The 221100-nt window shown below is 63.2% G+C and carries 222 protein-coding genes, 1 tRNA gene and 1 pseudogene (1 of these 224 only partly in view); 90 read left to right on the top strand and 134 right to left on the bottom strand.

The genetic code is table 11. The features are described from left to right. Window positions 1–61: 61 nt before the first annotated feature. Complete coding sequence (locus F3H98_RS04405; RefSeq protein WP_149758717.1) at window positions 62–790, bottom strand: 3-deoxy-manno-octulosonate cytidylyltransferase; 729 nt, start codon at window positions 788–790, stop codon at window positions 62–64. Window positions 791–990: 200 nt separating this feature from the next. Between F3H98_RS04405 and F3H98_RS04410 the strand changes: the two genes are divergently transcribed. From F3H98_RS04410 to F3H98_RS04445, 8 genes are all read left to right on the top strand, one after another. Continuing rightward, window positions 991–1647, top strand: a complete 657-nt coding sequence (locus F3H98_RS04410) for a c-type cytochrome (RefSeq protein WP_149758719.1) — start codon at window positions 991–993, stop codon at window positions 1645–1647. A 169-nt stretch (window positions 1648–1816) separates the two neighbouring features. Then, the gene (locus tag F3H98_RS04415; protein WP_149758721.1) at window positions 1817–3694 is read left to right on the top strand and encodes an extracellular solute-binding protein; all 1878 of its coding nucleotides are present in this window, start codon (window positions 1817–1819) and stop codon (window positions 3692–3694) included. Next, the gene (locus F3H98_RS04420) at window positions 3691–5556 is read left to right on the top strand and encodes an extracellular solute-binding protein (RefSeq protein ID WP_149758723.1); all 1866 of its coding nucleotides are present in this window, start codon (window positions 3691–3693) and stop codon (window positions 5554–5556) included. Before F3H98_RS04415 ends, F3H98_RS04420 begins: the two co-directional genes overlap by 4 nt. Window positions 5557–5727: 171 nt before the next feature. Beyond that, the gene (locus tag F3H98_RS04425; RefSeq protein WP_149758725.1) at window positions 5728–6825 is read left to right on the top strand and encodes a microcin C ABC transporter permease YejB; all 1098 of its coding nucleotides are present in this window, start codon (window positions 5728–5730) and stop codon (window positions 6823–6825) included. Next, window positions 6825–7982 carry an ABC transporter permease gene (locus F3H98_RS04430; protein ID WP_149758728.1) on the top strand — a complete coding sequence of 386 codons (1158 nt, stop codon included), beginning with the start codon at window positions 6825–6827 and terminating at the stop codon, window positions 7980–7982. The genes F3H98_RS04425 and F3H98_RS04430 overlap by 1 nt, the downstream gene beginning before the upstream one ends. Continuing rightward, window positions 7979–9610: an ABC transporter ATP-binding protein gene (locus F3H98_RS04435; RefSeq protein WP_149758730.1), complete on the top strand. Its 1632-nt coding sequence runs from the start codon at window positions 7979–7981 to the stop codon at window positions 9608–9610. Before F3H98_RS04430 ends, F3H98_RS04435 begins: the two co-directional genes overlap by 4 nt. A 113-nt stretch (window positions 9611–9723) precedes the next feature. After that, window positions 9724–10665, top strand: a complete 942-nt coding sequence (locus F3H98_RS04440; RefSeq protein WP_149758732.1) for a 2-hydroxyacid dehydrogenase — start codon at window positions 9724–9726, stop codon at window positions 10663–10665. A 127-nt stretch (window positions 10666–10792) separates the two neighbouring features. Further along, window positions 10793–11215, top strand: a complete 423-nt coding sequence (locus F3H98_RS04445) for a GNAT family N-acetyltransferase (RefSeq protein ID WP_342211600.1) — start codon at window positions 10793–10795, stop codon at window positions 11213–11215. Window positions 11216–11278: 63 nt separating this feature from the next. On the opposite strand, the gene F3H98_RS04450 is transcribed toward F3H98_RS04445, so the two are convergent. The 4 genes from F3H98_RS04450 to F3H98_RS04465 form a co-directional block, all read right to left on the bottom strand. Beyond that, window positions 11279–11764: a nuclear transport factor 2 family protein gene (locus F3H98_RS04450; protein ID WP_188130326.1), complete on the bottom strand. Its 486-nt coding sequence runs from the start codon at window positions 11762–11764 to the stop codon at window positions 11279–11281. Between the two features lie 927 nt (window positions 11765–12691). Then, complete coding sequence (locus tag F3H98_RS04455; protein ID WP_149758736.1) at window positions 12692–13552, bottom strand: C40 family peptidase; 861 nt, start codon at window positions 13550–13552, stop codon at window positions 12692–12694. Beyond that, the gene (locus F3H98_RS04460) at window positions 13549–13899 is read right to left on the bottom strand and encodes a MarR family transcriptional regulator (RefSeq protein ID WP_149759290.1); all 351 of its coding nucleotides are present in this window, start codon (window positions 13897–13899) and stop codon (window positions 13549–13551) included. The genes F3H98_RS04455 and F3H98_RS04460 overlap by 4 nt, the downstream gene beginning before the upstream one ends. A 153-nt stretch (window positions 13900–14052) precedes the next feature. Next, window positions 14053–15426, bottom strand: a complete 1374-nt coding sequence (locus F3H98_RS04465; protein WP_149758738.1) for a leucyl aminopeptidase family protein — start codon at window positions 15424–15426, stop codon at window positions 14053–14055. 134 nt (window positions 15427–15560) lie between these two features. Between F3H98_RS04465 and F3H98_RS04470 the strand changes: the two genes are divergently transcribed. Next, window positions 15561–16385 carry a tetratricopeptide repeat protein gene (locus F3H98_RS04470; RefSeq protein WP_149758740.1) on the top strand — a complete coding sequence of 275 codons (825 nt, stop codon included), beginning with the start codon at window positions 15561–15563 and terminating at the stop codon, window positions 16383–16385. Between the two features lie 31 nt (window positions 16386–16416). Here F3H98_RS04470 and F3H98_RS04475 read toward each other — a convergent pair whose 3' ends face one another. From F3H98_RS04475 to F3H98_RS04515, 9 genes are all read right to left on the bottom strand, one after another. Beyond that, window positions 16417–17406, bottom strand: coding sequence for a type II secretion system F family protein (locus F3H98_RS04475; RefSeq protein ID WP_149758742.1), 990 nt, complete (start codon window positions 17404–17406; stop codon window positions 16417–16419). 3 nt (window positions 17407–17409) lie between these two features. Beyond that, the gene (locus F3H98_RS04480) at window positions 17410–18423 is read right to left on the bottom strand and encodes a type II secretion system F family protein (protein WP_149758744.1); all 1014 of its coding nucleotides are present in this window, start codon (window positions 18421–18423) and stop codon (window positions 17410–17412) included. A gap of 27 nt (window positions 18424–18450) precedes the next feature. Beyond that, window positions 18451–19935, bottom strand: a complete 1485-nt coding sequence (locus F3H98_RS04485) for a TadA family conjugal transfer-associated ATPase (protein ID WP_149758746.1) — start codon at window positions 19933–19935, stop codon at window positions 18451–18453. Between the two features lie 23 nt (window positions 19936–19958). After that, a complete protein-coding gene (locus F3H98_RS04490; RefSeq protein ID WP_149758748.1) occupies window positions 19959–21245 on the bottom strand; it encodes a CpaE/TadZ family protein in 1287 nt (428 codons plus the stop codon). A 25-nt stretch (window positions 21246–21270) separates the two neighbouring features. Further along, window positions 21271–21990: a CpaD family pilus assembly protein gene (locus F3H98_RS04495; RefSeq protein ID WP_149758750.1), complete on the bottom strand. Its 720-nt coding sequence runs from the start codon at window positions 21988–21990 to the stop codon at window positions 21271–21273. Window positions 21991–22004: 14 nt separating this feature from the next. Then, the gene (locus F3H98_RS04500) at window positions 22005–23606 is read right to left on the bottom strand and encodes a type II and III secretion system protein family protein (RefSeq protein WP_149758752.1); all 1602 of its coding nucleotides are present in this window, start codon (window positions 23604–23606) and stop codon (window positions 22005–22007) included. Next, window positions 23603–24406, bottom strand: a complete 804-nt coding sequence (gene cpaB / locus F3H98_RS04505) for a Flp pilus assembly protein CpaB (RefSeq protein ID WP_149758754.1) — start codon at window positions 24404–24406, stop codon at window positions 23603–23605. The genes F3H98_RS04500 and cpaB overlap by 4 nt, the downstream gene beginning before the upstream one ends. A gap of 181 nt (window positions 24407–24587) precedes the next feature. Next, window positions 24588–25109 (bottom strand): A24 family peptidase, encoded by a 522-nt coding sequence (locus F3H98_RS04510; protein ID WP_149758756.1) that lies wholly within the window; start codon window positions 25107–25109, stop codon window positions 24588–24590. A gap of 121 nt (window positions 25110–25230) precedes the next feature. Continuing rightward, a complete protein-coding gene (locus F3H98_RS04515; protein WP_149758759.1) occupies window positions 25231–25410 on the bottom strand; it encodes a Flp family type IVb pilin in 180 nt (59 codons plus the stop codon). A gap of 289 nt (window positions 25411–25699) precedes the next feature. Between F3H98_RS04515 and F3H98_RS04520 the strand changes: the two genes are divergently transcribed. The 14 genes from F3H98_RS04520 to F3H98_RS04585 all read left to right on the top strand — a co-directional run bounded on the left by F3H98_RS04520 (window position 25700) and on the right by F3H98_RS04585 (window position 39024). Further along, complete coding sequence (locus F3H98_RS04520) at window positions 25700–26131, top strand: pilus assembly protein N-terminal domain-containing protein (RefSeq protein WP_425294810.1); 432 nt, start codon at window positions 25700–25702, stop codon at window positions 26129–26131. Between the two features lie 144 nt (window positions 26132–26275). Continuing rightward, window positions 26276–26866 (top strand): TadE/TadG family type IV pilus assembly protein, encoded by a 591-nt coding sequence (locus F3H98_RS04525; RefSeq protein WP_149758761.1) that lies wholly within the window; start codon window positions 26276–26278, stop codon window positions 26864–26866. A gap of 12 nt (window positions 26867–26878) precedes the next feature. Further along, a complete protein-coding gene (locus F3H98_RS04530) occupies window positions 26879–27496 on the top strand; it encodes a TadE/TadG family type IV pilus assembly protein (RefSeq protein ID WP_149758763.1) in 618 nt (205 codons plus the stop codon). Between the two features lie 115 nt (window positions 27497–27611). Then, entirely contained in the window at window positions 27612–28856 is a 1245-nt protein-coding gene (locus tag F3H98_RS04535) for a phosphopentomutase (protein ID WP_149758766.1), read from the top strand. After that, entirely contained in the window at window positions 28849–29742 is an 894-nt protein-coding gene (gene mutM / locus F3H98_RS04540) for a bifunctional DNA-formamidopyrimidine glycosylase/DNA-(apurinic or apyrimidinic site) lyase (RefSeq protein ID WP_149758768.1), read from the top strand. The genes F3H98_RS04535 and mutM overlap by 8 nt, the downstream gene beginning before the upstream one ends. Before the next feature lie 40 nt (window positions 29743–29782). Continuing rightward, complete coding sequence (locus F3H98_RS04545; protein ID WP_149758770.1) at window positions 29783–30556, top strand: enoyl-CoA hydratase; 774 nt, start codon at window positions 29783–29785, stop codon at window positions 30554–30556. 155 nt (window positions 30557–30711) lie between these two features. Continuing rightward, a complete protein-coding gene (gene rpsT / locus F3H98_RS04550; protein WP_149758772.1) occupies window positions 30712–30978 on the top strand; it encodes a 30S ribosomal protein S20 in 267 nt (88 codons plus the stop codon). An 825-nt stretch (window positions 30979–31803) separates the two neighbouring features. After that, entirely contained in the window at window positions 31804–33351 is a 1548-nt protein-coding gene (gene dnaA, locus F3H98_RS04555; RefSeq protein ID WP_188130347.1) for a chromosomal replication initiator protein DnaA, read from the top strand. Between the two features lie 213 nt (window positions 33352–33564). Continuing rightward, window positions 33565–34683 (top strand): DNA polymerase III subunit beta, encoded by a 1119-nt coding sequence (gene dnaN / locus F3H98_RS04560; RefSeq protein WP_149758776.1) that lies wholly within the window; start codon window positions 33565–33567, stop codon window positions 34681–34683. A 114-nt stretch (window positions 34684–34797) separates the two neighbouring features. Further along, window positions 34798–35970 (top strand): DNA replication/repair protein RecF, encoded by a 1173-nt coding sequence (gene recF, locus F3H98_RS04565; RefSeq protein WP_149758778.1) that lies wholly within the window; start codon window positions 34798–34800, stop codon window positions 35968–35970. Between the two features lie 126 nt (window positions 35971–36096). After that, window positions 36097–36864 carry a molybdopterin-synthase adenylyltransferase MoeB gene (locus tag F3H98_RS04570; RefSeq protein ID WP_149759292.1) on the top strand — a complete coding sequence of 256 codons (768 nt, stop codon included), beginning with the start codon at window positions 36097–36099 and terminating at the stop codon, window positions 36862–36864. Continuing rightward, window positions 36861–37355, top strand: a complete 495-nt coding sequence (locus F3H98_RS04575; protein WP_149758780.1) for a GNAT family N-acetyltransferase — start codon at window positions 36861–36863, stop codon at window positions 37353–37355. Before F3H98_RS04570 ends, F3H98_RS04575 begins: the two co-directional genes overlap by 4 nt. Next, window positions 37352–38611 carry an aconitase X gene (locus F3H98_RS04580; protein WP_149758782.1) on the top strand — a complete coding sequence of 420 codons (1260 nt, stop codon included), beginning with the start codon at window positions 37352–37354 and terminating at the stop codon, window positions 38609–38611. Before F3H98_RS04575 ends, F3H98_RS04580 begins: the two co-directional genes overlap by 4 nt. Next, window positions 38608–39024 carry an aconitase X swivel domain-containing protein gene (locus F3H98_RS04585; protein ID WP_149758784.1) on the top strand — a complete coding sequence of 139 codons (417 nt, stop codon included), beginning with the start codon at window positions 38608–38610 and terminating at the stop codon, window positions 39022–39024. Before F3H98_RS04580 ends, F3H98_RS04585 begins: the two co-directional genes overlap by 4 nt. A 199-nt stretch (window positions 39025–39223) precedes the next feature. On the opposite strand, the gene F3H98_RS04590 is transcribed toward F3H98_RS04585, so the two are convergent. Then, entirely contained in the window at window positions 39224–40225 is a 1002-nt protein-coding gene (locus F3H98_RS04590; protein ID WP_149758786.1) for a 2-hydroxyacid dehydrogenase, read from the bottom strand. A gap of 172 nt (window positions 40226–40397) precedes the next feature. On the opposite strand from F3H98_RS04590, the gene F3H98_RS04595 reads away from it, so the two are divergent. Next, window positions 40398–40961: an SH3 domain-containing protein gene (locus tag F3H98_RS04595; RefSeq protein WP_149758788.1), complete on the top strand. Its 564-nt coding sequence runs from the start codon at window positions 40398–40400 to the stop codon at window positions 40959–40961. 11 nt (window positions 40962–40972) lie between these two features. On the opposite strand, the gene F3H98_RS04600 is transcribed toward F3H98_RS04595, so the two are convergent. Next, on the bottom strand, window positions 40973–41329 hold the full coding sequence (locus F3H98_RS04600) for a DUF4260 domain-containing protein (protein ID WP_149758790.1): 357 nt from the start codon (window positions 41327–41329) through the stop codon (window positions 40973–40975). Window positions 41330–41353: 24 nt separating this feature from the next. Then, on the bottom strand, window positions 41354–41779 hold the full coding sequence (irrA, locus tag F3H98_RS04605; RefSeq protein WP_149758792.1) for an iron response transcriptional regulator IrrA: 426 nt from the start codon (window positions 41777–41779) through the stop codon (window positions 41354–41356). 237 nt (window positions 41780–42016) lie between these two features. Here irrA and fabA point away from each other — a divergent pair, with 237 nt between their 5' ends. Genes fabA through fabI form a run of 3 tightly spaced genes read left to right on the top strand, consistent with a single transcriptional unit; the run spans window position 42017 to window position 44607 of the window. Beyond that, window positions 42017–42532 (top strand): 3-hydroxyacyl-[acyl-carrier-protein] dehydratase FabA, encoded by a 516-nt coding sequence (gene fabA / locus F3H98_RS04610; protein ID WP_149758794.1) that lies wholly within the window; start codon window positions 42017–42019, stop codon window positions 42530–42532. Between the two features lie 30 nt (window positions 42533–42562). Then, entirely contained in the window at window positions 42563–43783 is a 1221-nt protein-coding gene (gene fabB / locus F3H98_RS04615; protein ID WP_149758796.1) for a beta-ketoacyl-ACP synthase I, read from the top strand. Window positions 43784–43794: 11 nt separating this feature from the next. Next, on the top strand, window positions 43795–44607 hold the full coding sequence (gene fabI, locus F3H98_RS04620; protein WP_149758798.1) for an enoyl-ACP reductase FabI: 813 nt from the start codon (window positions 43795–43797) through the stop codon (window positions 44605–44607). A 15-nt stretch (window positions 44608–44622) separates the two neighbouring features. Here fabI and F3H98_RS04625 read toward each other — a convergent pair whose 3' ends face one another. From F3H98_RS04625 to rimP, 10 genes are all read right to left on the bottom strand, one after another. Beyond that, window positions 44623–45639, bottom strand: coding sequence for a class I SAM-dependent methyltransferase (locus F3H98_RS04625; RefSeq protein WP_149758800.1), 1017 nt, complete (start codon window positions 45637–45639; stop codon window positions 44623–44625). Window positions 45640–45842: 203 nt separating this feature from the next. Beyond that, a complete protein-coding gene (pnp, locus tag F3H98_RS04630) occupies window positions 45843–47990 on the bottom strand; it encodes a polyribonucleotide nucleotidyltransferase (protein WP_149758802.1) in 2148 nt (715 codons plus the stop codon). Window positions 47991–48323: 333 nt separating this feature from the next. Then, a complete protein-coding gene (gene rpsO, locus F3H98_RS04635; protein WP_149758804.1) occupies window positions 48324–48593 on the bottom strand; it encodes a 30S ribosomal protein S15 in 270 nt (89 codons plus the stop codon). Between the two features lie 263 nt (window positions 48594–48856). Next, complete coding sequence (corA, locus tag F3H98_RS04640) at window positions 48857–49951, bottom strand: magnesium/cobalt transporter CorA (RefSeq protein ID WP_149758806.1); 1095 nt, start codon at window positions 49949–49951, stop codon at window positions 48857–48859. Window positions 49952–50013: 62 nt separating this feature from the next. After that, window positions 50014–50991, bottom strand: coding sequence for a tRNA pseudouridine(55) synthase TruB (gene truB, locus F3H98_RS04645; protein ID WP_149758809.1), 978 nt, complete (start codon window positions 50989–50991; stop codon window positions 50014–50016). Further along, window positions 50991–51401, bottom strand: a complete 411-nt coding sequence (gene rbfA / locus F3H98_RS04650; RefSeq protein ID WP_149758811.1) for a 30S ribosome-binding factor RbfA — start codon at window positions 51399–51401, stop codon at window positions 50991–50993. Before rbfA ends, truB begins: the two co-directional genes overlap by 1 nt. A gap of 111 nt (window positions 51402–51512) precedes the next feature. Then, window positions 51513–54068: a translation initiation factor IF-2 gene (infB, locus tag F3H98_RS04655; protein ID WP_149758813.1), complete on the bottom strand. Its 2556-nt coding sequence runs from the start codon at window positions 54066–54068 to the stop codon at window positions 51513–51515. Continuing rightward, window positions 54065–54700 (bottom strand): RNA-binding protein, encoded by a 636-nt coding sequence (locus F3H98_RS04660; protein WP_149759293.1) that lies wholly within the window; start codon window positions 54698–54700, stop codon window positions 54065–54067. Before F3H98_RS04660 ends, infB begins: the two co-directional genes overlap by 4 nt. Window positions 54701–54738: 38 nt before the next feature. Further along, the gene (gene nusA, locus F3H98_RS04665) at window positions 54739–56331 is read right to left on the bottom strand and encodes a transcription termination factor NusA (protein WP_149758815.1); all 1593 of its coding nucleotides are present in this window, start codon (window positions 56329–56331) and stop codon (window positions 54739–54741) included. A gap of 46 nt (window positions 56332–56377) precedes the next feature. Next, window positions 56378–57007 carry a ribosome maturation factor RimP gene (gene rimP, locus F3H98_RS04670; RefSeq protein WP_149758818.1) on the bottom strand — a complete coding sequence of 210 codons (630 nt, stop codon included), beginning with the start codon at window positions 57005–57007 and terminating at the stop codon, window positions 56378–56380. Window positions 57008–57285: 278 nt separating this feature from the next. On the opposite strand from rimP, the gene F3H98_RS30970 reads away from it, so the two are divergent. Further along, the gene (locus tag F3H98_RS30970; RefSeq protein WP_188130327.1) at window positions 57286–57444 is read left to right on the top strand and encodes a hypothetical protein; all 159 of its coding nucleotides are present in this window, start codon (window positions 57286–57288) and stop codon (window positions 57442–57444) included. 36 nt (window positions 57445–57480) lie between these two features. On the opposite strand, the gene trmB is transcribed toward F3H98_RS30970, so the two are convergent. From trmB to lepA, 16 genes are all read right to left on the bottom strand, one after another. Further along, a complete protein-coding gene (gene trmB / locus F3H98_RS04675; RefSeq protein ID WP_149758820.1) occupies window positions 57481–58179 on the bottom strand; it encodes a tRNA (guanine(46)-N(7))-methyltransferase TrmB in 699 nt (232 codons plus the stop codon). A gap of 18 nt (window positions 58180–58197) precedes the next feature. Continuing rightward, window positions 58198–59481 carry a methionine adenosyltransferase gene (gene metK / locus F3H98_RS04680; protein ID WP_149758822.1) on the bottom strand — a complete coding sequence of 428 codons (1284 nt, stop codon included), beginning with the start codon at window positions 59479–59481 and terminating at the stop codon, window positions 58198–58200. A 169-nt stretch (window positions 59482–59650) separates the two neighbouring features. Beyond that, window positions 59651–60067 carry a helix-turn-helix domain-containing protein gene (locus F3H98_RS04685; protein ID WP_149758824.1) on the bottom strand — a complete coding sequence of 139 codons (417 nt, stop codon included), beginning with the start codon at window positions 60065–60067 and terminating at the stop codon, window positions 59651–59653. A 140-nt stretch (window positions 60068–60207) separates the two neighbouring features. Next, window positions 60208–61800, bottom strand: coding sequence for an apolipoprotein N-acyltransferase (gene lnt / locus F3H98_RS04690; RefSeq protein ID WP_149758826.1), 1593 nt, complete (start codon window positions 61798–61800; stop codon window positions 60208–60210). Between the two features lie 79 nt (window positions 61801–61879). Further along, the gene (locus F3H98_RS04695) at window positions 61880–62932 is read right to left on the bottom strand and encodes a hemolysin family protein (RefSeq protein WP_149758828.1); all 1053 of its coding nucleotides are present in this window, start codon (window positions 62930–62932) and stop codon (window positions 61880–61882) included. Window positions 62933–62959: 27 nt separating this feature from the next. Beyond that, the gene (gene ybeY, locus F3H98_RS04700) at window positions 62960–63484 is read right to left on the bottom strand and encodes an rRNA maturation RNase YbeY (RefSeq protein ID WP_149758830.1); all 525 of its coding nucleotides are present in this window, start codon (window positions 63482–63484) and stop codon (window positions 62960–62962) included. A gap of 25 nt (window positions 63485–63509) precedes the next feature. Further along, window positions 63510–64493, bottom strand: a complete 984-nt coding sequence (locus F3H98_RS04705; protein ID WP_149759294.1) for a PhoH family protein — start codon at window positions 64491–64493, stop codon at window positions 63510–63512. Window positions 64494–64573: 80 nt separating this feature from the next. Then, window positions 64574–65983 (bottom strand): tRNA (N6-isopentenyl adenosine(37)-C2)-methylthiotransferase MiaB, encoded by a 1410-nt coding sequence (miaB, locus tag F3H98_RS04710; protein WP_149758832.1) that lies wholly within the window; start codon window positions 65981–65983, stop codon window positions 64574–64576. Window positions 65984–66041: 58 nt separating this feature from the next. Beyond that, window positions 66042–66845, bottom strand: a complete 804-nt coding sequence (gene olsA / locus F3H98_RS04715; protein ID WP_149758834.1) for a lyso-ornithine lipid O-acyltransferase — start codon at window positions 66843–66845, stop codon at window positions 66042–66044. Between the two features lie 33 nt (window positions 66846–66878). Next, window positions 66879–67373, bottom strand: coding sequence for a ribosomal protein S18-alanine N-acetyltransferase (gene rimI, locus F3H98_RS04720; RefSeq protein WP_149758836.1), 495 nt, complete (start codon window positions 67371–67373; stop codon window positions 66879–66881). Further along, window positions 67373–68056 carry a tRNA (adenosine(37)-N6)-threonylcarbamoyltransferase complex dimerization subunit type 1 TsaB gene (tsaB, locus tag F3H98_RS04725; RefSeq protein WP_149758839.1) on the bottom strand — a complete coding sequence of 228 codons (684 nt, stop codon included), beginning with the start codon at window positions 68054–68056 and terminating at the stop codon, window positions 67373–67375. Before tsaB ends, rimI begins: the two co-directional genes overlap by 1 nt. A 249-nt stretch (window positions 68057–68305) precedes the next feature. After that, a complete protein-coding gene (locus F3H98_RS04730) occupies window positions 68306–70480 on the bottom strand; it encodes a malate synthase G (RefSeq protein ID WP_149758841.1) in 2175 nt (724 codons plus the stop codon). Between the two features lie 320 nt (window positions 70481–70800). Continuing rightward, window positions 70801–72822: a hydantoinase/oxoprolinase N-terminal domain-containing protein gene (locus F3H98_RS04735; RefSeq protein ID WP_149758843.1), complete on the bottom strand. Its 2022-nt coding sequence runs from the start codon at window positions 72820–72822 to the stop codon at window positions 70801–70803. Between the two features lie 336 nt (window positions 72823–73158). Then, the gene (locus F3H98_RS30975; protein ID WP_188130328.1) at window positions 73159–73323 is read right to left on the bottom strand and encodes a hypothetical protein; all 165 of its coding nucleotides are present in this window, start codon (window positions 73321–73323) and stop codon (window positions 73159–73161) included. 43 nt (window positions 73324–73366) lie between these two features. Further along, window positions 73367–73708, bottom strand: coding sequence for a hypothetical protein (locus F3H98_RS04740; RefSeq protein WP_149758845.1), 342 nt, complete (start codon window positions 73706–73708; stop codon window positions 73367–73369). Window positions 73709–74666: 958 nt separating this feature from the next. Next, entirely contained in the window at window positions 74667–76481 is a 1815-nt protein-coding gene (gene lepA / locus F3H98_RS04745; protein ID WP_149758847.1) for a translation elongation factor 4, read from the bottom strand. 120 nt (window positions 76482–76601) lie between these two features. Between lepA and msrA the strand changes: the two genes are divergently transcribed. The 7 genes from msrA (at window position 76602) to F3H98_RS04780 (ending at window position 80500) form a co-directional block, all read left to right on the top strand. Next, complete coding sequence (msrA, locus tag F3H98_RS04750) at window positions 76602–77339, top strand: peptide-methionine (S)-S-oxide reductase MsrA (RefSeq protein ID WP_149758849.1); 738 nt, start codon at window positions 76602–76604, stop codon at window positions 77337–77339. A gap of 84 nt (window positions 77340–77423) precedes the next feature. After that, window positions 77424–77879: a hypothetical protein gene (locus tag F3H98_RS04755; protein ID WP_149758851.1), complete on the top strand. Its 456-nt coding sequence runs from the start codon at window positions 77424–77426 to the stop codon at window positions 77877–77879. Then, entirely contained in the window at window positions 77876–78745 is an 870-nt protein-coding gene (locus tag F3H98_RS04760; RefSeq protein WP_149758853.1) for a restriction endonuclease, read from the top strand. Before F3H98_RS04755 ends, F3H98_RS04760 begins: the two co-directional genes overlap by 4 nt. 342 nt (window positions 78746–79087) lie before the next feature. Beyond that, a complete protein-coding gene (locus F3H98_RS04765; protein WP_149758855.1) occupies window positions 79088–79297 on the top strand; it encodes a cold-shock protein in 210 nt (69 codons plus the stop codon). A 264-nt stretch (window positions 79298–79561) separates the two neighbouring features. Next, window positions 79562–79783: a hypothetical protein gene (locus F3H98_RS04770; RefSeq protein ID WP_149759295.1), complete on the top strand. Its 222-nt coding sequence runs from the start codon at window positions 79562–79564 to the stop codon at window positions 79781–79783. Continuing rightward, a complete protein-coding gene (locus F3H98_RS04775; RefSeq protein WP_149758857.1) occupies window positions 79783–80184 on the top strand; it encodes a hypothetical protein in 402 nt (133 codons plus the stop codon). The genes F3H98_RS04770 and F3H98_RS04775 overlap by 1 nt, the downstream gene beginning before the upstream one ends. A 13-nt stretch (window positions 80185–80197) precedes the next feature. Beyond that, window positions 80198–80500 (top strand): YkgJ family cysteine cluster protein, encoded by a 303-nt coding sequence (locus F3H98_RS04780; protein WP_149758859.1) that lies wholly within the window; start codon window positions 80198–80200, stop codon window positions 80498–80500. A gap of 36 nt (window positions 80501–80536) precedes the next feature. Here the strand turns inward: F3H98_RS04780 and F3H98_RS04785 are convergent, their stop codons facing one another. From F3H98_RS04785 to F3H98_RS04820, 8 genes are all read right to left on the bottom strand, one after another. Next, window positions 80537–80968, bottom strand: a complete 432-nt coding sequence (locus F3H98_RS04785) for a hypothetical protein (protein WP_149758861.1) — start codon at window positions 80966–80968, stop codon at window positions 80537–80539. 551 nt (window positions 80969–81519) lie between these two features. Continuing rightward, window positions 81520–83175, bottom strand: coding sequence for an OFA family MFS transporter (locus F3H98_RS04790; RefSeq protein ID WP_149758863.1), 1656 nt, complete (start codon window positions 83173–83175; stop codon window positions 81520–81522). 303 nt (window positions 83176–83478) lie between these two features. Beyond that, window positions 83479–85500: a sensor histidine kinase gene (locus F3H98_RS04795; protein ID WP_149758865.1), complete on the bottom strand. Its 2022-nt coding sequence runs from the start codon at window positions 85498–85500 to the stop codon at window positions 83479–83481. Next, window positions 85493–86884: a sigma-54-dependent transcriptional regulator gene (locus tag F3H98_RS04800; protein WP_244621609.1), complete on the bottom strand. Its 1392-nt coding sequence runs from the start codon at window positions 86882–86884 to the stop codon at window positions 85493–85495. The genes F3H98_RS04795 and F3H98_RS04800 overlap by 8 nt, the downstream gene beginning before the upstream one ends. A gap of 717 nt (window positions 86885–87601) precedes the next feature. Next, complete coding sequence (locus tag F3H98_RS04805) at window positions 87602–88936, bottom strand: Nramp family divalent metal transporter (protein ID WP_425294811.1); 1335 nt, start codon at window positions 88934–88936, stop codon at window positions 87602–87604. A gap of 224 nt (window positions 88937–89160) precedes the next feature. Then, on the bottom strand, window positions 89161–89646 hold the full coding sequence (locus tag F3H98_RS04810; protein ID WP_149758870.1) for a GNAT family N-acetyltransferase: 486 nt from the start codon (window positions 89644–89646) through the stop codon (window positions 89161–89163). Window positions 89647–89811: 165 nt separating this feature from the next. After that, window positions 89812–90816, bottom strand: coding sequence for a cytochrome d ubiquinol oxidase subunit II (locus F3H98_RS04815; RefSeq protein WP_149758872.1), 1005 nt, complete (start codon window positions 90814–90816; stop codon window positions 89812–89814). Window positions 90817–91022: 206 nt separating this feature from the next. Next, complete coding sequence (locus F3H98_RS04820) at window positions 91023–92387, bottom strand: cytochrome ubiquinol oxidase subunit I (protein ID WP_149758874.1); 1365 nt, start codon at window positions 92385–92387, stop codon at window positions 91023–91025. Between the two features lie 215 nt (window positions 92388–92602). Between F3H98_RS04820 and F3H98_RS04825 the strand changes: the two genes are divergently transcribed. The 5 genes from F3H98_RS04825 (at window position 92603) to sigJ (ending at window position 96871) form a co-directional block, all read left to right on the top strand. Beyond that, window positions 92603–93550 (top strand): ring-cleaving dioxygenase, encoded by a 948-nt coding sequence (locus F3H98_RS04825; RefSeq protein ID WP_149758876.1) that lies wholly within the window; start codon window positions 92603–92605, stop codon window positions 93548–93550. Between the two features lie 172 nt (window positions 93551–93722). Continuing rightward, complete coding sequence (locus F3H98_RS04830) at window positions 93723–94244, top strand: arsenate reductase ArsC (protein ID WP_149758878.1); 522 nt, start codon at window positions 93723–93725, stop codon at window positions 94242–94244. A gap of 198 nt (window positions 94245–94442) precedes the next feature. Continuing rightward, window positions 94443–94781, top strand: coding sequence for a hypothetical protein (locus F3H98_RS04835; protein ID WP_149758880.1), 339 nt, complete (start codon window positions 94443–94445; stop codon window positions 94779–94781). Between the two features lie 295 nt (window positions 94782–95076). Beyond that, window positions 95077–95775, top strand: coding sequence for a phosphatase PAP2 family protein (locus F3H98_RS04840; protein ID WP_149758882.1), 699 nt, complete (start codon window positions 95077–95079; stop codon window positions 95773–95775). 172 nt (window positions 95776–95947) lie between these two features. Continuing rightward, complete coding sequence (sigJ, locus tag F3H98_RS04845) at window positions 95948–96871, top strand: RNA polymerase sigma factor SigJ (RefSeq protein WP_149758884.1); 924 nt, start codon at window positions 95948–95950, stop codon at window positions 96869–96871. Here the strand turns inward: sigJ and F3H98_RS04850 are convergent. From F3H98_RS04850 to F3H98_RS04870, 5 genes are all read right to left on the bottom strand, one after another. Then, on the bottom strand, window positions 96837–98042 hold the full coding sequence (locus tag F3H98_RS04850) for a ZIP family metal transporter (protein WP_210249663.1): 1206 nt from the start codon (window positions 98040–98042) through the stop codon (window positions 96837–96839). The two genes, sigJ and F3H98_RS04850, sit on opposite strands and share 35 nt — an antisense overlap. Before the next feature lie 5 nt (window positions 98043–98047). After that, a complete protein-coding gene (locus F3H98_RS04855; protein ID WP_149759297.1) occupies window positions 98048–99169 on the bottom strand; it encodes a multicopper oxidase domain-containing protein in 1122 nt (373 codons plus the stop codon). Window positions 99170–99522: 353 nt separating this feature from the next. Further along, window positions 99523–100386, bottom strand: a complete 864-nt coding sequence (locus F3H98_RS04860; RefSeq protein WP_149758886.1) for a C40 family peptidase — start codon at window positions 100384–100386, stop codon at window positions 99523–99525. After that, window positions 100373–101320 carry a CHAD domain-containing protein gene (locus F3H98_RS04865; RefSeq protein ID WP_149758888.1) on the bottom strand — a complete coding sequence of 316 codons (948 nt, stop codon included), beginning with the start codon at window positions 101318–101320 and terminating at the stop codon, window positions 100373–100375. The genes F3H98_RS04860 and F3H98_RS04865 overlap by 14 nt, the downstream gene beginning before the upstream one ends. Further along, window positions 101317–101790 carry a CYTH domain-containing protein gene (locus tag F3H98_RS04870; RefSeq protein WP_149758890.1) on the bottom strand — a complete coding sequence of 158 codons (474 nt, stop codon included), beginning with the start codon at window positions 101788–101790 and terminating at the stop codon, window positions 101317–101319. The genes F3H98_RS04865 and F3H98_RS04870 overlap by 4 nt, the downstream gene beginning before the upstream one ends. An 80-nt stretch (window positions 101791–101870) precedes the next feature. Between F3H98_RS04870 and F3H98_RS04875 the strand changes: the two genes are divergently transcribed. The 6 genes from F3H98_RS04875 to F3H98_RS04900 all read left to right on the top strand — a co-directional run bounded on the left by F3H98_RS04875 (window position 101871) and on the right by F3H98_RS04900 (window position 107093). Beyond that, window positions 101871–102569, top strand: coding sequence for a CerR family C-terminal domain-containing protein (locus F3H98_RS04875; protein ID WP_149758892.1), 699 nt, complete (start codon window positions 101871–101873; stop codon window positions 102567–102569). Beyond that, on the top strand, window positions 102566–103525 hold the full coding sequence (locus F3H98_RS04880) for an HlyD family secretion protein (protein WP_149758895.1): 960 nt from the start codon (window positions 102566–102568) through the stop codon (window positions 103523–103525). Before F3H98_RS04875 ends, F3H98_RS04880 begins: the two co-directional genes overlap by 4 nt. 100 nt (window positions 103526–103625) lie before the next feature. Beyond that, window positions 103626–104543, top strand: coding sequence for an ABC transporter ATP-binding protein (locus tag F3H98_RS04885; RefSeq protein ID WP_149758897.1), 918 nt, complete (start codon window positions 103626–103628; stop codon window positions 104541–104543). Beyond that, window positions 104540–105676 carry an ABC transporter permease gene (locus F3H98_RS04890; RefSeq protein ID WP_149758899.1) on the top strand — a complete coding sequence of 379 codons (1137 nt, stop codon included), beginning with the start codon at window positions 104540–104542 and terminating at the stop codon, window positions 105674–105676. Before F3H98_RS04885 ends, F3H98_RS04890 begins: the two co-directional genes overlap by 4 nt. Before the next feature lie 2 nt (window positions 105677–105678). After that, window positions 105679–106545: a DUF2066 domain-containing protein gene (locus F3H98_RS04895; protein ID WP_149758901.1), complete on the top strand. Its 867-nt coding sequence runs from the start codon at window positions 105679–105681 to the stop codon at window positions 106543–106545. A 155-nt stretch (window positions 106546–106700) separates the two neighbouring features. Then, on the top strand, window positions 106701–107093 hold the full coding sequence (locus F3H98_RS04900) for a hypothetical protein (protein WP_149758903.1): 393 nt from the start codon (window positions 106701–106703) through the stop codon (window positions 107091–107093). An 87-nt stretch (window positions 107094–107180) separates the two neighbouring features. On the opposite strand, the gene F3H98_RS04905 is transcribed toward F3H98_RS04900, so the two are convergent. Next, on the bottom strand, window positions 107181–108170 hold the full coding sequence (locus tag F3H98_RS04905; protein ID WP_149758905.1) for a threonine ammonia-lyase: 990 nt from the start codon (window positions 108168–108170) through the stop codon (window positions 107181–107183). 265 nt (window positions 108171–108435) lie between these two features. Here F3H98_RS04905 and mbfA point away from each other — a divergent pair, with 265 nt between their 5' ends. From mbfA to F3H98_RS30980, 3 genes are all read left to right on the top strand, one after another. Then, window positions 108436–109416, top strand: a complete 981-nt coding sequence (gene mbfA / locus F3H98_RS04910; RefSeq protein ID WP_149758907.1) for an iron exporter MbfA — start codon at window positions 108436–108438, stop codon at window positions 109414–109416. A 204-nt stretch (window positions 109417–109620) separates the two neighbouring features. Beyond that, complete coding sequence (locus F3H98_RS04915) at window positions 109621–110307, top strand: ArsR/SmtB family transcription factor (protein ID WP_149758909.1); 687 nt, start codon at window positions 109621–109623, stop codon at window positions 110305–110307. Window positions 110308–110724: 417 nt separating this feature from the next. Further along, the gene (locus tag F3H98_RS30980) at window positions 110725–110880 is read left to right on the top strand and encodes a hypothetical protein (protein ID WP_188130331.1); all 156 of its coding nucleotides are present in this window, start codon (window positions 110725–110727) and stop codon (window positions 110878–110880) included. A 137-nt stretch (window positions 110881–111017) separates the two neighbouring features. Here the strand turns inward: F3H98_RS30980 and F3H98_RS04920 are convergent, their stop codons facing one another. The 3 genes from F3H98_RS04920 to F3H98_RS04930 form a co-directional block, all read right to left on the bottom strand. Then, window positions 111018–111380: a DUF1850 domain-containing protein gene (locus F3H98_RS04920; RefSeq protein WP_149759298.1), complete on the bottom strand. Its 363-nt coding sequence runs from the start codon at window positions 111378–111380 to the stop codon at window positions 111018–111020. A 70-nt stretch (window positions 111381–111450) separates the two neighbouring features. After that, on the bottom strand, window positions 111451–113571 hold the full coding sequence (locus tag F3H98_RS04925) for a TRAP transporter permease (RefSeq protein ID WP_149758911.1): 2121 nt from the start codon (window positions 113569–113571) through the stop codon (window positions 111451–111453). Window positions 113572–113713: 142 nt separating this feature from the next. After that, entirely contained in the window at window positions 113714–114673 is a 960-nt protein-coding gene (locus tag F3H98_RS04930) for a TAXI family TRAP transporter solute-binding subunit (RefSeq protein ID WP_149758913.1), read from the bottom strand. Between the two features lie 262 nt (window positions 114674–114935). Between F3H98_RS04930 and F3H98_RS04935 the strand changes: the two genes are divergently transcribed. Beyond that, a complete protein-coding gene (locus tag F3H98_RS04935) occupies window positions 114936–115289 on the top strand; it encodes a YciI family protein (RefSeq protein WP_149758915.1) in 354 nt (117 codons plus the stop codon). A gap of 6 nt (window positions 115290–115295) precedes the next feature. After that, window positions 115296–116546 carry an RNA polymerase sigma factor gene (locus F3H98_RS04940; protein WP_149758917.1) on the top strand — a complete coding sequence of 417 codons (1251 nt, stop codon included), beginning with the start codon at window positions 115296–115298 and terminating at the stop codon, window positions 116544–116546. A 117-nt stretch (window positions 116547–116663) separates the two neighbouring features. Here the strand turns inward: F3H98_RS04940 and F3H98_RS04945 are convergent, their stop codons facing one another. From F3H98_RS04945 to F3H98_RS04985, 9 genes are all read right to left on the bottom strand, one after another. Then, window positions 116664–117281: a glutathione S-transferase family protein gene (locus tag F3H98_RS04945; RefSeq protein ID WP_149758919.1), complete on the bottom strand. Its 618-nt coding sequence runs from the start codon at window positions 117279–117281 to the stop codon at window positions 116664–116666. Between the two features lie 355 nt (window positions 117282–117636). Continuing rightward, complete coding sequence (cysK, locus tag F3H98_RS04950) at window positions 117637–118602, bottom strand: cysteine synthase A (protein WP_149758921.1); 966 nt, start codon at window positions 118600–118602, stop codon at window positions 117637–117639. Window positions 118603–118807: 205 nt separating this feature from the next. After that, entirely contained in the window at window positions 118808–119248 is a 441-nt protein-coding gene (locus F3H98_RS04955) for a VapC50 family PIN domain-containing toxin (RefSeq protein ID WP_425294812.1), read from the bottom strand. A 133-nt stretch (window positions 119249–119381) separates the two neighbouring features. Further along, complete coding sequence (locus tag F3H98_RS04960; RefSeq protein ID WP_149758925.1) at window positions 119382–119825, bottom strand: helix-turn-helix domain-containing protein; 444 nt, start codon at window positions 119823–119825, stop codon at window positions 119382–119384. Between the two features lie 248 nt (window positions 119826–120073). Continuing rightward, window positions 120074–120691 (bottom strand): LysE family translocator, encoded by a 618-nt coding sequence (locus tag F3H98_RS04965; protein WP_149758927.1) that lies wholly within the window; start codon window positions 120689–120691, stop codon window positions 120074–120076. Between the two features lie 109 nt (window positions 120692–120800). Then, a complete protein-coding gene (locus F3H98_RS04970) occupies window positions 120801–121598 on the bottom strand; it encodes an isocitrate lyase/PEP mutase family protein (RefSeq protein WP_149758929.1) in 798 nt (265 codons plus the stop codon). A 46-nt stretch (window positions 121599–121644) separates the two neighbouring features. Then, complete coding sequence (locus tag F3H98_RS04975; RefSeq protein WP_149758931.1) at window positions 121645–122337, bottom strand: HAD family hydrolase; 693 nt, start codon at window positions 122335–122337, stop codon at window positions 121645–121647. Between the two features lie 4 nt (window positions 122338–122341). Continuing rightward, entirely contained in the window at window positions 122342–122830 is a 489-nt protein-coding gene (dut, locus tag F3H98_RS04980) for a dUTP diphosphatase (RefSeq protein ID WP_149758933.1), read from the bottom strand. A gap of 67 nt (window positions 122831–122897) precedes the next feature. Continuing rightward, complete coding sequence (locus F3H98_RS04985; RefSeq protein ID WP_149758935.1) at window positions 122898–123368, bottom strand: Lrp/AsnC family transcriptional regulator; 471 nt, start codon at window positions 123366–123368, stop codon at window positions 122898–122900. Between the two features lie 125 nt (window positions 123369–123493). On the opposite strand from F3H98_RS04985, the gene F3H98_RS04990 reads away from it, so the two are divergent. From F3H98_RS04990 to F3H98_RS05000, 3 genes are all read left to right on the top strand, one after another. Next, window positions 123494–123709: a DUF6356 family protein gene (locus F3H98_RS04990; RefSeq protein WP_149758937.1), complete on the top strand. Its 216-nt coding sequence runs from the start codon at window positions 123494–123496 to the stop codon at window positions 123707–123709. 5 nt (window positions 123710–123714) lie between these two features. Then, the gene (locus F3H98_RS04995; RefSeq protein WP_149758939.1) at window positions 123715–124515 is read left to right on the top strand and encodes a class II glutamine amidotransferase; all 801 of its coding nucleotides are present in this window, start codon (window positions 123715–123717) and stop codon (window positions 124513–124515) included. A 170-nt stretch (window positions 124516–124685) separates the two neighbouring features. Next, window positions 124686–125393, top strand: coding sequence for a pentapeptide repeat-containing protein (locus tag F3H98_RS05000; protein WP_149758942.1), 708 nt, complete (start codon window positions 124686–124688; stop codon window positions 125391–125393). 83 nt (window positions 125394–125476) lie between these two features. On the opposite strand, the gene F3H98_RS05005 is transcribed toward F3H98_RS05000, so the two are convergent. Next, window positions 125477–127306 carry an LTA synthase family protein gene (locus tag F3H98_RS05005; RefSeq protein WP_149759299.1) on the bottom strand — a complete coding sequence of 610 codons (1830 nt, stop codon included), beginning with the start codon at window positions 127304–127306 and terminating at the stop codon, window positions 125477–125479. 663 nt (window positions 127307–127969) lie between these two features. Between F3H98_RS05005 and F3H98_RS05010 the strand changes: the two genes are divergently transcribed. Genes F3H98_RS05010 through F3H98_RS05020 form a run of 3 tightly spaced genes read left to right on the top strand, consistent with a single transcriptional unit; the run spans window position 127970 to window position 130600 of the window. Next, on the top strand, window positions 127970–129562 hold the full coding sequence (locus tag F3H98_RS05010; protein WP_149758944.1) for an NAD(P)/FAD-dependent oxidoreductase: 1593 nt from the start codon (window positions 127970–127972) through the stop codon (window positions 129560–129562). 52 nt (window positions 129563–129614) lie between these two features. Next, window positions 129615–130019 (top strand): c-type cytochrome, encoded by a 405-nt coding sequence (locus tag F3H98_RS05015; RefSeq protein ID WP_149758946.1) that lies wholly within the window; start codon window positions 129615–129617, stop codon window positions 130017–130019. A 59-nt stretch (window positions 130020–130078) separates the two neighbouring features. Next, window positions 130079–130600, top strand: a complete 522-nt coding sequence (locus F3H98_RS05020) for a RidA family protein (RefSeq protein WP_149758948.1) — start codon at window positions 130079–130081, stop codon at window positions 130598–130600. 19 nt (window positions 130601–130619) lie between these two features. On the opposite strand, the gene F3H98_RS05025 is transcribed toward F3H98_RS05020, so the two are convergent. From F3H98_RS05025 to F3H98_RS05040, 4 genes are all read right to left on the bottom strand, one after another. Next, window positions 130620–131810, bottom strand: coding sequence for a GNAT family N-acetyltransferase (locus F3H98_RS05025; RefSeq protein ID WP_149758950.1), 1191 nt, complete (start codon window positions 131808–131810; stop codon window positions 130620–130622). Between the two features lie 3 nt (window positions 131811–131813). After that, window positions 131814–132470, bottom strand: a complete 657-nt coding sequence (locus tag F3H98_RS05030; protein ID WP_149758952.1) for a DUF6875 domain-containing protein — start codon at window positions 132468–132470, stop codon at window positions 131814–131816. A gap of 162 nt (window positions 132471–132632) precedes the next feature. Then, entirely contained in the window at window positions 132633–135224 is a 2592-nt protein-coding gene (locus tag F3H98_RS05035; RefSeq protein ID WP_149758954.1) for a TIGR02302 family protein, read from the bottom strand. Between the two features lie 225 nt (window positions 135225–135449). Next, entirely contained in the window at window positions 135450–136463 is a 1014-nt protein-coding gene (locus tag F3H98_RS05040; RefSeq protein WP_149759300.1) for an AraC family transcriptional regulator, read from the bottom strand. A gap of 74 nt (window positions 136464–136537) precedes the next feature. Here F3H98_RS05040 and F3H98_RS05045 point away from each other — a divergent pair, with 74 nt between their 5' ends. Both F3H98_RS05045 and F3H98_RS05050 read left to right on the top strand, forming a co-directional pair. After that, the gene (locus F3H98_RS05045; RefSeq protein ID WP_149758956.1) at window positions 136538–136906 is read left to right on the top strand and encodes a DsrE family protein; all 369 of its coding nucleotides are present in this window, start codon (window positions 136538–136540) and stop codon (window positions 136904–136906) included. Between the two features lie 143 nt (window positions 136907–137049). Beyond that, the gene (locus tag F3H98_RS05050) at window positions 137050–138075 is read left to right on the top strand and encodes a fatty acid desaturase (RefSeq protein WP_149758958.1); all 1026 of its coding nucleotides are present in this window, start codon (window positions 137050–137052) and stop codon (window positions 138073–138075) included. Window positions 138076–138106: 31 nt separating this feature from the next. Here F3H98_RS05050 and F3H98_RS05055 read toward each other — a convergent pair whose 3' ends face one another. Beyond that, on the bottom strand, window positions 138107–139051 hold the full coding sequence (locus F3H98_RS05055) for a threonine/serine dehydratase (RefSeq protein ID WP_149758960.1): 945 nt from the start codon (window positions 139049–139051) through the stop codon (window positions 138107–138109). Between the two features lie 51 nt (window positions 139052–139102). Between F3H98_RS05055 and F3H98_RS05060 the strand changes: the two genes are divergently transcribed. Then, window positions 139103–139405, top strand: a complete 303-nt coding sequence (locus F3H98_RS05060) for an ArsR/SmtB family transcription factor (RefSeq protein ID WP_149758962.1) — start codon at window positions 139103–139105, stop codon at window positions 139403–139405. A 106-nt stretch (window positions 139406–139511) separates the two neighbouring features. On the opposite strand, the gene lysA is transcribed toward F3H98_RS05060, so the two are convergent. The 3 genes from lysA to argH all read right to left on the bottom strand — a co-directional run bounded on the left by lysA (window position 139512) and on the right by argH (window position 142516). Next, complete coding sequence (lysA, locus tag F3H98_RS05065) at window positions 139512–140780, bottom strand: diaminopimelate decarboxylase (RefSeq protein ID WP_149758964.1); 1269 nt, start codon at window positions 140778–140780, stop codon at window positions 139512–139514. 25 nt (window positions 140781–140805) lie between these two features. Beyond that, window positions 140806–141012, bottom strand: a complete 207-nt coding sequence (locus F3H98_RS05070; protein ID WP_149758967.1) for a lipoprotein — start codon at window positions 141010–141012, stop codon at window positions 140806–140808. A gap of 103 nt (window positions 141013–141115) precedes the next feature. Next, on the bottom strand, window positions 141116–142516 hold the full coding sequence (gene argH, locus F3H98_RS05075) for an argininosuccinate lyase (RefSeq protein ID WP_149758969.1): 1401 nt from the start codon (window positions 142514–142516) through the stop codon (window positions 141116–141118). A gap of 27 nt (window positions 142517–142543) precedes the next feature. Between argH and tlpA the strand changes: the two genes are divergently transcribed. Then, on the top strand, window positions 142544–143236 hold the full coding sequence (gene tlpA / locus F3H98_RS05080; protein ID WP_149758971.1) for a thiol:disulfide interchange protein TlpA: 693 nt from the start codon (window positions 142544–142546) through the stop codon (window positions 143234–143236). Between the two features lie 142 nt (window positions 143237–143378). Here tlpA and F3H98_RS05085 read toward each other — a convergent pair whose 3' ends face one another. The 10 genes and pseudogenes from F3H98_RS05085 to F3H98_RS05130 form a co-directional block, all read right to left on the bottom strand. Continuing rightward, the gene (locus F3H98_RS05085) at window positions 143379–144896 is read right to left on the bottom strand and encodes a SulP family inorganic anion transporter (RefSeq protein ID WP_149758973.1); all 1518 of its coding nucleotides are present in this window, start codon (window positions 144894–144896) and stop codon (window positions 143379–143381) included. Continuing rightward, window positions 144893–145600, bottom strand: coding sequence for a carbonic anhydrase (locus tag F3H98_RS05090; RefSeq protein ID WP_149759301.1), 708 nt, complete (start codon window positions 145598–145600; stop codon window positions 144893–144895). Before F3H98_RS05090 ends, F3H98_RS05085 begins: the two co-directional genes overlap by 4 nt. Before the next feature lie 373 nt (window positions 145601–145973). Then, window positions 145974–146906 carry a cytochrome c3 family protein gene (locus F3H98_RS05095; RefSeq protein ID WP_149758975.1) on the bottom strand — a complete coding sequence of 311 codons (933 nt, stop codon included), beginning with the start codon at window positions 146904–146906 and terminating at the stop codon, window positions 145974–145976. A gap of 198 nt (window positions 146907–147104) precedes the next feature. Next, window positions 147105–147986 (bottom strand): 3-hydroxybutyryl-CoA dehydrogenase, encoded by an 882-nt coding sequence (locus F3H98_RS05100; RefSeq protein ID WP_149758977.1) that lies wholly within the window; start codon window positions 147984–147986, stop codon window positions 147105–147107. A 371-nt stretch (window positions 147987–148357) separates the two neighbouring features. Continuing rightward, window positions 148358–149287, bottom strand: coding sequence for an electron transfer flavoprotein subunit alpha/FixB family protein (locus tag F3H98_RS05105; RefSeq protein ID WP_149758979.1), 930 nt, complete (start codon window positions 149285–149287; stop codon window positions 148358–148360). A 20-nt stretch (window positions 149288–149307) separates the two neighbouring features. Beyond that, window positions 149308–150057: an electron transfer flavoprotein subunit beta/FixA family protein gene (locus F3H98_RS05110; protein WP_149758981.1), complete on the bottom strand. Its 750-nt coding sequence runs from the start codon at window positions 150055–150057 to the stop codon at window positions 149308–149310. Between the two features lie 203 nt (window positions 150058–150260). Beyond that, window positions 150261–151032: pseudogene (locus tag F3H98_RS05115) on the bottom strand (rhomboid family intramembrane serine protease). A 147-nt stretch (window positions 151033–151179) separates the two neighbouring features. Beyond that, window positions 151180–151761, bottom strand: coding sequence for a cob(I)yrinic acid a,c-diamide adenosyltransferase (locus tag F3H98_RS05120; protein WP_149758983.1), 582 nt, complete (start codon window positions 151759–151761; stop codon window positions 151180–151182). 15 nt (window positions 151762–151776) lie between these two features. Further along, window positions 151777–151968 carry a twin transmembrane helix small protein gene (locus F3H98_RS05125; protein ID WP_149758985.1) on the bottom strand — a complete coding sequence of 64 codons (192 nt, stop codon included), beginning with the start codon at window positions 151966–151968 and terminating at the stop codon, window positions 151777–151779. Between the two features lie 33 nt (window positions 151969–152001). Beyond that, complete coding sequence (locus tag F3H98_RS05130) at window positions 152002–152868, bottom strand: SDR family oxidoreductase (protein WP_149758987.1); 867 nt, start codon at window positions 152866–152868, stop codon at window positions 152002–152004. 54 nt (window positions 152869–152922) lie between these two features. On the opposite strand from F3H98_RS05130, the gene F3H98_RS05135 reads away from it, so the two are divergent. After that, window positions 152923–153774: a YihY/virulence factor BrkB family protein gene (locus F3H98_RS05135; RefSeq protein ID WP_244621610.1), complete on the top strand. Its 852-nt coding sequence runs from the start codon at window positions 152923–152925 to the stop codon at window positions 153772–153774. A 17-nt stretch (window positions 153775–153791) separates the two neighbouring features. On the opposite strand, the gene F3H98_RS05140 is transcribed toward F3H98_RS05135, so the two are convergent. Further along, window positions 153792–154688 (bottom strand): DMT family transporter, encoded by an 897-nt coding sequence (locus F3H98_RS05140; RefSeq protein WP_149758991.1) that lies wholly within the window; start codon window positions 154686–154688, stop codon window positions 153792–153794. Between the two features lie 156 nt (window positions 154689–154844). Between F3H98_RS05140 and F3H98_RS05145 the strand changes: the two genes are divergently transcribed. Next, window positions 154845–155132 carry a hypothetical protein gene (locus tag F3H98_RS05145; protein WP_149758993.1) on the top strand — a complete coding sequence of 96 codons (288 nt, stop codon included), beginning with the start codon at window positions 154845–154847 and terminating at the stop codon, window positions 155130–155132. A gap of 3 nt (window positions 155133–155135) precedes the next feature. Here the strand turns inward: F3H98_RS05145 and gluQRS are convergent, their stop codons facing one another. Continuing rightward, complete coding sequence (gene gluQRS, locus F3H98_RS05150) at window positions 155136–156017, bottom strand: tRNA glutamyl-Q(34) synthetase GluQRS (RefSeq protein ID WP_149759302.1); 882 nt, start codon at window positions 156015–156017, stop codon at window positions 155136–155138. A 76-nt stretch (window positions 156018–156093) separates the two neighbouring features. Between gluQRS and F3H98_RS05155 the strand changes: the two genes are divergently transcribed. Further along, window positions 156094–156735, top strand: a complete 642-nt coding sequence (locus F3H98_RS05155) for a DNA-3-methyladenine glycosylase family protein (RefSeq protein ID WP_149758995.1) — start codon at window positions 156094–156096, stop codon at window positions 156733–156735. Between the two features lie 129 nt (window positions 156736–156864). Then, a complete protein-coding gene (locus F3H98_RS05160) occupies window positions 156865–157422 on the top strand; it encodes an HNH endonuclease (protein WP_149758997.1) in 558 nt (185 codons plus the stop codon). Window positions 157423–157434: 12 nt separating this feature from the next. On the opposite strand, the gene F3H98_RS05165 is transcribed toward F3H98_RS05160, so the two are convergent. The 8 genes from F3H98_RS05165 to F3H98_RS05200 form a co-directional block, all read right to left on the bottom strand. After that, window positions 157435–157947 (bottom strand): disulfide bond formation protein B, encoded by a 513-nt coding sequence (locus F3H98_RS05165; protein WP_149758999.1) that lies wholly within the window; start codon window positions 157945–157947, stop codon window positions 157435–157437. 26 nt (window positions 157948–157973) lie between these two features. Further along, window positions 157974–158561, bottom strand: coding sequence for a YqaA family protein (locus F3H98_RS05170; RefSeq protein WP_149759001.1), 588 nt, complete (start codon window positions 158559–158561; stop codon window positions 157974–157976). A 234-nt stretch (window positions 158562–158795) separates the two neighbouring features. Further along, window positions 158796–159284, bottom strand: coding sequence for a YdeI/OmpD-associated family protein (locus F3H98_RS05175; RefSeq protein WP_149759003.1), 489 nt, complete (start codon window positions 159282–159284; stop codon window positions 158796–158798). 216 nt (window positions 159285–159500) lie between these two features. Beyond that, window positions 159501–159761, bottom strand: a complete 261-nt coding sequence (locus F3H98_RS05180; RefSeq protein WP_149759005.1) for a hypothetical protein — start codon at window positions 159759–159761, stop codon at window positions 159501–159503. Window positions 159762–159953: 192 nt separating this feature from the next. Next, window positions 159954–161081, bottom strand: coding sequence for an NAD(P)/FAD-dependent oxidoreductase (locus tag F3H98_RS05185; RefSeq protein ID WP_149759008.1), 1128 nt, complete (start codon window positions 161079–161081; stop codon window positions 159954–159956). Window positions 161082–161160: 79 nt separating this feature from the next. Next, entirely contained in the window at window positions 161161–162570 is a 1410-nt protein-coding gene (locus F3H98_RS05190; protein ID WP_149759010.1) for an MATE family efflux transporter, read from the bottom strand. Window positions 162571–162741: 171 nt separating this feature from the next. Continuing rightward, a complete protein-coding gene (locus F3H98_RS05195; protein ID WP_149759012.1) occupies window positions 162742–164214 on the bottom strand; it encodes a M81 family metallopeptidase in 1473 nt (490 codons plus the stop codon). A gap of 18 nt (window positions 164215–164232) precedes the next feature. Then, window positions 164233–164604, bottom strand: a complete 372-nt coding sequence (locus tag F3H98_RS05200; RefSeq protein ID WP_149759014.1) for a RidA family protein — start codon at window positions 164602–164604, stop codon at window positions 164233–164235. A gap of 327 nt (window positions 164605–164931) precedes the next feature. On the opposite strand from F3H98_RS05200, the gene F3H98_RS05205 reads away from it, so the two are divergent. The 4 genes from F3H98_RS05205 to F3H98_RS05220 are packed head-to-tail and all read left to right on the top strand — an operon-like array spanning window position 164932 to window position 168158. After that, on the top strand, window positions 164932–165702 hold the full coding sequence (locus F3H98_RS05205; RefSeq protein ID WP_149759016.1) for an SDR family oxidoreductase: 771 nt from the start codon (window positions 164932–164934) through the stop codon (window positions 165700–165702). Between the two features lie 9 nt (window positions 165703–165711). After that, window positions 165712–166593 (top strand): MurR/RpiR family transcriptional regulator, encoded by an 882-nt coding sequence (locus F3H98_RS05210; RefSeq protein WP_149759018.1) that lies wholly within the window; start codon window positions 165712–165714, stop codon window positions 166591–166593. A gap of 1 nt (window position 166594) precedes the next feature. Beyond that, complete coding sequence (locus tag F3H98_RS05215) at window positions 166595–167662, top strand: D-TA family PLP-dependent enzyme (RefSeq protein ID WP_149759020.1); 1068 nt, start codon at window positions 166595–166597, stop codon at window positions 167660–167662. 22 nt (window positions 167663–167684) lie between these two features. Next, a complete protein-coding gene (locus F3H98_RS05220) occupies window positions 167685–168158 on the top strand; it encodes a hypothetical protein (RefSeq protein ID WP_149759022.1) in 474 nt (157 codons plus the stop codon). A 7-nt stretch (window positions 168159–168165) separates the two neighbouring features. Here F3H98_RS05220 and F3H98_RS05225 read toward each other — a convergent pair whose 3' ends face one another. From F3H98_RS05225 to F3H98_RS05245, 5 genes are read right to left on the bottom strand one after another with little or no spacing between them, the layout of a single operon-like run. Further along, window positions 168166–168573, bottom strand: a complete 408-nt coding sequence (locus tag F3H98_RS05225; RefSeq protein ID WP_149759025.1) for a RidA family protein — start codon at window positions 168571–168573, stop codon at window positions 168166–168168. 36 nt (window positions 168574–168609) lie between these two features. Then, entirely contained in the window at window positions 168610–169293 is a 684-nt protein-coding gene (locus F3H98_RS05230; protein WP_149759027.1) for an ABC transporter ATP-binding protein, read from the bottom strand. Continuing rightward, a complete protein-coding gene (locus tag F3H98_RS05235; RefSeq protein ID WP_149759029.1) occupies window positions 169293–170042 on the bottom strand; it encodes an ABC transporter ATP-binding protein in 750 nt (249 codons plus the stop codon). Before F3H98_RS05235 ends, F3H98_RS05230 begins: the two co-directional genes overlap by 1 nt. Then, a complete protein-coding gene (locus F3H98_RS05240; protein WP_149759303.1) occupies window positions 170035–171015 on the bottom strand; it encodes a branched-chain amino acid ABC transporter permease in 981 nt (326 codons plus the stop codon). The genes F3H98_RS05235 and F3H98_RS05240 overlap by 8 nt, the downstream gene beginning before the upstream one ends. A gap of 2 nt (window positions 171016–171017) precedes the next feature. After that, window positions 171018–171938 carry a branched-chain amino acid ABC transporter permease gene (locus tag F3H98_RS05245; protein WP_149759031.1) on the bottom strand — a complete coding sequence of 307 codons (921 nt, stop codon included), beginning with the start codon at window positions 171936–171938 and terminating at the stop codon, window positions 171018–171020. A 121-nt stretch (window positions 171939–172059) separates the two neighbouring features. Between F3H98_RS05245 and F3H98_RS05250 the strand changes: the two genes are divergently transcribed. Then, window positions 172060–172533, top strand: a complete 474-nt coding sequence (locus F3H98_RS05250; protein ID WP_149759033.1) for a YciE/YciF ferroxidase family protein — start codon at window positions 172060–172062, stop codon at window positions 172531–172533. A gap of 56 nt (window positions 172534–172589) precedes the next feature. Here the strand turns inward: F3H98_RS05250 and F3H98_RS05255 are convergent, their stop codons facing one another. From F3H98_RS05255 to F3H98_RS05300, 9 genes are all read right to left on the bottom strand, one after another. Further along, on the bottom strand, window positions 172590–173732 hold the full coding sequence (locus tag F3H98_RS05255; protein ID WP_149759035.1) for an ABC transporter substrate-binding protein: 1143 nt from the start codon (window positions 173730–173732) through the stop codon (window positions 172590–172592). 96 nt (window positions 173733–173828) lie between these two features. After that, entirely contained in the window at window positions 173829–174668 is an 840-nt protein-coding gene (gene kynA, locus F3H98_RS05260; RefSeq protein WP_149759037.1) for a tryptophan 2,3-dioxygenase, read from the bottom strand. After that, window positions 174665–175858 (bottom strand): kynureninase, encoded by a 1194-nt coding sequence (kynU, locus tag F3H98_RS05265; protein ID WP_149759304.1) that lies wholly within the window; start codon window positions 175856–175858, stop codon window positions 174665–174667. The genes kynA and kynU overlap by 4 nt, the downstream gene beginning before the upstream one ends. After that, window positions 175858–177480 carry an AMP-binding protein gene (locus F3H98_RS05270; protein WP_149759039.1) on the bottom strand — a complete coding sequence of 541 codons (1623 nt, stop codon included), beginning with the start codon at window positions 177478–177480 and terminating at the stop codon, window positions 175858–175860. The genes kynU and F3H98_RS05270 overlap by 1 nt, the downstream gene beginning before the upstream one ends. A gap of 2 nt (window positions 177481–177482) precedes the next feature. Beyond that, on the bottom strand, window positions 177483–178631 hold the full coding sequence (locus F3H98_RS05275; protein WP_149759041.1) for an acyl-CoA dehydrogenase family protein: 1149 nt from the start codon (window positions 178629–178631) through the stop codon (window positions 177483–177485). A gap of 207 nt (window positions 178632–178838) precedes the next feature. Next, entirely contained in the window at window positions 178839–179648 is an 810-nt protein-coding gene (locus F3H98_RS05285) for an enoyl-CoA hydratase family protein (RefSeq protein WP_149759305.1), read from the bottom strand. Window positions 179649–179653: 5 nt separating this feature from the next. Next, window positions 179654–180130 carry a MarR family winged helix-turn-helix transcriptional regulator gene (locus F3H98_RS05290; protein ID WP_149759046.1) on the bottom strand — a complete coding sequence of 159 codons (477 nt, stop codon included), beginning with the start codon at window positions 180128–180130 and terminating at the stop codon, window positions 179654–179656. Then, the gene (locus F3H98_RS05295) at window positions 180124–180882 is read right to left on the bottom strand and encodes an SDR family NAD(P)-dependent oxidoreductase (RefSeq protein ID WP_149759048.1); all 759 of its coding nucleotides are present in this window, start codon (window positions 180880–180882) and stop codon (window positions 180124–180126) included. Before F3H98_RS05295 ends, F3H98_RS05290 begins: the two co-directional genes overlap by 7 nt. Window positions 180883–180884: 2 nt before the next feature. Further along, the gene (locus tag F3H98_RS05300) at window positions 180885–183176 is read right to left on the bottom strand and encodes a bifunctional salicylyl-CoA 5-hydroxylase/oxidoreductase (protein ID WP_149759049.1); all 2292 of its coding nucleotides are present in this window, start codon (window positions 183174–183176) and stop codon (window positions 180885–180887) included. Between the two features lie 164 nt (window positions 183177–183340). Here F3H98_RS05300 and F3H98_RS05305 point away from each other — a divergent pair, with 164 nt between their 5' ends. Further along, window positions 183341–184171, top strand: a complete 831-nt coding sequence (locus F3H98_RS05305) for an alpha/beta hydrolase (RefSeq protein ID WP_149759051.1) — start codon at window positions 183341–183343, stop codon at window positions 184169–184171. A 79-nt stretch (window positions 184172–184250) separates the two neighbouring features. After that, complete coding sequence (locus F3H98_RS05310) at window positions 184251–184487, top strand: Lrp/AsnC ligand binding domain-containing protein (protein ID WP_149759053.1); 237 nt, start codon at window positions 184251–184253, stop codon at window positions 184485–184487. A gap of 106 nt (window positions 184488–184593) precedes the next feature. Here F3H98_RS05310 and F3H98_RS05315 read toward each other — a convergent pair whose 3' ends face one another. From F3H98_RS05315 to F3H98_RS05325, 3 genes are all read right to left on the bottom strand, one after another. Continuing rightward, window positions 184594–184809 (bottom strand): hypothetical protein, encoded by a 216-nt coding sequence (locus F3H98_RS05315; RefSeq protein ID WP_149759055.1) that lies wholly within the window; start codon window positions 184807–184809, stop codon window positions 184594–184596. 109 nt (window positions 184810–184918) lie between these two features. After that, a complete protein-coding gene (locus F3H98_RS05320) occupies window positions 184919–185347 on the bottom strand; it encodes a hypothetical protein (protein ID WP_149759057.1) in 429 nt (142 codons plus the stop codon). Between the two features lie 81 nt (window positions 185348–185428). Continuing rightward, window positions 185429–185674: a hypothetical protein gene (locus tag F3H98_RS05325; protein WP_149759059.1), complete on the bottom strand. Its 246-nt coding sequence runs from the start codon at window positions 185672–185674 to the stop codon at window positions 185429–185431. Window positions 185675–186024: 350 nt separating this feature from the next. Between F3H98_RS05325 and F3H98_RS05330 the strand changes: the two genes are divergently transcribed. Continuing rightward, window positions 186025–186273, top strand: a complete 249-nt coding sequence (locus tag F3H98_RS05330; protein ID WP_149759061.1) for a hypothetical protein — start codon at window positions 186025–186027, stop codon at window positions 186271–186273. A gap of 111 nt (window positions 186274–186384) precedes the next feature. Beyond that, on the top strand, window positions 186385–186978 hold the full coding sequence (locus F3H98_RS05335) for a hypothetical protein (protein ID WP_188130333.1): 594 nt from the start codon (window positions 186385–186387) through the stop codon (window positions 186976–186978). A 321-nt stretch (window positions 186979–187299) separates the two neighbouring features. Here the strand turns inward: F3H98_RS05335 and F3H98_RS05340 are convergent, their stop codons facing one another. The 10 genes from F3H98_RS05340 to F3H98_RS05385 form a co-directional block, all read right to left on the bottom strand. Further along, window positions 187300–188472, bottom strand: coding sequence for a Gfo/Idh/MocA family protein (locus tag F3H98_RS05340; RefSeq protein ID WP_149759063.1), 1173 nt, complete (start codon window positions 188470–188472; stop codon window positions 187300–187302). Window positions 188473–188566: 94 nt separating this feature from the next. Beyond that, window positions 188567–189622, bottom strand: a complete 1056-nt coding sequence (locus F3H98_RS05345; RefSeq protein WP_149759065.1) for a sugar phosphate isomerase/epimerase family protein — start codon at window positions 189620–189622, stop codon at window positions 188567–188569. A gap of 31 nt (window positions 189623–189653) precedes the next feature. Next, window positions 189654–191273: a glycoside hydrolase family 43 protein gene (locus F3H98_RS05350; RefSeq protein ID WP_149759067.1), complete on the bottom strand. Its 1620-nt coding sequence runs from the start codon at window positions 191271–191273 to the stop codon at window positions 189654–189656. 14 nt (window positions 191274–191287) lie between these two features. Continuing rightward, entirely contained in the window at window positions 191288–192337 is a 1050-nt protein-coding gene (mgrA, locus tag F3H98_RS05355) for an L-glyceraldehyde 3-phosphate reductase (RefSeq protein ID WP_149759069.1), read from the bottom strand. Between the two features lie 193 nt (window positions 192338–192530). Continuing rightward, window positions 192531–193676: a Gfo/Idh/MocA family protein gene (locus F3H98_RS05360; RefSeq protein WP_149759071.1), complete on the bottom strand. Its 1146-nt coding sequence runs from the start codon at window positions 193674–193676 to the stop codon at window positions 192531–192533. Window positions 193677–193688: 12 nt separating this feature from the next. Beyond that, window positions 193689–194435 carry a sugar phosphate isomerase/epimerase family protein gene (locus tag F3H98_RS05365; RefSeq protein ID WP_149759073.1) on the bottom strand — a complete coding sequence of 249 codons (747 nt, stop codon included), beginning with the start codon at window positions 194433–194435 and terminating at the stop codon, window positions 193689–193691. Between the two features lie 33 nt (window positions 194436–194468). Then, the gene (locus F3H98_RS05370) at window positions 194469–195548 is read right to left on the bottom strand and encodes an ABC transporter ATP-binding protein (RefSeq protein ID WP_149759075.1); all 1080 of its coding nucleotides are present in this window, start codon (window positions 195546–195548) and stop codon (window positions 194469–194471) included. A gap of 4 nt (window positions 195549–195552) precedes the next feature. Next, window positions 195553–196494 (bottom strand): carbohydrate ABC transporter permease, encoded by a 942-nt coding sequence (locus F3H98_RS05375; protein WP_149759077.1) that lies wholly within the window; start codon window positions 196492–196494, stop codon window positions 195553–195555. A 1-nt stretch (window position 196495) separates the two neighbouring features. Then, on the bottom strand, window positions 196496–197383 hold the full coding sequence (locus tag F3H98_RS05380; RefSeq protein WP_149759079.1) for a carbohydrate ABC transporter permease: 888 nt from the start codon (window positions 197381–197383) through the stop codon (window positions 196496–196498). Between the two features lie 73 nt (window positions 197384–197456). After that, window positions 197457–198695 (bottom strand): ABC transporter substrate-binding protein, encoded by a 1239-nt coding sequence (locus F3H98_RS05385; RefSeq protein WP_149759081.1) that lies wholly within the window; start codon window positions 198693–198695, stop codon window positions 197457–197459. A gap of 367 nt (window positions 198696–199062) precedes the next feature. On the opposite strand from F3H98_RS05385, the gene F3H98_RS05390 reads away from it, so the two are divergent. Both F3H98_RS05390 and F3H98_RS05395 read left to right on the top strand, forming a co-directional pair. After that, window positions 199063–200106 (top strand): LacI family transcriptional regulator, encoded by a 1044-nt coding sequence (locus F3H98_RS05390; protein ID WP_149759083.1) that lies wholly within the window; start codon window positions 199063–199065, stop codon window positions 200104–200106. Between the two features lie 176 nt (window positions 200107–200282). Continuing rightward, entirely contained in the window at window positions 200283–201314 is a 1032-nt protein-coding gene (locus F3H98_RS05395) for a LacI family DNA-binding transcriptional regulator (RefSeq protein WP_149759084.1), read from the top strand. A 1-nt stretch (window position 201315) separates the two neighbouring features. Here F3H98_RS05395 and gndA read toward each other — a convergent pair whose 3' ends face one another. The 3 genes from gndA to F3H98_RS05410 all read right to left on the bottom strand — a co-directional run bounded on the left by gndA (window position 201316) and on the right by F3H98_RS05410 (window position 204601). Further along, window positions 201316–202737, bottom strand: a complete 1422-nt coding sequence (gene gndA, locus F3H98_RS05400; protein WP_149759085.1) for an NADP-dependent phosphogluconate dehydrogenase — start codon at window positions 202735–202737, stop codon at window positions 201316–201318. 122 nt (window positions 202738–202859) lie between these two features. After that, entirely contained in the window at window positions 202860–203483 is a 624-nt protein-coding gene (locus tag F3H98_RS05405; RefSeq protein WP_149759086.1) for a nucleoside triphosphate hydrolase, read from the bottom strand. 92 nt (window positions 203484–203575) lie between these two features. Then, window positions 203576–204601, bottom strand: coding sequence for a diguanylate cyclase domain-containing protein (locus F3H98_RS05410; protein WP_188130334.1), 1026 nt, complete (start codon window positions 204599–204601; stop codon window positions 203576–203578). A 211-nt stretch (window positions 204602–204812) separates the two neighbouring features. On the opposite strand from F3H98_RS05410, the gene F3H98_RS05415 reads away from it, so the two are divergent. Continuing rightward, window positions 204813–205706, top strand: a complete 894-nt coding sequence (locus tag F3H98_RS05415; protein WP_149759088.1) for a D-alanyl-D-alanine carboxypeptidase family protein — start codon at window positions 204813–204815, stop codon at window positions 205704–205706. 258 nt (window positions 205707–205964) lie between these two features. Then, window positions 205965–206041, top strand: a tRNA-Arg gene (locus tag F3H98_RS05420). Between the two features lie 107 nt (window positions 206042–206148). On the opposite strand, the gene F3H98_RS05425 is transcribed toward F3H98_RS05420, so the two are convergent. Both F3H98_RS05425 and F3H98_RS05430 read right to left on the bottom strand, forming a co-directional pair. Beyond that, window positions 206149–206373 carry a SlyX family protein gene (locus F3H98_RS05425; RefSeq protein WP_149759089.1) on the bottom strand — a complete coding sequence of 75 codons (225 nt, stop codon included), beginning with the start codon at window positions 206371–206373 and terminating at the stop codon, window positions 206149–206151. Next, window positions 206370–206816 (bottom strand): acyl-CoA thioesterase, encoded by a 447-nt coding sequence (locus F3H98_RS05430; RefSeq protein WP_244621611.1) that lies wholly within the window; start codon window positions 206814–206816, stop codon window positions 206370–206372. The genes F3H98_RS05425 and F3H98_RS05430 overlap by 4 nt, the downstream gene beginning before the upstream one ends. A 133-nt stretch (window positions 206817–206949) precedes the next feature. Here F3H98_RS05430 and F3H98_RS05435 point away from each other — a divergent pair, with 133 nt between their 5' ends. Genes F3H98_RS05435 through deoA form a run of 6 tightly spaced genes read left to right on the top strand, consistent with a single transcriptional unit; the run spans window position 206950 to window position 213154 of the window. Further along, entirely contained in the window at window positions 206950–208482 is a 1533-nt protein-coding gene (locus tag F3H98_RS05435) for an ABC transporter ATP-binding protein (RefSeq protein ID WP_149759090.1), read from the top strand. Beyond that, the gene (locus F3H98_RS05440) at window positions 208479–209618 is read left to right on the top strand and encodes an ABC transporter permease (protein WP_149759091.1); all 1140 of its coding nucleotides are present in this window, start codon (window positions 208479–208481) and stop codon (window positions 209616–209618) included. The genes F3H98_RS05435 and F3H98_RS05440 overlap by 4 nt, the downstream gene beginning before the upstream one ends. A gap of 1 nt (window position 209619) precedes the next feature. Next, a complete protein-coding gene (locus F3H98_RS05445; RefSeq protein WP_149759092.1) occupies window positions 209620–210582 on the top strand; it encodes an ABC transporter permease in 963 nt (320 codons plus the stop codon). A 10-nt stretch (window positions 210583–210592) separates the two neighbouring features. After that, a complete protein-coding gene (gene cdd / locus F3H98_RS05450) occupies window positions 210593–210985 on the top strand; it encodes a cytidine deaminase (protein WP_149759093.1) in 393 nt (130 codons plus the stop codon). Further along, window positions 210982–211788 carry a purine-nucleoside phosphorylase gene (locus F3H98_RS05455; RefSeq protein ID WP_149759094.1) on the top strand — a complete coding sequence of 269 codons (807 nt, stop codon included), beginning with the start codon at window positions 210982–210984 and terminating at the stop codon, window positions 211786–211788. Before cdd ends, F3H98_RS05455 begins: the two co-directional genes overlap by 4 nt. Window positions 211789–211834: 46 nt before the next feature. Continuing rightward, the gene (gene deoA, locus F3H98_RS05460) at window positions 211835–213154 is read left to right on the top strand and encodes a thymidine phosphorylase (protein WP_149759095.1); all 1320 of its coding nucleotides are present in this window, start codon (window positions 211835–211837) and stop codon (window positions 213152–213154) included. A gap of 27 nt (window positions 213155–213181) precedes the next feature. On the opposite strand, the gene F3H98_RS05465 is transcribed toward deoA, so the two are convergent. The 4 genes from F3H98_RS05465 to F3H98_RS05480 all read right to left on the bottom strand — a co-directional run bounded on the left by F3H98_RS05465 (window position 213182) and on the right by F3H98_RS05480 (window position 216064). Further along, window positions 213182–213745: a TIGR02281 family clan AA aspartic protease gene (locus tag F3H98_RS05465; protein ID WP_149759096.1), complete on the bottom strand. Its 564-nt coding sequence runs from the start codon at window positions 213743–213745 to the stop codon at window positions 213182–213184. A gap of 115 nt (window positions 213746–213860) precedes the next feature. After that, a complete protein-coding gene (locus tag F3H98_RS05470; RefSeq protein WP_149759097.1) occupies window positions 213861–214256 on the bottom strand; it encodes a lysozyme inhibitor LprI family protein in 396 nt (131 codons plus the stop codon). A gap of 76 nt (window positions 214257–214332) precedes the next feature. Next, window positions 214333–214962, bottom strand: coding sequence for a uracil phosphoribosyltransferase (upp, locus tag F3H98_RS05475; protein WP_149759098.1), 630 nt, complete (start codon window positions 214960–214962; stop codon window positions 214333–214335). 130 nt (window positions 214963–215092) lie between these two features. Continuing rightward, window positions 215093–216064, bottom strand: coding sequence for an adenosine deaminase (locus F3H98_RS05480; protein ID WP_149759099.1), 972 nt, complete (start codon window positions 216062–216064; stop codon window positions 215093–215095). Between the two features lie 112 nt (window positions 216065–216176). Here F3H98_RS05480 and ubiE point away from each other — a divergent pair, with 112 nt between their 5' ends. The 6 genes from ubiE to F3H98_RS05510 form a co-directional block, all read left to right on the top strand. Then, window positions 216177–216953 (top strand): bifunctional demethylmenaquinone methyltransferase/2-methoxy-6-polyprenyl-1,4-benzoquinol methylase UbiE, encoded by a 777-nt coding sequence (gene ubiE, locus F3H98_RS05485; RefSeq protein ID WP_149759100.1) that lies wholly within the window; start codon window positions 216177–216179, stop codon window positions 216951–216953. Between the two features lie 13 nt (window positions 216954–216966). Continuing rightward, the gene (ubiB, locus tag F3H98_RS05490) at window positions 216967–218541 is read left to right on the top strand and encodes a 2-polyprenylphenol 6-hydroxylase (protein WP_149759101.1); all 1575 of its coding nucleotides are present in this window, start codon (window positions 216967–216969) and stop codon (window positions 218539–218541) included. Window positions 218542–218667: 126 nt separating this feature from the next. After that, complete coding sequence (locus tag F3H98_RS05495) at window positions 218668–218907, top strand: FitA-like ribbon-helix-helix domain-containing protein (RefSeq protein ID WP_149759102.1); 240 nt, start codon at window positions 218668–218670, stop codon at window positions 218905–218907. Further along, complete coding sequence (locus tag F3H98_RS05500) at window positions 218904–219314, top strand: type II toxin-antitoxin system VapC family toxin (RefSeq protein WP_149759103.1); 411 nt, start codon at window positions 218904–218906, stop codon at window positions 219312–219314. The genes F3H98_RS05495 and F3H98_RS05500 overlap by 4 nt, the downstream gene beginning before the upstream one ends. Before the next feature lie 10 nt (window positions 219315–219324). Continuing rightward, complete coding sequence (gene coaBC / locus F3H98_RS05505) at window positions 219325–220542, top strand: bifunctional phosphopantothenoylcysteine decarboxylase/phosphopantothenate--cysteine ligase CoaBC (RefSeq protein ID WP_149759104.1); 1218 nt, start codon at window positions 219325–219327, stop codon at window positions 220540–220542. Between the two features lie 93 nt (window positions 220543–220635). Further along, a protein-coding gene (locus F3H98_RS05510) for a GNAT family N-acetyltransferase (RefSeq protein ID WP_149759105.1) crosses the window boundary here: on the top strand, window positions 220636–221100 show its 5' portion. It continues 90 nt past the right edge of the window; 465 of the gene's 555 nt are visible here — the first part of the coding sequence; it begins with the start codon at window positions 220636–220638; its stop codon lies beyond the right edge, outside the window.

Here is a 221100-nt window from a genome sequence, read left to right on the forward strand (position 1 = left end):
AGCACCAGAAGCGCAGAAATTGCCATTTGCAGCCCGCCATCACCTGTTTCAAAACGGGCTCTCACTTCGAAAGTAATTCGCGGGCACGGTCGAGGTCTTCCGGCGTGTCGACACCGAGCGGCACCGTGGCCACGATTTCGGCATCGATGCGCATGCCGGCCTCCAGCGCCCGCAGCTGTTCCAGTCGCTCGCGTTTTTCGAGCGGCGAGGGCTTCAGCGACACAAAGCGGTCGAGTGCGGCCCGCCGATAGGCGTAGAGCCCGATATGATGATAGAGCGGACCATCCCCCCAGGGCGCCGTGGCGCGGGTGAAATAGAGCGCCCGCAGCCGCTTCTCCGTCAGCGCCGAGCCGACGATCTTCACCACGTTGGGGTTGGTTTTTTCGTCCTCGCGGACAATTTCAACGCCAAGCGTCGCGATATCCACTTCCGGCTTGTCCAGCGGCCGCAGCGCGGCCTGGATGGTTGCCGGGTCGATCGTCGGCAGGTCGCCCTGCACATTGACCACGATCTCCACCTTGCCGGCCGGGTCGAGCGCCGTCAGCGCCTCGAAAATGCGGTCCGAGCCCGATTCGTGGTCGGCGCGCGTCATCACCGCCTCGAACCCGTTGGCGCGTACCGCCTGCGCCACCGCGTCGGTGTCGGTCGCCACCACGACGCGGCCGAGCCCGCTCTCGGTGGCGCGCGCCGCGACATGCACGATCATCGGCCGGCCGGCGATATCGGCCAGCGGCTTGCCCGGCAGCCTTGTCGAGGCCATGCGGGCGGGGATCAGAATAAGGGTCGACATCGGTGCTGGAACAGGCTGAAAATGGCGGTGTGGAAAGTGTCAAAAGGTCTCACTGGAACCGCCCTTATAGGTGTTGCAACTAAATAGCAAAAGACCTAGTTTCCGCGCGATTTGACCGGCACTGTCCGGGGATGGGACAGTGGCTGCGGTTTGGGGAAGCAAGACTTTCCCGGGCCTGCCGATAAGGGAGCCTTGGGCGTATGGACTCTTTTGAATTCAACAAGTTGATCGGTGCGCTGCTCGGCGTGGTGTTCGTCGTATTTTCGGTCAACCTGATCGGCGATGCGATATTCGCGGCTCCCGTCCCGGAGAAGCCGGGCTTCGCCATCGAGGCCGTCGAACCCGAGGCAGGCGGCGAAGCGGGTGCTGCGGCACCCGCGGCCGTGCCGATCGCCACCCTTCTGGCCAGCGCCGACGCGGCCGCCGGCCAAGCCGTGTTCAAGAAGTGCCAGGCCTGCCACACCGGCGAAAAGGGCGGCCCCAACAAGGTCGGCCCGGACCTCTGGGACATCGTCAACCGCAAGATCGGCACTCACGAGGGCTTCGCCTATTCCGGCCCGATGAAGGAATTCTCGCAGGGCGGCACCGTGGTCTGGGATTACGAGCACCTGAACCACTTCCTGGCCGCCCCGAAGGCCTACATCAAGGGTACCGCGATGGGCTTCGCCGGCGTCAAGAAGGATGATGAGCGCGCCAACCTGATCGCCTACCTGCGCACGCTTTCCGACAATCCGGCCCCGCTGCCGGCTGCGGATGCCGCACCGGCGCCGGCGTCGGCTCCCGCCGATGGAGCCGCTCCCGCGGCCCCGGCAGGCGAGGCCAAGCCAGCCGAACCGGCTCCGGCGACCGCCCACTGAGGTGAGCGTTTCGCCTAACGAAATTGTAATCGAAATGATCACGAAAAAGCCGGGTTCTGCCCGGCTTTTTTGTTAGAATCGTGCATACGAGGCGGGAAATCGGCCTGATCCGGTTTCCATGCCCGGCGAATGAATTACAGTAACGGTTCGAAACAGCAGCGAGGTTTGGATGACGGTGCGCAGGTTCTTGGGAATGACAGGTCTCGCCGCGGCCTTGATCGGGGCGGCAACCCTCACCACCCACGCCGAAGACAAATGGCGCACAACGTCCTCGCTGATCGGCGAATCCAAATACGGGGAAGACTTCAAGCACTACGATTACGTCAACCCCGACGCGCCGAAGGGGGGCACGCTGAATTCGACCGTCAGCGGCACCTTCGACAGCTTCAACCCCTACATCGTGCGCGGCAGCCCGGCTGCCGGGCTTATCGGTTTCGGCGGCGGCTATCTCTACGACACGCTGATGGAGCAGGCGACCGACGAGGGAAGCGTCAGCCATCCGCTCGTGGCCGACGCCTACAAATACCCGGACGACTATTCCTCGGCGACCTATCGGCTCGACCCGCGCGCCAAATGGCATGACGGCCAGCCGATCACGGTCGACGACATCGTCTGGTCCTTCGGCGTGCTCAAGTCCAACAGTCCGCTCTACGCGCAATATTATGCCAACGTCACGGAAGCCGTGGCGCTGAACGACCGCGAGGTCGAGTTCCGCTTCAACCAGAAGGGCAACCGCGAGCTGCCCAAGATCATCGGCGACATGGTCGTGCTGCCCAGGCACTGGTGGGAGGGCACCGACGCCTCGGGCAAGAAGCGCGACATCACCCAGCCGACGCTGGAGCCGCCGCTCGGCTCGGCCGCCTACAAGATCGAGAGTTTCAAGCCCGGGGCCGAGATCGTCTGGAGCCGGGTTCCCGACTATTGGGGCGCAAAACTCCCGGTCAAGATCGGCCGCGAGAACGTCGACCGTCGGCGTATCGTCTATTTCCAGGACGACAACGCGGCCTGGCAGGCCTTCACCAAGGGCGGGCTGGAAGACATCCAGGCCGAAAACAGCTCGCGCCGGTGGGCGACCTACTACAATTTCCCGGCCTTCACCGCCGGAGACGTCATCAAGAAGGAGTTCAAGGCTACGTCCCGGGCCGCCATGCAGGGTTTCGTCATGAACCAGCGGCGGCCGCTGTTCCAGGACCGCAAGGTGCGCGAGGCGCTGACCTATGCGTTCGACTTCGAAACCATGAACCGCACCATCTTCTTTGGCTTCAACACGCGCACCGACAGTTTCTTCGAGGGCGGGGAACTAGCTTCCCGCGGACTGCCGGAAGGCAAGGAACTGGAGATTCTCAGCGCCTACAAGGACCAGTTGCCGCCGGAGGTCTTTACCAAGGAATACAAACTGCCGGTCTACGGCACCCCGCAGGCCGAGCGCCAGTACCTGCGGCAGATCGTGCAGCTGTTCGGCGAAGCCGGCTGGAAAATCCAGGGCGGCAAGATGGTCAACGCCAAGGGTGAGCAATTCAAGCTGGAGATTCTCGGCAACAACGAAACCGACGAGGTGATCGCCAACCCCTATATCAACATGCTGAAGAAGGTCGGCATCGACGCCTCGCTGCGCATCGTCGATCCAAACCAGTATGTCCAGCGCGTCAATAACTTCGATTTCGACATGCTGACCAACGTCATGGCGCAGAGCGATTCGCCCGGCAACGAACAGCGCGATTTCTGGTCGACCAAGGCCGCCGACACGCCCGGCTCCCGCAACCTCGCCGGCATCAAGAATCCCGTCGTCGACGCGCTGATCGACAAGGTCATCTTCGCCACCGACCGGGAAGACCTGATCGCGTCGACCCGCGCCCTTGACCGCGTGCTCCTGTGGAACTTCTACGTCGTCCCGCAATATCACCGGTCGGTCGTCTGGCTCGCCTACTGGAACAAGTTCGGCATGCCCGACAAGCAGCCGGACTATATCGGCGCCGACGTCGATTCCTGGTGGATCGATGCCGAAAAGGAAAAGGCGCTCGCCGCCAAGTACAAGAGCGTCAATTGAGCCCGCGTCTGCCGCGCCGCGACTTTCTGGCGCTCGCCGGTGCGGCGGCGGCCGCACCGCTGCTGCCGGCCTTCGCAGCCAGCCCGACAGGCAAGCCACTGCACGGCCTGTCGGCCTTCGGCGACCTCAAATATGCGGCGGACTTCAAGCATTTCGACTACGTGAACCCGGACGCGCCAAAGGGCGGCACGATCAGTTTTTCCGTGCCGAGCTGGCTGTACAACCAGAGCCCGCTCACCTTCAACACGCTGAACAGCTTCACGCCGAAGGATGACGGCCCGCCGCGCATGGAGATGTGCTTCGACACGCTGTTGACAGCGGCGCTGGACGAGCCCGACGCGCTTTATGGCCGGCTGGCGGAAAGCGTCACCATCTCGGACGACCGCAACAGCTTCGAATTCAGGCTGCGCCCCGAGGCTCGCTTCCACGACGGCACCCCGGTGACGTCGGCCGACGTCGCCTTCACCTTCATGACCTACAAGGAAAAGGGTCATTACGATCTGCAATTGCCGCTGCTGGAGCTTACGTCGGCGGAAGCCGTCGACCCGCAAACGGTGCGGCTGACATTTACGGGCAAGCAGTCCGAGCGCACCATCCTGACGGTGGCGGAATTTCCGATCGTCTCGAAGGCTTTCTACACCGCCAACGATTTCAGCCAGCCAACGATGATCCCGCCGCTCGGGTCGGGGCCCTACAAGGTCGGCCGCGTGGTGGCCGGGCAGACGATCGAATACGAGCGCAATCCCGATTACTGGGCACGCGACCTCGGCTTCAGCCGCGGCCTCTACAATTTCGACCGCATCAGGATCGAATTCTACCGCGACCGGCAGGCCGGCTTCGAGGCGTTCAAGAAGGGCGACCTCACCTACCGCCAGGAGCACGTTTCCCGGACCTGGGCGACGGCTTACGATTTCCCGGCGCTGAACGACAAAAAAGTCGTCAAACGCACTTTCTCAGGCGAGAAGCGCCCCTCCTTGCAGGCGATGGCGCTCAACCAACGCCGCGAGCGCTTTCGCGACCCGCGTGTCCGGCGGGCCATTGCGCTCTGCTTCGACTTCGAATGGACCAACCGCAACCTGTTCTACGGCGTGTACACGCGCTCGCACTCGACGTTCGAACGCTCCGACTACCGCGCCGAAGGCCTGCCCTCTCCCGAAGAGCTTGCAATCCTCGATCCCTTGCGCGGCAAGATACCCGACGAAGCGTTCGGCGAGGCCGTCCTGCAGCCCTCGTCGGATGGCTCCGGGCGTGACCGAAAATTGCTGGGCACCGCGTCGAGGCTGCTTGCCGAAGCGGGATGGAAACGCAACGGCAACATGCTGCAGAACGACAAGGGCGAGAAACTATCGCTGGAAATCCTGGCCGATGACGACAGCCTGGTGCGGATCTTCAGCCCGTTTGTCGAAAACATGCGCGTCATCGGCATCGACGCCACCATCCGCCAGGTCGATTCCGCCCAGTACAATCTGCGGCAGAACGAGTTCGACTACGACCTGATCTCGGCTGCGTTCTCCTTCGAGGCGACGCCGACCCGTGACACGATGGAGCTCTTCTTCCATTCACGCGCAGCGGCGAGCCCCAGCGCCCGCAACTATCCCGGCGTCCGCGACGCGGGCGTCGACGCGCTGGTCGAGGCGGTGGGGCTGGCAAAGGACCGCCCGGCACTGGTCGCGGCCATGCGGGCGCTCGATCGGGTCTTGCGCGCACGCATGGACTGGATTCCAAATTGGCATTCCGCGAATCATTTGGTGGCCTTCTGGGACATGTTCGGATTCAAGGAACCCAAGCCCGATTACGGTTTCCCCGTCGAGGCGCTGTGGTGGTTCGACAAAGACAAGGCGAAGGCGATTGGCAAGGGTTGACAGTTGGCGCAGGGTTTTACCCTCCCCCTTGTGGGGAGGGTCGACGAACGGGACAAGCGAAGCGCATCCCGTGAGACGGGGTGGGGGTTGCGGCCCTCTGCCCGCCTCGCCACCCCCACCCCGCTCCGCTGCGCGGATCGACCCTCCCCACAAGGGGGAGGGTAAAACCTGATGGGCGCCTATATCCTCCGCCGCATCCTTCTGATGATCCCGACGCTGTTCGGCATCATGGCGGTGTCCTTCGCGGTCATCCAGTTCGCGCCGGGCGGCCCGGTCGAGCAGGTCATCGCCAAGCTGCAGAACCCTGGAGGCGGCGGCGACGCGCTTTCCGGCGGCGGTGGCGACGCCGGCGGTGGCGGTAATTTCGACGCCGGCGGCGAATCCTCGCGCTACCGCGGCGCGCAGGGCCTCGATCCCGAGTTCATCGCCAAGCTGGAAAAGCAGTTCGGCTTCGACAAGCCGCCGCTCGAGCGCTTTTTCGGCATGCTCTGGAATTATGTCCGCTTCGATTTCGGCGAGAGTTTTTTCCGCAAGATCTCCGTCCTCGACCTGATCCTCGAAAAGATGCCGGTGTCGATCTCGATCGGCCTGTGGATCACGCTGCTCTCCTACCTGATCTCGATCCCGCTCGGCATCCGCAAGGCCGTCAGCGACGGCTCCACATTCGACGTGTGGACCAGCGGCGTCGTGATCGTCGGCTATGCCATCCCCGGCTTCCTGTTCGCCATCATGCTGATGGTGCTGTTCGCGGGCGGCTCCTTCTACGACTGGTTCCCGCTGCGCGGCCTTGTCTCGGAAAACTTCTCGGACCTTCCCTGGTACGAGAAGATCGTCGACTATTTCTGGCACCTGACGCTGCCGCTGGCCGCGATGGTGCTGTCGGCCTTCGCCACCACTACCCTCCTCACCAAGAACTCCTTTCTCGACGAGATCCGCAAGCAGTATGTGGTTACCGCGCGCGCCAAGGGCCTTTCGGAGCGGCGCGTGCTTTATGGCCACGTCTTCCGCAACGCCATGCTCATCGTGATTGCTGGCTTCCCCGGCGCTTTCATTTCCGCCTTCTTCACCGGCTCGCTGCTGATCGAAAACATCTTCTCGCTCGATGGCCTTGGCCTGCTCGGCTACAAATCCATCCTCGATCGCGACTATCCCGTGGTCTTCGCGACGCTCTACATCTTCTCGCTGATGGGACTGTTCGTCACCCTCATCTCCGACCTCATCTATACCTGGATCGATCCGCGCATCGATTTCGAGCGGAGAGACGTCTGATGCCCATCCAGAGAGCGTCAGCGGTCGACACCGCAGGCAACGAAGCGCGGCGGCCATGGCTGTCGCCGATCAACCAGCGTCGCTGGCAGAACTTCAAGGCAAACCGGCGCGGCTACTGGTCGTTATGGATTTTCCTCGTCCTGTTCGTGCTGTCGCTCGGCTCCGAACTGATCGCCAACGACAGGCCGCTGCTGATCCGCTTCAAGGGCCAGTTCTATTCCCCCATCGTTACCGATTACGACGAGGCGACGTTCCTCGGCGACGAAGGTTTCCTGCCGGTAGCAGACTACCGCATGCCCATCGTCCAGGACGCCATCGCCGCCAACGGCTGGCTGGTCTGGCCGCCGATCCGCTATTCCTACCGCACCACCAACAATGAGATACCCGACGCCGCGCCCGCCAAGCCGTCCTGGCTCTACGACAAGGCGAAGCGCTGCGAGCGCTATCCCCTGGGCATCGACGATCCCAACTGCACCGTCGGCAACTGGAACTGGCTCGGCACCGACGACCAGGCACGCGACGTGCTCGCCCGCGTCATCTACGGCTTCCGCATCTCGGTCCTGTTCGGGCTGATCCTGACGCTCGCCTCCACGGTGATCGGCGTCGCCGCAGGCGCCGTGCAAGGCTATTTCGGCGGCTGGACCGACCTCCTGTTCCAGCGCTTCATCGAGATCTGGTCCGCAATCCCGGTGCTCTACCTGATCCTGATCATTTCCGCCGTGCTGCCGCCGGGCTTCTTCATCCTGCTCGGCATCATGCTGGCTTTTTCCTGGGTCGCGCTGGTCGGCGTGGTGCGGGCGGAGTTCCTGCGCGCCCGCAACTTCGAATATGTGAACGCGGCGCGCGCGCTGGGTGTGCCCAACCGCACCATCATGCTGCGCCACCTCTTGCCCAACGCCATGGTGGCGACGCTCACCTTCCTGCCGTTCATCCTCAACGGCTCGATCTCGACGCTGACTGCGCTGGATTTCCTTGGCTTCGGCCTGCCGCCCGGTTCCGCCTCGCTCGGCGAACTCCTGAAGCAGGGCCAGCGCAACCTCAACGCCCCGTGGCTGGCCATGACCGGCTTCTTCACCCTGTCGATCATGCTTTCGCTGCTGATCTTCATCGGCGAAGCCACCCGCGACGCCTTCGACCCGCGCAAGACGTTCAAATGAGCGATACTCCCCTCCTCTCGGTCCGTGATCTTTCCGTTGCCTTCGAACAGGGCGGCAAGACGTCGATGGCCGTCGACCATATCTCCTTCGACATCGCCAAGGGCGAGACGGTGGCGCTGGTCGGCGAGTCCGGTTCAGGCAAATCGGTGTCGGCGCTGTCGGTGCTGAAGCTTTTGCCCTACCCGCCGGCCAGCCATCCGTCCGGCCAGATCCTGTTCGGGGGCAGCGACCTCATCGCCAAAAGCGAGAAGCAGCTGCGCCAGGTGCGCGGCAACAAGATCACCATGATCTTCCAGGAGCCGATGACCTCGCTCAACCCGCTGCACACGATCAAGCGGCAGGTCGGCGAGATCCTCAAGCTGCACCAGGGCTTGCGCGACGCCGCCGCCCGCAAGCGCACGCTGGAACTCCTGCACGAAGTCGGCATCCGCGAGCCGGAAAAGCGCCTGCAGGCCTATCCGCACCAGCTTTCCGGCGGCCAGCGCCAGCGCGTCATGATCGCCATGGCGCTCGCCAACGAGCCGGAGCTTCTGATCGCCGACGAGCCGACCACCGCGCTCGATGTCACCGTGCAGGCGCAGATCCTCGAATTGCTGGCGCGTCTCAAGGAAAAGAACGGCATGTCGATGCTGTTCATCACCCACGACCTCGGCATCGTCCGCAAGATCGCCGACCGCGTCTGCGTGATGACCAGGGGCAAGATCGTCGAGACCGGTCCGACCAGGGAAATCTTCGCCAATCCGCAGCACGAATACACCCGCCACCTGCTTGCCGCCGAGCCGAAGGGCAAGCCGCCCAAGGCCGACCTGTCGGCCGAGACCGTCATGCAGGGCGAGGACATAAAAGTCTGGTTCCCGATCAAGCAGGGATTCTTCCGCACCACCGTCGACCATGTGAAGGCGGTCGACGGGATCGACGTCACCGTGCGCGCCGGCCAGACGCTCGGCGTCGTCGGCGAATCCGGCTCCGGCAAGACGACGCTCGGCCTCGCCCTGTCGCGCATGATCTCGTCTGAAGGGAAAATCCATTTCAACGGCCGCGACATCGACCGCCTGTCCTTCAACGACATGCGACCGCTGCGGCGCGAATTGCAGATCGTCTTCCAGGACCCGTTCGGATCGCTCAGCCCGCGCATGTCGGTGGCCGAAATCATTGCCGAAGGCCTCGGCATCCACGAACCCAAGCTAACTGCGCGCGAGCGCGACAAGCGCGTCATCGATGTGCTGCACGAGGTCGGCCTCGACGCCGAAACCCGCCACCGTTATCCGCATGAATTCTCCGGCGGCCAGCGCCAGCGCATCGCGATTGCCCGCGCCATGGTGCTCAACCCGCGCTTCGTGATGCTGGACGAGCCGACCTCCGCACTCGACATGAGCGTCCAGGCGCAGGTCGTCGACCTCTTGCGCAACCTGCAGGCCAAGCACAACCTCGCCTACCTGTTCATCAGCCATGACCTGAAGGTCGTGCGGGCGCTCGCCAACGATGTCATCGTCATGCGCAACGGCAGGATCGTCGAATACGGCCCGTCGGAGCAGATTTTCGAACGGCCGCAGAGCGACTATACCAAGGCCCTGCTGTCGGCCGCCTTCCGCATCGAAACGGCGCCGGCCGACGTCGTCAGCCAGTAGAGCGGAGTGCATGGTGAGCCGGGCGTTCCGCTCTATCTGTTTGTTTCAACCGCATTTGTGTCACACCAGGTGATGCCACCTGGCTGCAAAATGCTCTGATCCGGAGAAACGGAATGGACAAAGGCCGTATCCTTCTGGCGGTGACCGGTTTCCATCCGCAGCGCTGGCACGAATTGCTGTCGGCCGAGCGCGAGGTTGTGCTTGAGCCCGACGGACCAAATGACCCGTCAATCACCTATGCGGTCGTATGGAAGCAGCGCCCCAACCTCCTGAGCAGCCTGCCCAATCTGCGCGCCATCTTTTCCATCGGCGCCGGCGTCGACCACCTGTTCCAGGATCCGAGCGTGCCGCAAGTGCCGATCGTGCGGGTGGTCGCCGACAATCTCTCCCGCCACATGACCGAATATGTCGTCTGGCGGGTGCTCGACCACCACCGGCAAGGCGCTCTCTACCGCGCGCAGCAGGCAAAAAAGGTCTGGCACGAGCCGCAGCAGCGTGTGGCCGGCGATATTTCCATCGGCATCATGGGTTTCGGCCAGCTTGGCCGGGCTGCGGCGCGCGCGCTGCTGGGGCTCGGCTTTTGCGTCAATGGCTGGAGCCGCCGCCCGGCCAGCGCCGACGACGTGACCACCTTTCACGGCGAAAGCGGCCTGATCCCGTTCCTTAACGCCACCGACATCCTGGTCGTGCTGTTGCCGCTGACGCCGGAGACGCAAGGCATCGTCAACTACGACCTCTTGCGCGAATTGCGCCGCCGCAACGGACTCGGCGGCTCGGTGCTCATCAATGCCGGCCGCGGCAGGCTGCAGCGCGATGCCGACATAAAACGCGCGTTGGACGACGGCACCTTGAAGGAAGCGAGCCTCGACGTCTTCGAAACCGAGCCGTTACCCAAGGCAAGCCCGCTCTGGAGCCATCCGAAGGTGTTCGTCACGCCGCACGCCGCCGCGACCTCCGATCCGGCTCATCTGGTGCAGCCGATGCTCGACCAGATGAACGCCTTCGAACGCGGCGAGCCGCTGCAGAACCTGGTCGACAGGGCCGCGGGTTATTGAAGCATTCCGGATCGGCTCATCCGCCTCCCGGGAATTGAGGGAGAAGGGAAATGGTCGCAACGCCGTATACCCCTCTTCCCGTCCCCTCACGGAGGGAGGGGCGGCCCGACCCAAGGCAGCGAGCAAAATGATGCCTCTTCAAATCCGCCGTGTCGGTCCAGGTGACGAAGCTCTCTTCGAAGATGTCGCCGCCGAAGTCTTCGACGAACCCGTCGATCCGCAGCGGCTGGCGGCCTATCTCGCGGAGCCCGGCCATCTGATGCTCGTCGCGCTCGATGACGGCCAGATCGTCGGGCAGTGTGCCGCGGTCGTCCATCGCCATCCCGACAAGGTTTCCGAACTCTATATAGACGAGGTCGGCGTTTCGCCCCGCTGGCAGCGGCAGGGCATCGCCAGGAAGATGCTCGAGGAGATGTTCGCACTCGGCAAGGCGCTGGGTTGCGGCGAAGCCTGGGTCGGCACCGAACCCGACAATGTTCCTGCACGCCGCCTCTACGAAGGCTTCGGCAGCGAGGCGGAAACCTTCGTGCTCTACGCCTACGAGTTTTAGCGCTCAGCCCTCATCCGAGCCGATACCCTCGTGGAGAAGGCATCGGAGTTGCCGGCACTCGCCTCAGGACGCCCTGAATGTCTTGTCGGCGGCGTCAATATATTTCTGAAACTGATCCCCAGGCCAATTGGGATCGATGTTCGAGGTGCGCTCCAGACATTTCCAGACGCCGTTTCGGCGTTGGAAGCGGTCGGAATAGGTCCCGGTTGAAACTGTTCCGATATGATCTGCCTTCCAGGATACGACCCACCGCCAATTGGCAGTCGCGTCGTCACCCTCACCAGCAATTTCGAACACGCCCATCGAATGGTACCACTTGTCCAGGGGAAACACGCTGTGCGCGTAGTCGAACATATCTTTCATGCCCTTGCGTCCCTCGAAGGTGCTGTCTCGGAGGTCGTGGACGTTGAACTTGCCCTCTGGCCAATACAAATCGGCATACCTCTCGGCGGATTCGCGACCCCACGGTGTATCGATGAGACGCTGGTGCAGGTTAAGCTGCTCGAATATCTCGAAGCGGTCGGTTGTCGTAAGTTCGCTGCCAGTCATGAGGAACTCCTTGTTTGATGCCGCGCCTAAGCGTCGCCTGTTGGCGTTGCTCCGCCAACAGGCGAGGAATGGCACGGTTGCCAGAGCCGCCTTGGTGCGCGCTGCTGACAAAATCCGCGCTGCGCTGAACGCAGATTTGTATAGCGGTTTGCGGTCATGAAACCGCTCCCATGTCATTCCAACGGGAGAGACTTAACGCGTTGCCATTTGCTCATTAGCCGACAAAGCCAGAAATGAGATTTCCAAATATGGAAGGATTGCTGGCCGCCTTCATGTGGGTTGGCTGGTGCGCACGGAAGCACATTGTCAACATCTATCAGCAATCTTTGTTTCTCTTTTATCCACACCCCTCCATCCCTCCCGCATAATGGCTGCATCGCCCTCACGGGAACCTGGTGCGCACCGGGTATCAGGGAGGACGACGGTGCCGGATCGGCAGCGCTGACGGTGGCGCTGCTGGGGCGAGGATGCCCGTAGGTCCGCGCCCTGACCGAGGCTAGGCTAGTTCGCGGTGTGAAAGCCGCGCTCCCTGCGGTAGGGCAAGAACACCGGCGGCGCCTGGGAGACCGGGCCTCGTATAAATTTGAAACGGCACGGTCCCAGGCGCCGCTTCCCACTCCTGAGCCTGTCGAAGGGCTCCACTCAATGGTCAGACGCGAAAGCGGGCGTGGCGACGGAGACGCTTGTGCTGATGAAAGGACCCCCTCTCCGTCTCGGCTTCGCCTCGACACCTCTCCCCCGCTTTGCGGGCGCGAGGAACCGCTGCCGCGATGCCGACGCCGTTCCAGCTGGGTTTCCTCGCCCCCATGAAATGGGGGAGAGGTGGTTTGCGCAGCAAACCGGAGAGGGGGTCTTGTGAGCAACGCCAGCCAACGTCCAGCAAGCCATAAATCCGCTAGCGAAGCCTTGATTGCGTATCCGCCGGAGCTAGGGCCGTCGAAATCCCGTCGGACCGCCATAGAGATAGGAAATCCGCTCGATCGCGGCAGCGAGCGGCTCGCGGGAAACCAGCATGGTGTGGCCGTTGGCGTGGATCATGTTTTCGGCGTCGGTCATGACAGCGACATGGCCGTTCCAGAACACCAGGTCGCCACGGCGCAGGTTTTCATGGGCCGGCCCCGCATCGACCACCGTGCCGATCGTGCCTGCCTGCATGTCGGTGTCGCGCAGCACCATGTTTCCCGACATCCGTTGCGAAAGTTGCACCAGTCCCGAGCAGTCGAGGCCAAAGCCGCTGCAGCCGCCCCACAGATAGGGGGTGTTCAGCAAGGTTTCGGCAACCGTCACGTAATCCTCGGCGACAGCGTCCCGCGCCACCACATGACCGGCCACAATCGCCTCGCCCGACGCCAGCATTGCGTATTTCGTGCCGCGCGTTTCCGCGTAGCCGGTGACGACGATGCGCGAGCCCATCGACAACTTTCCGCTGTGTGGCAGCTTCATGTCCGGACCGGGATAGAGGAACGTGCGCGGCGCGCAGACAATGTGCGTGGCCTCAGCGGCGATCGGCGCGACAGCGGCGCCGGCGACAAAGCCGACATAGCCGTCACGCTCGGACTGCACCCAGGCCCAGCCCTCGCTCTCCTCGAACACGCGGACGTCGTCGCCGAAAAGCAGTTGCGAATCCAGGCCGGCATCGGGACGCGGCGCTTTCTTCAGGTCTGCGACCGGAACGGCGGTTCGTGCAAGGCGGCCGGCCACGAAACGCTCGGCCTCGACACTGCCACGCAGCCGTTCGTCGGCAAGGTCGGCACGAAAGGCGTGCAGGCGGCGGTCAGGGCCGTTCATAGCGGCAGCTCTCCGCCCCTGGCGATGATGACGTCACCGAAACGTTCGACGAACAAGGCGCCTTCGACCGTGCGCTTGACCAGCACATTGCGCTTGTCGCGCTCGTCGCGGTGCCGGGAAACCAGTTTCAGCGCGCCCATCGTGTCGAGCGCACGGGTGATCACCGGCTTGGTCACCCCCAGCCTGGCGGCGAGGCCGCGCACCGTATGAGGCGGCGGATCGAGATAGATGGTGAGCAGGATCGCCATCTGGCGCATGGTCAGGTCGGGCACATCGCTGCGCACCTCAGCCAACGCTACCAGTTGCCAGAGCCGCAACGCCTGGCTGGGACGCAGATGAACTGCCATGGGTCCCAGCATCTCCGAAAATTGTTTCGGTTCCGTTTCTTCCTTGATGGAATAATAAAACATTGTGGCCTCCTGCTGCATCGGCCCGAAAGCGCAATGCATCGATTCAAAGTCCTGGAGCGTCCTTTGCGCGTCCAGGGGACGCGGGGCGCACTAGGCGTAGCGCCTCGAAAGCACCCGCTCGATGGCACGTATCGCCTGAGCTTCGCCGCCGACCGGGCAATGCGGCCGTTCGGTCGGGCTCCATGCGAAAATGTCGAAATGCACCCAACTCGGCGACTTCTCGACAAACCGCTTCAGGAACAGAGCTGCGGTCATCGATCCTGCAAAGCCGTCGGTTGTGACATTGTTCATGTCGGCGATCTTGGAAGAAAGCTTGGCATCGTAGGGCTTCCACAGCGGCATGCGCCACAGCGGATCGGCGGTCGCCACCGCCGACTTGGCGAGTTCCGTCGCAAGCGCATCGTCATCGGTGTAGAACGGCGGCAGGTCCGGCCCGAGCGCCACGCGGGCCGCACCCGTCAGCGTCGCCATGTCGATCAGCAGTTCGGGCTGCTCGTCGTCGGCCAGCGCCAGCGCGTCCGCCAGCACCAGGCGCCCCTCGGCGTCAGTGTTGCCGATCTCGACGGTGATGCCCTTGCGGCTTCGCAGCACGTCGCCCGGCCGGAAGGCGTTCCCGGCTATCGCATTCTCCACGGCGGGAATGAGAACCCGCAGCCGCACCGGCAGTTTTGCAGCCATGATCATCGAGGCAAGGCCGAGCACATTGGCGCCGCCGCCCATGTCCTTCTTCATCAGGAGCATGCTCGCGGCCGGCTTGATGTCCAGCCCGCCGGTGTCGAAGCAGACGCCCTTGCCCACCAGGGTGACCTTGGCCGCATCTGGGCTGCCCCAGGTGATGTCGATCAATCGCGGCGCGTCCGTCGATGCCCGGCCGACCGCGTGGATCATCGGAAGATTTTCGGCAAGCAGAGCGTCGCCCACGGTTACCCGGATTTCTGCCCCATGCTTTGCGGCGAGCGCCCGCGCAGCCGCCTCCAGCGCCTCCGGCCCCATGTCGTTGGTCGGGGTGTTGACCAGGTCGCGGGTGAGGAAAACGCCATCGGCGATGCGGCTGACATGGCCGCCGTCAGCGCCTTCAGGCAACGCGAAACGCAGCGTCTTGCCCGGCTTCTTGCCGTAGCGGGTGAACGCATAACCGCCGAGCGCCAGCCCGACCGCCGCCTGATTGGCGTCGCCCGGGCCTGCCGCGAAAAACCAGTCGCCTTCGGGCAGCTTGCGGGAAAGCGAGCCGGTCGCCAGCGAACCGAACGGGTCGTCGCCGGTCCCGGTTCCGAGCAACGCCGCAGCCACCGCGCCGCCTTGCCCCGGCACCGTCAGCACGCGGTCAGCCTCACCGTTGAAGTCGTTGGCCTTGGCCCAGGCAAGTGCCCCGGCGTCGAGCCCGGCATCGTCGAGCCCGTCCTTGGCGACCAGATAAACCGGCTTGGCGCTCGCGGACTTTTTCTCGGTGAACTCGACAGGCATTGGACGTCATTTCCTTCGGCAACGGGCAGCAGCGAAGAATCGCTTCTTAACCATCCGTTAGGGTTAACAGAATATTGCTCAGGGTGGGTAGACGGCTGCGGCGGACGCACGGGGAAATTGGGGGGCACTTTCCGATGTTGATCAACCACGGCGCGAGAGCAACCGGGAAAAGCCTCCTGAAGATATCGGCCGCCGTGCTCGTTGCAGCAAGCGTGGCTGGCTGCGCAAAAGACCACACCACCACGGGATCCCTCACCCGCTCGCAGGGAAAACGAATCGACCAGATGTCGACCGGTGAGTTGCAGGGCGCCGCAAATTCGCTCGGCGAGGCCTATGCGCGCAGCCCTACCGACAAGCTGACCGCGCTTCGTTATGCCAATGTGCTCCAGATGAACGGCAATTCGGACCAGTCGCTGGCGGTGATGCGCAAGCTCGCCATCGCTCTGCCGAAAGACCGTTCGGTGCTTGCCGCCTACGGCAAGGCGCTCGCCGCCAACGGCCAGTTCGAACCGGCGCTCGATGCGGTCCGCCGCGCCCAAACGCCGGAATATCCGGACTGGAAACTGCTGTCTGCGGAGGCAGCCATCCTCGACCAGCTCGGCCAGGCCCAGCCGGCGCGCGAACTCTACCGCAAGGCGTTGGATCTCAAGCCGAACGAACCTTCCGTACTCTCCAACCTCGGCATGTCCTACGTGCTTGCTGGAGATTTGAAAATGGCCGAGGAATATATGCGTTCTGCCGCGCAGCAGCCCGGCGCCGACAGCCGCGTGCGCCAGAATCTGGCGCTCGTCGTCGGCCTGCAGGGCCGTTTCCCCGAAGCGGAACAGATTGCCAGCCAGGAACTGTCGCCGGACCAGGCGCAGGCCAACGTCGCTTACCTGCGTTCCATGCTTTCCCAGCAGAATGCCTGGAACCAGCTCAAGGACGACGATAAGAAGAAGCAAAATCAGACGAATTGAACCGCGTTCCGCGTGTTACCGGAAACGCCGCTCAGCCGTTCTTGAGCGCCAGGGCGGTCATGATCGCCGGGCCCAGAATGACAGCAAACAGCACCGGCAGGAAGAACAGGATCATCGGCACGGTGAGCTTCGGCGGCAGCGCCGCGGCCTTCTTCTCGGCCTCGTTCATGCGCATTTCGCGGCTTTCGTTGGCGAGCACCCGCAATGCCATCGCGACCGGCGTACCGTAGCGTTCGGCCTGGATCAGCGCCTGGGTGATCGACTTCACGGTTTCCAGGCCGGTGCGGCTGGCGAGGTTCTCGTAGGCCGCCTTGCGTTCCTGGAGGAAGGAGAGTTCGGCATTGGTCAGCACGAACTCTTCGGCGAGTTCCACCGACTGCGCGCCGATTTCCTCCGACACCTTCCGGAAGGCGGCTTCGACCGACATGCCGGATTCCACGCAGATCAGCAGAAGATCGAGCGCGTCGGGCCAGGCTTTCTGGATCGACTGCTTGCGCTTGGTCGCACGGTTGGAGACGTAAAGGACGGGCAGATAGAAGCCCCCATAGGCAGCGAAGATGCAGACCACCATCTTCACGAAAAGCGGCTGGTCCGGCATCGCGCCCATGACGAAGAGGTAGATGGCGGCCAGCACAAACCCGATAAATGGCAGCACAAGGCGGAAGAAGAGGAATTTGGTCAGCGGGTTCTGGCCGCGGAAACCGGCGGTCCTCAGCTTGGTGAGCGTGCCTTCGTCGACAAGCGCGCGGCGCAGGTCGAGCCGGTCCACGATGTTGCGCATGCCGATTGACTCTTCCTCGCGCAATCCCTTGCGGCGGCGATCGGATTCGGCGGCCAGCCGTGCGCGCTGCTTGGCGCGCAATTCGTCGCGCTCCAGCGCGACTGCCTTCATGCGCGCTTTCATCGGATTTCCGCTCAATGCGGGCAACACGGTGAACACGGTGGCGAAAACGGCAACGGCGACCAGCAGGGCGATCATGAAGGCCGGATCGAGCAGTGCTTTTACGACTTGGTCGGACATGCGCTAGACCTCGAAGTTCATCATCTTGCGCATCACCAGGATGCCCATGGACATCCAGACGAGAGAGCAGCCGATGATGATGTTTCCGGTGCTCGTCGTGAACAGCGGCATGATGTAGGTCGGACTGGACAGATAGACGAGGAACCCGACGACAAACGGCAACGCACCGATGATGACGGCCGATGCCTTTGCTTCCATGGACAAAGCCTGCACTCTCGCCTTCATTTTCTTGCGGTCGCGAAGCACCCTCGAAAGATTGCCCAGCGCCTCGGAGAGATTGCCGCCCGCCTGTTGTTGGATCTGGATAACGATGCCGAAAAAGCTCGCTTCGGGGCACGGCATCGTCTCGCCCATGCGCAGCGCGGCCTCGGGGATGGACATGCCGACCTGTTGGGATTCGACGATACGGCGAAACTCGGAACGCACCGGCTCGCCGGATTCGGTGGCGATCAGCCGGATGCCGTCGTTCAATGGAAGGCCGGATTTTACGGCGCGCACGATGACGTCGAGTGCGTTGGGGAATTCTTCGAGGAAAGCCTTCACCCGGCGGGCGCGCTTGAAGCTGATGATCCAGCGCGGCAGCCCTATAGTGCCAGCGATGAACGCGCCGGGAAGCACGATCAGCGGCGCGCCGCCGAGATATGCCAGCGCAGTCACCACGACGCCGCAGATCGCAGAATAGATGTAGAACCGTTCGACCGATATCTGCAGGCCAGCCTGCCGGATCTGCATCCGCAGAGGCGGTTTCCTCGTGTTGCGGTCCTTGGCCTTCTGCTTCTCGTCGAGTTCCTTCAGCGTGTCCTGCACCGATTTCCGACGCTTGGCGACTTCGGCCACCCGATCGCGCGACGCCTTGACGAGGGCACGGTCGGCGTCCGACCTGGTAATAACTTCCAGCCGCTTGCCGACGTTCTTCTCGTCGGCGATCCTGTTGAAGAGAAAGGCATAGGCAATGGCTCCAGCGCTGCAGCCGGCAAGGGCGATGAACGCCAGGATCGATGTATCAATGCCGAACATGCCCGAAGCCCCTGAACCCGTACGCTGTTAGTGGACGCGCTTCTCCATGGCTTCGAGGGCGGCGGCCAGCCGCTGCTCTTCGCCATAGTAGCGGGCGCGATCCCAGAATTTCGGGCGCCCGATACCGGTGGATATGTGTTCGCCGACGAGCCGTCCCGAAGCGTCTTCGCCCTTGATGTTGTAGAGAACAATATCCTGGGTGATGACGACGTCGCCTTCCATGCCGATCACTTCGGTGATGTGGGTGATGCGGCGCGAACCATCGCGCAGACGTGCCGCCTGAATGATGACATCGACGGAGCCGACGACGATTTCGCGCACGGTTTTCTGAGGGAGCGAATAGCCGCCCATGGCGATCATCGACTCGATACGGTTCAGGCATTCGCGCGGCGAGTTCGAGTGGATGGTGCCCATCGAGCCGTCGTGGCCGGTGTTCATCGCCTGCAGAAGATCGAAAACTTCGGGGCCGCGAACTTCGCCGACGATGATGCGCTCGGGACGCATGCGCAGGCAGTTCTTGACCAGGTCGCGCATGGTTACCTCGCCCTCGCCTTCGAGGTTCGGCGGTCGGGTTTCGAGACGGACCACATGCGGCTGCTGCAGCTGTAGTTCTGCCGAGTCTTCGCAAGTGATGACGCGTTCGTCACGGTCGATGTAGTTGGTCAGGCAGTTCAGCAATGTCGTCTTGCCGGAACCGGTGCCGCCTGAAATGACGATATTGCAGCGGACACGGCCGATGATCTTCAAGATCTCAGCCCCTTCCGGGGAGATCGCGCCGAATTTCACGAGTTGGTCGAGGGTCAGCTTGTCCTTCTTGAATTTGCGGATGGTGAGGGCCGTTCCGTCGATCGCAAGCGGCGGCGCAATCACGTTGACGCGAGAGCCGTCGGGCAAGCGCGCGTCGCAGATCGGCGAGCTTTCATCGACGCGGCGGCCGACCTGGCTGACGATGCGCTGGCAGATGTTGAGGAGTTGCTGGTTGTCGCGGAAGCGGACGCCGGTCTGCTCGACCTTGCCGTTGACTTCGATGAAAACCTGCCTCGACCCATTGACCATGATGTCGGCGATATCGTCGCGCGCCAGCAGCGGCTCCAACGGGCCGTAACCCAGAACGTCGTTGCAGATATCCTCGAGCAGGTCTTCCTGCTCGGCGATCGACATCGCGAAGTTCTTGATCGCGATGATGTCGTTGACGATGTCGCGGATTTCCTCGCGGGCCGCATCCGGCTCCAGCTTTGCCAGCTGGGAAAGGTCGATCGTGTCGATCAGCGCCGAGAAAACCTGCGACTTGGTGTCGTAGTAGCTCTCGCTGCGCTCGCGCTGCGCGGTGCGCGGCTGCGACGCAAGCGGCGGTGGTGTGACCGTTTTGCGCGGTTGCGCCGGCGGCTGGGGTGGTTGCGGAGCTGCGGCTCGCGGTGGCGCCACGGTCGCCGCAGGAGCAACCGCCGCCGGTGCCGGCGGCGTCCGGAACTCCGGCTTGCTCCCGCTGTCGTTGCCTCGTTTGCCAAACATGCCCGATTACCGCCCGAGGCCCGTCATTTCTTTTTCAGCTTCAGCCTGCCCAGAATATCTCCGAGGCCGGCCTTCTTCTTCGTCTTGATCTCGCTGCGCCCTGTCAAAACATGGGCCATCTCGTAGATTGTCTGGACGATGGCATGCTTGGCATCCATCTCGCCCAGCATGCGCCCGTTGTTCGAAGAGTTGCCAAAGAGCTGCGGATCGAAGGGTATTACCGCCAGCGGACTGACGCCCAGTGGCTCGGCAAAGTCGGCAGCACTTATCTCTGGACGCTTCGGAATGCCCGCCTGATTGATGATCAGTTTTGGCGGAGCGTCGTTGGGCCTCAGCTTCTTCAGCATGTCGACCAGGTTCTTGGTGTTGCGCAGATTGGCAAGCTCGGGTGTCGCCGTAATCACGATCTCGTCCGCCGCCGCCAGTGTGTTTTTGGTCCAGCCGTTCCACGCATGGGGAACGTCAAGGACAAGCAGTGGCGCACTACGCTGCGCGGTGTCTATGAGATGGGTGAACGCATCGGCGTCGAAATCATACACGCGGTCGAGGGTCGACGGCGCCGCCAGCAGCGAGAGATGCTGGGCGCACTGCGCCAGCAGGCGGTCGAGATAGACCTCGTCGATACGCTCGGGTGCGAAGACCGCTTCGGCGATGCCTTGCGCCGGGTCCTGGTCGAAATTGATATTTGCGGTGCCGAACGGCAGGTCGAGATCGGCGACCACCACTTCGGAGCCGAACAGGGTCGACATGCTCCATGCCAGGTTGTGAGCCATCGTCGAGGACCCAACACCGCCTTTCGCACCGATGAAGGCGATGGAGCGGCCAATCGGCTCGGCGTCCGGATCGACGAAAATGGAAGAAATGACGCCGACGATGTCCGCCATCGATATCGGCGCCACGACATATTCGGAAATGCCCGACCTGATCAGTTCGCGGTAGAGCCAGACATCGTTGTAGTGGCCGATGACAACGACCTTGGTGGTCGGATCGCAATATTCCGCCAGCTGGCGAAGCGCTTCGATCAGTTCGCGCGGCTCGCGGCGCGACTCCAGGATGATCAGATTGGGCGTCGGAGCGGTCTGGTAGATTTCGATGGCCGTCGCCACGCCGCCCATATGGACCTTGAGATGCGCCTTTGCCATGCGCCGGTCCTCGCCGGCGCGTTCGATCGGACTGGCGACGCTCTCCGTTTCGCAGAACGCCTGTATCGAGATGCGCGGGATCGGCCGCAAGGCATTCATCGCGGCGACGTCCTGCTCCCGGGCGGCATCGCCGCTGTCCGGTTGGGTATCGTAGGCCAGATTCGTCATGCTCTTACCCTCGAAATGGCCGCGATCAGTAGTCTACTTCCTGTGCCGGCACCGCCACCCAGACCGGAGCGTTCCGATAGCCATCTATGACTTTGCCGCGGCGTGCGGCATCGATCGGCGTCTCCTTGCGCGGTCCGAGCAGATCGGCCGGATTGGCGATCTGTGCGGCGAGATTGTTCTGGTAGGAGCAACCGAAATCCGCGTAGTGCTTGTTCTCTTCGGTTTTGAGAATGTCCTCAGGCCAGCGGCCGCATTTGCCGGTCTGTGCCTTCATGGCGGTGTAAGCCACCCTGACCGGCGCCGAAACATCCGCCGCCGACTGGTAGGAAAGCATCATCAGCCTGGATGCCGGAACGCCGTTTGCCCTGGCCACCCTGGCGAAATCGCTGGCAGCGCGGGACGCGGCAACGTCGTTGGCGGCGCCCGACGGCGTCATTATTCTGAGCACAGGCGCCGCGCTCCTGTCGTACCCCGACAGAAAGCCCTCAAGAGATGCACGCTGCTGATTAGTCATTCCGCGGTCGCTGGCTCCGACCGGAAGATCGAGCACCTCTTCCTTCTCGCCGATGACGATCGGATGGTTGGTGCGATAGTCGTCGGGAACGGAGCCTACCGTGATGCTGTCACGTTTTGCGCATCCAGCCAGCAGCGCGGCCCCAACGACCGCCAGGACGGAGATTGCGCGAAACGTGGGAAAACCACGAGAGCCGCCGGCTATTGCGCTGTTCTTTAAAGCCTTAGACATGCCCACACCCCCGGTCACTTGTAGATGTAGCCGACCACACCGTGGTAGCGGCCGTTCGGTTTGTCGGTCTGCATGGTTCCGTAGACGCGGTTGACGCGGCCGAGGAACATGCCGGCGCCGTCGCTCGCGGCGTTGAAATTGTCGTCGGGCTTGGCGAGCGCGTTGCGTGCAACCGGCCGCGAGAGATAAGGCGTCACGATGATGACGAGTTCAGTCTCGTTGCGGACGAAATCGCGGCTGCGGAAAAGCGTGCCGAGCACGGGAACCTTCGACAAACCCGGCAGACCGTTGATCGCCTGCCGGACATCGTCCCTGACAAGGCCCGCGATCATCATGGAGCCGCCGGATGGCAGTTCCACGGTGGTGTCTGCGAGGCGCTTGCGGATCGAAAGCATGTTCGATCCCGGAAAGGTTAGCGGGCTGGCACTGAGACCGACCGATCCTTCAGTGGTGGGTTCGGAAACGGATGTGCGGACTTTCAGACTGATACGACCTGGCGAGAGAACGACAGGCTGAAATTCCAGTCCTATGCCATATTCAATTTTCTGGACCTCATAGGTCACACCGCCGAAAGAAGCGGGCTCGTCGATAACGCCATCACCGTTGTTGTCGCGCCCGGGGCTCGGCGGTGTGACCGACTGGCTGCCAACTACATTGAATTCACCGCCAACCCTGAATGTCGCCTTCTCGCCAGACACTGCCGTCAGCGTCGGTTCGGCCAACGTCTTCATGACGCCGGATTGCTCCATCGCGTTGATGTAGGCCTCGAGCATCGAGGTGCCAAGCTGCAGTCCGCTAGGGGAAAGCGGCTTGCCGAGGCCCATTATATTGTCGCTTATGCCGGCCCAACTAATGCCATTGCTGCTGCCCTCTGCGAACATGTTGACGCCAAGCTGCTTCATGACATTGCGGCTGATTTCCGCGACTGTCACCTTCAGGGTAACCTGATCCTCTCCTATGATCTTGATCAGGTTGATGATCGCGCTTTTCTGCCGGGTCGAGTCGGGATTGTCGATGTCGACGCCACCATTGACCGAGCCGCCGGCCGCCGTCTGCGAATACTGGCCCGTTGTCGCTTCACCGCCGGTCACAAAGGCGGTAGCCAGTTCGGCCGCACGGGATGCATCAAGAGGGGTCTCGACCGTACCGGTCAGCACGACGTTGTCGTTCAGCAACTCGACCGTGATGTCGGAATTGGGAATAAAGCGCTTGAGATAGTCTTCCAGTCCGGCGACATCGCGCTCGATGGCAAGGTCAAGACTGGCGATCTGCTCGCCGTTGGGCCCAAAAACGAAGATGTTGGTCTCGCCGACCTGCTTGCCGAACAGGTAGATGCGGCGTGCCGAACGGGTCACCGCGTCAGCCACTCCCGGGTTCGCCACCAGTACATCGTAAGCGTCGCTCGGAAGGTCGATCACGATGGATTTGTTGAGGCCCAGCTTGATCCGCTGCGCACCCTTCGTCGTTTCGACCTGCGTGATGCCGGCGCCAGCAGCAGTGCCGAACGTCGGGGAGGCCAAGGCGACACAGGCCGAAGCGGCGAGTACGGCGCCCCAGCGGGCGGCAATCTGGCTGCTCCTGGCAAAGTCGACGGGCTGGTGGGTCTTCAAAGTCATCTCCTTGCCCCCACTTCGGAAACTTCGCCTGACTTGATCAGCCGAACAGTGCCGCGGCGCCCATTGCCCGAAACCAGATAGTCGGCCTCACCGTCAGGTTTTTCCTGCGCATCGGCAGTGGAGCGGAGCGCGAGAGTCAAGCGATCAGCCATCTGTTGCGCAACCGTGATGATTTCTGACTGCTGCGACGTCAGTTCGAGTGTCGCGGTCTGGCCAACCTTCACCTTCTTGCCCTCTTCATCTTCCTGGATCGCCTGATCGATCGCCAGGACACGAATGTTCTTGAGGATCGTTTCGGTGATGAAACCTTCGCCGCCGCTGGCTTGCGAGCGCCGGGTCATGATCACGTCGACAAAATCATTAGGAAGAATGAAGCCGCCGGCCGATGTATCGGCGGCGATCTGGGTGGCTATCGCCCGTTTACCCGCCGGCAGGATCGACGACATGAAGCTCTGGCCTTCGCCAATCAGTTTCGAGCGGCGCAGCGGTTCGCCCCTATACATCGCGATCCGCGCGAGCGAGCCCTTCAGCTTGTCGATCGCATCGGCTTCACCGTCGCGGGTTATGAAATTGGCGTCGACAGCGTTGGTTGGCCATGCCTGCCAGGTGAGCTGGCCGTCTACAGCAGCCCCCATCGGAACATCGGCGGACAGGACGAGCACTTCGCTCAACGCCAGCGCCGGCTGCTCCGGTTCGGGCATCGCCACTTCCTGCGAAGTGCTGGCCATGTTTTTGGCGATGTAGCCAGCACCGCCCGCCGCGGCCACCGCAACGCTCAGAATAATCAACCGTGACGCCATCGGATACCCAGCCCCGAAACCACCTTGCCCGGGGCGGAGATTGCGCCGCCAATCGTCAAATTAGGGTTAATGCAATCCTTACGATCGTGATTAATTTAGAGTTTATGCAAATACTTTCGGGAGAGGCTGAGCAAGGAAGGAGAGAAACGCTGGATACGCGCTCAGGCGCGTTGGCGACAACTCAGCCGGCCAGCAAGCGACTGGTGGCCCAGAGCATCAGCGGCGAGGCCGGATAGGACATCAAACCGCCGATGCCGAGCGCCACGCCATAAGGAATTCCGGCCTTCTGATCGGCGAAGTGCCGAAGAAACGCGATCCTGCCGGTGAAAAGGGACAGCGGCGAGTTGCGGTATATCACCAGCGCCAAAGTAAGCATCCCGCCCAGGATCGTGGAAACAAGCAAATATGTCATCAGCTGGTGATCGAAACCCATCCAGACCGCGGTGGCGGCAAGCAATTTGGCGTCTCCGCCACCCATGGCGCCGATTGCGAACAGGCCGAAGGAGCACGCGAGCACGATGCCGCCGGCGGCGAAATGCCAGGCGTAAGCCGACCATTCCATTCCGGTGAACGGCGCCAGGACCGCAAATGCCAGCAGGAGGATCACCGACACGCGGTTGGCAATCGTCATCGAAACCATGTCCGACAGCGCGGCGTAGACCATACAGAATGGAAAGATCACAAAAATCGCTGCTTCAACCATTTGGCTTATGCCTATTTCATTCACCGCAACGCAACCGAGCGAGACCGCGTGCAGAAAGCAAAGGGCCGCGCCATCTTGCGACGCAGCCCTTCAACTTCAGCTAAGCGGAACCGCTTAAATGTTACGGAGCATTAGCATCCGTCAGCTTCGAACCGATCGTGGTGAACGTCTTGCCTACCTGTGTACCGATCGTGCCAGCGCCGACCATGATGGCAAGCGCGATGAGAGCGGCGATCAGCCCGTATTCAATGGCGGTCGCGCCGGATTCGTCCTTCAAGAAACGTGCAAAAAGCTTAGTCATTCGAGAGCTCCTTACTCCACATGTTAACAGCACCCCGTCGACTGTTCTTTATGCGTCGATCGGATGCTGCCAATTTATGGAGGAGCTCTTTCATTCGGCTTAAGAAACAGCCTTACCGAATTCTTTCCGCACAGCGCTCCATTTGTTGGTTAATCGCCGACTAAGATGGAAACCCGCCATAGCCATGCCGCCATGTCCATGGCAGCGCCGGCGCACGAGTTCCGCACTTAACCGTTGGTTCACCAATGTCGTTCATTTTCGAAGAACACTTTCTGCGGGGAGAGATGAGATGCATCGGGCCCAGATTTTCAAGATTCTCTTCCGGCAGTCGCTGCTCGCAGCCGCCGCGGCGGCAATGATGATGACTACAGCTCATGCGGAACCTGGGATCGAAGTGATCATGAACCAGGCGAGGATCGTGAAACTCGCGCGCGGGGCAGATACAATCGTCGTCGGCAATCCGGCGATCGCCGACGCCTCGGTCCAGGATGCCAACACGATCATCCTTACTGGCAGGGGTTTCGGCGTCACCAACCTGGTCGTGCTTGACCGCGACGGCGCTCCTATCATCGACGAACAGGTTACGGTTGTGCGGCAGACCACCAGTTCGGTACGTATCTACCGACGCGCGAGTATCCAAACCCTGTCTTGCACGCCCTATTGCGAAGGCTCGTACAAGAGCGAGGCCGAACTGGCGTCCGACGCTCAGATAGGCCGGTGATCCGCATGGCATAGCCGACGGCCAGCCTGGTGGTTAGTCACCGGTAAATTGGTTGCGCGATCTTTTAAGGATCATCCAAACCGTAACGAAACCGGTTTGCGATATCGTCCTGGCCAATACCGCATGAGATTGGCTGGGCTCGATATGGGTGTTGAACAAGCGTCTGGACCGGACTGCGCGCGCGCTAAAAGATGGCGCCCGCGGATTGTGCTGCGTTTCTGCGGCGACCAAAGCGGCAGCACGGTCGTCGAGTTCGGCATGCTGCTGTTGCCGTTCCTTCTCCTGCTCTTCGCCATCCTGGAAACCTGCATATCGTTTGCAGCCGGGCAGGTGATGGCGAATGCCGTCGACGATGTTTCACGACAGATCCGCACCGGACAAATCAAGGCCGACGGCCTGAACGCAACGAACCTTCGCAACCTCATCTGCGGCAAATTGGAGATGATGGTGGCAAGCGGTTGCCCTGGTCTGGCAATCGACCTGCGTACCGAGGATACGTTCAGCAAGCTCGCCGCTATCCCGATGCCGATCACCGGCACAGGCGACCAGAGAACGATCAACCCGGGGATGACGCAGGTGCAGAAGCCTAAATCTCTGGAGAAGAGCATGCTCCGCGTGCTCTATCCCTGGCCGATCATGACCAACATGATGCAAAAAAGCCTGTCGACATTGGCCGACGGCAAAATTCTGCTTCTCGCCACGGCAACCTGGCAAAACGAACCATTTGACGATTGATCGGGGGCGGACATGGCCAGTAAATTTTCGAGCGTCCTCGGACGATTGATTTCCGACCGACGAGGCGTCGCGGCGATCGAATTCGCGCTGATTGCGCCCTTGATGCTGGCTATGTGTCTTGTGACCTGGGAGCTGGCGCTCGCAATCGAAACCAGCCGCAAGGTCGGCCGCGCCGGCAGCATGATCGGCGATCTGGTTACACAATCGCCGCAAATGTCCAAAGCCGAGCTAAAAGGAATTCTTGCGATCAGCAGTTCGGCTATTCAGCCTTACAACCGGTCGGATCCGAACATCACCGTTACAGCCATCGAGATAACCAACGAAACGACCCCCAGGACCAGGATCCTCTGGGAATACAAACTGGTCGGCAAGTCGGGCGGGCAGAATGTCTATGAGGCAGGCAGGGCAGCCGGAACCTTGACAGATGTTCCCGACAGGCTTGAGACGGCCGGCAGTTTCCTCATCGAAGTCAACAGCCACCTGGATTATGTGCCCGTCATCGTCTGGAGCACGGATGCAAAACAGGCGCTCGGCCTGACATCGTCGCGCGCCACCTACAACATGAACGAGACCTACTACATGCGCCCGCGCGTCACGAGCACCATCGCCTGCGGCGATTGTTATAGCTGACCTGCCGGCCGGAGGATCGGACCGCTGGTTTCCAATCCTCCCGGCTTTCGAATTGCCAACCGAGGCGATCGATCCTATGTCTGCAACTCCCCTAAGCAGACACTAGCCTGGGTTCATGGCACGCGCTTTCGTCTTCGTCCTCGACTCCTTCGGCATCGGCGCCGCCGCTGACGCCGCGCGTTTCGGCGACGAGGGCTCCAACACCTTCGGCCATATCGCGGCCGCCTGTGCGGCTGGCCAAGCCGACAGAGAGGGTGTCCGGGCCGGCCCCCTGAATGTTCCCAATATGGCCGCACTGGGCCTTGCGAAGGCGGCCGCTCTGGCCGTGGGAGACATAAGCGCAAATGCGGCTCCGGCTGCCGTTGCTCAAAATGCCTTCTATGGAGCGGCGGACGAAATCTCGAGCGGCAAGGATACGCCATCCGGTCACTGGGAGATCGCGGCGTTTCCGGTCCGTTTCGACTGGGGGTATTTTCCTGAAACGACGCCGACATTTCCGGCATCCCTCACATCCGCCATCGTCGCTGAGGCCGGCTTGCCGGGGATTCTCGGCGATCGCCATGCCTCCGGAACGGAAATCATCGCTGAGTTCGGCGAAGAGCACATCCGCACCGGCAAGCCGATTTGCTACACGTCGGCGGATTCGGTCTTCCAGATCGCCGCGCATGAAACGCATTTCGGGCTCGAACGGCTTTACGAGCTTTGCGGTATCGTCCGAAGGCTGGTCGACCCGTTGAATATCGGCCGGGTCATCGCGCGTCCGTTCATCGGCGAAACACAACAGACTTTCGAGCGCACCGCCAACCGGCGAGACTTCGCCGTGCCGCCACCGGAACCCACATTGCTCGACCGGCTGACCGCGCGCGGCAACCGGGTCATCGGCATCGGCAAGATCGGCGACATTTTCGCCCACCGAGGCGTGTCGGAGACGCGCAAGGCCGCCGGAAACATGGCGCTGTTCGACGCCGCTCTTAGTGGCATGGACGATGCCCGCGATGGCGACATGGTTTTTGCGAACTTCATCGATTTCGACACGCTTTTCGGCCATCGCCGGGATGTTGCTGGTTATGCCGAGGCGCTCGAGGCCTTCGACCGGCGGCTGCCGGAGGCTTTTTCCAGATTGCGCCGTGGCGATATCCTGCTTTTGACCGCCGATCACGGCTGCGACCCCTCGTGGAAGGGCACCGATCACACCCGCGAGAGAATTCCCATCATCGGCACCGGACCGGGGCTGCGTGGCGGAGAAATCGGCGTGCGGTCGACCTTCGCCGACATCGGCGAGACGATAGCCGAACATCTCGGCCTCGCACCGGGTCGGCATGGCACGTCCTTCTACAAGGCGATCGCCGCCGATGCCTGAACTTCCCGAGGTAGAGACCGTCCGGCGCGGCCTGCAACCGGTTTTCGAAGGTTCACGCCTCCTGCATGTCGAGGCGAGACGGCCGGATCTACGGTTTCCGTTTCCCGACCGCTTTGTCGAGCGGCTGACCGGTCGGACTGTCACCGCGCTTGGCCGGCGAGCGAAGTACCTGACCGCGCATGTCGATGGCGGCCCGGTGCTCATCTGCCATCTCGGCATGTCCGGATCGTTCCGCATCGAGGACGACGACCAGGCCGGCACACCCGGTACGTTCCATCACGAGCGCTCGAAAGATGCCGCGCACGACCACGTTGTGTTTCATCTCAGCGCGCCGACCGGAACAAAGGCGCGCGTCGTCTTCAACGACCCCCGGCGGTTCGGCTTCATGCTTTTCGCCGAGGCGGACGAACTGGACCGCCACCCGATGCTCGCCAATCTCGGCATAGAGCCGACCGGGAATGCGCTCGATGGAACGCTGCTTGCCGATCTGCTGCGCGGCCGCAAGGCGCCGCTGAAGGCTGCCCTCCTCGACCAGACCGTGATTGCCGGGCTCGGCAACATCTACGTCGCCGAAGCCCTGTGGCGTGCCGGCCTTTCGCCGCGCCGGGCGGCAGGAACCATCGCGGCGTCCCCCGGCAAGGCGACGGAGCGCAGCACACGTCTCGCCACGGCCATCCGAAACGTCATCGCAGATGCGATCCAGGCAGGGGGATCGTCACTCAAGGATCATATCCAGACGGACGGGTCGCTGGGCTATTTTCAGCATTCCTTCTCGGTTTACGACCGCGAAGGCCAAGCTTGTCCGAGATCCGGCTGCGGCGGCACGATCCACCGCATCGTGCAGAGCGGACGCTCCACTTTCTATTGCCCGACCTGCCAGCGTTGAGCTAAGCGACGGAAGCCGGTCAAGCCCTGGGAGAATTGCCATGACCTATGAAACGATCATCGTCGAAACGCGCAGCAAGGTCGGGCTGGTCACACTCAACCGGCCGAAGGCGCTGAACGCGCTCAACTCCCAGGTCCTTGGCGAAATCGTCGCCGCGCTGCAGGCGTTCGACGCCAATATGGAACTCGGCGCGATCGTCATAACCGGCTCCGAAAAGGCTTTCGCGGCGGGCGCCGATATCAAGGAGATGCAGTCCAAGTCCTATGTCGAAGCTTATCTCGAAGATTTCTTCGTCGGCTGGGAAGGGCTGACGCGCATCCGCAAGCCCATCATCGCCGCGGTTTCCGGCTATGCGCTCGGCGGCGGCTGTGAACTGGCAATGATGTGCGATTTCATCATCGCAAGCGACAACGCAAAATTCGGCCAGCCGGAGATCACGCTCGGGGTCATGCCCGGCATGGGCGGCTCGCAGCGCCTGACGCGTTTCGTCGGCAAGTCGAAGGCAATGGACATGTGCCTGACCGGTCGCATGATGGATGCAGCGGAGGCTGAACGTTCCGGCCTCGTCTCGCGTGTCGTTCCAGCGGCTGATCTCGTCGAAGAGGCGATCAAGGCGGCCGCCAAGATCGCGGATTTCTCGATACCGGCCGTCATGATGACCAAGGAGGCGGTCAACCGTTCCTATGAAACGACGCTGGCCGAGGGCCTGCGCTTTGAACGCCGGGTTTTCCACGCGATGTTTGCGCTCGACGATCAGAAGGAAGGCATGGCGGCCTTCGCCGAAAAACGCCCGGCAAGCTTCCGCAACCGTTGATGGCGGGTGCGTCCAAAAAGACCGCGAAACGGCGTTGACGCCTCGCCAAAGCTACACTATAAGCCGCGACAACTGAGGCGGCCCATGGCTGCCCATTTGTTTTTGCGCCAGCAGGAGGCCCTGCGGCGCCCCTACGGATACAGAAGAGAGGCATCATGGCCAATACATCGTCGGCCAAAAAGGCAACGCGCAAAATCGCTCGCCGTGCAGCGGTCAACAAGACCCGCCGCTCGCGCGTCCGCACCTATGTCCGCAAGGTCGAAGAGGCTCTCGCAGCCGGCGACAAGACGGCAGCTGAAGCCGCCTTCCAGGCCGCCCAGCCGGAATTGATGCGCGCCGCAAGCAAGGGCGTCATCCACAAGAACACCGCGTCGCGCAAAGTTTCGCGCCTTGCGCAGCGTGTGAAGACGCTGACCGCCTGACACCCAATTTCAGTACCAGATCGAAAAAACCCGGCGTACCTCGCCGGGTTTTTTTCGTTTGCCGGAAAACACTTGCCGGGATGACGTTACGGAAAGCTGCCCGCAGGCCAAAGTTCTTTGCCGGCATAGGCCTCGTTTCGGCTATTCTGTCGCCGTCGCAGCCGCTCACCCAGCGGAAAAGGCCTGACACTATTTATGCAATAATTTCAGCCATTTACAGACGGTTGTCCACACGTTGTTCAGGTCATCCACCGGCTGCCGGGGGCTGGAGCATGTCAAGCGCTTTTTTTAGTTTTTTTTCGCCCGTGGGGGCTCAAAAAATCAGGTTTGGAAAAGGTTTTGAATCCAAACGACTTATTCGGTTAACAGCCGCTTCGATGCCCTCCTGAAGCGGCTCCAGCAGATCAGATTCATTAAAAATCCGTTAGCCGTGGCCTTGCCCTTTCCACAGCGATTTTTGTAGTGTCTCTTCATCGAGAGGGACGGGCCTGCGGCCCCAAGACCCAGCTAAATTAGCAGAAATTGCAACGCGGATCCAATTCGCGAATAGCGAAGTTTTGCCTTTTCGATACGTCCGAATGGTGCAGCCATCGGGACCGAAGTTGGACATCGCTCGGCGTTCTCGCCAGCGATTGACTGGTTTTGTGTCCATTCCAGGCCGCCCGCGAGGAAAAGGCAAACCCGGATAAACGCCAAAGATGGCGTTCGGGATGTTACAGACAGGACGGTGCCGGGAACGGCATCGCCTGTGATGAGGCTTGCTGCCATTCGCTGACCCTGGGGTTGTCAGGGAATGGCGCGAACATGAAAGACAGGGACCACATCATGCAAGGCGCAATCGGAAGGGAAGCAGGGGTTGACTTCCCTTTTCACAACATTGTCGAGGGACAGGGCATGGCGGCTACCATATCGGGGGGCGAAGACAAGACTTTCGAACGTGTAAAGGCTCAGTTGAAGGCGCGGCTGGGCAGCGACGTTTATTCCAGCTGGTTCGGGCGGATGAAGCTGGCAGAGACTTCCAAGGGCATTGCGCGCCTCTCGGTTCCGACCGCATTCCTGCGGTCGTGGATCAACGGACATTATCTCGATCTCATCAACGAACTCTGGAAGCGGGAAGAGCCCGATCTCCTGAAAATTGAAATCATCGTTCGCAGCGCGACCCGGCATGGCCGCAGCGGACCTGAACTGGAGCAGCAGCCGGTCCGCAGGACACCGCAACCCGCACAGACGGCGCTGGGTTCGGGCACCTTGGCTACCCAGCGCTCCGACCGGAACATCATGCAGCGCAGCAGCCCGGCTATGGAAACCGACACCCGTCAGCCGGTGCTCGGTTCGCCGCTGGACGCGCGTTATACATTCCAGTCCTTTATCGACGGTCCGTCGAACCGGGTTGCATTCGCCGCCGCCAAAGCGGTTGCGGAATCCCAGTCCAGCGCCGTTCGTTTCAATCCGCTTTTCCTGCATGCCACGGTGGGCCTCGGCAAAACCCATCTGTTGCAGGCAATCGCGGCTGAATCGCTCAAGCACAACCCGCAGTCGCGGGTGGTCTATCTCACCGCCGAATATTTCATGTGGCGTTTCGCAACCGCCATCCGCGACAACAACGCGCTGACCCTCAAGGAGCAGCTGCGCGACATCGACCTTCTGATCATCGACGACATGCAGTTCCTGCAAGGCAAGTCGATCCAGCACGAGTTCTGCCACCTGATCAACATGCTCCTCGACAGCGCCAAGCAGGTTGTGGTTGCCGCCGACCGGCCGCCATCCGAGTTGGAATCGCTGGAGCCGCGCGTGCGCTCCCGCCTGAATGGCGGCGTCGCCCTCGAAATGTCGGCGCCGGATTTCGGCATGCGCCTCGGCATGCTGAAGCTTCGGCTGGCCAGCGCCAAGGCCGAAGATCAGTCGTTGAACATTCCCGACGATATCCTGACCCATGTGGCCAAGACCGTGACCGGCAGCGGTCGCGAACTGGAAGGCGCGTTCAACCAGCTGCTGTTCCGGCACTCGTTCGAACCGCAAATCACCATCGACCGCATCGATGAGCTTCTCGGCCACATCTACCGCTCGGGCGAGCCGAAGCGGGTGCGCATCGAGGACATCCAGCGCATCGTCGCCCGCCACTACAACGTCTCGAAGACGGAACTTCTGTCCAACCGGAGAACCCGAACGATCGTCAAGCCGCGGCAGGTCGCGATGTATCTGTCGAAGGTAATGACGCCGCGCTCGCTTCCCGAAATCGGCCGGCGGTTTGGCGGACGCGACCATACGACGGTACTTCATGCGGTGCGCAAGATCGAAGACCTCTCGGGATCGGACAACACACTCGCGCAAGAGCTGGAACTGCTGAGGAGACTGATCTCCGATCAGGCCTGAAAACCGCTTTGCAATGGGGATGCGGCGAACCTCCCACCTGCGATGCAGGCGTTATCCCCAGAAAGCCCGCGGAAGCGCTGTCCAAGCCTTCCGCGGGCTTGCCTTTGCGGGCGTTTTCCTGTCAGTTTGCTTCGATTCTGACCCTTTGGCGGCCATTCGCGACGTACAATTTCGCAGAATGCCGCTCCTCCATTGAAGCGAGACCAGCTCGTCATGCGTGTAGTCATCGAACGCTCGAACCTCCTCAAGTCGCTGAACCATGTGCATCGTGTCGTGGAGCGCCGGAATACCATCCCGATCCTCTCCAACGTGCTGCTTTCGGCAACCGGCGCGAGCCTGGAGATGAAAGCGACCGATCTGGACCTCGAAGTGACTGAAGCCACCGCCGCCAAGGTTGAGCAGGCCGGTGCAACCACCGTTCCGGCGCATCTTCTCTACGACATCGTGCGCAAGCTGCCGGATGGCGCCGAGGTGATGCTGAAGACAGACGAGGAAGGCCATGCGATGTCGGTGATTTCCGGCCGCTCGAGCTTCCGCTTGCAGTGCCTGCCGCAATCGGACTTCCCGGAACTGACGGCCGGCTCGTTCTCACATATTTTCCGTGTCGAATCCGTCAGCCTCAAGGGCCTGATCGAGAAGACCCAGTTTGCCATTTCGACCGAAGAGACCCGTTATTATCTGAACGGCATTTTCCTGCACGCGCACGAAGCGAACGGAAAGCTGAAGTTGCGTTCGGTGGCGACGGACGGCCATCGGCTCGCCCGCGCCGAGGTCGATGCGCCCGCCGGTTCGGAAGGCATGCCGGGCATCATCATCCCGCGCAAGACGGTCAGTGAGCTGCAGAAGCTCGTCGACGATCCGGACGTCGCCGTCACCATCGAATTGTCCGACACCAAGATCCGTTTCACCATCGGCAGCGTAGTTCTGACATCGAAGCTGATCGACGGGACGTTCCCGGACTATCAACGGGTCATCCCGACCGGCAACGACAAGAAGCTCATTATAGACAGACAGAGCTTCGCCGCCGCCGTCGATCGCGTTTCGACGATTTCCTCCGAACGTGGCCGCGCCGTAAAACTGTCGATCGCTGACGGCCAGGTGACGCTTGCCGTCAACAATCCGGATTCCGGCAGCGCGACCGAAGAACTTGCGGCGGACTACAGCTCCGACCCGATCGAGATCGGTTTCAACGCAAAATATCTGCTGGACGTCGCCGCGCAGCTTTCGGGCAGCGAGGCCGAATTCATGTTGGCGGATGCCGGATCTCCCACGCTGATCCACGACACGGCGGACGAACACGCGCTCTACGTGCTCATGCCGATGCGCGTCTAACGCATGTCGCCCGAAAGTGTCCTCGGTTTCGGGAGAAACGACATGCGCAAACAACAAGCTACTGCGTGCGCGCCGAATCCCATTCGGCGCAACGCGTTGTAGCGATCGATCGCAATGCCGGATACAGCGCAGGCGGGCCGGCAGGGCGGCGATATATCGCCGCGCGTGAACAGGCTGACGCTTACGGACTTCCGCAACTACTCCAGCCTTTCGCTCGACCTTGAACCCGGTGCCGTCGTCTTCACCGGCGAGAACGGCGCGGGAAAGACAAACCTGCTGGAAGCCTTGTCCTTTCTGACGCCCGGGCGGGGCCTGCGTCGTGCAACCTATGGCGAGGTGGCGCGCGACGGCGGCGATGGCGGGTTTGCGATCCATGCAGAGATCGAAGGGCCATTCGGCGAATGCAGCATCGGCACCGGAACGACGGGGGCCGGCGACAGCGACGCCGGACGCCGTGTCCGCATAAACGGCGCACCGGCAAAATCCGCCGAAGCCCTGCTGGAATGGCTGCGGGTGACCTGGATCACGCCGTCCATGGACGGTCTCTTCACCGGCTCCTCTGGTGACCGCCGCCGTTTTGTCGACCGCCTCGTGCTCGCCATCGACCCGAGCCACGGCCAACGGGCGCTCGACTATGAAAAGGCAATGCGCGGCCGCAACCGGCTGCTGACCGAAAACTCGCGCGACGCCAGATGGTTCGAGGCGATCGAGACGCAGATGGCCGAAACAGGAACGGCGATCGCCGCGGCCCGTGCCGAGCTGGTCCGATTGCTCACCGCGATGGTGGCGCGACTGCCGAACGACACTCCCTTCCCCCAGGCCGATGTGGTGCTGGCAGGATCGCTCGAGGAGGCGATCGGCCACCGGCCCGCCGTCGACATCGAGGAGGAGTTCCGCCGCCGCCTGGCTGAAGGACGCGAGCGCGACCGCGCCGCCGGTCGCACGCTGGACGGCCCGCATCGTTCCGATCTTCTTGTGCGTCATCGCCCAAAGAACATGCCGGCCGAACTGTGTTCGACCGGCGAGCAGAAGGCATTGCTGGTCGGCATCATCCTCTCGCATGCGAGGCTCTGCGGGGAAGTCTCCGGCCTGGTTCCCATATTGCTGCTCGACGAGATCGCCGCACATCTCGACGCCGGCCGCCGTGCGGCGCTTTTTTCCATCCTCGAGGAACTCGGCTGCCAGGTTTTCATGACAGGGACGGAACCGGCGTTGTTTTCAGCACTGCGCGGACACGCCCAATTCCTTGCCGTCGACCATGGCCGGGTTTCCGCCGATACCGCCTGACAACGGCCTTCAGGGACCCTAAAGCGCTGGAATTTCCGCTGGCTGCGCTTTAAGCCTTTGATTTTACGCATGTCGTTATCGCAAAACCGCTGCACACTTTTGCGCGACATGCGTTATGTTCAGGTAATGAACCGACACGAGCCTGCAGCCCTTTCGACCGAAGAACTCGAGCGATACGCGCGACACATCATCCTGCCGGAGATCGGCGGCAGCGGTCAGCAGAAACTGAAGCGCGCCCGCGTGCTGGTGATCGGGGCGGGCGGACTCGGTGCACCGGTACTGCAATATCTGGCGGCAGCAGGCGTCGGCGCGCTCGGCATAGTCGACGACGACACCGTCTCACTTTCCAACCTGCAACGGCAGATCATTCATGGCACGCCGGCTGTCGGCACGGCCAAGACGGAAAGTGCGGCTGACAGCATCCAGCGTTTGAACCCGCATGTGCGGGTCGAGATCCACAACATGCGGCTCGACGCCGGAAATGCACGACCGCTGGTCGCACAATACGACGTCGTGGTCGATGGCTCCGACAATTTCGAAACCCGCTATGCCATCGCCGATGCCTGCGAGGCCGAACAGCGGCCTCTGGTGCATGCAGCGGTCGGACGCTTCGACGGCTCGCTCACCGTGCTGAAGCCGTTCGAAAGCGGCCCTGACGGGCAATCCTACCCGTCCTATCGCGATCTTTTCCCCGAAGCGCCGCCGAAAGGGCTGGTGCCCTCCTGCGCGGAGGCGGGGATCGTCGGCGCGCTGACCGGGGTTCTGGGAACCTTGCAGGCAATGGAGACCATCAAGCTGATCACTGGGATCGGCGAGCCACTGGTCGGGCGACTGCTGCTTTATGACGGGCTTGCCGCGCGTTTCGATACGGTCCGCTACAAGAGACGGAAATGAGCCGTATTGATCACGAAGATATCCGCCTCGAGCGCATCGACGGCAGCTTCGGCCGGTGGGATGAACTGCTTTCCCTCATCCTGCGATCGTTTGCCTATATGGACGGAGTGATCGACCCGCCCTCCTCCGCGCATCGCCTCAGCCTATCCGGACTGAAGGAAAAAGCGTCGCAAGAAACCGGCTTTGCCGCTTTCAAAGGAAGCCGGCTGGTCGGCTGCGTTTTCATCTCGGAACAAGCCGACCATTTCTATCTCGGCAAGCTGGCCGTTGAACCCGGAGTACAAGGTTCGGGAATCGGCCGAAAACTTCTCGAAATGGCTGAGTCGGAAGCCCGAAAATCACGAAAACCGGCCATAGAACTGCAAACGCGGATCGAACTTTCGGCAAATCGGGACACGTTTCGCCATCTTGGCTTCCGCGAAGTCGCACAGACGGCACATGACGGTTATGACCGGCCGACGTCCGTGACCATGCGAAAGGTTCTGTCTTGAGCCTGGAGCTTTCGGCGGACGAACGGGCGATCGCTGCCGGGCGCAACGGCGACGGGGCCGCAATGGCGATGCGCATCGTTGCGGAAGCCGGCAGGCTGCTCGGCGCTGACCGCCTCATTCCTATCCAGTCGGCCCATATCGACGGTGCGCTTTATCACGGCGATTCCGGGACGCTTTTTGCCGAGAGGCTTGTGAATGGCGGCGCCAGGGTTTCGGTCCGCTCGACACTGAACGTCGGGGCGCTCGATCTGATGGGCTGTTCGCGTGTGCGCCTGGAAGAACCGCAGCGAACGATGGCGCGCCGCATGATGGACGCCTATCGCGAACTCGGCTGCGAAACAACATGGACCTGCGCGCCCTACCAGGCCGGCCACCGTCCGCGACAGGGCAGCGATGTCGCCTGGGGCGAATCCAACGCGGTGGTGTTCTGCAACTCGGTGCTCGGTGCTCGCACAAACCGATACGGCGACTTTCTCGACATTGCCTGCGCGATCACCGGCAAAGCACCCGATGTCGGGCTGCATCGGCCGGAAAACCGCCGAGCCCGTCTGGTTTTCGATGTCACAGGGCTGTCGCCGGCTTTCCTAAACTCGGAGATCGCCTGGCCTATCCTCGGAACACTCTACGGTCGCGAAACCGGCAGTACCGTCGGTGTGGTCAAGGGGATTGAAGGACATCCCGGCGAGGATCGCCTGAAGGCATTCGGCGCCGCGGCTGCATCCTCGGGTGCTGTCGGGCTGTTCCACATCGTCGGCATCACGCCGGAAGCGCCAGATCTCGAATCGGCACTGGGCGGCGAGCCGGCGGAGATTACCGTCCACGTCACGGCCGGCATGGTCGAGGACACCAGGGCGCGGCTTTCGACCGCTGCCAAACCCGCAGCAATCGACGCGGTCGCAATCGGCAGCCCGCATCTTTCGGCCGATGAGTTTGTTGAACTCGAACGCCTGATCGACGGCCGCGGACTGCGCGTGCCCATCCATGCCTGCACGGGTCGCCATGTGCTCGCCACACTGGAAAAGAGAGGAGCGCGAAAGCGGCTGGAGGCAAGCGGCGTTGTCATCGTCGCCGACACCTGCATCGTCGTGACCCCGATCCTGCCGGCGATGAACGGTGCCGTGCTGATGACCAACTCGGGCAAGTTCGCTCAGTATGCGCCGGGCAATACCGGCTATGGCGTGCTGTACGGCTCCCTGGCCGACTGCGTGGAAAGCGCGGTGTCGGGCCGGCCCATGCTTACGGACATGGTCGCATGATCCCGCTCAGGGCCGACGTGCTGGTTCCGGGCGGCACGGCTGTCGGCAAAGCATTGGTGCTTGAAGCGCCGATCAGTTTCTGGGGCGGCGTCGACCCGAAATCCGGAAGCATTGCCGATGTCCGTCATCCGCAACATGAAGAGCCGATCGGCGGCACCGTTCTGTTCGTCCCCGCAACGATCGGCTCGTCCTCGGCGTCCGCCGTTCTGATGGAACTTGTTCACAACGGCCATGCCCCGGCGGCGATTGTGCTGCACGAGCCCGATGCGATCCTGCTGCTCGGCCTTATCGTCGCCCGCGAAATGCACTGGCCGACGCCCCCGGCCCTGCGGCTGGACCGGTCCCGACATTCCGATTTTTCCGGTCTGCGGGTCCGGATTTCCGGCAACGGGACGATTTCTCCGCTGGCTTGAGCATCGGCCCGAAATCGGAATCGACGGGAAAGCACGATGCATAGATTCAAGTCTTAATGCATGTCGCCCGAAAGTGTCGTCGGTTTCGGGAGAAACGACATGCACAACCAACAAGCTACAGGGTGGCCGCCGAATCCCATTCGGCGCGACGCGCTGTAGAGCGTCCCTTGCGCGCCCTGAGGAACGCGCGGCGCTCTGACTAGACCCGTTCGGGCAAAACCCGGTCCGGGGGACGATGGCCGTCGAAGAAGGTGCGGATATTGATGATGACCTTTTCGCCCATGTCGATCCGGCCCTCGATGGTCGCCGAGCCCATATGCGGCAGAAGCACCACCTTGCCTTTGCCAACCAGCTTGAGCAGTTTCGGATTGACTGCCGGTTCGTGCTCGAAAACGTCGAGCCCGGCGCCGGCAAGCTTGCCTTCCTGAAGCATCTGGATCATCGCATCTTCGTCGATGATGTCGCCACGGGCGGTGTTGACGATGTAGGCCGACGGCTGCATCAGCGCGAGCCGGCGCGCCGACAAGAGGTGGAAGGTCGCCGGCGTCGACGGGCAGTTGACCGAGATGATGTCCATGCGGGCAAGCATCTGGTCGAGGCTTTCCCAATAGGTCGCCTCCAATTCGTCCTCGATGACCGGCGTGACGCGGTGGCGGTTGTGGTAGTGAATCGACAATCCGAATGCCTTGGCGCGGCGCGCCACCGCTGTGCCGATGCGGCCCATGCCGACGATACCCAGGCGTTTGCCCCAGATCCGCCGGCCGAGCATCCAGGTCGGGGACCAGCCGACCCATTTGCCGTCGCCCATCAGCACATTCGCACCTTCCGTGAGGCGGCGCGGCACTGTCAGCAGCAATCCCATGGTCATGTCGGCCGTGTCTTCGGTAAGCACGTTCGGCGTATTGGTGACGGTGATGCTCTGCTTGGCCGCGGCAGCCACGTCTATGTGGTCGACGCCGTTGCCGAAATTGGCGATCAGCTTGAGGTTCGGCCCGGCCTGGGCAAGCAGCGCCGCGTCGATACGGTCGGTGATGGTCGGCACCAGCACATCGGCTTCCTTGACCGCGGCCACCAGTTCGGGCTGCGTCATCGGACGATCCTCGACGACAATGCGGGCATCGAAGAGCTCGCGCATCCGCGTTTCCACCTGGTCAGGCAGCTTGCGCGTAATGACGACGAGGGGCTTTTTCCTGCCGGCCATTGTTTCCTCGAATCCGGGTCTTGTTGAGACCTCTTTAACCAAGACAGGCGAAACTTGAAACCATCTCCGGCTTCGCAATCCCATGTAACAAGCGATGCAGCCGAAAACAAAGAAAAAGGGCTTCGGGGGCCGGCCCACATGCGCGGCCCCGGCGTTGAGTAGAGGAACCAAAGTGTCTGGTTTTGTGTCGCTTTGCCGGACCGTGAGCGCAGCATTGCTGGCCCTGGCGGTCGTTTCTACGGGCACGCTCACAAGCTCGGTCGCCGCGGCGCCGGCTTCGCCGGACGTCACACGCGGACCGAGTGGACTGCCATTGCCGCGATTCGTCAGCCTGAAATCCGCGAAGGTCAATTCGCGCATCGGACCTGGCGTGAATTATGCGGTCGACTGGATGTACATGAAGCCTGGCCTGCCGATGGAAATCATCCAGGAGTATGACAACTGGCGCCGCGTCCGCGATTCGGATGGGGCGGAAGGCTGGATCAACCAGTCGCTTCTCTCCGGGCGGCGGACCGGCATCGTCGCTCCCTGGCAAAAGGGCAAGAAGGCGCAGATCGGGCTTATGGCCGAGCCAGGAAACAGCGGGGGTACTGTCGCTACGATCGAGCCGGGCGTCGTCGGAACGATCAAGGTCTGCAACGGCGATTGGTGCGAAATGACCTTCAGCGGTCACACCGGCTGGATCAACCAGTCGCTGGTCTGGGGCGTCTATCCCGGCGAAACCATCAAGGACTGACGCAGCGGGGGTCAATCCCTTCCGATGCGGCCGAGATGCGTGTCGCGAAAAGCCGAGGCATATTTGAGGCCATAGCCCAGCGCCCGGTCGATGCCGATATGCGCCAGCCAGATCAGCCCGATGCCGATCAGGATCGGTATCGCTGAAAAATACCCGATAATGATGATTGCCAGCGGCCAGACCGTGAGATGGGCGGCGTTGTAGCAATAGGCGCCGATCCGAGGCCCGGCGAGATAGCCGAGCATCGAAATATCCGGCACGAGAATGAGGGCGGCAAACAACAGCCACCCCTGCCCGACTGTCGCATAAGCCGCGATCGCGGCCGCGAAAAGTGCGGCGCCTTCGATTTTCAGCAGGATGACCGGCATAAGGCGGACACCGGAGAGGAGGCGCTAGCGCTTCGGCCGCAGCCGCACGATGATGTCGACATTGGCGATCTCCATTCCCTCCGGCGGTTCGGGAAGATTCATCACCTTGACCGGCCCGGCAGCGATGTCGAACACCTTGTTCTCGCCCTCGATGAAGAAATGGTGGTGATCGCTGGTGTTGGTGTCGAAATAGGTTTTCGACCCCTCGACCGCGAGAATGCGCAGCAGTCCGGCGTCGGTGAACTGATGCAGCGCGTTGTACACGGTCGCCAGCGATACCGGGACGCCCGCGGCCAGGGCCTCTTCGTGCAATTCCTCAGCCGACAGATGGCGATCGCCCTTGGCAAACAACAGATCCGCGAGCGCTACACGCTGGCGCGTCGGGCGCAAACCCGCGTCGCGGACCCGCTTGTCCACGGCGATTTTGTCTTTTGAGTTGACCGACACCATATAGCTGGAGCTGTTCTTTCCCGAAGCCTGCGCTGCGCCCCGCAGTATGCCAAACCGCTTGTTCCCTTCGACATATATTCGGTCGCCGTCCGGCGATCAATAGCGGCACATTGACCGCAGCAAGCGGGCGCTATAAGCGCAGACGGCGGTTTCCGGTGGGAAACAGACTGTGGTAGTGAACTAACGAACGATAACAGGGTGCGGTCGACCGGCACCGACGGGACGGGAAAGATTCTTATGGCGGAACAGAAGTCCAGCTACGGCTATGAAGACCTGCTTGCGTGCGGCCGTGGCGAGCTTTTCGGGCCTGGCAACGCACAACTGCCTGCCCCGCCCATGCTGATGTTCGACCGGATCACCGAAATCTCGGAGACCGGCGGCGAATTCGACAAGGGCTTCATTCGCGCCGAACTGGATATCAAGCCGGACCTGTGGTTCTTTCCCTGCCATTTCATCGGCAATCCGGTGATGCCAGGCTGCCTCGGCCTCGACGCGATGTGGCAGATGACCGGTTTCTTCCTCGGCTGGCTGGGCGAGCCCGGCAAGGGCATGGCGCTGTCGACCGGCGAGGTGAAGTTCAAGGGCATGGTGACGCCGAAGACCAAGAAAGTGGAATACGGCGTCGATTTCAAACGCGTGATGCGTGGCCGGCTGGTGCTGGGCATCGCGGATGGCTGGCTTAAGGCCGACGGCGAAACCATATACAAAGCCACCGACCTCCGGGTCGGCCTCGCCAAGCAGGAAGCAGCCTGAGCGCAGGCACGCAGCCACCAAGGAGCACTTATGAGACGCGTCGTTGTCACGGGCCTGGGTATCGTATCGTCCATCGGAAACAATGCGGAGGAGGTGACCGCCTCGCTGCATGACGCCAAATCGGGCATCACGTTCTCCGACCAATTCGCCGAACACGGATTCCGTTGCCAGGTCTGGGGCGCGCCGACACTTGACCCGACCGAACTGATCGATCGCCGCGCCGCCCGCTTCCTTTCAAAGGGTGCTGCGTGGAACCACGTGGCCATGGACCAGGCAATTGCCGATGCCGGGCTGACGGAAAGCGACATAACCAACGAGCGCACCGGCATTGTCATGGGCTCGGGCGGTCCCTCGACCAAGACCATCGTCGATGCCGGCGACATCACCCGCAAGAACAACAGCCCCAAACGCATCGGACCGTTCGCTGTGCCGAAGGCGATGTCCTCGACCGCCTCGGCAACGCTCGCGACCTGGTTCAAGATCCACGGCGTAAACTACTCCATCTCATCCGCCTGCTCGACCTCCGCGCATTGCATCGGCAATGCCTACGAACTGATCCAGTGGGGCAAGCAGGACATGATGTTCGCCGGCGGCCACGAGGACCTCGACTGGAGCATGTCGAACCTGTTCGACGCGATGGGCGCCATGTCCTCCAAATACAACGACACGCCCTCGACGGCCTCGCGCGCCTACGACGTGACCCGCGACGGCTTTGTGATCGCCGGCGGCGCTGGCGTCCTGGTTCTCGAAGAACTGGAACACGCGAAGGCCCGTGGCGCCAAGATTTATGCCGAGATCGTCGGCTATGGCGCGACCTCGGACGGCTATGACATGGTTGCGCCATCGGGCGAAGGCGCTGAGCGCTGCATGCGGCAGGCACTGGCTACCGTGAAGAGTGATGTCGACTACATCAACACGCATGGAACGTCGACGCCGGTCGGTGATTCGAAGGAAATCGGCGCGATCCGGGAAGTCTTCGGCGACCGCATCCCGTACATCCAGTCGACCAAATCGCTGACCGGCCACTCGCTTGGCGGGGCCGGCGTGCAGGAATCGATCTATTCGATCCTGATGATGCAGGCCGGCTTCATCGGCGAGAGCGCCCACATCACCGAACTCGACCCCGAATTCGAAGGCATGCCGATCGTACGCAAACGCATCGACAACGCCAAGATCGATACGGTCCTGTCGAACTCGTTCGGCTTCGGCGGCACCAACGCCACGCTCGTCTTCCAGCGTTACAACAGTTAAGGCTTTCCAGCATGGACGGATTGATGAAGGGCAAGCGCGGCCTCATCATGGGGGTCGCCAATGATCATTCGATCGCCTGGGGTATTGCCCGCAAGCTTGCCGAGCACGGCGCCGAACTCGCCTTCACATATCAGGGCGATGCCTTCGGACGGCGCGTAAAGCCGCTGGCCGAGAAGGTCGGCGCCTCACTGGTGCTGCCTTGCGATGTCGAGGACAGCGCATCGATCGATTCGGTTTTCGACACGCTCGCTGCCGAATGGGGCAAGCTCGACTTCATCGTCCACGCCATCGGCTTTTCCGACAAGAACGAGTTGAAGGGCCTCTACGCCGACACAACCCGTGAAAACTTCATCCGCACGATGGTGATCTCCTGCTATTCGTTCACCGAGATCGCCCGCAAGGCGGCCGGGATGATGAATGACGGCGGCTCGATGATTACTCTGACCTATGCCGGGTCGGTGCGGGTCATGCCGAATTACAATGTCATGGGTATCGCCAAGGCCGGCCTGGAAGCCAGCGTGCGCTATCTTGCCAACGACTACGGTCCGCGCGGCATCCGGGTGAACGGCATTTCGGCAGGCCCGGTGCGGACGCTGGCGGGCGCCGGCATTTCGGACGCGCGCTACATGTACTCCTACCAGCAGCGCAATGCCCCGCTGAGGAAAACCGTCTCGCTCGACGAGGTCGGCGGATCTGCCCTCTACCTGCTTTCGGAGCTTTCCGGCGGCGTTACCGGCGAGATCCACTATGTGGATGCCGGATATCACATCGTCTCGATGCCGACGCTCGAAGAGCTGAAGCGCACCGACGAGGGCAAGGAATAAGCCCTACTTAAGCGGTCAGCGTGTTGCCGACAGGATCTTGAAACCGCTGTCGCGGGCGATTTCCTTGTGCCCGCCGAACTCAGCGTCGAGCGACGCTTCGTATGGCAGCTGCTTGTTTGCCACCATCAACAGCCTGCCGCCGCGGCGCAAGGCTGCCGCGGCTGCCTTGATCATGCCCTGCCCCATCAATGGCTCGGCGGCGCGCGTCTTGTGGAACGGCGGGTTCATGACAATCGCGTCATAGCGCTCGGCGACCGGCTCGCCCAAGAGGTCATGCCAAAAGAAGTTCTTGGCGGTGGGCTGGTCGGCGAGATTGGCCCTCGCCGCCTCGATCGAAGCGAAATCCGCTTCGTAAAGATCAAGCTGCCTTACACCGGGCGCCCGGCGCAGAACTTCCGCGGCCACGTAGCCCCAACCCGCGCAAAAATCGGCAACCTTGCCGGAAAGATCGACGGGCAGGTTTTCCGTGAGCAGCCTTGACCCGGCATCGATGCGGTCGTGCGAGAACATGCCGGGCGCAGTGCGAAAACGGCCATCGACGAGCGTCTCGCCATTGCCTTCGCGCCGTGCGGCAAGGATTTCGGCAACATTCTCCGGGCGTCGGAACCAGAAGACGATGCCGTGATATTTCGGCATGTGGCCGTCGAGTTCGACCAGGGCCGCGACACGCTTGCGCAGCGATGCGATGCCGTCCTCCTTGCCGCCGGCAACGACGATCAGGCCACCTGCCTTCACGCGTTCGAGCGCGTCGGCCAGGCGGTTTTCGTTCTGCCCGCGATGACGCCCGGAGACGATCAGAGCACCGGCAAACCCCTCGCCTTCCGGCGTGGGCACAACGCGATGGCCGGATGCGAGCAGCGCTCGATAATCCGGGCGAAAACCCTGAACGAGAAAAAGATCGGCAGTGAAGCCGGCAGGCAAGCGAAAGCCCGGCTCCGCACCCAGAAACAGCATCGCTTCGCCGCGCTCCGGCGGCGTTACATCGCCGGTTTCATAGGGATGAAACAGCGTCTTCAGGGCTTCTTGGGTCATTGCGGAAAACCATATCGGGCGGGAAAATCGAAAAGTATAAATGCATGTCGCCCGAAAGTGTTCTCGGTTTCGGGCGAAACGACACGCACAAACAACAAGCTACAGCGTGGTCGCCGAATCCCGTTCGGCGCGACGCGCTGTGGGTCGAACGAAAACGGGCGCCACCTCGCGGCAGCGCCCGTCTCTATCTTATGCAGCGGAAATCAGGCGGCGTCTTCTTCGCTTTCGGCCTTCTTCTCGCGGACGATCTCCTTACCGGTCTCCTGGTCGACAACTTTCATCGACAGGCGAACCTTACCGCGCTCGTCAAAGCCCATCAGCTTGACGAAAACCTTCTGGCCTTCCTTGACGACGTCGGTGGTCTTGCCGACGCGTTCGTTGGAAAGCTGCGAGATGTGGACGAGGCCGTCCTTGGGGCCGAAGAAATTGACGAATGCGCCGAAGTCGGCGGTCTTGACGACCGTGCCTTCGTAGATTTCGCCGACTTCCGGCTCGGCCACGATGGTGTGGATCCACTTCTTCGCCGCCTCGATTTCCTTGGCGTTGGAGGAAGCGATCTTCACGGTGCCGTCGTCTTCGATGTTGATCTTGGCGCCAGTCTTTTCGACGATCTCGCGGATCACCTTGCCGCCCGAACCGATGACATCGCGGATCTTGTCGGTCGGAATGTGCATGACTTCGATGCGCGGCGCGAACTCGCCGAGCTCCGAACGGGCGCCGGAAAGCGCCTTGCCCATTTCACCGAGGATGTGCAGGCGGCCGTCCTTGGCCTGGCCAAGCGCGACTTGCATGATCTCTTCGGTGATGCCGTCGATCTTGATGTCCATCTGCAGGGCAGTGATGCCGTTGACGGTGCCAGCCACCTTGAAATCCATGTCGCCGAGGTGATCCTCGTCGCCCAGGATGTCGGAGAGCACCGCGAAGCGCTCACCTTCCTTGATCAGGCCCATGGCGATGCCGGCAACCGGCTTCTGCAGCGGAACGCCCGCGTCCATCAGCGCCAGCGAGGTGCCGCAGACGGTCGCCATCGAGGACGAACCGTTGGACTCGGTGATCTCCGAAACGACGCGCAGCGTGTAAGGGAATTGCTCGGCAGCCGGCAGCATCGGGCGGATGGCGCGCCAGGCGAGCTTTCCGTGGCCAATTTCGCGGCGGCCCGGCGAACCCATGCGGCCGGTTTCACCGACCGAGTAGGGCGGGAAGTTGTAGTGAAGGAGGAACGTCTCCTTGTACATGCCGGTCAGCGCGTCGACATACTGCTCGTCCTCGCCGGTGCCCAGCGTGGCGACAACGATCGCCTGGGTTTCGCCGCGGGTGAACAGGGCCGAACCGTGGGTGCGCGGCAAAAGGCCGACTTCCGATTCGATGCGGCGGACGGTCGAAAGATCGCGGCCATCGATGCGCGAAGAGGTGTCGAGGATGTTCCAGCGCACGATCTTGGCCTGGAGTTCCTTGAACACGGTCGCGACCTGCTCGCTGGTCCACAGCGGGGTCTCGTCGCCCTTCGGCGAGAAGGTTTCCTTGACCTTGGCCTTGACCGCGTCGACAGCGGCGTAACGCTTCTGCTTGTCGGTGATCTTGTAGGCTTCGCGGAGTTCGCCCTCGACCAGCTTTAGCATGTCGGCTTCCAGCTCGGCATAGCTCGGCGGGGTAAAGTCGCGTGGGTCCTTTGCAGCGACTTCGGCGAGCTTGATGATGGCGTCCAGCACCGGCTGGAAGCCCTTGTGGCCGAACATGACGGCGCCGAGCATGACGTCTTCCGGCAGTTCCTTGGCTTCCGACTCGACCATCAGCACTGCATCGCCCGTACCGGCAACGACCAGATCGAGCTTCGATTCCTGCATCTCGTCGATGTGCGGGTTGAGCACGTATTCGCCGTTGATGTAGCCGACGCGAGCGCCGCCGATCGGGCCCATGAACGGCACGCCCGAAAGGGTCAGCGCGGCCGAGGTTGCAACGATCGACAGGATGTCCGGATCGTTCTCGAGGTCGTGCTGCACGACGGTGACGACAACCTGTGTGTCGTTCTTGTAGCCTTCGGCGAAGAGCGGGCGGATCGGGCGGTCGATGAGGCGGGAAACCAGCGTTTCCTTCTCGCTCGGACGGCCTTCACGCTTGAAGTAGCCGCCCGGGATCTTGCCGGCGGCGTAGGTCTTTTCCTGGTAGTTGACGGTCAGCGGAAAGAAGTCGAAGCCCGGCTTCGGCTCCTTGGCGGAAACGACGGTGGCCAGAACGACGGTTTCGCCGTAGGTGGCGAGCACTGCGCCGTCGGCCTGGCGGGCGATCTTGCCGGTTTCCAGGATGAGGGGGCGACCGCCCCATTCGATTTCCACTTTGTGGTGGTTGAACATGTCTTGTCCTTCATTGCGGGAAGACCGCGCCGTGATGCACCGCGCGGACATGCTTCCCTTGCTTCGTTCTCGGACGAGCCACGGGCAAGACAACAGGAGACTTGGCAGCAGTCAGCACCGTTTCGGTGCCCAAGTATCCTGCAATCCTGCCCCATGACCTGCCCATGGGCGGTTCCGTCAGCTCCCTTTGAGCAATCCGGAACCTCGTCTCGGCACGATCCTTGCGAAAGGGTTCCCTCAGCTCGGGATCATGCCATGTGGACCGCTCGAGCGAGCTGGTCCGGAAGTGCAATCGGCGGGCCTCCCGAGGGAAACCCGCCGATCAGGTTTGTTTTAGCGGCGCAGGCCGAGCTTTTCGATCAGCGTCGAGTAGCGGCCTTCATCCTTGCCCTTCAGGTAATCAAGGAGACGGCGGCGCTGCGAAACGAGTGCCAGAAGACCACGGCGGGAATGGTTGTCCTTCTTGTGGTCCTTGAAGTGCTCGGTCAGGTTCTTGATGCGTTCGGAAAGAATGGCCACCTGGACTTCCGGAGATCCGGTATCGCCCTTGGCGGTTGCAAATTCGGTCATCAATGCCTGTTTACGCTCTGCGGTAATCGACATCGTGCTTTTCCTTTCTGCTTTTTGTAGGAAACGGGACGCCCACGGCCAGGATGTCGTCCAGCGGGGGCCGGTGTACATGGCGCTACAGCGCAATGCTGCGGCGCATATAGTGGAAAACCGCCGGGAACGCTAGTCCTAATCGGAACCGGCAAACTACTGTGCGAATCCTTGGCAAGTTTCGGCGCCAGCCCTGCCGTCGGAAGCAAGTACAACAGGCGCCATGCTGAAGGGGAACTCCTCGCCGGGGCGCAGATGCGCAGTCTTTACAACCATTTCTTCCAGCGGAAGAACAGAACCATCATCAGCGCGACCAGTGCCATGAAGCCCAGCGCGATGGGATAGCCATAGTAAGAAAGCAATTCGGGCATGTTCCAGGGAGAGGCCGAGGGATCGAAATTCATGCCCCAGATGCCGGCGAGGAACGTCAGCGGGATGAATATCGCCGATATGATCGTCAGCACCCCGATGATCTCGTTCGTGCGCGATTGCGCCAGCGACAGATGCATCTCGATCAGGCCGATCATCATCTCGCGCTGCGACTCCACGGTCTCGATCAGGCGGACTGCATGGTCGAGCGTGTCATTGAAATAGACTTTGGTTTCGGCGGATATGAAAGCTGCATCCGAGCGGACCAGCGCCGTCAACGCATCGCGCAGCGGCCATAGCGTGCGCTTCAGCAGATTGGTGGCGCGCCTCAGTCCGTGGAGCTGCCCGATCTGGTGTTTCTTCGGCGAAGCCAGCAGTTCGTCCTCGATGCGGTCGACGGTGTCGCCGGTCGCATCGACGATGGGGAAATAGCTGTCCACCACCGCGTCGATCAGTGCATAGGCGAGATAGTCTGCCTTGCGATGGCGCAGGCGGCTCGGATTGGATACCCGGATGCGCCGCCGCACCGGCTCAAACGGGTCGCCCTCGCGTTCCTGGAAGGTGACGACGAAATTGTCGCCGAAGAAAAAGGAAATCTGTTCGTAGCGGGCGGTTTTTGCGTCGTCGATCATGCTGAGCACAAAGTAGGCATGATCGTCGAAGAAATCGGCCTTGGAGCGCTGGCCGGTGTTTACCGCATCCTCGAGCGCCAGCGGGTGCAGCCCGAAGATCTTCCCGATCTCTTCAATCAGGCTGATGTTGGCGAGACCAACGCAGTCGAGCCAGATCAGCGGCCATTTTCGGCAGGCTGCCGCCACATCGTCGAGGCTGGCATCGTCGACGAACTTGCAGTCGTCGGGCGAAATCAGCGTCAGGTTGAGCGCGGACTGGCGCGCCGAAGGATCGGCGATCAGGGTGCCGGGCGATGCGCCCACCGGCGAGCGCTTGCGGTGCGGCCTGGCAGAACTGCCCGTGGTTTCAGCCTCTGCCATCGCTTCTCGCCTGCTGCGTCATCGGCGCCGATCCAACCGGAAACGGTGCGTGCCGGCAAGCCTCAAGCCGCAAAGACGCGTTTCGGCTTGAACATTCCGGCTTCGATGGCGCCGATCGCCACCAGCTTGCCGCGTACCGTGGCGCAGGCTTCGTCCGCTTCCACCGGCGCGTCGCGGCCGCGAATAATGACCGGATTGCCAAGCCTGATCCTGGAAGCCGCATCGTCGGTGAGCGCCACCTGCGGCAGGCATTCCAGTGCAGCTCCGGTGTCGACCAGCAAGGCATCGAGACCGGCATAACGCGCCTTCATGTCCACAAGAACGGGCGCTTCGGAATCGCCGTCTTCGCCCTTGGCGATCGGAGCTGGAGCGGCGGCTTCCAGTTCGCCAAGCGTCACGAAATCTTCGGCGGTGAAGGGTTCGACCTCGACGCGGCGCAGTTCCGCGATGTGGCCGTAGCAGCCGAGATCGCGGCCCATGTCGCGCGCCAGCGAGCGGACATAGGTGCCCTTGCCGCACTCGATCTCAAAAACAGTGCGGTCGGTTGAATTTTCAACCATGTCGAGCCGGCCGATTTCGATCTCGCGGGCCGGGATGTCGACCGTTTCGCCCTCGCGGGCGAGGTCATAGGCGCGTTCACCGGCGATCTTGATCGCCGAAAACTGCGGCGGCGTCTGCATGATCACGCCCGTGTATTTCGGCATGATGGCGCGGATTTCTTCTTCCGACGGGCGCTTCTCGGAGCTCTTTGTCACAGGCCCTTCGAGGTCGTCGGTGGAACGCTCCTCGCCCCAGGCAACGGTAAAGCGATATACCTTGGCGCCGTCCATGACGTAAGGCACGGTCTTGGTCGCCTCGCCCAGCGCGATCGGCAGCATGCCGGACGCCAGCGGGTCGAGCGTGCCGGCGTGGCCGGCCTTCTCGGCGTTGAACAGCCACTTGACCTTGGAAACCGCTTCCGTCGAACCCATGCCCACCGGCTTGTCGAACACCAGCCAGCCGGAGACCGGCCTGCCCTTTTTCTTGCCGCGGCGCGCCATTATTCGCCATCCTTGTCATTGTCGGCGTCGAGATCGCGCGCCACGCCGGGCGAGCGCAGCAATTCGTCGATTTTCGCCATGTTGTCGAAGCTGGTGTCGAGCCTGAACCTGAATTCGGGCATGTATTTCATCTGGCGCAGGGCGCCAGAAACGCGGCCGCGAATGAACTTCGCGTGCTGCGCCAAAGCCTTGATGACGGCCTGGCCATCACCCGCGCCGAGCGGCGAGATGAAGGCGGTGGCAATCTTCAGATCGGGCGACATGCGGACCTCCGAGACCGAGATGACGGCCGTCTCGAGCAGCGGATCGAGAATCTCGCCGCGCTGGAGGATGTCGGAAAGCGCATGGCGGACCTGTTCGCCAACGCGCAACTGGCGTTGGGAGGGTCCTGAGGACGGGGATCGGGACATGAGTCGAAAATTCCTGAAATCGTGGAGCGCGGGATAGGACCGCACTCCATGTCTCGTGGGTTATGGACGGCGACCCATCGCCGTCCCTTACTTATGCGAGGCTTCGGTCGACTACAGCGTCCGCGTCACCATCTCGACGCGGAAGCACTCGATGATATCGCCCTGGCGGATGTCCTCGTAGTTCTGGAACGCCATGCCGCATTCCTGGCCCACCGGAACCTCCGAGACTTCGTCCTTGAAGCGCTTCAGCGTCTTCAGCGTGCCTTCGTGGATGACAACGTTGTCGCGGATCAGGCGCACGCCGGCGCCGCGTTCGACCTTGCCTTCCGTCACGCGGCAGCCAGCGACCTTGCCGACCTTGGTGATGTTGAAGACTTCGAGGATCTCTGCATTGCCGATGAAGGTCTCGCGGCGTTCCGGCGACAGCAGGCCCGACATCGCTGCCTTAACATCATCCACCAGGTTGTAGATGATGTTGTAGTAGCGGATCTCGATGCCAGCCTGTTCGGCGGCATCGCGTGCCTGCTTGTTGGCACGGACGTTGAAGCCGATGATCGCGGCATTCGAGGTCTCGGCCAGCGAGACATCGCTCTCCGTGATGGCGCCGGCGCCCGCGTGAACGATGCGTGCCCTCACCTCGTCGGTGCCGAGCTTGTCGAGTGCCGCGGCGATCGCCTCGATCGAACCCTGCACGTCGCCCTTGATGACCAGCGGGAATTCCTTCAACCCGCTCGTCTGGAGTTGCGACATCATCTGCTCGAGCGAACCACGCTGGCCCACATGCCTGGCGACGGCCTTATCCCGCGCCAGTCTCTGACGATATTCGGTGATCTCGCGGGCGCGGGCCTCGTTGTTGACGACCGCAAAACGGTCGCCCGCCTGCGGCGTACCTTGCAGGCCGAGAACCTCGATCGGCATGGCCGGAGGCGCTTCCTTGATCTGCTCACCGCGACCGGTGACCAGCGCGCGGACGCGGCCCCACTCGTTGCCTGCGACGAGAATGTCGCCGGGCATCAGCGTGCCGGTCTGCACCAGGACGGTCGCCACGGGACCACGACCCTTGTCGAGCTTTGCTTCGATAACTACGCCTTCGGCCGTGCGGTCCGGATTGGCCTTCAGATCAAGCAATTCCGCCTGAAGCAGGATGGCTTCGAGCAGTTTGTCGAGATTGGTGCCCTTGGTCGCCGAAACCTCGACGTCCAGCACTTCACCGCCCATGGATTCGACGAAGACCTCGTGCTGCAGGAGTTGCGTGCGCACCTTCTGCGGATCGGCCTGCGGCTTGTCGATCTTGTTGATGGCGACGATGATCGGCACCCCGGCAGCCTTGGCGTGGCTGATGGATTCGATCGTCTGCGGCATGACGCTGTCGTCCGCCGCCACCACCAGGATGGCGATGTCAGTCGCCTGCGCGCCACGGGCACGCATGGCGGTGAACGCAGCGTGGCCGGGGGTGTCGATGAAGGTGATCTTCTGACCGTTCTTCTCGACCTGGTAGGCGCCGATGTGCTGGGTGATGCCGCCGGCTTCGCCGGACACCACGTTGGCGTTGCGGATCGCATCGAGCAGCGAGGTCTTGCCGTGGTCGACGTGGCCCATGATCGTGACCACGGGCGGGCGCGAAACCAGGTCCTCATCGCGGTCGGCGATGTTGAACAGGCCTTCCTCGATGTCGGATTCAGCAACGCGGCGAACCGTATGGCCGAATTCGGAAGCGACCAGTTCGGCCGTATCGGCGTCGATCACGTCGCCGGGCTTCATGATCTGGCCCTGCTTCATGAAATACTTGACGACATCGACAGCGCGCTCGGACATGCGCTGTGCGAGTTCCTGGATGGTGATCGTTTCCGGCAGGATCACTTCGCGCACCACCTTTTCGCGCGGCTCATTGTGCATCGCGCGCTTGAATTTTTCCTGGCGGCGACGCATGGCCGAAAGCGAACGCGCACGGGCGTCGCCATCTTCCGATGACAGGGCGCTGTTCAGCGTCAGCTTGCCGCGGCGACGGTCCTCCTCGCCCTTGCTCGGCTTTGCCGGACGCGCGACTTCGGGCGCCACGAGACGGCGTGGCGGCAGGCCGGCGGCGGGCCGCTTCGGCTTGACTTCCTCTTCGTCGGCGACTGCCGCGAGATCGGCGGCTTGCGGGGCGCGACGGCGTGCCTCTTCCTCGGCGCGGCGGCGTGCCTCGGCTTCGGTCTGCAGGCGCGCTTCTTCCTCGGCCTGGCGGCGTGCGGATTCCTCACGTTCGCGGCGGCGGCGCTCGTCTTCCTCGGCACGACGCTTGGCTTCCTCGGCCGCGCGCTTGCGTTCCTCGACCTCGCGCACCTTCGAACCCTCGAGGGCACGGCGGCGGGCTTCCATCTCTTCGTTGGAAAGCTCGTTGAGAACCAGCCGTTCCACGACGGGCTGCGGCTTCGGCGTCTCCTGCACCACGGGGGCGGCAACCGGAGGCTTCGGCTTGAAAACGGTCGCAACCGGAGCGGGCTCCGGCTTTTCCCCGGGGATCGAGAATTTCCGCTTCTTGGTTTCGACGACGACCTGCTTGGTACGCCCATGCGAGAAGTTCTGCCGCACCGTGCCCTGCGTCACGCCGGCCGGCTTCAGGCTCAAGGTCTTCTTCACATTGACGCTCAGCGTCTTGTCGTCGTCGGATTTCGTATCGCTCATTCCGTATCCTCTGCGGCGGTCGCCGCAACCGTCAACCGGTTTTCCGGGGAACCGCCCCGGTATCGGTCAAGCGCAACCATGCGCTTCAGCGCCGCCTTTCCCGGGTCGCCCGCGAGAACGGCAGCATGTATCACATTTGTACCCCCCAATGCCAAACCCAATTCGGTTTCCGAAAAAAGTTTGTAGGCGGGTATTTCCGGACCTTCCGCGTGCACCACGGCGCGGCGCGCCTGGGTGATCTTGCGGATGCCGTCTTCCGATGCCTCGTCGGCGTGCAGCACCGCGGCGGCCTTGCCGCTGCGAACAGTGCTTTCCACCTTGGCGGCGCCAAGGGCGATGGCGCCGGCCTTTCGCGCCAACCCCAGCGCCCCGAGCGCCGATTTGGCAAGAAGCCTGTCGACCAGCGCGCCCAGATCCGCCGGCACACCGACTTTCGTCTTGAATGCACGTTCGAAGTGGTTCTTCGAAGCAGCCCGGTCGACATGCGCCCGGTCGGCCAGAACCCAGCAACCGCGGCCAGGAAGATTTCTCTTGAGGTCGGGAACGATGGCCGAATCAGGCCCGACGACGAACCGGATCAGATCTTCCGGCGCGGCCGCCTTGCGCGTAACAATACATGTGCGCTCGTTCATGTCTTTCAAGAGCGTCTCCGGTCGGATGCGCGCTCACGTCACGCACCGACCTCTTCCTCAACAGCTTCTTCGGTCGCGAGATCTTCCTCGGTAATCCAGCCCGCCTTCAGACGCGCAGCCATGACCATCTGCTCGGCGTCGGCCCGCGACACGGAATGCGGGGCGAGGACACCCGGGAAAACCTTGGTCTCGCCATCCTTGCGTTCCTTCCAGCCGACCAGGTCGTCGACGGCGTAACCGGCGAAGTCCTCGATCGTCTTCACGCCGTCCTCGCCAAGCGTCACCATCATCGCGGTGGTGACGCCGGGGATTTCGCGCAGTTCGTCCTGCACGCCAAGCGCCTTGCGCTTCTCGTCGTGTTCGGCCTCGATCTTCTCGAGGTATTCGCGGGCGCGGGTCTGGATCTCGGAAGCAGTGTCCTCGTCGAAGCCGTCGATCGAAGCGATCTCGTCCGCGTCGACATAGGCCACTTCCTCGACGCTGGTGAAACCTTCGGAGGCCAGCACCTGGCCGACCATCTCGTCGACGTTCAGGGCTTCCATGAACAGGTTCGAGCGTTCGACGAATTCCTTCTGGCGGCGCTCCGATTCCTCCTGCTCGGTCAGGATGTCGATATCCCAGCCGGTCAGTTGCGAGGCGAGGCGGACGTTCTGGCCGCGGCGGCCGATTGCCAGCGAAAGCTGGTCGTCGGGGACCACCACCTCGATGCGCTCGGCATCCTCGTCGAGCACCACCTTGGCGACTTCAGCCGGCTGCAGCGCATTGACGATGAAGGAAGCAGCGTCGTGCGACCACGGGATGATGTCGATCTTTTCACCCTGCAACTCGCCGACAACGGCCTGAACGCGGCTGCCGCGCATGCCGACGCAGGCGCCGACCGGGTCGATCGAACTGTCGCGCGAGATAACGGCAATCTTGGCGCGGGAGCCCGGATCGCGGGCCACCGACTTGATCTCGATGATGCCGTCGTAGATCTCCGGCACTTCCATGGTGAACAGCTTGGCCATGAACTGCGGGTGGGTACGCGACAGGAATATCTGCGGGCCGCGCTGCTCGCGCCGCACATCGTAGACATAGGCTCGCACCCGGTCGCCATACTTGTAGTTTTCGCGGGGGATCAGCTCGTCGCGGCGGATGATGGCCTCGCCGCGGCCGAGGTCGACGATAACGTTGCCGTATTCGACACGCTTGACGGTGCCGTTGACGATCTCGCCGATGCGGTCCTTGTATTCGTCATACTGGCGGTCGCGCTCGGCCTCGCGCACCTTCTGGACGATGACCTGCTTGGCCGACTGGGCGGCGATGCGGCCGAAATCCATTGGCGGCAGCTGCTCGGCGATGAAGTCGCCAAGCTGCGCATCCGGATTGCGCTCGCGCGCCGTCGAAAGCGCGATCTGGCGCGCATAATCCTCGACGCTGTCGACCACTTCCATCAGCCGCTGCAACTTCATCTCACCCGTATTCGGGTTGATGTCGGCGCGGATGTTGGTTTCCTGGCCATAACGCGATCGCGCCGCCTTCTGGATTGCATCGGCCATGGCCGCGATCACGATAGACTTGTCGATCGCCTTTTCGCGAGCGACCGCGTCCGCGATCTGCAAGAGCTCCAGCCTGTTTGCACTGACTGCCATTGTCGTCTCCCTTGGGATTCCCGCCGCCTTCCGGCGCGGTCGCCTTTCAAATTTCGTTTTCTTCTTCGCCTTCGCCGGCTTCCGGCTCGCCGCGACGTTTCCTGGCTTCCTTGCGCGCCCTGTTGTCCTTGCTCAGCGCGTCACGAATGAGATCGTCGGTCAGGATCAGCCGCGCTTCGGCAATCGCCTCGAAAGGCACACGCACGGTCGGCTCCTCGCCGTAAGCGGGCACATCGCGCTCGATCAGCACATCGTCCTCGCCGACCTCGGCGATCTTGCCCTTGAACCGCTTGCGCTCGGCGACCATGACCGACGTCTCCATCTTCACCAGATGGCCGGTCCAGTTGCCGAAATCCGACTTGCGGACGAGCGGACGGTCGATGCCGGGCGACGACACTTCGAGATGATACGCCTTTTCGATCGGATCTTCGACATCAAGCGCCGGAGAAACCGCGCGGCTGACTTCTTCGCAATCCTCGACAGTCATGGTGCCGTCTTCGCGTTCAGCCATGATCTGCAGCGTCAATCCGTTCTGGCCCGAGAGCCGGACGCGGACAAGCCTGAAACCGATCGCACGCAGCACCGGCTCGACGATCATTGCGACGCGCGCATCGACACCGCTTTCGCGGATGATCCTGTCGTCACCGGTTTCGCCAGCTGCCGTCGTCGCGGTCATTGCATCTCCAAGCGTGCGGCAAGTAACAAAAAAGAGCGGGACCGGGTGGACCCACTCTTCGTCATACCGACCAAGAATTTGAATCATAAGTAAACGATAAGAGCCACGCTTTCAAGCCCTGCCAGCCAATCCCGTAGCGGCGCGAACGGAGCCGCGAATGAACGTCGGATCGCAACCAATGCGCGCCGCACATGGCTCACATGCGCAAACATCCCTGACAAACGCCTCGGCAATCCCTATTAATGTTGCATCGCACAATGCGAAAAAAGGAACCGACCATGACCACCCGCAGAACAGCAACGCCTGGATTCTTCGAAATCGTCGGCAGCGCCATTGCGGCGGCGGCGGCAGCCAACAATGGCCGCAGCCCACGCAACCGCGACTTGCGCGTCCTCGGCATCGACCCGGCGCAGTATCACAGCATCCGGCGCTTCTAAGGCCGCCCGGCCGCGGAATTCTCCGCGGCTCGCAAGCTATGTCCTGACGAAAGTCAGATAGGCCGGCGTACGCCCTTCCCGCAGCGCCTTCGCTTCATAGCGGGTTCCCGGCCAATCCGGATAAGGCAGGTGCCAGTTGTCCGCTGCGCCCGCCTGCCATTCGAAAGCCGGATGGGCGCGGCAATGCAGCAGCGTCCAATTGACATACGTATCGATATCCGAAGCGAAGCGAAAAACTCCGCCTGGCTTCAGCACGCGCGCGAAGCGGTCGAGATTGATTGCGCTGACAAACCGCCGCTTCCAGTGCTTTTTCTTGGGCCACGGGTCGGGATAAAGCAGCGCAATGCCCTCCAGTGAAGCGCTCGGCAACCAGTCGAGCAATTGCGTTGCATCGTCGTTGAAGACCCTGACGTTGGGGCCAGGCCGCTCGGCCAGTATGGTCATGAGCTTGGCCATGCCGTTGATGAACGGTTCGACGCCGATCAGCCCGCTACCGGGATTGATCGCCGCGTCGTTCAACAAATGCTCGCCGCCGCCGAAACCGATTTCGAGACGCACTTCCGACAAGGGAACAGAAAACAGCTCGCGTAGATCAGCAGGCGCCGGCGCCGTGAGATCGATGCCGTAGCGCGGCAAGCCTTTCTGGAGCGCTTCGGCCTGTTGCGGCCGAAGCGTCTTGCCATGCCGGCGACCGTAAAACGCCTCCGTGGATCGGCGGCGCCTTTCGCCATTCATCGTGTCGACATCCAAGGCTTAGGCCGCGGCTTTTTCCCTGCTCGCGACAGCATCTTTCAGCGCCTTGATGAGATCCGTCTTCTCCCACGAGAACGACCCGTCGCGCCCGGCCTTGCGGCCAAAGTGACCGTAGGCCGTCGTCTTGGCGTAGATCGGCTTGTTGAGATCGAGATGACGGCGGATGCCCGAAGGCGACAGGTCCATCACCTCGCGCAGCGAGTCCTCCAGCACCGCCTCGTCAACCTTCCCGGTACCATGCAGGTCAACATAGACCGACAGCGGCTGCGCCACGCCGATCGCGTAGGAAAGCTGGATGGTGCAACGGTCGGCGAGCTTGGCCGCGACGACATTCTTGGCGAGGTATCGAGCGGCATAGGCCGCCGAACGATCGACCTTGGTGGTGTCCTTGCCGGAGAACGCACCGCCACCGTGCGGGGCAGCACCACCGTAGGTGTCGACGATGATCTTGCGGCCAGTCAGGCCTGCATCGCCATCCGGGCCGCCGATGACGAACTTGCCGGTCGGGTTGATGTACCAGTTGCAGTCGTTGGCGATCTTGAGATCACCCAGCGCTTCGCGAATGTAAGGCTCGACGACTTTGCGGACCTTTTTCGAATCCCAGCTCTCATCCATATGCTGGGTCGAGAGCACGATCTGCGTCACTTCGGCGGCCTTGCCGTTCTCGTAGCGCACAGTCACCTGGCTCTTGGCGTCCGGCCCCAGCTTGCCTGCCTCGCCCTTGCCTTCGTGGCGGGCGGCGGCCAGCAGTTCAAGCACCTTGTGGGAGTAGTAGATCGGCGCCGGCATCAGATCCGGCGTCTCGTTGCAGGCATATCCGAACATGATGCCCTGGTCGCCGGCACCTTCTTCGCCCTGCTTGTCGGCAGCGTTGTCGACACCTTGCGCGATGTCCGCGGACTGGCCGTGGAGCAGCACATCGATCTTGGCCGTCTTCCAGTGGAAGCCGCTCTGTTCGTAACCGATGGCGCGGATTGCCTTGCGTGCGACCGATTTGAACTTGGCAGGATTGATGATCGGGAAATCTCCCGCGTCGGTCAGGATGGAACCGTCCTTCGCCTTCTTGAGCAGCGTATCGGGCACCCGGACTTCGCCGGCAATCACAACACGGTTCGTCGTCGCCAGCGTCTCGCAGGCAACACGCACGTCCCAGGGGTTCATGCCGGATTTCTTGGCTTCCCTGTAGACGAGATCGACGATTTCATCGGAAATTCGGTCACAAACCTTGTCCGGGTGACCTTCGGAAACGGATTCGCTGGTGAAAAGATAGTTCTGGCGCGCCACGGGTGTCCCCTCTTGAAAGAACCGGCAGCAGCGCCGGATCGGCGCAGACCGTGTAGCGAACCCGGATCGAATTCGTCAAGCTGTCTTTCGAGAACACATACCGTGCCGCCGGCACCGACCGGCGGAAATCCACTCAGCGATCGAGCCGCAGGCGCTCGTTAAGTTTCGATCATTCGTCGTCGTCGGTAGCCAGCGCTTTTACCAGATCGACAACCTTACGTCGCACTTTGGGGTCGTTGATCCGCACAAAAGCCCGGTTGAGCTGAAGGCCTTCGGGGCTGTTGAGGAAATCGACGACGTAGTTTGTCGAGCTGTCTTCGGCCAGTCCACCGGCTTGACCCGCCTCGTGTCCCGGCGCGTCCTCGAAGAAGAAGGCAACCGGCACGCTGAGGATCGAGGCGATCGCTTGCAATCGGCTCGCCCCTACCCGGTTGGTTCCCTTCTCGTACTTCTGGATCTGCTGGAATGTAATACCGAGGCTCTCGCCAAGTTTTTCCTGGCTCATGCCCAGCATGTTGCGGCGAAGCCGTATTCTGCTGCCTACATGAATATCAATCGGATTGGGTTTTTTCTTGTTTTCTAACATTTTTTTCCTCGCCGTTCGAACGGCTTGTTTTGCACTCGTTCCCCTGTTCCGATCGCTTGATCCTGAGCCCCATATATAAAAAGGATACCAAATCGGAAGATGAGTGAACGATACAATATGAATTTCTAATATACACTCTGTCAATTCACCCGTAAGCGTTGTCCTACACGCATTCCGAAAGCCAAAACGGCCAGCCCCAGCACAATGAAGAAGCCGACAAGCCGTGGTTGAAAGAAGCCTACTTCCCGCTGTTCGTAAAACGGCACGGTAACATCCAGCACGCCCGAGGAGTTGATCGCCAGCGCATCGACGACGCGCCCGCGATTATCGATGTAGCCGGAGATACCGGTGTTGGCGGCCCTGACCACCGGTTGACCCCTTTCGACAGCTCGGATCTGCGCTTGTCGGAAGTGCTGATAGGGGCCGGGCGTATCGCCGAACCATGCGTCATTGGTCACGTTGACGATGAGGTCGGACGTTGCGGTGTCGCGTGCAACCATATCCGGGAAGATGATCTCGTAACAGATGAACGGCACGGCGCGGATGCCTTCTCCAAGGTTCACCGCATGACGCTGGCTGCCTGCCGAAAAATCCATCGGGAACTGCACGATCTTCTCGATGCCGAAGCTGGCGAGTATGTCCTGGAATGGAAGATACTCGCCAAACGGCACGAGATGCACCTTGTCGACAGCGTCGACGATCTCGCCTCTATCGTTGATTGCCACGACGGAATTGTAGTAGCGCACATTGCCGCCGGAGACGGCCGCGCCCTCCGCCCGCACTGCACCTGCCATCAGCATCTGGCCGTCGCCAAGCAGATCTCCGATCGCCACCAAGGCGTCCGGACGCTCCGTGAAAAGGAACGGCACCGACGTTTCCGGCCAAAGTATCAGTTGCGGCTTCCTGCCGTCGGCGGCGACCGGAAACGCTGAAAGATCAAGCATTTTCCTGAAGATAACGTCGCGAATGCTGCCGTCCCATTTTTCGGTCTGCAGGATCGACGGCTGCACAACTCTCACGACAAGCGAGCGCGTGGGCGAACCATCCGCCACCGACAATCGCCAATAGCCGTACCCCACATGGGCAGTCACAAGGAAAGCAGCCAGGGCAAGGCCTCCCTTCAGATGCCTGTTCGACGCAAGCAGTGCCGGCATGGCGAAGACCAGCACCGCCAGCGCGTTCATGCCGGTCACCCCAACCACCGATACCGATTGCATGAGCAGCGGGATGGGCATTGCCATGTAGCCGACAGGGTTCCAGGGAAAGCCCGTCAGCACCACCGAGCGCAGCCATTCGGCAAGACCGAAGCCAAATGCCAGCGACGCGATCCGACCAATACCGCCGGTCCAGAACAGTCGCGCGAAAGCGGTCGCCAACCCGTAGAAGATGGCCAGGATCGCTGGCAGCGCCAGAACGGCGAGCGGCAACGCCCAGGCGAAAGCCTCGGCCTCGACCAGCAATGCGCTGCCGATCCACCAGAGGCCAGCGACGAAATAACCGAAGCCGAACCACCAGCCGACCGCGAAGGCAGGAACGAGCCGCTTTAGGAAGCGGGCTGAGGGCTCGACCGTGGCTCCATCAAGCAACCACACCAGCACCGGAAACGAAATGAAACCAACAGCGAAGAAATCGTAAGGCGCCTGGGCAAGCACAGCCAGGGCCCCAGCCAGGAAAGCCACCAGGACACGGCGCCAGCCCCACAGCAATATTATTCGGCCGGCAAGGCGGTCCATGCCCAAATTCCCGAGAATCAACCCCCGAAAGATGTATCAGGATGATGCCAACGCTCCAAACGGATGATGACAGGCCGGATCAGGCCTGCTGTTCACGGACCCGGCGGCGACGTTCGCCCTTGGGATCATGAACGATCCGGACGCGCTTCACCCGGCGCGGATCGGCGTCGAGCACATGGAATTCGAAGCCGGGAATGGCCTGCACGACTTCGCCGCGCGCCGGAACCCGCCCCAGCGTGTTGAAAATCATGCCCCCGATCGTGTCGACATACTCGCCGTGCTCACCCGCCTTGAAGTCTTCACCGATCTTGGCGGCGACGTCGTCGATCTCGGCCTTGGCGTCGACGATGAACACGCCTTCGCCGGCCTGAGTGATCAGCGGTTCGTCGTCATCATGTTCGTCCTCGATGTCGCCGACCACCATCTCGACGATGTCCTCGAGCGAAACCAGGCCGTCGGTGCCGCCATACTCGTCGATCACCAGGGCCATCTGGGTGCGTGCCGCCTGCATGCGCGCCATCAGGTCGGAAGCCAGCATCGAGGGCGGCACAAAGAGCACGTCGCGTATCAGGCTCAACTCGCCAATCGACTTCGTGAGATCCACATTGGCAAGATCGAGTGTTGCGGAACGTTGGGCCGCGGCCTTTGAGGTGCGCCCCTTCTTGGCGCGCGAAAGGCGCGTAATGTGGCCCATGATGTCGCGGATATGGATCATGCCGCGCGGGTCATCCAGGGTTTCGGCATAAACAGGCATGCGCGAGTGCCCCGACTGCTCGAACACGTTCAACAGTTCGCCGAGCGTTGTTGAAATCTCCACTGCCTCGACATCGGCGCGCGGTATCATGACATCTTCGACGCGAACTTCCCGCAATCGCAGGATGTTGTTGAGCATGGCGCGCTCGCCGGGGGAGAACGCGGCTTCGTCCGTGGCGCTTTCGGCAAGGGCGTCGGCCAGATCCTCGCGCAGGTTCGAACCGTTGCGCTGCCTGAAGAGGCCAGCCAACCGCTCGAATAAGGAAGGTCGTTCGGGAGAAGACTGGTCGGCCGTACTCGGACCGTCGTCAGATTGGCCTGAGGCCTTGGATTCGCTCCCCGTTTCGGTAACGGGGGCAGTTTTGATGGTGTCGTTCATCGTGGTCCGGTGAATTGCCGTTTCCTGTTACGCGTAGGGATCGGGAATGGCAAGCCGCGCAAGAGCCCGCCGCTCGACCGCTTCCATCTCCTCCGCCTCAGCTTCGGTCTCATGATCATAGCCCATAAGGTGCAGAAGGCCATGAACAATAAGGTGTGTCAGATGGTGCTGGAACGGCTTTTCTTCCAGAGTCGCCTCACGGGCGATGGTTTCGGCGGCCAGGATGATATCGCCCAGCATGGGCGGCAGCGGTCCGCCGCGCTGCGACGGAAACGCCGGGAACGAAAGCACGTTGGTGGGCTTGTCCTTGTCCCGCCAGCCGGCGTTCAGCTTACGGATGTGGGCGTCGTCAGTGAAGACGAGGCTCAATTCGCTCGGTACTGCCTCGATGCCCGTTTCGGCGAAGGCGGCGGCGATCGCCCGGCGCGCCAGCACGCCGAGAGTGGCTTCGGCAGGCCAGTCACCCGCTTCGACCCAAATATCGATTTCGAGCGGCTCTGTTTCCGCCAACCCGATTTCGAGCGCGGGCACGCCGCCAACAGCATCCTTCATGGCGTTTTGCCGGCCAATTCCCAGATCATCCCGCTCCGCGCGCCTTCTTGCCATCGCGGTCGTAAGCCTGGACGATTTCAGCGACGAGCGGATGACGCACCACGTCCGTCTCGTTGAAGCGCACCGTTACAATGCCCGGCACGCCATCGAGGATACGCAGCGCCTCGACCAGCCCGGACTTGGTGTTGGGCGGCAGGTCGATCTGGGTGGGATCGCCGGTGACGATCATCCGGGCGTTTTCGCCGAGCCGGGTCAGGAACATCTTCATCTGCATCGGCGTGGTGTTCTGCGCCTCGTCCAGGATGACCGCGGCGTGCGCCAGCGTGCGGCCGCGCATGAACGCCAGCGGCGCGATCTCGATCACCTCGGCGGCGATGGCGCGCTCGACCTTGTCGGCCGGCATCATGTCGTAGAGCGCGTCGTAAAGCGGCCGAAGGTAAGGATCGACCTTCTCCTTCATGTCGCCCGGCAGGAAACCCAGCCGCTCACCGGCCTCGACCGCAGGGCGCGAAAGCACGATGCGTTCGACCAGCCCGCGTTCCAAAAGCATCGCGGCGTAGGCGACCGCCAGGTAGGTCTTGCCTGTGCCTGCCGGGCCGATGCCGAACACCAGCTCCGAGCGCTCCAGCGCCCGCATATAGGCGTCCTGGTTGAGCGAGCGGGCATAGATGGTGCGCTTGCGCGTGGCGATCTGCGCGGCGGCCATCTTGCCCTTGCGCTCCAGCGTCGGCAGCGTCAACTGGTCGTCGGCGGCAATCGCCATGCGCACGGCGCCGTCTACATCCGACTGCCCGATCTCGGCGCCTTTCTGCAGGATGCCGTAGAGGTGGTCGAGCGCGCGCCGCGCCTGTTCGGCGGATGACGCATTGCCCTTGATGGTGAGCTGGTTGCCCCGCGAGCGGATATCGACGCCGAGCTTCTGTTCCAGACGCGCCAGATTCTCATCGAACTGGCCATAGAGCGAACTCGCCAGCTTGTTGTTGTCGAAGGTGAGAACGATGTGCGCCATGTCCGATGCCCCGGAGGGCACGTTCTTCAATTCCGTGGTGGCGCTCAACCGTCTCTCCTCGATTTGCCGCCGGCGCTCAATCAGCCCGGCTCGGCGAACAGGCTTGCGGGGCCTGCTTTGATGATTCGCACCTTGATAATGTCACCGATTTCACCGGCCTTTTCATCAACAATAACCGGCTGCAGCCAGGGCGACCGTCCTACCCGCTGGCCAGGCTGCCGGCCGGGCTTCTCGATCAGCAGATCCATGGTCTTGCCGACCGAACCAACGGTAAAGTCGCGCTGATGTTCCGCAAGCAGCGCCTGCAGGCGTTGCAGACGCTCGTCCTTCACATCCTCGGCCACATGACCGGCCATGTCCGCGCCCGGCGTGCCGGGGCGCGGCGAATATTTGAACGAGAAGGCCTGCGCGTAGCGAACCTGCCGGACCATGGCCAGCGTCGCCTCGAAATCCGCTTCCGTTTCGCCGGGGAAGCCGACGATGAAATCGCCCGACATGGCGATGTCCGGTCGCGCCTCGCGGATGCGGTCGATCAGCCGGAGGTAGTCGTCGCCGGTGTGACGCCGGTTCATCGCCTTCAGGATGCGATCCGAACCGGACTGGACCGGCAGATGCAGGTAGGGCATCACAGCCGGCAGGTCGCGATGCGCGGCAATCAGTTCGTCGTCCATGTCGCGCGGGTGGCTGGTGGTGTAGCGCAGCCGGGCCAGGCCCGGGATTTCGGCAAGGCGGAACAGCAGACGGCCGAGGCCCCATTCGCTGCCGTCCGGCCCCTCGCCATGCCAGGCGTTGACGTTCTGTCCGAGCAGCGTCAGTTCGCGCACCCCCGCCGCAGCCAGCTTTTCGGCCTCGGCGACGATCTGCGCCACCGGACGGGAAACTTCGGAGCCGCGCGTATAGGGCACCACGCAGAAGGTGCAGAACTTGTCGCAGCCTTCCTGAACGGTGAGGAACGCGGTCATGCCACGGCCGATGATCTCGCTGCGCTTCGGCTGCGGCAGATGTTCGAACTTGTCCTCGATCGCGTAGTCGGTTTCGACGACCTTTTCGCCGCCGCGCACTTTTTTCAGCGCGTCCGGCAGGCGGTGATAGGTCTGCGGTCCGATGACAAGATCGACCACCGGCGCGCGCCGCAGGATCTCGCGGCCTTCGGCTTGAGCCACGCAACCGGCAATGCCGATCATCATCTCGCGACCGTGTTCAGCACGTTCGGCCTTGATCTTCCGCAACCTTCCGAGCTGCGAATAGACCTTTTCGGCAGCTTTTTCGCGGATATGGCAGGTGTTGATCAGCACCAGATCGGCATCGTCGACTGTTTCAGTCGCCACATAGCCGTCGGCCGACAGCGCATCGCTCATGCGCTGCGAGTCGTAGATGTTCATCTGGCAGCCATAGGTCTTCAGGAAGACCTTCTTCGGCGCGGAGGGCTTTTCAGCGGAGCCCAGCGGCGCGGCCGGCGCCATTTCTTCGGCGAGTTCGTTCAATTCCATGCGGCGGCTTTTAGCGCTTCCCGATGACAAAAAACAGACGGTTTCGCTGTTTCCTGTTTCATCGGGCGCGCTGGCGGGTCTGCAGCGCCTCGGTCATCATGGCGCGCACCTGCCGCTCGACCCGCCGGGTGACCTGCTTGCGGTCGCTTGCGGCTGTGAATTCCATCGGTTCGCCGAACTGCACCTCGACGTCCATCGCACCCTCTCGCAACAGCATCATCAGGTGCGGGACAAGATCGGCATCGCCGATCCAGGAGGCCACGACGCGATGCTGGCGCCCCATCGGCATGCCGTGCAGCTTGGTGTAGGCGATCGCCACCGGCTGGATAAAGACGGTTTCGGCATTGCCATGGCCAAGCGCGAGCCGCGCTGCCCCAAACAGCGTGCTCTTGAACGGCAGGAGATGATTGCCGTCGCCGGTGCTGCCTTCGGCGAACAGAACCACGACATCGTTGCCGGCCAGGCGGCCGGCGATTTCGCCGGCCTGGTCGCCGGACTTGCCCTTGCGGTCACGCTCCACGAAGACGGTGCGCTGGAGTTTGGCCAGCGCTCCGAAAACCGGCCAGCCGGCAACATCCGACTTGGCGATGAAGGCAACGTCGGCCAGCGAACCGACGACCATGACGTCGGTCCATGAAATATGGTTGGACGCGATCAACAGAGGGCGCTGCGTGGCGATCTGCCCGCGCACATGGACGCGCAGGCCAAGCACCTTGACCACCACCCCATGCCACCAGCGCGGCAGCGTGCCCGGCTTGAGAAACAGCCCGGTCTTCAGCACGAGCATCTGCAAGGGCGCCATGACCAGCGTCGCTACGACAAACAGCAGCAAGGTGATCCATATCCGGATGGAACCGATCATGCCGACACCGGGCTCCTCCGCCTGCGAATTTCGCTAAAGAAGATCACGCCGCATGACAAGCGCATTGGCCTTCCGGTTGTCGGCGGACTGGTAATAGGCCGGCCGCTTGCCGACCTCATGAAAACCGAGCCGGCGATAGAGCGCGATTGCCGGCGCATTGGTCTCGTCGACTTCGAGAAACAGCGCCTCGGCGCGCTGCGCATGCAGCCGGCGCAGGACGGCGTCCATCAGCTGCCGCCCAAGGCCCTGGCGGCGATGCGGCCTCGAAACGGCGACGGTCAGGATTTCCGCTTCGCCAGCCGCCAGCCGCGCCAGCACGAAGCCGACCGGCCCTGCCCTGCCCTTGCCCGTTTCGAAGGCAGCGAAGCCGAACACCGTGTTCTGGGCAAGCAGGTCGGCAAACTCTGCGCCGGTCCATGGGCGGATGAAGTCCTCGCGGTGCAGAACCGCGAGTGAGGCGCTGTGGCTGCGCGCCAGCGGCAGGATCGCATAGTCCCTGGGGCGCGCCGACATGAAAGGAAGCCGCATCAGCCGCCACTCCTCGGCAGGATCAGACCCGCCTGGGGCTTGGCATCCGGTTCGCGCAGATAGACCGGCTTTGGCTTTTCGCCATGCGGGTCCATGGCCAGGGCCAATCCGGCATAGATACCGATATCGGCGGTGGCCGCGTGAGACCCAAGGTCAAAAATGTCCGGTGCGGCGGCTTGCGCGACCATGGCTGCCGCGGAGCCGGCAAGCAGCGGGCGGTATTTCCGGGCCAGAACGGTCGCATCCTGCAGATTGATCACCGCGGGAGCGTACAGGATTTTCCCGAATTCGTCGTAGACAGCCGCGTAGAGTTCCTCGCGGCGCGCATCGATCGCCACCATGATCGCGCGCCCTGGAAATCCCTCGCGGGCCTCTGTGGCAATCGCCTCCAGTGTGGTGACGCCGGTTGCGGGGATTTTCAGCGCCAGCGCCAAGCCTCGCGCGGTCGCGACACCGACGCGCACGCCGGTGAAGGAGCCCGGACCGGTGCATACCGCGATACGGCCAAGACCATTGTAATCGACGTTCGAGGCTTTCAAGGTTTCCTCGATAATGCCGATCAGCAGCTCGGCATGGCCCTTGCCGATGTCGCGCACGACACGGCCGAGTTCGCGGCCAGTCTCGGTGTCGACCACGCAGGCGGCGCAGAGGTTGGCCGACGTGTCGATGGCGAGCAGGTTCATGGTCGGCGCTCGAAGGCAAGGCGGAAGGCAAATGCCCTACGTTGCCCCCCTCTGTCCTGCCGGACATCTCCCCCAGAAGGGGGGAGATTGGCCTTCATTTTCGATTTTACCGATCTCAAACGTTGCAAAGACTGAAGCGACCAAGCGGACGGCTGATCTCCCCCCTTGTGGGGGAGATGTCCGGCAGGACAGAGGGGGGCAACGTAGGGCGCCATCTATCGAACAATCCGCGCGGCTCTCGCCGCGATCCTATTTCGCTATCTGCGCCTTCAGTTCCAGCCGCCGCTGGTGCAGCACTGGCTCGGTATAGCCGTTGGGCTGCGCGCGGCCCTGCAGGACGAGATCGCAAGCGGCGTGGAAGGCGATCGAGTTCTCGAAATCTGGCGCCATCGGCCGATAGAGCGGGTCGCCCTCGTTCTGGCGGTCGACGATCGCCGCCATGCGCTTCATCGTTTCCATCACCTGGTCTCTGCTGCAGACGCCGTGATGCAGCCAGTTCGCCATATGCTGGGCGGAAATGCGAAGCGTGGCGCGGTCTTCCATCAGGCCGACATCGTTGATGTCCGGTACTTTGGAGCAGCCGACGCCCTGGTCGATCCAGCGCACGACATAACCCAGGATGCCCTGCGCGTTGTTGTCGAGCTCCTTCTGGATCTCTTCCGGCGTCCAGTTGGGACGCACCGCGACCGGGATGGAGAGGATATCGTCGAGCTTCGCCTTCGGACGGTTCTTGAAGCCTTCCTGCACGGCGTGGACGTCGACCTTGTGGTAATGCGTGGCGTGCAGGGTGGCGGCGGTCGGCGATGGCACCCAGGCGGTGTTGGCGCCAGCCCTGGGGTGGGCGATCTTCTGTTCCAGCATCGCCGCCATCAGGTCCGGCATCGCCCACATGCCCTTGCCGATCTGGGCGTGGCCGGCGAGCCCGCATTCCAGCCCGGTGTCGACATTCCACGCCTCGTAAGCAGAAATCCAGGCGGCCTGCTTCATGTCGCCCTTGCGGATCATCGGGCCGGCTTCCATCGAAGTATGCATCTCGTCGCCGGTGCGGTCGAGGAAACCCGTATTGATGAAGACCACCCGCTCCTTTGCAGCGCGAATGCATTCCTTGAGGTTGACCGTGGTGCGGCGCTCCTCGTCCATGATGCCCATCTTGAGGGTGTTGGGCGCCATGCCGAGCGCGGCCTCGACGCGGCCGAAGAGCTCGGCTGCGAATGCCACCTCGTCCGGCCCATGCATCTTCGGCTTGACGATATAGACCGAACCGGCGCGGGAGTTGGCGCCGCGGCCATTGGGGCCGACATCGTGCAGCGCGATCAGGCTGGTGATCGCGGCATCCATGATGCCTTCCGGCACCTCGTTGCCGTCGCGGTCGAGGATCGCCGGATTGGTCATCAGGTGGCCGACATTCCTGACCAGCATCAGCGAGCGGCATTTCACCACGAAGTTCGTGCCATCCGGCGCGTTGTAGTCGAGATCCGGGTTGAGCTTGCGGACAAAGGTCTTGCCGCCCTTTGCAACCTCTTCCTCCAGATCGCCCTTCATCAGGCCAAGCCAGTTGCGGTAGACGGCAACCTTGTCTGCGGCGTCGACAGCGGCGACGGAATCCTCGCAGTCCTGGATGGTGGTCAGTGCTGCTTCCAGCCAGACATCGGAAATGTGGGCGGAATCGTTCTTGCCAATGGTCGAACTGGCATCGACCAGCACTTCGATATGCAGACCGTTGTTCACCAAAAGTATCTGGACCGGCGCCGCCGCATCCCCGAGATAACCGGCGAACTGTTCGGGGCGCGCGAGCCCCGTCTTGCGGCCGGCATCGAGCGCCACCACCAGCTTGGCGTTTTCAACCGAAAAACCCCTGGCATCCTGCCATTTTGCGCCGTCGAGCGGCGTTGCTTCGTCGAGAAAATTCTTCGCCCAGGCGATGACTTTTTCACCGCGCTTCGGATTGTACCCGTTGCCCTTCTCCGCGCCATCCGTCTCGGGAATAGCGTCGGTGCCGTAGAGCGCGTCATAGAGCGAGCCCCAGCGCGCATTGGCGGCGTTCAAGGCATAGCGCGCGTTCATGACCGGAACGACGAGCTGCGGGCCGGCGATGGTAGCGATTTCCGGATCGACGTTCTTAGTGGTGACCGTGAAGGCCGGGCCTTCATCCTGGAGATAGCCGATGTCTTTCAGGAACGCCTTGTAGACGCCCATGTCGGACGGCGCGCCATTGGCGCGGTGCCAGGCGTCGATCTTTTCCTGCAATTCATCGCGCTTGCCCAGCAATGCGCGGTTTTTTGGTGCAAGATCGTGGACGATCGCCGAAAACGCCTGCCAGAACGCCTGTTCGTCGACACCGGTGCCGGGCAAAACATCCTTCGATACGAAGTCGCCGAGCTGCCGCGCCACTTTCAAACCGGCAAGGTCGATGCGATCAGTCATGCGTCAAGTCTCCAGGAAATCCAGACCAGTGGAGCGAATTTGACATTTGAACCCCGCTTGAGGGAGAACTCGATATCAAATGTCAAATTCAAAGCTCCACTAAAATCAAACATTTAGCTAGTGGTCCTTTGATTCCGACATTTGCTCGAACGCTAACCCCACGGAATGCAAATGTCGGAATCGGATCACTAGGGAAGTAAATTGTCCGGGCGTTTGGCATGTCGCGCAGCGGGGGTCAATTCATCGTAAGTTTCATGGGGAAGGCCAATTCCCGCCAATACAGGTCCCCGGTGGCGACAGGGATGGATTTCCCGAGAACGTCAGACAGCAATCCGTGGCCGCCCGGTCGCAACCGCCACCACGTGCGCGGCCACGAAGGTGCGTTGTCCCTCGACGGTCGCAGTGTTCAAGTCGCGCGCTACTTCGATCTCGGCCGCATCGGTGCCTGCCGCCAGCGCCCGGTTGGAGGCGATATCGCGGACGTGCTTTTCGGCATAGTCCATGGCAGCCGTTTCGCTGGTGAAATCGCGCACGGTATCGCCTACCGAGACGCGGAACAGGCCTTCCTTGGGCTGCGCGACCTCAGCTTCCGCGGTGACGCGCACCTGACCGACCACGGCGCCCAGCGCATTGGCGACATCTGTATCCTCAGGTACGACGCAGCCGTTGCCGACGAGCGGCGGCAGGCCGGCATAGTGAAGCGGCGCCGACGCGCCGAGGCCGATCACAGGCCGGTCGAGCGCCACGGTGAGGCGGGCGATGCCGGCATGGGCATCGACGGCGCGCTGGACCAGCGCGTGGGCAACGGTCGCCGCGCCGTCGAGGCCATCCTCGGCGAAGGCGGTTTCCAGAATGACTTCCGCCGACCAGCGGGTGAGCGCGGAGAGCACCCGTTCGGACAGCGCCTCCGGCGTCGAAGCGATGGGCTGTCCGCGGCCGTCGCGCTTGCGGGCGAAGAGCTCGGCGCCGAGGCGCGCCGTCTCGGCATTCCAGTTGGCCTGCCTGCCCAGCGTGTGGGCGGCATCCGACGGCGTGAAACCGCAGACATGCACCAGCCCGCGCGACACCAGCCGGTTGAGCGTGGCGTTCTGCGCGGTGGAGGTGAGCAGCGTGTCGAGCGGCAGCGGCACCGGGCCGATCAGGTCGTAGAGCTTCGCCTCGGGGCCGGTGAGGCCGGCTGCGAGGCGCTCCGGCACGCCAGTGCGGACGGCGAAACGGCCATCCATGCGGCCGGGATTGGGCGCGCGGAGCTGACGCTCCAGCTCACCGACGACCGCGTCGCGGTGGGCAACGCCGGCCAGCGCCAGCGGCACCAGGCGGCGCGGACCGAGCAGGATCCTGGGGCTGAGGCCGCCATCCTCGAGCGCGACCTCGGAATCGCCGCCGAGGCCGAAGGTGCGCATGGCGACGGCCTCGACCATAGTGCGGAAACCGCCGACGGTGGCGCCCTCCGGATCGAGACGCGGACGGCCATGATCGAGCACCGCGACGTCGGTGGTGGTGCCGCCGATGTCGGAGACAACGGCATTGTCGAGGCCGGTCATATGGCGGGCGCCGACCAGGCTGGCGGCGGGACCCGACAGGATGGTCTCGATGGGTCTGGCGCGGGCGAATGCCGCAGAAACAAGGGCGCCGTCTCCGCGCACCACCATGAGCGGCGCTTTTATCTCCCGCGCGGCCAAAAACCCTTCCGTCGCCGCCACCAGGCGGTCGATCATCGAAATCAGGCGGGCGTTGAGCAGCGTGGTGAGGGCGCGGCGCGGACCGCCGAGCTTGGCCGAAAGCTCGTGGCTGGCGGTGACCGGCAGGCCGGTCCTTTCGCGGATCAGGTCGCGGGCGGCAATCTCGTGGCCCGGATTGCGGGTGGCGAAATAGGCGCAGACCGCGAAACCGGAGACCGAAGCGGCGAGTTCCGGCAAGGCCGCTTCCAGCGCTTCGAGGTGAAGCGGGTGGGCGTTGCCGTGGACATCGTGGCCGCCCGGCAGGAAGATAACCGGATCGGTGCCGAGGGCGGCGCGCAAGCCGTCGCGGGCGAGATCTCCTTCGGAAAAGCCGATCATCACCAGCGCCACGCGGCCGCCCTGGCCCTCGACAAGGGCGTTGGTGGCGAGCGTGGTCGACATGGAGGCAAGCTTGATCGCCGCCGGGTCGACGCCCGCCTTTTGGAGCACCGCGTCGACGGCGCCGGAAATACCGACCGCCAGATCGTGGCGGGTGGTCAAGGCCTTGGCCTTGGCGAGCACCTGTCCGCGCGGCCCGCCGGCCTGCGACCAGAGCACGGCATCCGTGTAGGTGCCGCCGGTGTCTATGCCCAGGAAGAGCGGCGAAGTCTTGGTGTTCATTCTACTGGCGTTCCGGCGGGCCTGGATTGGTTTGGGTGCCTGCCCTTAGCCCATCGACGCAAGCGGCGAAAGGCGCTGAGGCGACGTCGGCTTGCGCCAGGCTGCTTCGCGGGGATGACCCAGGGTTTTTGCCGGGTGGATAAAAAATCGTCGGGCGCGCGCGACGAACGGAAAACATCCCATCGAAACAGAGGCTTGGCGGACATTGGCCCGGCCGGCCGGCTGAAACCTGTTCACTCCCAATCAAAACGGTCGCAAATAGCCATATTCAGCCACGCTCCCGTTGACAATCCAGCGTATTTCACGCCGACCCGTGCGAGCTGCGCTGTGCGTCTGCTACACCTGCTCTTCCAGTTCCCGGGTGAGCGGCTTGATCGAAGGGTCGAGCGGCTCGGCCGACTGCTCGACCACGGGCACCTCGGCGCGCGGCAGCGTATGCGGCGTGGAGGCGCAGCCAACGAGGACAGCGAGGACAAGCAGAGGAATGGCGCGGACGATCATGCGATGCGGTTAGGGGCGGCGTGTGGCGGGATCAGGGCGGGCATCAGCGAACGAGATCTATGGTGGCGGTGGACTTGGCGACGCAGACCGCGCAGCAATCGGTGCAGTCGAGGTCGTTCTTCGGCCCGACGCCGAACGAGATGCGGTCGTCGGCGAACACCCAGGCGCCGTAGCAGATCGTCTCGCCCTCGGTACAGGCGATCGGCACCGACTTCTGCGATCTTCCCTCGAGCAGATAGACCTGATCGCCGCCCGGCCAGACATTTTTCTCGCCGTGCAGCTCGACCGCCACGTCGCGCGCATGCGGGTTCTTCATGAAGAACGCCATGTCGGCGGCATTAGCCGGTGTGGCAAGCAGCAGAAAGACCAAAAGAGCGCGAATCATCAGGGGGTGTCCCGGTGGGTGGGACGATGCTTATGGCACGGATGGGGATCAAAGGTTTCGGTGAAATAGCGAAAGGAGCCAGGCAATGCCCTCTGCAAACCTGCCTGTGGCGGCTCTCCGCCTGCCCCGGGGAGAGGATGGACACCGCAGCAAAATTCCGCACTGCAACACCCAAATGGGTGACGACACGCCGCCGGCTTTTCCGCTCTGATGCAAACGGGTCGGGGGACCCGTTTGGAATGCAGGCATGCAGCGAGCGCATACCCAGGTGGCCGCCGGTATCGGCGTCGCACCGCTCCTGGCCTGGCATTCGGACAGCGCGGGGACGGGCTCGGTCCGCTCTAACCGGCGAACCTCACCGGCTCCGCGCGCGTCCGCCTCCGTTTCCGTCGGGGGCGGACGTTTTTCCGGGGCACGCATGCGAGGAGGAAGCTTCTCGCATGCGGCAGCGGTTTCTCCCGCCCTTCGGCAAGCCCGCAAGGTGGAAGAAGAGGCGGAGATGTTTGCCCCCTCTCCGCCTCGCTGGGCGAGGCGTCTCTCCACAGGCAATCGCATGTGACCGGTCGACCCTACCCCCGCAAAGAGCCAAGGCAATCGTATATAGGTTCTGTCTTCCCCCACTCCGGCCCTTCGGGCCACCTCTCCCCCCTCCGGAGGGAGAGGAAGGGAGCCCCGGCATGGCGGCCGGCGCTTCCTCTCCCCCGTCGATCGGGGGAGAGGTGGTTTGCAAAGCAAACCGGAGTGGGGGTCGACCACTCATATGCGATTGCCCCTGCCCCTTCCGGAGGGGATGGCGCGGATGGTCATCGATTTGTGTTTGGGAGCTCTACGCCGCCCCTCATCCGCCCCTAACGGGGCACCTTCTCCCCGTGAACGGGGAGAAGGAGGAGGCGGGACAGCGCCCCCTCTGTCCTGCCGGACATCTCCCCCTCAAGGGGGGAGGTCGGCAGCTTCAACGTCAGCTGTCGCCCATCTTGAGGGCCTGGATGAAGGCTTCCTGCGGGATGTCGACCTTGCCGAACTGCCGCATGCGCTTCTTGCCCTCTTTCTGCTTGTCGAGCAGCTTGCGCTTGCGGGTGACGTCGCCGCCGTAGCACTTGGCGGTGACGTCCTTGCGCAGCGCCGAAATCGTCTCGCGGGCAATGACCTTGCCGCCGATCGCCGCCTGGATCGGGATCTTGAACATGTGGTGGGGGATCAGCTCCTTGAGCTTCTCGCACATGGCGCGGCCGCGCTTTTCCGCCGCCGTGCGATGGACCAGCATGGAGAGGGCGTCGACCGGCTCCTCGTTGACCAGGATCGACATCTTCACCAGGTCGCCTTCCCGGTAGTCGGTGAGGTGGTAGTCGAACGAGGCGTAGCCCCGGCTGATCGACTTCAGCCGGTCGTAAAAATCGAACACCACTTCGTTGAGCGGCAGGTCGTAGACCAGCATGGCGCGCTTGCCGACATAGGAAAGGTCGGCCTGGACGCCGCGCCGGTCCTGGCAGAGCTTCAGGATCGAGCCGACATATTCGTCGGGCGTCAGGATGGTGGCGCGGATCCACGGCTCCTCGATCGAGGTGATCTTCATCACGTCGGGCATGTCGGCCGGGTTGTGCAGTTCCTTGGCTGTGCCGTCGATGAGGTTCAGCCGGTAGACGACCGAGGGCGCGGTGGCGATCAGGTCGAGGTCGAACTCGCGCTCCAGCCGCTCCTGGATGATTTCGAGGTGCAACAGGCCGAGGAAGCCGCAGCGGAAGCCGAAGCCGAGGGCGGCCGAGCTCTCCATTTCGTAGGAGAAGCTCGCATCGTTGAGGCGCAGCTTGCCGACCGCGGCGCGCAGGTCCTCGAAGTCGGCGGCGTCGACCGGGAACAGGCCGCAGAACACGACTGGTTGAGCAGGTTTGAAGCCCGGCAGCGCCTTCTCGGTGGGGCGGCGATCCTCGGTGATGGTGTCGCCGACGCGGGTGTCGGCGACTTCCTTGATGGAGCCGGTGAAGAAGCCGAACTCGCCGGGGCCGATCTCGTCGGCCTGAATCATCTTGGGCGTGAAGAAGCCGGTGCGCTCGACCAGATATTTGGCGCCGGCCTCCATCATGCGGATGGTCTGGCCCTTCTTCAGGACGCCGTCGATGACGCGCACCAAAACGATGACGCCGAGATAAGCGTCGTACCAGCTGTCGACCAGCATGGCCTTCAGCGGCTTGGCGGCGTCGCCCTCGCGCGGCGGCGGCAACTGGTGGACGATCGCCTCCAGCACGTCCTCGATGCCGATGCCGGACTTGGCCGAGATGAGCACGGCCTGGCTGGCGTCAATGCCGATCACTTCCTCGACCTGCTCGCGGATGCGCTCGGGCTCGGCGGCGGGCAGGTCGATCTTGTTCAGGACCACGACGATCTCGTGGTTGTTGTCGATCGCCTGGTAGACGTTGGCCAGGGTCTGCGCCTCGACGCCTTGGCTGGCGTCGACGACAAGCAGCGAGCCTTCGCAGGCCGACAGCGAGCGCGACACTTCATAGGCGAAGTCGACATGGCCCGGCGTGTCGATCAGGTTGAGGATGTAATCCTGGCCGTTGTTGGCGCGGTAGTTGAGGCGCACGGTCTGCGCCTTGATGGTGATGCCGCGCTCGCGCTCGATATCCATATTGTCGAGCACCTGCTCCTTGCCGGCCATCTCGCGCGCATCGAGCCCGCCGGTCAGCTGGATGAGGCGGTCGGCGAGCGTCGACTTGCCATGGTCGATATGGGCAACGATGGAGAAGTTGCGGATGTGGTCGAGCGGAAAGGTCATGGGCGCGGCCTTTAGCAGGGGGACCGGGCCGCGGCAAGCTCACGGTGCCCGCACACCAAAGTTACCCGCCAGATGCGCTACTTCTGGCATAATTCCGGTCCAAAACCAGGAGAACCGAAGATGGACGGACGCGGCAACGGCATCAGGCGGCTTGCAGGCAGGATCGGTGCGGCGGCAGCCGGCGGGTTGCTGCTGGCGGCGGCAGCGCTGGCATTATGGCAGGCGCCGGCGGTGGCCGAGGAGGAAGCGGTGAAGATCCCGCCGCCCACGCTCGACGAAAAGGCGACCGGAGCGATGCAAAAGGCGGTGTTCGCCGGCGGCTGCTTCTGGGGCGTGCAAGGCGTGTTCCAGCATGTGAAGGGCGTGAAAAACGCCGTCTCGGGTTATGCCGGCGGACCCAAGGAGACGGCGCTCTACGAAGCGGTCGGAACCGGCGTCACCGGACATGCCGAGACGGTGGAGATCACCTACGATCCGCGCGAGGTGAGCTATGGCAAGCTGCTGCAGGTGTTCTTCTCCGTCGCCCACAACCCGACGCAGCTGAATTTCCAGGGGCCGGACCACGGCACCCAATACCGTTCGGCGATATTCGCGACGAATGCCGAGCAGAACAGGATTGCGCAGAGCTACATCGGGCAGCTCGACGCGGCCAGGCTCTATCCCGGCAAGATCGTCACCACGCTGGAGGGCGAAAAGCCGTTCTACCCCGCGGAGGACTACCACCAGGACTTCCTGACGCTGAACCCGACCTATCCCTATATCGTCTATAACGACCTGCCGAAAATCGCCAACCTGAAGCGGCTGTTTCCGGAGCTTTACCGCGACAAGCCGGTGCTGGTGATGGCGGGCAGAACGTGATTTTCCCAGAGACGTGCCTCAACCAATAACACGTTGATACTCCCTTCGTTTTTTGGTCTTGTGGCAAGACGAGGGGGAAGGTGCGTGTCTCAACTGCTTGTGCGGCAATATCTCGATCAATCCGGCAAATCAGGAAGGTTCCCAGGCTCGGCCACCGAGGGTGTGACAAGCGAAATTCTCAAGAGCTTTCGCGAGGCGTGGCCGTGGCAAGTGCTTGCTGCGCAACATAAATTTCCATCGGCCGGAAAAATGCGCCTGCGCGGGGAAGGCATGATCCTCCATTCGTCCTTGGCGCCTTCTGGTGCTCGGCGCACCAAAGACAGGGCCGACGATCCGGTTTTTGGAATCGTGGTAAAGCCGGCTAATGATCATTCGCAAGGCATTCACATCTTAGAGGCCGCTAAAACGCGCCTCGGCGGTGTTCCAAATGAATACAGCGCGAGGCGGCGCATTAACCAGCGCTTAAGCAAGAAATTCGACTCTGGTAAATTAGCCGACTATAATAAGCACGTTGGCCGCGTGAAGGCGGCAGCGCGATGACGGCCCCCGTTCCCAAGGTTCCGGAGCTTTTCGTGCCCGTCATGAAGGCGATGGAGACGCTCGGCGGCTCGGCTTCGATCGAGGAAATCAACGACCGGGTCGCGCAGATGATGGGCCTGCCGGAAGCCACGCGTGCGGGACTGCATGGCAACGGACCGACAACCAAATTCGATTACCGCTGCGCATGGACCAGAAGCTGGCTGAAGAATGCCGGCCTCACCGACAACAGCGAGCGTGGCGTGTGGTCGCTGACGGCCAGCGGCCGGCTGATGCTCGACGCCCCGGCCGACCAGCTGATCAAGATGGTGCGCAAGGCCAATTCGAACCGGCGCAAGGCGGCCGCGCAGAACGGAAACGCGCAGGCCGTGAATGACGAAGTCGACATCGATACGACCGAAACCGCCCCGAAGGACTGGCGCGAACGGCTGCTCGACATTCTGCTCGGGCTGGAGCCGGAGGCCTTCGAGCGGCTCTGCCAGCGGATCCTGCGCGAGGCGGGTTTCATCAAGGTGGAGGTGACCGGGCGCAGTGGCGACGGCGGCATCGACGGCACCGGCGTGCTGCGCGTGAACCTTCTGTCGTTCCACGTGCTGTTCCAGAGCAAACGCTGGAAGGGTTCGGTCGGCGCCAGCGTGGTGCGCGACTTTCGCGGCGCCATGGTGGGCCGCGCCGACAAGGGCCTGATCCTGACCACCGGCACATTCACCGCAGATGCACGGCGCGAGGCGGTGCGCGACGGCGCGCCGACAATCGACCTGATCGACGGCGAAGCGCTGTGCGACCTCCTGAAGGAGCAGAAGATCGGCGTGAAGGTGCGCATGGTGGAGGAGGTGACCGCCGACGAAGCGGCGTTCGCCGGGTTCTGAGGGCCGCTTGGACTCTAATGCGGCCACATTCCGCTATCTGTTAGTTTGGGTCGCACTGCGGGATGATCCACCACGCGGACCACGCAGCCTATGCGGCTTCGACGTTCCCGGAGAATATAGATCGTTTTCGCTGCGGGTTTACGCCTTCATTCATCCCGATATGAAGCAATATTTGACGCTGGCCCGGAAAAAGCCTACTGATGATGCGTCGATATTTGCTTGAACGACTTTTGTTATACGCGCTTCGAGCGCGCCCCTGGCGAACTTCCCCATCCAAAAATCGAGACAAACCATCGTGCATTCGCGCGGCGGTAGAAGACTATTGCCAAGAAAGGGTTCGTTATGAGCACTGGCACAGTGAAATGGTTCAACGCCACCAAGGGTTTCGGCTTCATTCAGCCTGACGACGGCGGACAGGACGTTTTCGTCCATATCTCCGCAGTCGAGCGCGCCGGAATGCGCGATATCGTGGAAGGACAGAAGCTCGGCTACGAAATGGTTCGCGACAACAAGTCGGGCAAAATGGCCGCCGACCAGTTGACCGCAGCCTGACGGAAAATTCACTCTCGCCGGTGACCACGGATGTACTGGCACCGGCGACGTGGTGAACGAGAACAAAGATCAGGCAGCCGCCGGACTTTTTCCTAGAGCGGTGAACGCTAAATCAGAACCGCCTTCGCTGCTCCATACCTTTGTTCAGCATCGGATTTTTCCGAAAAGCCGCTTCGCACTTTTTTTCGGTCCGACGCTGCAAGCCCGGCAACCGCGCGTTGCAGGTTCGAGACTTGCCCAGAACGTGCTATGCAGGAGGAAGACTTGACTGCGAATTCGAAGAAATCCCGCGAGCAGGCCGAAGCCCTGTTCAGCAAGGCGCAGACCCAGTCCATGTCGCTCAACCGGATCATCTCCGAACAGGACGCGGCGAGCCGGGCCCGCGAGGCAAAGACAGCGCGGCTGCGGGAGTTGCGTATGGAAAAAGAGGCGTACGACCTGGCCGCGGCTGCGGCAGCACCGCCAAAACAGAAGGGCAAACGCTGATGGCAAGACGCGCGGTTGAAAACGCGATCCCCGCCGATGCGACGATCGCGGACGTCGTCGACATGCTCGACAAGCCGGTCGAATATGTCCGCCGCGTGCTTGAGAAGCTCGAGCAATGCCGGCGCGCGCATGGCGACGCGCAGGTGCGGGTTGGTGTGCTGAGCCGCAGCGAATGCCCGAACTATCTCATCGAAGCGGTCGGCGAAGACAAGAAGTCACGCCAGAAAATCGTGCGCCCCGACGCCGCCTACAGCGGCAGCACGCACCGCGAACTCGCGCCCCGTCACGTTGAGGACACCAGGAACTGGTCGCCCGAGGAAATGAACATCACCGCCATCGCGGCGCTGATCGGCCGGCTGCGCGAACCGCGCAGTACATCGCGTTCCGGCAGCGAGGAGTAGAGCGGCGGCACCCGTGATTTCCACCGGCTTCGATTGCAAGAGCTGCGGGGCATGCTGCTCCTACTCGCCGGACTGGCCGCGGTTCTCGACCGAGGACGATGCCCAGCTCGACGCAATTCCGGCCGTATACGTTTCCGCTGACGAAAGCGGCATGCGCTGCGAAGGCACGCGCTGTTCAGCGCTTGCCGGCGAGATTGGCAAGGCGACGTCGTGCGCGATCTACGACATTCGCCCCGATGTCTGCCGCACCTGCATGCCGGGCGACGGCGAGTGCCTGACGGCGCGCCGGGCGGCGGGACTGAGCCTGGCCGGTTAGAGCCCGGACCCATAAAGGGGATTCCGTTGACGGCGGTTACTTGGCGGCGCCAAGTAGGTAGCCCCCGTCCCAGTGATAGATCTGCTTGTCGTCGACCGTGACCTTGACGACCGCCTGGAATCCAGCGAGCGTTCCGCTCCCGGCATGGAACGCACAGGTTCCCTGCATCGGGCTGGCGGTGTCGTAGGTGACGCAGTACCCGACCGCCGAGTCTCCGTTTCCGACGGCAATAACCGCCGTGCTGCTGCCGAAATGGGGACTGCCGGTCACGGGCCCATAGTATAAGATCTTGGTGCCCGCCGGGATCGCCGCGAGGTTCGATTCCGTAATGGTGCAGAAGCTCGGGGTCTCGCCGGTATACTGGCTGCATTCCTTGGCGATCTTGAGCGGTTGCATGGTCGGTGCAGTGGACGACACGGACGTTAGCGCCAGGATGGCACCAGCCGACAGGATCAACAGTCTGCTCATTGCCCTACTCCTCTCCGGTCGAATTAATGTCTGAAATTCTGCTCGCTATCGCCCAAAAACCGCTTGACTGGGACAGTCCCGTTACCGAAATCCGGCCCTAGAGCGGCGTACACTCAAAATAGAATCGTTACGCCGTCCTATCTGTTTGTTTACGCATCGGATTTCTCCGAAAACCGCTGCGCACTTTTCGGTCCGATGCTCTAGCACAATGAAGCGGCTGGGGATGACCTCTCGATTTTACCGTCATCAACCCAGCCGCATCCCCCTAGGCCACCCGCACCCCAAGGGGAAACAAGAAATATACTCCTGCTTTGGACGACCGCGAAGTAGCCTCTTCAGAGTACCGCGAAGTAGTCTGTTCAGAGTATCGACCGCGCCCCACGCGGTTACTGTTGTTCCACGCCGCCGGCTTGCTATGAGTCCGGACCCTAGAGCGCCTCTCTTCCAAGCGGCGCAAAGAGGATGGCTGCGACGCCTCAGTCCTCCCTCTCCCCGTCCTTACGGGGAGAGGGCCGGGGTGAGGGGCTGTTTTTGTGCAAGTCGAAAATTCTCTAGAACAGCGCCGCGGTGGTCTGCAGCGTCATCCAGACACCCCACAGGATCGGGATGCCGACAACCGCCCAGGCGGCAAGCGCCACGCCGTCGAAACCGCCCTTGCCGATGCCGAACGAGCCGGAGGGACCGGCCTGCGCGGCGGCCGACTTCGCCTGCAGCTTGGCAACCTCCTCTTCCGACATGAACCATTTGTCGGCCAGCGGCTTGACCCTCGTGTTGGCGATCAGGCCGAGCACGAGCATGCCGGCGAGGATGTACATGGTGAAGTCGTAGACCTGGTCGCGCGGCACGCCGGCATCGATCTGGAATTCGCGGATGTAATTGACCACCACCGGCCCGAGGATGCCGGCGGTCGCCCAGGCCGTCAGCAGCCGGCCGTGGATGGCGCCGACGAACTGGGTGCCGAAAATGTCGGCAAGATAGGCGGGGATGGTGGCGAAGCCACCGCCATACATGGACAGGATGATGCCGAACATCAGCACGAACAGCACCTGGTTGCCCATGTGCGCGGCGGTCGGCGCCAGCGCATAGAGCACAATGCCGAGTATGAAGAAGGTGTAGTAGGTGTTCTTGCGGCCGATCTTGTCGGAGAGCGAGGCCCAGAAGAACCGCCCGCCGATGTTGAACAGCGAGAGCAGCCCGGCAAAGCCGGCGGCGATGGCGGCGATCGCGGTTTTCTGGTCGGCCGAAAGGCTGGTGAAGCCGAGTTCCGGCTGGCCGAGCAGGCGGCCGCCGAAAATCTCCTGCAGCATCGGCGAGGCCATTCCGATGACGCCGATGCCGGCCGAGACGTTGAGGCACAGAACCAGCCAGATCATCCAGAACTGCCTGGTCTTGTGGGCGTCGCGCAGGTGCACGTGGCGGGTGGTGATCATCGCCTTGCCCGCGGCCGCCGGCGGGGTCCAGCCATCGGGACGCCAACCGGCGGGCGGAATGCGGTAGCCGAAGGCGCCGCCAAGCATGAAGACGAAATAGATCGCCGCCATGACCAGGAAGGTCTGCCAGACGCCGACTGAGTCAGGCGTCTTGAAAATGTTCATGAGGATGTTGGCCAGCGGCGCGCCGATCATGGCGCCGCCGCCGAACCCCATGATGGCCATGCCGGTGGCCATTCCGCGACGGTCGGGGAACCATTTGATCAGCGTCGAGACGGGCGAGATGTAGCCGAGGCCGAGCCCGATGCCGCCGATGACGCCGGCGCCGAGCCACATCAGCCAGAGCTGGTGGGTGATGACGCCGACCGCGGCGACCGCGATGCCGCCGCACCAGCAGAGCGCGGACACCACGCCCGCCTTGCGCGGGCCGGCGCGTTCCAGCCAGCCGCCCCAGATGGCCGCCGAGCAGCCGAGCAACACGAAGAAGAGGGTATAGATCCAGCCGAGGTCGGCGACGCGCCAGTCGCAACTGGTGGTGAACAGGGCGGTGACGAGATTGAGGTCGGCGCATGCGACCGGCTGGTCGATGCCGACGGCGCGCGACAGCGGCAGCCAGAAGACGCTGAAGCCGTATGCCATGCCGATGCAGAGATGGATGGCGAGTGCGGCGGGCGGCACCAGCCACCGGTTGAAGCCTGGCCGGGCGACGATCCTCTCGCGGTCGAGAAGGCCGACACCGCCGATGCCTCCGGAAATCGTGTCACTTGCTGCGGACATTATTATTCTCCTCCGTTCCGCCAAGAATTCCCCCGGGCGGCTTGTCCAGCTGGTTACATTGGTCGTTTGATCGATGCGGCGGCCGCGCCCTCCTCCGTGGTCCGCGGTCGAACTCCTCCTGTTGGTTGCAGCATTGCCGTTCGTTAGCCGCATTTGTGCGACGCCAGGTGATTCCACCCGGCTGCAAAATGCTTAAGCAACCGCCGTGCCAAACGGAGGGTTCAACGATTTCAGATACTTATCGACTGAGAGGGAACGCCTATGGACAGATTGTCCGAACGGCGACGGACATTTTGTCCTGCGTCAGGCTGCCTCCGGCAGCCAGATGCGGAAGGTGGTTCCGCGGCCGGGTTCGCTTTCGACGGAGATCTTGCCGCCCTGCCGGGTGACCAGCGTCTGGCTGATCGACAGGCCGAGCCCGGTGCCCTCGCGCCGCTTGGTGGTGAAGAAGGGATCGAAAACCTTCTGCACGATCTCCGGCGCCATACCGACGCCGGTGTCCTCGACCTCGACCAGCACGCCAGGCCGGCCATCGAGTTCGGCATCGCGGCTGGAGAGCGTCAGCCGACCGCCATCGGGCATGGCATGGATGGCGTTGACGATGAGGTTGATGACGACCTGCTGCAGTTCGGTGCGGTTCATCAGCACCAAGCGGCGGGCCGCATCGTGGCGTTTCACCTCGATGGAAGCCTTGTTGAGCAGGTGCTGGACAAGCGGCAGGCTGTCGGAGACGACCTCGCGCGGTGCATGGCGCTCGACATAGCCGGCATACTCCTCCGGCTTGGCGAATTGCAGGAGCTTGGTGACGATCTGGCTGATGCGCTGGATCTGTTCGTCAAGCAGACGGAACTCGGTTCTTGCCGCATCAGCCCGGTCGCCCATGACGCCGCGCACGACCTCCAGATTGCCCTGCATCACGGCGATCGGGTTGTTGATCTCATGCGCGACGCCGGCGGTGATCTCGCCGATGGCGGCGAGCTTTTCCGACATGATGAGCTGCTTGGTGGTGGCTTCGAGCTGGCGGTTGGCAAGCTGCAGTTCGCGGGTGCGCTCCTCTACGCGCATGTTGAGCTCCTCGTTCCATTCGCGCAATTCGCGGTCGCGGTCCTGCAGCTGGTCGAGCAGATGGTCGAGATGGAAAGCGACACGGCCGATCTCGTCGCTGGTCTGTACCGAACCGGTGCGGGCGCCGAGATCGCCGGCTTCCACTTTCGCGATGGTGCCGGTCATGCGTTCCAGCGGCATGAAGATGGCCCGCGCCCAGCGCAGGAAGATCGGCACGCTGACGGCGGCTATGGCGAGGAAGGCAAGGGCGATGGCGATGAGGGTCTGGTACTTCGCCGCGGTGAACGGCGCCTCGAGGAAGCCGACATAGAGCATGCCGACACGCTCGCCATGGCTGTCGACGATGGGCTCATAGGCGGATATGTACCAGTCGTTGACGACAAAGGCGCTGTCCAGCCATGTGCGCCCCTCGCCGAGCACTGCCTGGCGGACAGCCGCGGAAACGCGGGTGCCGATGGCGCGGCGGTCCTCGAACAGGCGCACGTTGGTGCTGATGCGGACGTCATCGAGAAACAGCGTCGCCGTGCCCTTGCTGCCCTCGGGCAGGCTCGCCTCGCGATAGACCAGATCGTTGATCGTATCGATGAAGACGAGGTTCTGGTTAAGCACGATGCCACCGACCAGAGCTCCCCTGCGGCCGTCGCCCAGCGTGACCGGGCTGGCGGAATGAACCACCATGCCGCGGGTCTCAGCCTTGCGGTCGGTCGGCACGGCATTGGGGGTCGCAACCAGTTCGACGCTTGCCCTCCCGGCCAGGGCGGGATCGATGGCGGCAAGCTCCTCGTTGGTGAAAATATCGATCGCGGTGGCAGCCTTGCCGGCGAGTGCGCCTGCCACGATGGGCCAGCCGGAACTGAACTTTCCCGTTCCCTCATGCGTCCCGGCCGCGACCGTTCCGTCGGATGCGACCAGGAGCAGGAAATCGAAGGCGAGCCTGCGGCGGCTGTCTTCAAGGAACGCGCTCATGTTGGAGGAAGTGCCGCCGGCGACCGCATCGCGGAAGCGCGCCGAGGCGCCGAGCGCGCCCATCTCGTCGCCGGTGTGTTCGAGGATGCGCGCGAGATACTGGTGGGCGATGGTCAGGTCGCCGTTGACCTTGGAAATCAGGGTCGCGTCGAACTTGGAGTTCCAGCGGGCGACGGTGACGCCGAGCAGCAGCGGCAGGATGACCAGCGTCGGCAAAAGCGCGATGGCCAGAAGCCGAAAGCGCACGGAACGCCCTGGCGCGCCGGAGGGGGGCAGTGGGTGCGTGTCAGACATTCCAGGCGGCAAATTTGCGGTCAATCGTCTTGCGCGAAATGCCGAGCCGCTTCGCCGCCTTGTCGCGATCGCCAGCGGTTTCACGCAGCACCGCCAGAATATGCTGCCGTTCGATTTCGGCGAGGCTGCCTTCGGACCCTACCGTTTCCTCGCCGGGTTCTTCGGTGAACTCTTCCGGAAAACGGCCGAGGATCAGCGTTCTTTCAACCAGGTTGCGCAGTTCCCGAACGTTGCCAGGCCAGCCGTAGCGGGCAAGTGCGGCGCGGACCTCCGGGTCGATCGGCACCGGCGGCATGCCGAGCTGCGACGACAGCTTGCGCATGAACAGCGCCGTGAGTTCCTGGACATCGTCGCCCCGCTCCTTCAGCGGCGGCAGGTTGATCTGCATGACATTGATGCGGAAAAAGAGATCGGCGCGGAAGCGCCCTTTTTCGACCTCGGCCTTGAGGTCGGCGTTGGTGGCGAAGACAAAGCGCAGGTCGACCGGGATCTCGCGCTCCGAGCCGAGCGGCCGCACCCGGCGATCCTCAAGAACGCGCAGCAGCTTGCTCTGGGTCAGCGGCGGAAGCTCGCCAATCTCGTCGAGAAAGAGCGTGCCGCCCTGCGCGTGCATGAACAGGCCCTCCCGCGCCCCTTCGGCGGAGGTGAAGGCGCCCTTGAGATGCCCGAACAGTTCGCTCTCGATCATGTCGGGCGGGATCGCCGCGCAATTGACCGGCACGAACGGCTTGTCGGCGCGGTCGGACAGGGAATGAAGCGAGCGCGCCGCAACCTCCTTGCCCGTACCAGACTGGCCGGTGAGCAGGACGGAAGTCGGCAACGGCGCGACGCGGGCGATGGTCTGGCGCACGCGCGCGATTGCCGCCGACTCGCCGATCAGCTTGTCGCGCAGCAGGATATGATCGGAGGTCGACTTCAGCTCGTAGCGCAGCACGTAGTTCTCGCGCTGCAGGCGCACACGGTCCAGGCATCGCGCCACCGCATTCAAGAGCTGGTTGGAGCGGAATGGCTTGAGGATGAAGTCGGCAGCACCTGCGCGCAGCGCACGGATGGCGGTTTCGAGATCCGCATAAGCCGTCATCAGGATGGCGTCGGCGAAAAAGCCGATGCCGCGCTGCTCGGCAAGCCAGTCGACGCCATTCTTGCCGGGCATGATGTTGTCAAGGATGACGACATCGAAATGATGTTCGTCGAGCTTGCGGGAGGCCTCCTCGGCATCGGCCGCTTCCTCCAGCCGCTTGCAGCGGGGGCCGAGGGTCCGCATCAGGAAGTTGCGCATCCCCGGTTCGTCGTCGATCACCAGAATGGAGGCTTGCGCGAGCCAGGGCCCGAATTCGGGATCGGCGACTGTCTCGCGTGGTTTGCGCACGGCATCTGCAGGCACTGAATTCCTCCCGGGCGCTACTTGGTTGTTTAGCCGCATTTGTACGACGCCAGGTAACTACCTGGCTGCAAAAATGCAGTTTCCTCAGCCGCATTTGTGCGACACCAGGTGATTCCACCTGGCTGCAAAATGCTCTGCTGCGCCCGGGTCTATCATGCGGTGCGCGTTTCGCCGAAACAAGCCTCGCGCAGGTGACTCGGCGTCACGTATCGCCGCCGCCCCTCCTCCCCCTCGATGGGGGAGGTGCCGAGCGCAGCGAGGCGGAGGGGGTGATATCCGCACATCAGCCATCACCCCACCCGGCCCTGCGGGCCACCCTCCCCATCGACGGGAGGGAGAAAAGCCAGTTCTGTCTTCCAATCCAAGACAGTCGCTCTCCCCGTGAAGAAGGGGGAGAGAGGGGCGTCGACGTTGCGGCCGGCCTCCTTCTCCCCGTCCTTACGGCAGGGCTATCGCATATGAATGGTCGACCCCCACTCCGGTTTGCTTTGCAAACCACCTCTCCCCCGTTCGACGGGGGAGAGGAAGTGCCGGCCGCGATGTCGGGCTCCCTTTCCTCTCCCCCCGGAGGGGGGAGAGGTGGCCCCGAAGGGCCGGAGTGGGGAAAGCAGAACCCATATGCGATAGCTCTCGTCCTTACGGGGAGAAGGGTCCGGCCCTTCGACAAACTCAGGAGGGATGAGGGGCGATTCTGTCTAAAACGAAATGCCCTGGCGATTATCCCGTCACGAAGTCGAACAGCAGCTTGACGTTGAGGCCGGCGATCACCACCGCGATAACCGAGGCGAAGACGACGAGCCAGCGCGGAGCGACGAGCGCGCCCATCTTGGCCTTGTCGGCGGTGAACATGACCAGCGGGAACACCGCGAAGGACAGCTGCAGCGACAGCACCACCTGGGTGAGGATGAGTAGCTGCGCCGTGCCGCTCTCGCCGTACCAGATGGTGACGATGGCCGCCGGCACGATGGCGATGGCGCGGGTGATGAGGCGGCGCATCCAGGGCGGCAGGCGTATCTCCAGGAAGCCTTCCATGACGATCTGGCCGGCCAGCGTGGCCGTAACGGTGGAGTTGATGCCGCAGCAGAGCAGCGCGATGCCGAACAGGGTGGGCGCGATCGCCAGGCCGAGCAGCGGCGCCAGCAGCGAATGCGCCTCGCCGAGTTCGGCCACTTCGGTCTGGCCGGTGACGTTGAAGGTGGCGGCGGCGAGGATGAGGATCGACGCGTTGATGAGCAGCGCAAACATCAGCGCCACGGTGGAATCGATGGTGGCGAATTTCAGCGCCTCGCGCTTCTCCGGCAGCGTGTGGCCGTAGGCGCGGGTCTGCACGATACCGGAGTGCAGGTAGAGATTGTGCGGCATCACGGTGGCGCCGAGAATGCCGAGCGCCAGATAGAGCATTTCGGGATTGGTGACGATTTCCGTGGTGGGCGCGAAGCCGAGGATGACGGCGCCCCAATCGGGATCGGCAAGCGCGATCTGTACGGCAAAACACACCGCGATGACGCCAAGCAGCGTGATGATCAGCGCCTCGATCCAGCGGAAGCCCAGCTTCTGCAGGTAGAGGATGAGGAAGACGTCGAGCGCGGTGATGATGACGCCGAGTTCGAGCGGGATGCCGAAAATCAGGTTGAGGCCGATCGCCGTGCCGATGACCTCGGCGATGTCGGTGGCGATGATGGCGATCTCGGCCAGCATCCACAACGCAAAGGCGACCGGCTTGGGAAATGCATCGCGGCAGGCCTGGGCGAGATCGCGGCCCGACGCGATGGCGAGACGGGCGCAGAGCGACTGCAACACGATCGCCATGATGTTGGAGACGAGCGCGACGACGAGCAGCGTGTAGCCGAACTTGGAACCGCCGGCCAGCGACGTCGCCCAGTTGCCCGGATCCATGTAGCCGACGGCGACGAGATAACCGGGCCCGACGAAGGCTGCGGCACGACGCCAGGTCGAACCGGATCGCCGGACTGCGATCGAGCGATGCACGTCGGAAAGCGACGCCTCGCCGCGCGCCCGGTTCCAACCAAATTTGTCGGCAAGCTGTTCCACTTTGTCGTTCTTTCCGCTTGAATCGCAGTTGCAAAGCATTTGCAAATACGCGAAGCGATGCCGAAAGACAAGGGGCGGAGAACACTGTGGGACGGAGGCGGCAAAAGGCCGCGGGCGGCGGGCGGCCGCCGGCCGGCGGGTGAAGTGTTGTGCGGGTCCGGACGTTATATGCGGGGGTGACGGTTCACCCCCGTATATACCTCATCGGGTTGGCCAAGCCGCAATCATCGCAAGCGAGCCATGCAATGGGCATCCACGAACGCGCCGTCCCTAAACGAGGCAGCTTTATGGGTTCCCTCGATTTCAAATCCGAATTTCTTATACAGAGCTATCGCGCCGACATTGTCGGTAAACACGGTCATCTCAATTCGCTTGATATTCAGCCAATTGTCAGCGGTGTCGATCATCGCGGCAAGAAGCCGGGAACCAATGCCCCTTCCGGCAAAGTCTTCGTGGACACTGATCCAGAACTCAGCCGCATGGGCGCGCCGCCCATAGAAGGGACGCAACGCAGCCGCGCCGACAATACGCTTGTCCAATTCCGCAGCGATATGCAAATCCCGCGGGGCCCGTGGCTCGAGCCACTTCTTAACAGCTTCGAATGTCTCATAGGGAAGAGCGAGAGTGCCTGCGCGAAAAGCGGGCTGATTATAAATTTCAAAAATACCAGCCGCATCCTCGGCACGCATAGCGCGAATCGTTACATCCATTTTGCACTCCATAGTTGCGACAGGGTTTCATTGCCGAATAGCTTCCTGACGTAACCTGGCGAGTGGAATGGCTGGGTTCGCCCTGTGGGCGGCTTCATTCAATATCAGACCGTTCAGCCCGTTCATAGGGATGATGAGACTGGTCCGCGATGTTTGCCCGGACCTTCAATCATAGCGCAGATCGGCCGCCTTGCCGCCGAAGACGTGGTAGGAATAGATGGTGGCGCCGATGATGACCGGCAGCACGAAGACGGTGCCGGCAAGGATGATGGCGAGGCTTTCGGGCGCCGCCGCAGCCTGCCAGATGGTCAGCTTTTCCGGCACGACAAAGGGATAGAACGACCAGGCGAGGCCGGCGAAGCCGAGTGTGAAGACGGCGGCGAGCGCCAGGAACGGCTTCAGGCTGTGCGCGTCGCCGGTTTCCGACAGCCGGAACGTCAACCGCCACAGCCACAGGAAAAGCAGCCCCGACAGAATGGGCAGCGGGGCGAGGTAGAGCATTTCGGGGAAGACGAACCAGCGGTCGAAGATGCGCGGCGAGGCGAGCGGCGTGGCGAGCGACACCGCACCCATGCCGAGCACGGTGAAGACGAGAGCGGTGCGCAGCCAGCCGACCGCCTTCTGCTGCAAGGCGCCCTCGGTCTTGTAGATCAGCCATGCCGCACCCATCGCGGCATAGGACGCGGCGAGGCAGAACGCCACCAGCACGCCGAACGCCACCGCGCCGAAGCCGGTTTCCAGGCCGAGCACGTAGACACCCAGCATGTAGCCCTGGGCCAGCGCGGCGATCAGGGAGCCGAAAAGGAAGGCGCGGTTCCAGCGCGCCTTGCGACCGGCTGGAACCTTGGCGCGAAAATCGAAGGCGACGCCGCGCAGGATCAGGCCGACGAGCAGAACGAAGACCGGCAAGTAGAGCGCCGTGAGGATGACGCCGTGGGCGGCGGGAAAAGCCACCAGCAGGAGGCCGACGGCAAGCACCAGCCAGGTCTCGTTGGCATCCCAGAACGGTCCGATGGCGGCGATCATGACATCCTTCTCATGGTCGTCGGCGGCCGCGAACAGAATGCCGATGCCGAGGTCGAAACCATCGAGCACGACGTAGACGAGGATCGCCACGCCCATCAGGGAGGCGAAGATGAGCGGGAGAAGTGTCGGCCAATCCAGGGTCATGATTTGTCTCCACCGCCATTAGAGGTCGATTCGGCAGCACCCCTTCCGTCGCCTGTGGGAAGGGCATATGCCCCCTCCACCATGCTGCACATGATCCCCCTCCCCCGCTCCGCAGGGGAGGATCCAAGGTCGCGGACTTCCGGCAAGCTCAGGTCACCCCGCAGTGCGCGGGCCCGGGTGAAGGAGAGTTCGGGCGCGCGCATCATTCACTCCCCTGCCTGCGCCGGTTGCGACAGCGGCGTGTCGAGCACGGCCGGCAGCGGCGAGGTGTCGCCATCCTTCGCCGCCTTCAGCGCCAGGTAGACCAGCACGCTGAGATAGGCAGCCAGAAGCACGGCGTAGATGACGAGGTAGATGGCAAGCGTCAGCGCGACATGGCTGCCGGGGATTGGGCCGACAGCGTCGGCGGTCTTCAGGATGCCGGTGACCAGCCAGGGCTGGCGGCCGATCTCGGTGGTGTACCAACCGGCCAGCACCGCGACCCAGCCGGACAGCGCCATCGGCACCATGAGATAGGCGAGCGGCCTGGGCAGGGTGCCGCGACGCCACAGGAAGAAGGTGGCCGTCCACGACACCGCGAGCATCAACAGGCCGGTGCCGACCATGACGCGGAAACTCCAGAACACCGCGAAGACCGGCGGATGGTTGCCGATGTAATCGTTGAGGCCCGGCACGACGCCGGCGGCGCTGTGGCGCAAGATGAGGCTGGCGCCATTGGGAATGGTCAGCTCGAAGCGGTTTTCACGCGCCGTCTCGTCGGGGATGGCGAACAGCACCAGCGGCACGTTGGACCTGGTCTCCCAGTTGGCCTCCATCGCGGCGACCTTCTGCGGCTGGTACTCGAGCGTGTTGAGCCCATGCTGGTCGCCGACGAATATCTGCACCGGAATGAGAGCGGCGCCAAGGAAGACGCCGGTGCGCAACACCTTCCACATGGAATCCGAACGGTCGCCGGCGAGGAAGCGAAGCGCGGAGAAGCCGGCGATGAGGAAGGCGACGGTGAGGCTGGAAGCCAGAAGCATGTGGATGAGGCGCAACGGGAAGGACGGGTTGAAGACGATCGCCCACCAGTCAACGGCATGGGCCACGCCGTCGCGCATCTCGAAACCGGTCGGCGTCTGCATCCAGGAATTCAGCGCCAGTATCCAGAACGCCGACAGCGTGGTGCCGAAGGCGACGAGGAAGGTGGCCAGCGTGTGCACCCTGTTGGAAACGCGGCTGAAACCGAACAGCATGATGCCGAGGAACACCGCCTCTAGGAAGAAAGCCGTCAGCACCTCGTAGGCGAGCAGCGGGCCGGCGATGTTGCCAACGGTTCCCATGTATCCCGGCCAGTTGGTGCCGAACTGAAAGCTCATCGTGATGCCGGTGACGACGCCGAGCGCGAACGAGAGGGCAAAGACCTTCACCCAGGTGAAGTAGGCGCGCATCCAGGCGGCGTCGCCGGTGCGGTTGTAGCGCCATTTGAAGAAGAGCAGGACCCAGCCGAGCGAAATGGTGATTGTAGGAAACAGGATGTGGAACGAGATGTTTGCCGCGAATTGTATGCGCGACAGCATAAGCGGATCCATGATCGGCAGCTCCAGCTTCTTCGACCGGGAAGATACGCCCGGCTTTTGGGCAGGTCAAAGCGACGGAGCGCCACGGGGACGCAGTGTCGCAGGAGAGCCGGAATTTTGCCTCGCCGTCGCCGCTCGTTGAACATACAGTCGCCATTCCAGCCCTTCGTCCGCCGCCGGCCCATAACGATATACGGCCCAACAGCACTCACAGGCAGGAGCCGACCATGACGCTACAACTCACGGGTATTCACCATCTCACCGCGATAACCGCCGAAGCGCCGGCGAACGTGGCGTTCTATACGGGGACGCTGGGACTGCGGCTGGTCAAGAAAACCGTCAACCAAGACGACACCAGCGCCTATCACCTGTTCTACGCCGACGGCGAGGCGACGCCGGGCAGCGACCTCACCTTCTTTGACTGGCCGACGGCGCGGGAACGGCGGGGAACCCACAGCATCGCCCGCACCGGCCTGAGGGTTTCGGGCGAAAAGACGCTGGCCTGGTGGCAAGACCACCTCAAGGCGGCGAAGGCGACCACCGGCGAGATCGCCGAGGTGGCCGGCTATCGCTCGCTCGACTTCGAGGATGGCGAAGGCCAGCGCTTCCGGCTGGTCGACGACGGCGGCAAGGGCGTCGCGCACAATTGGGCGAAGAGCCCGGTGCCGACCGAGCACCAGATCCGTGGCCTCGGCCCGATCACCCTCAGCGTGCCTGAGCTGGCGCCCACGGAAACGGTGCTGACGCAGGTGATGAACATGCGCAAGGTGCGCGACCACGCAGCACCCGACGGCCACCTGCATGTGTTCGAGATGGGCGACGGCGGCCCGGCCGCGGAACTGCATGTCACCGTCCAGCCCGGCCTGCCGGTGACGCGGCAAGGTGCGGGCGGCGTGCACCATGTGGCGTTCCGCACGCCCGACATCGAGCAGATGCACGAATGGACGCAACGGCTGGCGAAGTTCCGGGTGCCGTCGAGCGGCGAGGTCGAACGTTACTATTTCCGTTCGCTCTACTTCCGCGAGCCCAACGGCATCCTATTCGAGATCGCCACGGACGGCCCCGGCTTCACCGCCGACGAGCCGCTGGAAAGCCTCGGCGAAAGACTGGCGCTGCCGCCTTTCCTGGAACCTCGCCGGGCACAGATCGAGGCCGGCCTGAAGCCGCTCGCCTGACCGGCGCAAACCCGCGCCATCATCTGATGGCGCGGGAAAGGCCAGCGTAGGGCACGCGGGTCGGTCGAGTTGCCCGCCGCTGTCATTCGGCTGTCACAAAGATCACTAGTGTTGGAGTTGTCGGCGCCGGTCGCCGGTTCCATCCGCGTCACATGCCAGAGGAGAGGCTGTCATGAGCGATCCCGTCTTCAATGTGCTGTTCCTGTGCACCGGCAATTCGGCGCGCTCGATCATGGCGGAAGCAATCCTGAGACACGATGGCGTCGGGCGATTCAACGCCTTTTCGGCCGGCAGCCAGCCGAGCGGCGATGTCAGCCCGATCGCGCTGAAGGTGCTGGAGAGCTACGGTTACCCGACCGGCGACTTCCATTCGAAGACATGGGATGCGTTCGCCGAACCCGGCGCACCGCAGATGGATTTCGTCTTCACGGTCTGCGACACGGCGGCGGGAGAAGCCTGCCCGGTATGGCCGGGGCATCCCGCGACGGCGCATTGGGGCATCGAGGATCCGAAAGCGGTGAAAGGAACGGAGATCGAGAAGGAGGCCGCCTTCGTCGAGGCCTTCCGTTTCCTGAAGAACCGGATTTCGGCATTCACGGCGCTGCCGCTCGAAAGCATCGACCGCCTGGCGATGAACCAGCATCTCACCGAGATCGGACGCCAGGAAGGTGCCTCGGCCCGTGCCAAAGGCTGATGCGCTGGCCCAGCTGACAGCATCTTGACGCCCGAGCGGCTTTCCCCGAGAACTCGCCGGCAGCGGCCCGCGTAGAGCGGTTCCGGTTCTTTCAGAACCGGAAACCCGCTCTTACTGTTGTTTTGCCGCATTTTATGCGGACGCCAAATGATTCCATTTGGCTGCAAATGCTCTGGTGGCGGTGCGGGGAGTAAAGACGTGAACGCAGCAGGCGCGGTGTATCTCGGCATTTCGACCGTGGTGTTTCTGGCCGCGGCAAGTGCGGCGAAATCCTGGACACTCAATCCGACCTTCTGGCGGCTGGCGCTGGTGCTGGCGCTTTATTCGCTCGGCAACCTGATCATGCTGCGGCTGATCCGCGACTTCGGCATGGGCGTGGCGCTCAGCCTTTCCGGCGTCATCCAATTGCTGGCGGTGAATGTGATCGCGTTCTCGGTCTTCGGCGAACGGGTGACGATGATGCAGGGCGCAGGGCTGACGCTCGCCGTGGTTGCAGTTGCGCTGATCACGATGGGACCCTATTTCACAGCGCGATAGCGCGCGTCAGCTTGAACCGGTTATCGCGCTCTATCGGTTTGTTAGCCGCATTTGTGCCATGCGGGTGATTCACATGGCTGCAAAATGCAGTTTGTTTAGCCGCATTTGTGCAACGCCAGGTGTTACCACCTGGCTGCAAAATGCAGTTTGTTTAGCCGCATTTGTGCAACGCCAGGTGTTACCACCTGGCTGCAAAATGCAGTTTGTTTAGCCGCATTTGTGCAACGCCAGGTGTTACCACCTGGCTGCAAAATGCTCCTGGTCGAGGCATCTCGACATGGCCTGGGATGACCGCATGACAACCAACAACCTGCCGATCTGGCGGCGCATCGAATTCAACGTGCTTTTTGCCTGGCTGGTGATCGCCGGCGGATTGTGGGGGTTCGTCGAACTGCTGGAAGTGGCACGCGACGCCACCCCGCGTTCCTTCGACACCGAGATATTGCTGGCCTTCCGCACTCTGGGCAACACCAGCGACCCGATCGGGCCGGTGTGGGTGGAGGAAGCGATGCGCGACCTGACCGCGCTCGGCTCGACCAGCGTGCTGGTGCTTATCCTGCTTTCGGTGATCGTCTATCTGCTGCTTGCCGACAAGGCGAAGATGGCGCTGTTCATCTTCGCTTCCGTGGCCGGCGGACAGCTGCTGTCCAGCCTTCTGAAACTCGGCGTCGACCGGCCACGGCCCGAGTTGGTGTCGCGTCTGGCTGAAGTTTACACGTTGAGCTTTCCAAGCGGCCACGCGATGCTTGCGGCGGTGACATACCTAACGCTGGGCTCACTTTTGGCGCGGGCACTGCCCAAGAGAGTGTTGAAGGCCTACGTGATCGTCGTCGCCGCAATCGCCACGCTGCTGGTCGGCATCAGCCGAATCTACCTGGGCGTGCATTGGCCATCCGACGTTCTGGCCGGCTGGTGCGCCGGTGCGGCCTGGGCGATGCTGTGCTGGCTGATCTCGCGGCGGGTGCTGCCGCGGGCATCGGAACAGGCCGATTGACGCCTCTGCCCGCGAAAGGGCGAAAAATGTCGAAAAGGCATGTCACACTTCGCCCGGCTATATCGTCCGCCGGGCAAAGGAGACGTCTCCATGCGCATCGTGATCCCCGGCCTGTTCCCGCTTCACGCGCTGTGGCATGCGGGCGCCCGCAACCACGCAAGGAGCGCGACAAATGGCTGAACGGCTCGACCACGGGAAAGACGAGCAGCTTGCCGCCTATCTCGGCGAACGCAAGAGACTGATCCGGCTCGCCTACCGCTACCTCGGCTCTGCCAGCGAAGCGGAGGACGCGGTGCAGGACGCATGGCTGCGCTTCGCCGAGGCCGAGGCGCCGGAGGATGCCGGCCGCTACCTGTCGCGCATCGTCACCAACCTTTGCCTCGACCGGCTGAAATCGGCCTCGCGGCGGCGCGAGACCTATGTCGGGCCGTGGCTGCCCGAGCCGATCGTGGCCCAGGCCGGCACCGTCGACCCGGAAGCCGGCGATGCCGCGCTCGACATCTCCTTCGGCGTCATGCGGGCGCTGGAACTCTTATCGCCGCTGGAACGCGCCGCGCTCTTCCTGCATGACCTCTACGACGTGCCGTTCGAGGAGATCGCCGAAACCTTGCAGCGCTCGCCGGCGGCCTGCCGGCAAATGGCGTCGCGGGCGCGAAAAATGCTGCAGCAGGGAAACCCGCGCTTCCACCCCAGGGAAAGCGATGTCGGCCGCTATGTCGCAAGCTTTGCCGAGGCGGCGCGCACCGGCAGCATCGAGCCCCTGAAGCGGATACTGGCCAGGGATGTCGAGCTGGTTTCGGACGGTGGCGGCAAGGTGTCGGCGGCGATGAACGTGCTCGAAGGTTTCGAACGGGTGGCGCGTTTCCTGGTCGGCATCGCGCAAAAGAACAAGGCCCCCGAGAGCACGACCTTCGAACCGGTCAGGGTCAATGGCGACCCTGGGCTGATGGTCGTGATCGCCGGGCGGGTGGAGCAGATCATGGGCTTCTCGGTCGACGAGAACGACGCCATCAACGGCATCTACATCGTGCGCAACCCCGACAAGTTGGGCGGCGTAGACCTCAGATTTTCACCAGCATCGCCGTCAGGAACATGAAACCGACGCCAGCCGCCAGCCCGGCCATGGCGCCGGGTGCGACGAGCGCCCGCAATCCGGTTCCCGAAGACCGCATCAGGAAGAAACTCACTTCGACGATGACCTGAAGGATCGCGCCGGCGCCGATCGCCAGCGCCAGGGCGGACCATTGCGGAGCAAACGCAAGGCTGCCGATCCACAGGCCGATGACGGCCGGGCCGCCTGCCAGAAGAGCGAGGCCTACGAACGCTGCGAGCGGCGGCCGCTTTTTCAGGATCGGAGCCGCAATGCCGATGCCTTCGGTGATGTTGTGCAAGGTGAAGCCGATCACGAGGAAAGTGCCCAACCCGGCAGCACCCGAGGCAAATGCAGCCCCGATGGCCAGCCCCTCGCCCAGATTGTGCAGCCCGATGCCGAGCGCGATGAACGTTGCCAGCGCCAGGCCGGCGGGGGCGCCATGACGGCGGCCCACCGCCATCAGAAGAAGGAAGCTGGCCGTGGCCGCCAGCACGACCATGACATGGCCCTGGAAGAGTGCGGCCGCTTCGCCGGCGAGTTCAAGCGCATCCTCCAGCGCGTCGACGAACAGGAAGGCAAGCAAGCCGACCGTCAGCGCCAGGAGGAAATTCATTCCGCCCTGGCCGACGCCGCGGAGCGCCGGATAGAACATCAACCCGATTGCGACTGGAACAAGCCCGACGAAAGCGCCGAGCACGCCCTGGTGGAAGAGGCTGAGCGAATCCCGGGCCGGCGTCGGCACCGCGACCGCGATTTCATGCCCGAATGTCGCCCCGGTGTTGGTGACGATGTTGATCGCATGCGCTTCGCCAAGCACCCAGGGAAACGGCAACCTTATCCACGCGGTTGCGCCGCGGGCGATCGGTCCCGGCGGGTCCTGTGTGAACTGCCAGTATGCATCATCGACCTGCACCTGGGCGACGGTCATCGGTTCGGAACCGCCGGCGCGAACCAGAACGCTTATACCGGCGGACGAGAGGATCGTCCGTTCGAAGGTCAGGTTCTCGACCGGCGGGGCTCCGTTTCTGAAGCTGCGCAAGGGGTCGGTCGTCAGCAGCCAGAGGATCGCCAACGCCAGAGCCACCAGCGGAAGAACCAGCCACAAAAGGCTTCGTCGCGATTTTTCTGTCGCGTCCGCCACAGGATCGCTGGCGGCTGCGGTCGAGCCCAACATGTCGTTCATGCCACCGCCTCCACGACATCGAACATTCCCACCCAGCCAAGCTCGGTGAATTCCGACTGATGCGGATGAAACATGTAGAGGCCTGTCTCGTGGTCCCTGTAGGTGAATTCGAGAATGCCGCGTTGCGCCTGCACCTGGGTGATCAGGTCGACCGTCCTCAGGGTCGGGGTCAGCGTCGTCCCCTGCTCGTAATAGTCGAAGAAATTTGCATGCAGGTGGAAGGAGTTGATCGGATCGAACTCGACGACGTTGACCAGATAGATGCGGACAGGCTTGTCGCGGACGATCCGGATCGGGCGTTTCATGTAGGCATGCGCGACCGTGTTGACGGCGTAGATCTCGTTCTCATTGTCGAAATTGGTGTCGAAGGCGTTCATCACCATCACGAATTCCTGCCAGCCGGCATTCTCTGGCGTGCCAAGAAGGCGGGAGCGGGCGACATCGGCCTGGTCGGGATGCCTGGCTGGATCGGGGTCGATCACGAATGCGCCGTACATGCCCTTGTGGATGTGCCGCTTCAGTGGCAGCGCATGGCAGTGGTAGAGATGGCAGCCGAAGGGCCGGGCTTCGAATTCGTAGACGAACTCCTCGCCGGGATCGATCAGGCCGGCGCCGGGAACGCCGTCCATCCGCGCGGCGTGGATGCCGTGGAAGTGCATGGAGTGGGGATGCGAGCCCAGGTTCTTGAAAACGATCCTGAGACGGTCGCCTTCCGTCGCCCTCAACGCCGGCCCGGGCACGCGTCCGTTGTAGGTCCATGCCGGGAACATGATGCCCGGGGCGATCTCGATCTCCTTGTCCTCGGCCGTCACCTCGAAGGTGCGCAGCGTGCGCCCGTCCGGCAACAGCGAGACCGTTCCGGTTTCCCATTCGGTCACCAGCGCGGACGGATCGAAGCCGTTCCGGGCAGCATCCACGTCGCCGACGGTCATCATGGCTCCGTGGGCGCCGCTATGATCTGGAGCGGGCGCGGAACCGGCAACCGGAGCATTGCCGTGCCCGTCATGGGTCGGTTGCCCGAGCGCGACAGTCGTGGCGCAAATGGTGGTTCCACCTGCAGCAGCGAGCCCACCCGAGAGCAATCCTCGCCTGCTGATCCCTTCCCGTAACCAAGTCATGCCGTCAGCCATAGCGGATACTCTTGATGCAAATGCGAATGATTTGCATTATCGATCAACAGACAGCGCTTTGCAAATTGATTTTTGGCGCAATCGCGCTCTCGATCATCGACGCCGCGGGGCCGCCAGGAACGCAACGCCACAGCGGAATGCATTCAAGTTGAACCGGGCATTCCGCTCTATCGGTTTGGGATTCGACTGCCACGCTGTAGCTTCTTGTTTATGCATGTCGTTTCTCCCGAAACCGAAGACACTTTCGGGCGACATGCATTAGACGCCGCCGGCGTGTCGGCTGCGAGCGGTCGCCAAGTGCTTGAATGAAATCCTGCCGTGCGGCGGAAGGCTTCGGGGCTTCAGCGGGACGCCGAGGACCCTGCACCTATGGCGGGTTGCGCTTCGGCGTCGGCTTCGGCGTCGGCAGCCGGCAATTGCGCCTGCTCCTCGCTGCTGCTCCAAACCAGCGTCTTGTAGTCGAAGCCGTATTGCAGCGTCGGCTTGACGATCTCGAAATAGGGCGAGAGGTCGAAGTCGCGCGGCGTGTAGAGCGAGTGATGGCGGATATGCAGTATTTCCTCCCGCGAATAGGCGGATTGCGCCGAAGCGCGTCCGGGCGCACGGGTGATTTCCGGGAGGATCGGGTAGCGGATGCCTTCATAGGCTTCGGCAATCAGCGTCGAGCAGATCGAGCGCGTCGGATCGCCGGAGCCGAAGGCAATCAGGCGCCGGCGCCAGCGGACGGGGATCGGCGGCGCCGGGAGGAAGTAGCGCAGCATGTCGAAGATGTTCTTCATGTCGTATTTCAGCCCGAGCCGGTCGACCATGAAGTTGACGACCTCGGCGCGGTCTTCCGGCGTCAAGCCGCGCGGCCTGCAAATGCGGGTGTTGTAGGTGCGGTACTTGGAGAGCGGCACGGCAATGCAGCCCTCGCCGAGATTGACTTCGATGAGGCGGCGGGGCTCGCCGCCATCCTCGGGACCGGGCAAGGCATCGCCGACATAAAGGGCAGCGTGCGACCATGTCGACTGGGTGAGATATTTGATGACGGCCGAAACCCGCTGGTTGCCCTCGATCAACAGGATGTCGCCCGGTTCGAGCGAACGGCGAAGCGTGACGGGATCGGAGGGCGTGTAGGGTTCGTAGCCCGACGACTCGCTTTTAAGCTGCCCTGCGAGCCAGCGGCCGAACCGGTCGAGCGGGGTGTCGTCAGGCTGGGACATCGGCCGTATCAGCCTGCGGCGGCGCGTTGCCGGCGCTGGATTGATAGCGGTCGGCGATCTTCCTGAGCGTGGGCTTGCGCTTTTCGCCGAACAGGCGCCGCGCGTCCTTGAGGCAGGTCTTGCGGAGGCGTTTTTCACTGCGCTTCAACAAGCGGCGCAGAAGGGCGAGCTGTTTCCTGGCGCCGAGTTCCCTGCCCTCGGCGTCGATCAGCCAGCGCATGACAAAAATGTCATTCAGATCACCCAACTGGTCGCCAAGCGCCTCCACAGCCTTGCGGCGCGATTTCTGCGGGCGCGGCCATACCCCGCGCAGCAGCGACAGATGCATCCGGTGCGCCTTCACCGCCTTGCGCAGATTGTGGAAATCCTCGGGCTTGCCGCGCTTCGCCGCGGCTGCGAGGCTGCGGGCGGCATGGCGCAACGTCCTGCCCGAGCCCTCGGCGAGCACATCGGCGGCAAGCTGCGGATCGTCGGGCAGAACGACGCCGTGAAGCGCCATGCGGCCTTCGCCGCAGCTGGCGATCGCCGCATCGATGACGGGACCGAGATCGGCGCGATCGTGCGCGATGCGCTCGCGGCGGGCAACGAGCGCGTCACGCACGTTGTCGAGCTCGCCGCCGGCGCAGGATTCGGGAAACTCCTTGGCCAGCCGGTCGAGCGTCTCGATCAGGGCTGTGGCCTCGCGGGGACCGGCAATGGTGCGGGCGATGTCGCGGTAGCGCCTGTTCTCCTTGCGGCAGAAGCCACGGTCGCCGGAGCGGATCAGGGCGAACAGAGCGCGCAATTCCTTGAACCGCTTGCGCGCGTTGTGCAGCCCCTTTTCCGGCTCGGTGCGCGACGCTTCGAGGCTTTCCACCGCCTTACCGATGCGGACGCCGGCGATGCGCCGGATTTCCCCGGTAAGCGACAGCTTGGGGTCGATGCGGTAGGTCATGCGGCGACAGCCGGCATGCCGTGGCGGGCAAGAGAAGCGTTGTAGTAGGCGCCCTCACCCGTCACCTCACGGCCGAGCCAGCCCGGCAAAGACCCGTCCGGCACGTCGTCGGGCGTTTCCAGTTCGGCGATGACGAGGCCGGCCAGCGCACCCGAAAACACGTCGACCTCGTAGAGATAGCCGCGATGCCTGACATGGTGACGGACCTTCTCGACGACATAGCCGACGGCGAATCCCGCCAGTTCCTCCGCCTCGTCGAGCGGGATCGGATATTCGAACTCGTCGCGCTCGCGGCCCCGGCTGCCGAATTTCAGCGTCAGCATGGCGGATGAACCATCCGAGACGCGCACCCTGACAGAGCGGTCGACGGCCGCGGCCAGATAGAACTGCCGGATCGAAATCGCTGCCCCGGAGAGGCTGCGCCAGCCATCTCCGTTCACCAGAAACTTGCGTTCCACTTCCTTGGCCATCGAGCGTGAATAAAGCGCAGGCGAAGCGGCAGGGCAAGACACTCTTGACTTTAATCATTCGATTGATTAAATTTCTTCTTATGACCAAGACATCGAAATCGACGCCCGCTCCGCAAACGCCGCCTTCTTCCGCGGATCAGACGCGCACCGCATTGGTTCGCGCCGCGCTGAAACTGTTCGGCTCCAACGGGTTCGACGGCACCTCGACGCGCGACATCGCCGCGCTCGCCAATGCCAATATCGGCAGCATCGCCTATCATTTCGGCGGCAAGGACGGGCTGAGGCTCGCCGCTGCCGACCATATCGTAGAGACCATCCAGGCCATCGCCGGCCAGGCGATCGGCAATCTCGACGCGACAATGGCAACCCGCCCCGGCCCGGACGCGGCGCGCGCGCAGCTCACCGCCGGAGTGGAGCGCATGATCACCTTCATCGTGGCATCGCCGGAAGCCGGCGAGGTGGTGCAGTTCGTACTGCGGGAGCTCTCCCAACCGACCGCGGCGCTCGACCGCATCTACAACGGCGTCTTCGAGCCCATCCACAAGCGCCTCTGCCTGCTGTGGGAACAGGCGACCGGCGAGCCGGCCGAAAGTGACCGCACCAAGCTGACCGTGTTCACGCTGATCGGGCAGGTCGTTTACTTCCGCATCGGCCGCGAGGCGGTGCGGCGCCGCATGGGCTGGACCGAGATCGGCCCGCGGCAGGCAGACGCAATCATCGATGTCGCCAGATCCAACCTCCTTGCCATCCTCGAGGGTCGAAAGGGCCAGCCGTCATGAGTATCTTCTGCTCAATTCCGTTCGCCGCCTCGCTGCTGTCCGCCTGCGGGCCTGGCGCGCCGCTCGCCGTCGGCTATGTCGAAGGTGAATTCGTGCTTCTGGCGCCGATCGAGGTCGCGCAGGTCGAGACCGTTTCGGTGCGGCGCGGCGACCGGGTCGAACCCGGCAAGCCGGTGGTGTCGTTGGAAGCCAACGATGCAAGGATCGCTGTTGCACAGGCAGTGTCGGCGGTGGCGCAAGCCGAGGCGCAACTGGCCGACCTGAAGATCGGCAAGCGGCCCGAAGAAATCGCGGTGCTGGAGGCGGCGCAGAAATCGGCGATGGCTCAAAAGGCGGAAGCCGAACGGGTGCAAAGCCGGCTGAGCGACCTGTTGATCAGAGGAACCTCGACGCAGGCTGAATACGACAAGGCGGCGACCGCCTCCGAGCAGGCTGACGCCGCGGTCGGCCAGGCCGAGGCCAACCTGGCGGTGGCAAAGCTGCCGGCGCGGCCTGAAACCATCAAGGCGGCGGAGAAGCAGGTGGAGCAGGCGAAAGCCGTGCTCCAGAAAGCCGAATGGCTGCTTTCCAAGCGGGTGCTGTCAGCGCCTTCGGCGGGCCGCATCGACGACGTAATCCGCGACCCCGGCGATATCGCCGGACCGTCGGCGCCGGTGATCTCGATGCTGCCCGACGGCGCCGTGAAGCTGAAGGTCTATGTGCCGGAAGCGCGTTTCTCGTCGGTGAAGGTCGGCGCGTTGCTCGACGTGCGCTGCGACGGCTGCAAGCCGGGGCTGACGGCGCGGGTGAGCTACGTCTCGCCCGATCCCGAGTTCACGCCGCCGGTGATCTACTCGCTGGAGACCCGGCAGAAGCTCGTCTACCTCGTCGAAGCGCGGCCGGAAGGCGACGCGACACCGCTGCAACCGGGGCAGATCGTGGATGTGGATCTGAAGGATCCGGGCAGTAGGCAGTAGGCAGTAGGATCAACAAACGAGTGGATGGCATGTCGAGCGTTCTGGTTCCCACCGGCTATTGCCTACTGCCTACTGCCCCGCAAGCCGAAGGCGAAGCGTCATGAACGCCATCGAAGTCAAGAACCTGGTCAAGCGCTTCGACGACAAGACCGTCGTCGATCATGTGACGATGACGGTCGCCGAGGGCGAGATCGTCGGCTTCCTCGGCCCGAACGGCTCGGGCAAGACGACGACGATCCGCATCATGTGCGGGCTGCTGACGCCGGAAGAGGGCGAAGGGGAGGTGCTCGGCTACGACCTCCGGACCGAAGGCCTGAAGATAAAGCGCGAAGTCGGCTACATGACGCAGAAGTTCTCGTTCTACGAGGACCTGACGATTGCCGAGAACCTCGAATTCGTGGCGCGGCTCTACGGGCTGAAGCCGGTCGGCGAGCATGTGGCGAGGACGCTTGAAGATCTCGGCCTGACGACACGCAAGGACCAGCTTGCGGGAACGCTGTCGGGCGGCTGGAAGCAGCGCCTGGCGCTCGCAGCCTGCATCATGCACAAGCCGAAGCTCCTGCTTCTCGACGAACCGACGGCCGGCGTCGACCCCAAGGCGCGGCGCGAATTCTGGGACGAGATCCACCGGCTGGCGCGTGGCGGGCTGACCGTGCTGGTTTCCACCCACTACATGGACGAGGCCGAGCGCTGCCATCGCATCAGCTACATTTCCTACGGCAAGATGCTGGCGACCGGCACCGTCGACGAGGTGATCAGCAATGCCGGGCTGACGACCTTCGTGGTGAGCGGCCCGAACCTCAACGAGGTGGCGGACGAGCTGGAAGGCAGGCCCGGCGTGACCCAGGTGGCGCCGTTCGGCGCGACGCTGCATGTCGTCGGTTCGGACAGGCAAGCGCTGACCGCCTCGCTGGCGGACCTGAAGAAGCGCAAGGACGTCACCGTCCGGCCGGGTGAAACCAGCCTGGAGGACGTCTTCATCCAGTTCATGGCGGGCTCGAAGGACAATATGGGATGAACACGGTCTTTTCGTTCGCCCGGCTCGGCGCGCTCTTGATGAAGGAATTCATCCAGATGCGGCGCGACCGCATCACTTTCGCCATGATGCTTGGCGTGCCGCTGATGCAGCTGCTTTTGTTCGGCTACGCCATCAACAACGACCCGAAGAGCCTGCCCGCCGCGCTCGTCGCCACCAGCAACGACCACTATACGCGCGCCATCGTCTCGGCGTTGCAGATGACCGACTACTACCGCTTCGACCATGTGCCGGCGAGCGCCGAAGAGGCCGAGCAGCTGATGGCCAACGGCACTGTGGCCTTCGTGGTGACCATTCCATCCGACTTCGCACGGCGGGTCGAGCGTGGCGACAACCCGCAGATCCTGATCGAGGCCGACGCCACCGACCCCTCCGCCTCGAGCGGCGCGGTATCGACGCTCGGCACAGTGGCCAGCCAGGCGCTGCTGCGCGAACGGGGCATGCAGCAGGCGGCGGAGCAGGACGCAGGCAGCCAGCTGCAGATGGTGGTGCACCGCCGCTACAACCCGGAAGGCATTTCGCAATACAACATCGTGCCCGGACTGCTCGGCGTCATCCTGCAGATGACCATGGTGATGATGACATCGATCGCGCTGACCCGCGAAACCGAGCGCGGCACGATGGAAAACCTTCTGGCGATGCCGGCCAGCCCGCTGGAGATCATGATGGGCAAGGTGCTGCCCTACCTGGTGGTGGGCGCGGTGCAGGTGGCGGTGGTGCTGATCGCGGCGAAAGCGCTCTTCGCCATTCCCTTCACCGGGTCGCTGTCGCTGCTTTTGTCGACGATCCTGATCTTCGTGCTGGCGCTGGTGCTGCTCGGCTACACGATCTCGACCGTCGCGCGCACGCAGATGCAGGCGCTGCAGCTCACCTTCTTCTTCTTCCTGCCGTCGATCCTCTTGTCGGGTTTCATGTTTCCCTATCGCGGCATGCCGCAATGGGCGCAAATCTTCGGCGAAATCCTGCCGCTGACACATTTCCTGCGCATTGTCCGCGCGGTGATGCTGAAGGGAGCCGAATTGCCGGCGATCGCCAGCGAGGTCGCCTGGCTGGTGTTGTTCGTGGTGTTGTTTGCCGGCGTCGCGCTGGTGCGGTTCAGACGGACGCTGGATTGAGCGTGGCACGCACCGCGGCTTCGCCCGCGGCGCCGATGCGAAAGGTTATGTGCGTGCTGCGAACAAAATCCTTCTGCTTCGTCGTCTGGATCATGGCGCTGATGGCGCTCGGCGCAGGCGCGGCCAGGGCCGCCCGCATCGACGATCTCTACCGCGCGCAAGTGGTGGTGAGCGGACGTGGCGAAGCAAACCGCGCGACAGGCTTCGCGCAATGCCTCGAGGATGTTCTGGTGAAGGTGTCGGGCGACCCCCGCCTGATCGGCGACCCGAGGGTAACCGCGATCGCCGGCAAAGCCGGCTCGATGGTCGCAGCCTTCACCTATCGCGACCGGCTGAGCGGCGTTCCCATCCACGACGAGCAAGGCTCCTACGACCGTCCGCACGACCTGACCGTCGACTTCGATCCGATCAAGATCGATGCCGCACTGGAGCATCTCGGCCGCGAGCCGTGGCTTTCGCAGCGACCGCGCGTCGTCGTGGTGCTCAAGGTGACGCCGCGAAAGGGAGCGCCGTTCATGCTGTCCAGCGACAGCGGTGGTGCGAGCGACGCCGACATGCGGTTTTCGCTCGCTGCCGCGGCGGCGCGGGTCGGCATGCCCATGGAATTGCCGCTGCAGGCGAATGCCGGCAAGTCCGACCCCAAAGCAGCCACAGGATCGGTCGCCGCCGGCAATGACGGCGAGGTGGCCGAACTTTCGGGAACGCTTGCCTGGAGCGACGAGGCGAAAGGCTGGATCGCCGACTGGCGAATCAAAACCGAAGGCCGGGATTATCTGTGGCAGGTGCGCGGCGTCGGCTTCGACGAGGCCTTTCGGAACGGCATGCGAGGCGCCGCACAAGTGCTCTCAGGCAACGGCCAGCCAGCCTGAAACGGCTCAAGACAGCCATTTCGCGGCTTCCACCGCCATCGCGAAGACTGCCACAAACTTTTCGAGCCGTGCCTATTTTGGCCCCAATCGGCAAGCATGTGCAACCGGGAAGCGCGCCGTTCGTTGGTGTGCAGGCTGACACGGAGGACGCTCAAATGCGCAATTTCCTTATCAACTCGGCGCTGGCCCTGGCGGTCGGCGCAACCAGCATGCCGCTGCTCACCGCTCCCGTGATTGCACAGGAACTCGAGCTCCGCATCGGGCCGGACGGCCCGCGCGTCAGGACCCGGGAGTATTGCGACGACTATGACGACGATTGCCGTGGCGAATACCGGGGCGAGGAATACCGCAGCATGGGCCGCTACGAACGCCGCCAGCGCGGCTGCACCGAGGACAGGGCGCTCGACAAGGCCGAACGCATGGGGATCCGCCGGGCGCGCATCCTTTCGGCCGGACGCCGCACGATCGAGGTCGGCGGCAGGGCCCGCGGCGGCGACAGGGTCGCGGTCGTCTTCGGTCGCGAGCGCGGCTGCCCGGTCTACGGCTGACACTGATCGCCCGTCGCTGACGACCTAGGTCGTCAGCGATCTAGCCGATTTGTGCGACGCCAGGTGAAAAATCACCTGGCCGAAAGCTCAGTGCGAAGCGATGATCTCGGCATAGGTGCCGAGATCGGTATTGCCGCCGGAGAGCACGACGGCGACGCATTTGCCGGCAAGGTCGATCTCGCCGGAGCTCAGTGCCGCGAACGCAACGGCGCCGCCCGGTTCAACCACAAGCTTCAGATAGGTCGCGGCGTCGCGCATCGCGGCGGCCGTCGCCTTGTCCGATACGGCGATGCCGCCGGCCAAAGTCTTGCGGTTGATCTCGAAGGTGAGCGCGCCCGGTTCCGGCGTCAGAATGGCATCGCAGATGGAGCGGTGGCCAGCCTCGTTCGAGACCCGCGCACCGCTGGCCAGCGAGCGACGCGTGTCGTCGAAATGTTCCGGCTCCGCCACCCAGACTTCGGTGTCGGGCGAGCCTGCTTTCACCGCCAGCGAAATGCCGCTGGAAAGACCGCCGCCGCCGCATGGGATGATGACCGCATCGAGATGCACGCCAAGGCTCCTTGCCTCGGCGACGAGTTCCAGGCCAATGGTGCCCTGGCCGGCGATGATGGCCGGATCGTCGAAGGGGGGAACCAGAACCATGCCGCGATCGCGGTAGGGCTTCACCACCGTCATGCGATCCTCGCCGAAGCGGTCGTAGAGCACGACCTCGGCGCCCATGCGCCGGACGTTGTCGACCTTGATCGCCGGCGCGTCGGTCGGCATCGCGATGACGGACGCGACGCCGAAAATCCTTGCCGAAGCGGCAACCCCCTGCGCGTGGTTGCCCGAGGAGAAGGCGACGACGCCGCGGCTGCGCTCCTCGGCGGAAAGGGACGAGATCTTGTTGTAGGCGCCGCGGAACTTGAAGGAACCGGTGCGCTGCAGGATTTCCGGCTTGAACAGGATGCGGCCGCCAAACTTCTCATTGAGGGCGGCGGACTCGACCAGTTTCGTGTCGACGATCAGGCCGGAAAGTCGTGCGGCGGCGGCGCGCACATCCTCAATTCCGGGAAGCGACTGGCTGATGTCTGGCATGGCGGGCCTCGTGTTTTTCCCTAGAGCGCGGGGAATCCCAGGATTCGCTTGCCGCGCTTCACGTGATCGATTGTACGCATGTGGCTGTCGCAAAACCGCTGGGCGACTTTTGCGCGACATGCTTTCTGCTTTGGTAGGCGCGCCGGCCGGAAGGTGGCAAGCGCTATTTTGTCCGGGGAACAATGATGGCCTCTCTTGATCTGCCGCATTGACGCCCGCCGGTCTCCTGCATAGTTTAGAATCATTCTAAACTGGATGTGCATCAATGCTTTCTCGCTTTTTCGGCGGCCGCCGCACTTTCGATTCGCTTTCGGAGCAGGAGATTCTGGCGCTGGCGATCTCCTCGGAGGAGGAAGACGGCCGCATCTACCGCGCCTATGCCGACGGGCTGCGCGACGAGTTTCCACAATCGGCCAAGGTGTTCGACGCGATGGCGGACGAGGAGGACGGCCATCGCGCCGCGCTGATCCAATTGCACCAGGCGCGTTTTGGAGACCGCATCCCGCTGATCCGGCGCGACCATGTGCGCGGCTACTACGAACGCAAGCCCGACTGGCTGGTCAGGCCGCTGGGCATCGACCATGTGCGGACACAGGCCGAGACGATGGAACGGCAGGCGCAGCGCTTCTACGAACACGCCGCCAAGCGCACGGGCGACGCCTCGACACGCAAGCTGCTGGGCGACCTCGCCATTGCCGAACAGAGCCATGAGTCGCTGGCACAGCGGCTGGAGCGGAAACATGTGCCGGAAAAGGTGCGGCAGGAGGAGAACCAGGCCGAGCGGCGGCAATTCATCCTGACCTACGTGCAGCCGGGCCTCGCCGGGCTGATGGACGGGTCGGTATCGACACTGGCTCCGATCTTCGCCGCCGCGTTCGCCACGCACGATACCTGGCAGACTTTCCTGGTCGGCCTGGCGGCGTCGATCGGCGCCGGCATTTCGATGGGCTTCACCGAAGTGGCCTCCGACGACGGCAGGCTTTCCGGGCGCGGCTCGCCGATCAAACGCGGCCTCACCACAGGCATCATGACGACGGTAGGCGGCCTTGGCCACGCCCTGCCCTACCTGATCCCGCATTTCTGGACGGCGACGACCATCGCCGCGGCGATCGTGTTCGTCGAGCTCTGGGCGATCGCCGGAATCCAGAACCGCTTCATGGAAACGCCGTTCTGGCGCGCCGCCCTCCAGGTGGTGGTCGGCGGCGCGCTGGTGTTTGGGGCGGGCGTGCTGATCGGAAACGCCTGATTATCGTTCCCAGCAGGGCAATGGTGAGGCGCGCCGGCTGTCACGGACGGCCGCCTCGATGAAACATGGACACTTCGAGCCGGGCCGAAACATCGAAGCGAACCGATGCGCTAACAATGTCTGTCAGGAGAGTGATGGCCGGCTCCTTGAACCGATGCCGGAACAATGCTTACCTCGCTACAATGCTTCGATGGAGATCGAACCATGAAAGACGGACCTGACATTGCGAGAATCGCCAATTTGGTTGGCGACCCGGCCCGCGCCAACATGCTGACGGCACTGATGGCCGGCGGCGCGCTGACCGCCAGCGAACTGGCGCTGGAAGCCGGCGTGACGGTGCAGACGACGAGTTCGCATCTGGCCAAGCTGATGGAGGGTGGCCTGCTGACGCTCGCCGCGCAGGGCCGTCACCGCTACTACGGGCTCGCCAGCCCGCAGGTCGCGGGCATGCTGGAATCCATCATGGGCGTCGCCGCCTCGGTCGGCCCGAAGCGAACGCGGCCCGGCCCACGCGACGCCACCATGCGGGAAGCGCGCATCTGCTACGACCACCTTGCCGGCGACCATGCCGTGGCGATGCTCGACGGTTTTCTGGAGCGTGGCATTCTTTCGCGCGACGGCGACCGTATCGAGATGGGCAAGAAGGGACCAGGCTATTTCGAGGCGGTCGGAATCGATCCGCGAGGGCTCACGACAGGACGGCGGCCGGTGTGCCGCGCCTGCCTCGACTGGAGCGTGCGGCGCTCGCACCTTGCCGGCACGCTGGGAGCGGCGATCTACGACAAGATCCTCGCAGAGAAATGGGCGCGCCGCGATTCCGAAAGCCGCGCGGTGATCTTTTCTCCGAGAGGCAGGCAGGCTTTTGCAAAGGCATTCCTGCCAGCCGCCTGATACGGCATCCTTCAAAACGAAGCCACTGGCTATCGTCCTTTGTGATGATGTGCGGAAGTGTCTTTGCTCCGCGGGCGGTGTCCAGTTCCACCTTGTTCTCCCAACGTGTGAGGCAAAGCTCCGTTCCGAGAAATTCCCTTGAACGCGCGCACGCGCGACAATCGCCTTCCAGTGTGGGGAATCTCACGGAAGGGCGTTTCGCAGCGGGGTATTATGGCGTTCTGGATGTGGCGAAAACGTCACACGCAGGATCGGGTTGGCAACCGGCATGGAAAGACCCCGAATCGGCCCGATTTCCACCATGGTTGAGGGCATTTTTTGGGAAAGATTAACATGGCGTTCACTGAGTATTCACTCCTTGCCGCTATGTTGTCGTCCAACTCGGAAGGGACATCCGAAGGGACAGGGACTGGGAAAATGGCATTCTGGAATCAGATCACTCATTACGCATCGGCGATCCGCGAATTCGTCGCGCCGACCTATCGCCCCGAGCGCCACTACATGCGCGGACCTGGCCCGGCTTACGCCCGTCGCCACAGGGGGTCGTTCGAAACGCCCGCCACCTTTCACTGACGTGACGACAGACGCGTTCGCGCCAACGCGGACGCGCGCCCGCCGGCGGCCCAAATAGCCGCCAGCAGCCGTCCTGTCGACGGCCCGCCGTTTCGGCGCTTTCCGGGACACGATGCGGCCCGCGCGCAAACGGACAATCACTCGCCGCAGGCTCGAAGAACCACCGGCTCGCCGGCATCCTCGCCGATGGTGACACAGGAATTGTCGCCGCACACCGACCAGCCGGCGCCCGTGGCGCCGGAGGCGGCCAGCACCAGCGAAGGGCGCGGCGGCGCTTTCGGCCGATACACCCACCAGCCATCCATCAGCACCGCGTCCTGCGGCGGCTCCATGCCGGCGCCGGAACCCTTGACGCGTGCTTCGACGATTTCCAGGCCGGCCGGCGCGATGCGCCAGGTCTCCTCCCAGCGCGTCTTTTCCACCGAATGGGTCCACGACAGCGTGAACGTGGCGGCGGCAAGCACCGTGGTTTTGCCGGCGGCGAGGATGCATAGGGGCATCAGCTCGCCCCGATGCTTCGCGTGGTTCTCCTCCACCGTAAACGGGGGAGGATGCAGCACGACAAGCGCCTCATCGCTGCTCAGCGCGAGCCGTGGCGCGCGACCGCCACCAGTGGAAGCCTATCCACAGCGCGGCAAGCGCGAAGCCGGTTTCGTCGGTAAGCGGCAACGCCAGCACCAAAAGAACGCCGGCGACAAAGGCGACGATGCGTTCCCAGATGGCAATGCGGGCGAACAGGTAACCGACCACCGCCGCGCCCCACAGCACGATGCCCAGGCAGGCCTTGAGGAAAATGTAGGCCACCTCGCCGGGATAGCCGATATAGGCAGAAAGCGGCCCGGCGTCCTGCAGCATCAGCGCCGGTGTGTAGACGGCCATGAACGGCACGACATAACCGGCGATGGCGAGTTTGGTCGCCTCCCAGCCGATCTTGTTGCCGGACACCTTGGCCATGGGCGCCGCCGCGAAGGCGGCGAGCGCCACCGGCGGCGTCAGGTCGGCCATGATGCCGAAGTAGAAGACGAACATGTGGCTGACCAGCAGCGGCACGCCGAGTTCCAGCAGCGCCGGGCCGGCGAGCGAGGAGGTGATGATGTAGTTGGGAATGGTCGGGATCCCCATACCGAGCACCAGGCAGGTAATCATCGTCAGCACCAGCGAGATGAACAGATTGTCCTTTCCGATCTCGATGATGGCGCCGATCAATGTGGAAGCGATGCCGGTAAGCGTCAGCGTGCCGATGACGATGCCGACGACCGCGCAGGCAATGCCGACCGGCACCGCGTTCTTGGCGCCCTCGGCAAGGCTGTCGACGCAGATCATCAGCGTCTCGCGGCCGCCCTTGAACACAAGGCAGGCAAGCACCATTGCGCCGATCACCAGGGCCAGCAGGTTGACGCCGTACTTGAGGAATGACGCGGCGGCGAGACCGAGCGCGACCCAGAACACGACGCGAAAGGCGAAAGAGCCGATCAGCGCGGCGAGCGGCATGCCAAGAATGAGCACGATGACCAGGGCGAGCCCCATCGTGCCGGCAAAGATCGGCGTGTAGCCGGCAAACAGCAGGTAGACCAGCGCCGCCAGCGGCAGGATCAGCGGCCAGTGCTGGCGAACCGCCGCCCAGGGGTTGGGAAGCTCGGCCTTGTTCATGCCGCGCAGATTGGCCTTGCCGGCTTCCAGATAAACCTGCCACGAACAGGCGCCGAAATAGAGAATGGCCGGGATGATCGCGGCCTTCACCACCTCGGCGTAAGGGATGTTCAGTGTCTCGGCCATGATGAAGGCGACAGCGCCCATCACCGGCGGCATGATCTGCCCGCCCATGGACGAGGTTGCTTCGACGCCGCCCGCGAAGGCGGGCTTGAAGCCGAACTTCTTCATCAGCGGAATCGTGAACTGCCCCGACGCCACGACGTTGGCGACGCCCGAACCCGAGATGGTGCCCATCAACGCCGAGGAAAGAACGCAGACCTGGGCCGGGCCGCCGCGCCAGTGGCCGACGAGGCCGAGCGCGAAATCATTGAACAGGGCGATCATGCCGGCGCGTTCGAGGAAGGCGGCGAACACCACGAAGATGAAGATATAGGCGGCCGAGACATAGACCGGCGTGCCGTAGATGCCTTCGGTTCCGTAAGCGAAATAGTCGACGATCTGAACGAAATCGTAGCCGCGGTGAATCAGGGGAGGCGGCAGGTACTGGCCGAAGAAACAATAGGCGAGAAAGGCCCCGCACATGATGGTCAACGGCAGGCCCATGATCTGCCGGGCACCCTCGAAAACGATGGCGATGAGCAGCGTGCCGACGACGATGTCCGGGATCGTCAGGAAGCCGCTGCGCATCAACAGCGGGGCGTATTCGACCCAGTTGTAGACGCCTGTCGCGAAGCCGAGGACGCCGAGCAGCCAGAACCATGACTTGCCTGCCGGCGTGGTGGCGCGCAACTGCGCCAGCAGCCCGAATCCAAGCAGCAGCAGGAAGCCGACATGCATGGCCCGGATGACCTGGCTCGGCAGAAAGGCATAGGCAGCCGTGAGCAGCTGGAACGCCGAAAACGCGATCGCGATCGCAAAGGTGATCCGGGCGCCGAGCCCGGAGCCCCAGCCGGGCGGAAGGCCCTCCGAGAAATCCTGAAGGACTGGCGCCGGGGTTTCGAGTTCGGCGGCGGGAGAGGGATGCGTCGGGTGGGTCATGGAGCGTGCCTTGGCGAGCGGCGTTCCCTCCCTCGCTCCGGTTTGCTTTGCAAACCACCTCTCCCCGTTCGACTGGGGAGAGAAACGCCGGCCACCATGGCGGAGGTTCCTTCCTCTCCCTCCAGAGGAGGGAAGCCTCCGGCTACTTCAGCAGTCCCTTTTCCTTGTAGTAGCGCTCGGCGCCGGGGTGCAGCGGGACCGGCATGCCTTCCAGCGCCTTGGCCGGATCGATCGCCTTGGCGGCGGCGTGCGCGGCGGTAAGCGCCGGCAGGTTTTCGAACAGCAGCCTGGTCATCTGGTAGGCGGTCTCGTCGGAGATGCCATCATGGGTGACGAGGAAGTTTCCGACCGCCGCGGTCTGCACGTCCTCGGCCTGGCCGTCATAGGTGTTGGCCGGGATGATCACTGAAACATAGGGCGAGCCGATCTTGGCCACCTCGGCGGCCGGCACGGCGACGACGTTGATCTTCAGCGATGTCGCGAGGTCGCGGATCGAGGCGACGCCGAGACCCGCCGACTGCAAGGTGGCATCGAGCTGGCGGTTCTTGATGAGCTCGACCGATTCGGCGAAGGGCAGGTACTCGACCTTGCCGAGATCCTCGTATTTCATGCCGGCGGCGGCGAAGATGGCGCGGGCGTTGAGCTCGGTGCCGGAGGCCGGCGCGCCAACCGACAGGCTCTTGCCCTTCAGATCGGCCAGGGTCTTGATGCCGGATTCCTGGCTGGCGACGATCTGGATGTAGTTGGGATAGATGCCGGCGATGCCGCGCAGCTTGTCAAGCCTACCGGGAAAGCCTGCCTCGGTATTGCCTTCGGCGGCGAGCTTGACTGAATCGCCGAGCGCAAAGGCGATCTCGCCCTTGCCCTGCTGCAGGAGATTGAGGTTTTCGACCGAAGCCTTGGTGGCCTGCACCTGCGTGCGGGCGCCCGAAATGCCCTTGCCGTAGATTTCGGAGAGGGCGACGCCAAGCGGATAATAGACGCCCGAGGTGCCGCCGGTAAGCACATTGATAAATTCCTGCGCCTTGGCGGTGACGGCGCCCAGGCCGAGCGACACGGCAACGGCGCCGGCGGCGAGCGCCTTCGATTTCAGATTGAACATGAAATTCCTCCCTGCAACTTTTCTTCCCGCCGACGGCAATCGAGGCGCGCCTGGCCGGGCCGGCGCAATCTTAGACAACGAGGGGCGCTTGCCAACGATTAATTGCCCGGGATGCGCCGCGGGTGAAGGCTGGCCAGCGGCCAGGCACTTGCCGACAACTGGCGACACTGCGAAAATTTTCCCGCAGCTGTCGAAATCGGCCCGGCTCACGCGACATTCGTCCGGCTCGCAACAACGCGGCCCCGAAAATCAGGAGAAGACGATGCAATACATGCTTTTGATCTACGGCACCGAAACCACGACGACGCCGGTGCCCAAGGAAGCGATCGCCCAGATGTCGGCGGGTTACGCGGCATACACGCAGGCGATGAAGAAAGCCGGCGTCTGGGTTAGCGGAGACCGGCTGAAGCCGACGCAACTGGCGACATCGGTGCGGGTGGCCGACGGCAAGACCAACGTGCTCGACGGCCCTTATGCCGACACCAAGGAACAGCTCGGCGGCTACTACCTGATCGACGTGCCGGACATGGACCAGGCGATCGCCTGGGCGGCGCGCTGCCCCGGCGCCAGCACCGGCACCTTGGAAGTGCGGCCGGTCTGGCCGACCGAAATGTAGGCAGGCATGCGGCCTCCGGACGATCCGGCATGGGCGGCGGCCGAAACCGCCGCCCGCCAGAGCTACGGCAAGCTGATAGCCTTCCTGGCCGCCCGCACCCGCGACGTCGCTGGCGCGGAAGACGCCCTCTCGGAAGCGTTCGCGGCCGCACTTGCCAGCTGGCCGCGGACCGGCGTTCCGAAACATCCCGAAGCCTGGCTGCTGACCGCGGCGCGGCGGCGCGGCATCGACGTGGAGCGCCGCCGGCAGACGAGCGCGGCGGCGGCGCCGCAGCTGAGGATGATGGCGCAGGAAGCAGCCGCCGCCGTGGACAACGAGACGTTGCCCGACGAGCGGCTCAGCCTGATGTTTGCCTGCGCGCACCCGGCAATCGAGGCGGGGGTGCGCGCGCCGCTCATCCTGCAGACCATTCTCGGGTTCGACGCCGCGACGATCGCCTCGGCCTTCCTGGTGTCGCCGGGGACGATGGGGCAGCGGCTGGTGCGCGCCAAGAACCGCATCCGCGACACCGGCATTCCGTTTCGCATCCCCGACCGCACCGACCTCGGCGAACGGCTCTACGCCGTGCTGGAGGCGATCTACGCCACCTTTGCCGAAGGCTGGACCGACCCGGTGGGGACCGAGACGCGGCGGCGCAACCTTGCCGGCGAAGGCATCTGGCTCGGACGCCTGGTGGCGCAGCTGATGCCGGGCGAAGCGGAGGCGCTGGGCCTGCTCGCGCTGATGCTTTTCGCGGAAGCGCGACGCACGGCGCGGCGCGACCTCGCTGGCGAATATGTTCCACTGGCCGAGCAGGACACCGGCCTCTGGGACGCAGCGCTAATTTGCGAAGCGGAAGCCCTGCTGCACAAGGCCAACACGCTGGAAGGCACCGGCCGCTATCAACTCGAAGCCGCGGTGCAGTCGGCGCATGTGGCGCGTCGGCTTTCCGGCAAGACGGACTGGCCGGCGATCGCCCTGCTCTACGAGGCGCTGTCCCGGCTATCCGGTTCGCCGGTGGTGGCGATCAACCGGGCCGTGGCCATCGCCGAGGCCAATGGCGCGGCCGCCGGCATGCGCGAACTCGACGCGCTCGCCAGCGATACACGGCTGGCGGATTATCAGCCTTACTGGGCGGCACGCGCCGGCCTGCTGGCCCAACTCGGCAGGACGACGGAAGCCGACGCCGCCTATCAGCGGGCGATCGGGCTGGAGCGCGACGAAGCTGTGCGGCGCTTCCTCAAGCAGCGCCGGGCCTTACTCGGCCTCTGGCCCTGACCGGCGCTGCCCAGAACGGAATGCATTCAAGTCGAACCGGGCATTCCGCTCTATCTGTTTGTTTTGGCCGCATTTGTGCGACGACAGGTGATTCCACCTGGCTGCAAAATGCTCAGTTCACCAGAAACGATGCGTGGCGTTGAGGTCGGCCAGCAGCGGGTTCTGCCGCAAGGCCGAGCAGACGCGGACGATGTTTTGCCATTCCTCGCGCGGGCGGGCGGCAACGGGATGCCAGTAGGCGAGCATCATGAGATAGATGTCGGCGATCGACCGCCGCCCACCGACCAGCCACTGCCGCCCGGCAAGGGCCTTGTCGATGATCTCGAAGCCGCGGTCCGCTTCGGCAATGGCCGCCTGCTTGACCGCATCGACACCGGCAGGATCGACCGTCGAGCGCTCGGCATAAAAATAGCGCATCAGCGCCGGATAGAGCATCGACGACATGAACAGCATCCAGCGCAGGAATTCCGGCCGCTCCTTCGCGCCCGGTTGCGGGCCAAGATCGGCTTCCGGGAAGCGCTCGGTGAGCAGCAGGCATATCGCAGCCGATTCGGTGATCGTTTCGCCTTCGGGCAAGGTCAGCGCAGGAACCTGGTTCAGCGGGCTGATCCCGGAATAATCCGGTGGCGGCGCGCCCTTCACCACATTGACCGATTTGAACGGCGCGCCGGCCAGGAGCAGTGCTGCCTCGACCACGAAGCCACCGGAACCCGGTCGGCTGTAAAGCGTGTACATGTCTCTTCCTCCCGGACGCGCGGGAATAGGCAATCAAACGCTGGTCGACGTCAATGTTTTGAAAGGGGCGTTTTATAGGCCAGCACGCCACCAGCACGCCACCCGATTTCACACTATGAACGAATGGCAAAGCGCGACGCAACCTCCCCTTTGTAGGGAGCCGGCGGCTCTGCGTGGAAATGCCCTCAGGAAGCGCCGGCAGGCGCCTTCCAGAGCGGCGAACGCCTGACCGGAAAGCCTTGCCCGGCCTGCATTAGAGCAGTTCCGGTCCTTTCAGAACCGGTAACTCGCTCTTACTATTTGTTTTGCCGCATTTATGCGGACGCCAAATGATTCCATTTGGCTGCAAAATGCTCTAGCCGCCCAATCCCTCGAACAGCACCGTCGACAGATAGCGTTCGGCGAAGGAAGGAATGATGACGACCATGTTCTTGCCGGCGTTTTCCGGGCGCGAGCCGACGACGGTGGCGGCTTGCAGGGCAGCGCCCGACGATATGCCGACCGGCACACCTTCGAGACGGGCGACCAGCCGCGCATTGGCGAAGGAATCGTCGTTGGAGACGGTGACGATCTCGTCGTAGATCGAGGTGTCGAGTATTTTCGGGGCGAAACCGGCGCCTATGCCCTGGATCTTGTGAGGGCCCGGCTGGCCGCCCGACAGCACAGGCGAGGCTTCCGGCTCCACCGCAACAATGCGGATCGCCGGATTGCGGCTCTTCAGGACCTGGCCGGCGCCGGTGATGGTGCCGCCGGTGCCGATGCCCGAAATGAGGATGTCGACCTTGCCATCCGTGTCGTTCCAGATTTCCTCGGCGGTGGTGCGACGGTGGATTTCCGGGTTTGCCGGATTTTCGAACTGCTGTGGAATGACGGCGTCAGGCAGCGTCGCCACCAGTTCCTCGGCCTTGGCGATGGCGCCTTTCATGCCCTTGGCGCCCTCGGTCAAAACCAGCTCGGCGCCGAGCAGGAGCAGCATCTTGCGGCGTTCCATCGACATGGTTTCCGGCATGGTGAGCACCAGCTTGTAACCCTTGGCGGCGGCGGCGAAGGCAAGCGCGATGCCGGTGTTGCCCGAGGTCGGCTCGACAAGCGTCGTCTTGCCCGGCCTGATCTTGCCGGAGGCTTCGAGCGCCTCAATCATGGCGACGCCGATGCGATCCTTGACCGAGGCGATGGGATTGAAGAATTCGAGCTTGGCCAGGAGGTTGGCGACGATGCCCTTCTCGCTCGCAAATTTGTCGAGCCGCACCAGCGGCGTGTCGCCGATGGTTTCGGTGATCGAGTTGTAGATACGACCGCGGCCCGGCTTGGATATGCTCATCACTTCACTCCCTCATTCACCTGCCAGTTAGCACGGGCGGGGACAGGAAGAAAACAGCAGCGTGTCCAGACGAGCGCGAGGTGGTGCCAGCCTGTCGCGAGAACTCGAGAGGCCGCCCGCGAACACAATACGAATGACTCCGAAGAAGCGTCCGGTCGAACGTAAAGAAGATAGCAAAATCACAGCCGGGTAAGCCTGAAGTCCGTTAAATGACGGCGGCGTACGCACGGAGGTGGGCCACTGTTTTGGGCAGACCCTGTTTCTCCAGCGTGTCTAGATATTCAGCGGCAGTTTTGGTCGGGTTCTTTAACCGCTCTCGGCACCTTTGCACCGACGCCAAAACCGAAGCGTCATCGATCCCAAATTGGTGGAATATGAAATCATCTGGATGAATGAGTTCCAGTTGGTAATTTTCAAGTGTGGGCTTGGGAAAGTCCTTGAGATTGAAAGTCACGATGGCATCAGAGGCCGAAACAATAGCTGCGGCTAGAACGTGGCGGTCATTTTCGTCAGGAAGCTGCAAGCATGGTATTAGGTCTTGATAGCCGTATACGAGGCAATCTGGCACAGCGCGGTTCATCAAATCTCGCGTCCTGTGAATTTGCTCAAGCTTGAGGTCTGGACGTGCCGCCAAGAGGTTGGTCATCCATTCATCATGGATCTGATCGGTCCACTTGGCGCGGTATAGGCCACCACCCGCCGCGAGTTCGACAAGCAGATCTCGCAGCGGAGCGGGATAAAGAACGCAAGCGTCGAGGACGGCGGTGTATAGGGAAGTCTTAATAGCCCATCCCCAATTCCTGGGCTTGAGCGGCCAACTCCTCCATCACTTTCTTGCGGTCTTCTTCTGCACTCTTTCGATAGGCAGCTAGATCACTGAATTTAACACGGCGGTGAGTGCCAACCATGTTGAACTGCAGCCTGCCCTCCTCAAGCAAGCGAATGAGGTAGGGCCGGGAGACATTGAGATAATCCGCCGCCTCTTGCGTTGTGAGTTCAGCGTGAACAGGGATTATCGTTACCGCATTTCCTTGCGCCATCTCAGTTAGGAGATGGTAAAGCAAATCCCCAACGGCCTTCGGAAGACGCAAGGTCTCGTTGCCAACCTGAACACGCAGTTCAGCGCCTTCGTGCTTGGTGCGCGAAAGCTGACGCCTAGCCTGTGCAGCCAATTCGGCGTCGGCGGCCGACGGTAAAATCGGTCGTTCAAGCAATTTGGTCATCGTGGTGGTTCCTTGTGCATAACAGATATAACACCGTGAACCACCAATCGCAATATCCGCAATATCCGCAATATCCGCAATATCCGAAACGGGTGAACGAACGAAACAAACCGTCACTTGAGAGGTTCCACCTGACGGTCTGTCAGGATCGTGTTCCAACAAAGTCCGGGTTTGTCAAAAAGCAATGCCCGTTTGTCTCGAAACCGAGGACACTTTCAGGCGACAGCATGAGGCGAGGCTCACCCCATCTACTGCCGTGCGGCGATCGCGGCGGCGGCACCCACCATGAAGGCAGCGGCGGTGCGGTTCAGCGCCTTGAGCGCGCGCGGCGTCGCCAGGAACCAGCGCGCCTTGGCGGCGAGCGCCAGATACGGCACCAGGACGACGAGGAGCACGGCAACGGTGCACAGGACGAGAATACCGAAGTCGACCGCGGTGATGGTGCGCAGGTCGACCAGCGTCGGCGTCAGCGCAAGATAGAAAATCATCGTCTTGGGGTTGCCGAGCGTGACCATGAGGCCGGCGACAAAGCTCGAAACCGCGCCGCCCCTGCCCTTCCTGGCCTCGACCTTCTCGGCGGTGATGCCGGACGTCCAGAAGGTCCAGGCGAGATAGACGAGGTATGCGACACCCAGCCATTTGATGACGAGGAAGACGGCGCCGAAGGTCTGGGCAATGAAGGCGAGGCCAAGGACGGCGGCGGTGAGATAGGTCAGGTCGCCGACGACCAGGCCAAGCGCCATGAACAGCGACGAACGAAAGCCGGAACCGAGCGCCCGGGCGACCAGCGCGGTGACGCCGGGACCGGGGATGGCGGCGGCCAGCGCAAGGGCAGCACTGTAGGTGATGAAACCGGCAAGGGTCATGGCATTCAAACCATCAATTTGAGAGTGCCCGTCTATCGCACATGCTGACGCCGCCGCAAAGAACCGACGGTTGGATCAACCGCCGATCTAACGACGCGTCCTCTCGGCGTCAGATCTTCGTGAACATGCCCTGCAGCTTGGCGAAAGGCATGCCCTCGCGGGCGAAATCGAAAGTGCCTTCCTCAAGCATTTCGCGCGATGCCTTCTGCAGCATGCCGAAGGAATAGGTGGTGAGCTTGGAGCCCAGCGAAATGCGTTTGGCGCCGGCTTCGGCGAGGTTCGCTACGGTGAAGCCCGGCACCACCAGCACGTTGACCGGCTTCGATACGGCCGAGCAGATGGCGCGCACCGTGTCGATGTCGGTGAGGCCCGGCGCATAGAGCACATCGGCCCCGGCTTTTTCGAAAGCCTGCAGGCGCCTGATCGTGTCGTCGATGTCGGGCCGATTCCAGAGAAAGTTTTCGGCGCGCGCGCTGAAGACGAAGTCGCGCTTCAGCGCGCGGGCGGCTTCGGCGGCCGCGGCGACGCGTTCCACCGCGTGCGAAAACTCGTAGATCGGCTTGTCGGGATCGCCCGTGTGGTCTTCTATCGAGCAACCGGCAAGGCCCGCCGCCTCGGCGGCGAAAATCGTTTCACCGGCGCTCGCGGCACTGTCGCCCTTGCCCTTTTCGAGGTCGGCGGAAACCGGCACCCCGACCGCGGCCGCCATTTCACGGCAGTGGTGGATCATCGCCTCGAAACCGACGCCGCCATCGGGCAGGCCGCGCGAAAAGGCATATCCGGCGCTGGTGGTGGCCAGCGCCTTGTGACCGGACGATTCCAGCAGCCTCGCGGTGCCGATGTCCCACGGATTGGGAATGACGAAAGTGGAAGCGTGGAGGTCGCGGAATATCCTGCCCTTGTCCATCGGGTACGGCCCTTCGTTCGCAAGCAAATGTCAAATCGAGCGAACTCTATCGGCCGCGCGCGGACGCTGCAAAGGCCGGCAGTTGGTCCAGGCCGATGATTGCTGACAAAAGGCTGAAATCGTCGAACAGGATGCCGCCGGCCGCGGCAAGGCCTTCGCGGTCGGCCATCGGGTCGGCGCAGTAGGAATAGACCGGCATGCCGGCGGCGCGGCCGGCCTCGGTGCCCGCAACGCTGTCCTCGATGACGATACAGTCGGCCGGGGCAAAGCCCATCCTGTCCGCGGCATGCAGGAACAGGTCGGGAAACGGCTTGCCCCGCGCGACCATGGTCGAACTGAACATCGCATGCTCGAACAGCGGCAGCATGCCGGTGACGCCCAGCGTGATGTGCATCTTGCTGACGCGTGCCGACGAGGCGACGCAGTAGGGAATGGCCGCCTCGCGGAGCGTTTCGACGAACTCCCGTACATGCGGGATTTCGTCGACGCCCGCGGCGAAGAGATCGGGCAGGGCAAGATTCCAGCGCTCGACGAAATCGGCGCCAAGACTGACGCCGGCCGCCTCGACCTCCGCCTGCACCGACGCCATGGAACGGCCGACGAAACGGCGGCGGCAGGCTTCGTATTCGATGGGGAAGCCGGCCTCGGTCAGCCACGACGCCAGGCGGCGGTTGCCCAGACTTTCAGTATCAACCAGCACCCCGTCGCAATCGAAGATGACGAGTTGCGGCAAGCCCATTACTTTAGGAGGTTCCGGTGGAGCCGAAGCCGCCGGCGCCGCGCGCCGTAGCACCGGCGAGGCTGCGCTCCTCCGTCGCCATGCGGCTGACGGCGGCAAACACGATCTGGGCGATCCGCGTGCCGCGGGTAACAGTGAAATCCTCGTCGCCGAGATTGACCAGCAGCACCTTAACCTCGCCGCGATAATCGCTGTCGATCGTGCCGGGCGTGTTGAGGCAGGTTATGCCGTGCTTGAAGGCAAGGCCCGAACGCGGCCTGATCTGGCCTTCGAAACCTTCGGGGATTTCCAGCACCAGGCCGGTCGGCACAAGGGCGCGCTTGCCGGGCAGGATGAGGAGCGGCCGATCCTCGGCGACGGCGGCGCGCAGATCCATGCCGGCGGAGCCCGGCGTCTCATAGGCGGGCAAAGGCAGCCCTTCCCCATGCGGGAGGCGGACGAAACCGACAGCCGGTTCGGAAACGGGCGAAGCGTAGGCAGGGGTGTTGCGCATGCGAGGATCCTATCGGGGCAGCGGCGGGCGAGGTCAACCGCCGGGCAGCCCTTTCAACGGGATTCTTTCAGCGCAGTTCCACCGGCACAACGGTCGTTTCCTTGATCTCCTCCATGACAAAGGAGGCGGAGACATCCGACAGCGGCACCTTGGCGATGAGGCGCTGGTAAAGCCGGTCGTAGGCCTTCACATCGGCGACACGGGCGCGCAGCACATAGTCGAGATCGCCGGACATGCGGTAGACGCCGGTGATTTCGGGAAAGCCGGTCACGGCGGCGCGGAATTTCGCCAGCCATTCGGGGTCGTGGCTCGACGTGCGCACGATGATGAACACCGACAGGCCGAGGCCAAGCTTCTCAGCGTCGACCAGCGCCACCCGGCCGGTGATGACGCCGTCGTCCTCAAGAATCCTGACCCGCCGCCAGCAGGCATTGCGCGAAAGGCCGACCCGCTCGGACAGCTGGTCGACCGACAAGGTGCCGTCGCGCTGTAGTTCGGCCAGGATTCTCCGGTCAATCGTATCGATTTTTTCGCCCATTTGGGATGAATGTCCCAAAAGCTCGTTCCTTGCAAGGATGGATTGGGACCGATGAACCGAGGCTTCGGGGCAGAATGCCTGCACTGGACGATAGGTCCGGGCGAATCATTTAGGGAGAAGTGCCCATGGCCACGCGCATTGCGAAACTTTTCACAGACCATCCAGCCTCCGTCGACGAGACTTACTTCGGCCACATGGCGTTTGCCGCATGGTTCTCGTCGCGCCTCCTGACGGCCGCCGGCGCGGCGCTCGTTCACGCTTTCTTGCCGTTTCTGTTCGAAACTACGGCCAGCAGGATTGTCCGCGAACTCTACGAGCGGACACACAACAGAGGCAGATAGAGCGCATGTGCCGGTGGGCAGCGTATCTCGGACAGGACGTCTTCCTCGAAGACATCGTGACTGCGCCCTGCCATTCGCTGATCGCGCAGAGCCACCATGCGCTGGAAGCCAAGTCGCCGACCAATGGCGACGGCTTCGGCGTCGCCTGGTATGGCGAGCGGCCCGAACCCGGCCTTTATCGCGACATCCTGCCGGCATGGTCGGATCCCAATCTCAAGAGCCTCTGCCGGCAGATCCGGTCCGGCCTGTTCCTCGCCCATGTGCGGGCCTCGACCGGCGGCGCCACCAGCCGCGCCAATTGCCATCCCTTCGTGTCGGGCCGCTGGGCCTTCATGCACAATGGCCAGATCGGCGGGTTCGAGAAAATCCGCCGCGGGCTCGAAAACGCCGTCGGTGACGCACTCTACGACGAGCGGCAGGGCAGCACCGATTCGGAACTGTTCTTTCTGCTGATGCTGGAGGAAGGCTTGGCGAACGACCCCTACGGCGCCACCCTGCGCGCCACCCAGCGGGTGATCGCGGCCTCGCAGCGCGCCGGCATCGACCCGGCACTGCGGCTGACCGCCGCCTTCACCGACGGCGGGACGCTGTATGGCGTGCGCTACGCCACAGATGCCTTTGCACCGACGCTTTACACCGCGGAATTCTGCGGCTCCGCCGGCCGCTGCCTTGTCTCCGAACCGCTCGACCGCGAGGGCGCTTCATGGCAGGCGGTGCCTCCCGGCAGCTTCGTCGCCATGACCCGCGATGGAGTGACGATCAGGTCCTTCGCGCCGGAAGCGGGCAAGCTCGCGCTGGCGGGATAACCAGAGCCACTCTGAACACCGCCGCGACAACCCGGTTTTGCGAGATCGCACAAGCCTTCGCGCCAAACGAGCAAGGCCTGTACCAAACCATCCTGCCACGCTACATCTCGGGGGGAGAGGAGATATATGGGCTGGGATGGGGCAGAGGTCGAGCGAGAAGGAACCTGGACATGGCCGAATTGCTGATGCGTCGCGGGACTGCACGCGCTTGCGCCACCATCGTACTTTTGGCCGCATGGGGCGGCCCGGCGCTTGCGGCCGATTGCGACAGCTATGCCGCTTCCGGCGTCGACTGGCAGGACTGCAACAAGAAAGGGCTGATCCTGCGCGGCAACGACCTCAGCAGCGCCAATCTGTCGGAAGCCGATTTCAGCGCCTCCGACCTCAGGGAAGCGAACCTGCAGAGGGCAAACTTAGAAAAGGCGGTGCTGCTGCGTTCTTCGCTGGCCGGAGCCAAGGCCGACAAAGCGAATTTCGCCAGGATCGAAGCCTATCGCACCACCTTTTCGGGAATGTCGGCGCAAGGCGCGTCGTTTGCCGGGGCAGAACTGCAGCGCGCCGATTTCAGCGACGCGCAACTGACCGGAGCCGATTTCGAAAAGGCCGAACTCGGGCGCACCGATTTCACCAGGGCGGTTATCACCGGCAGCAAGTTTGCGCTGGCCAACCTTTCGCGCGCCGACTTCAGCAAAGCCGTGTTCGAAGGGCCGCTCGACTTCACCGAAGCCTTCATGTTCCTGACCAGGATCGAGGGGCTGGACCTCAGCGCGGCAACCGGCCTCAATCAATCAATGATCGACCTGGCCTGCGGCGACGACAAAACCAAGCTGCCCGCGGGCCTCAATGCTTCGGCCAACTGGCCGTGCAAGTTCGACTGATTTTTTATCTCGTCCGCCAGGACGTGATTTTATCCAGCCGCGCTTCCCATAGGATCGCTCCGCGCCGGCGCTGCCTGGGATAGTCAGCTCGTGCGGCGGCCCCGGCCGATCTCCGGGAAGAAGCCGGGTATGCCGTGCCGCGCGCCGAACATCAGGTCATATTGCAGGTAGCGGAAATCGCGGATCACCGGGTCGAGGCTGTCGCCCTTCTTCACCCAATTCTCGGTGGTTTCGTTGCTCGGCTTGACCAGCATGTTGCGGTCGACCACCCGGTAACGCTCGCGCACTTCGCCAAGGAAGCCGGTGTAGAAGGGGTGGGTCATGCCGGCTGCCCGCAGCACGTGCAGCGGAATGAAGGCAGGGCTGATCGAGCCGACATTCTTCACCGCTCCCTTGCGGTTCGACCAGATGACCAGCGGTGTCTCGTGCTGGCGGCTCATCTCGCCCAGCGGTCCCTTGCGCGCCGCCACCGGCTCTTTCATGAAACCGGTGTCGACGTAGACCGGTCCGAGCGGCGGCAGATGGTCGCCAAAGAAGGCAATCACGGTCGGGCGCTTGCGCTTCTTCGCCCAGTCGATCAGCCGCTGCAGGCCCTTGTCGGCGTCGGAGGCGCCTTCGGCATAGGTGAGGATCGATTCGCGCGTCCACGAGCTTGCCGTGGTTTCCACCTTGTGGGTTGTGTTGGTGTAGCGGTAGGGCTCGTAGGGGCCGTGGCTTTGCAGGCTGACCGCGAAGAAGAAGAACGGGTCCTTGGTGCTGTCGGCTTCCCGGATGATCTCTTCCGTCAAGGCCGCATCCGAGGCGAGCGGGCCGCGCTTGGCGAGCGTCGGCATGTCCTCTTCCGACATGAACCTGTCGAAGCCGAAAGCGTCGTATACGGCGCCGCGGTTCCAGAACCATCTGGTGAACGGATGGATGGCGCGGGTCTGGTAACCCTCGTCGTTGAGGAAAGTAGCTAGCGACGGGATCTTGTCGCGCACATATTGCTGGTAGGGGATGCTGCCATAAGGCAGGAAGGCGTTGGAAAAGCCGGTCAGCGCCTCGAATTCCACATTGGCGGTCATGCCGCCGAACTCCGGCGAGAACATGTGGCCGGAGCGGATCTTGCGTACGTTCTCGATCGGGTCCGGCGTAATCTTGACGTTTGGCAGCCGCGTCGGGTCCCAGAAGGACTCGCTCATCACGATGATGATGTCGGGTTTCTCCGCAGGCACAGTGGCGATGCCCGTCGGCGTCCGCACGGCCTGGATGGCGTCGGCGGAATACCCGGCAGGTGCCGCGACATTCGCCATCGGCAGGTTCAGCGCGAAGGCGAACATGAAGCCGTTGAAGGCGTAATTCTCCTTCTGGTCCCACATCATCGGCACGATCTGAAGCCGGTCGCGCGCCCAGGAGAAGCTGGAGTAGTCCATGAGAGAGACGAAGAACGCCAGCACCGGCACCGCGAACGCCAGGCGCAGGCAACGCTCGCGCCTCGACATCGACGGGCGGCGGCGCCGCCAGTAGAACCACGTAGCGACCAGCAGCGCGGTCGCCACAAGCCCTCCCACGACGATTGCCCCGGCAGTCCACGGACGCTCGCGTACCAGCAGCGGCAGCAATTCGACGATCTGCGCGCCATAGAGAAAATCGGTGGGGTAGAGCGGGTCGCCCAGATAATAGGCCTTCTGCTTGCTGATGAAGGCGACGGCAAGCACCAGCGGCCCCGTAATCAACAGCGCCAGATGCGCGCGACCAAGCAGCGCGTCGAGACAGGTCAAAAGCAGGGCGAAGAAAACGATGGTGGTCCAGCCGGGCCGCAGCGGCTCGCGCAGAAACGTCAGCGTGCTTTCGAACGAACCGCGCGCCACGATTTCGACGGCAAAGACGAGTGCGGCCGAAATCAGCAGCGAAATGGTGACAGACGTCGCCATCCTCAGAGCGAGCGGCAGCCGGTTCGATCGCGACACTTCGGTGTCGCGCGAGGCATCCTGCCTGGTATTTGCTACGGGTCGCGCCAAGGCGGTCTGAACTCCAACAAAAAAAGCGTCACGCTTCTGTCACTGAACTGTCACGAAAGCTAGCGGAGTGGCTAAAAAATGGAAGAGGTTGACCCATTTGAGGCAGGCTCGGCGCCAAACCCGGAAGCCACCGTTTTGCCGGGAACACTTTTGATTTCAGTGCGATACCGGAGTGCCGGCAAAGCAAACCTGGTGATCTCCGACGCCGGAATGGTGTTTGACGGCTAAGCGTCGGTTTTTCGAGGGTTTGCAGCTGGTTTTATGCGGCCGGGCGGCAAAGTTTGACGGTTTGCCAAGCCCTTCAAGGTGGCGCTGGCGAACGGCGAAACCCGGACGCAACCTTTGCCTTCGTTGCGCGTTGCCGCGTCGATTTGCCATGCCGGCCATCACGCGCCGGATTCTCCGCGAAACAAGATTTGACGACGGGCGGGCCTGCCGACGCCATCGTTATCGTCTTTCGCCGATGCCGGTCGCCGGCCGGTTGGCCCATCGAAATAGTGTTTCTTACCCTCCTGACCCCAGGCTGGAGCAGGACTATGCTCTGCTGCGGTTCCAGCCCCGAAGGGAGTACGTTCGATGCTTTCCGGAACGCCCCAGCTCACCCGTCGTGATCTCCTGGCCATGATCGGCACGCTTGCCGGCAGCGCCGCCATGTATCAGGCAATGACAACCCTCGGTTTCGCGCAGGAGTCGCCCTACAAGGGACCGCTGAAGCTCGACGGCGATCCGAAGGGCGCGTCCGTACTCATCCTCGGCGCCGGGCTTTCCGGCATGGTTTCCGCCTACGAACTCAGCAAGGCCGGATACAGGGTCCAGATCCTGGAATACCGCAAAAAGGCCGGCGGCCGCTGCTGGTCGCTGCGCGGCGGCGACAAGTACACCGAGCTCGGCGGCTTCGAACAGGAATGCAAGTTCGACAAGGGGCTCTATCTCAATCCCGGACCGTGGCGCATCCCGTATCACCATCACGCAGTGCTCGATTATTGCAAGCGGCTCGGCGTCAGGCTCGAGGCTTTCGTGCAGGTCAACCACAATGCCTACCTGCATTCGGCCAAGGCGTTCGGCGGCAAGCCGCAGCGCTTTCGCCAAATCAACAGCGACTTCAACGGCCATGTCGCCGAACTGCTCTCCAAGGTGACCAGGCAGGGCGGCCTCGACCAGGCCGTCTCGAAGGAGGACCGCGAGAAGCTGCTGGAGGCGCTGCAGAGCTGGGGCGCGCTCGACGGGAACTACGCCTACGCCGCCGGCGACCGCAGCAGCGAACGGCGCGGGTTCGAGATCGACCCCGGCGGCGGCCAGATGCCCGTGCCCAAGCCGTCGCAGCCCATCGGGCTCTCCGACATCGTGCAGTCCGGTCTGTGGAGTAGCCTCAGCATCGGCAATCTCTACGAATATCAGACCACCATGTTCCAGCCGATCGGCGGTATGGACATGATCGCCCAGGCTTTCGAACGCGAGGTCGGCAATCTCATCCATTACAACGCGAAGATCACCGAGATCGACCAGGACGACAACGGCGTCACCGTCCGCTACGAGGATGCGCAGAAGGGCGGCGAGGCGCAGACGGCGACGGCCGACTGGTGCATCTGCACGGTGCCGTTCTCGGTGCTCAGCCAGGTCAAGACCAAGGTGTCGTCCGACATGCAGGCGGCGATCGACAACCTGCCTTATGCGGCATCGATCAAGGTCGGCCTGCAGTTCAAGCGCCGGTTCTGGGAAGAAGACGAGCACATTTATGGCGGCATAACCTTCACCGACCTGCCCAACACGCTGATCTCCTATCCCAGCACCGACTATCAGAGTTCCGGCAAGGGCGTTCTCTTGGGCGCCTATTCGTGGGAGGCCTGGGCCTACGAATTCACGTCGCTGCCGCCGGAGGAGCGCATCAAGAAGGCGCTGGAATACGGCGCGCAGATCCATCCGCAATACAATGACGAGTTCGACAACGGCATGGCCGTCGGCTGGCATCGGGTACCGTGGACGCTCGGCTGCTATGGCGAGTGGACCGAGGAGAAGCGCAGGGAGCACTACCGGGCGGCAAGTGCGATCGACGGCCGCATCGCCATGGCCGGCGAGCATATTTCCTACATTCCGGCCTGGATGGAAGGGGCGTTGCTGTCAGGGCTGGATGCGACCGGCCGTCTCCACCAACGCGTGGTCAACGGCTGACGGCACGCCGCCGCCATCCGCTCATCGTCATCGACATCTGGAGGATTTGGACATGAACCGGATCACCATTTCAGCCGCCGCAGCCGCCATCGCGGTGTTCACCACCGTGCCGGCTTTCCCGCAGTCGTCCGATTCGACCGGCTTCGGCGCCGCGACGAAGATCGAGGCCAAGGACGGCGCCGGCATCTACGCTTCGCTCTGCCAGGGCTGCCACATGCCGGACGGCGTCGGCGCGGTCGGCGCCGGCAAATATCCGGCGCTCGCCAAGAACGAAAACCTGGAGGCCGGAGCCTATCCCGTCTTCATGGTGGTGAGCGGCCAAAAGGCCATGCCACCGCTCGGCTCCTATCTCGACGACGAGCAGGTGGCTGCCGTGGTCACCTACATCCGCACCAATTTCGACAACAACTACACAGATGCGGTGTCGACCGAAGATGTACAGGCCGCGCGGCCGTAGCCGCCTGCCGCGATCGCCCTGGCGAAAAACGCAAAATCCGAACTGAAAGAGGAATGATCATGAACCCGAAGATCCTGTTGCCCGCCGTCGCCCTGTCGGCTGCCCTATTTTCCGCGAGTGCCGCGATGGCACAGGAAAAGCCGGCCGCGGGCGAGGTCGTGCGCCACGCGACCCCCGGTTCCAATTTTCCGATCGCGCGCGCCGTCGAGGTTCCGTCCGGGCTGACCACCGTCTATGTCAGCGGGGCGGTGCCGCCGGTCGCCGACAAGAACGCCCCCGAGGGCAGCGCCGAAGCGTTCGGCAACACCGAAACCCAGACCGTGGGCGTGCTGAAGTCGATCGAGGCGACGCTGAAGGATCTCGGCCTGACCATGGGCGACGTGGTCAAGATGCAGGTGTTCCTGGTCGGTGACCCCAAGATGGACGGCAAGATGGATTTCGCCGGCTTCATGAAAGGCTACACGCAGTTCTTCGGCACCGAGGCGCAACCCAACCTGCCGGCCCGTTCGGCCATGCAGGTGGCCGGCCTCGTCAATCCCGGCTGGCTGGTCGAAATCGAGGTGACGGCGGTCAGGAAGTAACTGGCGACTACGAACGGCGTCACCGCCGCAAGCGGGAGGCGACTGGCTGAATGAGCCGCGCCGGCAACAGCCGCGCGGCTTTTTTCATCGTTGGCTTCAGGCGCCGCACGAATTCCGCGTAAAGCCGGCCCTTCACCGTAAAAGGCACCAGCATGTCTTCCACGGATGTCGATCCGTCGGCGTGCTGCATCTTATAGGGGTCGGCCGGGGCAAGCAGGTCGAACACCGCATTGCCACGGCGGCGCGCATTGGCAAGAACCCGGTGTACCAGAATGCCGCCGACGCCTTCGCGCTCGTAACCGGGGTCGATGGCGATCACATGACCGAAGGCGCCCCCCTTGCAGTCGAAGGAAAGGTCGATGCCGACCGGACTGCCGCCGCATTCGATCACCGAGACGCGCAACGGCGAGGAATGCGCCCCGTCGCCCGCGATGTCGCGGAAGAATGCCGCAAAACGCGGATCGGCGACTGTCGGCGACAGGATCGAGCCTCGGCTCAGCCATTCGCGTTTCAGGACAACGGCCCTGTCGGCCAGTTCCGCCGCTTCCGGGCCTGGAAGATGGTCGCGAAAGACAATCTCGCCGCGTTCGGCGAGGCGTCGCAGATGCCGGCGGTGGTTGGAGCGCTCCTTGGCCGAATAGACGGCGGCCGGCCCATCTGGACCGACCCGTACCGACAGATCGGCGAACGGCGCTTGCTGGCGGTCGAAGGTGATAGCTTCGACGCTCGCAGGGCAGCGGGCAAATGTGGAATCGGCGCGCACCTTGGGGGCCTCGAGCAGATCCGCGCCCAGGTCCCTGACCGCCAACCAGCCGGCATTCAGCCATCGGTCCGCATCCGGGTCGTCACTGTCGAGCAGAAGATCGCTGAACTGCGCCACCGGCGCGCCCATGAAGGCCAGCGTGTCTATGCCGGCCCGCCTGCGCCGGACGAGCGGCCACACCACGACCAGCCTGCCGGACCGGCGGCCGGTGACGATGGAGAGCGTCATGCGCCCGTCGAGATAATGCCGCGCCCAATGGTCGAGGAAGACGAAGTTCTGGAAGACCTGCTGCGGCCTGGCCGCGCGCTCGAAAAGTGCCGTCCATTCCTCGCGCAGCGCTGCAAAGCCCTGGCTGCTCGTGATCACGGCGATATCGAGATCGCCGTTCTCGCCGTCTTGCGCGACGGAAGGCCGTTCGACCGCAACCAGTCTTGCCGGGCGGGTCATCGCTCAGCCGCCGGTTCTCATATAGGTCCAGAGTCGCTTCAGCCCGGCCAGCGGAAATTTCATGAGGTAAAACACCATCAGTGGCGGATGCTTGGCGGCGAACGGTGCGTCCTGCTCCACCATATGCCGGATCGCCAGCACCGGAATAGGCGAGCGCAGCGGGCGGAAATCCGGGTTCCACAAGCCAGGGTCTTCCGATGTGGCATGCATCATGCCGATCATCTTGCCGCGGCTCAGCGAGTGGAAGCGCAAGCGCCGCTGTACCCGCTTCAGCATGGCGACGCCCTGCTCGCCGTTGCAGCCGGGGAAACCGACAATGACCGTGCGGAAGTGGCGCATGGCGGGCTTGCTCGGGATTCTTTCCAGCGCGGCAAATCCGTCGCGGATCAGCGCATAGGCCTTTTCCTCGTCCTCAGCGGCCGCCTGCGAAATGCCCAGGCGCACAGTGTCGATCCTGGCCGCCTGCTTGGTAAAGGGGCAGACCGCTCCGGTGCGGCCGAGATCGGGATGGTTGGCCATCAGGTAGTTCTCCACCCAGTCGAGCAAGGTGCGCAGGGGTGTGCCGGCCCCGCCCGACGCGCTCACCTGTTCATGCGCCTCGCGTACCGTCAGCAAATCGCCGTCAGCCGCTGCCGTTCTTAACGCCGCGTCGTCCGCCATGACCGCGCCCCGTGGTTTCTCGATTCTTCGCGTAGCAGTTCAGGCTTACGGAACAATTGCACGTTGCAAAATGCCCGCGTTTCAGCGGCTTATGGTTTATGAGGGGTTAGGATTGGAAGGCCGGTCGCAGCCCACCGAAAAATCCGCGGCAGATGGGCAGGTTTATTTCAGCTCCAGCAGGCGCTCGAGATAGTCTTTTTCCAGAGCCGGGCTCAGCGCGTTGCCGAGCCGCTTGCGGATGGCGTCGAGGATCTGGCGGGCCCGCTGCACGTCGATCTCGTCCGGCACCTTGACCGAGTCGTTGAAGTCCGGGCCGGTCGTGGCGCGCGGACGCCCGAGCGGGTCGCGGTCAGCGTTCTGCTGGCGGCCGCCCTGTTCGGAGCCGCCCTGATCGCCCTGCATTGCCTGCTGCATCTGCTGCATCATGTCCTGGGCGCCGCGGCGCAGCGCTTCCAGCGCACGGCCCTGCTCGCCGACGGCGCGTTCGCCCTGCGAGTCGCCGAGCGCCTTGCCGGCCTCGCCCATCGCCTCGCCCGCCTCGCCGAACCCTTCGCCCGGCTGGATGCCCATGCCTTCCAGTCCCTTGGTCAGGCCTTCGAGCTCGCTGCGCAACTGGCCCTGGCCTTCCTGAAGCTGCTTCATGGCCTCGGCGAATTCCTCGGGCGTCATCGGCTGGCCCTGTTGTCCCTGCTCGCCCGGCTGTTGTCCCTGCTGCCCTTCCTGGCCCTGCTGCTCGCCGCGGTTTTCGCCACGCTCGCGCTCACCGCGCTGCATCTGGTCCAGGCGGAAGGTCTCATTCATCATCTCCTGCTGGCGCCGCATGATCTCGCCGAGCTTGTTCATCTGCTTGTTCATTTCGGTCTGCTGGCCGTCCTGGCCCTGCTGACCCTGTTGCGGACGCGCCGCCTGCAGGTTGTTCATCATGTCCTGCAACTGCGACAGCAGTTCCTGCGCCTGGTCGCGCGAGCCGGACTTCGCCAGGTTCTCGATCTGGTCGAGCATGCGCTGCAGGTCGCTCTCGCGCAGCATTTCGGCGTTGGGCGGCATCTGGCGCGCCATATTCGGGTTCTGCTGCATGCGCTCGGCGAATTCGCGCAGGAATTCGTTCATCGCCTGGCGCAGCTCCTGCATCAGCTTGTCGATCTCCTCGTCGCTGGCGCCGTTCTCGAGCGCCTGCCGCAACGCCTCCTGTGCCTGCCGCAACCGCCTCTCGGCGGCGGAAAGATCGCCGTCCTCGATGCCGAGCGCGATCTCCCACAGATAGGAGGCGACACCGCGCAACGCGTCGTCGTTGCCAGCCATCTTCAGCCGCGTCATGGCGCTCATGATGACCAGGTAGTGGGACAGGTTCTCGAAAGTGTCCTCTGGCCGCAGCGTGACGCCGTTCATCAACTCGAGCACATGCGGCTTTCGGTTGGCGTCGAGCGCCAGGATCTGGCGCTGCTCCACCACCGCCCTGGCGAGCGGGTTGGTGAACGGCCGCTCCGGCAGCGTGATGGTCTTGGTCTCGCTGCGCGCCTCCTGGCCGGCGGCGTCGGTCGCCTTGAGAGTCAGCTTCACCCGGGCGCCTGCCCATGGGTGTTCGGTCAGGTCGCGGCTGGTTTTCGCAGCACCGTTTTCAGCACCCTTGCGGGGCAGGCTGAGCGGCATTTCCGGGGTGGGGTAAAGCGGGCGGGCGCCGGGCTTCTGCGGCTCCTCGAGCACGAATTCGGTCGTGGCCGAAACCGCGCCGTAGTCGTCGACGATTTCGTAGTTCAGTTCCAGCGTGCCGTTGACGGCGCGCTTGGGTTCACCGGCAAAGCGGATTTCCGGCGCCTTGTCGGGGATCACCGAAAACGACCATTTGGCGAGTTCCTGCTCGCCCGCGCTGAGGGCGAGAACGCCGTCGCTGTTGAGCTTGCCGGCAAACTGCCGCGGCGCTCCGGGCGCGACGGCCGCCGGCTTGGCCTGGTCCGGCTGCGCTGGCGCGTTGGGCGCCAGGTCGCGGGTGTTGCCGTTCGGATCGGTATAGCCGAGGGTCTCGTCACCCGAACCGCCGGTGATGCGCAGCGCGACATCGCTGCCTTCCGGAACCGTGTATACGGGCGACGGCTGCGTAGCGTCCGCGGTCAGGAACACCGGCGGCTTGCCGGTGTAGGCGGGCGGCGTCACCCACGCATCGATGCGCGCCGGAATGACGTCGCGCGCCACATGCGCACGGAATGCGTCGGTGATGCTGCCACCGAGAGGCCCAAGCGAAAAGGCGAACGCAGCGACGAAGACAAGTGCCGCGACGGCGCGCAACGCCCACGGGTCGCGTTCGGGCACCGTTGTGCGCGGCAGGTCGCCATGCATGCTGCCCAGCCTTTCGGCCATGCGGCGCTGATGTTCCTGCCATAATGCCTGGCCGAAGCTGTCGTCCTTGCCAGTCAGCCGGTCGGTCTGCACCAGCACAGGCGTATGCGGAAGCTGATTGGCACGCTCGATGCGGCGGTCGATTTCGGCTGTGGTCGGGCTGCGGAAAAAGCGCAAGGGGTAGAGCGCGGCAAGGGCTCCCCCGGCGAACAGAACGGCGAGCGGCAGCCGCACCGCGTCCGCAACCTCGCGGAAGACCCCGAGCCACGACAGCGAGAGGAACAGGCTGACGATGACGACGAAAGGCAGCGCCAGCGGCCACAACCGCTCCAGCATCATCGCTGCCCGCGTGGCAAAGCGCGTGCGCTTCAGGCGCCCGGCAAATCCGCGATTGCTGCTGACGGTCGGCGTCTCTGTCATCGGCCTTTCCAGGCGGACGGCGCGGAATGGCGCCGCCTCCACGACTCGAAGAATAACAGCAAACGCGGCAAAGGCGAGGCGCTGACAAAAACGTGAAGCGCGCAGCTACCGCATCGGTCCGAAAATCGGACTGGCAATCCAGTTCGGTCAAGCCGGAAAGATCAACGCGAAGAATGGGTTATGGAGATATCGCTGTTCATCATGCTTTCGGCCGGATGAATTCCGTCACGCCGTCTGACCGCGCCGCGCGCTTCGCCAGGCAGCCGGGGGCGCACCGTAAGTGCGCGAGAATGCACGGTTGAAAGCCGCCTCGGTGCCATATCCCGCCTCGTGGGCGATAGCGGCAATGCCCTTGGCCGTCGTGCTCAGCGCCATGCTGGCCAGGCAAAGCCGCCAGTCGCGCACATAACGCATTGGCGACGTGTCGAGCACCGTTTCGAAACGCTCGGCCAGCGTGCTCCTCGACAAACCCGAGGCGGTGGAGAGAGCCGGGACGGACCAGTCGTGGCCGGGATCGTTGTGAATGAGCGAAAGGCAGCGCCCGAGCGGCGGATCGGCGAGGGCTGCCAGCCAGCCGGTCGAGCCCGGCTGCGCGCTGCAGATCTGATGCCGGAGCAGTTCGATGAAGATGATTTCGGTCAGCCGTTCCAGCATGGAAAGCCCGCCCGTGCGCGGGCTGTCCACTTCAGCCACGATCTGGCCGATCGTCGCATTCAGCCAGGCGGCAGCGCCCGAGTCGCGCGTGCGCACGTGCAGGGTCTGGGGCAGGGCTTCCCTGAGAGGGCGAAAATTCATGCCGTCGCTGCGCAGAAACCCGCACAGCAACCGCACCCGTTGCTGTCCGTCGCCATAGTGCAGCACGGGAATCTCCCGCCACGGTTTGGGCGGCAGGTCCTGCACGGGCGTGACCAGCTTGCCGCCGTCGCCGGCGCCGAGCTGATGGCCGGTGCCGAAGGGGAAAGCGATGACGTCGCCTTCGGCAAGCACCAGTTCCCGGTCACCGATTCTCATCCAGCAGGCTCCTTCGGCCACGATATGAAAAGGCATCGTATTGCCTGCATTCCCCATCAATCGGGCAAGCGACGGCGCTGCATCCGTCTGCCAGGCGCCGGTCGCGGTGAAGCAGAACTGCAAGGAGCCGGAAAGCCTGATCGTGCGCAGCACGTCGGACAACAGATCCCGCTGCGCCACTGCATCGGCATCGGTGCGGATCGGATTTTCGGTCAATTCTTTCGGCAGCCCAGCCAAAGACGGTTTTTCCCCGGTGGCTTATTCAGTTCCGTATCGCAATCGAACACGCGGAGAATACTACAATGCAAGCTGCAACCGACAAACTTGTGGTCCTGGTCACAAGGGGTATTGATTCGGAACTGTCCTCGGTGGCCTTCACCATCGCCAATGGCGGCCTTACCGCCGGCCTCAAGGTATCCATGTTCCTGACCAGCACGGCAATCGACCTGGTCCGCAAGGGCGGTCAGCGCCTGACCCAGGTGGCGCCGCTGGAGCCGCTTGCGGCACTGATCGAGGATTTCCAGAAGCGCGGCGGCGTCATCTGGGCATGCCCGCCCTGCGTGAAATCCCGCGGCTACGAGCAGGCCGACCTGCTCGACGGCGTCATCATCGTCGGCGCCAGCGCCATGCATGCCGAAATCAAGGAGGGCGCGGCGACGCTGTCGTTCTGATCCGCGGGAGACGCTCGCGATCATTTGCCTTTCTGCTTGACGGATGGTGCCTCGCATTCGGAGAACTGCGGCCGATTATCACGGACTGTAATATCGTCTGGAATTTGCTTGAGCGCGCGGGTTCGGGCGGACTAGTGTCGCGGATGGTAACAGCTTCCCACGATTCCGCGACACCGCCCACAACTCGCCACTGGCCAAAAATCCTATCCAACTACCGCAAGCCGCACCGTGGCCGCAGCGCCTTCGAGCTGGCGGTGACGGTGGTGCCCTTCGCCGCGCTCTGGGCACTGTCATGGGCTGCGGTGCACTACGGTTTCTGGTGGGGACTGCTGCTGATCGTGCCCGCCGCCGGCTTCCTGCTGCGCCTGTTCATGATCCAGCACGATTGCGGCCACGGCTCGTTCTTCGCCCACCGCCACGCCGACGACTGGATCGGGCGGGCGATCGGCGTTCTGACGCTGACACCTTACGACTACTGGCGCCGCGCCCACGCCGCGCATCATGCGACGGCCGGCAATCTCGATGAACGCGGTGTCGGCGACATCACCACGCTGACCGTCGCCGAATATCGGGCGCTGTCGCGCTGGGGCCGTCTCGGCTACCGGTTCTACCGGCATCCGGCGGTGATGTTCGGCATCGGCCCGGTATGGCTTTTCATCATCAAGCAGCGGCTGCCCTTCGGCATGATGCGGGCCGGCATGCAGCCTTGGGTTTCGACCATGGCCACCAACCTTGCCATCGCAACCCTGGCGGCCGTCCTGATCTGGCTGATCGGCCCCGTGCCGTTCCTGCTGGTGCATCTGCCGATCGTCACGCTGGCGGGCGCTGCCGGCATCTGGCTGTTCTACGTGCAGCACCAGTTCGAGGAAACACATTGGGCGCAAGGCCCCGAATGGGAGTTCCAGCAAGCCGCGTTGCACGGCTCGTCGCATTACGACCTTCCGGGCGTGCTCAAATGGCTGACCGGCAACATCGGCATCCATCATGTCCACCACCTGTCGAGCCGCGTGCCTTATTACCGGCTGCCCGAAGTGCTGCGCGACTATCCCGAACTCGGCAATGTCGGCCGCATCACCATCATGGATAGCCTGCGCTGCGTGAAACTCGTCCTGTGGGACGAAAGCCGGGGCAGGCTTGTTTCTTTCCGCGAAGCACGGGCACTGGCCTAGAAAGCCGGTTCCCGCTTTTCAGGATCACGCACTAGCCGAACTTCACCGCGGTGGTGTTGCCGCCGCAGACCAGGACGGCGACGCGTTCGCCCGGCGCGGGAATGTATTTTCCGGAAAGCAGCGCGGCAAAGGCAGCCGCGCCGCCGGGCTCGGCGACCACCCTGACATTGTCCCACAGCGCCTGTTGCGCGGCGGCGATATCCTCGTCGCTGACCAGCACGGAGCGTTCCACGAAGGCCTGCGCGACCGGAAACATCAGCGTGCCGACGCGTTTGGGCGCCAGCGAATCGGCAGCGATGCCGCCGGCCGGCGCATCGACCGGTTCGCCCGCTTCCAGGGCGCGGTGCAGCGTCGGGGCTTCTTCCGGCTCTACGGCGACGATGCGGACGCGCCCGGCGAACCAGCCGGCGATGCCGCCGATCAGCCCACCGCCGCCGACCGCCACCAGCAGCGTGTCGATGTCCGGCAGGTCGGCTTCGATCTCCTTGCCGAGCGTGCCCTGGCCGAGCAGGGTTTCCGGCTGGTTGAAAGCATGTATCTGCAGGGCGCCGGTCCCGGTGGCGCGGGCTTCGCTGGCGGCAAGCGCCTCGGCATATAGCTGGCCGCCAATGACAAGCTCGGCGCCGTAGCTGCGGATACGGTCGGTCTTGGCCTTGGGCGACACTTCCGGCACGAAGATCGCCGCCGGCACGCCGAGCCGCATCGCCGCATAGGCCACCGCAGCACCATGGTTGCCGCCGGACGCGGCAACCACGCCTGCCCCTGGGATTTCCCGCGTCAGGAGATTGGCGAAGGCGCCGCGCGCCTTGAACGAACCGGAATGCTGGAAGAGTTCCAGTTTGAGATCGACGGGCAGTGCGGCGCGGCCGAAATCCGCCATGTCGACGCGCAGCACCGGCGTGTGCCGGATATGCGGCCGGATCAGAGCCTCGGTCCCGGCGATGCGCTCTCCGGTGATCTGGAACTCGACGGTCATGGATCGTCCTCCGCGAATTGACATTATTTAGTAACTTGGCAAAATACCAGAATGCAAGAGGTCGATGTCCTGAAAGCGCTCGCCAACGAGCGCCGGCTGCAAATTCTGGAGTGGCTCAAGAACCCGCGCGCGCATTTCCGGGCGCAGGCCGACGGAGACCTCGTCGAGGATGGCGTCTGCGCACTGCTGATCGCCGAAAAGCTCGGCATCACGCCGGCAACGCTCAGTGAACACATGCGGGTTCTCTCGCACGCCGGGCTGGTGCGTTCGAAGCGCATCAAGCAATGGGTCTTCTACCGGCGCGACGACGACAGGATCGGCGCTGTGAAGGCGCTGCTTCACGAGACGCTTTGAGCTAGAGCATTTTGCAGCCAAATGGAATCATTTGACTACGACCGCTTCATGGAACGCGCCAAATCTCGGCTGCGGACATAGGCGACCGCTGCCGCCTGCCAGTTCCTCAGTCCAGCCAGTCCGGCAGCGTATCCAGCCCGATCAGCTCTTCATAGGTCCGGCGTTCCCGCACCACCGCGAAGCGGTCGCCGTTGACCAGCACTTCCGGGATCAAAAGCCGCGAGTTGTAGGTGCCTGACTGCACCGCTCCATAAGCCCCTGCCGTCGAGACGGCGATCAGGTCGCCCGAGTTCAGCCTGGGCAGGTCGCGGTCCTGGCCGAGATAATCGCCGGTCTCGCAGACCGGCCCCACCACATCGGCCCTGATGCGCGCAGCGTCGTGCGGCGGCTGCACCACCGGGCGGATTTCATGGAAAGCGTCGTAAAGCGTCGGCCGGATCAGGTCGTTCATCGCCGCGTCGACGATGACGAAGTTCTTGGCATCGCCTTCCTTGAGGTAGATGACTTCCGAGACAAGGATGCCGGCGTTGCCGACGATCATTCTCCCCGGCTCGAAGATCACCTTCAGCCCGAGCTTCGACATGTGCTTCTTGACGATCGCCGCATAGGCGTCGGGCAGCGGCGGCGGATTGTTGTCGGTCTTGTAGGGGATGCCCAGGCCGCCGCCGAGATCGACATGTTCGATGGCGTGGCCGTCGGCCCTCAGCGTATCGGCGAGTTCGGCCAGCAGCTTGTAGGCGTCGTCATAAGGCTGGAGGTCGGTGATCTGGCTGCCGATATGCGTGTCGATGCCGATCGCCTTGATGCCCGGCAGTTCGGCCATCCGGCGGTAGACCTCGCGGGCCCTTTGCCATGGCACACCGAACTTGTTCTCGGCCTTGCCGGTGGAGATCTTCTTGTGGGTCTTGGCGTCGACATCCGGATTGATGCGCAGCGACACCGGCGCCACCTTGCCCGCGGCAACCGCTCGCGCCGACAAAAGCTCCAGTTCCGGCTCGGATTCGACGTTGAAACAATGGATGCCGGCGGCAAGCGCGAAATCCATCTCCCGCGCAGTCTTGCCGACGCCCGAGAAGACGATCTTCTTCGCCGGCACGCCGGCGGCAAGCGCCCGACGCAACTCGCCCTCCGAAACCACGTCGGCGCCGGCGCCGAGCTTTGCCAGCGTCTTCAGCACGGCCTGGTTGGAATTCGCCTTCAGCGCGTAGCAGACCAGCGCGTCAAGCTCGGCGAATGCCTTGGCGTAGACGTTGTAATGCCTGGTCAGCGTCGCCGTGGAGTAGCAGTAGAACGGCGTGCCGACCGCTGCGGCGATCTCAGGCAGGGCCACGTCCTCGGCGAAAAGCACGCCGTCGCGGTAGTCGAAATGGTTCACGGGGGTCAGGTCCGGCAGTTACATATTATTCGAGCAGGCCGTCGAGGATGAAACGCTTGTCCTGAACCGGCGGCGTCGGTTCCGGCGGCAGCGGCTGCTTCGCCTTCTCGGCTTCCTTGCGCGCGTCGACGGCCGCCTGATAGGGCGTATCGAGGCCCGATTTGCGGCCGCAGCCCGCCACCACGCCGAGTGCGGCGAGAACCACCAGTGCCGCGAAGAGCCTGCCCGTCATCGATCGATCATCCCTGAAAATTCGTTCGCCTGTAGTAGCGCATGTCCGCGAGAGCTGGAAACCGGTTTTTCAACAGATCTGTGGAGTTGCGGCAGCCGCAGATTCAAGCCTTCGCCAGCCGCTCGCGCCAGTAGGCGACCTGCTTCTTCACTTGCTCTGGGGCGGTGCCGCCGAAGCTGGTGCGGCTCTGGACCGATTTCTCCACCGTCAACACGGAATACACGTCGGCGGTGATCGCGGCATTGAGCTTCTGCAATTCGGCCAGCGGCAGTTCCTCCAGCCCGATCTTCCTTGCCTCGGCCAGCGCCACCGCCTTGCCAGTGACGTGATGCGCCTCGCGGAATGGCAGGCCGGCCTCGCGCACCAGCCAGTCGGCAAGGTCGGTCGCGGTCGCATAACCGGAGCCGGCAGCGCGTTTCATCGCCTCGGCGTTGATGCTCATGTCCGTCACCATGCCGGCCATCGCAGCCAGCATCAGCTCCAGCGTCTCGGCGGCGTCGAACACCGCTTCCTTGTCTTCCTGCATGTCCTTGGAATAGGTCAGCGGCAGGCCTTTCATCACAGTCAGGAGGCCGATCAGGTGGCCGTTCACCCTGCCCGTCTTGGCGCGGATCAGTTCCGCCGCGTCCGGGTTCTTTTTCTGCGGCATGATCGAGGAGCCGGTGGAGTAGGAATCCGACAGCCGCACGAAGCCGAATTGCGGCGTCGACCAGATGACGATCTCTTCGGCCAGCCGCGACAGGTGTGTCGCGCAGATCGCCGCGAGCGACAGAAATTCCAGTGCGAAATCGCGGTCAGAAACGCTGTCCAGCGAGTTCCTTGTCGGCTCGCGGAAGCCGAGCGCCTTGGCCGTCATGTGCCGATCGATCGGGAAACCGGTGCCGGCCAGCGCCGCAGCGCCCAGCGGGCTTTCGTCCATGCGCTCGATGGCGTCGCGCACGCGGGAGAGATCGCGGGAAAACATCTCGACATAGGCCATCGCGTGATGGCCGAAGGTCACCGGCTGCGCCGTCTGCATATGGGTGAAGCCCGGCATCACGGTCTCGGAATGCTCCTCAGCCTTGTCAAGGAAGGCTGCGATCAGCTTCTTCAGTGCTTCCGCGGTGCGCAGCGCTTCGGCCTTCACCCACAGCCGGAAATCCACCGCCACCTGGTCGTTGCGCGAGCGCGCCGTGTGCAGCCGTCCGGCGGCCGGGCCGATCAGCTCGGCGAGGCGCGCCTCGACGTTCATGTGGATGTCTTCCAGCCGTGTCGAGAACTCGAACGTGCCGCTCTCGATCTCTGACAGGATCGTGTTCAGCCCGTGAGCGATTTGTTTTTGATCGGCCGCCGAAATGATGCCTTGTTCGGCCAGCATCTCGCTGTGCGCGATCGAGCCGGCGATGTCCTGCGCATAGAGTTTTTTGTCGAATGAGATCGAAGCGTTGATGGCTTCCATGATGGCGGCCGGACCCGAGGCAAAACGTCCGCCCCACATAGCGTTGCTGGCCTTCTTGTCGCTCATCGTGATATCCGATCCCCGGAGAATGAAATGGCAGATGGAAAAAGCAAACTCTTTCCGGCCTGGCGGCTGGTGGTGATGGCCGCGCTTGCCGGCACCGTTGCCGGCGCGGTCGCGGTATATGTCAGCGGCCCCCCGTCTGGCAACGCCCCGCCGCCGCAACCGGCGGTCGCCAGGACGGTCAACGACGCCGATGTCGCCGCCTGTGCCGCCAAATCAGACAAGGCGAAGGCCGTGGGCGAAGCCGCCACCGGCGAGGTTGCCGCAGTGCTCGCCGCCAACCCGCCGCAATCCGTCAAGACGCTTGCCTTCAATGCGCCCGACGGGACGCCGATGACAGTTGCCAAGCTCTCCGGCAAGGCGCTGCTGGTCAATCTCTGGGCAACATGGTGCGCGCCATGCCGTGCCGAGATGCCGGCGCTGGATACGCTGCAGAAGGAACTCGGCAGCGACAGATTCGAGGTCGTCGCCGTCAATGTCGATACCGGCGACGATGTGAAACCGAAAAAGTTCCTCGACGAGATCGGCATCAGGAGCCTTGGTTACTACCGCGACAACACGCTCGACCTGTTCAACGAACTGAAGAAGCGCGGCCTGGCTCTGGGCCTGCCGGTGACGCTGTTGGTCGATACCGAGGGCTGCCTGCTCGGCCACATGAACGGCCCGGCCGAATGGGCCGGGGAAGACGCCAAAAGGCTGGTGGGAACGCTTGCGGGCCAATGACGGCGGCAAGGGCATGCGCGGGTAGAGCCACCTGGAGCGCTCCAGAAAAATGCGCAGTGGTTTGCGGTTCGCAACCACGACAAAACAAAGAGGTGGAGCAGTCCACGATTTTTTGGGAATCGTGAACCGCTCTTGATTGCAATCAGGTTGCGCTGTGGAGGGCTATCCGGTCCTCGCCGCCGACGAGATGCGTCGAGGCCCCGCGCGCCTTGCGTCGTTGCACCCAATCCCGCAGCATCTCGGCACAGCTGTGATCGATATGGGTAAGACGCTCCAGATCGAGTTTCAGGGAGGCGCTTGCCGGTATCGCGTCGAAGACACGATAGAGTTTTGGCAAGGTAATAAAGGTCGCCCGCCCGATCAACGCAATCTCGTGCTTGCCGTCCCGCTGCTCCTCATCGATGCGCAATGACAACCGGCGCCGGTGCGGAATCAGCTCGACCAGCGACAAGGCAATGCCCACGAGCACTCCGGTGAGAAGATCGGCAACGACGACTGCAATCAATGTGGCCGACCAGATCAGCGCCGGCAACAGACCGTAGGCCTTTTTGAGGTGCGTTACATGGTTCACGTCGACCAGGCGCCAGCCCGTGACCACCAGCACGCCGGCCAGCGAGGCCATCGGGATCAGGCTCAAAAGCCCTGGAAACAACACGACCAGGGCGAGGATCCAGGCTCCGTGCAGGATGGTGGAGAGCCTCGTCGCCGCCCCGGCCTGGACATTGGCGGAACTGCGCACGATCACGCCCGTCATCGGGATGGCGCCGAGAATGCCGCACAGGAAATTGCCGATACCCTGGGCCCGCAATTCCTTGTCGTAATCGGTCCGCACGCCATCGTGCATGCGATCGACCGCCGCCGCCGACAGCAAGGTCTCGGCGCTGGCGATGAATGCAAGGGCAAGCGCCATTATGACAACTGCCGGGCTGAGCATCTGCACGAAGCCCGCGGCATCAGGCAGCGACAACGTCGATAGGATCGAAGCGGGAACGTTGATTGTCTCGACGCCGAGACCGGCTGCCGACACCAGCACCGTCGCGGCGAGCACGCCGACCAGCGCTCCGGGAACGGGTTTCAGGGCAGCGGGGCGCAAGCGTTCCCAACCGAGCATGCCGATGATGGTGAGCAGGCCTACGCACAGGGTGGCTACGACCGACCCGCTACTGCTGGACAGCTTGCCAGCCATCAAGCCGAGCAAATCGAGAGGCAGTTCAAGCAGGTTCTCGATACCGCTGGGTTGAGGTTTGTGGCCGAACAGAATCTGCAGTTGGCTGACGACGATGAGTACGCCGATGCCGGCGAGCATGCCATGCACGACCGATGGCGATATGGCGCGGAACCAGCCGCCCAGGCGCAGGACGCCGGCGATAAGCTGGATCAGCCCGGCGAGGGTCAGGATGACGGCAAGGCCGGTCAGGCCGAAGTCGCGGACGATCTGGAAGACGACCACGGCCAGGCCTGCGGCCGGGCCCGAGACCTGGAGCGGCGAGCCGGCCAGCATGCCAACCACGAGGCCGCCGACAATGCCGGTGATCAGTCCCTTCTCGGCCGGAACGCCGGACGCTATGGCGATGCCCATACACAGGGGCAAGGCCACGAGCAATACGACGATCGAGGCGGTGAAATCGCGGCCGAACTGGGGTGCAATCGGAAGCTTCATGCGCGCAACTCCGCCCCGGCGGCCTGCCGGCCGGAAGACAGGGCGCGCGGACTACGCCGCGGCATGGCCACGGGCAAGGTGTTGCCTTCGCGAACGGCAACGAAGGCGCCGTTTTCAGCATTCAGAGCCAAGATTTCGCCGGCGTGGATGTCGACGAACCAGCCATGCAGCGCCAATCGTCCCTGCGCGATCGCTGCCGCCACCGACGGATGCGTCTTCAACTGGGTGAGCTGGACATTGATGTTCTCCAGAGCCACGGCATGAAGGCGCGCCTTGTCGTCGAGCCCGGGATCGAGCTCGTCCACCACTTTGCGGGCGGCTTCGGCATGGCGCAGCCAAGCGGAAACATTCGGCATCTGGGCGAGCGCTTCGGGGCGGGCCAGCGCCTTCATTGCACCGCAATCGGAATGACCGCAGACAACGATGTCACGGACCCCCAGCGCGGTAACGGCATATTCGACCACCGAGGTGACGCCGCCGTTGGCTTGGGAAAACGGCGGAACGATGTTGCCAACGTTGCGGGTTACGAACAGATCCCCCGGCTCAGCCTGCATGATATGTTCGGGGGCGATACGGGAATCCGCGCAAGCTATGATGAGCGCCTGGGGGCTTTGTCCATGCCTTGCCAACCGCCCATAGAGCTCAAGGTTGCTTAGAAAGACCTTCTTTTCGAAACTGAATATGCGTTCGATAACCTCGACCATCTTTACCTCGATCATTGTTGATTCAGTGGATCCTGCCCCAAACCGATGTCGCGGCAGGCGGTCGCTTTAATATCGATTCGTGTCAATAAACAGAGGTTTTTATGACGTCATAGTGGATTAAAAGAATGTAATGTTATGAAATAGTATACCGTAACGCAGGTTATTTTATATCAGTACAAAGCAAAAAATTATCGAAGACTCATGTTTTATTTAAATTATGCAATTTCACTAAAACATAATATTTGTAATGCTTAAATTGTTGGCGATTGGGTGATTGCGGCAAATGAGATGAAGTGCGCCGCGATGAACGATATGGAAGCTGCGCGATATGAAAATGGGCGCGGCGGAAAACCAACTCGAGGCAGCACGGCCATCACCAGCCGATCGCACGCGGCCCGTGGCAACCCATGCAGTCGTCGATCGGACCCGTCGTCCGGCCGGCGCGTTTGTCGTCCCTGTGGCATTCGCCGCAGAAGGCATGGAACATCCGGTCCACCCGCATGGCTTCGCTTCTGCCCAGGCGCTTGTGGCACGGGAGGCAATTCTCCTTGCCGGTCCGGTCAACGAAGTTGTGGTGGCAGGTGACGCAGGTCACCTTGGTATGATCGGCATGCAGGAAACCGGCGTGGTCGATCGGCGAAGTGCGCAAGCTGGCGAGCCGCATTTCCGACAATGGACCCATGGTGAGCAGGGCGGCGATGGCTGCCATCAGCAGCAGCACGACGGCAAGCACATGTCCCTCGCGACTGAGGCCCGACGCAAGGACCGCGACGATGCCGCCCGAGAACAGGAGGGCCGGGCCGATGCCTGCCCCGGCGGCGAGCACGACATGGGCCGCACCGGCCGTGCAGCCCACAATGCCGGCGATCCGGTGCAGGCCCAGTGCCGCAAAGGGGCCCAGCCGCAGCCGCAGGGTGCGGGAGCGCCGCAGCGCAAGCGTAAGAAAGAGTGCTGCGGCGCCGGTGAGGCCGAATACGATCTCCACCGGAATGGCGGGCGAGAGCCATTGCCACAATTCCGGCTCCAGGCCGATTGCCAAGACGATGTGCAATCCGAGGCCGGCGGCGGCCAGCCAACCCAGCCAACGGTGCCAGGCAGGCTCCAGCGGAAACGGCGGTGAGGCTAGTGCGGCTGCGGTCAGGAGCAGCGCGGCCAGTCCCGGTACACGGACGGCCCACCAGATGGCATCCGTCGGCTGCAGCGCCACCGCAATGCCGGCCGTGACGAGGAAGGCAAGGCCGAGATGAAATCCGTATCGGAGGAACCGCTGCATCTCGCTGAAAAGCCCCGGCGCGCCGGGTGGCATGATGCCGAAAGCCTGTTCAGCGGTCGATAGGACCTTTGTCCTGCCTACAACGTGTCGCGCCGAATGGGATTCGGCGGTCGCGCTGTAGTTCCTTGTTTATGCATGTCGTCTCTCCCGAAACCGAGGACACTTTCGGGCGACATGCATTAAATAGCCGGCTGGAACCTGTTCCTATGGAGTGCCTAGGGGGCCGGCAGATCAGCGCGTCGGCACCGGGTGCTCGCCGCGATAGTCGTAGAAACCGCGGCCGGTTTTTCTGCCGAGCCAACCCGCCTCGACATATTTCACCAGCAACGGGCACGGGCGATATTTCGAATCCGACAGCCCGTCATGCAGCACCTGCATGATCGACAGGCAGGTGTCGAGGCCGATGAAGTCGGCGAGCTGCAGCGGCCCCATCGGGTGGTTGGCGCCGAGGCGCATCGCGGTGTCGATGGAATCGACCGAACCGACGCCCTCGTAAAGCGTGTAGATCGCCTCGTTGATCATCGGCAGAAGGATGCGGTTGACGATGAAGGCCGGAAAATCCTCCGCGACGGTCGCCGTCTTGTCGAGCTTCTGCACGAAGTTCCTGGCCACTTCGAAAGTCGCGTCCTCGGTGGCAATGCCGCGCACCAGTTCGACCAGCTTCATCACCGGCACCGGGTTCATGAAGTGGATGCCGATGAAACGCTCCGGCCGGTCGGTCTGCGCCGCCAGCCTGGTGATCGAGATGGACGAGGTGTTGGTGGCAAGGATCGCTTCCGGGTTCAGCACCGGGCAGAGCTGCGCATAGATCTTGCGCTTCACCGTCTCGTCTTCGGTTGCCGCTTCGATGACGAGGTCGGCGCCGGCGAGGTCTTCCATCTTCGGCGCGGCGGAGATGCGGGCGGTCGCTGCCTTGCGGTCCTTCTCCTCGAGCTTGCCGTGGCTCACCTGGCGCGCCATGTTGCCGCTTACGGTGGCCATGCCCTTCTCGATCTGCTCGGGCGAGAGATCGTAGAGCAGCACATTGTAGCCGGCGAGCGCGGCGACATGGGCAATGCCGCTGCCCATCTGCCCGGCACCGACGATGCCGACTGTTTCGATCGTTGCGGCCATTACACTGATCCCGTCTTAGGCGGTTCGCCCAATTTTGTTGCAGTGCAAACTAAGAGAGCGAGGCAGTTTCGTCTACCCCCGCTCTTTTGGATTTTGCGCACAGTCCGCATGAAAGTCAAAATGCACGATCTGGCGCGTTTCGCATGCCGCAAAGTCTTGCAAATCCTAGTGGCGCCAGTTGTTTTGTTCGGGGTTACTCGCCGGCTCAAACAACAGTATAGTCATGACAGAAGATCGCTGGGATGATCGCCGATGCAGATCGCCACAATGGATGGCATGCGGCTGACGATCCTGATGACCTACAAACAATAAACGAATGGCCGGTCAGGGACTGACCGGCCATTCGTTTGAAGCAATGAACGTCGAGCGCCTTACAGCGCCTTTTCGAGTTCCGGCAGAACGACAAAGAGGTCGCCGACGAGGCCGTAGTCCGCCACCTGGAAGATCGGCGCTTCCTCGTCCTTGTTGATGGCGACGATGACCTTGGAGTCCTTCATGCCGGCGAGGTGCTGGATGGCGCCGGAGATGCCGACCGCGATGTAGAGATCGGGCGCCACCACCTTGCCGGTCTGGCCGACCTGCCAGTCGTTCGGCGCATAGCCGGCATCGACCGCGGCGCGGCTGGCGCCGACGGCTGCACCCAGCTTGTCGGCCACCGGCAGGATGACCTCCTGGAACTTCTCCGAGGAGCCGAGCGCACGGCCGCCCGAGATGATGATCTTGGCCGAGGTGAGCTCCGGGCGGTCGCTTTCCGACAGGCGGTTCTCGACAAACGAGGAAAGGCCCGGATTGGCGGCCGCGCTGACGGTATCGACCGCAGCCGAACCGCCTTCGCCCGCCGCCTGGAACGACGCCGTGCGCACGGTGATCACCTTGGTCTTGTCGGTTGCCTGCACCGTCTGGATGGCGTTGCCGGCATAGATCGGCCGCTTGAAGGTGTCGGCCGAAACCACTTCGATGATTTCCGAGACCTGCATGACGTCGAGCAGGGCGGCGACGCGTGGCGTCACGTTCTTGCCCATGGTCGTCGCCGGCGCGACGATGGTGTCGTAGTTGCCGGCCAGCGACACGACCAGTGCGGCCACCGGCTCGGCCAACCGCTCGGCGAGCTCGTCGGCCTCGGCCAGCAGCACCTTGCGCGCGCCCTTCAGCTTCGCGGCGGCGTCGGCGGCAGCCTTGGCGCCCTTGCCGGCCACCAGGATATCGACATCGCCGCCGATCTTGAGGGCGGCCGAGAGCGCCTTGGCGGTCTGGTCGGAAACGGATGCGTTGTCGTGCTCGGCGATCAGAAGAATAGCCATTTTCTTATCCCTTCCCAGCCTTACAAAACGCCGGCTTCGTTCTTGAGCTTGTCGACCAGTTCGGCCACCGTCTTCACCTTGACGCCCGCCTTGCGGCCGCCCGGCTCCTCGGTCTTGACCACTTTCAGGCGCGGGGTCAGGTCGGCGCCGAAATCGGCCGCGGTCTTTTCGTCCAGCGGCTTCTTCTTCGCCTTCATGATGTTGGGCAGCGAGGCATAGCGCGGCTGGTTGAGGCGAAGATCGGTGGTGACGATCGCCGGCATCTTGAGCTCGACCGTCTGCAGGCCGCCGTCGACTTCGCGTGTCACCTTGGCCTTGTCGCCTTCGACGACGACCTTCGAGGCAAAGGTGCCCTGGCTCCAGCCCAGCAGTGCCGCCAGCATCTGGCCGGTCTGGTTGGCGTCGTCGTCGATCGCCTGCTTGCCGAGGATGACCAGGCTGGGCTTCTCGGCGTCGACGACGCCCTTCAGCACCTTGGCGACGCCGAGCGGCTCGACCAGTTCGTCGGTCTTGACCAGGATGGCACGATCGGCGCCCATGGCGAGCGCGGTGCGCAGCGTTTCCTGCGCCTGCTGCGGGCCGATCGAAACCACGACGATCTCTTCGACCTTGCCGGCTTCCTTGAGACGGATCGCCTCTTCCACCGCGATCTCGTCGAACGGGTTCATCGACATCTTCACATTGGCAAGTTCGACGCCCGATCCATCCGATTTCACCCGGATCTTCACGTTGTAGTCGACCACCCGTTTGACAGGAACCAGAACTTTCATCGAGTTTCTCACCTCTTCGACGGAAATTTTGAGCGCGCTATAGCAGCGCCGCGGCCGCCCAGCTTGTCGAATGCCGACATACTTGACGGAAAAAGGGTCGTTGGCATGCGCGCTTCCAGCCCGCACGGGCCTTGGAAACGCGCGGGACCGTAGTGATGAGTGACGTGAACGTCAATATCCGCGCGCGGCACGAATCGGTTGAATTATTGGCGGCCCCAGCGCGGCGCCGGCTGTGCCTCGACAGGCTGTACGGCGCTTGGCTGATCGACCATGACCGAGCGCGGCGTGACGATCTCGCGGTCGAGCACAGGCTGGTCGCGGCGCTTCAGGATCAGCACGAGAATGGCGCCGGTGACGATGCCGCCGATATGGCAAGCCCACGATATCTGGTCGTCGCCGCCTGCCAGGAACATCAGGAACTGGAACACGATCCACAGCACCAGAGCGATATAGGCCGGCAGGGGGAGCGGGATGCGGGCAAAAACCAGCACCCAGATCCATACACGCGGATGCAGGATCAGATAGGCGGTGACCACGCCGGCGATGGCGCCGGAGGCGCCGATGAGCGGGCTCTGCGAATCCGGTGCGATCAGTCCATGCACCAGCGCCCCGCCCGCCGCACACAGCAGGTAGAAGAGCAGGAACCGGAAATGCCCCAGCGCGTCCTCGACATTGTCGCCGAACACCCAGAGGAACAGCATGTTGCCGCCGAGATGGAAAATGTCGCCATGCAGGAAGGAATAGGTCAGAAAGGTGAAATCCTCGGGAATGTAGGCATATTCCGGCGGCAGTTCCGCGATGTCCGAAGACCACCGATGGAATGTAGCCGAAGCCGATCAGCGTCGCCTCATGGAAGCTTTGAGGACCGATGGAGGTGAGGAGATAGACGATCACATTCGCGGCGATCAGACCGAAGGTGACATATTGCAGCTTGATATATTTCAGGCTGTTGACGTCGTGGAGCGGGATGAACATTTTTTCTCCGCCGCTCCTCCGGCAGTATCTAAAGAAGCCTTTTGAGAATTCGCTCTGGTGAGGCAGGTGGCGTGGTTTTCCGTGAGCACCGGAAGCGGAGAAAACTGCGTCAGATGCCCGCCAGAGTAGAATTATTAAAATGTCTTCTCAGCGGTTCTTGCCGGGCACCCATAACACATCGGCGTTTCCGTTGTCATTGACCGTGCGGGCGGCGACGAACAGAAAATCCGAGACGCGGTTGATGTATTTCAGCCCTTCGCGATTGACGTGCTCGGCCGGGTCCTGAGCAAGCGCGACCATGATGCGCTCGGCACGGCGCGCGACGGTGCGGGCCAGATGTAGTGCCGCCGAGGCTGGTGAGCCGCCGGAAAGCACGAAGGAGCGCAGCGGCTGCAGGTCTTTGTTGAGAAGGTCGATGTCGGTTTCGACGCGCTTCACCTGCGAGGCGACGATGCGCAGCGGCTCGTAGCCGAGATCCCTGCCGGCGTCGGGCGTTGCCAGATCGGCGCCGAGATCGAAAAGGTCGTTCTGGATGCGGCCTAGCATGGTGTCGATTTCGGGATACTGCTTGCCGGTGTGCACGCGCGCCAGGCCGATGCAGGCATTGGCTTCGTCGACGGTGCCGTAGGCGTCGACGCGAAGGTCGGATTTCAGCCGGCGCTCGCCGGTGCCGAGCCCGGTGGTGCCGTCGTCGCCGGTGCGCGTGTAGATCTTGTTGAGCTTGACCATGCCTCCCCCGTCCGGTCAGCCGCGATTGAAATAGAACGCCAGGAGGATCAGCACCAGCGCGATGAACTGCAGCAGCACCCGCATCTGCATCAGCTTGTTGGATGTGTTGCCGGAACCGCCGCGCAACATGTTGGCGAGGCCGCGGATCAGGACGATCACCACGGCGACCATCACGAGGATGGCGAGGATGTTGAATACTGTCGACATGGATCCTTCCTGATCCGGTTCCGTCCGGGCCGTTCAGCCCTGCTTCGACAAGATCCGGTAGAGTGCCGAAGCCGGCAGAATGCGCTTTAAGAACACGCCGATCCTTGCCGGCAGGGTGACAACATAATGCGGTCTGGGGCGCGGCGACAGCAGGGCGTGGCGCAATACCGCATAAACCGCGTCCGGCTTCAGCTTGAGTCGCGACTTTGAGCCGCCGCCGCGTAGCCTGGCAAGTTGCGTCTGGTACTCGGCACGGTGGACGGAATTCTCGTGGTCGATGTTCTTCTCGAACCAGAACAGGACGTTCGAGGCGATCTTCGATTCCACCGGTCCCGGCTCGATCAACGCGACGTGGATGCCGGAGCCCGCGAGTTCCATGCGCATGCACAGCATCAGCCCTTCGAGCGCATGTTTGGAAGCCGCATAGGCGCCGCGAAACTTCACCGGTGTCAGGCCGAGGATCGACGAGCAGTGGACGATGCGGCCGTGCCCTTGCGCCCGCATTACCGGTACGACGCGACGGGTCAGGTCGTGCCAGCCGAAGAAATTCGCCTCGAATTGCGTCCTGAGCGCCTCGGCGGGCAGGTCTTCGACAGCACCGGCTTGCGCATAGGCGCCGTTGTTGTAAAGCGCGTCCAGCCTGCCGCCCGTGCGCTCGAACACCGCGTCGACCAGGCTGGCGATCGAAGCCGGCTCGCTGTAGTCGAGATAGAAGGCTTCAATGCCTTCCGCCTCAAGCGTGGCTATGTCCTGCGGCTTGCGCGCCGTGGCGAATACCCGCCAGCCATCGCTTTTCAGCGCACGGGCGCAATGCGCACCGATGCCCGAAGAGGCCCCGGTGACGATGATTGTGCGCAACCCTTTCGGGTGGAGATTCGTGGTACCGGTTACGCTTGCCATTTGCCGCAATCACTTCCCATATTCGCGGCCGGGAAACAATTGGAAGGAGATGGGGTGCGCAAGATCGTCGCGATACGGCGCGTGCTGTTCGATGCACTCGGTCATTTCAACGACGACGACGGGTGGTCGATGGCCAGCCATCTGGCGATCAGCGCCCTGATGGCGCTGTTTCCGTTCCTGATCTTCGCGACGACGCTGGCGAGCTTTCTCGGCGCACAGGCGTTTTCGGAAACCGCCGTGCATCTCGTCTTCGACACCTGGCCGGACCAGATCGCCGAACCCATCGCGCGCGAGGTCGTCAACGTGCTGACCGTGCAGCGCGGCGACCTCCTGACGTTTGGCGTGGTGCTCGCGGCCTTCTTCGCCTCCAACGGCATCGAGGCGTTGCGGACTTCGCTCAACCGAGCATACCGCGTCACCGAAACGCGCTCGATCATCTACCGCCGCGTGCAGAGCCTTGCTTTCGTTGTGTTGGCCACCATCGCCTTCGTGGCGATCAGCGTGCTCCTGGTGTTCGCGCCGCTGCTTGCACGCCTGGCCGAGGCGCAGTTCGACTGGATCGAACCCTATATGGGAACCATCACTCTGTGGCGGTTCGTCATCGCCTCGACCGTCATCGTGCTCGGCCTGATCGCCGTGCATTTCTGGCTGCCGGCCGGGAAAAGGCGCTTCGTCGACATCGTCCCCGGCATCATCTTCACGCTGGCGGCCTGGCTTGCCGGCTCGACGATCTTCGCCACCTATCTCGACAATTTCTCGAACTACGTGACCACCTATGCCGGGCTCGCCTCGATCATGATCGCGGTGGTCTTCCTCTACATCATGTCGCTGATCTTCATTGTCGGCGGCGAGTTCAATGCCGCGATCAAGCGATATCTCGACGCGCGTGCCCGCGTCGGCGCCTAGATGCGAAGTCTCAACATCTAGGCAGCGTGCGCCGGGCGCCTTGCCGATGACCCTTGAGCCGTGGCCAGGCCGACGCCGAACGTGGTCAGCGCCATGCCGACTATCTGGACGAGGGTCAACGTCTCGCCGAACAGTACCCATGCAATGACCGCGGTGACGGCGGGTACCAGGTAGAACAGCGAGGCTACCTTCGACATCTCGCCCTCGCGGATGAGATACATCAACAGGAAAATCGCACCGATCGACAGCACCAGCACCAGCCAGGCCATGGCGAAGATCAACTCGCCATTGATGGTGACGGTGCGGGTCTCGAACAACAGCGAACCCACGGCCATGACGATGCCGGCGCCGAGATACTGATAAACGGTGCCGGTCACCATGTCGGTTCGCGACCCCCAGCGTTTCTGCAGCACGGTGCCGAGGCTCATCGCTATCACCGCCATAACCGCCGCCGCCAGCGTCGCCGCGGTGATGCCGCTGCCCAGCGAGCCGAATTTTGGCGACAGGACAACGATGACGCCGACGAAGCCGATGACAAGGCCCAGCCAGTGGCGCGGCAGTATCCTTTCGCCGAGCAGCTTGCCGGCCAGCACGGCGGTGATCAGCGGCTGCAATCCGACGATCAGGGCGGAAATGCCGGCCGGCATGCCCTTGTGGATCGCCCAGAAAATGCCGCCGAGATAGACGCCGTGCATCAGCGCGCCCGCGGCCATCGCATTGACGATGCCTCTTCGGCTCGCATGGCGGTGGCGGCTAAAAAGAAGCACTGCCGCCAGAAGGGCAAAAGCCAGGAGGAAGCGGGCGGCGAGGAACGTGAAGGGCTCCGCCCAGGGCATCGCGTAACGCGCGCCAATGAACCCGGTCGCCCAGAGCACGACGAAGAGAGCTGGAATGAGCGGTGCTGGCGATGTCATGGGAAGAAACCGGGAGTAAAGGGAAAACGAAGCGTTTCGCTCTAATGCCGTTCAACCGGGTAAGCAAAGCGAAACAATTTGATCCTTATCCTGAGCGGTATTGAACCGGGGTGGGGTTCAGGGGCTTTGACGTGTCAGGTTTCGAAAGGACCGGACATGCTTTGGAAGCTCGATACAGCCTGGCTTATGATGGCCGTCGCCTCCGTGACGGTCATGTCTTTTCTCTTCGGACTGATCATGGATGCCATCATGGCCGACGACGGTTTCGGACCGTTCGGCAACATGCTGCTCATCACCGGCGGTTTCTTCGCGGCCGTTCTGATCGCCAACGTCCACGGCATCCGCATGACGAGCCTCGGTTTCGCCGTCGTTACAGGCATGGCCGGGGCGTTCGTCACGCTCGCGGCCCTGGCGCTCGTCAAGGCGGCGCTGGCGCGATTATGACGATCAGCCGAGCCCGACCATCCGCCTGATGTCCGCCGGCGTCGCGCCATTTTCCCGCAAGGCGGAAAGCCCGGTGTCACGGTTGCTCTTGGCGAGCTTGCGCCCGTCCGGGCCATCGATCAGCCTGTGGTGGAGGTAGAGCGGCGCGGGCAGGCCGAGATGCGCCTGCAACAGGCGCTGCATCCCGGTGGCGTGGTAGAGGTCGCGGCCGCGCACGACATGGCTGACCTCCTGTAAGGCGTCGTCGACCACGACCGACAGGTGATAGCTGGTCGGGATGTCCTTGCGCGCCAGGATGACGTCGCCCCACATTTGCGGGTCGGCCTTTACCTCTTGAGCAGCCGCCCAGTTTCCCCTTTCGGCCTCCCGCCATGACAGCCCGCCCGGCGGCAGCGCCGCGACAGCCTTTTCGACATCCAGCCGCCAGGCAAAAGGTTCGCCGCTGTGCATTCTCCGCCGGCGCTCGCCGGGGGAGAGAACCTTGTCCAGCCCGGGATAGAGCGGCGTCCCGTCGGGATCGCGCGGCCAGGGTTTGCCGGCTGTTTCATGCTCGACGATGTGCGCGCGGATCTCGCCCCGGCTCATGAAAGCCGGATAGACGAGGTCTTTGGCGACAAGCTTTTGCAAAGCCGCTTCGTAGTCGGCGAAATGATCGGATTGCCGGCGCACCGGCGTTTCCCACACGATGCCGAGCCATGCGAGGTCGCGGTAGATCCCCTGCTCGAATTCGGGCGTGCAGCGGGTGAGATCGATATCCTCGATACGCAGCAGCAGACGCCCGCCCGCCTGCCTCGCCAGATCCTGGTTGAGCAGCGCCGAATAGGCATGGCCGAGATGCAACTGGCCGTTCGGGCTCGGTGCGAAGCGGAATGTCAGGAGCGTCATCGTCGGGGCGGCAATCGGGTTGTGCGGCACTGCCCTCGATTGCTACTTTGCCCTCCCTTCGTGAACAAGGCTTCGCATGCGCCGCATCCGTTCGATCGCAGATATTTCCGACGGCCTTGACGCGCTTTGCGCCATCGACCCTCGTCTGGCCGGCGTGCGGGAAGCGGCTGGCGAGGTGCCGCTGCGGCTCACCGAGCCGGGGTTCGAAAGCCTCGCCTCGATCATCGTGTCGCAGCAGGTCAGCCGGGCCAGCGCCGACGCCATCTTCGGCAGGCTGACGAAACTGGTCGACCCGCTGACGCCGCAAGGCCTGTTGGCAGCCGGCGAAGGGATATTCCGCGAGGCCGGGTTGTCGCGGCCGAAACAGAAGACGCTGCTTGCCATCGCCGAGGCGGTCGCGGGCGGCCTCGACCTTCACCACCTCTGCGGCCTGGAGGCGAAGGACGCCATTGCCCGCCTCACCGCCATCTCCGGCATCGGCCCGTGGACGGCGGAATGCTACCTGCTTTTTTCCGCCGGCCATCCGGATGTCTTTCCCGCCCGCGACGTCGCCCTGCAGAGCGCGGTCGGCCATGCCTTCGGCCGCGAATCACGTCCCGGCGAGAAGGAGCTCATCGCGCTGGCCGAATCATGGACCCCGTGGCGCGGTGTCGCATCGCGGCTTTTTTGGGCCTACTACCGCGAATGGAAGGGCCGCGAAGCCGCCCCGTCGGCCTGAAACCGTAAAAAAGCCGGAAAAACAGGGTGTTTTGGGGGCTGATGTAACGCCGTGGCGGCTTCACATTCCTGTCACCTCGGGCTTACACTATCCGCGCCGATCGCTTCGCGAGCCAAAGGAGGTGCCTAAGTGACGATCGCAGTGTCGCCTGATGGGCTTCCAGCGCTCGTGCTGAACGCGGACTATCGCCCGCTCAGCTATTATCCCCTGTCGCTCTGGTCCTGGCAGGACGCCATCAAGGCAGTGTTCCTCGACCGGGTCCATATCGTTGCCGAATACGAACACTCGGTGTCGTCGCCGACCTTCTCGATGAAGCTGCCAAGCGTCGTCAGCCTGAAGACCTACGTCAAACCGTCCCGCAACCCGGCCTTCACCCGGTTCAACGTATTCCTTCGCGACCGTTTCCAGTGCCAGTATTGCGGCACCCCTGAAGACCTGACCTTCGACCATGTCATTCCGCGCCATTGCGGCGGTGCGACGACATGGGAAAACGTCGTGGCCGCCTGCTCGCCCTGCAATCTCAGGAAAGGCGGCTTGCTGCCGGCGCAGGCCAAGATGTGGCCGATCCAGCGCCCGTATCATCCGACCGTCCACGACCTGCACAACAACGGCAAGCGTTTCCCGCCGAACTACCTGCACGAAAGCTGGATGGACTATCTCTACTGGGACGTCGAACTGGAGCCGTAAGGGTACGCCGCTTCAGGCTTTGGCGAATGCGCCGCGGAACGCCACCGCGGCCAACATCAGGCTTGCAATCACGTTCCATCCGGCAAAGGAAAGGCCGAGGAACCGCAGCGCCGCCTTGTCGCAGGATGGCGGGATCACCGTGTTGATGGCGTCGAGAACGCCGGCGCCGCCGGTGTCGACATTCGCGCCGGCCGCGCAGTCTGTCGGCCCCGGCCACCACGCCCATTCGACGCCGGCGTGGAAGACACCGAGATAGAGGCCGTAGGCCATCAGGAGGCCGCCGACCACCAGCAGGCCACGACTCACGACGCCTGGCCAGTGCAGCGTCGAGGACACCACCGCCAGCGCCATCAACGGCACGCCGATGTAATAAGGCAGCCGCTGCTCGAGGCAAAGCTTGCACGGCATGTAGCCGCCGATGTGCTCGAAGCCGAGCGCGGCGCCGACAGTCGCCGCCATTGCGACGAGCAGGAAGGCTGCGGTCAAGGTCTGCAAGCGTCCCGAAGGAGCGGTCACGGCGGTCATCGAGTAGTCTCTGTGTCGCGAGGTGGTCAGGTCAGATATTTGATCAGCAGATAAAGCAAAATGAGGGCAGCCGCGCCTAGACCGGCGATGAGGCCGAGACGTTTCTCGATGAATTCGCGGATCGGCTCGCCATAGGTCCTCAGGAGCCAGGCGAGGAAGTAGAAGCGGGCGCCGCGGGCGATGATGGCCGAGATGATGAACAGCCAGATGTCGACACCGATGACGCCCGACAGGATGGTCACTACCTTGATAGGCGGCAGATGGGCGAGCCCCGAGGTCACCAGCATCAGAACGATGAAACCCATGCCGCTGGATTGCCTGAGCGCTTCGAACTCATCGTATTTGCCGTAGAATTCGAGCACCGGCTTGGCGATCGCCTCATAGGCGTAGTGGCCGAGGAACCAGCCGGCAATGCCGCCCAGCACCGATGCGAGGGTGGCGACGAAGGCGTATCTGTAGGCGCGGTCAGGCCGCGACAGGGCCATCGGCAGATACAGCACGTCGGCCGGAACCAGAAACACCGAGCTTTCGACGAAAGCGATGAAAGCCAGCCACCATTCGGCGGATTTGCGCGCCGCCAGCGACAGCGTCCAATCGTAAAGTCTGCGAAGCATAGGTATCCCCGTTTTGCGCAGCCTGTCTAAAGAGGATCGCTGCGCTGCACAATGGCCGGGGCTTCACGAATCCGGGAGTCACCTGGAGCGGAATGCATTCGGATTGAACGGGCATTCCGCTCCATCTGTTTGTTTTAGCCGCATTTATGCGACGCCAGGTGATCCCGCCTGGCTGCAAAACGCTGCTTGTTTGGCCGTGTTTATGCGACGCCAGGTCACTGGCTGCAAAAACGCTCAGGCGCCGAGAGCGGCTTCGAGCTCGCCAATCGCCTTGGCGATGCGCCTTTCGCGCGTTTCCGCCGTCTTGGCGCCTGTGATGCCTTCGACGATAACCCGCCGCTTGGTGTAGGAGAGGCTCTCGAACAATTTCTTGATGTCTGGGTTGCGAGCCAGAGCCTTCTCGAAATCCGCGGGCACCGCGATCTCGCGAATCTCGGTGTCCAACTCGATCTGGACATCGATCGTGTCGCCACCGGCGACCTTGGCCTTCTCGCGGTTGTCAGCATTGATGCCGACCATGTAGCGCCCGTTCATGACCGCCACTGTGCTGCGGTAGGTAAAGCCGTTGATCGTTATCTTGACGGCGGGCTTTCGTCCGGCTGCGAGCCTGGCGATCACATCGTCGGGTATCTGGATGCCGGTGGCGGTTTTCCCCGCGGTAAGGACCTTGGTGCGGAAGTGAAGCGGGCCTGTGCCGGCCGAATTTTCAACTGCGCGTGACATGAACGAATCCTCCGTCGAATTAAGTCATCCGCTCCAAGGACGGCTGTCGCGGTTGCAATCCGACATCGGCCATGCCGATTTTCCCTGCGGAACACAGGCGCGTTCCGCATCGAAATCTTCATAAGTTCAAGTGTAGGGATGGCCCAGTGCCACGGCTGTCGACCGGTGAGCCTCGTATGGCCGATCGTTTTGTCCGACGCTCTGGCACGCGGCCGATCAGGCCATCGGCTCACGCATCCCAGCTTCCCGCATGCGCGCATTCCTCGCCGCCTCGACCATCGGCCACCATTGGTCGAGCAGCTTGCGGCCCATTTCCTTGAGATTGATGCCTTCGATGGCGGCGCGGGCTTCCACCGCGCTCACCGGCCGCCCGAGCTCACGCGCAATAGCGGTGACGCGCACATGTTGCGCAGCCAGCCGCTTCAGTTCAGCGATTTCCTGTTGAGACCAACGACGACGATAAACGCGGTGTCGCATTTTCATTGCTCCAAGCTCCGCCCGCGGCGACGCCGCGCGGTCAAGAGCTCAGGCCGGATGAACTGCCATAAAAGGCCCACGTACATCTGAGCCTCATCATTGTGCTACAGAGCCCTATCACAGGCAACAGCTTTGATGAGACGGAGCTAATGTTTTTGCACAGAGAGGCGTTTGAGGCGGCTGGTGGTGCGGCTACTCAAAGCGGCTCGGCGCGAACAGTTCCGCTGTAAGCCCATGCTCGGCGAAATCCGCCGCCACAGCATGGCCGAGTATGAGGTCGGTGGCCAGGCGTCCCAACGCCGGAGCGGTCTGGATGCCGAAACCGCCCTGGCCGGCGAGCCAGAAAAAACCGTCCCCCTCTCCGGAATAGCCGACGACCGGCGCGCGGTCCTGCGCGAACGTGCGCAACCCGGCCCAACTGTGGGAGACATGGCTGACGGCCACTGTCGTCGCCTGTTCGAGGTACCAGGCGGCATAGGCGATATCGAGTTCTTCCGGCTGCGCATCGCACGGTTGGCTTTCCGTGGCATCGGCGGGCGAAACCAGCAGGCGCCCGGCCTCCGGCTTCATGTAGAACGCCTCGTCGATCTCGCTGATTTCCGGCAAGGCGCCGACATCGATGCCGGCCGGCATGGCGACGGTAATCGCGGTGCGGCGATAGGGTATGATGCCCAGCGGCTTCAGGCCGAACAGTTGCGCGGTGCTGTCGGCCCACGCGCCGGCGGCGTTGACCACTGTCTGAGCGCGCATTTCGCCGGCGGTCGTTTCAAGAAGCCAGATGCCGCCCTCGCGCCGTGCGCCAAGAACCTCGGCCTTGTTGCGGATCGTGGCGCCGTTGGCGCGCGCGCCCCTGGCGCAGCCCTGCAGCAGATTTTCGGCCTCGATGTCCCAGCAGTCGGGATCGTAGAACGCGTCAGCGACATAGTCCGGATTGAGGATCGGCGCGCGTTCGATTGCCTGCTCGACCGTCAGCCGCTCAAGTCCTGGCGCGGCGGCACTTTCCTCGGCGAACACATCAGCCAGCCGTGCGGCTTTTTCCGCGTCCGCGATCACCAGATTTCCCCGCCGCTTCAGGAGTTCGGTCTCGGTGAACCCGCCGGGAGGATTCGTCAGGAACGGGTAGCTGATCTTCGCCAGCTTGCCGACGAGCGCGGAATGGAAGCGAAACGCGAATTCGGCCGCGGAACGGCCGCTCGAATGGTAGCCGAGCGCTGTCTCGCGCTCCAACACGGCGACGGAACGATGCGGGCTCAGGAAATAGGCCAGCGAAACGCCGGCGATGCCGCCGCCGATGATGGCAATGTCAACCGTTTCAGCCATGCAGGGCTCCCGTTCCTGTTTCCTGCTTCGCATGAAATGCGCCGGGCGGGAACACCGGATGGTGCTCCCGCCGGCTGAATCAGGAGTGGACGGGCTGGTCGGCGCTCAGCCCGAGTTCGTCGCGGCGCAGCCAACGCCAGAGAAGGAGCACCGCAACGACCGCCAGGCCGGTGGAAAGACCGATCCAGATGCCGGCGCCCTCGAACCCGAAATGGAAGGCCAGCAGCACCCCGAGCGGCAGGCCGACGCCCCAATAGCCGATGGCCGCGAGGATCATCGGCACCTTGGTGTCGTGCAGCCCGCGCAGCATGCCGGCCGCGACCGCCTGCGCGCCATCGAATATCTGGAACAGCGCGGCGAAGGACAGGAAGGTGACGGCGAGTGCGATCACCGCCGTGTTGGCGGGATCGTCGAGATCGATGAAGGCGCTGATCAGCAGGCGTGGCCATGAAACCATGACCAGCGCCATCAGCGCCATGAAGCCGACGCCGATCGCCAGAGCGGTCCAGCCGGCGCGGCTGACGCCGTCGGGATTTCCAGCGCCGTGGGCAAGGCCGACGCGCACCGTCACCGCCTGGTTGATGCCGAGCGGCACCATGAAGGAGATCGACGCGATCTGGATGGCGATGGCGTGTGCGGCCAGCGACGCGGCGTTGATCAGGCCCATCAGGAAAGCCGCGGCATTGAAGATCGTCACCTCGAAAGCAAGGATGCCGGCGATCGGCAGGCCAAGCCTCAGGAGCGCGATGAAGCGTGGCCAGTCGGAACGCCAGAAACGTCCGAAAAGACGGTAGCGGCGGAACTTCCGCTCGACCGAGACCACAGTCGCCAGGCCGATGAACATCAGGGCGCTGGAGAGGCTGGTCGCCAGGCCGGAACCGGCGATGCCCATCTTGGGGAAGCCAAGATTGCCGAAGACCAGGCACCAGTTGCCGAACGCATTGAAGCTGACGGCGATGAACATGATGACCAGGGCCCAGCCCGGCCGCTCCAGCGCCGAGATGAAGGAGCGCAGTACGATGTAGCCGTAGAACGGCAGGATCGCCCATTGCAGCCAGCGCAAGTAGATGCCGGCCTGCTGCGCCAGCGGCGGCTCCTGGCCCATTGCCAGCAGGATGGCTTCGCCGTGCCAGAGCAGCAACCAGACCGGGATAGCGGCCAGGATCGCCAGCCACAGGCCCTGCCTGACCGTGCGCCTGATGTCGCGGACCGAGTGGCGCTTTCGGCCGAGCTCGGTCGCCATCATAGGCGATGCTGCATAGACGAGGCCGAGCCCCAAGATCAGCGGCGCGAAATAGAGATTGGAGCCGAGCGCGCCGGCGGCAAGCGTGTCGGCGCCGAGCCTGCCCAGCATCATCACGTCGGTGGCTGTCATCGCCACCTGGGCGAGGTTGGTCAGCACCATCGGCCAGGACAGTGCAAGCATCGCGCGAATCTCACCGCGCCATAGGCTTTCCGGCATCTCCACGCCGGCTTCGATCGAGGACATTTTCAGGTCTTTCCGGTGGCGGCAGGACGCAATTCGCCAATGCCGGCGTATTTCCGAGCCGAAATTCACGATTTCGACCGTTCGTGGCCGGATTTCTGAACGAAACGACCCGCAATGGCAAGCCACGGCGGGTGTTTTCGATTGGTACAGCGTGGCGGGTGAACCTGCCCGTCAGGCGAATGGATCAGCGACGCGCGGCCAGATCGGCCGGTCGAGCTTGGTGTAATTGGTGGTGCTCGGATCGCTCGGATAGGAGCTCGGTGCGTTCACATAGATGATCTCCGCCGCGATCGGTTCGAAGCCGGCGTAGAAATGGTTGGTCGACTTGACCAGCAGGATGTCCTTCGACATCGGGTCGACCCCGAGATTGGAGAAGATGTCCGGCTCGAAAGTCTGCGTCCGGTTGGTGTTGAGGATGACGTCGATCTCGGTGCCCTCGATGCGGATCAGCGCCGTCGATCCCAGCGTCACGCGGCTCGGCCCGAAACTTTGCCAGCCTTCGGCGACGGTCTTTAGCACCCGCACGCGCGCATCGATCGGCTCGCCGGCCTGCGGTCCGGCCTTGCCGCCGAAACGCAGATCGATGGTAGCGCCCTCGCCGGCCGCATGGCAGAAGGTCACGGCGATCGGATCCCAGATGGTGGCGACGCCGATGCGACCGGAACCCCGTTCGATCAGCTTTTTCAACACGAAGGTGCCGTCGCCCGGAACGCCGCCGCCCGGATTGTCCCAGACATCGGCGATGACCGCCGGCTTCGACGCATCGGCCTTGCGTACGGCGAACGCCCGGTCGATGCCGGCATCGGCGCCGACCATCTTCATCACGGTCTTCTCGCGCATGGCGAAAAGCTCCTGGCCGAGCCGTTCGGCGAGCGCGTCGCCTTTGGCCTTGTCGTTGTCGGTGACGACGACGATCCTGCTTCCCATCCCAGGCACGTCCGCCGCCATGAAGCCGTGGATGACGGAAACCGAAAGAATGCCGTCCTTGCCGTGCAGCGCATTGATGCGGTCGACGAAGGAGCGCATCGGCTCGCGGCTGGTCGGCAGCACGGCGATCATCCGGCAGTCGAAGGTCGAGATGACCGGCTTGATCTCGCCGCGCGCGGCTCTGAGGCCAAGCTCGACGACATGCTCGCCGCGCTCGTAGAAATCGGTATGCGGAAATTCGAGGAAGGCGGCCAGGATATCGGCGGCCGCGACACGTTTGGCGGTCAAGTGACTATGCGGGTCGAGTTCTGACGCAACGACGATATCCGGCCCGACAATGTCACGCACGCGCGACAGCAGGTCACCCTCGCAATCGTCATAGCCCTGCGCCACCATCGCGCCGTGCAGGCCGAGGATCACTGCGTCTACGGGCAGTGCCGCCCGCAACTGGCCGAGGATTTCGTCGCGCAGCTCCTCGTAGGTCTGGCGCTGGACGAGGCCACCCGGCTCCGCCCAGGTCGCGGTGCCTTCGATCACCGTCAGGCCGTCGCTCTTCGCGCGCCGGCGCAGCGCAACGATCGGCGACGAGCAGAGCGTCGGCGTTTCCGGATGCTCTCCCGGCCCGGCGTAAAAAGCCATATCGAAGGATGCGCGGTCGGTCGGCACCGGCGAAAACGTGTTGGTTTCCGTCGCCAGGGAGGCAGTGAAAATGCGCATGAGGGGACTTGGCTTTCGCTATTTCTGCGGCGCGTAGGCGACCGCCTCGATCTCGACCTTGATGTCGATCATCAGCCGCGATTCGACAGTGGTGCGCGCCGGCGGCTCCTTCGGAAAATAGGTCGCATAGACCTTGTTCATGCCACCGAAATCGCGCGCGTCCTCGATCCATACCGTCGTCTTCACGACATCATCCATGGTCGCGCCGGCTAGCGCCAGCGCGGCCTTCACATTCTCCAGCACCTGCCGGGTCTGCGGTTCGATGCCTCCGTCCACCACGGTGCCGTCGGCCCGCACCGGCACCTGGCCTGAAACATAGACCATGTCGCCGGCGCGCACCGCCGGAGACAGCGGGACATGCGAGGTTCCGAAGGTTTGCTTGCGCGACATGCCAATGCTCCGTTGAAATCGCCCGACGGCTCCTGAACCGGCGCATCCGTTGCGGCAAGGCCTGCCTTGAAAGTTTACGGCGGCGCATCCGGGAGGAATCTGGATGCGCCGCCGGTCGGCATCCGAAGCCTGCACAGGCATGAACAAACATGCCCGTGCGGTTTGCCCCTTACGGATGCCACTGCCAACTGAACCAAGAGATCGCCGCACAACGTGACTTTCCTACATTATAGGCAAAATCGTCTGATTCAAGGGAGTATTCTGTTGTTTATTTACATTTTTGAGCGTAGCACCGGTGAAATCAAAACCGGCGTTGGAGCGGGCCACGTGGCGCTTGAAGGCGAGTTCAGTGGGAAATCGGTTCTTGTCACCGGCGCCGGCGGCGGTCTCGGGCGCGCGCTGGTGGAGATGTTTTCGGCGCGTGGTGCCAGCGTCATTGCCTGCGACCAGTCGGCCGATGCGATGTCCGGGCTGCCCGCCGCTTCGACCCATGTCTTCGACCTTCTCGATCGCACCGCCCTGCAGGATGCGGTCACGGCGATCATCGGCCAGGACGGGGTGCCCGACATCGTCGTCAACAATGCCGGCTGGACCCGCGCCGAGACAATGCCGTCGCTCACCCTCGACAAAATTGAAAGGGAAGTGGACCTCAATCTCACCAGCGTGATGGCCTTCACCAATGCGATGCTGGAGGCGGTACCGGCCGACCGCAAAGGCGTCTTCGTGTTCATCTCATCGGTGAATGCGCTTTTGCATTTCGGCAATCCGGCCTACGCCGCGGCGAAATCTGGCATCAATGCCTATGCCCGCGCCATCGCGGTCGAATATGGCCGTCGCGGCATCCGCGCTAATGTCGTCTGCCCGGGCTCGATCCGCACGCCAGCGTGGGATCACCGCATCGCCAAGGACGCCACGATTCCCGGAAAGTTGCAGCGGCTTTATCCGCTTGGGCGGATCGTCAATGCGGCGGAAGTCGCCGAAGCGGTCGCGTTCCTGGCATCGGACCGCGCGTCGGGGATCACCGGCGCCGTGCTGCCGGTTGATGCAGGGTTGACGGCAGGCTGTTTGCCCTTCATCGACGACATTCTGGGTGGCTGAGAGGCGCCAATGGAACATGTCGCCGATATCATAACGCGCCTGCAGGCGACCACGCGGGACGGGTCGAAGTCGGACCGGCGGCTGGCCGCGCTGGTGCTGGCGGACCTCGACTTCGCGTCGAAGGCAGCGATCTCCGACATCGCCTCGCGGGCAGGTGTCAGCGAACCGACGGTGACGCGCTTCTGCCGCAGCCTGGGCTGCGAAGGGGTGCGCGATTTCAAGTTCTGGCTGGCGCAGGCGCTCGCCGTCGGCGGTGTCTACCTCAACCCGGAGCCTCTCAACCGCGATGTCCGCGAGCAGCGCATCGCCTCCGCGGTGACAGACGCCGCAATCGCTGCGATCCAGCGCGCGAGCGCCAATCTCGACATGGCTACCCTGCTGGCGGTGGGCGAGCGGCTTGCGACCTCCGCCAACATCCTTGCCATCGGTTCGGGGGGCACCTCGTCGATGCTGGCGACCGAACTGCAGAACCGGCTGTTCCGGCTTGGCCTGCCGGTGACCGCCCAGGTCGATGGCCAGTTGCAGCGCATGTATGCTGCCGTGGCCACGCCCGAAACCACGCTGGTCGCCTTCTCGACTTCGGGCTATGCGAGGTCGGTCGTCGAGGCGGTGACGCTCGCCCGTCAATACGGCGTCCACACCGTGGCGATCACGGCGCCCGGCTCGGCGCTCGCCGCGGCCGCCGAAACGGTGATCACCTTCCAGCCCATCGAAGACGGCAATATCTACAAGCCGACCTCGTCGCGCTTCGCGCTGCTTGCCGTTCTCGACATGATCGCCACCGCGACCGCCGAAAGCCGCGATACCAAGATCATGGAGGGCCTGCGCCGCATCAAGCAGACCCTGAATACCTTGAAAATAGACGACCCACGCCTGCCGATCGGTGACTGACGTGCCAACGCCCCGCACTATCCACGATATCGAAACCCCCGCCGTCATCATCGATGTCGACCGCGCCGACGCCAACATCGTGCGTGCGCAGGCCGACGCCGACAAACACCGGTTGAAGCTCAGGCCGCACATCAAGACCCACAAGCTGCCCCACTTCGCCAAGAAGCAGGTCGCGGCAGGCGCGGTCGGCATCACCTGCCAGAAGATCGGCGAAGCCGAAGTGATGGCCGAGGCCGGGCTCTCCGACATTTTCCTGCCCTACAACATCCTCGGACGGGCGAAGCTCGATCGGCTGTTTGCGTTGCATGGGCAGGTGACGCTCTCCGTCACCGCTGACAGCCTCGACACGATTGCCGGGCTGTCCGCTACCTTCACCGACACCGGGCACCGGCTGAAAGTGCTTGTCGAATGCGACACGGGCATGGGCCGCTGCGGCGTGCAGACATCGACGGAGGCGCTCGCACTCGCCCGGCAGATCGACGGCGCCTCCGGCCTGTCGTTCGGCGGCCTGATGACCTATCCGGCGCCGGGGCTCTCCCGCGAGACGGATGCCTGGCTCATCGACGCGCGCGACCTGTTGAAGTCGGCCGGCCTCGACTGCGAGACGATATCGAGCGGCGGCACCCCCGACATCTGGCGGGCCGGCGACACCAAGGTCGCCACCGAATACAGGCCGGGCACCTACATCTACCTCGACCGCTACCAGGTGGCCAAAGGCGTCGGCACCAACGACGACTGCGCACTGACCGTGCTGTCGACCGTCGTCAGCCATCCGACACCGACACGGGCGATCCTCGACGCCGGCTCGAAAGCGCTGTCCAGCGACACGCTCGGCCTGCCGGATTTCGGCGAACTGGTCGGCATTCCCGGCGCGCTGGTCACTGGCCTCAGCGAAGAACATGGCAACGTCACCCTTTCAGGCGAAGCGAGGCTGGCGATCGGCCAGCGGGTGCGCGTCCTGCCCGACCATGCCTGCGTCGTTTCAAACCTGTTCGACATGGTGCACCTCGTTTCCGGCGAAACCGTTGTCGACATCCTTCCGGTCGCCGCGCGCGGCCGCGTCACCTGATCTTTTCGAACCGGAGCAAACAATGAGCCACGCTGGAAATCCGTTCGGCAACGATGCCGATCGTCACGCTATCTGGGACATGCTGGTCGAACGCGATATCGCAGCCTTCGTCGCCGCCGACTGGTCGATGGTGGCGAACGATTTCGATGAGCAGCGCTTCCTCGGCATCCATGCCCACAACGCCGAGAATCCGGACGAATGGAACGCCGCTTTTCCGACGCTCGCCGAATACAGGACCGAGTGGCTGCGCCAGGCCGCAGAGACCGCGGCGACCAAGTTCGCCGAGCCGCTTGCCGCCGGCATTCACCGGGCCACCAACCTCTCCCGGATCGACATCACCGGCGACGTCGCGCTGGCGCGCAAGAAGTTCGACGGCAAGATCGCCAAGGCCGACGGCAGCTTCGACGTGCTCAACTGGCAGACGCTGTATTTCTGCCGCAAGGTCGATGGCCGCTGGAAAATCAGCGGCTTCGTGGGCTACATGAAATACCGGTAAGAGGGCGTCACGCTGGCAGCACGGCCGTCGCCTCGATCTCCACCTTGGCGCGGTCTTCCATCAGCGCCACCACCTGCACGGCGCTCATGGTCGGATAGTGCCGGCCCATGACGCTCTTGTAGGCTTCGCCAAGCTCCTTCAGCCGCGCCAGATATTCCTGCTTGCTGGTGACGAACCATGTCAGCCGCACGATATGTTCCGGCCTCCCGCCGGCTTCGGCGAGCACAGCCACGATGTTCATCAGCGTCTGCCGCGTCTGCTCGATGAAATCGTCGGTCTCGAAAACCTGATCCACGTTCCATCCGATCTGGCCGCCGAGAAACACCGTGCGGCCTTCCGCGACGATGCCGTTGGAATAACCCTTCGCCGCTTTCCAGTTGGCCGGGTGAAGTGCCTGATGGGCGGGTTGCGACATTTTCGTTCTCCAAACACAAACTTCGTCGGCTAATTTTCAGACGCCGAGGTAGCGATCCTGAAGCTCGCTCGTCAGGTCGGCGGGCTTGCCGCTCCACACCGTCTGGCCCTTTTCGAGCACAAAGGCGCGATCTGCCACCGGCAGCAGCTCCGACAGCGTCTTGTCGACGACCAGGATGGACTGGCCTTCCGATTTCAGCTTGCGGATCGCCGCCCAGATATCCTGCCGGATCACCGGCGCCAGCCCTTCGGTCGCCTCGTCGAGGATCAGTAGCTTCGGATTGGTCATCAGCGCGCGGCCGATCGCCAGCATCTGCTGCTCGCCGCCGGACAGAGTGTTGGCATATTGGTCGCGCCGTTCGGAAAGGCGCGGAAACAGCGCGTTGACGCGTTCCAGCGTCCAATCGCCCTTGCGCGCGGCCGCCACAAGGTTTTCGCGCACGGTGAGGTTGGGGAAACAGCGGCGGCCTTCCGGCACCAGCCCGATACCCAGCCGGGCGATGCGGTGGGCGCTCATGCCGGAGATCGCCTTGCCGCCAAGCCTGATGGTGCCTGCACGCCCGCGAACCAGGCCGAGGATCGACGAAATCGTCGTCGTCTTACCCATGCCGTTGCGGCCCATCAGCGCCACGACCTCGCCCTCGCCGACCGACAGTTCGACGCCGAACAACGCCTGCGAAGCGCCGTAAAAAGTTTCGAGGCCGGAGACTTCGAGCAACATCACGCATGCTCCCCGAGATAGGCGCGGCGGACTTCCGGATCACGGCGGATCTCGTCGACCGTGCCCGTCGCGATGATGCGGCCGTAGACCAGCACCGAGATACGGTCGGCGAGTGCGAAGACCGCATCCATGTCGTGTTCGACCAGAAGGATGGGTGCTTCCCGCCTCAGACCGTCGAGGAAACCGGTCAGGTCCTTCGAACCTTCCGGCCCCATGCCGGCCATCGGCTCGTCGAACAGGAAGGCCTTCGGCCCCAGGGCGAGCGCGATGGCGATCTCCAGCTTGCGGCGCTCGCCATGCGACAGTTCCGCGGCTGGCAGCCGGGCGCGCTGAGCCAACCCGACACGCTCCAGCACGGCGAGCGCCGGTTCGGTCAGCGACGTGTCGTGCATGACCGGCTTGAAGAAGCGGAAGCTCGATCCTTGCGCCGCCTGCACCGCCAGCATGACGTTGCGCAGCGCCGAAAACTCAGAGGCCAGCGACGAAATCTGGAATGAGCGGCCGAGCCCCTTTCGCGCCCGCGCCGCCATGCCGAGCGCGCCGACATCCTCGCCAAGAAATTCGATGGCGCCGCTGTCAGGGCGGATCGCGCCGGAAATCTGGTGGATCAGCGTCGTCTTGCCGGCGCCGTTGGGACCGATCAGCGCGTGGATTTCGCCCGGTCTCAGGTCGAGGCTGACATTGTCGGTTGCCTTCAGCGCGCCGAAATTCTTGCGAAGCTCGCGGATGGAGAGGACCGGCTCAGCCATGGCGAGGCTTCCCTGCGACGAGCCCGATCAGCCCGCCGCGCGCGAACAGGACAACGCCGAGCAGGATCAGGCCGAGGAAGAACTGCCAGCGTTCGGTCAGCCCCCCCAATACCGATTCGATCAGCACGAACAGCATGGCGCCGGCGACCGGTCCGAACAGCCGGCCGGTGCCGCCGAGGATGATCAGCACGATCAACTCGCCCGACATCTGCCACGACAGCATCGACGGGCTAGCGAAGCGGTTGAGGTCTGCATAAAGCGCTCCGGCCAATGCGGTGATCATCGCCGAGAGAACGAAGGCGGCAAGCCGCACCGGAAACGGGCCGATGCCGACTGCGGCAAGCCGCGTCTCGTTTTGCCTGGAGGCCTGCAATGCTGCGCCGAAACGCGAATCTCTGACAAGGGCGAAGAGCACCAGGACGGCGACAAGGACCGCGTAGCAAACGAGGAAGAAGGTCAGCGGCACGGCCGTGTTGACGCCGGGAAAGGCGCCGCGCGTGGCGATGGAAAGGCCGTCCTCGCCGCCGTAGGCCGGCCACGAAATGGCGAAATAGTAGATCATCTGCGCGAAGGCGAGCGTGATCATGATGAAGTAGACGCCGGAGGTTCTGAGGCTGATCGCACCGATGGCGAGCGCCACCAGGCCGGAGACGGCAATCGCCACAAGCCAGATGACCGGCATCTGATCCGAAGCGCCGATCTCGAGCGGCCAGGTCAACAACGGCTGCATGTTCAGCACATGCGTCGACAATATGCCGGCGGCATAACCGCCGAGGCCGAAGAAGGCGGCGTGGCCGAACGACACCAGCCCGCCCAGCCCAAGCGCCAGGTTGAGCCCCACCGCCGCCAGCGCCAGCACCGCCATGTGTGTCGCCAGCGTCACGTAAAACGGTTCGTCCAGCGCGAGTGCGGCGAATGGCATGGCAAACAGCAAAGCCGCCAGCACAAGATTGATCGGGGTTTCACGGGACATCGTCATGTATTCGCCGCGAACAGGCCTTGCGGCCGGAATGCCAGGATCAGCGCCATGACAATGTAGATCAACATCGAGGCAAGCGCCGCGCCGACGGTTGCCCCCTGCGAGGCTCCCATCGCCAGCGCGAAGGCCTTCGGCAGCAGGAAGCGGCCGAGCGTGTCGACCAGCCCGACCAGGATGGCGCCGACCAGTGCGCCCTTGATCGAGCCGATGCCGCCAATGACGATGACCACGAAGGCGAGGATCAGTACCGGCTCGCCCATGCCGACCTGCACCGATTGCAGCGCACCGACCAGCGCACCGGCGAGCCCGGCAAGGGCCGCGCCCAGCGCGAAGACGATCGTGTAAAGCGTGCGGATGTCGACGCCGAGCGCCCCGATCATCTCGCGGTCGGATTGGCCGGCGCGTATCTGCATGCCCAGCCTTGTCTTCGAGATCAGCAGATAGAGCCCTGCCGCGACGGCGACGCCAACCGCGATGATCGCCAGCCGGTAGAGCTGGTAGCGCGCGCCGCCTGGCAGGTCGACAGCGCCGGCAAGCACGGGGGGAATGTCGAGATAGAGCGGGAAGGAGCCGAACAGCCAGCGCGTGCCTTCCGAAAAGATCAGGATCAGCGCGAAGGTCGCCAGCACCTGGTCGAGGTGGTCGCGGTCATAAAGCCTGCGCACGACCAGCAGTTCGACGATAGCGCCAGCCGCCGCTGCGGCGGCGAGACTTGCCGCAAGGCCGAGCCAGAACGAGCCGGTCGCCGCAGCGACAGCCGCGCAGGCGAAGGCGCCGACCATGTAGAACGACCCATGGGCGAGGTTGATCAGCCCCATGACGCCGAAGATCAGCGTCAGCCCCGCCGCCATCAGGAACAGCATGACGCCGAACTGCAGGCCGTTCAGCATCTGCTCGATGAAGAGGGCGCTAGACATAAGCTTTGCTCGTCCCCTTCAGGCGCTCGCCTATGCGCTTTTGCAGTATTTCGTTCGCCCAACGGAACCAAAGCGGAGCCGCGCAATTGCCTTTCGGTGAAACAAACAGTGGAGGACGCCCGTGAAAACCCTGGCTGAACTGTTCGAACATTCCTTGCAAGACATCTACTACGCCGAAAACGCCCTGACGAAAGCGCTTCCCAAAGCTTCGAAAGCCGCCGGCGACGCCAAGCTGAAGCAGGCGATCGACGGTCACCTCAAACAGACCAGGGGTCACGTCCAATCGCTCAAGAAGGTCTTTGCATCCCTGAACCTTCCGGCCAAGGGCGAGAAGTGCGACGCGATCGAGGGCCTGATAAAGGAGACCGACGGCGTTATCGCCGAAGCCTCCGGAAAGGCGCTCAATGCCGGTCTGCTGGCAGCCGCCCAATGCGTCGAGCACTATGAGATCTCGCGCTATGGTTCGCTGCGGGAATGGGCGAAAGTGCTTGGTCATGACGAGGCGCATAAGCTGCTCAGTGAAATCCTCGATGAGGAAAAGGCTGCCAACAACAAGCTGACGGATTTGGCCGTCAGCGGGATCAACAAGAAGTAGCGATTGCCGCCGTCAGCCCCTCCGCGTGGAAGGGCTGACGGCTTCGAACCCTTTCGCTATTGCAGCGCGCAGTCCTTCGCATAGGCGTCGGCATGGTCGGTGAAGCTGGTGCCGACGATCTTGTTTGTCAGCACGTCGCCTTCCTTGACCACCTCGCGCACATAGATGTCCTGGATCGGGTGGTTGTTGGTGTTGAACTTGAACTTGCCGCGCACCGATTCGAACTCGGCGGCCTTCAGCGCGGCGCGGAACGCGTCGGCGTCCTTGACGCTTACCTTGCCGGCGGCGGCGATGATCAGGTTCGCCGTGTCGTAGGCCTGTGCGGCGTAGATCGAAGGCAGGCGGTTGTAGGCCTTCTGGAATTCCTCGACGAACTTCTTGTTGGCGGCGTTGTCGAGATCCTTCGACCATGAGGCCGAGTTCTTGGCGCCCAGGGCCGCGTCGCCGATGGCGCCGAGCACGTCCTGGCTGAACGAGAAGCCGGGGCCCATCAGCGGAATGCCGACACCCGACTGCGCATATTGCTTGACGAAGGCGATGCCCATGCCGCCGGGCAGGAAGAAGAACACCGAGTCGGCGCCGGAATCGCGGATTTGCGCAATCTCGGCGGCATAATCGGTCTGGCCGAGCTTGGTATAGACCTCGCCGACGAGCTCGCCCTTATAGAAGCGCTTGAAGCCATTCAGCGAGTCGGTGCCGGCGGGGTAGTTCGGCGCCAGGATGAACATCTTCTTGATGCCGTGCTTCTCGGCATAATTGCCCATCGCCTCGTGGAAATTGTCGTTCTGGTAGGCGACGTTGAAATAGTTCTTGTCGCACTTTGCCCCTGCCAGCGGAGAAGGCCCGGCGTTTACCGAGAGGTAGAATTTGCCCTGCGCCACCGCATTCGGCACCACGGCCATGGCGAGGTTCGACCAGATGATGCCTGTCAGGACATCGACCTTGTCGCTCTGGATCATCTTGTCGGCGATCTGCACCGCCAGTTCCGGCTTCATCGCGTCGTCTTCGGTGACGACTTCGATGTCCTTGTTGCCGGACAACGAAAGCGCCAGCATGAAGCCGTCGCGCGCGTCGATGCCGAGGCCCGCGCCGCCGCCCGAAAGCGTGGTGATCATGCCGACCTTCACCGGTTCGGCAAATGCCATGCCCGAGACGCCGAGTGCGAGCCCGAACAGGCCCGCCGCAAAAATCTTCCTCATATTACTCTCTCCCTTTTGTTGCCGTTCCTGCATTTGCACCATGCCTTGGACTGTTTCGCCTCAGGCATGTCCTCTTGCGGACCGCTTTTCGCGGCCTCAAAGTTCTGTACGCAGTTTCCAGAGTTCGGGAAACAATTCCACCTCCAGCATGCGCCGCAGATAGGAAACGCCCGCCGTGCCGCCGGTGCCGCGCTTCAACCCGATGATGCGTTCGACCGTGGTGACGTGGTTGAAGCGCCAGCGGCGGAAATAGTCCTCGAAGTCGACCAGCTTTTCGGCGAGCTCGTACAATGCCCAATGCTCGGCCGGCGCCTGATAGATCGCTTTCCACGCCGCCAGAACGTCGTCGCTCGCCTGCCGGCTCTGGCGCCAATCCGTTCGTTTCGCATCCGGTCCGATATCGAAACCCTCTCGGGAAAGCAGCAACAAAGCCTCGTCATAAAGGCTGGGTTCGGCGAGGATGTTTTCCAGTTCGGCAATCACCTCTGCGCGGTGCGCATGCGGTTTCAGCATCGCCTCGTTGCGATTGCCGGCGAGAAATTCGATGGCGCGGTACTGCCATGACTGGAAGCCGGAAGACTGGCCGAGCGAATCGCGGAACTCGGTATATTCGCTGGGCGTCATCGTGCGCAGCACGTCCCAGGCGCTGTTCAGCTGCTCGAAGATGCGGGCGACGCGGGTCAGCATCTTGAAAGCCGGCTGCAGCTGGTTGTCGCGGATCGCTACCTTGGCCGAGCGGATTTCATGGATGGCAAGCCGCATCCACAGTTCCGACGTCTGGTGCTGGATGATGAACAGCAGTTCGTCATGCGCGGTCGATAACGGCGTCTGCGCATCGAGGATTTTCTCAAGATGGAGATAGTCGCTGTAGGACATGCGTTCCCTGAACGACATCTGGGCGCCCTCGCGCGCCGGATCGTAAGGCTGTCGGCTCATGTCACCAGCGCCTTCTTGCGATAATCCGGTGCGTCCCAGAGCCGGTTGTTGACGACATCTTCGATAATGCCGACCGCCGCGCGCACTTCGGCCTCGCCGATATAGAGCGGCGTGAAGCCGAAACGGATGGAATCGGGCGCCCGGAAATCGCCGATCAGGCCGCGGGCGATCAGCGCCTGCATGATCGCGTAGCCTTCCCTGTGGCGGAAGGAGACCTGGCTGCCACGCCTGGCGCCGTCGCGCGGCGAGTTCAGCGAGAGCTCGGGGCAGCGCTTTTCGATCTCGGCGATGAAGAGGTCGGTAAGGCCGATCGACGCCCTGCGGATGTCGGCCATGTCGATGCCGTTCCAGGCGTCGAGCGCAGCATCGAGTGCGGCTAGCGCAATGATCGGCGGCGTGCCGACCCGCATGCGGTCTATGCCGGCGCCCGGCCGATAATCGAGATCGAAAGCAAACGGCGCCTCGTGGCCGAGCCAGCCGGACAGCGCCGGCCGCGCGGCGTCCTGGTGTTCGGGCGCGACATAGATGAAGGCCGGCGCGCCGGGTCCGCCGTTCAGATATTTATAGGTGCAGCCGACGGCGAAATCGGCCTTAGCGCCGGCAAGATCGACCGGTATGGCGCCGGCCGAATGGGCAAGGTCCCAGACGGTCAAGGCGCCGGCGGCATGCGCCTTTTCGGTCAGCGCCTTCATGTCGTGCAGGCGGCCGGTGCGGTAGTCCACCTCGGTCAGCATCATAACCGCCACGCTTTCGTCGATAGCCGCTTCGACCGCTTCCGGTTCGACGACCTTCAGCGTGTAACCCTTGTCGAGCGATTTCAGCAGGCCTTGCGCGATATAGAGGTCGGACGGGAAATTGCCGTTGTCGGACAGCACGACGCGGCGCTCTGGATTAAGCTCCAGGGCGGACGCCAGCGCCTGATGCACCTTGATCGACAGCGTATCGCCCATGACCACCGTGCCTTCGGCAGCGCCGATCAACCGCGCGATGCGGTCGCCGATGCGGCGCGGCTGCAGCATCCAGCCGGCCGAATTCCAGCCCTTGATCAGCTGGTTGCCCCATTCTGCGGCCATCATGTCGACGACGCGCGCCCTGGCTGCCAGCGGCAGCGGCCCCAGCGAATTGCCGTCGAGATAGATCACCCCGTCCGGCATGTGGAACAGCTTTTTGGTTTTCGCGAAATCGCTCATCATGCCTCGCCCATGCGCAGCCTGAAGCGCTGAATCTTGCCCGTCTGCGTTTTCGGCAACGTGTCGGTGAACCGGACCGAACGCGGATATTTGTAAGGTGCGATCGTCGCCTTCACATGGTCCTGCAGACGCTTTTTCATCAGTTCGTCGGGCAGCGCGGATTCGACCAGGACCACATGCGCCTCGACGATCTGGCCACGCTCGGCGTCGGCGACGCCGATCACGGCGCATTCCTTGACGTCGGGGTGCGACAGCAACGCCGCCTCGACCTCCGGTCCGGCGATGTTGTAGCCCGCCGAAATGATCATATCGTCGGAACGGGCGGCGAAGTGGAATCGGCCTTGTTCATCCTGCACGAAGGAATCGCCGGTGAGGTTCCAGCCGTTGCGCACATAGTTTTTCTGCCGGTCGTCCGCCAGATAGCGGCAACCGGTTGGCCCGCGCACTGCAAGCTTGCCGATTTCGCCGCGCGGCAGTTCGTTCATGTCGTTGTCGACGATGATCGCCCGGTAGCCCGCGACAGGCCTGCCCGTGCAGGCCGGAGCCATGTCGTCCAGCCGGTTGGAGATGAAGATATGCAGCATCTCGGTGGCGCCGATGCCATCGAGGATCGGCTTGCCGGTCTTCTTTTTCCAGTCTTCGAACACCGGCGCCGGCAGCGTTTCGCCGGCCGAGACGGCGATGCGCAGCGACGACAGGTCGGCGCCCGCGTCCATCGCGGTCAGCATGGCGCGATAAGCGGTCGGCGCGGTGAAGCTGATCGTCGCTTTATAGGTCTCGATGATCTCGATCATGTTGGGCGGTGACGCGTTTTCCAGCAGTGTCGCGGCGGCGCCGAAGCGCAAGGGAAAGATCGCCAGGCCGCCGAGGCCGAAGGTGAAGGCGAGCGGCGGCGAGCCGACAAAAACGTCGTCCGGCTGCACGTTGAGCACCTCTTTCGCGTAGGCGTCCGCGATGATCAGCAGGTCGCGATGGAAGTGCATGGTGGCTTTTGGCACGCCGGTCGTTCCGGAGGTGAAACCAAGCAGGGCGACGTCGTCGCGGCCTGTTTTCACCGCCTCGAAGCGCACCGGCTTGTTGAGCGCGATGCGGTCGAGCTCGGCGTCGTGATTGGCGGTGCCGTCGAAGCCGATCACCTGCTTCAGGAATTTGCTTTCCTTGGCGCAGGCGACCAGTTCGTCCTTGATGCGGGTATCGCACAGCGCCAGGCCAATCTCGGCCTTGTCGACGATCTGAGCCAGTTCGCCAGCGCGCAGCATCGGCATGGTGTTCACCACCACCGCGCCTGCCTTGGTGGCGGCCAGCCAGCACGCAACCATGGCCGGGTTGTTGGCCGAGCGGATCAGCACCCGCTGTCCCGGCTTGACGCCGTAGTTCTCGACCAACGCATGCGCCAGCCGGTTGGTCCAGTCGGACAATTCCTTGTAAGTGCGCCGGCGGCCGTTGCCGATCAGCGCGGTGTTATCGCCGAATCCCTGCTCGACCAGCCGGTCGGTCAGTTCCACCCCGGCATTCAGATATTCCGGATAGTCGAAACCTTCGAGCGGCAGCTCCGGCCATTCTTCGAACGGCGGAAGATTGTCCCGCGAAAATGTGTCGACATGCCCTGTCGGCCCCAGCATCTCTATCCTCCCGCCAAAACCTGCCGCGCGATCACGACTTTCTGCACGTCGGACGCGCCTTCGTAGATTCGGAGCGCGCGTATCTCGCGGTACAGGCTCTCCACAATGTGGCCGCACCGCACGCCGTCGCCGCCATGCAGTTGCACCGCCTTGTCGATGACCGCCTGCGCGCGGTCGGTAGCATAGAGCTTGGCCATCGCCGCCTCGCGGGTCACTCGGCTCGCGCCCCTGTCCTTGGTCCAGGCGGCGCGATAGACCAGCAATGCCGCGGCATCGACGTCCAGCGCCATGTCGGCAATGTGGCCCTGAACCATCTGCAGGTCGGCCATCGGCGCGCCGAACAGTTCTCGCCCCGAAGCGCGCTTGATGCTCTCGTCGAGCGCCCGCCGCGCAAAGCCGAGAGCTGCAGCCCCGACCGTCGAGCGGAAAACGTCGAGCACAGACATGGCGACGCGGAAACCGTCGCCGGCTTTACCGATCATTGCCGTCGCGGGGACCTCGACATTATCGAATTTCAGCCGGGCCAGCGGATGCGGCGCGATCACTTCGAGCCGTTCGGCGACCGAGAGGCCGGGCGTATCTGCAGGCACGAGAAATGCCGACAGGCCTTTCGCGCCGGGGGCTTCGCCAGTTCTTGCGAAAACCACGTAGAAGTCCGCAATTCCGCCATTCGAAATCCAGGTTTTTTCACCGGAAAGCACATAACCTTTGGATGTTTTCCGGGCTTCCATGTCCATGTTCGCCACATCGGAACCGGAGCGCGGTTCGGAAAGCGCGAAGGCCGAGATCGCCTTGCCGGTGCGGGTCTGCCTCAGCCACTCTTTCTGCGCATCGTTGCCGAACAGGCTGATCGCGCCGGTGCCGAGCCCCTGCATGGCGAAGGCGAAGTCGGCGAGGCCGTCGTGGCGGGCCAGAGTCTCACGTGTGATGCAAAGCGTGCGCACGTCGAGCGGCTGCGGATTTTCCGGATCGACCGCCGTCGGCTTCAGCCAGCCATCGCGGCCGAGCATGGCGACCAGTTCGCGGCAGGCAGCGTCGATATCGTCATGGGCGACTGGCAAGTTGGCCTCGCACCATGCTTCCAGCCGCTCCGCCAGATCGCGGTGGCGGTCTTCGAAAAACGGCCAGTTGAGGAAGGAGCGATCAGGCATGGTGAGCCTCTTGGCCACCTTGCGTTTGCACACCCCCCTCTGGCCTGCCGGCCATCTCCCCCTCAAGGGGGGAGATCAGCCTGCCGCTTTGCGCTCGCCAAGCTACGACCCTGAAGTGGATGCGAGGACGACGGAGCGAATAATCTCCCCCCTTGAGGGGGAGATGGCCGGCAGGCCAGAGGGGGGTGTTGACGGCTGAACTCATCCTCAATCCCCCTCGAACACCGGCTTCTTTTTCTCGACGAAGGCACGATACGCGCGCTCGAAATCCTTGGTCTTCATGCAGATCGCCTGCGCCTGGGCTTCCGCCTCGATTGCCTGGTCGAGCCCCATCGACCATTCCTGGTTGAGCTGCGTCTTGGTGATGCCGTGGGCGAACGTCGGCCCCGAGACGATGCGCGTGGCAAGGTCCATCGCCTCGCCTTCGAGTTGCTCCGCCGGCACCAGCCTGTTGTAGAAGCCCCAGCGGTCGCCTTCCTCGGCGCTCATGGTGCGGCCGGTGTAAAGCAGTTCGGCGGCGCGCCCCTGGCCGATGATGCGAGGCAGGATGGCGCAGGCCCCCATGTCGCAGCCGGCAAGCCCGACGCGGGTGAACAGGAACGCGGTCTTCGCCTCCGGCGTCGCCAGCCTTATGTCGGAAGCCATGGTGACGATGGCGCCGGCGCCGACCGCCACGCCGTCGACCGCGGTGATGATCGGTTTGCCGCAGTTCAGCATCGCCTTGACCAGATCTCCGGTCATGCGGGTGAAGGCGAGCAGGCCCTTCATGTCCATGTCGACAAGCGGCCCGATGATGTCGTGCACATCGCCACCAGAGCAGAAATTGCCGCCATTGGGCAGGAACACGATGGCATCGACATCGTCGGCGTAGACGAGATCGCGGAACGTGTCGCGCAGTTCGGCATAGGATTCGAAGGTGAGCGGGTTCTTGCGCTCCGGACGGTCGAGCTGCACGCGCGCGATGCGGCCTTCGACCTTCCAGAGGAAATGCTTCGGCTTGAGGCCGGCCAATTTCATGCCCTTCACGCCTCGCCCTCCCAATTGCTGCGGAACGATTTCAACATCGCCGAAAGCCGTCGCGCATCGTCTTCCGCGACGTCGCCCAACAGTTCGCCGATCCAGCCTTCGTGAATGGCCGCCATCGAGCGGAATTCCTCTTCGCCGCGCGCGGTGAGCCGCACGATCGAGGTGCGGCGGTCGCCTTCTCGCTGCGCGCGGACGACGAAACCGTCGGAGACAAGCCGGTCGACGATGCCGGTGACGTTGCCGTTTGAGACGAGCAGGAAGCGTGAGAGGTCGCTCATCAGCATGCCGTCGGGCGCGCGGTAGAGCGCGGCCATCACATCGAAGCGCGGCAGCGTCGAATTGAACTCGCGCTTCAGCCTTTCGCGCAATTCACTCTCGACGATGCGCGAGGCCCGCAACAGCCGTATCCACAGGCGCAACCGCTCCTTGGCCCCGTTGCCGACCGAGACCGAAGAAAGCGGCGCACTTACCATGTCTCGCCTCCCGAGACCGAGATCGACTGGCCGGTGATCGAAGCCGCGGCCGCGCTGCACAGGAACAAAACGCTGGCGGCGATTTCCTCGGGCTGGACGAACCGGCCTTGCGGGTTCGACGCCATCAGGCTTGCACGCGCTTCCGCCTCGCTGCGGCCGGTCCTTTCGACGATGCGGCCGATCGATTCTTCCAGCATGTCGGTCTCGACGAAGCTCGGGCAGATGGCGTTGACGGTGACGCCGGATTTCGCGGTCTCGGCCGCCAGCGCCCGCGTCAAGCCGACGACGCCATGTTTTGCGGCAACGTATGGGGCTACGTAGGCATAACCCTTGAGGCCTGCGGTGGAGGCGATGAAGATGATGCGACCGCCCTTGCGCGCCGTCATGCCGGCAAGCGCCGCCTTCACTGTCAGAAACGCGCCGGTGAGATTGACGTCGATGGTTTTTTGCCAGTCGGCAAGCGCGGTCTTGGCCGCCGGCGCACTGCCGGCCATCCCAGCATTGGCGACAATGATATCCAGCGGCCCGCGCGCTGCCTCGGCGGTTTCGTAGAGCTTTGCCATCGAGGCTTCGTCGGTCACGTCAGCCGCGACGGCATGAATGCGGTCGTGAAGCGCCGCAACGGCCTCAAGCGCCGTCAGCCGCCGCCCGCAGATGGTGACGTCGACGCCAGCCTCTGCCAGCGCCAGCGCGACCGCCTTGCCGACGCCGCTGCCGCCACCCGTGACCAGAGCATGCCTGCCGACGATCATGCTCACACCTTGCCCGTCATGACGTCCTGCCGCTCGGCCAGGCGGTAAAGCTGGTCGCGGCCGGGAAGATAGGGATCAGGCCATTTCACATGGCGGTCGCCGAGCTTTGCCGCCGCATGCAATGTCCAGTATGGGTCGGCAAGATGCGGCCGCGCCAGGCAGACCAGGTCGGCGCGGCCTGCCATCAGGATCGAATTGACGTGGTCCGGTTCGTAAATATTACCGACCGCCATCGTTGCCATGCCAGTCTCGTTTCGGATGCGGTCCGAAAACGGCGTCTGGAACATGCGGCCATAAACCGGCCTGGCGCGCTGCGATGTCTGGCCGGCGGAAACGTCGCAGATGTCGACGCCGGCCGCCTGCAGCATGCGCGCGATCTCGACGGCTTCGCTTGGATGGACGCCGTCGTCGCCGACCCAATCATGTGCAGAGATGCGCACCGAGATCGGCTTTTCCCCCGGCCACACCGCGCGGACCGCATGGAAAACCTCAAGCGGATAACGCATGCGGTTTTCCAGCGAACCGCCATATTCGTCGGTCCGCAAATTGGTCAGCGGCGTGATGAAGGACGACAGCAGATAGCCATGCGCGGCGTGGATCTCCAGCATGTCGAAGCCGCAGCGCTTCGCCATCTCTGCAGCCGCAACAAATTCGTTTCGCACCCGGTCCATATCCGAGCGGTCCATGGGTTTAGGCGACTGGTTGCGCGGCGACCATGCCACGTCGGACGCCGCCATGACCGGCCAGTTGCCTTCGGCAAGCGGTGCGTCGCTGTCTTCCCAGCCGACCTGCGTCGAACCCTTCGGGCCGGAGTGGCCGATCTGCGCGCAGATCTTCGCCTCGGTTTCGGCATGCACGAAATCGACCAGCCGCGTCCATGCAACCTCGTGTTCAGGCCGATAGAAACCGGTGCAGCCGGGCGTGATGCGGCCTTCCGGACTGACGCAGGTCATTTCGATATAGATCAGACCGGCGCCGCCTTTGGCCCGCTCGGCATAGTGGGCGAAATGCCAGTCCGTTGGGCAGCCGTCGACCGCCTTGTATTGCGCCATCGGCGACACCACCACGCGGTTTTTCAGATGCATGTCGCGCAGCCGGAACGGCGCGAACATCGGTGCGCGCGCACCGTTGAAGTTGCTACCGGCCTGCCGCTGGAACCATGCCTCGGCGCCGTCCAGCCAGGCCTTGTCGCGCAACCGCAAATTCTCGTGGCTGATGCGCTGCGAGCGGGTGAGCAGCGAATAGTTGAACTGGACGGGGTCGAGGCTGAAATATCGCTCGACATCCTCGAACCATTCGAGCGAATTGCGCGCCGCCGACTGCAGGCGCAACACCTCGGTGCGCCGCGCCTCCTCATATTTCCTGAAAGCCGCATCGAGGCTCGGCTCGGAATGTACATAATCGGCCAGAGCGACCGCGCTTTCGAGCGCCAGCTTGGTGCCCGAGCCGATCGAGAAATGCGCCGACGCCGCCGCATCGCCCATCAGTGCCAGGTTCTTGTACGACCAGCGTTCGCACAGAACCCGCGGGAAGCTGATCCAGGCCGAGCCGCGAACGTGGGCGGCGTTGGACATCAGCGCGTGGCCGCCGAGATGCCTTGCAAAGATGCGTTCGCAGGTGGCGATCGACTCTTCTTTCGACATCGACCCGAAGCCGAACTTTTCCCACGTCGCTTCCGAGCATTCGACGATGAAGGTCGCCGTGTCAGGGTCGAACTGGTAGGCATGCGCCCACACCCAGCCGTGCCCGGTTTCCTCGAAGATGAAGGTGAACGCGTCGTCGAATTTCTGGTGGGTGCCGAGCCAGACAAACTTGCATTTGCGGACGTCGATGTCGGGCTTGAACACATCGGCAAGTGCGGTGCGCGTGCGCGAGTTGACGCCATCGGACGCAACGACGAGGTCGTAGGCATCCATATAGAATTGCGGCTCGCGCGCCTCCGTCTCGAATACGAGATCGACGCCAAGCTCGCGCGCACGCTTCTGAAGCAGGATCAGTATCTGCTTGCGGCCGATGCCGCAGAAGCCATGGCCGGTGGAGACGGTGCGCACGCCCTTGTGGACGACGGCGATGTCGTCCCAGTAAGCGAAATGATCACGGATCCAGGCCGCACTGACCGGGTCGTTGGCCGCGAGATTGTCGAGCGTTTCGTCGGACAGCACAACGCCCCAGCCGAACGTGTCGTCGGGCTTGTTGCGTTCGATGACGGTGACCTGATGCGCGGCATCGCGCAGCTTCATCGAGATGGCGAAATAGAGCCCGGCGGGCCCGGCCCCGAGAACCGCGACTTTCATCGTGCGATCTCCTCCCATGTCTCGACGAGCCAACCATCGCACTCGCGACGAGATATTTCAAGCATGAAATTTCAAGATTGAAATATTTTTGACCGAACGCTGCGCGGCGATTGACAGGATGACGGATTTCGGATGGCTTTGCCCCGCAAGCTCTGGAGGGGTTGATGATCCATCGCCGCGTTTCGAACTGGGACGACGCCTATTCCAATGCCATCAACATTCCGGGTGGCGACCGCTGGCCTGCGGCCTGGATCGGCCCGGCTGAGGCATATCGGGATGCGATGAGCGCCAAGGGCAGGGCCAAACTCGACATTGCCTATGGCGAGCGCGAGCGTAACCGCTTCGACCTCTTCCTGCCGCAAGGTATGCCGAAGGGGCTGGTGGTCTATATCCATGGCGGCTGGTGGAAAGCATTCGACAAAAGCGTGTGGTCGCATCTGGCCAGCGGCGCGGTTGACAGCGGTTATGCGGTGGCGATGCCCTCCTACACGCTGTGTCCCGAAGTGCGTATCCGCGACATCACGCGCGAAATCGCCAGGGCGGTCGAAACGGCCGCGGAAATGATCGATGGACCGATCATGTTGACCGGCCACTCCGCCGGCGGCCATCTGGCCACGCGCATGGTGACGACCACTTCGCCTTTGTCGAGAGCGGTGGCGGGCCGTGTGCGTCACGTCCTTTCAATCGCCGGCCTGCACGATCTGAGGACGGTGATGCGCATTCCCATGTACCGCGAACTGAATGTCGACGAAGCCGAGGCGCTGGCCGAAAGCCCGGCGCTTTTGTCGCCGATCGAGAACACAAGGCTGACCTGTTGGGTGGGCGCCGCCGAGCGCGCCGAGTTCATCCGCCAGAATGCGCTTCTCGCCAACATCTGGACCGGGCTGGGCGCCGAGACCGCGACGGTGGAGGAACCCGACCGGCACCATTTCACCATCGTCGACGGGCTTGCCGATGCCGCCCATCCGCTGACCAAAACCTTGTTGACAGCATAGGCCGATACGCCGAAGCTTTTTGGTAAAACGGGCGGCCTCGCGATCCTTGTGCCGCAATGAAATCTGACAGGAAGATGCGATGAGAGCCGTTTTTGTCCAGTTGCAATGCCAGCCCGGATCGACTTACCAGGTCGCCGACGAACTGTTCGAGCGCGAGGTTGCCTCCGAACTCTATTCAACCAGCGGCGAGTATGATCTGCTGATGAAGATCTACATCGAGCCAGAGGTCGACATCGGCAAGTTCATCAACGAGAATGTCGCCAATGTGCCGGGTATCGTGCGCTCGCTGACGACCCTGACCTTCAAGGCATTCTAGCCTTCCGATCGGGGCGAAATATTCGCCTCAGTTTCTGCAGACCTGCTGCACCGGCAGAGCCCCCCGCCCGGCCGGTGCCGCAGGCCTTCCGCCTCTCCGGGAGACGTTACAGAAAGTAGCTGATCGGACCCGCCACACGGAAGCTGCCGCGCTCCCTGAGGCGAATGCCGTCATGCGCCGCCCGGGCGCGAATGCCGATCCGCGTGCGCCCCAGTTTGCGGGCAATCGAGCCGATGCGCTCGTTGTGGGCGGCAAGCAATCTCAGTTTTGCGAGTTCTTCTTCAGTCCACGGCACAAGGTATTTTGCCAACGGATCGTCCATGGCCGTCCCCTCTCAAAGTCGGGTAAGATGACCATGAAGCTCGTGACAGGCGCGTGAATCGATATGAGCGCGCAAGGGCGCGCCGATTGCGAACCGGTGTTGCAGAACCTTACTGGCAGACGACGCGGACCCGGGCGCCGGCCGAGGTCGCATTGTTGCAGGTAATCGGGTTCTCGGGATCGGATCGAGTGAATGGCGGCCTGACCACTGCCGGTTTCCAGGCCTGCACCTTGCCAACGGACGCTGACGACGGGCGCCGAGTGGCTGGCCGCGCCGGCGCTTCCATCACAGGCTCGGCGGAGGCCGCCAGCTCCTGCTGCTGCATGGCGGGGCTAGCGTAAGATGGAGACGGCGTCGCACCGGGCGTGAACTGCCTTGCCAGCACCACCGAGCCGTCGGATGTGCGCGTGCAGCCGGAAACCAGCGACAGTCCGAAAATGGACAGCCCACAGACGGTAATTGCCGCGATGGGAAACCGCGACAGGTTGCCAATCCGGCTGAGGCTGCGCGGGCGCGCGCTGTGGCAATGCTGTTCCATGAAAATTCGCCTGCACACAAAGCGCGGCAAAAGTTTGTCATGGCTCTCAAACTTCACCGAAACCTCTCCAACAGGCGGCAATCAGTCTTCCCCCTCATCGTCGCCCGAGCTCCAGGAATGCGGTTCGATACGCTTCTCGGTATCGCCGTCGACGAAGGTCCACCACCCGGCATCAGTTTCGTCCCAGTCGCCGCCCGCCGCCTTCAGGCGTTCCGGCGAGCGGTAACGGGCGATGGATTCGTTTTCCTGGCCAACGGCGTCGGTCCAGTAGACCCGGACCTTGCTTCCGTCCTTCGGAGCCGTCGCTATGGGTTTGTTGCCCGACATCGAATTACCTCGCCGCATTATACCAGCTGCATCGAACAATGAGGCGTCCCGCACTGCTTCGCAAGCCGTCATGACCGACAACGAACGGCGGCGTTCGCAGTTCCAGAATGTTAAGCCGTTGGTAATCCTGTCGAAATATTATCCGCGCGATCGGGTTGGTAGGGGCTCTGAATGCGCGGAGCGTGCCGTTGTTTTTGCACAGGATCGGAATCGTCTGCCTTCTTTCGGCGGCCTTCGCCGGCGCGTTCGCGAGTGTCGTCCACTATTCCGGCGATTCACGCGCGAGAGCGTTCGATTCGGGCTGCCGGGTTTCGACGAATCCGGCCTGCTTCGGACCGAACCTGAGATAGATGGCGACGCGCGACACCGAACAGTTGCAGATGGCGGTGCTCGAGATCGCCACATGTATTGCGCAAGCACTTCACGAGACCGATGCAAGCGCCACGCAGCGCATGAACTTCGCCGCCGGCATGGCCTACAACAGGCTGAAGAGCCGGGGAGACGATGCCGCGGCGGAGATGCTTTATCAGTTCGGCCGGGCACTGTTGAACCATGATCTGTTTCCAGAGCCGGGCTCAAAACCTGAAGACGAGCAATGAAACCGTCCGCCGAGCAAAGGTTTGCCGTCAAAGCTGTCGATAAGAATTTGAGCCGCCTTGTAATCGTTGACTTTCGCGCGATACTTGCATCCGAGGAGAAGGGGAGTCGCTATGGTAAAGAAACCAGCAGCAGCAAAGTCGAGTAAAGCAGGTTCCGGAGCAGCCGCGGCCGTTGCCGCGCGGGCGAAGGATGCAAAGAAGGCAGTTGCAGCAAAGCCCGCCGCAGCCGCCAAGAAACCTGCCGCCAAACCGGCGGCAGCCAAGGCAGCCAGCAAGGCCGCCGCACCGGCGAAGAAGCCGGCGGCAGCCGCCAAGGCCAACGGCAAGGCAGCAAGCAAGACCGCAGCGCCGGCGAAGAAGCCCGCTGCGAAGGCAGCCGCGGCGAAGAAGCCTGCAGCCGCCAAGGCAGCAAGCAAGACCGCGGCGGCGAAGAAGCCCGCCGCGAAGGCGGCCGCGGCAAAGAAGCCCGCGGCAGCCGCCAAGTCAAACGGCAAGGCAGCAGCGAAAGCTGCTCCGGCCAAGGCGGCAGCCAAGAAGCCTGCCGCCGCAGCAAAGCCGAAGGCCGCGGCCAAGTCCGTCGCGGCCAAGGTGACGAAGGGCGTCAAGGCGGCAGCGACCGGCGCACTCGGCGCGGTGTCGATGGCGGCGAAAGCACTGACGTCCGACAAGAAATCGTCAGCGAAGAAGCCCGCCAAGTCGAAATAATTTCGGGGCCGGCGACCGCATCGGCCCGCCGGCCTCTACCCATCAAGACCTGGAGCCAGTTCCATTCCGATCATGTCGGAATGAGGCTCTGTTTCTTTGTTGGGTATTTTTCCGAAACCAGTCGCCACTTTTAAGGCCACGTTCTGGAAGCCAGCCGCATTCCGATCATGTCGGAATGGTGCTGGTTGGTGCGGCTCGTTGATCCTGCAAGGTCGCGCTCTGTGGCCTTGATCGCGTAGCTGTCGCGAGACGTCTTTTCGTTGCAGTCAAACAAAAGGCGGCAGGGCAAAGCCCCGCCGCCTTTTTGTTCGACCGAGAAAATCAGAGCTTCATCCAGGCGGCATTCTTCTTCGACGAGCGCACGCAGGCTTCCACGAAGGCAACGCCCTCGACGCCATCCTGCACGGTCGGGAAGATGACATCCTTGGCGGGCTTGCCGTTCTTCTTGCGCGCGGCGCGGATGGCGCGTGCTGCTTCCGCGTAGATGTTGGCGAAACCCTCGAGATAGCCCTCGGGGTGGCCTGACGGAACGCGGCTGACGCGCGCCGCGGCAGGACCCGCACCGGCGCCGGCGCGGGTGAGCAACTGCTTGGGCTGGCCGAACGGTGTGAACCAGAGATAGTTCGGATCAGCCTGCACCCATTCGATGCCGCCCTTGGTGCCATAGACCCTGAGCTTCAGGCCGTTCTCGTGGCCTGGCGCTACCTGGCTCGCCCAGATCATGCCCTTGGCGCCGCCCTTGAAGCGCAGCATGACGTTGGCATTGTCGTCGAGCTTGCGTCCCGGCACGAAGGCGTCGAGATCGGCCGACAGGCTGTCGAGCTCCAGGCCGGAGACGAAACGGGCGAGGTTGTAGGCATGGGTGCCGATGTCTCCGGTGGCGCCGCCGGCGCCCGACTGTTTCGGATCCGAGCGCCACGATGCCTGCTTCTGGCCGGTGGCGGCGAGATCCTCGGTCAGCCAGTCCTGTGGATACTCGGCCTGCACGATGCGAATGTCACCGAGTTGGCCCTTCTGCACCATCTCGCGCGCCTGCCTGACCATCGGGTAGGCGGTGTAGTTGTGGGTGAGCACGAACACCTTGCCGGTCTTTTCCACCAGCGCCGCGAGTTTTTTGGCTTCGGCGAGGGTGGCTGTCAGCGGCTTGTCGCAGATGACGTGAATGCCGGCTTCGAGAAACGCCTTTGCCGCCGGAAAGTGGACGTTGTTGGGCGTGACAATGGCGACCGCCTCGATGCCGTCTGGCCGCTTCGCTTCCGCCTTCGCCATCTCGGCATAGGAACCATAGCTGCGTTCCGGGTCGAGACCGATCTCGGCGGCGGACGCCTTGGCGCGCTGAGGGTCCGACGACAGGGCGCCGGCAACCAGCTGGAACTCGCCGTCCATGCGCGCCGCGATGCGATGCACGGCGCCGATGAAGGCGCCCTGGCCGCCGCCGACCATGCCGTAGCGGATCGGACCGACGCCTGATTCAATTTTTGTGCCGCTGACCATTTTTTGTCCTTCCTTTTTTGGGCAGTAGGCAGCGGGCAATCGGCAGTAGGCGATGGTTTCGCGGGCTACCTACTGCCTACTGCCCATTGCCGTCTCAAATCCCCATCATCGCCCGCAGCATTTTCTTGTCGGTGGCGCCGCCGGCAAAGTCGTCGAAAGCCTTTTCCGTCACCCGAATGATGTGATGCTGGATGAAGGGAGCGCCTTCGGCAGCGCCATCTTCCGGGTGCTTCAGGCAGCACTCCCATTCAAGAACCGCCCAGCTGTCATAGCCATATTGCGCGAGCTTGGAAAAGATGCCGCTGAAATCGACCTGTCCGTCGCCCAGCGAACGGAATCGTCCGGCGCGGTTCATCCAGCCCTGATAGCCGGAGTACACGCCCTGCCTGCCCGTCGGATTGAACTCGGCGTCCTTGACGTGGAACGCCTTGATGCGCTCGTGATAGATGTCGATGAAGGCGAGATAGTCGAGCTGCTGCAGCAGGAAATGCGACGGATCGTAATTGATGTTGCAGCGTTTATGGCCGCCGACCGCCTCTAGGAACATTTCGAACGTCGCGCCGTCGAACACGTCCTCGCCTGGGTGGATCTCATAACCGACGTCGACGCCGTTATCCTCATACGCATCGAGGATCGGTTTCCAGCGCTTGCCAAGCTCGGCGAAGGCTTCCTCGATCAATCCGGCTGGCCGCTGCGGCCAGGGATAGAGATAGGGAAAAGCCAATGCGCCGGAGAAGGTGACCGAGGCATTCAGGCCAAGATTGCGCGACGCCTTGGCGCCGAACTTCATCTGCTCGACCGCCCATTTCTGCCGCGCCTTGGGATTGTTATGGACCGAAGGCGGCGCGAAGCCGTCGAACTGGCTGTCATAGGCTGGATGCACGGCGACGAGCTGGCCTTGCAGATGGGTCGACAATTCGGTGATTTCGACGCCCGCCTCGGCGCAGATGCCCCTCACCTCGTCGCAATAGGTTTTCGACGAAGCGGCTTTCTTGAGGTCGAACAGGCGGCCGTCCCAGGTCGGGATCTGCACGCCCTTGTAGCCGAGCCCGGCGGCCCACGCCGCGATGCTTTTCAGCGAATTGAACGGTGCCGCGTCACCCGCGAACTGCGCCAGGAAAATCGCCGGCCCCTTCATCGTCGTCGCCATCTTATTTCCTCCCCGATCATTGGCAGGCCGGTCAGCCGTCGCGGCCCGTATAGCTGAAATAGTCGAAGTCCGCCGGAAGTGCCGCGCCGCTCGTATCGAAGGCCGCCATGCCGACGAAAGCGCCGGTAAAGGAACCGTGCTCGCCGCGGCCACCTTCGTCCGAGATCACGCTGGCGTCAAGAACTGGTCCTACCAGATTCCATCTTTCGTCGTTCCAAACGAAAAATTTCAGCTCCGCACCTTCAATCTCGGCTGCGATGCGAACCGCGCCTTCGCCCGGAAGCGGCAGTGGCTCGGCCAGTGGAAAGGAAAGCTTGCCGTCCGGCCAGTCTCCTGGGCAACTGAGCACGGTAAGGACGCGACCCTTTGCGGCATCGTGGGTTATGGCCAGGAAATGGAATTTGTGGCGGTTGTAATAATGAACCAGACCCGCCGCTTGCTGGAATGTCGAAGGGCTGAAAACGAGTTCGGTTTCGACGCGGAAGGAAAAGTGCTCCTGCCGCCGCGCCACCAAGGATTGGTCGTACCAACTTCCGATGGATTCGCGCCCGTAAAGACGCAGCGACCCCGGCTTTTCAACGAGCGAGAACAGTCGCTCGGGATAGGGCGTGCGCAGCCATTGAAAGTCGGCGGGCAAATCCTCGGCGTCGAAATCGTAGCGGATTTCCGATGGCGCCGGCCGGATGCTTTCGGCAACGCCCGAAGGCGCCGGCACCGAGACACGCGGCACCGGTTCGTTGCCGGAAAGCCTCAGCCAGCCGTCGGCGCCCCACGCGCATTTCTGGATCGCCGTCTCGCGGCCAAGCGGCGAGCGCCGGAGCCCCGGCAATGGCCGCGAGCAGAGATGGGTGTGGTACACCTCGCCGTCCGGCGTATCGACGATCTGGCCGTGGCCGGCGCGCTGCAGCGGCGCGTCGGGCGCATCTTTCGATGTGATGACGTGAATGTCGGGATGCAGTTCGTAGGGCCCGTCGATCTGCCTTGAGCGCGCCATGGTGACCGCATGATCGTAGCCGGTGCCACCCTCCGCCGTGGTGAGGTAATACCAGCCATCCTTCTTCAGGAGATGCGGACCTTCCACCAGGCCGTGATCGCTGCCGGAAAAAATGTTCTTCACTGGACCAACGAGCCTGCCTGCCGCCGCATCGTATTCCTGCAGCAGGATGCCGGCGAATGACGGATGTTTCGGATTTCCGCCGACACCATGCGAGACATGATTCCACAGCATGTTGAGGAACCACTTCTTCCCGTCGTCGTCATGGAAGAGCGATGGATCGAAGCCCGATGAATTGACATGGACCGGATCGGACCAGGGACCTTCGATCGCCGGCGCGGTGACGATGTAATTGTGTGCGTCCTTGAAATTGCCGTCGAGCCGCTTGACGTCGGTGTAGACCAGCCAGAACTTGCCGTCGGCATGGGACAGGCAAGGCGCCCAGATACCGCCCGAATCCGGATTGCCGCGCATGTCGAGCTGGCTGGCGCGGTCGAGCGGCCGCTTCACCAGTCGCCAGTTCACCAGGTCCGTGGAATGATGGATCTGCACGCCGGGATACCACTCGAAGGTGGAGGTGGCGATGTAATAATCCCTTCCCACCCGGCAGATCGATGGGTCTGGATTGAAGCCGGGCAGGATCGGATTGCGGATCATCGAGGCAGGCACTTCTACTTCTTGCGGGCCGGACCCTTGCGTTCCGCCGAGGCGGCCCAGAGGTTGATATCGGCGTCACGGGCGTAGGTGTCGATCTCGGCCAGCTCCGCGTCGGTGAAATCGCGGTTTTTCAAGGCGCCGACGCAATCCTCGACCTGCCCCGGCCGGCTGGCGCCGATCAGCGCGGAGGTGACGCGTCCGCGGCGCAACACCCAGGCAAGCGCCATCTGCGCCAGCGTCTGGCCGCGCCGTTCGGCTATCGCGTTCAGCGCGCGAATGTTGGCGATGTTCCTGTCATTGAGGAATTCGGGGTTGAGCGACTTGCCCTGCGCGGCGCGCGCATCGTCAGGAATGCCGCCGAGATATTTCGCGGTCAGCATGCCTTGCGCCAGCGGCGAGAAGACGATCGAGCCGATGCCTTCGCCTTCCAGCGTATCGAGCAGGCCATCATCTTCTACCCAGCGGTTGATCATCGAATAGCTCGGCTGGTGGATGAGGCAGGGCGTGCCGAGTTCGCGCAGGATGCTTGCCGCCTCGCGGGTTCGCTGCGAATTGTAGGACGAGACGCCGGCATAAAGCGCCTTGCCGGAACGCACCGCATGGTCGAGCGCCAGCATGGTCTCCTCCAGCGGCGTGTCGGGATCGAAGCGGTGCGAATAGAAGATGTCGACATAGTCGAGCCCCATCCGCTTCAGGCTCTGATCGAGGCTGGCCAGCACATATTTGCGGCTGCCCCATTCGCCATAAGGGCCAGGCCACATCAGGTAGCCGGCCTTCGAGGAAATGACCAGTTCGTCGCGCAAGCCCGCGAAATCGGTGCGCAGGATTTCACCGAAGGCGCTCTCTGCGGATCCGGGTGGCGGACCGTAATTGTTGGCGAGGTCGAAGTGGGTGATGCCGAGGTCGAATGCCTTCTGGCAGATGGCGCGCTTGGTCTGGCGCGGCGTGTCCTCGCCGAAATTGTGCCACAGGCCGAGCGAGATCGCGGGCAGCTTCAGGCCGGATCTGCCGCAGCGGTTGTAGACCATGGTTTCGTAGCGTTTTTCGGCGGGCTGCCAGGGCATGATGATTCTCGCAAAGCGTTTACTCTCCCTTGTGGGGAGGGTGGCCCGAAGGGCCGGGGTGGGGAGGTCAGAGCAAGGGTGTTTTAGGCACCTCGCCGGGTTTTCTCCACCCCCAATCCCGGCTCCGAGCTCCATTCCATTGGGTCCGTTAGCCGACCCTCCCCGCTCGGGGAGGGTCGGCCACCCCTGCGGCCTATTTCTTCTTCTTGCTCAGAAGCGCCTTGGCTTCCTTGATGCCAAGGGCTGCCGGCCTTTCGCAGGTGGTTTGCATGTCGATGAACTTGCCGGTTTCACCCGATTTCAGGATAGAAGTCATCACGTCGACGGCATGAAGTGCCGCCTCCAGGGAGCAGCGGTGCGGCCTGCCTTCGGCAATCGCGATCGCCATGTCGGCGAGGCCCGCGGAACGGTAGTTGGCCATCGCGCCCTGGCTGTGCTTCTGGTTGGGCACGCCGAAGGGATGATCCCATTTCGGCGCCTTCTTCACCGGCTTGCCGCTCTTCGAATAGCGTACGGCGCCGCCGAAGAAATTCGGGTCGGGAACGTGGATGGTGCCCTCCTCGCCGTAAAGTTCCATCGGGGCATGGCCGTGGTCCCAGACATCCCAGCTGGCATTGAAGGTGACCGCCGCGCCATTCTCGAATTCCAGCAGCGCCAGGATGGTCGTCGGCGTGTTCACCGGCACCTTTTCGCCGTAGCGCGGCTTCGAGGTGATGGTGCGCTCCTTGGCGGGGATCGTGGTAAGGGCCGCCACCCGCTTCACCGGGCCGATCAGCTGGATCAGGTTGGAGATGTAATAGGGCCCGAGATCGAGGATCGGGCCGCCGCCGGGCTGGAAGAAGAAGTCCGGGTTCGGGTGCCAATGCTCCATGCCGTGGCTCATCACATGGCAGGTGCCGCTTGTGATGCGGCCGAGCTTGCCGCTGTCGATGAGATCGCGCGCAAGCTGGTGGGCGCCGCCGAGAAAGGTGTCGGGCGCCGAACCGACCCGCAGGCCTTTCTTGTCGGCGCGCTTCTTCAGGTCGAGCCCTTCCTTGACCGCAAGCACGAAGGGCTTTTCCGAATAGACATGCTTGCCCGCGTCGAGAACCTGTTTGGACACATCGTAATGGACCGCCGGCACCGTCAGGTTGACGACAATGTCGATGTCGTCGGACTTCAGCAGGCCGTCGACGCTTTCGGCGCGCACGCCATACTCCTTGGCGCGTGCCTTCGCAGCGTCCATGTTGATGTCGGCGCCGGCACGCACTTCGATGCCTTTGAACAGCGGCGCCAGCTGGAAGTAGGTGGTCGAGATGTTGCCGCAGCCGATGATCCCGACGCCAAGTTTTTTTGCCATGTAAATCTGCTCCTAGAAATTCTGCGCGGCTGCGTATGACAGCCTGGCGAAGCGCGTCGCGTCGCTCGGATTGTCGTGTTCCATGACGAAAAATTTGGCCGGGGTCTTGTCGCGCAGGAGCTTGTAGAGCCCCTTCCAGTCGACTGTGCCGTGGCCAACGTCGGCCCAGCCATCCTGGTCCTGGTTCTGGCCGGCCGTCGCGATATCCTTGACGTGCACCGCGACGATGCGCGGGCCGTATTTTTCGATCCATTCCTTCGGATCGGCGCCGCCGCGGATGACCCAGGCGACGTCGATCTCCCAGCCGATATCCGGGGCAGCGTCGAGAATATGCTGCTGCGGCACTGAACCGTCGGCAAGCCGCACGAACTCGAAATCGTGGTTGTGCCAGCCGAAGCCGATGCCGGTGCCCTTGAACCGCGCGCCGATCTTGCCGAGGCGCTGGCCGAATCCGCGCCATCCGGCCGCGTCCGACGGGCGAAGGTCTTCGGTAATGTGCGGGCACGCCACCAGCTTCATGCCGAGCGTGTTGACGATGCCGAGGGCCTTGTCGAAGTCGTTTTCCAGCATGTCGAGCGAGAAATGACCGCTCGGCATGGCGAGGCCGTTCCTGTCGAGTGTTGCGCGCAGCCTGGCCGGGTCGTCATAGAGACCGCCGAAACCCTCGACATTCTTGTAGCCGATCATCCCCAGCGTCTCGAGGACCTTGTCCCAGGGCTGGAAGTTGCGCGCGCTATAAAGCTGAAATGACCAATCCATATCTCTTGTCCGTCTTGTCTTGGGGTGGGGTGACTAGATGCGATTGCCCGCCGTGGAATCGAAGATCGAAGCGCGGGCAGGGTCGAAGCCGATCAGAACCTTGTCGCCGACGGTGAGGGGCTTTTCGGCCTCGACCCGGAACGAGAGGTTCTGGCTGCCGAGCCTCGTCCAGACCAGCGTGTCCGACCCCATCGGCTCCACCAGTTCGACCTCGACCTGCTGTGAAAAGGGCGATGCCTTCGCCGCGTCGCCGAAGGCGATGTGCTCCGGACGGATGCCGAGGACGGCCGGTCCGATACGGCTTGCGGAGCCATCGAAAGTGTAGCGGGCAAGCGGGACCGCGGTCGCGCCGATCTTGAACGACGGGCCGGCTGCAAGTTCGCCGTCTAGGAAATTCATTGCCGGCGAGCCGAGGAAGCCGGCGACGAAACGGTTGACCGGCCGGTTGTAGATCGCCTGCGGGGCGTCAAGCTGCTGGATGACGCCGCCCTTCATCACCGCGATGCGATCGGCCAGCGTCATCGCCTCGATCTGGTCGTGGGTGACGTAGATCATGGTGTTGGCGAGCCGCTGGTGCAGCCGCTTGATCTCGACGCGCAGCTCCGAACGCAGCTTGGCATCGAGGTTGGACAACGGCTCGTCGAAGAGAAAAACGTCGACATCGCGCACCAGCGCCCGGCCGATGGCGACGCGCTGCCGCTGGCCGCCGGAAAGCTGCGAGGGCTTGCGCTCGAGCAGCGGCCCGATCTGCAGGATTTCTGAAGTCCGTGCGATGCGCTTTTCGATCTCGTCCTTGGCCACGCCGGCGTTTTTGAGGCCGAAGGAGAGATTGCCCTTCACGGTCATCTGCGGATAGAGCGCATAGGACTGGAAGACCATGCCGATGCCGCGGTCCTTCGGTTCCTCCCAGGTGACGTTCTTGTTCTTGATGAAGATCTGCCCGGCGCTGACATCGAGCAGGCCGGCGATGCAGTTGAGCAAGGTGGACTTGCCGCAGCCGGACGGACCGAGCAGGACAAGGAACTCGCCCTCCGGAACATCGAGATTGAGCGCCTTGAGAACCTCGACCGTTCCGAAATTCAGCGACACATCGCGCACAAGAACACTGGTCATCGCGTCAACCCTTCACCGCGCCCGCGGCGATGCCGCGCACGAAGAGTTTTCCGGAGATGAAGTAGATCGCGAGCGGCACAAGGCCGGTGATGATGGTTGCAGCCATGTTGACGTTGTATTCCTTCACGCCCTGCGTCGAGTTGACGATGTTGTTCAGCTGCACCGTCATCGGATAGGTGTCGGGACGGGTGTAGACGACGCCGAACAGGAAGTCGTTCCAGATGCCGGTGACCTGCAGGATGACGGCCACGACGAAGATCGGCAGGCTCATCGGCAGCATGATGCGCAGGTAGATGCCCCAGAAGCCGGCGCCGTCGACACGCGCCGCCTTGAACAGCTCTTCCGGCAGCGAAGAAAAATAGTTGCGGAACAGCAGCGTCAGGATCGGCATGCCGAAGATCGAGTGGACGATGACGAGGCCGGTCAGCGAGCCATAGAGGCCGATTTCGCGCAGCATGATGACGATCGGGTAGATCATCACCTGATACGGGATGAAGGCTCCGAAGATCAGGATTGTGAAGAAAAGGTCGGCGCCCTTGAAGCGCCAGTTGGCGAGCGCATAGCCGTTGACCGAGGCGATGGCGATCGACAGGACCACCGAAGGCACGGTGATGCGCACCGAGTTCCAGAAGCCGCGGCTGAGCCCGTCGCAGTTGAGGCCGGTGCAAGCTGTCGCCCAGGCCTTCACCCAGGGCTCGAAGGTGATCTCAATCGGCGGCGAGAAGATGTTGCCGAGGCGGATCTCCGGCATGCCTTTGAGCGACGTCACGACCATCACATAGAGCGGGATGAGATAGTAGATCGCCGCGAAGATCAGTGTGCCGTAAAGGATGATGTTGCGGCGCGAAAAGGTGACGCGCGGCCTCGGTCCGCTCGGGCCGCCGAGTTCGGCTGCGATAGCGTCCGCACCGGCGACAGTCGCGGCGAGCGTGGCGGGGTTCGACATGCTACCGCCTCCGCCCGAATTCGAGATAGGCCCAAGGCACGACGATGATCGCGACCGTGAGCAGCATCATCGTCGAGGCGGCAAAGCCCTGACCGAGATTCTGCGCCCGGAACATGAACTCGTAGACGTATTTCGCGGGCACTTCCGACGCATTGCCGGGGCCGCCGCCCGTCTGCGCCACCACAAGGTCGTAGAGCTTGACGATGCCGGAAGCGATGATCACCAACGTGGTGATGAAGACCGGGCGCATCATCGGAATAACGATGAACAAATAGGTCTTCCACATCGGGATGCCGTCGACGCGGGCGGCTTTCCATATGTCTTCGTCGATGCCGCGCAGTCCCGCCAGCATCAGGCACATGACGAGCCCGGTGCCCTGCCAGAGACCGGCGATCATGATGCCGTAGATGACTATATCGGCGTTGTAGAGCGGGTCGAAGGAAAAGCTTTCCCAGCCGAGGCCGCGCACGATGCCCTGCACGCCGAACTGCGGGTTGAGGATCCATTGCCAGACCAGCCCGGTGACGATGAAGGAGAGCGCGAAGGGATAGAGGAAGATAGTGCGAAACGTATCCTCGAAGCGGATCTTCTGGTCGAGAAGGGCCGCCAGCAGGAAGCCGATCACCAAGCTGAAAACCAAAGACAGGATACCGTATATCGCCAGGTTCTCGATCGAGACGATCCAGCGCTGCGACGCCCACAGCCGCTCGTACTGCTCGATCCCGACGAAGCGCAAGCGCGGCAGGAGTTTTGAATCGGTGAAGGAATAGACGACGGTCCAGGTCGTGCCGCCAACGAAGACGCAAAGCGCCGTCAGGATCATTGGGATCGAGGCGATCTTGGCGTTGAGATTCTTGAACAGCTTGCTGGGACGGGTCGCTGCCGACATTCAATACCTCTCAGGACGACTGATGGGGCCATCGGCAGTGCCGGCCGGCTTCGACCGGCACTGCCTGGTAAGTTTAGTCGGCCTTGGCGATGATCTCGGCGAAGCGCTTCTGGGCGTCTTCGGGCGTGATGGTCGGCGTGCTGAAGAACTCGGCCATCAGGTCGTTCATCTGCTGAGTGGTGTCGGGGCTGATCAGTTCGTCCGTCCACTGCATGGTCTTGCCGGCGGCAAGGATCTCGAGACCCTTCTTCATGCAGTCGTTGGCAGCCGTGAGATCGACGTCGCCACGCACCGGCAGCGAGCCCTTCTTGAGGTTGAAGGCAACCTGGGTCTCCGGCGACAGCATCACATGGGCAAGCGTTTCCTGGGCGGCACTGATGTCGGCGTTGTCGACCTTCGGGAAGTAGAACGCGTCGCCGCCGGTCGCGATGACGGCGTTGAGGCCGAGGCCCGGCAGGCAAGTGTAATCCTTGCCGGCAACCTGCCCGGCAACCTGGAATTCGCCCTGCGCCCAGTCGCCCATGATCTGGCCGCCGGCCTGGCCGTTGATGACCATGGCCGTCGCCTCGTTCCAGTTCTGCACGTTGGAGTTGACAGCCATCTTGCGGGCGTCATCGGCCGCCTTGAACACCTTGGCGATGTCGGCGCCCGCCGCCACCGTCTCGTCCTTGTCCTTGTAGACCTTGAGGAAAGTCTCCGGTCCGACGATCGCGGCCATCAGCACGTTGAGGGCGCCGGATTCCTGCCAGGCCTGCTTGCCAAGCGCCAGCGGAACCTTGCCGGCCTTTTCGAGCGCCGGAGCGGCGGCGACGAACTCGTCCCAGTTCGTCGGCACCGGCACGCCGGCGTCGGCGAAGGCCTTGTTGGACAGCCAGATCCACTGCCATGAGTGGATATTGACCGGCACGCAATAGATCTTGCCGTCGAGCGTGCAGTTCTGTAGCAGCGTCGGCGGGTTGATAAGCTTGGCCCACTCCTCTTTCGTGGCGAGATCGGTGAGGTCGCGCATCAGCCCTTCCTGCACCAGTTCCTCGGCCTGGCGGCCGTGGTTGAACTGCGTGGCGCCCATCGGGTCGCCGCCGGTGATGCGGCTGATCATGATCGGCCGGGCGGTGTCGCCGGAGCCGGCGATGGCGCCGTCGACCCATTTGTTGCCGGTGGCGTCGAAGGCCTTGGCGAATTCCGCGACCGCCGCCGCTTCGCCGCCGGACGTCCACCAGTGGGTCACTTCGAGATCAGTCGCCGAGGCCGGCGCGCTGACACAAAACGCCACGCTTGCAGCGAGCGCGGCACGATAAAATCCAAAACGCATCGGTATTCCTCCCAGAACTGAAACGTTACAGATTTTTGCATATTGGATTTGACAGGTGAGCGCAACCCGGCGCGGGCACGCAAAGGCATTTTTTTCGACATTCGAATTATTTCCTTCGAAAAACCCTCCTGTGCAATGCGGCATTCTCATGCTGCGATGCGTCAAAATAGTCAGCCCTCCTGTCCGAACGATAGTCGCTTATGTGGACTTCGCTCCACTGACTCAACGCCTTCAGCACACTAGACAGTGCATGCGATGACGCTGCGTTGAAACCTGTAACGTTTCAGATTATGAAGCCATCGGGGACGAATTCCTTGCGTCGCACAGGAATTGCCGTCCGGAGCAGAAGCCTGATAAGGCACGTCGCATGGACATGCGGGACAACAACGACGCGGCCGGGGAACGAACCGGGGAGGCACAGCGACCGACGCTGAAAACCATTGCCTTCATGACCGGGCTCGGCGTGACGACCGTTTCGCGGGCGCTGAAGGATGCGCCGGAAATCGGCGAGGAGACAAGAAAGCGCGTCCAGCTCGTTGCCCGGCAGGTGGGCTACCGGCCGAACCGGGCGGGCGTGCGCCTGCGCACCGGCAAGACCAACGTCATCAGCCTCGTGCTCAACACTGAAGAGCAGGTCGGCGGTTTCGTTTCAGACCTCATCTACGGCATTTCCGAGCATCTGGCTCAAACGCCCTATCACCTGGTGGTGACGCCCTACTCCCGCACCAACGACCCGATGGAGCCGGTGCGCTATGTCGTCGAGACCGGATCGGCCGACGGCATCATCATCTCGCGCACCGAGCCCAGGGATGCACGCGTTCGCTACATGATGGAGCGCGGCTTTCCATTCGCCACGCACGGCCGGACAGACATGGGGGTCGAGCACCCGTTCCACGATTTCGACAACCAGGCCTATGCGGTGCAGGCGGTGCGCAAGCTCGCTAAACTGGGCCGCAAGCGCCTCGCCCTGCTGGCGCCACCGCCCAACCTTTCCTACCACCACCACATGCGCGCCGGCTTCCTCGAGGCCCTGGACGAGACCGGGTTGGCGGAGATTCCGTTCACCGGGGCCACCATCGACAATTCGATCGACGAGATCAGGGCGCGTACCGTCGAACTCATGCGGCGCCCCAATCGCCCCGACGGCATCGTCTCGGGCAGCGGCCAGGCGACGTTCGCGCTCGTCGCGGCGATCGAGGACACCGGGCTTTCGGTCGGTGAGGACATCGACATCGTGTCCAAACAGTCGTCGCGGCTGCTGCATCTGTTGCGGCCGACCCTTTACGTGGTCAACGAGAGCGTACGCATGGCGGGTCGGGAACTCGCGCGGGCGGTGCTTGGCGCAATCGACGGCAAGAGCGCCCAGAGCCTGCAGAGCCTGTCGGCGCCTTCGCAGGTGGAATCACGTTAGACGGCAAAATATTCTTTGGGACACGTTCCCAGCATCCTGCGGGCAGATTGTATTGGGACAACGAAGCAATTAGTGTTTCGTCGCAATCGACTACGGCTATCCGGCTTCAGAGGACAGTCGTCGGGTGGCTTCCGGCTCCAAGCCCGGTCGACGCTTGCAGGGGGTGGACGAGGATCGTGAACAAGGCGTCGCCGACCATACAGGACGTCGCCCGCATGGCGAATGTGTCGACCGCGACAGTCAGCCGTGCGCTGTCGACGCCGGGCAGCGTTGCCGAGGGCACCCGCCGGGCGGTGATCGAGGCGGTCGAGCGCAGCGGCTACCGGGTCAACCAGACCGCGCGCAACCTTCGCCGCAAGCAGGCCGGCGCCATCGTCGTGCTTGTGCCCAACATCGGCAATCCCTTCTTCTCGCGTATCCTTGCCGGCATCGAGGCAACCGCCTCCAAGGCGGGCCTCAATGTGCTGATAGCCGACACAAGGCAACCGCAGGCCGACGAAGGCCCGCTCGGCGAATATCTGCACAACAACCACGCCGACGGAATGCTTGTGCTGGATGGTTCGTTGCGCGATGACTTTTTCTCGCATGGCAACCACGCGCATCCGCCGATCGTCTACGCCTGTGAATGGAGCGAGGGAACAAGCCTTCCGTCGATCCGGTTCGACAACGCCGGCGGTAGCGCGCTTGCGGTCGACCACCTCGCCGGGCTCGGTCACACCAGCATCGGCCACATCCTCGGACCGCTCGACAACGTGCTGACCCAGGAACGGCGGCGAGGTTTCGAGGCCGCGCTTGCAAGACACGGCCTGCGCGTGCGGAACGACTGGTATTTCGACGGCGATTTTACGCTGGCGTCAGGCGCGAATGCAGCACTCAGTTGGCTGGCGCTGGCCGACCGCCCAACCGCTATCACCACGTCCAGCGACGAGATGGCATGCGGCTTCATGTCGGAGCTTTACCGGCACGGCGTCCACGTGCCGGACGATGTTTCGGTGGTCGGTTTCGACGACATCGACATCGCCGAGCGGTTCATTCCGGCACTGACGACGATCCGGCAGCCACGCATGGAGATCGGCGAGGTTGCGGCCAACGCGCTGATCGACCTGATCCGCGCGCCCGACCGCACACCGGTCGGAACCGCCTTCACCAAAGTGCTCGACGCGACGCTGATCGTGCGGTCGAGCACCCGCGCCACCGCGGAAGCTTAACTCAAGCCTCCCCGGCCCAGGGGCCGTGGTGGGCGCCTTCGGCGTCGATGCGCTCGAAGCCGTGGGCGCCGAAGAAGTCGCGCTGCGCCTGGATCAGGTTCGAGGTGCCGCGGGCCTGGCGATAGCTGTCGAAATAGGCAAGTGCGGAACTCAGCGCCGGCACGGGCAGTCCCTCCTCCGAAGCGCGCGCCACCATGCGCCGCAGCGACGGGTGCGCCTCCTTCATCATGGCGATGAACGCCGGCGCCATCAGCAGGTTCCTGGTGGCGCCGCCGGCTTCGAAAGCCTCCGCGATCGTGCCGAGGAACTGCGAGCGGATGATGCAGCCGGCGCGCCAGATCTTGGCGATGGTCGGCAACGGTAATCCCCAGCCGAATTCCTTCGATGCCGCGTCCATCACCGCGAACCCCTGCGCATAGGCCGCAACCTTGCCGGCGAAAAGCGCCAGTTCAAGATCGGCAAGGATGGCCGCCTTGTCGCGGCCGAAGGAGCCGGCCGACAGCTTGCCATAGGCGGCTTCTGCTGCCTCGCGTTCGGCCTTCATGGAAGACAGCACCCGGGCGGCGACCGCCGCCTCGATGGCGGTGGCGGGAATGCCGAGCGTCTGGGCTTCGATCACCGACCATTTGCCGGTGCCTTTCTGGCCGGCCCGGTCGAGGATCATGTCGACGATCGGCTTTCCGGTCGCTGCGTCGTCGGCGGCAAGCACCGTTGCGGTGATCTCGATCAGATAGGAGTTCAGCCGGCTGCGGTTCCATTCGCCGAAAACCCCGCCGATTTCCTTCGGCGGCATGCCGAGCCCGTCGCGCAGGATGCCGTAGATTTCGGCGATCATCTGCATGTCGGCATATTCGATGCCGTTGTGGATGGTCTTGACGAAATGGCCGGCACCGCCATTGCCGAGCCAGGCGGCACATGGTTCGCCTTCGTACTTCGCCGAAATCGCGGTCAGCACCGGCTCGACGCGCCGCCACGAGTCCTCGGTGCCGCCGACCATGATGGAGGGGCCGTGGCGAGCGCCTTCCTCGCCGCCCGAGACGCCCATGCCGATGAAGGTGAGGCCGCTGCCCCGCAGCTCGGAGAAGCGGCGCACGGTGTCGCGGAAATTGGCGTTGCCGGCGTCGATGATGATGTCGTTGGCGGAGAGCACGCCGCGTAGCAGCGTGATCTGCTCGTCGACCGCCTTGCCTGCCTGCACCATCAGGATGATCGGCCGCGGCGGGCGGATCGCGGCGGCCAGCGCCTCGATGGTGTCGCAGGCCACGATGCGCTCGGCCAGGGCTCCGGCGGATTGCGCGAAGGCGGTGGTGCGGGCAGTCGTGCGATTGAAGACGGCGACGCGATGGCCTTTCTCCGCGATGTTGAGCGCCAGGTTGGAGCCCATGACTCCGAGGCCGATAAGGCCGATATCCGCTTTTTGCATCTTTTGTCCGCCGATGGTTGAAGGCTTTTGCCGCTTGGCCGGGAAGCGGATGTTTGACCGGCCATCGCCGCCACGTCAACCGCAGCGGCTGGACTGCGCCAGAGCGCCCGCCGGAGCGCAAATCAGGCGGGCGCGGAGCGGAGGACCAGATCCGCCTCCCTGCGATTCTGAAGCACCCGGTCCACATTCGGCATGTCATTGGAGGCCACCCAGGCGCGGGAATCCTCTTCGGAACGGCCATGCTCGTGCCAGCGCTGCAGCAGCCGGCGCTCGAGTTCGTCGCGCGGCACGTCGAGGAACACGGCAAGGTCGAAGAGCGGCGCAAGCGCTGCCCACGGCGCCTCGTCGAGCAGAAGGTAGTTGCCTTCGGCGAGGATGAACTTGACGTCTCCGTCGACGATCGCGGCGCCCGCGCGCGCAAGCTCCATGCTGCGGTCGAACACGGGAATGGCGATGTCGGGTTCAGCGGCGCGTATGCGCTTCAAAAGATGCTCGAAACCGGCGAGGTCGAATGTTTCCGGCGCGCCCTTGCGGCTGCGCAAACCGCGCTGTTCCAGGATGATGTTGTCGTAGTGGAAGCCGTCCATCGGCACCACGATCGCCGAGCCCTCCGGCAAAAGGGCGCACAGTTCCTCGGCAATGGTCGATTTCCCGGCGCCCGGCGGGCCCGCGATGGCGACGACGAACCGTTTGGCCTTGGCGGCACGCTTGAAGATGGTGGCGGCGAGACTGGCTATTTCTGACATGACAAAAGCCTGCTGGTCGGGCGAGCATTCTGCCGCCATCGCATGGAACTTCAAGCCTTTTCAGAATTGTCCGCAAAGCGCCGACGCGGCCGTCATTCCGCGTCGAAGAAGCTGAAGCGGCCCTTGCCGCCCGCCTTGCTCCGGTAGAGGGCGGCGTCGGCCTTGGCGAGTATATCGTCGGTCGACACGCCGTCATGCGGCGACAGCGCAATGCCGATCGAGGCGCCGATCTTCACTTCGGTGCCGCCGATGACGAAAGGGGTTGCGAATTTCGACATGACCCGGCGCGCCAGCACGGCGGCATCGGCCTGCTCGCGGATGCTCATCTGGACAATGGCGAACTCGTCGCCGCCCAGCCGCCCCACCGTGTCGTTCTCGCGAACCGCTTCGCGAAGCCGGTCGGCGATGGCCACCAGCATTTCGTCGCCGCCCTTGTGGCCGAGCGTATCGTTGACGGGCTTGAAGTTGTCGATGTCGACATAGTGCACGGCCATCATGCCGCCCCGCTTGGCCAGCGCGATCGCGGTGCGCAGCCGATCGGTGAACAGCGTCCGGTTGGGCAGGTCCGTGAGGCCGTCATGATGCGCCATGTGGGCAATCATCGCCTGGTTGCGGCGCTGCTGGGTGACGTCGAGATAGGTGGTGACGAAGCCGCCGCCCTCCAGCGGCACGCCGCGGATTTCAACGATCATGCCGTTCGGCCGGGTGCGCTCATAGGTGTGGGCGTGGCGCTTCTTCACCAGCGCGATGCGGCGCGCGACGTGTTCTTCCGGGTTGCCCGGCCCGTATTCACCGCGCGCGGCGTTGAAGCGGAACAGGTCTTCCAGCGTCGGATTGCCGTTTTCGAAAAGCGCGGCGGGATAGTCGAGCATCTTTTTCTGCTGTTCATTGCAGAGCACCATCTCGTGGTTCTTGTCGAACAGCGAGAGCCCGCTCGGAAAATTCTCGACGACCGCTTCGAGGAGCCTTATGCGCTCGCGCAGCCTGTCGACATAGGCGCCCATGTGGCGCACGGCGGTGGCCAGGTCCTGAAGGCCACCGGTGGTTATGGATTCGATCTGTTCAGCTCGCCCCATCGTTCCCCTGGATCGCCGCCGCCGCGCCCACGCGTCGCGCATGGCAATCCCTCCCGGCATGAAGTTACGACGTGAAAATTGCATTTGAATTAATTTTCAATCAGGATCGGATTGCGATCCCCGTTGACCCTGACCAGACACTTGCTATGTCGGCACCGTAAATATACTGGCAATCTCTGTTGGGTTAGGTTGTTGCGAATTGCGATGGACATTCTTTGCAACCTGGTCGCCATCATCTTCAGGCAGGTCGTTCTTGAACAGCTTTCTTGACAATCTCCGGTCGGGCTTCCAGCCGGCAATCCTCATTCTGGCGCTGCTGGTCGCCGGTTGTTCGACCACCGAGGCCTTGCAGCCTTCGCCTGCCGTGGTGACGAATTTCGCTCCGACATCGAAACATGCGGTAATCGTCGTCGACGCCAACAACGGCAATACGCTGTTCCAGTCCAGCGCCACGGCGACCCGCTATCCCGCCTCGCTGACCAAGATGATGACGCTCTACATGCTGTTCGAGGCCATGGGGCAGGGCCGCGTCTCCCTGGCGACAGAGATCCCGGTGTCTGCCTATGCGGCGGCGCGTCCGCCGTCGAAGATCGGCTTCCGGGCCGGCGAGACGATTTCCGTGCAGTCCGCCATCCAGGCGCTGTGCACCAAATCGGCAAACGATGTCGCCACCGCGGTTGCCGAATATCTCGGCGGCACCGAGGACCAGTTCGCCGCGCAGATGACGGCCAGGGCGCGCCAGCTCGGCATGACCGGAACCGTTTTCCGCAACGCATCGGGCCTGCCCGACGACGCCCAGCGTACGACTGCGCGCGACATGGCGCTGCTTGGCATCGCCTTGCGCAGCCGGTTTCCCAACCAGTACGCCTATTTTTCGGCAAGCGAGTTCGCCTTCCGCGGCAAGACGGTGCGCGGCCACAACGACCTGCTCGGGCGGGTGCACGGCGTCGATGGAATCAAGACCGGCTATATCCGGGCCTCCGGCTACAACATCGTGACCTCGGTCCAGACCGATGGCCGACGGCTTGTCGTCGTGGTGATGGGCGGCGAGACCGCCAGATCGCGCAACGCGCAGGTCGAGGACCTGATCGCCCGCTATCTGCCGGCGGCCTCGCGGCAAGGAGGCGGCCTTCTTGCGATGAGATGACGCCCTCCTGCCCGCGTCCAAACCGCCGCCGAGGGCAGCATGGATTTTCACTCGCATCGGCGCCACCGAAGCAACAGCGTTCGACCCGAACCCGTCACGGCCGGCCTTGTGCCGCCAAGCAAGCCGCTTGATCGGCGCCCCGCAACCGAAGCCGATGGTTTTTGCCGGTTGAAGCCCGCCACCGCTTCGGATATGAAGCCCGAGGTCCGGACCTGCTTCGGACCGGTATTTGCCTGAACGAGCGATCGGCTCAGGCTGGCACCCGTAGCTCAGCTGGATAGAGCGCTGCCCTCCGAAGGCAGAGGTCACAGGTTCGAATCCTGTCGGGTGCGCCAGCTAACTCCCTAAAGTACTCTGATTTTTCTTGAGTTGTCGTCCATGGCTGGCGGGCCAAGGGGACTTCGTGCGACGGAACGAAAGAAAGCTTCGCACAGCCCCGTTTTTACCAATGCGGCGGCTTGGTCGCTTCGTGGCCCGGCGCGCTCTGTTCCTCCAGCGCCAGGAACCGCTCGGTCAGCGTGTCGACCTTTTTCTGCAGCCGTTCGATGACCTTCCACTGATCGGCTATCTGGCTGGACAGTTCCTCGATGGTCTTTTCCTGTTCCGCATTGCGGATTTCGAGCGTGGTCAGCCGCTCGTCCTTCGCGGTCGTGATTGGCGCTATCATGACTGGATTCCTTGCAAAGCCGCGCGCAGCTTCTCGCTGAGCGGTGTTGGGAGCCGCGTGACGCGGTCGACATAGACATGCACGAAGAAACCTTCGGCTGCGGCCGTCGGCTCGTCATTGCGGAAAAGCCCGACCTCGTAGCGAACCGAGGAGGAACCGAGTTTGCCCACGCGGATACCCACATTGACGATATCCGGGAAGGCAAGTTCGGCAAAGTAGCGGCAGCCGGTTTCGACGACCAGGCCGATCTGCTCGCCATCCCGGAAATCGAGCAGGCCCTGTTCGATCAGCCACCTGTTCACCGCCGTATCGAAAAGCGAATAGTGCACGACGTTGTTCATGTGGCCGTAGGGATCGTTGTCCATCCAGCGTGTTGCGATCGCAAGAAACGTCCGGTAAGCGTCGCGGCGTCCCGGTGGGAAGCGATTTGTGGGGTCGGTCATGGCTTCGAAATTGACAAGCAGGCAGGGATTTGTCGAGAGTGGCCGGACAGCCGGGCCGATTGGCAAGGGAACGCCGGCATGTTAAAAATTTGACCGAACGATAAAAATAATAATGGAGAGGTGGGGCCCGCATATGGCGGAAGCTGCAATCGAACTCATCGGCATAAACAAGAGTTTCGGCGCGGTGCGCGCCAATCGCGATATCCACCTGGAGATTCCGCGCGGCACCATCCACGGCATCATTGGGGAAAACGGCGCCGGCAAGTCGACGCTGATGTCGATCCTTTATGGCTTCTATCAGGCCGACAGCGGCGAGATTCGTGTCGGTGGCAAGCCGACGGCGATCAAGACGCCCAACGACGCCATCGCGGTCGGCATCGGCATGGTGCATCAGCATTTCATGCTGGTCGAGAATTTCACGGTGCTGGAAAACATCATCCTGGGCGCCGAGGGCGAGGCGCTGTTGAAGACTTCCATCGCCAAGGCGCGCTCGGAGCTGGAGCGGCTGGAACGCGAATATGGCCTCGAGGTGAACCCCGACGCGGTGATCGAAGAACTGCCGGTCGGTCTGCAGCAGCGCGTGGAAATCCTCAAGGCGCTCTATCGCGGCGCCGAGATCCTGATCCTTGACGAGCCGACCGGCGTCTTGACGCCGGCGGAAGCCGACCATCTGTTCCGTATCCTCAAGCAGCTGAAGGATCAGGGCAAAACGGTCGTGCTCATCACCCACAAGCTGCGCGAGATCATGGCGATCACCGACAATGTGTCGGTCATGCGTCAGGGCACCATGGTCGCCACCCGCGAGACGAAGAAAACCACGGTCGAGGAACTGGCCGAGCTGATGGTCGGCCGCCGCGTGCTGCTGCGTGTCGAAAAGGGTGAGGCGAAAGCCGGTGAATTCAAGCTGTCGGTCAAGAACCTGACGGTGAAGGATTCGCGCGGCGTGACGATGGTCGACGACGTTTCCTTCGACGTGCGCGCCGGCGAGATCGTCGGCATTGCCGGTGTTGCCGGCAACGGCCAGTCGGAACTGATCGAGGCGATCGCGGGAGTTCGGCGCGCCATTTCGGGCAGCGTCATGCTCGATGGCAAGCCGATCGACGTCATCGGCGTCGCCGATCCGGGCGAGTTGCGCGACCGCGGCCTGGCGCATGTGCCGGAAGACCGCCATCATGTCGGGCTGGTGCTTGCCTTCGAGGAAAACGAGAATTCGATCCTCGGCTACCACGACGACCCGAAATATCTGAAGGGGCCGTTCCTCAATATCGAAGCGATCATGGCCGACGCGAAGGACAAGATCGAGAAATACGATATCCGCCCCGGCAACCCGAAACTCAAGACCGCCAATTTTTCCGGCGGCAACCAGCAGAAGATCGTGCTCGCCCGCGAGATGGAGCAGGACCCCGGTGTCCTGATCGTCGGTCAGCCGACGCGCGGCGTCGATGTCGGCGCCATCGAGTTCATCCACAAGCGGCTGATCGCCATGCGCGACGCCGGCAAGGCGGTGCTTCTGGTCTCGGTCGAACTCGACGAAATACGCTCGCTGTCCGACCGCATTCTCGTCATGTTCGCCGGCCGTGTCGTCGGCGAGCGCGGCCCTGACGCGACAGAGGGCGAGCTTGGCCTGCTGATGGCCGGCGTCGAGCACAAGGAGGCCGCGGAATGAGCACGCCCTTTGCCAAGCTGCCCGCCTGGGCCGACTACGGGCTGATCCCGGTGCTCAACCTTCTCGTTGCCTTTGCCGTTGCCGGGCTGGTCGTGCTGCTGGTCGGCGAAAACCCGCTGCGTGCCGCAGTCATTCTCGTGGACGGCGCCTTCGGCAGCGGCCAGAATATCGCCTACACGCTTTATTACGCGACCAACTTCATCTTTACGGGTCTCGCCGTAGCGGTGGCGTTTCACGCTGGCCTGTTCAATATCGGCGGCGAAGGGCAGGCCTATATAGCCGGTCTCGGCGTTTCGCTGGTCGCGCTCACCTTCGACAGCGTGCTGCCCTGGTGGCTGACCTTTCCGCTGGCGATCGCCGGTGCGGCGCTCGTCGGCGCGCTGTGGGCCCTGATCCCGGCCTATCTGCAGGCCAAGCGCGGCTCCCACATCGTCATCACCACCATCATGTTCAATTTCATCGCCGCTTCGGTCATGGTCTACCTTCTGGTCGACGTGCTGAAGCCGTTGGGCTCGATGGCGCCGCAGACGCGCGATTTCCTCGCCGGCGGCCAGTTGCCCAAGCTCAACTTCCTGCTGGAGGCGCTCGGCCTCTCAGTCCGCTCGGCGCCGCTCAACATCTCGTTCCTGCTCGCTCTTCTGATGGCTGTGTTCGTCTGGGCGCTGATCTGGCGCACCAAGCTCGGCTACGAAATCCGCACCTACGGCTTCAGCCCGAAGGCGGCACGGTATGCCGGCATCTTCGAAAGCCGCATCATCATCATCACCATGATGATCTCGGGCGGGCTGGCCGGCATGATGGCGCTCAACCCGATCATGGGAGACCAGCATCACATGTCGCTGGATTTCGTCGCCGGCGCCGGCTTCGTTGGCATCGCGGTGGCGCTGATGGGCCGGTCGCATCCGGTCGGCATCGTGCCGGCCGCCATCCTCTTCGGCATGCTCTACCAGGGCGGCGCCGAACTCGCTTTCGAAATGCCCAACATCAGCCGCGACATGATCGTCATCATCCAGGGGCTGGTGATCCTGTTCGCCGGCGCGCTGGAACACATGTTCCGGCCGGCCGTCCAGGCAGCACTTGCGTCAGTCAGTCCGCGATCGATGGGCGTTCCCGCGGCCAAGGGAGAGGGCGCCTGAGATGGATGCACTGGTCCAACTTCTCGACGCCACAATCCGCGTTTCGGTGCCGCTGCTGCTTGCCTGCCTTGCCGGTCTCTATTCCGAGCGGGCCGGCGTCTTCGATATCGGCCTCGAAGGCAAGATGCTGGCTGGCGCTTTTGCCGGCGCCTCGGCGGCGGCGGTTTCCGGCTCGGCCTGGATTGGGCTGCTCGCCGCGGTCGGCATCGCGGTCTTTCTGGCGCTGGTGCACGGTTTCGCGTCGATCACCCACCGCGGCAACCAGATCGTTTCCGGCGTCGCCATCAACTTCATTGCCGCAGGCTCAACCATCATTCTCGGACAGGCCTGGTTCCGGCAGGGCGGCCGCACGCCTCCGCTTGCTGGCGATTCGCGTTTCAACGCCATCGAACTGCCGGGTGCGGCGGCATTGCGCGACGTGCCGGTCATCGGCACCATCTATTCCGAACTGCTTTCCGGCCATTCGATCCTGGTCTACGTGGCCTTCCTGATGGTGCCGTTCACCTGGTGGGTGCTGTTTCGCACCCGCTTCGGCTTGCGGCTGCGCGCCGTAGGCGAAAACCCGGCGGCCGTCGATACCGCGGGCATTTCGGTGACCTGGCTCCGCTATCGTGCCGTCATCTGCACGGGCATCCTCACCGGCCTCGCCGGCGCCTATCTGTCGGTCGCGCAGAATGCAGGCTTCGTCAAGGACATGACCGCCGGCAAGGGTTACATCGCGCTCGCCGCACTGATCTTCGCCAAATGGAAGCCGGTGCCCGCAATGTTCGCCTGCCTGCTGTTCGGCTTCCTCGACGCTGCCTCGATCCGCTTCCAGGGCATGCCGTGGCCCGTCATAGGCAAGGTTCCGGTGCAGTTCATCAACGCGCTGCCTTTCATCCTGACCATCGTCCTGCTCGCGGGGTTCATCGGCAAGGCGATCCCGCCGCGCGCTGGCGGCGTGCCTTATGTGAAAGAGCGCTGAGAACGAAGCAATGTCCCACGATCTGTTTCTCGCAGCGAAAGCGGCGATGGCGAAAGCCCATGCGCCCTATTCGAATTTCCCGGTGGGCGCGGCGCTGCGCACCGAGGACGGCCGTATTTTCGCCGGCGCCAACATCGAGGTCGCTTCCTATCCGGAAGGCTGGTGCGCCGAGACGACCGCGCTCGGCCACTATGTAATGGCCGGCGGCGGCAGGATTTCGGAAATCGTGGTGGTCGCCGAGCGCATGGCGCGCATCACGCCCTGCGGCGGCTGCCGCCAGCGCCTGGCCGAATTCGCCGGGCCGCAGGCGAAGATCCATCTGTGCGATGACGACGGCATCGTCGAAACCGTCACCATGGGTGAAATGCTTCCCTTTGGCTTCAGGGGCGAGATGCTGAAATGAAAGAAACGATCGATCGTCTTGTCGAGCGGTTGGGCGGACTGGCGCCAAGGGCCGCACTGGTTCTCGGCTCCGGTCTTGGCGGTCTCGTCGACGAGGTGGAGAACGCGGTGCGCATTTCCTACGCCGACCTGCCGGGCTTTCCGAAGAGCGGCGTCACCGGCCACGCAGGCGAAGTCGTCGCGGGTCATTTCGCCGGCGCGCCGGTGCTGATGCTGGCGGGCCGCGCCCACTATTACGAGCACGGCAATGCGGCCGCCATGCGCCCGGTTATCGAGACGCTGGCCGCCATCGGCATCACGCACCTGATCCTTACCAATGCCGCCGGATCGCTGGAGCCGGACATGCCGCCGGGATCGGTGATGCTGATCACCGACCACATCAATTTCTCCGGCTCCAACCCGCTGTTTGGTGAGCCGACCGACCGCCGTTTCGTCGGCCTGACCGAGGCTTACGACGCGGGCATCCGTGCCGCCATCGAGGAGGCCGCGGCAGCCACCGGCACAGCCTTGCACAAGGGCGTCTACATGTGGTTTTCCGGCCCGTCCTTCGAGACGCCGGCCGAGATACGCATGGCCCGCGTCTTCGGCGCCAATGCTGTCGGCATGTCGACGGTGCCTGAAGTCATCCTCGCCCGTTTCTGCGGGCTGCGTGTCGCTGCCTGTTCCGTCATCACCAATCTCGCCGCGGGCATGACCGGCGGCGAACTCTCTCATCAGGAAACCAAGGACATGGCGCCGCTTGGCGGCAAGCGTCTGGCGACGATCTTGCGCGAGGTTTTCAGCAGGGGATTGCTGGATGGTTGAGCACGCGCTCACACTCTCCCTTGCGGGAGAGTGAAGGTCAGGGCCGATGCTTCCCCAGGAAATCATCCGCCGCAAACGCGACAGCCTGCCTCTGTCGGCCGAGGAGATCGCGGCGTTCGTCAGCGGAATAGCCTCGGGCGCGGTAACTGAGGGCCAGATTTCGGCACTCGCCATGGCGATCTTCTTCAGGGGCATGAGCCGCGCCGAGGCGGTAGCGCTGACGCTTGCCATGCGCGATTCCGGCGATGTGCTCGATTGGTCGGATTTGCCCGGCCCTGTCACCGACAAACATTCCACCGGCGGCGTCGGCGACAATGTTTCGCTGATGCTGGCGCCGATCGTGGCGGCATGCGGCGCCTTTGTGCCGATGATCTCCGGCCGCGGTTTAGGCCACACCGGCGGCACGCTGGACAAGATGGATTCGATCCCGGGCTACACCAGCCAGCCCGGCAACGCCTTGTTCCGCAAGGCGGTGCGGGAGACCGGCTTCGCCATCATCGGCCAGACGGCCGACCTTGCGCCGGCCGACAAGCGTTTTTATGCCATCCGCGATGTCACCGCGACGGTGGAATCAGTGCCGCTGATCACCGCTTCCATTCTGTCGAAGAAGCTCGCCGCCGGACTGCAGTCGCTGGTGCTCGACGTCAAGCTTGGCAACGGCGCATTCATGGCCAGGAGCCGCGACGCCACCGAACTGGCGACCTCCCTGGTCGAAGTGGCGAACGGCGCGGGGTTGAACACCACAGCGCTGATCACCGGCATGAACGAGCCGCTGGCTTCGGCCGCCGGCAACGCGGTGGAAGTGGCCAATGCCGTCGATTTCCTCACCGGCCGCTATCGCGACCGGCGCCTGCTCGCGGTCACGCTGGCGCTTGCCGCCGAGATGCTGCAGTCGGCGGGCATTGCCGGCTCCAACCGGGAAGGCATGACCCGTGCCACCGAAGCGCTGGAGAGCGGCAAGGCCGCGGAAGCTTTCGGGCGCATGGTCGCAGCGCTCGGCGGCCCCACTGATTTCGTCGAGAGTTCCGGAAGATATCTTCCGAAGGCGCCGGTCGAGCGTCCCGTGTCGTCTGGCAGCGACGGCTTCGTAACCGGGGTAGCGACGCGCGACATAGGCTTGGCGGTGGTGGCGCTAGGCGGTGGCCGAATGCGGCACGACGAACCGGTCGACCATGCGGTGGGCATCACGCGGCTCCTGCCGATGGGTGCCGAAGTGCATCGCGGCGATACCCTGGCGCTGGTGCATGCGCGCCGGGAGAGCGATGCCGAGGCGGCTGTCGCAAAAGTGCAGGCGGCCTACACGATCGGCCATGCACGGCCGCCGGCGCAGAAGTCGGTCATTCGCCGCATCGGCGCCAGGGCATGATCCCGAAAGCGGGGCTCTAGAGCATAGCTACTGCACCAGAAGCAGCGCGCCGTCCTCCACCTGGAATTTCGACAGGCGGCTCAAAAAACTCATGCCTACCAGGGTGCCGTCGAGCGCGGCGTCCTCCAGCACGGCGGCAGGGACGTTCTCCACCACGATGCGGCCGATCTGCATGCGCTCGATGACGACGCCCGCTGCACGCGTGACGCCATTGGCGGTCTTCACCTCGTGTTTGAAATCGTCCTTGCGGAGCGAAATGCCGATATGGCGAGCCGTCGACCGGTTGATGGCGACCGTTGTTGCGCCGGTGTCGACGATACCCTCGACGCTGCGGCCGTTGAGCTTGAAATCGGCGATGAAATGTCCCCGCGCATCGGCGGAGACTTTCACCTTCCTGCCGAGCAGGACTTCCGGCGCCGCCGGGACCGGGCTGGCCACGATTTTCAGGGCCGGCGCCGGCTCGGCAGGCGCGACCGTGGCTTCTCCCGCCGGCTTCAAGAACTGGTGAAACGCCTCAGGGTCGGACTGGTAGACGGCCGGGATCGCCACCGACGCGGCAACCGCGAGCCCGAGAATGACGAAATTGCGCATGGCAGATCCGCGATGATAGCAGCCCGATCGTAGCGCGTCGTGCTTAACGCGACGCAAGTTTCCGTGCGCCGCCGGTCCGGAACCGCGCCACTGCCTTAACAAACGGTAAAGAGTTCTATTGCGGCTGTGTGTTCGCGAAATATGCGTTGAGGTCGGTGGTCCGCGCCTCGATGACTGCGGCCCGGCAGGCCGGATAGCTCAGCACCTCTCCCTCACGCCCGAAATAGCCGCTTGCATAAAACAGGCAGGACTTTTCCTTGTAACCGTTCCAGACGCGCTGCTCATCGAGCAGGGCCTTGGCGGTCGCGTCGTCGGTTATCGCGGAATGCAACTTCTTCCAGGCATCGTTGAGCGCCTTGTCCGCCCGCGCCATCCAGTCGCCACCGCACGCACCCCAGGCCGTGTTGGTGCCGTCGCTGTCTTTGATGCATTTGTCGTAGATGTCGTCGGCGTGCGCCGGCAGAACGGCAAGCACTCCGGCGGTCAGAACAAGAGGAAGGATGATTTTCATGCGGACTCTCCTTGCCCCACCCTGTCACAACGACTTAGCGCGAGGCCAGGAGACCAGCAATTGCCCGCGGGTCAAATCACTTCGTGCCGTACAGCCGGTCGCCGGCGTCGCCGAGACCGGGCACGATATAGCCCTTCTCGTTGAGCTGCCGGTCGATCGCCGCCGTGTAGACAGGCACGTCAGGATGCGCCTTGGTGAAGCGCTCGATGCCTTCCGGTGCGGCCAGCAGGCAGAGATAACGCAGATTGGTGGCGCCGCGGCCCTTGAGCTTGTCGATCGCTGCGATCGCCGAATTGGCCGTCGCCAGCATCGGGTCGACGACGATAACCAGCCGGTCGCCGATATCGCTCGGCGCCTTGAAGAAATATTCCACCGCTTCCAGCGTTTCGTGGTCGCGGTAAAGCCCGATATGGGCGACACGCGCCGCCGGCACCAGGTCGAGCAGGCCTTCCAGCAGGCCGTTGCCGGCGCGCAGCACCGAGGCAAAGACCAGCTTCTTGCCTTCCAGGATCGGAGCTTCCATCGTTTCGATCGGTGTTTCGATGGTCTTGGTGGTGAGTTCGAGATCGCGCGTCACCTCGTAGCCGAGCAGCAGCGAGATCTCGCGCAGCAGCCGCCGGAACCCCGCCGTCGAGGTTTCCTTGTCGCGCATGATGGTGAGCTTGTGCTGGACAAGCGGATGGTCGACGACGGTGACGCCCTTCATGGTCTCAGCTCCGGCAACAAAAGAGATGAATGGTGAATAGTGAATGGCGAATGGTTTTGCGAGTCTTTGTCGGATGAAGAGCGTGAAGGTCCACAGTTGACGGGGCTGCCGCTCCCGCCAAGCTCACCATTCACCGGCCGCCGTTGAGCCGCGCCAAAAGGGCCGCCCTGGTTTTCTTGTCGACGAAAGCCGCCTCGATCGCGGTCCGCGTCACCGCCGTCAGCGCCTTGTCGTCCAGGCGGAAATTGTCGCGGCCGATATCGTATTCGCGCTTCAGCGACGTCCAGAAATAGGGAGGATCGTCGGAGTTGAGCGTCACCTTGCAGCCGGCGTCGCGCAGTTTCGGGAACGGATGGTCTTCGAAACTGCCAAAGACGCCGAGCGCGACATTGGAGCCCGGGCAGCATTCCAGCACGATGCCCTCGTCGGCGATGCGCTTCACCAGGTCGAGGTTCTCGATGGCCCTGACGCCATGGCCGATGCGCGACGGCCTGATGTGGTCGAGCGCGCCCTGCACGCTTTCCCAGCCGCACAGCTCGCCGGCATGGATGGTGATGCCGAGCCCCGCCTCGCGCGCGATCTCGAAAGCCCGCACATAATCTTCGAAACTGCCCATCCGCTCATCGCCGGCGACGCCGAAGCCGGTGACCAGCGGATGACCGCAACGGGCGGCGAAACGCGCCGACGCTTCGATCGATTCGACCCCGATATGGCGCACTCCGGTGACGATCATGCGGCTTTCGATGCCGGTCTTGGCTTTGGCGCGCTGCATGCCTTCGCCCAGTGCATTGGTGTAGGCCGCCGGCGAGATGCCCGATTTCAACGCATGGTCGGGCGAGGTGAAGAATTCCGAATAGATGCAGCCATCGCGGGCGAGGCTGGTGAGATAGTGCTCGGACAGCCGCGCATAGTCTTCCTCGCTGCGGAAAAGGTCGGAAGCGCCATCGTAGGCGGCGAGGAACGAGGTAAAATCATGCCAGACGAAGGAGCCGTCCTTGATGAAGGCGGAAACGTCCTTGCCGTATTTCTGCGCCTGCTTGAGGACGAGGTCGGGCGCTGCCGCACCTTCGATGTGGCAGTGCAGCTCTGCTTTCAAAACCATTCGGCATCCTCGTCATGCGCATCTTGGAGCGCGGCTCTTCACCGCGCCTTAAACAATAGCGCCCGCTATGACGATCGGCTATGGTCCCGCCGAAATTAGGCAGGTCACAAAAATGTCAGAACAGCGCACGACAGCCGCCGGGGGCATGGAAACGTCCTACGGCTACAAGCAGGTCGGCGCCGGCGACAAGCAGTCGCTGGTCAACGATGTCTTTCACCGCGTCGCCAACCGCTATGATGTGATGAACGATCTCATGTCGGGAGGCTTGCACCGGCTGTGGAAGGACGCGCTTGTCGCCTGGCTCAACCCTCCGAAACGGCCGGGCTGGCAATTGCTCGACGTCGCTGGCGGCACCGGCGACATCGCCTTCCGCATCGTTGAGGCCACCAACCGTCAGGGGCACGCCACGGTGCTCGACATCAACGGGTCGATGCTTGCCGTCGGCCGCGAGCGCGCCGAGAAGCAGGGGCTGACGGCCAACACGGATTTCGTCGAGGCCAATGCCGAGGAACTGCCTTTCGCCGACGAGACCTTCGACGCCTATACGATCGCCTTCGGCATCCGCAATGTGCCGCGCATCGAAACCGCTCTGGCGGAAGCGTACCGCGTGTTGAAACCCGGCGGCCGGTTCCTCTGCCTGGAATTCTCCGAGGTCGACATGCCGCTGCTCGACAAGGTTTACGAAGCTTGGTCCTTCAACGCCATCCCGCGCATCGGCCAGATTGTGACCGGTGACGGTGAGCCCTATTCCTATCTGGTGGAATCGATCCGCAAATTCCCCAACCAGGAGAATTTCGCCGCCATGATCCGGAACGCCGGCTTCGACCGCGTCAGCTTCCGCAATTATTCCGGCGGCATCGCGGCCCTTCATTCGGGCTGGAAGCTTTGACGGACGGTCCGCGATGAGCAGCATCGGAGCATCTTTCCGGCTCGCGCGAGCGGGCTGGGTTCTGGTGCGCGAGGGCGTGATCGCGGCTCTGCCTGGCGATGAGCTGACCGGCCTGCCGAAATTCGGCTGGCGGCTGGCCGTGATGTTTACCCGCCGCCGCGCATTGAAGCGCGTGCGCAGCGACCGCCTTGCAAACGCCATCGCCCGGCTAGGCCCCTCCTACGCCAAACTCGGGCAGTTCCTGGCGACGCGTCCCGATGTGGTCGGCGACGATATCGCGCTCGATCTCGCCTTGCTGCAGGACGCGATGGCGACCTTCCCCATGTCGGAAGCGGTCGCCGCCATCGAAGGCTCGCTCGGCCGCAAGGCGTCCGATTTGTACACGCGCATCGACGCACCGGTCGCCGCTGCCTCCATCGCCCAGGTGCACCCGGCGGAGGTCGCCACGCCGGAAGGACCGCGCAAGGTCGCGGTCAAGGTTATCCGCCCTGGCGTGCGCCGGCGCTTCTTCCAGGATCTTGAGAGCTACTTCCTGGCCGCCCGCCTTCAGGAGCGTTTCGTCCCGTCGAGCCGCCGTTTGCGCCCGGTCGAGGTCACCGAGACGCTCGCCCAGACCACCAAGATCGAGATGGACTTCCGGCTCGAGGCCGCTGCCTACTCCGAGCTCGGCGAAAACACCAAGGACGATCCTGGCTTCCGCGTGCCGGCCGTGGACTGGGAGCGTACGGGCCGCGACGTGCTCACCATGGAATGGATCGACGGCATCAAGCTCAGCGATGTCGAAGGACTTCGCGCCGCCGGCTATGACCTCAAGGCCATTGCGGCGACGCTGGTGCAGTCGTTCCTGCGCCATACGCTGCGCGACGGCTTCTTCCACGCCGACATGCATCCCGGCAACATGTTCGTCGATACGAATGGCGACATCGCCGCGGTCGATCTCGGCATTTCCGGCCGTCTCGGCAAGAAGGAGCGGCGCTTCCTTGCCGAAATCCTCTACGGCTTCATTACCCGCGATTACATGCGCGTCGCCGAGGTGCACTTCGAGGCCGGCTATGTGCCGCGCCACCACAATGTAGCGGCCTTCGCCCAGGCGATCCGCGCCATCGGCGAGCCGATCCACGGTCAGCCGGCCGAGACCATCTCGATGGCCAAGCTGCTGACCTTGTTGTTCGAAGTCACCGAATTGTTCGACATGCAGACGCGGCCGGAGCTGGTGCTGCTGCAAAAGACCATGGTCGTGGTCGAGGGCGTCGCCCGCACACTCGATCCCGCCTTCAACATGTGGAAGACCGCCGAACCGGTGGTCGGCCACTGGATTGCCGGCAATCTCGGACCGCAGGGTCTGCTCATCGACGCCCGCGACGGCCTTGGCGCCCTCATGTCGCTGGTTCGCCAGGCGCCCGATCTCGCAGCCCGCACCGAGCGCCTGTCGCGCCAGATCGACGCCATGGCGGAGAACGGCCTGCGCTTCGATGCCGAAACCGCAAAAGCTATCGGCAACGCGGAAGCGCGCCACACCCGCTCTGGCCGTGTGGCGCTGTGGGTGATCGCTGCGGCGGCGGTCTATCTGGTTTGGGTGGTGACTTGAGTTGCATGCAACGCTAGCATTGCTAGCATTGCTAGCATTGCTAGCGTTGCATGCAGGCTTGTGACTTGTTATGTTAGTGTCCGGCATGGCGACTTTTGGAGCAGACCCTTCCGGAAGCCAATGGACATGAGCACCTTGACCATCCGTAATCTCGACCCATCCGTTAAGCAGGCTCTGCGCCAGCGTGCTGCAGCGCGTGGTGTGTCGATGGAACAGGAGGCGAGGGATGTGTTGGCGCGAACGCTGGCCAAGCCTGTAAAACGCAAGATTGACATTGAAGCGGTTCTGGCACTCGGCATCAAACCTGCGCAGCCGTTTGATCTGAAGAAGTTCAGCGACGATATGTGGGACGAAAGCCTGCGGTGAGCGGCCTCGTCGTCGATACGTCGGTACTGATCGCCATTCTGGCGCTTGAGCCAGAGGCACGTAGTTTCGCACGCTCCATTGCGGAAGCGGATTTTGCCCTGGTCAGCACGGCCACGCTTCATGAAACCTATTGCGTGGGGGCCAGCGAGCGCTTCGTTGACGGCGTCAACCGGCTGGAAAAAATGGTTTTGGAACTTCAACTGGATAAGATCGCGTTTGACACCGCGCAGTTGGAGACATCCACGGCGGCGTATATGCGTTATGGGCGTGGCTCCGGACACGCCGCGAGGCTCAATTTTGGCGACTGCTTTGCCTATGCGCTCGCCAAAACCCGCAATTTGCCGCTGCTTTTCAAGGGCGACGATTTCATCCATACCGACATTGAGCCGGCGCTGAAGCCGGCCTGAGGGGCCACGCATGATCCTGTCCGGCAAGCGCATCCTGCTCATCATCGGCGGCGGCATCGCCGCCTACAAGTCGCTCGACCTGATCCGCCGCCTGCGCGAGCGCGGCGCCTCGGTCCGCGCCGTGATGACGTCCGCCGCGCAGGAGTTCGTGACCCCGCTGTCAGTCGGCGCACTGACGGCCGACCGCGTGTTTTCCGATCTCTTCGACCGGAACGACGAGCACGACATCGGCCACATCAGGCTGTCGCGCGAGGCCGACCTGCTGGTCGTCGCGCCAGCAACCGCCGATCTCATGGCCAAGCTGGCCAACGGCCATGCCAACGATCTTGCGTCCACCGTGCTGCTTGCCACCGACAAGAAGGTGCTGATGGCGCCGGCCATGAACCCCAGAATGTGGTCGCACGCCGCCACACGCCGCAACCGCGCCACCCTGGAGAAGGACGGCATCGCCTTCGTCGGCCCGGCCAGGGGCGAGATGGCCGAAAGCGGCGAGGCCGGCGAAGGTCGCATGAGCGAGCCGCTGGAGATCGTGGCTGCCATCGAAATGCTGCTCGACGCACAACCCAGGCCGCTGTCGGGCAAGAAGATCATAGTCACGTCGGGGCCAACGCACGAGCCTATCGATCCGGTGCGCTACATCGCCAACCGTTCGTCCGGCAAGCAGGGTCATGCCATCGCTGCCGCACTGGCAAAGCTCGGCGCCGACGTGCGCCTCGTCTCCGGCCCGGTCGCCATTGCCGATCCCTCGGGTGTGAAAACCGTCCATGTCGAGAGCGCCCAGGAAATGCGCGATGCCGTCGAACAATTGCTGCCCGCCGACGCCGCGGTCTTTGTCGCCGCAGTTGCCGACTGGCGCACCGAGAACGCCGCCGGCGAAAAGATCAAGAAGGTGGCGGACAAGGGGCCACCCGCGCTGCAGATGGTTGAAAACCCGGATATCCTGGCGGGCGTCGGGCATCATAAGCAGCGCCCCTATCTTGTCGTCGGTTTCGCAGCCGAGACCCAGGACGTGTTGAAAAACGCTCAAGCCAAGCTGAAGAAAAAGGGCGCCGACTTCATCGTCGCCAACGATGTCAGCCACGAAGGCGGCGTCATGGGCGGCGACCGCAACAGGGTAAGGATCGTTTCGAAGTCAGACATAGACGAATGGCCGGACCTGACCAAGGAAGCCGTCGCGGAACGGCTCGCGGACCTCATCGCAAAACATCTTAAAACAATCGAAATCTGATTTTATTGACTTGTCGTTTGCCTCAATTCCGCCGATTGTTCCGGCTTTGGGGCATATTGCTGCGTTTTTTTGTTTATTGTTGAGGTTTTATCAGTGAATAGCGCTAGTTCGGCTGCGGTACCGGTCGTTGAGACCGAGCGCACAATCCTTCGCGGCCATCGGCTTGACGATTTCGAGATGCATGCCGCCATGTGGCGGGACCCGGCAGTTACCCGTTACATTGGCGGCAAGCCGTTCACCCGCGAAGAAGCCTGGGGCCGTTATCTCCGCTACGCCGGCCTTTGGGCCGTGCTGGGGTACGGCTTCTGGGCGATCGAGGAGAAGGCCACGGGCAAGCTGATCGGTGGCGCCGGCTTTCATGATCTGAAGCGCGATATCGTGCCATCGCTGGAGGGTATTCCCGAAGCCGGCTGGGGCCTGGCGTCGTCGGCGCATGGCAAGGGCCTCGCCACCGAGGTCGTCCGCGCCATGCATGTTTGGGGCGATGGCTTTTTCGCCGGCGGCAAGACCGTCTGCATAATCGACCCGCAGAACAGCGCATCGCTGCGGGTCGCCGAA

This window comes from Neomesorhizobium albiziae, from assembly GCF_900114255.1.
Lineage (GTDB): Bacteria > Pseudomonadota > Alphaproteobacteria > Rhizobiales > Rhizobiaceae > Neomesorhizobium > Neomesorhizobium albiziae.

What these genes read in the sequence shown, in the direction of transcription:
- F3H98_RS04795 (WP_149758865.1), bottom strand. Translation starts at nt 85,500, where the DNA reads ATGTCTGACACGCACCCACTGCCCCCCTCCGGCGCGCCAGGGCGTTCC.
- F3H98_RS04575 (WP_149758780.1), top strand. Translation starts at nt 36,861, where the DNA reads ATGAGCCGTATTGATCACGAAGATATCCGCCTCGAGCGCATCGACGGC.
- F3H98_RS05335 (WP_188130333.1), top strand. Translation starts at nt 186,385, where the DNA reads ATGGTAAAGAAACCAGCAGCAGCAAAGTCGAGTAAAGCAGGTTCCGGA.
- F3H98_RS04735 (WP_149758843.1), bottom strand. Translation starts at nt 72,822, where the DNA reads ATGAACACCAAGACTTCGCCGCTCTTCCTGGGCATAGACACCGGCGGC.
- F3H98_RS04955 (WP_425294812.1), bottom strand. Translation starts at nt 119,248, where the DNA reads ATGACCAACCTCTTGGCGGCACGTCCAGACCTCAAGCTTGAGCAAATT.
- F3H98_RS30980 (WP_188130331.1), top strand. Translation starts at nt 110,725, where the DNA reads ATGGCATTCTGGAATCAGATCACTCATTACGCATCGGCGATCCGCGAA.
- F3H98_RS05245 (WP_149759031.1), bottom strand. Translation starts at nt 171,938, where the DNA reads ATGTCTAGCGCCCTCTTCATCGAGCAGATGCTGAACGGCCTGCAGTTC.
- F3H98_RS04760 (WP_149758853.1), top strand. Translation starts at nt 77,876, where the DNA reads ATGACGGCCCCCGTTCCCAAGGTTCCGGAGCTTTTCGTGCCCGTCATG.
- F3H98_RS30975 (WP_188130328.1), bottom strand. Translation starts at nt 73,323, where the DNA reads ATGATCGTCCGCGCCATTCCTCTGCTTGTCCTCGCTGTCCTCGTTGGC.
- F3H98_RS05045 (WP_149758956.1), top strand. Translation starts at nt 136,538, where the DNA reads ATGCAAGCTGCAACCGACAAACTTGTGGTCCTGGTCACAAGGGGTATT.
- F3H98_RS05365 (WP_149759073.1), bottom strand. Translation starts at nt 194,435, where the DNA reads ATGGATTGGTCATTTCAGCTTTATAGCGCGCGCAACTTCCAGCCCTGG.
- F3H98_RS05235 (WP_149759029.1), bottom strand. Translation starts at nt 170,042, where the DNA reads ATGGCTGAGCCGGTCCTCTCCATCCGCGAGCTTCGCAAGAATTTCGGC.
- F3H98_RS04930 (WP_149758913.1), bottom strand. Translation starts at nt 114,673, where the DNA reads ATGTTCAATCTGAAATCGAAGGCGCTCGCCGCCGGCGCCGTTGCCGTG.
- F3H98_RS05410 (WP_188130334.1), bottom strand. Translation starts at nt 204,601, where the DNA reads ATGCGCGACGCGTGGGCGCGGCGGCGGCGATCCAGGGGAACGATGGGG.
- F3H98_RS04900 (WP_149758903.1), top strand. Translation starts at nt 106,701, where the DNA reads ATGCGCAATTTCCTTATCAACTCGGCGCTGGCCCTGGCGGTCGGCGCA.
- F3H98_RS04425 (WP_149758725.1), top strand. Translation starts at nt 5,728, where the DNA reads ATGGGCGCCTATATCCTCCGCCGCATCCTTCTGATGATCCCGACGCTG.
- fabA (WP_149758794.1), top strand. Translation starts at nt 42,017, where the DNA reads ATGGCGGAACAGAAGTCCAGCTACGGCTATGAAGACCTGCTTGCGTGC.
- F3H98_RS05185 (WP_149759008.1), bottom strand. Translation starts at nt 161,081, where the DNA reads ATGGCTGAAACGGTTGACATTGCCATCATCGGCGGCGGCATCGCCGGC.
- F3H98_RS04855 (WP_149759297.1), bottom strand. Translation starts at nt 99,169, where the DNA reads ATGACTTGGTTACGGGAAGGGATCAGCAGGCGAGGATTGCTCTCGGGT.
- F3H98_RS05105 (WP_149758979.1), bottom strand. Translation starts at nt 149,287, where the DNA reads ATGGCTATTCTTCTGATCGCCGAGCACGACAACGCATCCGTTTCCGAC.
- F3H98_RS04730 (WP_149758841.1), bottom strand. Translation starts at nt 70,480, where the DNA reads ATGACTGATCGCATCGACCTTGCCGGTTTGAAAGTGGCGCGGCAGCTC.
- F3H98_RS05195 (WP_149759012.1), bottom strand. Translation starts at nt 164,214, where the DNA reads ATGCGCATTTTCACTGCCTCCCTGGCGACGGAAACCAACACGTTTTCG.
- F3H98_RS04790 (WP_149758863.1), bottom strand. Translation starts at nt 83,175, where the DNA reads ATGTCCGCAGCAAGTGACACGATTTCCGGAGGCATCGGCGGTGTCGGC.
- F3H98_RS05390 (WP_149759083.1), top strand. Translation starts at nt 199,063, where the DNA reads ATGGACATGCGGGACAACAACGACGCGGCCGGGGAACGAACCGGGGAG.
- coaBC (WP_149759104.1), top strand. Translation starts at nt 219,325, where the DNA reads ATGATCCTGTCCGGCAAGCGCATCCTGCTCATCATCGGCGGCGGCATC.
- kynA (WP_149759037.1), bottom strand. Translation starts at nt 174,668, where the DNA reads ATGAGCCGACAGCCTTACGATCCGGCGCGCGAGGGCGCCCAGATGTCG.
- F3H98_RS05405 (WP_149759086.1), bottom strand. Translation starts at nt 203,483, where the DNA reads ATGTCAGAAATAGCCAGTCTCGCCGCCACCATCTTCAAGCGTGCCGCC.
- cdd (WP_149759093.1), top strand. Translation starts at nt 210,593, where the DNA reads ATGTCCCACGATCTGTTTCTCGCAGCGAAAGCGGCGATGGCGAAAGCC.
- F3H98_RS04865 (WP_149758888.1), bottom strand. Translation starts at nt 101,320, where the DNA reads ATGACCTACCGCATCGACCCCAAGCTGTCGCTTACCGGGGAAATCCGG.
- F3H98_RS05230 (WP_149759027.1), bottom strand. Translation starts at nt 169,293, where the DNA reads ATGTTGCTCGAAGTCTCCGGCCTCGAAACTTTTTACGGCGCTTCGCAG.
- mutM (WP_149758768.1), top strand. Translation starts at nt 28,849, where the DNA reads ATGCCTGAACTTCCCGAGGTAGAGACCGTCCGGCGCGGCCTGCAACCG.
- F3H98_RS05435 (WP_149759090.1), top strand. Translation starts at nt 206,950, where the DNA reads ATGGCGGAAGCTGCAATCGAACTCATCGGCATAAACAAGAGTTTCGGC.
- F3H98_RS05175 (WP_149759003.1), bottom strand. Translation starts at nt 159,284, where the DNA reads ATGTCACGCGCAGTTGAAAATTCGGCCGGCACAGGCCCGCTTCACTTC.
- F3H98_RS05025 (WP_149758950.1), bottom strand. Translation starts at nt 131,810, where the DNA reads ATGACCCGCCCGGCAAGACTGGTTGCGGTCGAACGGCCTTCCGTCGCG.
- F3H98_RS04810 (WP_149758870.1), bottom strand. Translation starts at nt 89,646, where the DNA reads ATGGATGTAACGATTCGCGCTATGCGTGCCGAGGATGCGGCTGGTATT.
- F3H98_RS05290 (WP_149759046.1), bottom strand. Translation starts at nt 180,130, where the DNA reads ATGGTAAGTGCGCCGCTTTCTTCGGTCTCGGTCGGCAACGGGGCCAAG.
- F3H98_RS04430 (WP_149758728.1), top strand. Translation starts at nt 6,825, where the DNA reads ATGCCCATCCAGAGAGCGTCAGCGGTCGACACCGCAGGCAACGAAGCG.
- F3H98_RS05375 (WP_149759077.1), bottom strand. Translation starts at nt 196,494, where the DNA reads ATGTCGAACCCCGCCACGCTCGCCGCGACTGTCGCCGGTGCGGACGCT.
- lepA (WP_149758847.1), bottom strand. Translation starts at nt 76,481, where the DNA reads ATGACCTTTCCGCTCGACCACATCCGCAACTTCTCCATCGTTGCCCAT.
- F3H98_RS05020 (WP_149758948.1), top strand. Translation starts at nt 130,079, where the DNA reads ATGAACCCGAAGATCCTGTTGCCCGCCGTCGCCCTGTCGGCTGCCCTA.
- trmB (WP_149758820.1), bottom strand. Translation starts at nt 58,179, where the DNA reads ATGAATGGCGAAAGGCGCCGCCGATCCACGGAGGCGTTTTACGGTCGC.
- cysK (WP_149758921.1), bottom strand. Translation starts at nt 118,602, where the DNA reads ATGAGCATATCCAAGCCGGGCCGCGGTCGTATCTACAACTCGATCACC.
- F3H98_RS04925 (WP_149758911.1), bottom strand. Translation starts at nt 113,571, where the DNA reads ATGACCCACCCGACGCATCCCTCTCCCGCCGCCGAACTCGAAACCCCG.
- F3H98_RS05180 (WP_149759005.1), bottom strand. Translation starts at nt 159,761, where the DNA reads ATGCGACACCGCGTTTATCGTCGTCGTTGGTCTCAACAGGAAATCGCT.
- miaB (WP_149758832.1), bottom strand. Translation starts at nt 65,983, where the DNA reads ATGGAATTGAACGAACTCGCCGAAGAAATGGCGCCGGCCGCGCCGCTG.
- F3H98_RS05370 (WP_149759075.1), bottom strand. Translation starts at nt 195,548, where the DNA reads ATGACCAGTGTTCTTGTGCGCGATGTGTCGCTGAATTTCGGAACGGTC.
- F3H98_RS05190 (WP_149759010.1), bottom strand. Translation starts at nt 162,570, where the DNA reads ATGTCCTCGATCGAAGCCGGCGTGGAGATGCCGGAAAGCCTATGGCGC.
- F3H98_RS04815 (WP_149758872.1), bottom strand. Translation starts at nt 90,816, where the DNA reads ATGACCCTGGATTGGCCGACACTTCTCCCGCTCATCTTCGCCTCCCTG.
- F3H98_RS04765 (WP_149758855.1), top strand. Translation starts at nt 79,088, where the DNA reads ATGAGCACTGGCACAGTGAAATGGTTCAACGCCACCAAGGGTTTCGGC.
- F3H98_RS05155 (WP_149758995.1), top strand. Translation starts at nt 156,094, where the DNA reads ATGCGCCGCATCCGTTCGATCGCAGATATTTCCGACGGCCTTGACGCG.
- F3H98_RS05440 (WP_149759091.1), top strand. Translation starts at nt 208,479, where the DNA reads ATGAGCACGCCCTTTGCCAAGCTGCCCGCCTGGGCCGACTACGGGCTG.
- F3H98_RS05055 (WP_149758960.1), bottom strand. Translation starts at nt 139,051, where the DNA reads ATGACCGTCGAGTTCCAGATCACCGGAGAGCGCATCGCCGGGACCGAG.
- F3H98_RS04525 (WP_149758761.1), top strand. Translation starts at nt 26,276, where the DNA reads ATGGGTGTTGAACAAGCGTCTGGACCGGACTGCGCGCGCGCTAAAAGA.
- F3H98_RS05140 (WP_149758991.1), bottom strand. Translation starts at nt 154,688, where the DNA reads ATGACATCGCCAGCACCGCTCATTCCAGCTCTCTTCGTCGTGCTCTGG.
- kynU (WP_149759304.1), bottom strand. Translation starts at nt 175,858, where the DNA reads ATGAGCGATTTCGCGAAAACCAAAAAGCTGTTCCACATGCCGGACGGG.
- cpaB (WP_149758754.1), bottom strand. Translation starts at nt 24,406, where the DNA reads ATGGCGTCACGGTTGATTATTCTGAGCGTTGCGGTGGCCGCGGCGGGC.
- F3H98_RS05070 (WP_149758967.1), bottom strand. Translation starts at nt 141,012, where the DNA reads ATGACGGGCAGGCTCTTCGCGGCACTGGTGGTTCTCGCCGCACTCGGC.
- fabB (WP_149758796.1), top strand. Translation starts at nt 42,563, where the DNA reads ATGAGACGCGTCGTTGTCACGGGCCTGGGTATCGTATCGTCCATCGGA.
- F3H98_RS05360 (WP_149759071.1), bottom strand. Translation starts at nt 193,676, where the DNA reads ATGGCAAAAAAACTTGGCGTCGGGATCATCGGCTGCGGCAACATCTCG.
- F3H98_RS05345 (WP_149759065.1), bottom strand. Translation starts at nt 189,622, where the DNA reads ATGGCGACGACGATGAAGGGGCCGGCGATTTTCCTGGCGCAGTTCGCG.
- F3H98_RS05275 (WP_149759041.1), bottom strand. Translation starts at nt 178,631, where the DNA reads ATGCCTGATCGCTCCTTCCTCAACTGGCCGTTTTTCGAAGACCGCCAC.
- F3H98_RS05050 (WP_149758958.1), top strand. Translation starts at nt 137,050, where the DNA reads ATGGTAACAGCTTCCCACGATTCCGCGACACCGCCCACAACTCGCCAC.
- ubiB (WP_149759101.1), top strand. Translation starts at nt 216,967, where the DNA reads ATGAGCAGCATCGGAGCATCTTTCCGGCTCGCGCGAGCGGGCTGGGTT.
- F3H98_RS04455 (WP_149758736.1), bottom strand. Translation starts at nt 13,552, where the DNA reads ATGAACGGCCCTGACCGCCGCCTGCACGCCTTTCGTGCCGACCTTGCC.
- F3H98_RS05165 (WP_149758999.1), bottom strand. Translation starts at nt 157,947, where the DNA reads ATGACCGCCGTGACCGCTCCTTCGGGACGCTTGCAGACCTTGACCGCA.
- F3H98_RS04515 (WP_149758759.1), bottom strand. Translation starts at nt 25,410, where the DNA reads ATGACTAAGCTTTTTGCACGTTTCTTGAAGGACGAATCCGGCGCGACC.
- F3H98_RS05220 (WP_149759022.1), top strand. Translation starts at nt 167,685, where the DNA reads ATGAGCCACGCTGGAAATCCGTTCGGCAACGATGCCGATCGTCACGCT.
- F3H98_RS05285 (WP_149759305.1), bottom strand. Translation starts at nt 179,648, where the DNA reads ATGAAATTGGCCGGCCTCAAGCCGAAGCATTTCCTCTGGAAGGTCGAA.
- F3H98_RS05380 (WP_149759079.1), bottom strand. Translation starts at nt 197,383, where the DNA reads ATGTCGGCAGCGACCCGTCCCAGCAAGCTGTTCAAGAATCTCAACGCC.
- F3H98_RS04405 (WP_149758717.1), bottom strand. Translation starts at nt 790, where the DNA reads ATGTCGACCCTTATTCTGATCCCCGCCCGCATGGCCTCGACAAGGCTG.
- F3H98_RS04445 (WP_342211600.1), top strand. Translation starts at nt 10,793, where the DNA reads ATGATGCCTCTTCAAATCCGCCGTGTCGGTCCAGGTGACGAAGCTCTC.
- F3H98_RS04570 (WP_149759292.1), top strand. Translation starts at nt 36,097, where the DNA reads ATGAACCGACACGAGCCTGCAGCCCTTTCGACCGAAGAACTCGAGCGA.
- infB (WP_149758813.1), bottom strand. Translation starts at nt 54,068, where the DNA reads ATGAGCGATACGAAATCCGACGACGACAAGACGCTGAGCGTCAATGTG.
- F3H98_RS04870 (WP_149758890.1), bottom strand. Translation starts at nt 101,790, where the DNA reads ATGGCCAAGGAAGTGGAACGCAAGTTTCTGGTGAACGGAGATGGCTGG.
- dnaN (WP_149758776.1), top strand. Translation starts at nt 33,565, where the DNA reads ATGCGTGTAGTCATCGAACGCTCGAACCTCCTCAAGTCGCTGAACCAT.
- F3H98_RS05090 (WP_149759301.1), bottom strand. Translation starts at nt 145,600, where the DNA reads ATGGTCGAGGTTATCGAACGCATATTCAGTTTCGAAAAGAAGGTCTTT.
- F3H98_RS05480 (WP_149759099.1), bottom strand. Translation starts at nt 216,064, where the DNA reads ATGGTTTTGAAAGCAGAGCTGCACTGCCACATCGAAGGTGCGGCAGCG.
- F3H98_RS05125 (WP_149758985.1), bottom strand. Translation starts at nt 151,968, where the DNA reads ATGTCGACAGTATTCAACATCCTCGCCATCCTCGTGATGGTCGCCGTG.
- F3H98_RS30970 (WP_188130327.1), top strand. Translation starts at nt 57,286, where the DNA reads ATGACCACCCGCAGAACAGCAACGCCTGGATTCTTCGAAATCGTCGGC.
- F3H98_RS04460 (WP_149759290.1), bottom strand. Translation starts at nt 13,899, where the DNA reads ATGGCAGTTCATCTGCGTCCCAGCCAGGCGTTGCGGCTCTGGCAACTG.
- rpsO (WP_149758804.1), bottom strand. Translation starts at nt 48,593, where the DNA reads ATGTCGATTACCGCAGAGCGTAAACAGGCATTGATGACCGAATTTGCA.
- F3H98_RS04860 (WP_149758886.1), bottom strand. Translation starts at nt 100,386, where the DNA reads ATGTCCCAGCCTGACGACACCCCGCTCGACCGGTTCGGCCGCTGGCTC.
- F3H98_RS04965 (WP_149758927.1), bottom strand. Translation starts at nt 120,691, where the DNA reads ATGACCCTTGCCGGTTTCATCACCTACAGTGCTGCCCTTGCGCTGGCC.
- F3H98_RS05425 (WP_149759089.1), bottom strand. Translation starts at nt 206,373, where the DNA reads ATGATAGCGCCAATCACGACCGCGAAGGACGAGCGGCTGACCACGCTC.
- F3H98_RS05310 (WP_149759053.1), top strand. Translation starts at nt 184,251, where the DNA reads ATGAGAGCCGTTTTTGTCCAGTTGCAATGCCAGCCCGGATCGACTTAC.
- F3H98_RS05315 (WP_149759055.1), bottom strand. Translation starts at nt 184,809, where the DNA reads ATGGACGATCCGTTGGCAAAATACCTTGTGCCGTGGACTGAAGAAGAA.
- F3H98_RS05270 (WP_149759039.1), bottom strand. Translation starts at nt 177,480, where the DNA reads ATGCTGGGGCCGACAGGGCATGTCGACACATTTTCGCGGGACAATCTT.
- F3H98_RS04825 (WP_149758876.1), top strand. Translation starts at nt 92,603, where the DNA reads ATGACGCTACAACTCACGGGTATTCACCATCTCACCGCGATAACCGCC.
- F3H98_RS05085 (WP_149758973.1), bottom strand. Translation starts at nt 144,896, where the DNA reads ATGAAGCTTCCGATTGCACCCCAGTTCGGCCGCGATTTCACCGCCTCG.
- F3H98_RS04495 (WP_149758750.1), bottom strand. Translation starts at nt 21,990, where the DNA reads ATGTCTAAGGCTTTAAAGAACAGCGCAATAGCCGGCGGCTCTCGTGGT.
- dnaA (WP_188130347.1), top strand. Translation starts at nt 31,804, where the DNA reads ATGCAAGGCGCAATCGGAAGGGAAGCAGGGGTTGACTTCCCTTTTCAC.
- F3H98_RS05495 (WP_149759102.1), top strand. Translation starts at nt 218,668, where the DNA reads ATGAGCACCTTGACCATCCGTAATCTCGACCCATCCGTTAAGCAGGCT.
- F3H98_RS05240 (WP_149759303.1), bottom strand. Translation starts at nt 171,015, where the DNA reads ATGTCCCGTGAAACCCCGATCAATCTTGTGCTGGCGGCTTTGCTGTTT.
- gluQRS (WP_149759302.1), bottom strand. Translation starts at nt 156,017, where the DNA reads ATGACGCTCCTGACATTCCGCTTCGCACCGAGCCCGAACGGCCAGTTG.
- F3H98_RS05320 (WP_149759057.1), bottom strand. Translation starts at nt 185,347, where the DNA reads ATGGAACAGCATTGCCACAGCGCGCGCCCGCGCAGCCTCAGCCGGATT.
- deoA (WP_149759095.1), top strand. Translation starts at nt 211,835, where the DNA reads ATGCTTCCCCAGGAAATCATCCGCCGCAAACGCGACAGCCTGCCTCTG.
- F3H98_RS05060 (WP_149758962.1), top strand. Translation starts at nt 139,103, where the DNA reads ATGCAAGAGGTCGATGTCCTGAAAGCGCTCGCCAACGAGCGCCGGCTG.
- F3H98_RS05145 (WP_149758993.1), top strand. Translation starts at nt 154,845, where the DNA reads ATGCTTTGGAAGCTCGATACAGCCTGGCTTATGATGGCCGTCGCCTCC.
- F3H98_RS04685 (WP_149758824.1), bottom strand. Translation starts at nt 60,067, where the DNA reads ATGTTAGAAAACAAGAAAAAACCCAATCCGATTGATATTCATGTAGGC.
- F3H98_RS04875 (WP_149758892.1), top strand. Translation starts at nt 101,871, where the DNA reads ATGACCAAGACATCGAAATCGACGCCCGCTCCGCAAACGCCGCCTTCT.
- F3H98_RS05225 (WP_149759025.1), bottom strand. Translation starts at nt 168,573, where the DNA reads ATGTCGCAACCCGCCCATCAGGCACTTCACCCGGCCAACTGGAAAGCG.
- upp (WP_149759098.1), bottom strand. Translation starts at nt 214,962, where the DNA reads ATGAAGGGCGTCACCGTCGTCGACCATCCGCTTGTCCAGCACAAGCTC.
- F3H98_RS05305 (WP_149759051.1), top strand. Translation starts at nt 183,341, where the DNA reads ATGATCCATCGCCGCGTTTCGAACTGGGACGACGCCTATTCCAATGCC.
- F3H98_RS05465 (WP_149759096.1), bottom strand. Translation starts at nt 213,745, where the DNA reads ATGCGCAATTTCGTCATTCTCGGGCTCGCGGTTGCCGCGTCGGTGGCG.
- F3H98_RS05300 (WP_149759049.1), bottom strand. Translation starts at nt 183,176, where the DNA reads ATGAAAGTCGCGGTTCTCGGGGCCGGGCCCGCCGGGCTCTATTTCGCC.
- F3H98_RS04705 (WP_149759294.1), bottom strand. Translation starts at nt 64,493, where the DNA reads ATGGCGCACATCGTTCTCACCTTCGACAACAACAAGCTGGCGAGTTCG.
- F3H98_RS04490 (WP_149758748.1), bottom strand. Translation starts at nt 21,245, where the DNA reads ATGACGAATCTGGCCTACGATACCCAACCGGACAGCGGCGATGCCGCC.
- tsaB (WP_149758839.1), bottom strand. Translation starts at nt 68,056, where the DNA reads ATGAACCTGCTCGCCATCGACACGTCGGCCAACCTCTGCGCCGCCTGC.
- F3H98_RS04785 (WP_149758861.1), bottom strand. Translation starts at nt 80,968, where the DNA reads ATGAGCAGACTGTTGATCCTGTCGGCTGGTGCCATCCTGGCGCTAACG.
- F3H98_RS04625 (WP_149758800.1), bottom strand. Translation starts at nt 45,639, where the DNA reads ATGACCCAAGAAGCCCTGAAGACGCTGTTTCATCCCTATGAAACCGGC.
- mgrA (WP_149759069.1), bottom strand. Translation starts at nt 192,337, where the DNA reads ATGCCCTGGCAGCCCGCCGAAAAACGCTACGAAACCATGGTCTACAAC.
- F3H98_RS05120 (WP_149758983.1), bottom strand. Translation starts at nt 151,761, where the DNA reads ATGGTCAAGCTCAACAAGATCTACACGCGCACCGGCGACGACGGCACC.
- F3H98_RS04840 (WP_149758882.1), top strand. Translation starts at nt 95,077, where the DNA reads ATGACAACCAACAACCTGCCGATCTGGCGGCGCATCGAATTCAACGTG.
- F3H98_RS05340 (WP_149759063.1), bottom strand. Translation starts at nt 188,472, where the DNA reads ATGGTCAGCGGCACAAAAATTGAATCAGGCGTCGGTCCGATCCGCTAC.
- F3H98_RS05010 (WP_149758944.1), top strand. Translation starts at nt 127,970, where the DNA reads ATGCTTTCCGGAACGCCCCAGCTCACCCGTCGTGATCTCCTGGCCATG.
- F3H98_RS04880 (WP_149758895.1), top strand. Translation starts at nt 102,566, where the DNA reads ATGAGTATCTTCTGCTCAATTCCGTTCGCCGCCTCGCTGCTGTCCGCC.
- ybeY (WP_149758830.1), bottom strand. Translation starts at nt 63,484, where the DNA reads ATGAAGGATGCTGTTGGCGGCGTGCCCGCGCTCGAAATCGGGTTGGCG.
- F3H98_RS04935 (WP_149758915.1), top strand. Translation starts at nt 114,936, where the DNA reads ATGCAATACATGCTTTTGATCTACGGCACCGAAACCACGACGACGCCG.
- dut (WP_149758933.1), bottom strand. Translation starts at nt 122,830, where the DNA reads ATGCGCAACACCCCTGCCTACGCTTCGCCCGTTTCCGAACCGGCTGTC.
- F3H98_RS04520 (WP_425294810.1), top strand. Translation starts at nt 25,700, where the DNA reads ATGCATCGGGCCCAGATTTTCAAGATTCTCTTCCGGCAGTCGCTGCTC.
- F3H98_RS04590 (WP_149758786.1), bottom strand. Translation starts at nt 40,225, where the DNA reads ATGGCCGGCAGGAAAAAGCCCCTCGTCGTCATTACGCGCAAGCTGCCT.
- F3H98_RS04970 (WP_149758929.1), bottom strand. Translation starts at nt 121,598, where the DNA reads ATGGACAAGGGCAGGATATTCCGCGACCTCCACGCTTCCACTTTCGTC.
- F3H98_RS04500 (WP_149758752.1), bottom strand. Translation starts at nt 23,606, where the DNA reads ATGACTTTGAAGACCCACCAGCCCGTCGACTTTGCCAGGAGCAGCCAG.
- F3H98_RS05170 (WP_149759001.1), bottom strand. Translation starts at nt 158,561, where the DNA reads ATGCTTCGCAGACTTTACGATTGGACGCTGTCGCTGGCGGCGCGCAAA.
- F3H98_RS04510 (WP_149758756.1), bottom strand. Translation starts at nt 25,109, where the DNA reads ATGGTTGAAGCAGCGATTTTTGTGATCTTTCCATTCTGTATGGTCTAC.
- F3H98_RS05015 (WP_149758946.1), top strand. Translation starts at nt 129,615, where the DNA reads ATGAACCGGATCACCATTTCAGCCGCCGCAGCCGCCATCGCGGTGTTC.
- pnp (WP_149758802.1), bottom strand. Translation starts at nt 47,990, where the DNA reads ATGTTCAACCACCACAAAGTGGAAATCGAATGGGGCGGTCGCCCCCTC.
- msrA (WP_149758849.1), top strand. Translation starts at nt 76,602, where the DNA reads ATGGACGGACGCGGCAACGGCATCAGGCGGCTTGCAGGCAGGATCGGT.
- rimP (WP_149758818.1), bottom strand. Translation starts at nt 57,007, where the DNA reads ATGACCGCGACGACGGCAGCTGGCGAAACCGGTGACGACAGGATCATC.
- F3H98_RS04940 (WP_149758917.1), top strand. Translation starts at nt 115,296, where the DNA reads ATGCGGCCTCCGGACGATCCGGCATGGGCGGCGGCCGAAACCGCCGCC.
- rbfA (WP_149758811.1), bottom strand. Translation starts at nt 51,401, where the DNA reads ATGTCCCGATCCCCGTCCTCAGGACCCTCCCAACGCCAGTTGCGCGTT.
- F3H98_RS04465 (WP_149758738.1), bottom strand. Translation starts at nt 15,426, where the DNA reads ATGCCTGTCGAGTTCACCGAGAAAAAGTCCGCGAGCGCCAAGCCGGTT.
- mbfA (WP_149758907.1), top strand. Translation starts at nt 108,436, where the DNA reads ATGCTTTCTCGCTTTTTCGGCGGCCGCCGCACTTTCGATTCGCTTTCG.
- F3H98_RS04480 (WP_149758744.1), bottom strand. Translation starts at nt 18,423, where the DNA reads ATGTTCGGCATTGATACATCGATCCTGGCGTTCATCGCCCTTGCCGGC.
- F3H98_RS05325 (WP_149759059.1), bottom strand. Translation starts at nt 185,674, where the DNA reads ATGTCGGGCAACAAACCCATAGCGACGGCTCCGAAGGACGGAAGCAAG.
- F3H98_RS04915 (WP_149758909.1), top strand. Translation starts at nt 109,621, where the DNA reads ATGAAAGACGGACCTGACATTGCGAGAATCGCCAATTTGGTTGGCGAC.
- F3H98_RS04920 (WP_149759298.1), bottom strand. Translation starts at nt 111,380, where the DNA reads ATGCCCCTATGCATCCTCGCCGCCGGCAAAACCACGGTGCTTGCCGCC.
- F3H98_RS04905 (WP_149758905.1), bottom strand. Translation starts at nt 108,170, where the DNA reads ATGCCAGACATCAGCCAGTCGCTTCCCGGAATTGAGGATGTGCGCGCC.
- F3H98_RS04545 (WP_149758770.1), top strand. Translation starts at nt 29,783, where the DNA reads ATGACCTATGAAACGATCATCGTCGAAACGCGCAGCAAGGTCGGGCTG.
- F3H98_RS04990 (WP_149758937.1), top strand. Translation starts at nt 123,494, where the DNA reads ATGGCCACGCGCATTGCGAAACTTTTCACAGACCATCCAGCCTCCGTC.
- F3H98_RS05385 (WP_149759081.1), bottom strand. Translation starts at nt 198,695, where the DNA reads ATGCGTTTTGGATTTTATCGTGCCGCGCTCGCTGCAAGCGTGGCGTTT.
- F3H98_RS05455 (WP_149759094.1), top strand. Translation starts at nt 210,982, where the DNA reads ATGAAAGAAACGATCGATCGTCTTGTCGAGCGGTTGGGCGGACTGGCG.
- irrA (WP_149758792.1), bottom strand. Translation starts at nt 41,779, where the DNA reads ATGGTGTCGGTCAACTCAAAAGACAAAATCGCCGTGGACAAGCGGGTC.
- F3H98_RS05200 (WP_149759014.1), bottom strand. Translation starts at nt 164,604, where the DNA reads ATGTCGCGCAAGCAAACCTTCGGAACCTCGCATGTCCCGCTGTCTCCG.
- F3H98_RS04830 (WP_149758878.1), top strand. Translation starts at nt 93,723, where the DNA reads ATGAGCGATCCCGTCTTCAATGTGCTGTTCCTGTGCACCGGCAATTCG.
- F3H98_RS04415 (WP_149758721.1), top strand. Translation starts at nt 1,817, where the DNA reads ATGACGGTGCGCAGGTTCTTGGGAATGACAGGTCTCGCCGCGGCCTTG.
- F3H98_RS05030 (WP_149758952.1), bottom strand. Translation starts at nt 132,470, where the DNA reads ATGGCGGACGACGCGGCGTTAAGAACGGCAGCGGCTGACGGCGATTTG.
- F3H98_RS04740 (WP_149758845.1), bottom strand. Translation starts at nt 73,708, where the DNA reads ATGATTCGCGCTCTTTTGGTCTTTCTGCTGCTTGCCACACCGGCTAAT.
- F3H98_RS05210 (WP_149759018.1), top strand. Translation starts at nt 165,712, where the DNA reads ATGGAACATGTCGCCGATATCATAACGCGCCTGCAGGCGACCACGCGG.
- F3H98_RS04435 (WP_149758730.1), top strand. Translation starts at nt 7,979, where the DNA reads ATGAGCGATACTCCCCTCCTCTCGGTCCGTGATCTTTCCGTTGCCTTC.
- F3H98_RS04530 (WP_149758763.1), top strand. Translation starts at nt 26,879, where the DNA reads ATGGCCAGTAAATTTTCGAGCGTCCTCGGACGATTGATTTCCGACCGA.
- F3H98_RS05005 (WP_149759299.1), bottom strand. Translation starts at nt 127,306, where the DNA reads ATGGCGACGTCTGTCACCATTTCGCTGCTGATTTCGGCCGCACTCGTC.
- recF (WP_149758778.1), top strand. Translation starts at nt 34,798, where the DNA reads ATGCCGGATACAGCGCAGGCGGGCCGGCAGGGCGGCGATATATCGCCG.
- F3H98_RS04820 (WP_149758874.1), bottom strand. Translation starts at nt 92,387, where the DNA reads ATGGATCCGCTTATGCTGTCGCGCATACAATTCGCGGCAAACATCTCG.
- F3H98_RS04975 (WP_149758931.1), bottom strand. Translation starts at nt 122,337, where the DNA reads ATGGGCTTGCCGCAACTCGTCATCTTCGATTGCGACGGGGTGCTGGTT.
- F3H98_RS04695 (WP_149758828.1), bottom strand. Translation starts at nt 62,932, where the DNA reads ATGAACGACACCATCAAAACTGCCCCCGTTACCGAAACGGGGAGCGAA.
- F3H98_RS04475 (WP_149758742.1), bottom strand. Translation starts at nt 17,406, where the DNA reads ATGTCCGACCAAGTCGTAAAAGCACTGCTCGATCCGGCCTTCATGATC.
- F3H98_RS05035 (WP_149758954.1), bottom strand. Translation starts at nt 135,224, where the DNA reads ATGACAGAGACGCCGACCGTCAGCAGCAATCGCGGATTTGCCGGGCGC.
- F3H98_RS04450 (WP_188130326.1), bottom strand. Translation starts at nt 11,764, where the DNA reads ATGACTGGCAGCGAACTTACGACAACCGACCGCTTCGAGATATTCGAG.
- F3H98_RS04985 (WP_149758935.1), bottom strand. Translation starts at nt 123,368, where the DNA reads ATGGGCGAAAAAATCGATACGATTGACCGGAGAATCCTGGCCGAACTA.
- F3H98_RS05470 (WP_149759097.1), bottom strand. Translation starts at nt 214,256, where the DNA reads ATGAAAATCATCCTTCCTCTTGTTCTGACCGCCGGAGTGCTTGCCGTT.
- olsA (WP_149758834.1), bottom strand. Translation starts at nt 66,845, where the DNA reads ATGATCGGTTCCATCCGGATATGGATCACCTTGCTGCTGTTTGTCGTA.
- F3H98_RS05130 (WP_149758987.1), bottom strand. Translation starts at nt 152,868, where the DNA reads ATGGCAAGCGTAACCGGTACCACGAATCTCCACCCGAAAGGGTTGCGC.
- F3H98_RS04995 (WP_149758939.1), top strand. Translation starts at nt 123,715, where the DNA reads ATGTGCCGGTGGGCAGCGTATCTCGGACAGGACGTCTTCCTCGAAGAC.
- argH (WP_149758969.1), bottom strand. Translation starts at nt 142,516, where the DNA reads ATGAGCGACAAGAAGGCCAGCAACGCTATGTGGGGCGGACGTTTTGCC.
- F3H98_RS04410 (WP_149758719.1), top strand. Translation starts at nt 991, where the DNA reads ATGGACTCTTTTGAATTCAACAAGTTGATCGGTGCGCTGCTCGGCGTG.
- F3H98_RS05255 (WP_149759035.1), bottom strand. Translation starts at nt 173,732, where the DNA reads ATGAGGAAGATTTTTGCGGCGGGCCTGTTCGGGCTCGCACTCGGCGTC.
- lnt (WP_149758826.1), bottom strand. Translation starts at nt 61,800, where the DNA reads ATGGACCGCCTTGCCGGCCGAATAATATTGCTGTGGGGCTGGCGCCGT.
- F3H98_RS04660 (WP_149759293.1), bottom strand. Translation starts at nt 54,700, where the DNA reads ATGAACGAGCGCACATGTATTGTTACGCGCAAGGCGGCCGCGCCGGAA.
- fabI (WP_149758798.1), top strand. Translation starts at nt 43,795, where the DNA reads ATGGACGGATTGATGAAGGGCAAGCGCGGCCTCATCATGGGGGTCGCC.
- F3H98_RS04945 (WP_149758919.1), bottom strand. Translation starts at nt 117,281, where the DNA reads ATGTACACGCTTTACAGCCGACCGGGTTCCGGTGGCTTCGTGGTCGAG.
- F3H98_RS05110 (WP_149758981.1), bottom strand. Translation starts at nt 150,057, where the DNA reads ATGAAAGTTCTGGTTCCTGTCAAACGGGTGGTCGACTACAACGTGAAG.
- sigJ (WP_149758884.1), top strand. Translation starts at nt 95,948, where the DNA reads ATGGCTGAACGGCTCGACCACGGGAAAGACGAGCAGCTTGCCGCCTAT.
- F3H98_RS04600 (WP_149758790.1), bottom strand. Translation starts at nt 41,329, where the DNA reads ATGCCGGTCATCCTGCTGAAAATCGAAGGCGCCGCACTTTTCGCGGCC.
- rimI (WP_149758836.1), bottom strand. Translation starts at nt 67,373, where the DNA reads ATGCGGCTTCCTTTCATGTCGGCGCGCCCCAGGGACTATGCGATCCTG.
- F3H98_RS04585 (WP_149758784.1), top strand. Translation starts at nt 38,608, where the DNA reads ATGATCCCGCTCAGGGCCGACGTGCTGGTTCCGGGCGGCACGGCTGTC.
- F3H98_RS05000 (WP_149758942.1), top strand. Translation starts at nt 124,686, where the DNA reads ATGGCCGAATTGCTGATGCGTCGCGGGACTGCACGCGCTTGCGCCACC.
- F3H98_RS04485 (WP_149758746.1), bottom strand. Translation starts at nt 19,935, where the DNA reads ATGTTTGGCAAACGAGGCAACGACAGCGGGAGCAAGCCGGAGTTCCGG.
- F3H98_RS05295 (WP_149759048.1), bottom strand. Translation starts at nt 180,882, where the DNA reads ATGATCGTCGGCAGGCATGCTCTGGTCACGGGTGGCGGCAGCGGCGTC.
- F3H98_RS04440 (WP_149758732.1), top strand. Translation starts at nt 9,724, where the DNA reads ATGGACAAAGGCCGTATCCTTCTGGCGGTGACCGGTTTCCATCCGCAG.
- nusA (WP_149758815.1), bottom strand. Translation starts at nt 56,331, where the DNA reads ATGGCAGTCAGTGCAAACAGGCTGGAGCTCTTGCAGATCGCGGACGCG.
- ubiE (WP_149759100.1), top strand. Translation starts at nt 216,177, where the DNA reads ATGTCAGAACAGCGCACGACAGCCGCCGGGGGCATGGAAACGTCCTAC.
- F3H98_RS04885 (WP_149758897.1), top strand. Translation starts at nt 103,626, where the DNA reads ATGAACGCCATCGAAGTCAAGAACCTGGTCAAGCGCTTCGACGACAAG.
- F3H98_RS04960 (WP_149758925.1), bottom strand. Translation starts at nt 119,825, where the DNA reads ATGACCAAATTGCTTGAACGACCGATTTTACCGTCGGCCGCCGACGCC.
- F3H98_RS04470 (WP_149758740.1), top strand. Translation starts at nt 15,561, where the DNA reads ATGTTGATCAACCACGGCGCGAGAGCAACCGGGAAAAGCCTCCTGAAG.
- F3H98_RS05100 (WP_149758977.1), bottom strand. Translation starts at nt 147,986, where the DNA reads ATGGCCGCAACGATCGAAACAGTCGGCATCGTCGGTGCCGGGCAGATG.
- rpsT (WP_149758772.1), top strand. Translation starts at nt 30,712, where the DNA reads ATGGCCAATACATCGTCGGCCAAAAAGGCAACGCGCAAAATCGCTCGC.
- corA (WP_149758806.1), bottom strand. Translation starts at nt 49,951, where the DNA reads ATGGCAGAGGCTGAAACCACGGGCAGTTCTGCCAGGCCGCACCGCAAG.
- F3H98_RS04535 (WP_149758766.1), top strand. Translation starts at nt 27,612, where the DNA reads ATGGCACGCGCTTTCGTCTTCGTCCTCGACTCCTTCGGCATCGGCGCC.
- truB (WP_149758809.1), bottom strand. Translation starts at nt 50,991, where the DNA reads ATGGCGCGCCGCGGCAAGAAAAAGGGCAGGCCGGTCTCCGGCTGGCTG.
- F3H98_RS04890 (WP_149758899.1), top strand. Translation starts at nt 104,540, where the DNA reads ATGAACACGGTCTTTTCGTTCGCCCGGCTCGGCGCGCTCTTGATGAAG.
- F3H98_RS04775 (WP_149758857.1), top strand. Translation starts at nt 79,783, where the DNA reads ATGGCAAGACGCGCGGTTGAAAACGCGATCCCCGCCGATGCGACGATC.
- F3H98_RS05095 (WP_149758975.1), bottom strand. Translation starts at nt 146,906, where the DNA reads ATGCCACCCGGCGCGCCGGGGCTTTTCAGCGAGATGCAGCGGTTCCTC.
- tlpA (WP_149758971.1), top strand. Translation starts at nt 142,544, where the DNA reads ATGGCAGATGGAAAAAGCAAACTCTTTCCGGCCTGGCGGCTGGTGGTG.
- F3H98_RS05445 (WP_149759092.1), top strand. Translation starts at nt 209,620, where the DNA reads ATGGATGCACTGGTCCAACTTCTCGACGCCACAATCCGCGTTTCGGTG.
- gndA (WP_149759085.1), bottom strand. Translation starts at nt 202,737, where the DNA reads ATGCAAAAAGCGGATATCGGCCTTATCGGCCTCGGAGTCATGGGCTCC.
- F3H98_RS05430 (WP_244621611.1), bottom strand. Translation starts at nt 206,816, where the DNA reads ATGACCGACCCCACAAATCGCTTCCCACCGGGACGCCGCGACGCTTAC.
- F3H98_RS05330 (WP_149759061.1), top strand. Translation starts at nt 186,025, where the DNA reads ATGGCGACGCGCGACACCGAACAGTTGCAGATGGCGGTGCTCGAGATC.
- F3H98_RS04850 (WP_210249663.1), bottom strand. Translation starts at nt 98,042, where the DNA reads ATGTTGGGCTCGACCGCAGCCGCCAGCGATCCTGTGGCGGACGCGACA.
- F3H98_RS05350 (WP_149759067.1), bottom strand. Translation starts at nt 191,273, where the DNA reads ATGATCCGCAATCCGATCCTGCCCGGCTTCAATCCAGACCCATCGATC.